This is a genomic window from Tistrella arctica (assembly GCF_039630945.1).
Classification (GTDB): domain Bacteria; phylum Pseudomonadota; class Alphaproteobacteria; order Tistrellales; family Tistrellaceae; genus Tistrella; species Tistrella bauzanensis.
In genome coordinates this window covers 1-226,144 of sequence record NZ_JBBKTV010000003.1, presented here as the reverse complement: position 1 = coordinate 226,144, position 226,144 = coordinate 1, and the positions used below count along the sequence as shown (strand labels likewise).

Genomic DNA, 226,144 nt, shown 5'->3' with positions numbered 1-226,144 from the left:
CAATGTCAGGGCCGAGCGCCTGGCGGTGCTGCTGGTGCCGTTCTTCATCGCGGTCGCCGGCGTGCTGCTGCTGCTGGTGCTGTTTCCGGTGCTGTCTCTGGGCCTGAAGGATCTGCTGTGATGGCCGCGACTGGAACGATCTGGGTGTTGGGCGGTGGGTTGATCGGTTGCGGTTGGGCGGCGGCCTTCGCCGGTGCCGGCCATGCGGTGGTGGTGATCGACCCCGACCCGGCGGTGGCCGGCCGGCTGGCGCAGGTGCAGGCGCAGGCCCGGCCGGTGCTGTGCGGGCTGGGCACGCTGACGCCCGGTGCGACGATCCCGCGACATGCAGCATCGATGGCAGAGGCGGGTGCGGCACCGGTGCTGGTGCAGGAATGCCTGCCCGAACGGCTGGATCTGAAGCGGGCGGCGCTGGCGGGGCTTGAACCGCATCTGGCGGCCGACACGATCATTGCCTCGTCATCGTCGGGGCTGTCGCCCGACGACATGGCCGAGGGGCTGGCCCATCCCGAACGGCTGCTGATCGCGCATCCCTGCAACCCGCCCTATCTGATGCCGGTGGTGGAACTGTCGGGCGGTGCCGCGACCACACCGGCGGTCGTCGAGCGGGCGCGCGCGCTCTATGCCGCGATGGGCAAGACCGTGCTGGTGCTGGCGCGGCCGGTGCCGGGACATCTGGTCAACCGGTTGCAGGCGGCGCTGTGGCGCGAGGCGGTGCATCTGGCGGCCGAGGGTGTCGCCAGCCTGGGCGATATCGAGCGCGCGGTGACGGAAGGTCTGGCGCCGCGCTGGTGCTGTGTGGGGCCATCGACCGTGTTTCATCTGGCCGGCGCCGATGGCGGCATCGGCCGCTTCGTCGACGCGCTCGGCCCCGAATTCGAACGCTGGTGGGCAACACTGGGTGCCCCCCGGCTCGACGATGCCACCCGCGCGCGGCTGGTCGAGGGCATGGACACGGCCGATCCGCGCCCCGTGGCCGAGATCGCCGCCGCCCGCGATGCCGCGCTGACCCAACTCATGGTCTTCCTCGCCAAGAAGGAAGCCGACCCGCGCAACGACACCACCCCGGGAGGAAACCAGGGATGAATGCCAAACGCTTTCTGACTGCCGCCGCCGTCATGGTCGCCGGTCTTCTGGCCGGCACGGCGCAGGCCGAGCAATATCGCCTGGGCCTGATCACCCCGCCACAGCATCAGTGGTCGAAGAGTGCCGTCACCGTGGCGGACCGGGTGAAGGCCGAGACCGATGGCCGGGTCGAGATCCTGACCTTCCCCTCGGGCCAGCTCGGCAACGAGGCGCAGATGCTGCAGCAATTGCAGACCGGCGCGCTCGATTTCGCCTTCATGACCCTGGGCGAATTCGCCAATCGCGACCCGGATTACGGGGTGTTTCTGGCACCCTATATCGTCGACGACGCGGCCGGCGCGCGCAAGATCCTGAAGGGCGGGGTGGCCGGCAAGCTGCTCGACGGCGTGAACAAATTCGCGCTCAAGGGCTTCGGCTGGGGCATGGCCGGCATGCGCCAGATCGTGATGCGCGGGCCGGTCGCCTCGGTCGACGACCTGTCGGGCAAGAAGGTGCGCACGGTGCCCTTCGCGCAGGAACTGGATTTCTGGACCCGGATCGGCGCGGCGCCCACCCCCATGCCGCTGCCGGCGCTGTATGACGCCTTTGCCAATGGCCAGGTCGATGGCATGCAGATCGATTTCGAGGGCACCTGGAACTCGAAATATTACGAGCATGCCGGCGCGATCATCGCCTCGAACCACATGATGTTCCCGATGATCGCGGTCGGGTCGGGCCGCAAATGGCAGACCATTCCGGCCGCGGATCAGGCGGTGATCGAAAAGGTGATGGCCGAGGAGCTGGACAGCATCGTCGGCGCCTATGCCGATATCGACGCCAGCTATCTTGAGAAGTTGAAGACCACCGATGTGCCGGTGGTGACCGCCGACCGCGCCTTCTTCGGTGGCGCCATCGATCAGTGGTACCTGTCGTGGCGCGAGAAGACGCCGCTGTTGAAAGACCTTGAGGCCGAGGCCGAGGGGCTTTGATCCGATGACGCCGGTGGGAGGACACAGCATGACCGATCTGTATCGCGACCTGCGCTATCTGCGGGTGCCGGTCGATGATCTGGACGCGGCGACGGCCTTCGCGACCGGCGTCTTCGGGCTTCAGGCAGGCGATCGCGACGACGAGACCGCCCACTTCCGGTCCGACGCCCGCAATTATGCGATCGCCTATACCACCAGCGGCGGGCCGGCGGCGGTGGCGCTGTCGGTGGCTCTGGCGCGGGATCTGGATACGGCGGAGGCCCGGCTCGCCGACTGGCCGTGCCGGCGGCTGACGGCGGATGATTGCGCCGGCCGGCAGATCAAGGCCGGCATCGCGGTCACCGCCCCGAACGGTGTCGTGGTCGAGATCGTCTGGCGGCCGCTGAGTTCGGGCTGGCGCTATCACGGGCCGCGCGATGCCGGGATCACCGGCCTGCAATCGGTTCAGCTTGCCTGCGCCGATATCGCCGCGAACGAGGATTTCTGGGTGCGCGGCATCGGCGCCAGAGTGTCGGACTGGGCCGGCGACGCCGTGTTCCTGGCGATCGACGACGCCCATCATCGCATCGCGCTTTATCCCTCGGCCCGCGATGGGCTGCTGGGCGCGGTCTGGGCGGTCGATGGCATCAATGCGGTGATGCAGGGCTGGTATCTGTTCCAGGCGCGGCAGGTGCCGGTGGTTCATGGACCCGGCCGGCAGCCGACATCGGGGGCGATGTTCGTCACCGCCCGCGGCCCCGGCGGGGTGCTGCATTCCTATGCCACCGGCATGGAGCAGGGCCCGGCGCTGGCGGCGCGCGGCCCCCGGCAGTTCGCCGCCGAAGCCCTGTCGCACTGCGCCTGGGGATCGCCCTGCGGCCTTTCGGAATTCGGTGGGGAGCCGGAACTTGGCGGAGAGGGTGGGCAATGATCGACCTGATGGACGTGGTCTATTGCCGGCTCGGCACCCGCGATCTGGCCGGCGCCGAGTGGTTCGCGGTCAACATTCTGGGGCTTGAGGTCTCGGAACGGCGCCGGGGTGCGGTGTATTTCAAGTCGGACGCCCGCGCCCATACGCTGTGCTATGTCGAGGGCGGCGCCGACCAACAGGCAACGGCGTTCGAGATCGGATCGGCCGCCGATCTGGACCGGGCGGCGGCGGTGCTGGACGGGCTGGGACACCCTGTGCATGCGGGCACGGCGGATGAGTGCGATGCGCGCCATGTCCGCGCCTTCATCCGCTTCAACGACCCCAGCGGCAACCCGATCGAATTCGTGCTGCGGCCCGAGACGACGGGCCGGCGCTATCACGGCACCCGCGATGCCGGCATCACCGGCTTTTCCCATGTCGGCCTGTGTTCCACCGACCCGGCGCGCGACGAGCTGTTCTGGACCGAGGTGTGCAATGCCCGGGTGTCGGACCGGATCGGCGACGCGCCGCTGATGCGCTTCGGCACCATCCATCATTCGGTGGCGCTGTTCCCGTTCCATCAGCCGGGCATCCAGCACATCAACCATCAGGTCCAGGCCACCGACGACATCCACCGCTCGCTGGCGCATCTGCGCGCCAATCAGGTGCCGGTGACCTTCGGCCCCGGCCGGCACCCGACCTCATCGGCGCAGTTCCTGTACTTCACCGGTCCCGACGGCATGACCTTCGAGTACTCGACCGGGGTGTGCGAGATCCACGACGAGCCGCTATGGCGCGACCGCCAGTTCCATTTCGCGCCCAAGGGCTTCTGCCAGTGGGGCTCGGCCCCGAAAATCGCCGCCTTCAAGGATTGAGATCATGCGGGACACCCTTGCGAAGACCGTTCGGGTCGCGGCGCGCGCGCTCGGACGGGCCGGGCTGGTTCATGCCTATGGCCATTGTTCGGCCCGCGTCGACGCCGATCAGTTTCTGGTCTGTCCGTCGCGGCCGATGGGGCTGGTCCGGCCGGGAGAGGCCTGCACCACGGTGCCGGTGACAGGCGCGCTGCCGGCCGGTGTGCTGGGCGAGGTGCGGCTGCATCAGCGGATCTATCAGGCCCGGCCCCAGGCAGGAGGCGTGGTGCGGTTCATGTCGCCCAACATGATGGCCCTGGCCGCACTCGGCCGGGTGCCGCGCATGCGCCATGGCTTCGCCACCTATTTCGCGCCGGGCGTCGGGCTCTGGGACGATGTGCAACTGGTTCGCGACGACGACAAGGCGGCGGGCGTGATCGCCGCGATGGGCGAGAGTGCCGGCGTGCTGATGCGCGGCAATGGCGCCGTGGTCGCCGGCGCCAGCCTTGAGGAAGCCGTGGGGCTTGCCTGGTATCTGGAGGATGTCTGCCGGGTGGAACTGGCGGCACTCAGTGCCGGGCTCGCCGATACGGCACCGGTGATCGGGCCGGAGGCCGCTGCTGCCCGCGCCACCCGCGCCGGGCTGATCTTCGAGCGGATGTGGGACCACCTGACCGATGGCGATCCGGAGCGGGCGGATGCCGCGCCCCCGTCTCCGCCCTCTCCCTTGGCCGACTGAAAGGACTGACGACGTGACCCGCTTTCTGAATGTCATCGACGGCGAATTCGTCGCCGGCAGCGGTGATGCCTTCGCCAATCATTTCCCGACCACGGGCGAGGTGATCGGTGAGGTCTCGGCCGCCGGACGGGCGGATGTCGACGCGGCGGTCGGGGCCGCGAGGGCGGCGCTGAAGGGGCCGTGGGGCCGCATGTCGGTGCCGGAGCGCGTGGCCCTGCTGCGCAAGGTGGCGGACGGCATCAATGCCCGCTTCGACGAGTTTCTGGCGGCCGAGATCCGTGATACCGGCAAGCCGCGCTCAATCGCCTCGCATATCGATATTCCGCGCGGGGCGGCCAATTTCAACGTCTTCGCCGACCAGATCCTGACCGCCTCGACCGAGACCTTCGAGATGGCGACCCCCGACGGGCGCGGCGCGCTGAATTATGCGCTGCGCACCCCCCGGGGCGTGATCGCGGTGGTCTGTCCGTGGAACCTGCCGCTGCTGCTGATGACCTGGAAGGTGGCGCCGGCGCTGGCCTGCGGCAACACGGTGGTGGTGAAGCCGTCGGAGGAAACCCCCGCGACCGCGACCCTGCTGGGCGAGGTGATGAACGCGGTCGGCATTCCGCGCGGCGTTTACAACGTTGTCCACGGCACCGGACCGGGGGCGGCGGGCGAGTTCCTGACCAGCCATCCGGATGTCGACGGCATCACTTTCACCGGTGAGACCCGCACCGGCGAGGCGATCATGCGCGCCGCCGCCCATGGCGTGCGCCCGGTGTCGCTGGAACTGGGCGGCAAGAATGCCGGCATCGTGTTCGACGATGCCGATCTGGACGCCACCCTGGAAGGGCTGGGCCGGGCCTGTTTCGCCAACACCGGCCAGGTCTGCCTGGGCACCGAGCGGCTGTATGTCCAGCGCGGCATCTTTGAGCGGGTGGCGGCGGGGCTGGCCGAGAAGGCCCGTGGCTATCGCTTCGGCGACCCCTTCGACGACGCCACCACCATGGGGCCGGTGATCAGCGCCGAGCATCGCGCCAAGGTGCTGTCCTATTACGACCGGGCCCGTGCCGCCGGCGCCACCATCCTGGCCGGCGGCGGTGTGCCGGAGGTCGGTGGCCATGGCGCCGGCTATTGGGTGGAGCCGACGGTGTGGACCGGGCTTGCGCAGGATGCGGCGGTGGTGCGCGACGAGATCTTCGGCCCCTGCACCCACATCATGCCGTTCGATACCGAGGAGGAGGCGCTGGCCCTGGCCAACGACACCCCCTATGGCCTCGCCACCTCGATCTGGACCACCGATCTTGCCCGCGCCCACCGGGTGTCGAAGGCGATCGAGGTGGGCATCGCCTGGGTGAACTGCTGGTTCCTGCGCGATCTGCGCACACCCTTTGGCGGCTCGAAAGCCTCGGGCATCGGCCGTGAGGGCGGCATCCATTCGCTGGAGTTCTATACCGAACTCCGCAACGTCTGCATCAAGCTTTGAGAAGAGGGACCGATCCGCAATGCTGACCGAAGCACAGCGCGCGCAATGCGTTGACAGCCTGCTTGAGAGCCACCGCACCAAGGTGCAGGGCGAGCGCCCCTCCCAGATGTTTCCCGAGATCGAGATCGCCGACAGCTATGCGATTTCCTCGGCGGTGGCGGCGGCGAAAGTTGGCGCGGGGGCGAAGATCATCGGCCACAAGATCGGCCTGACATCGAAGGCGATGCAGGCGGCATCGAAGATCGACGAGCCGGATTACGGCTATATGTTCGACGATCTGGTGCTGGCCGACGGGGCCAAGGTGCGGTTCGACGATTTCTGCGTGCCGCGCGTTGAGCCGGAGCTGACCTTCATTCTGAAGGAACCGCTGAAGGGGCCGAATGTCGGGCTGGTCGATGTTCTGCGCGCCACCGAATGGGTCGTGCCGTCGATCGAGATCATCGATGCCAGGGTGACCGAGCCGCGCCGGATCTTCGACACCGTCGCCGATAATGGCGCGGCGGCCGGGCTGGTGCTGGGCGGGCGGCCGGTGCGGCCGGAAGACGTGGATCTGCGCTGGGTGGGCGCGATCTTCTATCGCAATTCGGAAATCGAGGAGACCGGGCTTGCCGCCGGCGTGCTGGGGCATCCGGCGATGGCGGTGGCGTGGCTTGCCAACAAGCTCGCCCCCTTCGACGTGACGCTGGAGCCGGGCCATATGCTGCTGTCGGGCAGTTTCACCCGCCCAGTCTGGGCGAAGAAGGGCGATACGCTGCATGCGGATTTCGGCCCGCTCGGCGCCGTTGCCGTGCAGTTTGTTTGAGGAGCCCGGATCGATGCAGGCGCCCCGTAATACCTTCAAGCGCCGGCTCGCCGCCGGCGAGGTGCTGAACGGCTTCTGGCTGTCGCTGGCAAGCCCGGTTGCCTCGGAAGCCCTGTCGCTGGCCGGTTTCGACTGGCTGTTGTTCGACGGCGAGCATGCCCCGGTCGATGTCGCCGGCATTCAGCCGCTGCTTCAGGCGGCGGCGACCGGCACCGCCGCGGCGGTGGTGCGCCCGGCCTGGAACGACAAGGTGCTGATCAAGCGCCTGCTCGATATCGGCGCCCAGACGCTGCTGGTGCCGTTCGTGCAGACGGCGGATGAGGCGGCCGCCGCGGTTTCGGCCTCGCGCTATCCACCGCATGGCGTGCGCGGGGTCGCCGGCGCCACCCGCGCCAGCCGCTATGGCCTGACCGATGATTATTTCGCGGTCGCCAATCAGGAGATCTGCGTGCTGGTGCAGGTGGAGACCGGCGAGGCGCTGGCCCGGCTGGAGGAGATCGCGGCGGTCGAGGGCGTCGACGGCGTGTTCATCGGCCCGTCGGATCTGGCGGCATCGATGGGCCATCTGGGCCGGCCCGGCCACCCGGAGGTGCAGCAGGCGCTGGAGGATGCCGCCCGCCGGATCGCCGCCACCGGCAAGGCGCCGGGGATCCTGGCCACCAACGCCGCCGATGCCCGGCGCTATCTGGGCTGGGGCTATCGCTTCGTCGCCGCCGGCGTCGATCTGGGTGTGATGGTTGGCGGTGCCCGGGCGATGCTGCAGGCGGTGCGGGCGGCGGAGTGATCTGGAGTGGATGACACCGGCCGGGTGAGGCTGGCGGCCCTGGCGGGACCAGGCCATCATGCCCACCATGGATATCCGGGTGGAATTCGGGCGGGCATTGAAGGCGGCGCGGGTGGCTCAGGGGCTCTCTCAGGAAGAGCTGGCGTTTCGGGCCGGGATGAGTGTGCCCTATCTGAGCAATCTGGAGCGTGGGCGGTCCGGGCCGTCGCTGGTGATGATGCATGATCTGGCGGTGGCGCTGGGGGTGCATCTGTCGGCGCTGGTGGCGCCGATGACGATGGCGACGACACCCGCCGCCGCCGGGCGCAAGCGGCCGCGCGAGGGCTGACGGCCGTACTCCGTCAGCGCGGCGCGGCCGTGCCCGTGACGGCGGGTGGCGATGGTGGCGCGACCGGTGATGGTGGGGCAAGCTGGGGCGCCGGGGTCGCGACATATTCGGTCCAGCCCAGCCGCAGCGACAGGGCGAGGCAGGTGCAGACCAGCAGGGGCTTCACGATGCTGGTGCCCCGGGCGATGACCAGACGGGCGCCCAACTGCGCGCCGATCATGGCGCCGGCGGCCATGGTGATGCCGACGATCAGGTCGATATGGCCGCCGATCGCGAACACGATCAAGGCCGACAGGTTGCTGGTCAGGTTCAGCAGCTTGGTTTCGGCGACCGCGCGGCGCATGCCGCGGCCATCCAGCGCCACCAGCGCCAGCATGAAGAACGATCCGGTGCCGGGGCCGAAGAAGCCGTCATAAAAGCCGATCGCCGGGGCAACGACGAAGCCGGTCACCCAGCCCGGCGCCCGCGCCTCGGCATCGATATCGCCGACCCGGGGCGAGAGCAGGAAATACAGTGCCATCAGCACCAGCAGCACCGGCAGGATCCGCGACAGTGCCGAGGGGTCGATCATCTGCACCGCCAGCGACCCGGCGGCGGCGCCGGTCAGCACGGTCACCATCCGCACTGCGACGTCGCGCAGCCGGATCTGGCCCGTGCGCAGATAGGTGACGGCGGCGGTGGCGGTGCCGACGCTGGATTGCAGCTTGTTGGTGGCGATGGCCGCCGCCGGCGGCACGCCGGCCGCCAGCATCGCCGGCAGGGTCACCAGCCCGCCGCCGCCGGCAATGGCGTCGATCGCGGCCGCGAGGATGGCGGCCCCGAACAGGGCGAGCAGCAGCTCGGGCCCGATCGGGTGGGACAGGATGGCGGCGACGATATCCATGGGGGCGCGCGGCGGTCCGGAGAGCGGGGGCAGGGTGGGCGAAGAGGGCGAGAGGGGGCGGGCGGGCGAGCCTCCCTTCCTACGCCCACCGGCGCGCGGCGTCACCCGCTTTCAGTCGACCAGGGCGGCAGCCTTCAGCGCCGACCGACGGAGCTTGCCATTGGGGGTCTTGGGCAGGGCATCGCGGAACTCGATCAGGCGTGGGTATTTATAAGGCGCCAGCGTCTGCTTGACGTGATCCTGAAGCGCCTTGATCAGGACGGCATCGCCAATCACGCCGGCGGCCGGCACCACCACCGCCTTGACGATCTGGCCGCGATCGGCATCGGGCCAGCCGATCACCGCGCATTCGGCGACGGCGTCATGACGATAGAGCGCCGCCTCGATTTCCGGCGCGGCGATGTTGTAGCCGCTGGAGACGATCATGTCGTCGCTGCGCCCGACGAACCAGTAATAGCCGGCGGCATCGCGGCGATAGATGTCGCCGGTGACGTTCCAGCCCCGCACCACATAATCGCGCTGGCGCGGATCGGCGAGATAGCGGCAGCCGGTGGGGCCGCGCACCGCCAGACGACCCTCTCCGGGACCATCGATCATGTCGCCCGACGGATCGAGCAGGCAGGCCTCGTAGCCCGGCACCGGTCGGCCGGTGGCGCCGGGCACGATGTCGTCGTCGGCGGCGGAGAGCACGATGTGGATCATCTCGGTGGTGCCGAGCCCGTTGACGATGGCGGCGCCGGTGGCGCGATGCCAGGCATGCCAGGTTTCCTCCGGCAGGTGCTCGCCGGCCGAGACGAACAGCCGCACGCTCGAAAGGTCGATCTGGCCGAGGGTCTGGAGCAACGCCCGATAGGCGGTGGGCGAGGTGAAGACATGGCTGGCGCGGTGATCCGCGATCGCCCGCGCCAGGGCGGCCGGCGTGGATTGCTCCGGCAGGGCCACCGCGCAGCCGGCGCTGAGCGGGAAGGCGAGCAGGGCGCCCAGCCCGAAGGTGAAGGCGATCGGCGGCGTGCCGCAGAACACGGCCGGGCGTTCGACCTTCAGGATATGACGGGCGAAGGTGTCGCACATCGCCAGCACGTCGCGATGGAAATGCGCCGCCGCCTTGGGGCTGCCGGTGGTGCCCGAGGTGAAGGCGATCAGGCAGACATCGTCCTGGGCGGTGGCGACCGGCTGAAAATCCGGATCGGCATGCTGCATCAGGGCGGCCAGCGGGTCATCGTCGCCGCCATAGACCGCGATCGCCCGCAACGACCCGGCGGTGGTGGCCTGTGCTGCCTCCTCAAGCTCCCCGACCAGCCCCGCCTCGCAGATCGCGACCTGAACCCGCGCCTTGTCGATGACCGGCGCCAGTTCCATGGCGCGCAGCATCGGCATGGTGGTGACGGCGACACCGCCGGCCTTGATCACCGCCAGCCAGGCCGCGAACAGCATCGGCGTGTTGGCGCCGCGCAGCAGCACCCGTTCCCCCGGCACCAGCCGGTAATGATCGACCAGCACCCCTGCGAGCTGATTGGATCGGGTGTCGAGCATCCGGAATGTCCAGCACGCCGCGCCCCAGAGGATCGCCGGGGCGTCGGGGTCGCTCAACGTGCCGGCCCGGGCCAGCAGCGCCGAAGCGGCATTCAGCCGGTCGGGATAGTGAAGCTCCGGGCGGTCGAAAATCAGGTCCGGCCACTCATCCGGCGGCGGAAGGTTGTCACGGGTGAAGGTGTCGCGATGCGCCGACGGCCGTATCATGTGTGTCACTCCCTCGTCTTCCCCGTGATATACTTTAAGCTTAAATTATATGCGGTCAAGCGGCTGAAACAGGCTGCGGTATGGGTGACGGAATATGTCGACCAACCGGTCAAAATATCCCGACGCCATAGCGGAACCGCGACGAAATTCGGCGGGAGAGGGCGCTTGACATCCTGCAGGCGGCCGGTAAATTAATTTAAGTCTAAAATATATTTCGGTACATGACATGAGCAAGGACGGGTGCGAGATGCGCATTGCATGCCTCGGCGGCGGGCCGGCCGGCCTCTATTTCGCGATATCGATGAAGCTGCGCAACCCGGCCCATGACATCGAGATCATCGAGCGCAACCGCGCCGGCGACACCTTCGGCTGGGGCGTGGTGTTCTCGGATCAGACGGTGGAGAACCTGCGCGCCAATGATCCGGTCAGCGCCGAGGCGATCATCGGCAGTTTCGCGTCGTGGGACGACATCGTGGTGCGGTTCCGGGGCGAGGCGATCCGCTCCACCGGCCATGGCTTCATCGGCATCGGCCGCAAGCGCCTGCTGGCGATCCTTCAGGACCGCGCCCGGGAATTGGGCGTGCGGATGTCGTTCGAGACCGAGTTCGACGCCGATCTCGACGCCTTCGCCGGTTTCGACCTGATCGTGGCCGCCGACGGCATCAACAGCCGGCTCCGCACCCGCTTCGCCGACCGGTTCGGGGTCGATATCCAGACCCGCGCCAACAAATATGTCTGGCTGGGCACCGAGCGGCGGTTCGATGCCTTCGAGTTCATCTTCGAGGAAACACCCGCCGGGCTGATCTGGGCCCATGCCTATCGGTTCGAGGATGGGCGTTCGACCTTCATCGTCGAGTGTTCCGAAGACACATGGCGGGGGCTCGGCTTCGACCGGATGGGCCAGGACGAGACCTGCCGGGCCTGCGAGGCGATCTTCAGCGCCCATCTGGACGGCCATCCTCTGTCGACCAATGCGAAACATCTGCGCGGTTCGGCCTGGCTCAATTTCAACCGCATCCTGTGCGCATGCTGGACCATGGGCAATCTGGTGCTGCTGGGCGATGCGGCGCATACCGCCCATTTCTCGATCGGATCGGGCACCAAGCTTGCGATCGAGGATGCGATCAAGCTGGCCGAGGTGCTGAATGCCGGCGCGGCCGGTGGCGATACCGGCCGTGCCGATACCGCCGGCTGGCTGCCGGCGGCCTTGCAGGACTATGAGGATGTCCGGCGGGTCGAGGTGCTGAAATTGCAGAATGCCGCGCGCAACTCGACCGAATGGTTCGAGACGCTGGGCCGCTATCAGAATTTCGATCCGGTGCAGTTCACCTATGCGCTGTTGACCCGCAGCCAGCGGGTGAGTCACGAGAATCTGCGGCTGCGCGATCCGGCGTGGCTGGCCGAGGTGGAACGGCGGTTTGCCGCGCGTGCCGCCGCCGCCGTGGCACCGGACGATGCGCCGACCACAGCCGTCGAGACGCCGACCCCGCCCCCTCTGTTCACGCCGTTCAGGCTGCGGGGGGTGACCCTGGCCAACCGGGTGGTGGTGTCGCCGGTGCTGACCTATGGCGCCGGCCCCGATGGCGCGCCGGATGATGGCCATCTGGTCCATTACGGTGCCCGCGCCCTGGGTGGCGCCGGGCTGGTGATGACCGAGATGACCGCGGTCGGCGCCGGTGGCCGGATCACCCCCCAATGCCTGGGGCTGTATGACGATGCCCAGATGCCGGGCTGGCGGCGGCTGGTGGATTTCGTCCACAACAACAGCGCGGCCAGGATCGGCATTCAGCTTGGCCATGCCGGCGCGCGCGGCGCCGTGACGCCGGATGACACGCCGCTGCCGGCGGGCGGTGACTGGCCGCTGATCGCGGCCTCGGCCCTGGCGCGGACCCCTGGCGGGCAGGTGCCGGCGGCGATGACCCTGGCCGATATGGCTGCGGTGCGGGATGATTTCGTTGCCGCCACCCGCCGCGCCGACGATCTGGGCGTGGATCTGATCGAGATCCAGGCCGGCCATGGCTATCTGCTGTCGGGCTTCATCACCCCGCTGATGAACCGGCGCGCGGATGATTTCGGCGGCACGCTCGACAACCGGCTGCGGTTTCCGCTGGCGGTGGTGGCGGCGGTGCGCGCGGCCTGGCCCGAACACAAGCCGCTGGCGGTGCGGATTTCGGCCAGTGACTGGATGGGCGATGCCGGCATCACCCCCGATGACGCGGTGCTGATCGCCCGTGCCCTGACCGCCGCCGGCGTGGATCTGATCGACGTATCGTCGGGCGAGACCAGCGCCGAGGCGCGGCCGGTGTTCGGCCGGCTGTACCAGACCCCCTTCGCCGACCAGATCCGCAACGAGGTGGGCTGCGCGGTGATGGCGGTGGGCAATATCTATGAAGCCGATCAGGTCAATGCGATCCTGGCCGCCGGCCGCGCCGATCTGGTGGCGCTGGGCCGGCCGCATCTGATCGATCCGATGTGGACCTTGCGTGCCGCCGCCGAACTCGGCTATCGGGGCGGGCACACGCCGCCCGCCTATCGGCCGGGGCAGGCGCAACTGGCGCGCAATCTGGCGCGGGCGCAGGAGATTGCCAGCCTGTAGGGGCCTGTCTATATACGCCGGCTATAGATCCCGGCCGGGCAGACTGTGCCGGCGGGCTTCGGGTTCGAACGATCATGAGGGCATTGTGCAGGACAAATACGCGGGCGACGCCTCGGGCGCGCTGAGTGTCAGGCTCTGGCTTCGCCTCCTGACCTGTTCGACCATTATCGAGAAGCGGCTGCGGCGACGGTTCGTCGACGAGTTCGACACCACCCTGCCGCGGTTCGACGTGATGGCGGCGCTGTATCGCCATCCCGACGGCATCACCATGGGCGAGCTGTCGCGGGCGCTGCTGGTGTCGAACGGCAATGTCACCGCCCTGGTCCGGCAATTGCAGGAGCAGGGTCATGCCCGGATCGCGCCGTCGCCCGATGACCGGCGGGCTTCGATCGTCTGCCTGACGCCCGACGGCATGGCCCGGTTCACGGTGCTGGCCGAGGCGCATCACGGCTGGATCGCCGAGGTCTTTTCCGGCATTCCCCCGGCGCAGCAGGAAGCACTGCTGGGATTGCTGGCCATTCTGAAAGATCAGATCATGACGAAAGGCGCTGTCGAATGAGCTTCGTGGCCCGGACACCGGTTCGCTTCGCCCATGTCGATCCGGCGGGCATCGTGTTCTATCCCCGCTATTTCGAGATGCTGAACGGTGCGGTCGAGGACTGGTTCGACAGCATGGGGTTCGATTTCCGCCATCTGCACCAGACCCTGGGCTTTGGGGCGCCGACCGTGCGGCTGGAGGTGGATTTCAAGGCGCCGTCGCGGCTGGGTGACGCGCTGGATTTCACCCTGTCGGTGGACCGCGCCTCGGCCCGGTCGTGCACGCTGCGGGTGCGGGTGACCTGCGGCGATGAGGTGCGGTTCAAGGCGCTGGTGGTGCTGGTGTGCATGGATCTGGCACAGGCGGTGTCGGTGCCCTGGCCACCGGCGCTGTCGGCGGCGATGGCCCGGCACGAGGGGGCGGCGGATCAGCCAGCAGCAGATCAGGCAGTGGCGGCAGCCGGCTGAGACCGCTAAGTCGCCGCCCCTGCCGCCGCATGGTTGCGGGCGGCCACCGTGGCGGCGATGGCGCGCTCCGGGGTGGTGGGGCGGAAATCGGGCAGCAATGTGCCAAGCCGGCTGCCGGTGATGATCACCGGATCGTCGAACAGATAGCGCAGTTCCTGAAGCGCCCGCAATTCGGCATCGCCCAGCGCGCCCAGCCGCAGCATCCAGCCCGGCAGCGCGCGGGGCAGAAGGTCCGGCCGGCCGGCGGCGCGGGCCGCCATCTCCATGAACCGGCGCTGGCTGTCGAAGACGTGGCCCGGCATATGAACATGCTCCACCGCCGCCAGCCGATCGTCATGTGCCAAAAGGTCGGCCACGATCCGGGCCAGATCGGGCATGAAGCACCATTGGTGGGGCAGATCCAGGGCGCCCGGCCATTGCGGGGCCTGCCCCCGCGCCAGCCGGCCGAAGATCATCTCCACCAGCCGGTTGCGGACGGTGGGGCCATAGAAATCGCCGGCACGCAGGATCAGCACCGGCGCGGCGCCGCTATCACCCAGATCCTCGATCATCTGTTCAAGCGCGATGCGCAGCCGGCCTTTGGCCGTGGTGGCGCGGCGTTCCGCCGCCTCATGCAGCGGTCGGCCATCCTGGCGGCCGAAGCCATAGACATTGCCGGGAAACACCAGCCGCACATGGGCCTCGCGCGCGGCCGTGACCGCGGCGGTGGTGATGCGGCGCATCGCCGGTTCCCAATGCTGCCAGGGCAGGTTGACGGCGTGGACGATCGCGTCCGTGCCCTCGGCCGCATGGGCGACCAGCGCCGGATCGCGGGCATCGCCGACCACGATCTCGGCATCCTCGGCCAGTGCCAGGCGCGCCAGATGCGCCGGATCGCGCACCAGCAGCCGCAGCCGCCAGCCGCGCCGGCCCAGTTCCTGCGCCACCGCGCCGCCAAAGCTGCCGGCCGCCCCAAGGATCAGGGCGCGCCTGTCGATGCCGTCCATGACCCGCTCTCCCTTATGGCGCGCCCACCCCGGTTCCGCGCTCTCGATCCGTGGCATCGATCCGCCCCTTGTCCGAAGGTAGGGGGCCTCGCGGCCGGTTTACAATGTCATGATGATGGCGCAACAACGTCTGGCAACCCCGCACGGGCAGGGAAACCGGTGGTCGCGGGCTTGCCGCCGACGGCCGCATCGGCGCAGAATGGCGTCGCCCGACGCCATTCCGTTGACGAGGAGACAGGCCCCCATGCTGTTCGCGATCATCTGCATCGACAAGCCCGGTCATGAGGCCGTGCGCTTGGAGACCCGGCCCGACCATGTGGCCTATCTCAGGCAAGAGGATGAACAGGTGGTGCTGGCGGGCCCGTTCCTGTCGGATGACGGCAGCGCCATGACAGGCAGCCTGATCGTCTATGATGCCGAAACGCTTGACGAGGCCCGCGAGTTTGCGGCCGGCGACCCTTACGCCAAGGCGGGGCTGTTCGACAGCGTCACGATCCGCCCGTGGCGCAAGACGATCGACAATCGCTGAATGACGACCGTGTCAGGAGATGATGAGGCAAGGTTCAAGCCGCCCGGAGAGACCTGCGTGAGACGGAAGAGAGTTGCGTGATGGGCCGTTGGCTGGTGAAGTCGGAACCCTTCAAATATTCCTGGGACCGGATGGTCGCCGAGGGCCGCACCCATTGGGATGGCGTGCGCAACCATCAGGCCGCCGCCAATCTGAAGGCCATGAAGCTGGGCGACCGGGCGTTCTTCTATCATTCCAACGAGGGCAAGGAGATCGTGGGCGTGGTGGCGGTGGCGCGGGAATATTATCCCGATCCGTCGGACCCGGCCGGGCGCTTCGGAATGGTCGACATGCAGGCGGTGGCGCCGGTGGTGCGGCCGGTGACGCTGGCCCAGATCAAGACCGATCCGGCGCTTGAGGGCATTGCCCTGGTGCGCCAGTCGCGGCTGTCGGTGATGGCGATCGAGGATGAGCACTGGGCCCATATCTGCCGGCTGGCCGGCATCGATCCGGATATCTGAGGCCGATGACCGCGATGGCAGACAGCACACCCGCCGGACGCCTGCGGCTGTGCCCGGCGGAGGAGGTGCCCGAGGGCGGTGGCCGCGGTTTCGTATTCGGCCGGATGCCGGAAGAGCTGCGGGTGTTCGTGATCCGCTGGCAGGGCCGGCTGCTGGCCTATGAGAATGCCTGCCCGCATGCCGGTGTGTCGCTGGACTGGACGCCGGACCGGTTCTTCGACCGCAATGGCGAGCTGCTGATCTGCGCCCTGCACGGTGCCCGCTTCCGGCCGGATGACGGCTTGTGCGTGGCGGGGCCGTGCCGGGGGTTGAGGCTGACGGCGCTGGCCATCGAACTGGACGACGAGGGCGTTGTGCACGCGCTCGATCCGGGGCGCCCGTCGCCCTGAAGGCTTGATGGCGATGACCGGGCAGGGGTCCACATGGGGCCGCGTCCGGACATGGCCGGAACACATCAGACATCCGGCGCGAACCGGATGCGCAGAACCGCTGCCGCCTGACCCGCGGCCGCGAGGGAATCCGATCCAGGGGGAAACCTAGCCCATGTCAGACCTGAAAACCGTCTATCCCGTCCCGGAGGCCTTCGCGCGCGATGCGCTGATCGACAAGGCCCGCTATGACGAGATGTATGCCCGCTCGATCAACGATCCCGACGGCTTCTGGGCCGAACAGGCCCAGGCGCTGGACTGGATCAGGCCCTGGGACCGGGTCAAGAACACCGACTTCACCGGCGATGTCTCGATCCGCTGGTTCGAGGGCGGGCAGATCAACATCGCCCAGAACTGCCTGGACCGCCACGAGGCGACCCGTGGCACCAAGACCGCGATCATCTGGGAGCCCGATGATCCGAAGGCCCCGGGCCGCCGGATCAGCTATTCGGAACTGGCCGCCGAGGTGCGCCGCTTCGCCAATGTGCTGAAGGCGCAGGGCGTCGCCAAGGGCGACCGGGTGACGATCTATCTGCCGATGGTCCCGGAAGCGGCGGTGGCGATGCTGGCCTGTGCGCGCATCGGCGCGGTGCATTCGGTGGTGTTCGCCGGCTTTTCGCCCGACAGCCTGTCGGGCCGGATCACCGATTGCGGATCGACCGTGCTGATCACCGCCGACGAGGGCTTGCGCGGCGGCCGCAAGGTGCCGCTGAAGGTGAATGCCGACAAGGCGCTGGACCATTGCCCGGATGTGACGGCGGTGGTGGTGGTGCGCCATACCGGCGGCGATATCGCCATGAAGGACGGCCGCGACATCTGGTGGCACGAGGCGATGGCGGATGTGTCCGACGACTGCCCGGCCGAGCCGATGGACGCCGAAGACCCGCTGTTCATCCTGTATACCTCGGGCTCGACCGGCAAGCCCAAGGGCGTGCTGCACACCACCGCCGGCTATCTGCTGTATGCGGCGCTGACCCATAAATATGTCTTCGACATCAAGGATGATGACGTCTACTGGTGCACCGCCGATGTCGGCTGGGTGACCGGGCATTCCTATATTTTGTATGGCCCGCTGGCCAATGGGGCCACCACCCTGATGTTCGAGGGCGTGCCGACCTGGCCCGATGCCGGCCGGCATTGGGAGGTGGTGGATAAATACGGGGTGACGATCTATTACACCGCGCCGACCGCCATCCGCGCGCTGATGCGCGAGGGCGAGGCGCCGGTGAAGCGGTCGTCGCGCAAGAGCCTGCGCCTGCTGGGATCGGTGGGTGAGCCGATCAACCCGGAAGCCTGGCGCTGGTATTACGACGTGGTCGGCGATGGCCGCTGCCCGATCACCGACACGTGGTGGCAGACCGAGACCGGCGGTCTGATGATCGCGCCGCTGCCCGGCGCCACCGATCTGAAGCCGGGCTCCGCCACCCTGCCGCTGTTCGGGGTGAAGCCGGTGATCGTGGATAACGAGGGCACGCCGCTGGAGGGCGCCTGCGAGGGCAATCTGTGCATCGCCGACAGTTGGCCCGGCCAGATGCGGTCGGTCTATGGCGACCATGAACGGTTTGCCCAGACCTATTTCAGCACCTTCCCCGGCATGTATTTCACCGGCGACGGCTGCCGGCGCGACGCGGACGGCTATTACTGGATCACCGGCCGGGTCGATGATGTGATCAACGTCTCGGGCCACCGCATGGGCACGGCCGAGGTGGAAAGCGCGCTGGTCGCCCATCCCAAGGTCGCCGAGGCGGCGGTGGTGGGCTATCCGCATGAATTGAAGGGCCAGGGCATCTATGCCTATGTGACCCTGAAATCGGGCGAGACGCCCAGCGAGGCGCTGCGCAAGGAACTGGTCGCCTGGGTGCGCAACGAGATCGGCCCGATCGCCACCCCCGACCTGATCCAGTGGGCGCCGGGCCTGCCCAAGACCCGGTCGGGCAAGATCATGCGCCGCATCCTGCGCAAGATCGCCGCCAACGAACATGAGGGGCTGGGCGACACCTCGACCCTCGCCGATCCGAGCGTGGTCGAGGATCTGGTCGGCAACCGGATGAACGGCAACTGAGCCACCGGGCCGGCGAGCCACAGGGCCGGGGCGCGCATCGCGAGGCGCGCCCCGGCTCTCTTGTGCCCCGACCCACTTGTGCCCCGACCCAATTGTGCCTGGCGGATGACGGTTCAGGCCGCCCGGCGCGCGGTGGCACGGAACACCAGCGCCACGAACAGGACCGCGCCCAGAACCACGGCGGCGCTGCCGATCTTGGCCAGCGGCTCGCCCAGCCCCGGATTGCCCGAGAACAGGATCACCAGGCCCGCGATCATCACCACCATGCCGGCATGGGCGAGCCCGGCATGCAGCCGGGCCAGCCGGGTGGCGGCCAGATCCGCGCGATCCTTCAGCAGCAGGCCATAGAGGGCCGCCGCCACGAAGCCCAGCAGGTTCAGATGGGCATGAGCGGGCCCATATTCGAATTGATGGGTGGCCGACATCGTGATGCCGGCCACCATGCCGATCACGGCATAGACGGCGGCGGCGCGCAGATGGAAGGCCGCAAGCGGGTTCATGGCCGGCTGGCCCTGTCCCCGCGATACATCTCTGGTGCTGTTCATGAAAAGCCCGCCCTCTCGGCTGTGCTGTGACCTGACGCATGGCATGCGGCCTCTCCGGGCCGATGGTGCCATGCGGCAGAATGCCACAGCCGGTCGCCGCGCCGCCGCCTCCGCGGCGGCGGTCATGAACGACGGTCGACCGGATCAGAAATCAACGCATTTGCCGTTGCGCTCCCAATCGCCATAGCGCACCGGATCGGGGCCCTTGGGGCCGCCGGTCTCGCGCGGGCGGGGGGTATCCGTGGCGGCATCCGCGGCGGGGCGGGGCATACCGGCCGGCAGGGTCGGGGCGGCATCGCCTGCCGGTGCGATGGCGGGGCTGGCCGGGGCGGCCGGGGTCTTGTCGGTCATGGTGTCCGGTTCCTCATGGAAGGCATGCGCCCGACGGGCGGCGGTTTCGCTTGAAGCCATGGTCGATGTCCATATATGTCAGGCGTCTGCAGATGTCAGGATAGGCCGGGCTTCTGCGGATGTCAGGCATCCGGGCACTGCATCCCCCCGGACATCAATTCCGGTATCGGGGCTGGCCGCGCAGCCGGCTGGACCTTCTCTGGGCTGGACCCTCCGATGAACCATATCCGAACGGCTTTGCTGCTTGCGGCCATGACCGGGCTGTTCATGGCCGTGGGCTATCTGATCGGCGGTGGCGGCGGCATGATGGTGGCTCTGGCCATCGCCGTGGTCATGAACGGCGTCGCCTGGTGGAATGCCGACAAGATGGTGCTGCGCATGTATGGCGCGCGGCCCGTGGACCAGCGCTCGGCGCCTGATCTGCATGCGATGGTCGCAAGGCTGGCCGCCAATGCCGGCTTGCCGATGCCGACGCTTTATATCATCGACGAGGCGCAGCCCAACGCCTTCGCGACCGGCCGATCGCCTGAAAAGGGGGCGGTGGCGGTGACGCGCGGGCTGCTGCAGGCGCTGTCGCCCGATGAGGTCGCAGGCGTCGTGGCCCATGAGCTTGCCCATATCCGCAACCGCGATACCCTGATCATGACCGTGACCTCGGTGATTGCCGGCGCGATCGCCATGCTGGCCAATTTCGCGTTCTTCTTCGGCGGATCGCGGGACGAGAACGGCAATGGCAACGCGCTGGGTTTCGTGGGGGTGCTGCTGGTCTCGCTGCTGGCGCCGTTCGCGGCGGCGCTGGTGCAGATGGCGATCAGCCGGTCGCGTGAATATGAAGCCGACCGCATCGGCGCCGATATCTGTGGCCGGCCCGACTGGCTGGCCTCGGCGCTGGAGCGCCTGGAATACGCCTCTCGCCGCGTGGTCAATGGCCACGCCGAACACAACCCGGCCTCGGCCAATCTGTTTATTGTGAACCCGTTGAAATCAAACGCCATCGACAGCATGTTCCGCACCCATCCAACCACTGCCGACCGGGTGGCGCGCCTGCGTGCCATGGTGCCGGGGGCGGGCGCCGCCCGCACCGCCACCGCGACCCCCAGCCCGTGGGGTTCCAGCCGCGCCAGCCGGGGGCCGTGGAATTGACCGGGCCCCAGGACCGTTCGGGCCAGCGGCCCCCTGTCGCCCCGCGGCAGGGGGCCGACGCGCGCCGCGGCACGGGTCACCGGCCGGATGGCCGCCGCCAGGACCCGGCCCCGCAGGGCACCGATCGCACCTATCAGGGTGAACGCGATGGCCGCATTCAGGGCGGCAAGTCCCGCAACGACCGCTATCGTGCCCAGCGCGACCGCGCGGCCGAAGGCGCGCGCAGCTTCCGCGAGCCGACGCCCTCGCGCGCTGTCGCCGCCGAGCTGCTGATGGACGTGCTGGATGACGGCCGGCCGCTGGACGACGCCATCGCCACCCATGCCGGTTTCCACAAGCTGGACCCGCGCGCGCGCGGGCATGCCCGGATGCTGGTGGCGACGGTGCTGCGCCGCAAGGGCGAGTTCGACCGGCTGCTGGCGACGGTGATGGACCGGCCGGCGCCCGAGAAGGCGATGCATGTTCTCAGGCTGGGCATCGCCGATCTGCGGGTGCTGAACACGCCCGACCACGCCGCGGTCGACAATGCCGTGTGTCTGGCGCAGGCCGGTGGCCTGGGCGGGCTGGCCGGGCTGGTCAACGCGGTGCTGCGCCGGATCGCCGCCGAGGGCGATGCGCTGGCCGAGCGCCATGGCATCAGCCCTGTGCGTGACAACCTGCCGCGTTGGCTGCGCGCCTCGTGGGAGGCGTCTTACGGCGTCGAGGCCACCGACGCGATCGCCGAGGTGCTGCTGCGCGAGCCGCCGATCGATATCTGTGTGGCGAAGCCGCGTGACGTCGCCGCCTGGGCCGAGCGCCTGGGTGGCCGGGCGGTCGGTGCCCGCACGGTGCGGATCGAGCGCGCCGAGGGTGGTGTCGACCGGCTGGAGGGATTTGCCGAGGGCGCCTGGTGGGTGCAGGATCTGGCGGCGACCCTGCCGGCGATGCTGCTGGGCGATGTGCGCGGCAAGGTCGTCTATGACCTGTGCGCCGCACCCGGTGGCAAGACCGCGCAGTTGGCCGCCGCCGGTGCCGTGGTCACCGCCGTCGACCGCAATCCGCGCCGGATGATGCGGCTGGACGAGAACATGGCGCGGCTGGGTCTGACCGTGACCTCGGTCACCGCCGATCTGCTGACCTGGAAGCCCGAGACTCTGGCCGATGCGGTGCTGCTGGACGCGCCCTGTTCCGGCACCGGCACCCTGCGTCGTCGCCCCGATCTGGCATGGTCGAAGCGTCCCGATCAGGTGGCGGAACTGACGGCGCTGCAGGAAGATCTGCTGACCGCGGCGATGACCATGGTCAAGCCGGGCGGGCTGGTGGTTTATGCCACCTGTTCGCTGGAGGCGGCCGAGGGCGAGGCGCTGGTCGCGCGCGCGTTGCAGCGCGGGCTGAATGCCGAGCGGGTGCCGCTGGTGGCCGACGAGTTGCCGGCACGCATGGGCATGGCGGTGAACGCGCTGGGCGAGTTGCGCACGACACCGGCCATGCTGGCCGACGCGGGCGGCATGGACGGGTTTTTCGCCGTCCGCTTGCGGCGGCGCGCCGATAGCTGATACCAAGGACGTCAACAGGCCGTGATCGGCTGCCCCGCCGATCACGGTATCCTCGCCGGAGGCTTCAAGACCCATGACCGAGGCACCAGCCAGCCCCGCCCGCGCCGGCCTCAATCACGCCGCGGCCGCAACTCCCAGCCGGGCGCCGATCCGGATCGCGCCATCGATCCTGTCGGCCGATTTCGGCCGGCTGGGCGCCGAGGTGCAGGCCATCGACGAGGCCGGGGCCGATTACATCCATGTCGACGTGATGGACGGGCACTACGTGCCGAACCTGACCATCGGCCCGATGGTGGTCAAGGCGCTGAAGCCATGGTCGAAGAAGGTCTTCGACGTGCATCTGATGATCGCGCCGGTCGACCCCTATATCGCGGCCTTTGTCGAGGCCGGGGCGGATATCGTGACGGTTCATGCCGAGGCCGGGCCGCATCTGCACCGCACCGTGCAACTGGTCAAGTCGCTGGGGGCGAAGGTCGGGGTGTCGCTGAACCCCTCGACCCCGCCCGAGGTGCTGGATTATGTGCTGCCCGACCTGGATCTGGTGCTGGTGATGAGCGTCAATCCGGGCTTCGGCGGCCAGAGCTTCATTCCGTCGCAACTGGACAAGATCCGGATCCTGCGCGCCAGGATCGACGCCACCGGACGCGATATCGACCTTGAGGTCGACGGCGGCGTGACGCCGGAGACCGCTGCCCTGGTCGCGGCGGCGGGCGCCGACGTGCTGGTGGCGGGCTCCGCCGCCTTCAAGGGCGGGGCCGCTGCCTATGCCGACAATATCGCCAGGCTCCGTGCCGGCGCCGACCGCGGCCGGCAGGGGGCTTGAGCCCACCACCCACGCGCCCGCCCACCGCCGACCCCGGCTGCACCCGCCGGCATCATTGACCAGCCCCTTTCACAATCGAGAGACCCGAGGTCCATGGCCGCGACCACGCGCATGCCGCCGTCCGGAAGTCCGCTGCCCGGCGCCGGCGACCGTTTGAGGGCGCTGGCCCATCGCTGGTTCGTGGCGCCCCTGCCCGATGCCCGCGGCCGTATCGGGCGGGTGCTGGTGCCGGTGCGTCCCGGGAACCCCGATCGCGGGGTGGAGATGGTTCAGGGCCGATTTCATCTGGCGGGACAGGTGGTCGAGGCCACCCACAAGCTGGGCCCCGACCCGTATACCCCCGCCGATGACGATGCCGCCGGTCGTGGCGCCGACGAGCCCGATATCGAGCTGACACCGCCGCCGCCGGTGCTGCCGGCGCCGGACCCGTTTCTGGACGATACCGCCCTGCCTGAGGATGCGGCCCTGCTGGAAGGAGGCAGCGTTGCCGTGCCGCCGCCGCCGGTTGCGGCCATGCCGCCGCCGCCGGCTTTGTCGCGCCCCGACTGGCTGCCGGACGAAGCATCCGATGCCTGGCTGGTCGCCTGGCAGGGTTTCACCTGGATGGACGACCTGCGGGCGGTGGCGGGCAGCCACGCATCCCGCGCCCGCGCGCTGGCCCGTGCCCTGGTTGCGGAATGGATCGCCGCCGATCGCGCTGCCTTCGAGCCCTATACGTGGTCGCCGGGCATCGCCGGGCGCCGGCTGGCTGCATTCGCATTGCATGCGGGCTTTCTGATCGACGCCGACGACGACACGCTGCAGGCCGCCCGCACCGACGACCGCCGCCTGATGGCTGCTATGCGTCAGCATGCCGATCGGCTGGAGCGGATGGTGAAATGGCGCGGGCTGGACGGTGTGGAGCGCATCCAGGCGCTGCGGGGCCTGTGGATGGGCCGCGCCGCCCTTGGCGCCGGCCGCCGCAAGCTTACAAAAATTGCCCGACAACTGGCCCTGGCGCTGGGCCGGCAGATCCACGAGGACGGGGTGCATCGCTCGCGGTCTCCCGCCCGTCAGTTGGAACTGTTGTCGGATCTGGTGGAACTGAAGGCGATTGCCGCCGCCCATCATCTGAACATGCCGGGCGAGTTCGACGACGCGATGTCGCGGCTGGCAGCGGCATTGCGGCTGATGCGCCATCGCGACGGCGTGCTGGCGCTGTTCAACGGCACGCCGGAAATTCCGGCGGCCGAGGTCGATGCCGTGCTGGGTCAGATCCCGCCCCGGGGCATGGACCGCCTGGATGGCCGCATCGGCGGGTTCGAGCGGCTGGCCGCGCGCCGCACCACGGTTCTGGTCGATCTGGGCCTGCCGGCGCCGCCACGCGCCGGCCAGACCGGCTTTGCCGGGTTCGGATCGTTCGAGATGTCGACCGGCCGCGAACGGCTGGTGGTGAATTGCGGCGCCTATGTCGCCCGGCCCGGCCCCTGGATGCAGGCGGTGACCCAGGCCGCCGCCCATTCCGGCGTGACGATCGACGAGACCGGACCGGTGCGGGTGGAAGCCGGCAGCGGCGACCGCCGCCAGCGCCGCGACACGCCGCCGGTTGTGGTCGACCGCCGCGACGACGAAGGCGCGCAATGGCTGGAATTCAGCCATCACGGCTTCCGCGATCACGGGCTGGTCCACAGCCGGCGGCTGTATCTGGGCCCGGATGGCGACGATCTGCGCGGTGAGGACCGGTTCACGGCAACCGGGGCCGACGACACGGCGGCACCGTCGCGCTTCGCGCTGCGCTTTCATCTGCATCCGGCCGCCAAGGCATCGCCCATTCAGGGCGGCGCCGCCGTGCTGGTGCGGCCGGTTCGTGGCCCCGGCTGGTATGTCCGGGCCGACGGCGCCTCGATCGCGATCGAGGACAGCGTTCATATGGGCCAGGGCGGCCGGGTGCGCGCCGCCCAGCAGATCGTGGTCAGCGGCGTGACCGAGGGGCCCGAGACCCGCATCCGCTGGGCATTCCAGCAGGTGCAGTCGCGACCCGAGGGGGATGCGCGGGTCAATGCCGCCGCGACTGGCCCCGGCTTCGACACCCGCCCGGCGCGGATCGAGGATGTGCGCGGCGCAGCCGGCGGTGCCAGGGCCGGCACACCGGTGCCGGATGCGGCCGGACCGCCTGAGCCGGCTGTCCCGCCGGGCACACGCCCGGGCGCCGGCGAACCGCCTGCATCAGCGTGAACCCGGCCGCCGGTCCGGGTTTTTTCCCGGCGGCGCCGGGCTTTTTCACGTCGATTGGCCTTGCCATCCGCCGGGGTTTCACCGATATAGGACTTGTGCGGTCCTGATTGCATGGCCGTGGCCCCCGCCTCATCCCGCTCGCTGGCTCACCCGGCTCGCTGGCTCACCCCCCTCAAGATGGCTCGATGCTGAAAATCGCCAAACTGACCGACTATGGCATCGTGGTGCTGACCCACATCGCCCATGCGCCCGACCGGGTTCACCGGGTGACGGAGCTTGCCGATGAGCTGAACATCCCGGCGCCCACGGTCGCGAAGCTGGCCAAGACCCTGGCCCGCGACGGGCTGCTGATCTCGCATCGCGGCGCCCATGGCGGCTATCGTCTGGCGCGGCCCGCGGCCGAGATCCGGGTCGTCGACATCGTCGAGAGCCTGGAAGGGCCGGTGGCGATCATGGAATGCATCGAACATCCCGGCGCCTGCCGGCAGGAAAGCGTCTGCCAGACCCGCGGCAACTGGATCCGGATCAACCGGGCCATCACCCGCGCGCTGGAAGGTATCAGCCTGGCCGACATGGCGCTCGATACCCCGGCGGCGCCAACGATGCCGGCCCTGGCCGAGGCTGAGGTCTAAGGGGCGTGGACGAGATTGGCCGCCGGCCGTCTGGGCGGTGGTGACGAGACGAGTTTTGTTTGAACGAGCATGTTCACCTGATCAGGTGGGTCCACCTGATCAGGATCTGCTCTCTAGGTGCGACGACCCGCGGCCCGATGACGGGCCGGCACAAACGAACGGGCGCGCGGAGGACGAGTGATGACGAGCAAGAACGCAGTCGAGGCGCTGGTCGCCCGGGAGTACGCGGAAGGATTTCACGTCGATATCGACGCGGACAACGTGCCGCCTGGACTCGACGAGAGCGTCATCCGCGTGATTTCCGCCAAGAAGCAGGAACCCGCCTTCATGCTTGAATGGCGGTTGAAGGCTTACAAGACATGGCTGGCGATGGAGGAGCCCGACTGGGCTTTCCTGAAGAAGCCCAAGCTCGATTTCCAGTCGATCATCTATTACTCGGCCCCCAAGCCGAAGACCGATGGGCCGCAGAGCCTGGACGAGGTCGACCCGGAACTGCTGAAGATCTATGAGCGCCTGGGCATCCCGCTGAAAGAACAGGAGCTTCTGGCCGGCGTGTCGAATGTCGCGGTCGATGCCGTGCTCGACAGCGTCTCGGTGGCCACTACCTATAAGGGCAAGCTCAAGGAGATGGGCATCATCTTCTGCTCGTTCTCGGAGGCGGTGCGCGAATATCCCGAACTGGTCCAGAAATATATGGGCTCGGTGGTGCCGGTCGGCGACAACTTCTATGCCGCGATGAACGCCGCCGTGTTCTCGGACGGCACTTTCGTCTATGTGCCGAAGGGCGTGCGCTGCCCGATGGAGCTGTCGACCTATTTCCGGATCAACACCGCCGGCACCGGCCAGTTCGAACGGACGCTGATCATCGCCGAGGAAGGCGCCTATGTCAGCTATCTGGAAGGCTGCACGGCACCGATGCGCGACGAGAACCAACTGCATGCGGCGGTGGTGGAACTCGTCGCGATGAAGGACGCCGAGATCAAGTACTCGACGGTCCAGAACTGGTACCCGGGCGATGCCGAGGGCCGGGGTGGCATTCTGAACTATGTCACCAAGCGCGGTGCCTGCCGTGGCGCCAATTCCAAGATTTCCTGGACCCAGGTCGAGACCGGATCGGCGATCACCTGGAAGTATCCCAGCGTGATCCTGCAGGGTGACAACTCGATCGGCGAGTTCTATTCGGTCGCGGTGGCGAACAACGCCCAGCAGGCCGATACCGGCACCAAGATGATCCATATCGGCCGCAACACCCGCAGCACGATCATCTCGAAGGGGATTTCCGCCGGCCGCGGCCAGAACACTTATCGCGGTCTGGTGCGGATGCAGAAGGGCGCCGAGGGCGCGCGCAACTATACCCAGTGCGACAGCCTGTTGCTGGGCCCCGATTGCGGCGCGCACACCTTCCCCTATATCGAGAGCCGCAACCCGACGGCACAGGTGGAGCACGAAGCCACGACCTCGAAGATCAGCGACGATCAGTTGTTCTATCTGATGCAGCGCGGGCTGTCGGCCGAGGATGCCGTGTCGATGATCATCAACGGCTTCTGCAAGGACGTGCTGAAGGAATTGCCGATGGAGTTCGCGGTCGAGGCGCAGAAGCTTCTGGGCATCACGCTTGAGGGCAGCGTCGGCTGAGGCCGGCGCCCGCGCCGCCATGCGGTTCATCCATCCGATCCGGCCCGCGCGCCACGCGCTGCCAGTTTTGATCCATGCCGGCGCCGGTCGCCGGCCTGACGACCTTGTTCGAGGACACTATGCTCATCATCCGTGACCTGCACGCCCGCGTCGACGGCAAGGAGATCCTGCGCGGCCTGGACCTGGACGTGCGGCCCGGCGAGGTGCACGCGATCATGGGGCCGAACGGCGCCGGCAAGAGCACCCTGTCGCATATTCTGGCCGGCCGTGACGGCTATGAGGTCACCCGTGGCTCCGTCACCTATATGGGGCAGGATCTGCTGGAGATGGCGCCCGAGATGCGCGCCCGCGCCGGCGTGTTCCTGGCCTTCCAGTACCCGGTGGAGATCCCGGGCGTGAACAACACCTATCTGCTGAAGATGGCGCTGAATGCCCGGCGCAAGCATGAGGGCCTGCCGGAACTGGACGCGATCCAGTTCCTGAAGCTGGTCCGCCAGAAGCTGAAGATCGTGCATCTGGACGAAAGCCTGTTGAAGCGGCCGGTGAATGCCGGCTTCTCGGGCGGCGAGAAGAAGCGCAACGAGATCTTCCAGATGGCCGTGCTGGAGCCGAAGCTGTGTATCCTGGACGAGACCGATAGCGGGCTGGACATCGACGCGCTGAAGGCGGTGGCCGACGGTGTGAACACCCTGCGCGATCCGGCGCGGTCGTTCATCATGATCACCCATTACCAGCGGCTGCTGGACCATATCGTGCCCGATTTCGTGCATGTCCTGGCCCATGGCCGGATCGTGCGTTCCGGCGACAAGTCGCTGGCCCTGGAGCTTGAGGAAAAGGGCTATGGCTGGATCGACGAGCTTACCGGCGCGGGGGCCTGAAACCATGGCGGTTCTGGATGCCACCCCTGACAAGCTGGACATGCTGATCGCGGCCCAGGGCCATCATGGCGGTCCCGACTGGCTGGAAGCGCTGCGCGCCCGGGGCCGCGACGGCTTCCGCGCGCTGGGCCTGCCGACCCCGCGCGCCGAGGACTGGCGGAACCTGCGGCTGAACGCGCTCTATGGCCAGAGCTTCACGGCCGGCGAGGGCGCCGTGCCGATGCTGACCTGGGCGCATCTGATGCCGATCGTGCCCAAGGGCATCGATTGCGACCGGATCACCATGGTCAATGGTCGGTTCTCCGCCGATCTGTCGGCGGTGGGCGATCTGCCCGAGGGCGTCCGGGTGTCGGGTCTGGCCGACGCGATTGCCGGAGATGCCGGGCGCATCGAGCCGGTGCTGGGCCGGATTGCCCGCGGTGAGGCCGACGGCTTCGCCGCGCTCAATCAGGCGGCGCTGGCCGATGGCGCGGCGGTGATCGTGCCGCGCGGGGTTGACCTGTCCCGCCCGGTGCATCTGCTGCATCACGCGCTGAGCCCGCGCACCCCCGTGGTGGCGCAACCCCGGATCGTGATCGATCTGGCCGAGAATGCCCGGGCCACGGTGATCGAGCACTGGCGGGGCCTGGCGGGTGAGACCGCCTTCGTCAACGCGGTGATCGAGATCCGGCTGGCGCGCGGCGCCCGTCTGAACCTGATCCGGTTGCAGACCAGCGGCGAGGCGGCCTTTCATATCGACCGGCTGGCGGCATTGGTGGCCGACGACGCGACGCTGAACGTGATCCAGATCGATCTGGGCGCCCGGCTGTCGCGCCACGGCGTCGATGTGATGCTGGATGGGCGCGGAGCTACGGCGACGCTGGACGGGCTGTTCGCGATCGGCGCCGAACAGCAGACCGACACCCGGTCGAACGTCGAGCATCGCCACCGCGACGGCCGGCTGTCGCAGACCTGGAAGGGTGTTGCCGGTGGCCGCGCGCGTGGCATCTTCTGCGGCCGGGTGCATGTGCTGCCGGGGGCCGTCGGCACCGATGCGTCGATGTCGAGCCGCAATCTGCTGGCATCGCGCACCGCCGAGATCCTGCCCAAGCCGGAATTGGAAATTCATGCCGATGAGGTGAAATGCGCCCATGGCGCCACCGTCGGCGCGATTTCCGAACAGGAACTGTTCTATCTGCAAAGCCGCGGCCTGGATGCCGCCGAGGGCCGTCGGATCCTGACCCGCGCCTTCGCCGAAGAGATCGTCGACCGCCTGCCTTTCGAAGACTTCCGCGCGCAGGTCTCGGGCTGGGTCGACCGCCATATGGCCCAGACCGTGCTGACCGACGCGGTCGTGAAGGAGGCGACAGCGTCATGACCGACCAGACGACACGGCCCTTGTATGACGTGGCGCGGATCCGCGCCGATTTTCCGATCCTGGCGACCCAGGTGCGCGGCAAGCCGCTGGTCTATCTCGACAACGCCGCCTCGTCGCAGAAGCCGCGCCAGGTGCTGGATGCCGAGCGGGCGGTGTATGAGACCGGCTATGCCAACGTCCATCGCGGTGTGCACTATCTGTCGGAAAAGGCCACCCAGGCCTATGAGGCGGCGCGCGAGACCACCCGCGCCTGGATCAATGCCGCCTCGACCAACGAGATCGTCTTCACCCGTGGCACGACCGAGAGCATCAATCTGGTCGCGCATTGCTGGGGCCGGACCAATCTCAAGGCCGGCGACGAGATCCTGATCACCCATCTGGAACATCATTCCAACATCGTGCCCTGGCAGATGATCGCCGAGACCACCGGCGCGCGGCTGGTGGTGGTGCCGGTGGATGACCGGGGCGAGGTCGACCAGGAGGCATTCGACCGGCTGATCGGAAGCGGCCGGGTGAAGGTGATGTCGGTCGCCCATGTCTCGAACGCGCTGGGCACCATTCTGCCGGTGCGGCGGATGATCGAGGCGGCCCACGCGGCCGGCGCGATCGCGGTGATCGACGGCGCCCAGGCGCTGCCGCATCTGGCGGTGGACGTTCAGGCGCTGGATGCCGATTTCTATGCCATGTCGTCGCACAAGGCCTATGGCCCGACCGGCTTCGGCGTGCTGTACGGCAAGCTGCCGCTGCTGAAGGCGATGCCGCCCTGGCAGGGCGGTGGCGACATGATCGAGACGGTGACCTTCGAGAAGACCACCTATGCCGAGCCGCCGGCGAAATTCGAGGCAGGCACCCCGCATATCGTGGGCGCGATCGGCTTTGCGGCCGCGCTGGATTATATCGCGGGCATCGGCGTGGGCGCGATCGCGGCCCATGAGCATGATCTGACCGCCTATGCCCATGAACGACTGTGCGAGATCAACCGGCTGAAGATCATCGGCGAGGCGCGCGACAAGGCCGGGGTGGTGTCGTTCACCATCGACGGCATCCACCCGCATGACATCGGCACCATCCTGGATCAGCAGGGCGTGGCGGTGCGCACCGGCCATCACTGCACCCAGCCGCTGATGGTGCGCTTCGGCGTGCCGGCGACGGCGCGGGCATCGTTCGGCATGTACAACACCCGGGACGAAGTGGATGCTCTGGTCGACGGCCTGCGCAAGGTCGTGAAGTTCATGGGCTGAGGAAGGACCGCCGCGATGCCGGCCGATGCTGCCGCACTGGATGACGATCTGCGCCTGCTGTATCAGCAGGTGATCCTGGACCACAACCGCAACCCGCGCCATGCCGGCCGGCTGGATCCGGCCGATGCCACGGCCCATGGTCACAACCCGCTGTGTGGCGACGAGGTGACCGTGGATCTGCGGATGGATGGCGACCGGGTGGCGGCGATCGCCTTCAAGGGGCGGGGCTGCGCCATTTCGACCGCGTCGGCGTCGATGATGACCGATGCGGTGCTGGGCCGGAGCCGCGACGAGATCGCGACGCTGTTCACCCGGTTTCGCGATCTGGTGACCGGCATCGATCCGCGGGCGCTGGACGACCCGGAGGTCGAGGCGGTGCTGGGCGTGCTGGCGGCGTTGGGGGGCGTGCGTGAATTTCCCAGCCGGGTGAAATGCGCGACCCTGCCCTGGCACACGCTGGCCAGGGCGCTGGGCGGTGGCGGTGGTGGTGTCAGCACCGAATGAGTGGACAGGACGGGCCACCGATACCGACAGGCGGTGCGCCCGACCACACCAGACCAAGCCCGCACAGATGGGCGACGTGATGACGACGGGTTTTGAACGGAAGCAGGCGATATGACCGAAAACACCTCGACCATCCACAGCGGTGGTACACAGACCGGCGGCGACGTCGGCACCGGCGACCTCGAAACGGCGGTCATCGACGTGCTGCGTAGCTGCTATGATCCTGAAATCCCTGTGAACATCTATGATCTGGGCCTGATCTACGAGGTCCGGATCGATGGCGGCGATCAGGCCTATATCCGGATGACCCTGACCTCGCCGATGTGTCCGGTGGCCGAAAGCCTGCCGGTGGAGATCGAGACCAAGGTCCGCGACATCGGCCGGCTGTCGGATGTGACGGTCGAGGTGGTCTGGGATCCGCCATGGACGCCCGAGCTGATGAGCGAGGATGCCCGGCTGGAACTGAACATGTTCTGATCCTGCCGCCAACCGCGCCTCCCCGGCCCCGATCTCTCCCGGCCTGCACCGGTCGGGCCAGCCCCGGCCCCGCTGTCATGATGCGGGATTGAACCCGGGGCCGGTCCCGGTCATGCTGGCGTCGGGGAAAAGGCGGGGAAGGTCTCATCACAATGGAACTTATCGGTCTCGCCATCGGCGCCGCGCTGTTCGCGATCACGCATCTGGTGCCGGGCATACCATCGGTGCGCGCCGGTCTGGTGCGGTCGCTGGAGGAAGGCCCTTATCGCGCCGCCTATTCGATGGTGGCGATCTTCGCGCTGGGCATCATGATCTGGGGCTATGCCTCGGCGCCCTATATCCCATTATGGGACGGAACCGGCGCCCCGCGGCATCTGGCCTTTCTGCTGATGCTGGTGTCGGTGCTGTTTCTGGTGCTGGGCGTGACCCAGCGCAACCCGACCATGGCCGGCAGTGACGGCAACACCGGCGGCCCCGGGGCGATGCGGGCTGTGGGCGTGCTGAAGATCACCCGCCACCCGGTGATGTGGGGGATCATGATCTGGGCGGTCGCCCATATCCTGGCCAATGGCGACCTTGCCACCACCATCATGGCCGGCACGATCCTGCTGGTCGGTTTCGTGGGCACGCGCTTCATCGAGATGCGCAAGCGCCGCGCGGTGCCGGTGTCGTGGGCCATGTTCACCGCCACCAGTTCCTATGTGCCTTTCGCGGCCATGTTCAGCGGCCGCGCCAAGGGCGCGTTCGGCGAAATCGCCTGGTGGCGCTGGCTGGTGGCGCTGGTGGTTTATGCGGCCCTGTTCGCCGGTCACCGCTATATCGCCGGGGTGGCATTGTATTGAGACGGTTGTATTGAGCCGGGGCCGCGATCATGGGCCGCGGCCGTTTTTTCCGATAAATGACTCGTATGCGAGATACATGCATGCCAGTCTTCCGGCCATGGATCGGATCGAGGACTGCATCAGCTTTCTGACCGGCAAGGCCGCGCAGGCGGTGAGCCGGGCGGCACGCGACCGGCTGGCGCCCCATGGGGTGACCCCGGTGCAATATGCCGTGCTTCAGGTGTTGTGGGAACATGACGGCCTGAACGGGGTGGAGATCGGCCAGCGGCTGGTGCTGGACAGTGCCACCGCCACCGGCGTCATCGAGCGCCTGGTGAAGCAGGGGCTGGTGGTCCGCCGGCCCGATCCGCGCGACCGTCGGGTCAACCGCCTGTCTTCCACACCGGCGGCCGAGGCGCTGCGACCGGTGTTACAGGCCGAGATGGCGGCGCTGAACCAGGATGTCCGCGCGTTGCTGGGCGCCGGTGCCGTGCGGCTGTGGCCGCTGCTGCGCCAGCTTGCGGGCCTGTCACCCACTGATCCGGAGCATACCGGCCCATGACTGCCGCGACCCCTGCACCCGATGCCCCCGCCGATAACGATGCCGCCCCGGAGCGCGCGCTGGTCTTCGACACCAAGATCGCTCTGGTGATCCGCGAGGATCTGGCGGTGTGGCAGAAGCTGAACGTGACCGCCTTTCTGATGAGCGGCGTGGTCGGCGCCAACCCCGAGATCATCGGCGCGCCCTATCGTGATGCCGCCGGCCATGTTCATTCAAGCCTGTCGGTCCAGCCGGTGATCGTGCTGGCGGCGGATGCGGCGACCATGGCCACCATCCACCGTCGCAGCCTGGAACGCGGCGTGGCGACGGCGCTGTATATCGAGGAGATGTTCAGCACCGGCCATGACGCCGCCAACCGCGCGGTCTTCGCCGAACACGCCCCCGACACGGCCAGGGTGGTGGGGCTGGGCCTGCGCGCCGAGCGCCGCGTGGTCGACCGGATCACCAAGGGCGCGCGCATGCACCCGTGAGGACGCTTGCATCCGTGGGGAGGATGGGCGCGCCCCGGCCGCGCCGGATGACCGGGGCGGATGGCCGGGGCGGAGGCACCCGGTCAGGCCGGCAGATCCTGTTCCGGGGCGCCCGCGAACAGCGCCGCGCGCGGGGTCTGGACCAGGGTCTGATAGCGGTCGAACTGGACCAGAACATCGGCGATCAACTGGTCGCGGGTCAGGCCATAGACGTCATAGCCACGGCTGCCATCGCTGAATATGGTGCGCGCCTCGTGCCGCAATTCGGGGCGTGTGGCATCCATGACGGTCATCGCCGGCAGCTTATGGGAGGCGAGCCCGACGCCATAGAGGAAGTTCCGCACCCCTTCTGCCGGCGCCACCAGACTGACGATGCCGGTCTCGGCGTCGCGTTCGATGGTGGCGGCGCGGCCGCTCCTCTCCAGCTCCGCCGCCACGGCCGCCAGCGCCTCGGTGGCGGTGGTGTCGATGAAGCGGCGGATGTCGGCTTCGTCGGGCGTGTGCAGGATGTGGGCCAGCCGGCGTTTCCAGCCGACCTCCACCGCCGGCATCGCCACGGCGGCCGGCGCCGAGATGCCGGCCAGATCGGCGGTCATGCCCCGGAACAGCCCCCAGCACAGCAGCAGCATCACCACGGCGAAGGGCAGGGCGCTGGCGATGGTGGCGGTTTGAAGCGCCGAGAGCCCGCCGGCCAGCAGAAGCACCGCTGCCACCACGCCTTCCATCGCGCACCAGAACACGCGTTGCAGCGCCGGCGTATCGGTGGCGCCGCCGGCGGCGATGGTGTCGACCACCATCGAGCCTGAATCCGACGAGGTGACGAAGAACACCGTCACCAGCAACACCGCCAGCACCGAGGTGATGCTGCTCAATGGCAGATATTCCAGGAAGCGGAACAGCGCCACCGACAGGTCATCGGCCACCGCCGCGGCCAGTGCGCCGTCGGCGACCATGGTGTCGATATACATGGCGGTGTTGCCGAACACGGTCATCCACAGGAAGGTGAAGCCCAGCGGCACGAACAGCACCGCGACCACGAATTCGCGCACCGTTCGCCCGCGCGAGATGCGGGCGATGAACATGCCGACAAAGGGCGACCAGGAAATCCACCATGCCCAATAAAACAGCGTCCAGGATTCGATCCACGACCGCGGCTCATAAGCATAAAGGTTGAAGCTCTTGATCAGGAAATTGTCCAGGTAGATGCCGATATTCTGGACGAAGGCCCGCAGGATATAGGTGGTGGGGCCGACGGCGAGCACGAACAGCATCAACGTGACCGCCAGCACCAGATTGGTCTCGCTGAGGATGCGCACGCCGCGGTCCAGGCCGCTGATGACCGAGAGGGTGGCGACACAGGTGACACCGGCGATCAGCACCACCTGCACGGTGGACGAAACCTCAAGTCCGGTCAGATGGTTGAGCCCGGCATTGATCTGAAGCACGCCGAAACCCAGCGAGGTGGCGATGCCGAACACCGTGCCGCAGATCGCGAAGATGTCGACCGCGTGACCGATCGGGCCGTTGATCCGCTCCTTCAGCAGCGGATAGAGCCCGGAGCGGATGGTCAGCGGCAGATTGTACCGGTATCCGAAATAGGCCAGTGACAGCCCGACGATCGCATAGATGCCCCAGGCATGCAGGCCCCAGTGGAAGAAGGTGATGTTCATCGCCGAGCGCTGGGCATCGAAGGATCGCGGCTCCACCACCGGCGGGCTGCTGAAATGGGTCATCGGCTCGCCGACCGCGAAGAACATCAGACCGATGCCCATGCCGGCCGCGAACAGCATCGCCACCCACGAGGTGTAGCGGAAATCGGGGGTCGAATCGTCCGGTCCCAACTTCAGCCGGCCGAATCGGCTGATGCCCATGAACAGCGCCACACCGACGAAGATCGAGACCGACAGGATGTAGAACCAGCCGAATCGCGACAGGATTTCAGATTGTAAGACGCTGAAAAAGGATTCGAGTGTCTCGGGCATCGCGGCCCCTGATGCCACGAAGACCAGAATGATGAAGGCGGCGCCGAAAAATACCGGCGGATTGATCGTCATCCGTTGCATGATTTTGTCCTGCATGGTGGCGCTCCGCCATAACGCTACAGGAACGTGGGCCACCATGCGACAACTGATGTGTCATGATGTCGCAGCATCGGCTGGCCGCGCCCGCGAATGACACGACTGGTGTCCATTTGGTGTCGGGTGCCCAGACAGGTTACGTCTGATTGACATCATAGTCATTTCATGAGGTCATAAGAGCCAGTGAAAGTGCCATTGGCATCCGCCAGGCAAAATACAATGAGGTTATATCGATATGAACCGGAATATTCTTTATGTCGTCATCGGTGTTCTTGCCGTCGCGGCGATTGGACTTGGCTATCAGTATTATCAGGAAAGCCAGAAGACCAGTGGCGTCGAGGTGAATGTCGGCGAGGGCAGCCTGTCGGTGGAAACCAAGTAAGGCGGCGCCCCTCAGGCGCTGTCGCCGTCAATCTCGGCGAGCAGCCCGGTGGCACGGTCCAGATCGTCATCGGCGCAAACGATGATGCCGGCGGCGCTCAGCGCGGCCGCCGTCAACCCGTCGCCCGCGATCAGCCGGCCCGAGAAACTGCCGTCATAGACCAGCCCCGCGCCGCATGAGGGGCTGCGCGCCTTCAGCAGCGCCAGTCGCGCCCCGGCGCGGCGCGCGGTTTCCACAGCGAGCGCGGCGCCGGTCGCGAACGCCGCCGTGACATCAGCACCGGTCGCGTCGATCACCGCCCGCCCGCCCGCGCCATCGGTCACATGCCCGGTTGGCACAAGCTCGGCCGGCGGGCGCGGGGTCGGCAGCCCGCCGGCGATTTCCGGGCAGAGCGGGATCAGCCGCCCGGCGGCCTGAAGCCGGTCGATCAGCGGATGCGGCCGGGCAGCGCCTCGGCCATCGAAACGCACCGGCCTGCCCAGAAGGCAGGCCGATATCAAGACGGGTGTCAGTGTTGGCGGCGGTGTTGCCACGGTCGATATCCCCCCGGATCAGGCGGCCTCTCGGGTCAGCCCGTCGACCAGGGCCACGATGTCGGCCATGATCTGGGTGATCTCGAAGTCCTTGGGGGTGTAGACCCGGGCGACACCGGCGGCCTTCAGCTTGCGCGCGTCCTCGTCGGGGATGATGCCGCCCACGATCACCGGCACGTCGTCGAGCCCGGCCTCGGCCATGCGGCGCATGACATCGGCGACCAGCTCGTTATGACTGCCCGACAGGATCGACAGGCCGACCACATGAACGCTTTCCTCAAGGGCGGCGTTGACGATCTGGGCGGGGGTCAGGCGGATGCCTTCATAAACCACCTCCATACCGCAATCGCGGGCCTTGAGCGCGATCTGCTCGGCGCCGTTGGAATGGCCGTCGAGGCCCGGCTTGCCGACCAGGAATTTCAGCCGCCGGCCCAGCCGTGCCGACAGCGCGTCAACCGCCTCGCGGACCTTGTTGGTCTGGCTGCGATCGCCGCGCGCCTCCACCACGCTGCCGCCGACACCGGTGGGGGCGCGATACTCGCCGAAAATCTCGCGCAGCGCGCCGGCCCATTCGCCGGTCGTCACCCCGGCATGGGCGCAGGCGATGGAGCTTTCCATGATGTTGCGGCCTTCCTTGGCCGCGCGGGCAAGCTCGCCCAGCGCCGCCTCGGCGGCCTTGGCGTCGCGGGCCTCGCGATGAGCGCGCAGCTTTTCGATCTGTCGGCGCTCAACCCCTTCATCAACCACCATGATGCTGCCATCTGCACCGGTGGTCAGCGGCGAGGGCGCGGTCTCGACGAACTTGTTCACGCCGACGACGATCTGCTCGCCGTTCTCGATCGCGGCGACCCGGTTGGCATTGGCCTCGACCAGCCGCTGCTTCATATAGCCGCTTTCCACCGCCGCCACGGCGCCGCCCATCTCGTCGATGCGGGCAAGCTCGGCGCGGGCGCCCTCTTTCAATTCGCCGACCTTGGCCGCCACCACGGGCGAGCCGTCGAACAGATCGCCATATTCCAGCAGGTCGGTTTCCATCGCCACGATCTGCTGCAGGCGCAGCGACCATTGCTGGTCCCAGGGGCGGGGCAGGCCCAGCGCCTCGTTCCAGGCCGGCAACTGCACGGCGCGGGCGCGGGCGTTCTTCGACAGCACCACCGCCAGCATTTCCAGCAGGATGCGATAGACGTTGTTTTCAGGCTGCGGCTCGGTCAGGCCCAGCGAGTTCACCTGCACGCCATAGCGGAAGCGGCGGAACTTCTCGTCGGTCACGCCATAGCGTTCAAGGGTCAGCTCGTCCCAAAGCTCGGTGAAGGCGCGCATCTTGCAAAGCTCAGTGACGAAACGCACCCCGGCATTGACGAAGAAGCTGATCCGCCCCACCACCTGGGCCAGATCTTCCGCCGGCACCTGGCCGCCATTGCGGACCTCGTCGAGCACCGCGATCGCGGTCGCCAGCGCATAGGCCAGTTCCTGTTCAGGCGTGGCCCCCGCTTCCTGAAGGTGATAGGAACAGACATTGGTCGGGTTCCACCTGGGCAGTTCCCGATAGGTGAAGGCGATGGTGTCGGCGATCAGCCCCAGGCTGGGCTTGGGCGGAAACACATAGGTGCCGCGCGACAGATATTCCTTGATGATGTCGTTCTGGGTGGTGCCCTGAAGGCTGGCCCGCGACACGCCCTGACGCTCGGCGGTGGCGATATACAGCGACAGCAGCCAGGCGGCGGTCGCGTTGATCGTCATCGAGGTGTTCATGCGGTCGAGCGGGATGCCGTCGAACAGGGTCATCATGTCGCCGATATGGCCGATCGGCACGCCGACCTTGCCCACCTCACCCCGGGCCAGGATATGATCGGCGTCATAGCCGGTCTGGGTCGGCAGGTCGAAGGCGACCGACAGGCCGGTCTGGCCGCGCGACAGATTGGTCCGATAAAGCGTGTTGCTCTCCTCGGCGGAGGAATGGCCGGCATAGGTGCGCATCAGCCACGGTTTATCGCGGCGCGGCATGGCGCTGTTTGCCTGTTCCGCTGCGGAAATTGGCTGTTTCGGCATCTTTTCGTCCTGTCCTGGCGGGGTTCTGTGTCGAATCTTACCCTAAGGGCGCCCCATTGGAAATAAGCCCATATTTTGCGCCGCAAAAAAGGGCTTGAAAATCCCTTATATCCGGAAAATCATGAACGGCAACCGGGAAAGCGCCGGTCGTGATCGGGCCGCTGCGTGCGACCGTACCGCGCATGGCGCTCCCGCAGGCGGTTGAACCAGCCGCTGCCCCCACCGGTTCCGTACCGGCCCTGCCGATCCGCCCGTCTCCCCGCGGGTGGCCGGCGGCCATGATGCGCCGGGCGGGGATGCCGGACGCGGGGAATGTCGGATGGGGCGACGCTGTCCGGCATGAACGACAGGACGGCATGAACGACAGGACAGTATGAACGACAGGGATGGCGGGCCAGGGCGGGGTGTCCGGGCCGGCAGTCTAGCAGAACCAGGCCAACGCACGAACAATACGTGCGGTTACGACAGTTCAGAGCGCCCCGGAGACGGGGTGCTGCCAGGAGGCCGCAGGCGCGTGGTGCCCCGATCGCGCGCCGCGGACGACCAAGGTCGAGAGACGTAAAACGAGGGCACGGTCTTCCCATGAACACTGACACCAACGTCGCCGAGGCGACCCGCAGCCAGCCGGTCAAGGCGCTCTATGAAGTCGGCGAGATTCCGCCGCTCGGTCATACCCCCGACCAGATGTATGCCTGGTGTATCCGCAAGGAACGCCACGGCAATCCCGACACCGCCATGCAGGTGGAGGTGGTGGAAACCCCCAAGGATCTGGCCGCGGACGAAGTGCTGGTCATGGTGATGGCGGCCGGCGTCAACTATAACGGTGTCTGGGCGGCGCTGGGCCGCCCGATCTCGCCGTTCGACGGCCACAAGGCGCCTTATCACATCGCAGGCTCCGACGCCGCCGGCATTGTCTGGGCGGTGGGATCGCGCGTGAAGCGCTTCAAGGTCGGCGACGAGGTCGTGGTTCACTGCAACCAGGATGACGGCGACGACGAAGAGTGCAATGGCGGCGATCCGATGTTCTCGCCGTCGCAGCGCATCTGGGGCTATGAGACGCCCGATGGCTCGTTCGCGCAGTTCTGCCGCGTGCAGTCGCGCCAGTTGATGCCGCGCCCGGCGCATCTGACCTGGGAGGAGAGCGGCTGCTATATGCTGACGCTCGCCACCGCTTATCGCATGCTGTTCGGCCATCGCCCGCACATCCTGCGCCCCGGCGACAACGTCCTGGTCTGGGGCGCCGCCGGCGGCCTGGGCTCGATGGCGTTGCAGTTGATCGCGACCGCCGGCGCCAACGGTATCGCGGTGATCTCGGAAGACAACAAGCGCGATTTCGTGCTCAGCCTGGGCGCCAAGGCCGCGATCAACCGCAAGAACTTCGATTGCTGGGGCCGCCTGCCCGAGGTCGACGATGTCGAGGGCTATAACGATTACGTCCGCCGGGTCCGTGCCTTCGGCAAGGCGATCTGGGACGTGACCGGCAAGGGCAACGACGTCGATTTCGTCTTCGAGCATCCGGGCGAGCAGACCTTCCCGGTCTCGACCTATGTGGTCAAGCGCGGCGGCATGGTGGTGTTCTGCGCCGGCACCACCGGCTATAACCTGACCATGGACGCCCGCTTCGTGTGGATGCGGCAGAAGCGCATTCAGGGCAGCCATTTCGCCAATCTGAAGCAGGCGGCGCAAGCCAACCGGCTGGTGATCGAGCGCCGGCTGGATCCGTGCATGTCGGAAGTGTTCTCGTGGGAGGACATCCCCGAGGCGCATATGAAGATGCTCCGCAACCAGCACAAGCCCGGCAACATGGCCGTGCTGGTCCAGGCGCCGCGCCCGGGCCTGCGGACCATCGAGGACGCCATCGAAGGCTGATCCTCCGCCATCGCGCCTGGCCCGCCATGCCGCCGCCGGTCCGGAACGACGCTCCGGCCGGCGGGTGGCATGGCGGCCTTGCGCGACGATGGCGTCATGTGACCCGCTGTGATCCCGACCGCGCGGGGCTGGACAGGGCGCCCTGTTGCGCCATCTGTGAACCAGACGTCCACCACCCGCCCGGACGCCCCGCCGCCCGCACCGACCAAGTTCCGACCGGAGGTCTCTTCCCCCATGTCCGCTTCCACTTCGCTCGCCACCACCGCCGCCGATGACCTGTCGTCGGTGGTGATCGACGATCTGCTCGATCGCGCCGAACGGGCGCTGGCCACGGCCGAGGCCTATGCCGATGCGGTGCAGACCGCCGTGGGCGGGCTGGTGCGCGATGACGGCCGTGTCGATGGCGGCAGGCTCGATGCCAATCAGCACGCGGTGCACGGTCTGGCCTGGGTCGCGACCTATGTCGAGGCGCTGCGCCAGATGCTGGGCTGGGCCCGGCGGCTGGAGGCAGATGGTCGGTTGGGGATGCTGGAACGGCTGATGCTTCAGGCGGCGTTCGGCGAATATCTGGCGCAACTGGCCGGCGGTCTGCCGATGTCGCAGGGCGAGATGGTGCGCCCGGCCGATTTCGGCCTGACGGCCGAGGCGGCGGCTCTGGGGCAGGGCGATGCCGGCGTGCTCGCCGCGGGCGGCAACACCGCCGCCGTGCGCGGCGCGCTGGCCGCTCTGATCGCCGATGGCCATTTCGGCGATCTGGGGCTGGAAGACGACACCCTGCTGATGATCCGCGACCAGTTCCGTCGCTTCGTCGAGGAAAAGGTCGTGCCCTTCGCCCATGACTGGCACAAGGCCGACGTGCTGATCCCGATCGAGGTCGTGGAGCAGATGGCCGAGCTTGGCGTGTTCGGCCTGACGGTGCCCGAGGAATTCGGCGGTCTGGGCATGACCAAGGTCGCCATGTGTCTGGTGACCGAGGAATTGTCGCGCGGCTATATCGGTGTCGGCTCGCTGGGCACCCGATCCGAGATCGCGGCCGAACTGATCCGCCTGGGCGGCACCGAAGACCAGAAGCAGCATTTCCTGCCCAAGCTCGCCTCGGGCGAGATCCTGCCGACGGCGGTGTTCACCGAGCCCGGCACCGGATCGGATCTGGGCAGCCTGAAGACCCGCGCCACGCTGAACGGCGATGCCTATACCGTCACCGGCAACAAGACCTGGATCACCCACGCCGCCCGCGCCGATCTGATGACCCTGCTGGTCCGCACCGATCCGGCCACGAAGAATTATGCCGGCCTGTCGATGATGCTGGCCGAAAAGCCGCGCGGCACCGATGCCGAACCATTCCCGGCCCAGGGCATGAGCGGCGGCGAGATCCGGGTGCTGGGTTATCGCGGCATGAAGGAATACGAGATCGGCTTCGACGATTTCCAGGTGCCGGCGGCCAACCTGCTGGGCCGGGTGGAGGGCCAGGGCTTCAAGCAACTGATGGCGACGTTCGAAAGCGCCCGCATCCAGACCGCCGCCCGCGCGGTGGGCGTTGCCCAGTCGGCGCTGGAGATGGGCCTGCGCTATGCCCATGAGCGGGTGCAGTTCAGCAAGCCGATCTATGCCTTCCCGCGGGTGTCGTCGAAGCTGGTCTGGGCGGCGGTGGAGATTATGATCGCCCGCCAATTGACCTATTTCTCGGCGCGCGAGAAGGACAGCGACCGGCGCTGCGACCTTGAGGCCGGCATGGCCAAGCTGCTGGCGGCCCGCGTCGCCTGGGCCACGGCCGACAACGCCGTGCAGGTCCATGGCGGCAATGGCTATGCCGAGGAGTATCCGATCAGCCGGGTGCTGTGCGATGCCCGCATCCTGAACGTGTTCGAGGGCGCGGCCGAGATCCAGGCGCAGGTTATCGCCCGCCGCCTGCTTGGCTGATCTGCGCGCGGCGGTTTCCGGTGCCGGTAGATCGGCCGGCGCCCCCCCTGTCAGACCCGGTCAGCCGGAACCATATTGAGGCTCATGGATATGTCGGGTGTGATGTCGGTGCTGATCGTGGTCGCGATGGTCGCCACGGCCGCCGTTCTGATGGTCGGGGTGATGTCGATGCTTGTCGGCGGCCGCTTCAACCAGAAATACTCAAACAAGCTGATGCAGTGGCGGGTGGGGCTTCAGGGCCTGGCGATCGTGCTGGTGCTGCTGTTTCTGCTGATGTCCGGGCGCTGATGCGCCCGACCGCCGCCGTCAGCGGGTAACCCCTTATCAATCAACGGAGCCTTCCCCCATGGTGCAGTTGACCCGGATCTATACCCGCGGCGGAGACCGGGGCGAGACCTCGCTCGGCGATGGCAGCCGGCGGCCCAAGGATGATCTGCGGGTGGCGTCCTATGGCACGGTCGATGAGGCTAATGGCGTGATCGGCCTGGTGCGTCAGCATGTCGATGCCGGCAGCGATGCCGATACCATGCTGATGCGCATCCAGAATGACATGTTCGATCTGGGCGCCGATCTGGCCTGCCCGGCGGGCGACGACCCGGTGAAGGAGGCACGCAGCCTGCGCATCCATCCGGCGCAGGTCGACCGGCTGGAAGCGGAGATCGACCAGATGAACGCCGAACTGGCGCCGCTGAAATCCTTCGTGCTGCCCGGTGGCACGCCGGCCGCCGCGTATCTGCATCTGGCACGCACGGTGGTGCGCCGCGCCGAGCGCGAGCTTGTCGAACTGATGCGATTGGAGCCGGTGAACGAGGCAGCCCTGCGTTATCTGAACCGCTTGTCGGACCATCTGTTCGTGATGGCACGGCATTTGAACGACAAAGGTGCCCGGGATGTGCTGTGGGTGCCGGGCGCAAACCGTTGATGTCGCGGTAAGCTGCGGCGTTCCTTGCATTTTCGAGAGGTGCCCCGAAATTGACTCCGCTGCATTGAGCGCCTAATGTGCGGTGGACTTGATCGGGGGGAACCGGCAGTCAGTGCATTTTCGGTCCTGGGGGCGCGCGCACGGCATCGGCCGTGGCCCTCAAGACAGGCATACGCACGGCCCCGGCCGCCTGTCGGAACAGCGAACCGTCCGGCTGTGGTCCCGCTGAGGGGGTCGGGCCGCTGCCCGGACGACGAAGAGCCGATGAAACCCAACTGGAGTCGGGAGATCTATGAAGGTACTCGTCCCCGTAAAGCGCGTGGTCGACTATAACGTCAAGGTCCGTGTCAAGGCTGACCAGACCGGCGTCGACCTCGCCAACGTCAAAATGTCGATGAACCCCTTCGACGAGATCGCAGTCGAGGAAGCCGTGCGGCTGAAGGAAGCCGGCAAGGCGACCGAGATCGTGGTGGTCTCCATCGGCCCCAAGGGCTCGCAGGAGCAGATCCGCACGGCATTGGCCATGGGCGCCGATCGCGGCCTGCTGATCGAGACCGACGACGAGGTTCAGCCGCTGGCGGTCGCCAAGCTGCTGAAGGCCGTGGTCGAGGCCGAACAGCCGCAGCTCGTGGTTCTGGGCAAGCAGGCGATCGACGACGACTCGAACCAGACCGGCCAGATGCTGGCGGCGCTGATGGGCTGGCCCCAGGGCACCTTCGCGTCCAAGGTGACGGTGGGTGACGGCGAGGTCGAGGTGATCCGCGAGATCGACGGCGGTCTTCAGACCGTGGCGTTGAAGCTGCCCGCGATCGTGACCACCGATCTGCGCCTGAACGAGCCGCGCTATGCCTCGCTGCCCAACATCATGAAGGCGAAGAAGAAGCCGCTCGATGCCAAGACCCCGGCTGATTTCGGTGTCGACATCGCGCCGCGTCTGAAGACGCTGAAGGTGTCGGAGCCGCCGAAGCGCAAGGGCGGCATCAAGGTGCCCGATATCGCGACGCTGGTCGACAAGCTGAAGAACGAGGCGGGGGTTATCTGACCATGGCTGTTCTTGTCATTGCCGATCACAACAACGCGACTCTGGGTGCGGCGACCCTGAATGCGGTCACCGCGGGCACCAGGCTGGGCGATGTCCATGTCCTGGTCGCCGGCAAGGATGCCGGTGCCGTGGCCGACGCCGCCGCCAAGGTGGCCGGCGTTGCCAAGGTGCTGCACGCCGAAGGCGACCAGTACGCGGCCAACCTGCCCGAGAATCTGGCACCGCTGGTCGTGGGCCTTGCCGACGGCTACAGCCACATCGTGGCCTCGGCCACCAGCGCATCCAAGAACGTGATGCCGCGCGTGGCCGCACTGCTGGATGTGGCGCAGATTTCCGAAGCGATCGAGATCGTGTCGGAAGACACTTTCGTGCGCCCGATCTATGCCGGCAACGCCCTCGCCACCGTCCAGTCGGGCGACAAGGTGAAGGTGCTGACGGTGCGCGGCACCGCCTTCAAGGCCGCCGAGGCCGAGGGTGGCTCCGCCACGGTCGAGAGCATTCAGGCGGCCGATGACGCGGCGGTCAGCCGCTTCGTGGGCGAGAGCCTGAGCAAGTCCGAGCGCCCGGAACTGGCTTCGGCCAAGATCGTGGTCTCGGGTGGCCGTGGCGTCGGCAGCTCCGACAACTTCAAGATCATCGAAGGCCTGGCCGATGCGCTGGGTGCGGCCGTCGGCGCCAGCCGCGCCGCCGTCGATGCGGGTTACGTGCCCAACGACTATCAGGTCGGCCAGACCGGCAAGGTGGTCGCACCGCAGCTCTATGTGGCGGTCGGCATCTCGGGCGCCATCCAGCATCTGGCCGGCATGAAGGACAGCAAGGTGATCGTTGCGATCAACAAGGACGAAGAGGCGCCGATCTTCCAGGTCGCCGATTACGGCCTTGTGGGCGATCTGTTCAAGATCGTGCCCGAGCTGACCGAGACGCTGAAGAAGTAACGCAACATTCAGCCGGCAGTCTGCCGGTTGTGTGAAAGAAAACCGAGCCCGGCGTGATGTCTTGCGCAATCTTCGAAAAGAAGATTGCACATGGCATCGCTCCGGGCTGTCAAGTCGAAGAAGGTGCGGTCCTCATGATCAGGAAGATCGGCGTCATCGGGGCGGGCCAGATGGGCCGCGGCATCGCGCATGTCTGCGCGCTTGCCGGCTACGAGGTCACGATGGTCGATATCTCCGAGGCTCAGCTGGCGAAGGGCCTGGACCGGATCGAGCAGGCGCTCGACCGGCAGGTGTCGCGCAGCGAGATCGAGCCCGGGGACAAGCCCGCCGCTTTGTCCAGGATCAAGCCGCAGGTCGGCTATGCCGACTTCGACGATCTGGATCTGGTGATCGAGGCGGCGACCGAGGACGAGAGTCTGAAGCGCAAGATTTTCGCCGACATCCGCGATATCGTGAAGGATGAGGTGATCGTCGCGACCAATACCTCGTCGCTGTCGATCACGCGGCTGGCGGCGGCAATGCGCCACCCGGAAAAGTTCATGGGCATGCATTTCATGAACCCGGTGCCGCGCATGCAGCTTGTTGAGCTGATCCGGGGTATCGCCACCGACAATCCGACCTATGAGGTCGTCCGCGAGCTGGTGTTCAAGCTCGACAAGACCCCGGCGGTCTCGGAAGACTTCCCGGCCTTCATCGTCAACCGCATCCTGCTGCCGATGATCAACGAGGCGATCTATACCCTGTATGAGGGCGTGGGCACCGTCGAGGCGATCGACACCGCCATGAAGCTGGGCGCCAACCACCCGATGGGGCCGCTTGAACTGGCGGATTTCATCGGCCTGGACACCTGCCTGTCGATCATGCAGGTGCTGTATGACGGCCTGGCCGACAGCAAGTATCGCCCCTGCCCGCTGCTGGTGAAATATGTCGAGGCCGGCTGGCTGGGCCGCAAGACCGATCGCGGCTTCTATGACTATCGCGGCGACGTGCCGGTGCCGACCCGCTGAGCGGCGACGCATCACCGTTATGATATCCGCCGGCGGCGCGCAGTGCGTGCCGCCGGCGTTTCCATGGCAGCCGGCGCCCGGCCGGCGATCAGTCGTTGTCGGCCGGCTGTCCCAGAGCGGCCACGGCATCGATCAGTGCCACGCCTTCCGGTTCGTCCCAATGGGCGATGCCCACCAGCCGCGCCACTTCACGGCCCTGGCGGTCGATGATCAGGGTGGTCGGCAGGCCGGCGACCTGAAGCGCGCCCAGAGTCTTCATCGACTTGTCGATGGTGACGTCCAGACCGGTGAGTTGCAGCCGGTCCAGGAAGGGTGCCACGACCGCGGCGCCGCCCTGGTCTGCCGCCACCGCGAGCACGGTGAAGTCGGGGCCGCCACGGCTGGTCTGAAGCCTGAGCAGCGCCGGCATCTCTTCGATGCAGGGCGCGCACCATGTGGCCCAGAGGTTGAGCAGGACCACCCGGCCGCGATACGCGTCGAGACCGACCGGGCTGCCGTCAAGACGGGTCATCGGCAGATCGGGCAGCGGTTTCGGCGTATCATGGACGGCGAGCTTGGCAAGACTGCCGCGTGCAAGCGCCTGATCCAGCCCTGCCGGCTTGTCGCCGGGGCCGAAGCCGCGGTAGATAAGGACACCGGCCGCGATGACGACGATGGCGGCGATGATGGCGATGACGGGCTTTTTCATGGCGGGGGTATCTGGCCTCCGGGGATGTCCGTGCCTGCAAGGAGCCTTGAAGCAAGATGACCAGCGACAGCAAGGGCGGCGCCGGCCGCGCGAGCGGCGTGATGATGTGGGGCGGACATTTCGACAGCGCGCCCTCGGATCTGATGCAGGAGATTAATGCCTCCATCGATTTCGACAAGCGCCTCTATGCCCAGGACATCGCCGGATCGCGCGCCCATGCCCGGATGCTGGGCGCCCAGGGCATCCTGTCGGATGAGGATGTGCAGGCGATCGATGGCGGTCTGGATCAGGTTCTGGCCGAAATCGAGGGCGGCGATTTTCCGTTCAGCCGCGCGCTCGAAGACATCCACATGAATGTCGAGGCGCGGTTGACCGAGCTGATCGGCGATGCCGGCAAGCGTCTGCACACCGGCCGGTCGCGCAACGATCAGGTGGCGACCGATTTCCGCCTGTGGCTGCGCGACATGCTCGACCGTTTCGATATCCAGCTGCGCGACCTTCAGGCGGCGCTGATCGAGCGCGCCGAGCAGCATGCCGAGACGGTGATGCCCGGCTTCACCCATCTGCAGACCGCCCAGCCGGTGACGCTGGGCCATCATTTCCTGGCCTATGTCGAGATGTTCGGGCGCGATCGTGGCCGGATGACCGATGCCCGTCGGCGGCTGAACGAAAGCCCGCTGGGCTCGGCGGCGCTGGCCGGCACTTCGTTTCCGATCGACCGGCATATGACCGCGACCGCACTCGGCTTCGACCGGCCGATGGCCAATTCGCTGGATGGCGTGTCGGCGCGTGATTTCGCGCTGGAATTCCTGGGGGCCGCCACGATCTGCGCCACCCATCTGTCGCGCATCGCCGAAGAGCTGGTGATCTGGTCGTCGGCGCCGTTCCGCTTCGTGCGGATGTCGGATGCCTATACCACCGGCTCGTCGATCATGCCGCAGAAGCGCAACCCCGATGCGGCCGAACTGGTCCGGGCGAAGGTCGGCCGGATCATGGGCGCGCAGGTGACGCTGATGACGGTGATGAAGGGCCTGCCGCTGGCCTATTCCAAGGACATGCAGGAAGACAAGGAACCGACCTTCGATGCGGTCGACGCCCTGTCGCTGGCGGTGCAGGCGACCACCGGCATGATCCGCGACCTGACCGTGAACCCCGACGCGATGCGTGCCCAGGCGGCCGGCGGCTATTCCACCGCCACCGATCTTGCCGACTGGCTGGTGCGTTCGGCGGGGCTGCCGTTCCGCGAGGCCCATCACCTGACCGGCCGGGTGGTGCGTGCGGCCGAACAGCGGGGCTTGAGACTGGACGAGTTGACGGCGGAGGATCTGGCGGCGGTCGATGCCCGTATCGGCGCCGAGGCAATGGCGGTGCTGACCGTCGATGCCTCGGTCCGCAGCCGCACGTCTTACGGCGGAACCGCGCCTGAGGGCGTGCGCGCCCGCGCGGCCGATGCAAGGGAGCGTTTCCTGTGACCCGGATTTCTGTTGCCCCGGCCGCCATGGACGGCCCCCGGCGGATGCTGCGACACGCGGCTGTCGCCGTGATGCTGGCGCTGGCACTGACGGCCTGCGGCAAGAAGGGCACGCCGGTGCCGCCGATGGCCGTGGCGCCGGATGGCACCGTCGATCGCGACACGCTGCCGGATTACACGCCCGAGAACGACCCGCGCTCGCTGATGACACCCGGCCGGATCAACGGCCCGGGCCTCGGCGTCCCGCCTTATTGAGGACCGGACCGCATGGACCATTTCGAGTATCGCGCGGGCCGTCTTCATGCCGAAGACGTGCCGCTTGAGCGGATCGCTGCCGAAGTCGGCACGCCGGTGTATGTCTACTCGCGGGCGACCCTGACCCGGCACGCCCGGGTGTTCCGCGATGCCCTGGCGGGCCGCATCGCGCCCCATGGGCGGGCGCCGCTGATCTGCTATGCCGTCAAGGCCAATGGCAATCAGGCGGTGCTGAGGATATTGGCAGCCGAGGGCTATGGCGCCGACGTGGTCTCGGCCGGCGAGATGAAGCGGGCGCTGGCGGCCGGCATCCCGGCGGAAAAGATCGTGTTCTCAGGCGTTGCCAAGACCGACGGCGAGATCCGGGCGGCGCTTGAGGCCGGCATTCTGCAGTTCAATGTCGAGAGCGACGCGGAACTGGATGCCATCGACCGGGTGGCCGGCGCCATGGGGCAGATCGCCAAGGTGTCGCTGCGCATCAACCCCGATATCGATGCCGGCACCCATGCCAAGATCACCACCGGCAAGGCCGACAACAAATTCGGCATCGCCTGGGACCGGGCCCCGGATGTCTATGCCCATGCCAGCCGGCTGGCCCATATCGAGGCGACCGGCATCGATCTGCATATCGGATCGCAGCTATCGAAGCTGGAACCGTTCGAGGCGGCCTTCACCCGCACGGTGGGGCTGGTCCGCAGCTTGCGCGCCGCCGGCCATCCGATCCGCCATCTGGATCTGGGGGGCGGGCTGGGCATCCCCTATGACGACGAGACGCCGCCAGCGCCCGAGGCCTATGCCGACATGGTCGCCCGGGTTACCGGCGATCTGGATCTGCAACTGATTTTCGAGCCGGGCCGGGTGATCGTGGGTAATGCCGGGCTGATGATGTCGCGGGTGGTTTATGTGAAGGACACCGCGACCAGGCGGTTTCTGATCCTGGATGCCGGCATGAACGACCTGATGCGCCCGGCGCTGTATGACGCCTATCACGAGGTGGTGGCCGTCAGCGAACCCGCAGCGGGTGCGCCGCGCACGCCGGTCGAAATCGTCGGGCCGGTCTGCGAGAGCACCGATGTCTTCGCCCGCGACCGGTTGATGCCGCCGCTCGATGCCGGCGATCTGGTGGCCTTCCGCTCGGCCGGCGCCTATGGCGCCACCATGTCGAACACCTATAACGCCCGCGAACTGGTGCCTGAGGTTCTGGTCGACGGCGACCGCTATGCGGTGATCCGGCCTCGCCAGAGCATCGAGGATCTGATCGCCATGGACCGGGTTCCCGACTGGTTGTAGGGGCCGACTGGTTGCAGTGGGGCTGGCTATCCGGCGGATGCCTCAGATCAGGGCATCCGCCGGCCGGATCGTGCCGACCTCGGCACCGGCCCAGGTGGTGACGCCGCGCCGGCCCCAGGGCGCCAGGGCTTCCAGATCGGCCGCATCCAGGGCGCCCAGCCGTGCCAGAACCGCGACCAGCGCGGTTTCGGCCGCACGCACGGCGCCATCCTCGACCTTCAGCGCAACGCCCAGCCCCAGTGCCGGCAGGGCGGCGGCATAGACGCCCTCGGCCCCTACCTTGGCCAATACCCGGCCGGGTGCGCGGCTGGCGATGGCCGAACACAGCCGGCCCTCGCCGGCGATCATATGTGGTGCCTGCCAGACCGCATCGGCCAACCGGCGCATCGCCGCCTGACGGACGGCCGCCTCACGCGATGGATCGGCGATGCGGGCAAAGGCCAGCGCCAGCGCCTGCAGGGGCATGGCGAACACCGGGATGCCGCAGCCGTCGATCCCTTCCGGGGCCGCATCGAGCGGATGGTCGCCAAGCTCGGCCAGGGCGTCGCGCCAACGCCGCTGCACCGGGTGGTCGCGATCGCCATAGTCGTCCATCGTCTCGCCCAATTGGCGGGCGGTGGTGAGGAAGCCGCAATGCTTGCCCGAGCAGTTGTTGTGGGCGCGCGACGGTACCCTGCCATCGTGGACCAGCGCGCGGGCGGCAGCCTCGTTCGTCGGCCAATGGGCGCCGCAGATCAGGTTGTCGACGCCAATGCCCAGCCGGTTGATCCAGACCTGAATCCGCTGAACATGGACCGGCTCGCCGCCATGGCTGGACTGTACCAGCGACAGATCGGCGGCCGACAGCCTCCATGAATCGGCGACGCCGCTCTCGATCAACTGCAGGGCCTGAATCGGCTTGGTGGCCGAGCGGGGATAGATCAGCCGCGCCGGATCGCCCACCGACAGCACCACCTGCCCGCGGGCGTTCACCACCGCCACGGAACCGCGATGCCGGCTTTCCACAAAGCCGCCGCGCACCACCTCGACCAGCACCGGATCGGTGTTCATGCCCAGACCATCCCCTCATGCACGCATCTGTTTGCCCGGCCACAATGCGCGAAGCCGCGACCGCGTTCAAGCGGACGGCCGACAAGGACGGCCATGGCGCGATCAGAAGCGGATGAAGGGGTTCAGCAGCCGGCCCAGGGTTCCGGTCAGGGTGATCGGCGCATCCAGCACCGCCAGGCACAGACACTCGCCGTCATCATGGGCGATCGGGCGATGGTCGACCGCGCCGGTCGAGATCGCGACGTCGCCGGGCAGGAAATCGCCGCTATGGTCGCGATAGCCGCCGGCCAGAACCATCAGCGCCTCGGTGCCCTTATGGGTGTGATGCGGCATGGCCCTCCCGGCGCCGATCTTCATCAGCACGGTGCGGGTGCCGGGCCGCCCCACCGCCAGATCGACCGTGTGCACGCCGGGGCCGCTCCACCGCCAGGGCAGCGCATCGGGCCGGGTGGGCAGATAGGCGAGCAATGGCCGGGGCAGGTGTCGCGTGTCGGCACCCGGTGGCGGCAGGCTGTCGAGGTCGATCCCATGGCGGCCGGTGGTGGCGCCATCGGGCGCATCATCGCCGGCCTCGGCATCCTCGGCATCGATGCGGGCGAACAGGCGCGACAGGGCATCGTCCGCGACCGGCACCGGCCGGGCCTCATCGAGCAGCGCGCCACCCACGCCGTCGAGCAGCCGCAAGGTCTCGCGGCAGGACGGGCAGAGCGCCGCATGGCAGGCCACCAGCAGCGCGTTCGCCTCGTCCAGCGTGCCGGCGGCATAATCCACCAGCCATGCCTCGGGCATATGATGTTGCGGACCGGTCATCCGGCGGTCTCCCATCGGGCCTTTGCCCGTCCTCGTCTGATACGCCATCACTGCACCGGACCCAATGTCTGGGCCAGCGCGACCCTGAGCTTGGAAAGGGCCAGACGCAGCCTGGACTTCACCGTGCCGAGCGGCAGATCCTCGGTTTCGGCGATGACGCTGTGGGATTTGTCCTCGAAGAAGGCCAGCTTCAGCAGGTGGGCCTGATCGTCGGGCAGGGTGGCGATGGCTGCCTTCAGCCGGACATGGTCCTGCCGATCGGAATAGGCGGTTTCGGCCGACGCCACCATGCCGTCGCCGGTCAGGGTCGGGTCGTCCAGCTCGATCCCTGGCCGTCGTTCCCGCCGCGACGCATCGATGCTGCGGTTGCGGGCGATGGTGAAGATCCAGGTGGACACCGATGCCTGACGCCGATCGAAGCGATCCGCCTTGCGCCAGACGATCAGCAGGGTTTCCTGGGTGATCTCTTCGGCGCGCCCGGCATCGAGGCCGCGGCGCATTAGGAACCCCTTCACGCGGGGCGCGAAATATCCGAACAGCTCGCCAAAGGCCCGGCGATCCTGATCGCGGGCGATCAGAACCATCAGGTCGGCCATGTGTTCGGATGCCGGGCGCGAGCCTTCGGAAGCCCCGCCACGACCGCTCGCCGTGGTCATGATGCCATCTAACAGAACTGTCGCGCGGGCCGCAAGCAGGCGCCGGGGCACGGGCCGGGATATCGTCTGGATCTGCACGCAGGTGTCGTCCGTCATGCGCCGGCCTTTCGGGCCATTCGTGGCTGTCGATACACTGCCGATACGATGTGGCGGCGGTTGCGGATCACACGATGCCCGGTCGCGCTGTTTATTCCGGCGTGCCAGGGGCGCCAAAACCGCCGACCAGGGTCGTACAACCCCCCGCAATATTTGACGCGGGCGCCCGTGCAGGCGCATATACCGGCCGAAGAGGAGACGCCGCGCGGACATGGCGGTTCGCAATGATCCGGGCCGCGTCCGCCACCCGCTGACTGCCTGATGGAGCCGAGGACGCGATGACCGAGATCACCACCGCCGCCGCAACGCGCGTCGAGAAGGACACGATGGGGTCGCTCGACGTGCCAGCCGATCGTTACTGGGGGGCCCAGACCCAGCGGTCGCTTCAGAATTTCAAGATCGGCGGCGAGAAGATGCCGGTGCCGCTGGTGCGCGCGCTGGGCACCCAGAAGCTGGCCTCGGCGCGGGTGAACATGGCGCTGGGCGTGCTGGACGCGAAGATTGGCGAGGCGGTCGCCGCCGCCGCCCAGGAAGTGGCCGACGGCAAGCTGGATGACCATTTCCCGCTGGTCGTGTGGCAGACCGGGTCGGGTACCCAGAGCAACATGAACGCCAATGAGGTGATCGCCAACCGCGCGATCGAGATGCTGGGTGGCGTGATCGGCTCGAAGACACCGGTGCATCCGAACGACCATGTCAATTGCGGCCAGTCGTCGAACGACACCTTCCCGACCGCCATGCATATCGCGGCGGCGGTCGAGGCCACGGGCCACCTGATCCCCAGCCTGCGCCATCTGCACAAGGCGCTGGCCGACAAGGCCGACGCCTTCGCCGAGATCATCAAGATCGGCCGCACCCACACCCAGGATGCCACGCCCCTGACGCTGGGCCAGGAATTCGGCGGCTATGCCCGCCAGATCGAATATGGCATCGCCCGGGTCGAGGGCTCGCTGGCGCGGGTTTACGAACTGGCGCAGGGCGGCACCGCGGTCGGCACCGGCCTGAATGCCAAGATCGGCTTCGCCGAGGCCTTCGCCGACGAGGTCGCCAAAATCACCGGCCTGCCCTTCATCACCGCGCCCAACAAGTTCGAGGCGCTGGCCGCCAATGACGCGCTGGTGGAGCTGTCGGGCGCGCTGAACGTGCTGGCGGCCAGCGTGATGAAGATCGCCAACGACATCCGCTTCCTGGGCTCCGGACCGCGGTCGGGCCTGGGCGAACTGCTGCTGCCGGAAAACGAGCCCGGCTCGTCGATCATGCCCGGCAAGGTCAACCCCACCCAGTGCGAGGCGTTGACCATGGTGGCGACCCAGGTGATGGGCAACCATGTGACGGTGACCGTGGCCGGATCGAACGGCCATTTCGAGCTGAACGTGTTCAAGCCGGTCATCATCTACAACGTGTTGCAGTCGATCCGGCTGCTGGGTGACGCGGCGGTCAGCTTCGCCGACAACTGCGTGGTCGGCATCGAGGCCAATACCGGCCGCATCGACGAGCTGATGCGCAATTCGCTGATGCTGGTGACGGCGCTGAACCCCTATATCGGCTATGACAACGCCGCCAAGGCCGCCAAGACCGCCCATAAGGAAGGCACCAGCCTGAAGACGGCGGTGGTGACGCTGGGCCTGCTGACCGAAGACGAGTTCGACCGCTATGTCGACCCGAAGCTGATGGTCGGCCCCAGCGCCTGACAGGCGGGGCCGACGACAAGGCCGGGCCGAAGACAGGCCGGGCCGATCCCCGACGGGGTGCACATCCGTCATGAAAACGGGCGGCACCGGGATACCGGCGCCGCCCGTTTTCATGTCGGCTTTTCCAGGCCGGCGCGATCTGCCGGCAGATCAGCGCAGCCGGATAAATCCGAGAAGCTCCGCAATGCGGGCGCGGTCGAGTGTCTCGTTCTGCGGCACGCAGAGATGGCCATCCATGAGGGTGGTGGACAGCGTGGCGGGCAGGGGGGGCGCCTGGGGTTCAGGTTCGGGTTCGGGCTTCGGCTCGGGCCGGGGCTCCGGCAGGGGCCGCGGGGCCGGATCGGGTGCCTCTGCCGTCTGTGTCACCGGTTCTTCGGGCTGTGTCTCGGTGGTGTCGCCGCCGAACAGGCGGGCGAAGAAATCGGCGACGGGGTCTGGTGCCGTCTCGGCCGCTGCTGCCGGCTCGGCTTCGGCGACCGGGTCAGGCTCGGGCGCCGGCGCGGGATCGGGGGTGGCATCCGCCGGTCGCCCTGCGTCATCGGCCCCGGCATCGCCATCGTCTGCGAACCAGCGCCCGATGCTCTCGAACAGCCCGCCCGGACTGTCGTCCGCCTCATCCGGCACGGCATCCTCTTCGGCCTTGGCCTCTGGTTCCGCCACCGCGTCTGGCTCTGCCACTGCTTCGGGCTCTGCCACAGGGGCGGCCTCGACCTCTGCGGCCGCGGGTTGATCGGCAAGCGCGGTCGAGAACAGCACGCAGCGGGCATTGGCGGTATCGGCCCGCACCCAGTCGAGCGGCGCCCGTGCATCGCCCAGCGTCACGGTCAACTGCCCCCGCTCGCCGATGGTATAGGCATAGCGCTGGAAATAGAGGGGCAGCGACGCCTCCAGCGCCGAGACGGGATCGCGGGGCACTGCATCGTCGCGTGTCGCCGGATCCGCACCACCGGCGGCGGCCGTGTCGGCATCGGTCAGCGCGCGGCGCGCCTGTTCGCTGCGGGTATTGCCCAGAAAGCCGCTGACCGCCGCGAATACCGCCTCGCCTTGCGGATCGGTGTCGCCCGCATTGCCTCCGGCGCCGCCGGCGATGCCGATCGGCCGGCCCTCGCCATCGCGGGTCACCGGCGCCGTGGTGTCAGCCGGTGCCGACAGGTCGAGCCCGGCCAGACGGGGATCGGCGGCGCGCACCGGAGCGAGAGCCGGGCGGCCGTCATCATTGCCGGCCGGCTGTGAAGGGGCGGCAGGGGTCGCGCGCGCATCGGCGACCGGCCGTTCCTCTGCATCTTCCTCCGTGTCATCTCCCGCCGGCTGATCATCCGGCGCATCGGTCAGGGCATGGCGGCTTTCCGGCGACAGCCGCTGCACGCGCAACTGGCCACGCGGCACCGCGCCATACAGATCACCATAATCGGCGATCGCCCGGTCATAGATGCCATAGGACTGAACTACGAAGCGCTGCGGCTGGTCGTCGAGCGCCGGCCAGTCGATCCGCACCGGCGACTGCCGTTCGCTCATCGCCCCATAGCGTGGCGGCACCATCTGATCGATCAGCGGCGCGCAGGCGGCAACGGGCATCAGCACCGACAGGGTCAGTGCCGCCCGGCTGCGGGATGGGCGCGGATGGCGCAACTGGTCCAATTGGCGGCATGGGCGGAATGGGCGCGAGGTGGTCATGATGGCTGAGGCCTCGGGTGGACGGCCGGCGCCGGATGATGGCGGGCATCGGGGGGAGTGACGACGGCCACAGCCGATCACGGGCGCGTGCGCGGGTCAAGGCCGGCCGAACCGGCGGCGCCGCGCTTGCCCGTCGTCGGTCGATCGGCTTTGATGCGGCGGGCCATCCACCGCCTTGATGCGAGACCCCGAGCCGATGTCGATGCTGACCATCATTCTGGCGCCGATGCCGGTGCTGCTGGCCATGGGCCTGCTGGCCGCGCGCCGGTCTTCGGTCGAGGCGGGGCTGGCCGGTGCGGCCCTGGGGGCCGGTCTGGCGCTGATCGATGGTCTGCCGGGCACCGTTCTGGCCGATGCCGCCCTGCGGTCGCTATGGATCGCCTGGATGGCGGTTTCGGTGATCCTGGCCGGGCTGGTGTTCGATGCCGTGGCATCACCCGTGCGTGGATCGGTCGATACCGCAACCACGACAGCCGGCCCGGACGACGGCCGCTATCGCCGGATTTTCACCGCCTGCATGCTGATCGGCCCGTTCGCGGAAAGCGCCACCGGCTTCGGTGTCGGCGCGGTGGTGACGGCCGCCCTGCTGCGCGGTGAAGGCTTGAGCGGTGCGCGGGCGGCGGTACTGGCACTGCTGAGCCAGTTGCTGGTGCCCTGGGGGGCGCTGGCGATCGGCACCCAGGTGACGGCGGTGCTGATGCGCCACGATCCGCACCAGTTGGGGGCCGCGGCGGCGGCGGTGTCGGCGATCGCCTATGCCGGCGGGCTGGTGGTGCTGCGGCTGCAACTGGCGGCGGTGGGCATCCGGCCACGGCGCCGCGACCGGCTGATCGATCCGCCGCTGATCGCGGGGCTGGTGGTGGCGCTGGTGGCGGCCAATCTGTGGCTGGGGCCGGAAACGGCGGCGCTGGCGGCGCTGGGCCTGCCGATCGCGATCGATCTGGGCGTGCGGCGCCGGGACGTCGCCATCCGGACCACCACCCGCATCCTGGCGCCCTATCTGGCCCTGACCCTGGTGCTGCTGGCCACCCGGCTGGTGACGCCGCTGGCCGAAGCGCTGCGGCACTGGAGCTGGCAGCCGGTCGACGGCCTGCCCGGCTATGCGCCGCTGCACCATCCCGCCGGCTGGCTGCTGGCGACCGCCGTCGTCGCCGCTCTGATGGCCGGCAATCGGCCGGGGCGGATCGGCCACGACATCGCACGCGGCCTTGGCCATGGCGTCCGGCCGGCGGCGGCCACCATCGCTTTCGTGCTGCTGGCGGGTGTGTGGGCGGCGGGTGGCGCGCCGGCGGTTCTGGCGGCGGCATGGCGCGATGTCGCCGCCGGCGCCGACCCCGCGATCATTCCGCCGCTGGCCGGTCTCTCGGGCTTCCTGACCGGCAGCAATGTGGCGGTGGCGGCGATGATCGCACCACTGGCCGATGCGCTGCCGGGGATGGGCGCCGACGGTGGCGGCGCCGGTGCCCTGATGGCGCTGCTGATCGCGGCCATGCTGCTGGTGGCTGGCGGGCTTGCCACCATGGTCTCGCCGATGCGCCTGGCGATGGCGGCGGCGCTGACCGGTGCGGCCGCCTCGGACGAGGCCGCCATCCGCCGCCGCAGCACGCCTCTGCCGGTGGCCGTGGCCCTGCTGCTGGGCCTTGCGGCGGCCGTGGCCGGGCTGCTTGGCTGAATGCGGCACGGATAGTGCCGGGAAGCGGGACGCCGGCCACGTTAAGCCCTTGCCAAACCGCCGATGCGGCGCTATCGTCCGCGCCGTTCGCAGGGGTTTCGCGCCCCGGTGTTCCGGCCGGCGTAGCTCAGGGGTAGAGCAACTGATTCGTAATCAGTAGGTCGTTGGTTCAATTCCGACCGCCGGCACCAGATATTCCATTTAAGAACAGGGGGTTGCGCCAAGTTTGGCGCGCCCCCTTTTCTGCGTTTTGCACCGCATATGAATCGGTTTTTTGCAAAACGGCCGTGGTTCGCTGCTGGTTCTCGATCCATCAAATACGCCCGTGTTGCCGCAAGCTGCAACAGTTGACCATGCAGGCATTTTCAGGGCCTCGCGACAGACTGGCCCCCGACCCCGCGGCAAGCCCGCCGTCGGTGTCGGACATTGCGAGGATCTTGTTCCATGGCATCCGTTGACTTCCAGTCGGTCGATATTCTGGCCGATCTGCGTTCGCTGCCGCTGTCGGGCGGCGTGCCCGCCGTCCCGCTGATCGAGGTGATCCGCGCCACCACCGGCACCACCGCCGGCGGCGGTGCCTTCCGCTTCGACACGGCGTCGCTCGCCACCGATGACGGCGCGACCGTGCTGCGGCCGTCGGCGCTGACCACGGGCCAGCCCGGCCGCTGGCTGCGGCGCGACACCACCCGCCCGGTGGCCGGCTGGTGGGGGGCTGCCGGTGACGGCATCACCGATGACGGCCCGGCGCTCGCCGCCGCCGACGCCTATGCGGCCACCACCGGTGGCAGCCTGTTCATCGACCGGCCGCACAAGGTGGACCAGGATCTGGCATTCACGGCGCCGGTGGCGTTCGAAGGCGCCGGACGGCTGGTGGTGGGGCATGAGGTGCTGTCGTTCACCGGCACCGCCATCGGCCCGCAGACGCCGGGGCCGGTGATGGCCGCGGCGGACGTGCCGCCCTATCTGCTGTTCACCAGCGGAACCGGCACGATCAGGCGCGGCCGACGCTATGTCGCGTTCGGCGAAGAACTGCTGCCGCGACTGGCGGCAAGCTGGACCGCATCGACCAGCGTTGCCGCCAGCTGGTATTTCGTCAACGGCTCGAAGCCCGGGCGTGGGCAGCTGCCGTTGCCGTCGCGGGTCGAGATCGGCACCACCATGCTGACCAGGGCGGCCAAATTCAGCGAGATGGCCCCCGACCATTGGGCCTATGGCGTGCAGGACGGGTTGGAGGAAGGCACCCTTTATCTGCGGCTGGCCAGCGGCTCGCCGGTGTCGGCGCCGGACGTGATCCGTGCAATGTATTTCCTGCCGGCGCCGCAGTTGAACGCTGTGGATGTCGATATTGCGACGATGCCTGATGTCCGGTCGGGATACACCGTGTCGGACGTGGCCGGAACCGTGTCGTTCACTGTGGGCTCGATCAGCGGCAAACGCCTGTATTCGACCACCGGCGCACCAGGGCTGGCTGTGGGGACGCCGCTGCAATATCGCGTCGACGGCGATGCACCGTGGCAGCCGCTCGGCACTGTGGCCGCGACCGTGCGCGAACCCTTCGATCCCCACCGGCTGTGGGGCATGGGGGCCTTCGAGGGCGGCGCCAACCGCCTGTGGGTGCGCAACGAAGTCAAATCCTATGGCTGGACGGTGGCCCGCCCCCATCGCATCAGCTTCGGCGGGCCGGTGATCGCGCCCGAGGCGGCCGACCTGTTCGTGGATGGCGATATCCGCTTCGCGGCAGGGCAGGTGGCATCGATCGCCTGGTTCGGCGCATCGACTGCCGCCGTCGACAATCAGGGCGCCATTCAGGCCGCGCTGGACGGTATGCCGGTGGCCGGAGGCACTGTGCTGGTGCCGTCGACCAGCGGCCGGTATATGTGCGGCGACCCGACGGTGCTGGGCCAGTTCCAGATCGAGGTGGGCAGCAACACCACCCTGCGCTGGCTGGGCCGCGCGGCGATCGCCTGCGACGAGACGTGGCGGGCGCTGCGCGGTGGCCTGATCAGCCTGCGGCGGTCTGGTGAGAGTGCCGTCAACATCACGCTGGTCGACGCCGAGGTCGATGCCGGACATGCCCCCAGCAACAACGGCATCGGTGTCGGCACCAATACGTGGGAACGCTGGCTGCTGACCACGGTACGCGGTCTGCGGCTGGAACGGCCGCATGTCTACAATGTCACCGGCGACAACATGACCGGCCAGGGCGGCAAGGCGCTGACCTTCCAGTTCGGCGTCGAGGACGTGATCGTGTCGGATGCGCGGGTCGAGGACGCGTTCATCGCCATCTCCTGCGAAAGCAGCGGCCGCAGAGATATCGATCAGGCGGCGATCCGCAATGTGCTGGTCAACGGCATGGTGGCCCGGCGGGTGTCGCGGCTGGTTCGGGTGCTGCAGAGCATCGATCCGGCGGTGGCAGACGGCATGCGGGGTGTGCGGATGACCGGGCTGGTCGCCTATGACGCCGGTCTGACGACCCGCGAATATGTCTATCATGGCACACCGCCGGTGCCGTTGACCGGCACGATGTCGGGCGCGATCGAGCTTCTGGGCGGCTCGGCGGATATCGATGCCGTGATCGTGAACCCGGACAACAGGATCATCGGATCGGTGGTGTCGTGCATGGCATCCGATTCGACCGTGCGGGTGTCGTTCACCGGCACTGCGGTTCGACTGATCGATATGGGGCCGGCCACTGGCGGGGCGTTGGGTGCCCTGGCCCTGGGCGCCACCGGCCGCGATCTGGCGACGATCCCGCGCCAGAACAACCGCATCCTGGTGGAAACCACCCGCGCCAGCAGCGTCAATGACGTGATGGAGGCTGCCGTTCCGCTGCTGATCGACCGGGCGCCGGGGGCCGGCTGGCCGATCGAGGGCGACACGGTTGCCAGCACGTCGGGCGGCACCGGCACGGTGCTGTGGTCCACTGTCGACAGCAGCAGCGGGCTTCTGATGCTGCGGCCATCGGCGAACGGTTTCACCGTGTCCGATACGGTGACGCTGGATGGCGTGCCGGTGGGCACGGTCAGCGCCGTGCACAGCCCGGTGGAACGCAACCACCTCGCGGCCGGCACATTCGGCCTGCCGGTCAACCGGTTGCTGGCCCCCGCCATGCGCGCGGCCACGCTGAACCAGATCAGCATGACCCGGGTCGGCGATCAGCGCGGCATCGTCGCCCGGGCGCCCGATGCCATCCTGGCGGCAGGCACCGCCAGCGGCTGGCTGCCGGCACGGCGCAGCGTCATTCTGACCGCCGGCACCAGCACCACGCTGTGGACCGCCGAGCAGATCCCGGCCGGCTGGACCGGCACCATCGCCGCCCGCAGCGCCGGCGGCACCCGGTCGCATGTGGTGCGGGCCATGAAGGCACAGGCCGCGGCGACCGTCACCCTGCACGACCTGGCGCCGGCGACGACGCTGGCGCTGTATGTCACCGCCGGCGGCGACATCGCCCTGCGCAATGATGGTGCCGGGTCGGTATCTGGCCTGGTGACGTATGACGACATGGCGGTGTACCGCTGATCGCCCGCCCCGTCCTGTCCGCTATCCGGCGGGCAGGACGGGATGACGGCAGGCAAGGACGGGGCCCGGGGCATTCGCCGGCGGTGGTTACGGCCAGCCGCCGGTGAAGCCCACGGTTTCGCCGACCACGAAGCCGGCCTTGTCGGAGAGCAGGAAGGCGATCAGCGCGCCGATCTCCTCTGGCTGGCCGAGCCGGCCGATCGGCACCATCTCGCGGACCTTGGCGGCGCCGGCCGGGTCGTCGATCCATTTGGCGCGCGGGTAATAGGTTTCGCTGTACAGGAAGTTCGGCGCGACCGCGTTCACCCGGATGCCATGGGGGGCGAGTTCGTTGGCCAGTGCCTTGGCGAGCCCTGTCGAGGCCGAGCGCGCGGTGGCATACATGGCGAAACCCGGATAGGGCCGGCGTGGCGAGGCCGAGGTCACGAACACCATCGAGCCCGAGCCTTGAGGCTTCATCCGCGCCGCCGCCGCCGAGGCCAGCGCGAAGGGATAGATCGCCAGCGCCTCCATCATCTCGCGGAAGGCATCGGTCTCGGTTTCCTCGATCCGGCGGCGGACCGCCGGATAGGCGTCGTTGGACACGATGCCGTCGATCCGCCCGGCCCGTTCCACCGCCTCGGCGATCACCGCGTCGGGCGCCTGGGCCTCAAGCGCGGTCATGCCGGCATTGTCGGCCATCCAGCCGTCGCGAGCCGCCTTGTCGGTGAACGAGGCGTCATGCGCCAGCACCCGCCAGCCATCGGCTGCAAGTGCCGCCGCCGCCGGGCTGCCGGCATATTTGGTCACGTTGGTGACGAGGGCGACCTTGGCGGTCGCGGATGTGGTGGTCATCAGGGCGTTTCCTCAAACGAATGCGCCGGTTGGGCGTTAGGTCGGCGGGTCCGGTCTTTGCTGCCGGATTGCCGGATCGCCGGCGGGATCAGAGCGTGCTGCCATATTGGCCGAGTCCGTCCAGATCGAGAATCTCGATCCGGCCGTGCTGAAGGCGCAGCAGCCCTTCGGCCTGCAACTGGCGCAGCGCCTTGCTCGCCGTCTGGCGGGACATGCCCGAGATCAGCCCGATTTCCTCCTGCGAGATGCCGAGCTGGAGCTGGTTGTTCGGGCTGAGTATCGGATTGAACAGCCAGGCGACAGATCGCGCAAGACGTTCTGTGGGGTCGAGCAGCCGGCCATAGCCCAGGAAGGCGATGAACTGGCCCAGACGCTCGTTCAACTGACGGACGAGAAACTTGTTGAAGGGTGGGCTGTTGTCCATCAGCCAGCGGAAGGTGCGGCCGTTCAGCAGTGCTATGCGGGTGTCGCGCAGGGCCACGACGTCATAGCGCCGGGGCTCGTTCTTGATCACCGAGCCTTCACCCACCCAGCCGCTGCTGGAAATACCGGTCAGCGTGATCGCCTCGCCGTTCTCGGCCACGACGCAGATCTTGAGCAGACCATCGATCACCCCGAACCACGCATCGACATGGTCGTTCTCGTGCAGCAGATATGCGCCCTTGGGCAGCAGCTTTTCAGACATGTTCCGGCGGGCGAGATCGCGATCGGCCTCGCTCAGATCCTGTGCCCAGTGAGCGACGGTCTTGAACTTCGCTTCAGAGAGCATGGCATCCCTTGTCTGCTGGCCCTTGACGGGTCATTCAAGGATAACCGCAGCGCGGCCGGCTGCGCCAGAAGATCGCGCGACGGGCCATGCGGTCAGGGCGGGGCGGCCGGCTGGCCGGTGCGGGCGCGGGGCAGGTTGAATGAATCAAAGGTTGCAACCCTGCAATTCTATCATGATCTTGAAAGATGCGTCTGTCAACGCACGGGGGAACAGGAGATTGCGTATCGGGTAGGCTTTTCCTCATAACCAGAAACCCTGGGGCATCACCCGCCCGACAGGGTCCGCCTGCCGAGGAGCGCCTGCTGATGACCGACATGTCCCTGAAGCCGGGGCCGGCACTGCTGCCGACGCCGCCGCAGACCGCCATCGCCGCCTGATCCTGTCGGGCGGAGCGGCCTACCGTGCCGTAACCATACCATAAGACACCATGGACGCGACCGGAGCCCGGATGAACCGGGCCTGGTACATCGCGATCCGGTTGCCGGACACCCTTTTGAGCGGTGGCCGGCACAGGGGGGATCCTGAAGATGATGCTCAGCCATACACCGCCCACCCAGCAACTGCCCGTCCGCGGACCGGCGCCTGCCGTCCGCCCCCGCATGGCCCGCGATGCCGCCGTCCGGGCCCTGAAGCGGCAGATCATCGTCGACGCCGCCCGTACCGTGTTCGCCGAGGCGGGCCTTGAAGGCACGTCGATGCGTGGCATCGCCGCCGCCGCCGGCTGCACGACCGGCGCCATCTATCCCTATTTCCGCAACAAGGAAGAGCTGTACGCGGCGGTGCTGTCCGACAGCCTGAATTCGCTGCGCCTGCATATCGAGGACGCGGTCGGCCGCGCCGGCGACCCGCGCGCACGGGTCGCCACGGCTATCCGCAGCTATTTCGCGTATTACCGCAGCCGGCCCGATGACCTGACGCTGGGCCTGTATCTGTATCACGGCCTGAAGCCCGCCGGCCTGACGCCGGAACTGGATCGCAAGCTGAACCGGCGGCTGGCACAGGTGCTGGACGTGATCGGCGATGCCATCGCGGCTTATGGCGGACTGGACGCCGAGGCCCGGCGTATGGAAATCTGTCAGACGTTCAGCTATGTGATGGGCCTGCTGATCTGCGACTGCACCCATCGGCTGAACGCACTGGGCGGCAGCGCCGAACCGCTGCTGGAACGCTATACTCAAGATCTGCTGGCCCGCCTGGCGCCCTGAGACCTCTGAGACCCGCGACGCAGCGCGCCCCAGCCGGATGGACCGCCGCACGTGACCGGGACCACGCAGCAAGACCTGCCCAAGCCTGCCGCACAGCCACGGATGCCGGGCGTTGGCGTGATCGCCATCGCCTGGCGGCGGGGCCGCGTGGCGCTGGTGCTGCGCGCCAATCCGCCCCAGGCCGGGCATTGGGGCTTTCCCGGTGGCCGGGTGCATTGGGGCGAGGGGCTGGTCGCGGCGGCGGCGCGCGAACTGGCCGAGGAAACCGGTCTGCTGGCCGATCAGGCCGAGAGCCCGGCCCCGCGGCCGGTGGCGGTGCTGGAGGTGGCCGAGGGGGACGGTGACGTGCCGGACCATCATTTCGTGCTGGTCGCCGTGATGTTGAAAGCCGTGTCGGGCGTGCTGCGCGCCGGTGACGATGCTGCCGACGCGGTGTGGGCCGATCCCGACCACTTGCCCGATCCGCTGTGCCGCGACGTGGCGGCGCTGATCGCGGCGACACGGCCCGGTTCCTGACGCTGATTCTGTCGATACGCCGGTTCTGTCGATACGTCGATTCTGTCGATACGCCGGCTCAGCCGATGCATATCCGGAGATTTCCACCGGCGCGTTCCGCAGCGCGGATCGGCCACGCCCACGCGTTGACCGCGGGCCGTAACTGACGTCCTATTCGATGGGGGCGCGCTAATTTCGGCCCATAGCGGCCATGGTATCGGCGCCCGACCCAAAGACCATCGATCGCCCGGCATTCGACCGGGCGGCACAGGGACGGATACGCCGATCATGACCACAGATATCCGCCGGCCCGCCGGCCAGAGGTTGCGCCGCGCAGCCTTCGCCATATTGACGGCCGGCCTGATCGCGGGGCTTGCCCCCCATTCCATTCACCTGACCGTGGCCGCGGTCGCGGCCGAGACCGGCGATGCGGCCGCGGCCGGGTTCGATGCGGCCCGGCTGAACGCCCTGGCCGACCGGCTGGCCGCCGATGCCGAGGCCGGGCGCATTCCGGGCGCCGTGCTGGCGGTTGAGCGCGATGGTATTCTGGCGCAGCAGCGGGCGGTGGGCTGGCGCGATCGTGCCGCCGGCGCCGCGATGACCGATGATGCCATTTTCCGGCTCTATTCGATGACCAAGCCGATCGTGTCGGCGGCGGCATTGAGCCTGATGGAAGACGGCAAGCTGGCGCTGGCGGCGCCGGTGTCGCTGTATCTGCCCGACTTCGCGCAGATGCAGGTCGGCCGCGAGGTCGCAGGCGCCGATGGCAAGCCGACGCTTGAAACGGCCCCCGCCAAGCGGGTGATGACCGTGCGCGACCTGATGCGCCACACCAGCGGCCTGACCTATGGCGTGTTCGGCAGATCGGCGATCAAGAGCCGGTATCTGGCCGCCGGCACCCATTTGTGGGACCACACCAATGAAGGGCTGGCGGCCAAGCTGGCCGGGCTGCCGCTGGTGGCGGAACCGGGCACGCTGTGGGAATACAGCCGGTCGACCGATCTGCTGGGCCGGGTGATGGAGGTGGCCGCCGGCCAGCCGCTGGACCAGATCGTCCGCGAGCGGGTGCTGGAGCCGCTGGGCATGACCGAAACCATGTTCCATGTTCCGGAACAACTGCGCGGCCGCGTGGCCAGTGCCGACCCTGAAGCCGCGTTCGGCAACAAGGTGCCGGAGCTGCTGGACCCCGCCCATCCCGACGCCTTCCTGTCGGGCGGCGGCGGCATGTATGGCACAACCGCCGATTATCTGCGCTTTCTGCGCATGATCCTGAACGGCGGCAGCCTGGACGGCAAACGGGTGCTGAGCCCCAACAGCGTGCGGCTGATGACCGCCGACCACCTGACCCCCGACATCAACACCGGCGGGCTCGCCCATCTGGGCTATGGCTTCGGCCTGGGCTTCGCGGTGCGGCGCGGCGATGACGGCGCATGGCCGGGCAGCCAGGGCGATCTGTATTGGGGCGGCTATGCCGGCACCTATTTCTGGATCGATCCCCGCGAAAAGCTGCTGGTGGTCTACATGATGCAGAGCGTCACCCAGCGCGAACCCTATCGGGCGATCATCCGCCATGGTGTCTATGGCGCGATGACCCGCTGATCCGGGACCATCCGCCCCGGCCGCGTTATCGCTCCGGGGCGGATGGGTTCGATAATATTCAACATTGGATTGAAAGTTGTGAGTCGCTATCATCCCTCAATCAATGATTGAGGAGTGGTTCACCATGCGGATCGACGGCATCGTCCTGCGTTTCGTCTCGCCGCCGATGGCGGCGCCGTTCGCCAATCGCTGGCAGCGTATGGAGCGCTGGACCAAGCTGCTGGTGGAAATCCGCGCCGAAGGGCTGTCGGGCTGGGGCGAGTGCACCGCGATGGAGGCGCCCTTCTATCATTACGAGACGATCGAGACCGCCTGGACGATCATCGAACGCCATCTGGCGCCGATGCTGGTCGGCACCGACGTTGACGGTCCGGCCGACATGCTCGACCGGTTCCGCGACATCAGCGGCCATGTCGAGACCATCGCGGCGCTGGAAGTGGCCCTGCACGACCTGATCGCGCGCCGCGACCGGCTGCCGCTGGCGGTGGCGATTGGCGGCAGCCTGCGGCCGGTGAAGGCCAGCGCCACGATTGGCGTGACCGGCGATGCCGGCGAGCTGGTGGCTGCCGCAAGGCGGGCGATGGAGGCCGGCTATCACCGGGTGAAGGTGAAGATCAAACCCGGCTGGGACACGGTGCCGCTGGCGGCGCTGAAGGCGGAGCTGCCCGAAATGCCGGTGCTGGCCGATGCCAATGGCGCCTATGGCCCCGAGGCACTGGACCATCTGTCGGATTTCGACCGCTTCGGGCTGATGCTGCTGGAACAGCCGCTGGCGGCCCATAACTGGAAAGCCTATGCCACCCTCCAGGCGCGGCTGGACACCACGATCTGCCTGGATGAGAGCATCCATACGATGGAGGATGTGGACGAGTTGCTCGACCGCCGCGGCGCGCGGGCGGTGAACCTGAAGGTCGGCCGGGTCGGCGGGCTGACCGCCGCGCGGGCGATGCACGACCGGCTGATGGCGGCCGGCATCGGCTGCTTCACCGGCGCCAAATTCGAAACCGGCGTCGGCCGCTGGACCAATATCGCCCTCGCCACCCTGCCGGGCATGACCTATGCCTCCGACGTGGCGGAGAGCGCGCGCTATTTCCGCCCCGACATCACCGCCACCGAGGTCGATCTGGTGGCGCCGGGCATGGTGGCGCCGCTGGATGCGCCCGGCATCGGCACGGTCCCCGATGCCGAGCGGCTGTCGCGCTATACGACACGGGTGCTGCGGATCGGCGACTGACCCGGTGGCGTGCGCGGCCGCTCAGGCCGTGGTCTTGCCGGTGAAGAAGCCTTCCAGCTCGGCGAAACCCATCGCCTGTTCCGAAAAACGGAATGTGCCGGTGGATCGCATCTCGCGCGCCGCGGCCGCGACCGCGCCATAGGCCAGCCGTGCCAGCGCCGAGCCGGTGCTGATCCGTTTGACGCCGACGTCGGCGAGCTGCTCGACACTGAAGGTGGCGCCGGGCAGCCCCATCACCACATTGACCGGCACCGACACCGCCTGACAGACCAGACGGATGGTGTCGAGGTCGCGCAGGCCCGGCGCATAGAGCACATCGGCGCCCGCCTGCTCATAGGCCTGCAGCCGCCGGATGGTGTCGTCAAGATCCGTGCGGCCCCACATGAAGTTCTCGCAGCGCGCGGTCAGCACGAAATCATGATCGAGTGCCCGGCTGGCCTCGGCGGCGGCGGCGATCCGTTCAACCGCAAGCACCGCGTCATAGATCGGCCGGCCGGGATCGCCGGTATGGTCTTCCAGCGAACACCCCGCGAGCCCGGTTTCAGCGGCGGCTCTGATGGTGTCGGCGGCGCTTTCGGGGCTGTCGCCGAAGCCTTTCTCAAGATCGGCCGAAACCGGCAGCGGGGTTGCCTCGACCAGCATGCGGCAATGGCGCAGAACCGCGTCGGGGGATGTCCGCCCCTCGGCCACACCGGCCTGGAACGCCATGCCGGCGCTGGTGGTGGCCAGCGCCGGAAAGCCCAGCGCCGCCAGCATCCGCGCGGTGCCGACATCCCAGGGGTTGGGAATGATGAAGGCGCCGTCACGCTGGTGCAACTGCCTGAAGGCATGGCCTTTGTCTGTCATGAACCTGTCTCCCGGACCGGGGCTGTCTTGGATGGCGCCAGCATGCCGGGCATTCAGGAACGAATAAAGAACAAACTGCGTCGACCGTGACGGCTGGTCACCTGAACAGGCTGGATTGTCTGACGACATAGCCCGTGGGCTTCTTCCGCTTCTCGATCACGCCGTCGTCGACCAGCCGTGACAGCCACGCCTTGGCCTGCGCGTTGGACACGTTCAGCGCGGTGGCGATCTCGGCATCCGTCCTCGGCGCCGTCAGCAGCGGCGGGATCACCGCGCGGACGGTCGCGAACAGCATATCGGCGGGGCTTGGCGCGACCGGTTCCGGCGTGACCGCTTCCTGTACGACTGGTTCCCGCACGACTGGTTCCCGCACGACTGGTTCCTGCACGGTTGGCCGGTCCCCGGACGGCGCCGGTTCGCCGCCAGGAAACAGCGCGCGGTCTGTTGGCGGCGCCGGCGCCGGAACCGGCGGGACGTTGTCGAGCAGGCCCTTGAGAGCGTCCGCGTCGTGGGGATCGGGCCAGGAGAGCGCCCCCTTCCGGCGCAGGCCATCGAGCCCGGCGGAGGGCTCGCCGGTCGATCGAACATAGACCGGCACGAAGTTGAGCTTGTCCAACTGTTCGACAGCCCCGGCCCAGGTGCCACCCTTGTTGAGATCGGAACTGACGACCAGCGCCGCATCGGCCAGGGCATAGATCAGCTTGTTGCGCTGCATGGCATGCCCGACATTGAAGCCCGCGCCGGGATCATAGGGCGAAATCAGCACCAACTGGCCATCGAGCAGCAGGTTGCGGTACTCGCGGTTCATGGTGGTCTTCTCAAGGCTGTCGGCGAGCACACCGCTGACCCTGCCACCAGCGTCAAGCGCCCCGCGCATGGCTGCCTGATCGATCCCTCTGGCACCGCCCGATACAAGCGCGCGGCCCGCCCTGGCCGCGAGGCCACCCACGGCCATCGTCTCGTCGATCAACCGGTCATCGACATGGCGTGACCCGACCACGGCGAGACCGCCCGCCTCCAGCAGGGCCATGTCGCCGCAGCCATAGATGACCGCCGGAGCATCTTCCCGCAGCCGGGCCTTCAGCCGGCGGGGATAGCCGGCGTCGGCGCGGCTGACCACCCAGATCGCGCGCGCCTGCCAGCGCTCCATGACCTGGCTCAGAAGAAAGCCACGGTCCAGCAGGCGTCGCAGGCGGGCATCGTCGATCACGGGCTGACAGGCGAGCAGCAGATCGGCCGCGTCGGGTGCCACGAGGTCGGCGGGCTGGTGCTTCAACTCCCGCAGGTGGCGGGCGATGCGCTTGTATTCCCCGGGCGAGAGCAGGTCGGGCGACGATGCGCCGCGCCCGGCGAGCAAGGGTGCTGTCAGCAGCAGGATCGCCCGGGTGTTGAGGGACAGGCTCGGCGTCATTCCTCATGCCCCGTTTGAGAGAGGGCCAGTGGCCAGACCTCACCGCTTCCAGCCCCGCGCAGCAGCCATGCGGCGATGGCTAGCGTCCAGCGTGAATCCACCATGTCATCGACCAGGATCACCGGCCCCTTGGGCACCGGTTGACCGTTCAGCGCCAGCGAGCCATCGATATTGCGCGCCTGTTGAGTACTGTTCGCCATGGTTTTCTGTTCGGGTCTGTCATCGGTTTTCGCAAGGACGGCATGAAAGGGCAAACTCAGGGCATCCGCCAGACGTTTCGCGACATCCGGAACCAGATCGGGATGGCGCAGCGACGGAACGCAGGTGACCCAGGCCGGCCGGGGCTGCGGGTTCCAGTCGAGGATCATCCGCACGCAGGCCGCGACCAGATCGTCGGCAAACCGGCGGTCGCGGTATTTGCCATGCCGCACCAGCCCGCCCCAGCCGGCATCGCCCCAGACGCACAGCGCCTTTCCCGGCTGCATCTGGCGGGAGGCGGCGATGTTTCCCCGGACGCGATATCCGGGCATGCCGCCATCGGGCCATTTCTTGCGGGGTGGGATGGGCAGGCTGGTGCGCCGGAGAAACGCGACGGCCTCGCGAACCAGCGTCTCGTCCACATCCGTGGGTAATGGCGGCAGCACCGGCGGCTCGATCTGGCCCGGATCGCCGTCGAGCGCCTTGATCAGAAAGGCCATATGGGCGCCGAACGGCAGGCGGACATAGTCCTGCATCTGCCGCTGCTCAACATGCCGCAGGTTGGTCAGCCGCTCGGCACGCGCCCAGAATGCCTCGCCGAGCGTGGCCGCGGTCAACTGCCAGCGGCTGCCCTGTCTGGCGATCGGTGCCGGGGATTCGAGGGAGAGCAGCGCGATCGTCCGCTCCACCCGCCCTTTGCTCAGATTGACCCGGGCGAGCAGGTCGGGAACCGACAGACCATCCTCGGCGTCCTCCAACGCGTCCAGAACATAGGCGACCTCCCGGCGGCTCGGGAAGGCGCTCTGGATGAACCAGCCGGTGATGTCCGCCTCTTCCCGGCCGCTGAGCAGCACGGCATAGGCCTTGTCGAGCGCGCGTCCGGCCCGCCCCACCTGCTGGTAATACGCGACCACCGAGCCCGGCGTCTGATAATGAATGACGAAGGCCAGATCGGGCTTGTCATAGCCCATGCCCAGCGCGGTGGTGGCGACCAGCGCCTTGACCCGGTTGTCGAGCAGCGCCTGTTCCAGATCCGGCCGGCGGTCGCCGGTCTCGCCCGTATAGGCCTCGACATTGAAGCCCCTGGTCTTCAGCCAGAGGGCGACCTGATTGGCGTCGCGCACCGTCAGCGCATAGATGATGCCGTGGCCCCGCAGCGTCGCCAGTTGTCGCGCCAGCCATGCGAGCCTTTCGGCCTGGCTGGGCAGGGGGATGGTCTGGAGCGAGAGCGAGGTCCGGTTCAGGTCGCCACGCGAGACATCAAGACCAGGGCCGAGGACGGCGGCAAGATCCTCCATCACCCGATTGTTGGCGGTCGCCGTGGTGGCAAGCAGCCGCAGATTGGGCGGCAGCGTTCTGACGATCCGCTCAAGCAGGCGATAATGCGGGCGGAAGTCATGGCCCCAGTCGGAGATGCAATGCGCCTCGTCGATCACCAGCATCGAGATCCGCGCGGCGATGCCGGCCAGAACCCGCGTGCGGAAGCGTTCATTCGCCAGACGCTCGGGCGAGATCAGCAGAATATCGACCTCGTCACGCGCCAGTCTGGCTTCAACCTGATTCCAGTCGTCGACATTGTCGGAGTTGATCGTGGCGGCGCGCAGGCCCATGCGTTCCGCCGCCGCGATCTGGTTCCGCATCAGCGCCAGCAGCGGCGAGACCAGAAGCACAGGGCCAAGATCCTGCTCGCGCAGCAGCTTCGTCGCGATGAAATAGACGAAGCTCTTGCCCCATCCGGTCTTCTGAACGACCAGCAGGCGGCCACGGCCATCGACGATGTGGTGGATCGCCTTGTCCTGTCCGTCGCGAAATCCGGCATCAGCCCGTCCGGAACCGATGCGGAGAAGCGCCAGCGCGCGTTCCGGATCATAGGCCACGGGCATCGCTCTCCCCTTGGATGTGCCGGGTGAGCGATACCCCGACGCCTCGACGGCGCTCTCAACGCCGCGCAGCGTCAAGTGATGTGTCAATTAAAACCCGAATCCGGCGACATGCAAGCGGTGATCCTCAGGCATGCCGGCCTGGCGGATGGCCGGGGAGATGTCAGCGCCCGGGGCGCGCGCGGCGGGCCGTGCTGTCGAGCATGGCTTCGACACGGCCGATCAGGTGGCCGATCTCCTCGCCCGGCTGCAGGGTGGCGCGGCCGACATTCAGGGCGATGCGGCCGATCGGCTCGCGATTGTCGCGGCGCACGATCCGGCGGCCGGCGACGATGCTGCGGATCTGATCGGCAATCGCCGCCGCCTCGGCCTCGGTGGTGTGGGGCAGGGCGACCGCGAAGCGTTCGGGGCCGAAGCGGGCGGCGACGTCGCGGCCGCGCACGCCATCGGCCAGGGTTTTGCCCACCAGCCGCAGCACCTGATCGCCGATGCCGATGCCATGGCTGGCGGCGATGACGTCGAAGCCTTCGACATCGACCAGCATCACGGTCAGCGGATCGCCGGTGTCACGGGCAAGTGCCGCCTCTTCGGCCAGCCGGCGTTCGAAATGCCGGCGGTTGGCAAGGCCGGTCAGCCCGTCGGTTGCCAGTTCGCGCCGCACCCGGTCGAGGTCGCGGCGCACGCCGCCGATCTGGTCGGTGGCCGCGTCCAGGCTGCGGGCGGCGGCGTCGGTGCGCTGGGCGGTCTTGCGGGCAAGCATGGCCAGCGCGCGGGCGGCATCGGCCAGCCGGCGCGGATCGGTGCCTTCACCGCGGTCCAGCCGTTCGGCCAGTCGGGCTGCCTCGTCGGCGGCGATACCAAGTGCCGACTGCGCGCTTTCCGCCGCGCCCAGCGCGCGCTCGGCCTCGGCCGCCAGCCGGGCGCCACCTTCGCGGACCACCTGTGCCTCGCGCGCCAGTCCGAAATGACGCTCGAACGCTTCACGCACCATATCGGCGTTCAGGCTGCCACCCTCGGCCAGAACCGCGTTCAGCATGCGGCTCAATTCGGGATCGCGACCCGAATCATGGACATAGGCGACAGTGAAATTGATCGGATTTGGGGCAATTTTGTGCTGTTCGAGTAGTCTGAGTGCGGCCTGAGCGTGGGTTTCCGACCGTTCAGTCCGCTCCGCGTATTCCACGCGCCCCTCCGACGTCTGCAGCACGTTGAAACCAGGTCATGCGGCAATCGCCGCCGCAGACCGGTTCTTTCAGATCACCCTGAAGCGTATCGCAACAATGATTGAAAAGTGGTTAACGTGCTGCACCGCGAAGCGCGTTTCTCACGCCCCGCCATGGCTCGTCACGCAACACGCCTTACGCCTCACGCGTCGAGACGCCGGCCTCGGCGAAGGTCGCCATGCCGTTATGGGCGGCGACCGCCGCCTGGACCAGCCCGGAGGCCAGCACCGCGCCCGAGGCCTCGCCCAGCGCCATGTCCAGGTCGAGCAGCGGCCGCTGGCCGATGGCGCCGACCAGCCGGCGATGGCCCGGCTCCCGCGACATATGGGCGACCTTGCAGTGATCGAGGGCGGCAGGGTCGACCTTCCACAGCACGGCGGCGGCGGCGGTGCAGGCGAAGCCGTCGAGCAGCACCGGCACCCGCAGCATGCGCGCCGCCATCACGGCACCAGCGATGGCGGCAAGCTCGTGGCCACCCAGCCGGCGCAGCACCTCAAGCGGATCGGCAAGCGCCGCGCCGTGAAAGGTCAGGGCCTGATCGATCACCGCGGCCTTGGTGGCGAGGCCATCGGCATTGACGCCGGTGCCGGGCCCCGCCCAGTCGGTGCCGGTGCCGCCGAACAGGGCGGCGGCCATGGCTGCCGCGGCGGTGGTATTGCCGATGCCCATTTCGCCGAGGCACAGAATGTCGATGCCGGGTTCGACCGCGCGCATGCCGAAGGCGATGGCGCGCAGAACCTCGCTATCGGTCAGCGCCGGGGCGGTGGTGAAATCGGCGGTGGGGGTTTCAAGCCCCATCTCATAGACGCTGAGCCCGGCGCCGACATTGCGGCAGAGCTGGTTCACCGCCGCCCCGCCCTCGACGAAATTCGCCACCATCTGCTCGGTGACCGAGGCCGGATAGGCCGAGACGCCGCGCGCGGCGATGCCGTGATTGCCGGCAAAGACGCAGGCCAGCGGCCGGGCGGCGCGGGGCGGATGGGCCGCCTGCCAGGCTGCCACCCACACGGCCAGTTCCTCAAGCCGGCCCAGCGCGCCGGCGGGCTTGGTCAACTCGGCGTCCCGTGCCCGTGCCCGTTCCGCCGCCTCGTCATCGGGGCCGGGGAAGGCGCGGACGAGATCGGCCACACCCGCCAGATCGGCGAAGGGAATGACGGGGGGTTGGGCGGCGGTACGATCGGCGGCCACGGCGGGATCATCCTTGCAATGGCGGGCGTGCCCGGGGCAGCGCCGGCGGAACGGTCGAGACAGAAGCTGTGCGCCGAACGATGCGGTGCCGGCGCGCGCGGGTCAAGCCCGGCCGATCATGATGCCGGGTCGCCGGCCGCAAAACTGGCCCGCCGCCGCCGCCGCGGCTATCGTTGCGAGGATATTGGGCCCGGTGCTGCCGAACAGGTGGCGCCCCTGTGGAAGATCCGCCATGTCACCCTCCGACCCGTTGCCCGCACCCGCCCCACCGCCTGAGCCGCCACCGCGGCCGCTGGACGGGCTGTGGCTGGCCCTGGGGCTGGTGTCGCGGCTGCCGGTGCCGGCGCCGCACGGCTTGCAGCCGGCCGCCCGCTTCGTGGGCTGGCTGGGGCCGGCGGGGCTGGTGATGGGGGCGATCACCGGGCTGGCGCTGGCGGGCATGACCGAGCTGATCGCCGACCGCTGGATCGCCGCCTTCGTGGCGCTGATCGCGGCCGCGCTGGCCGGCGGGCTGATCCATGAAGACGGGCTGGCCGACGTCGCCGACGGCTTCGGCGGCGGCCATGACCGCGAGGCCAAGCTGGTCATCATGAAGGACAGCAGGGTCGGCACCTTCGGGGCATCGGCGCTGATCCTGTCATTCGGCCTGCGGGCGGCGGTGCTGGCGGCACTGGCGCCGCTGGGATGGGGGGCCGCCGCCCTGGTGATCGCGGCGGGCGGGCTGTCGCGGGTGGCCGTGGCGGTGGCCATGACCGCGATGCCGATGGCCCGGCGCAGCCGGCCGGGGCTGGCCGATGCCGCCGGGCGAAGCCCGCTGGCGCCGGCGCTGACCGGTGCCGGCGCCACGCTGCTGGTCTCGATGGCACTGGTCCGGCTGGGGTTGGGGCCGGTGGGCTGGCCGGCGCTGGCCGGTCTGATCGCGGGCACCGTGCTGGCCGGGCTGGCGATGGCGATGATCGCCCGGCGCCAGATCGGCGGCGCCACCGGCGACGTTTATGGCGCCATTCAACAGACCGCCGAGATCGCCGGTCTGGTTCTGGCCTTCGGAGGTGTGCTGTGGTGGGTGTGACCTGCTGGTACTGGATACGCCACGCAGCCCTGGCCGTGGCCGCCCATGGCCGCATTCATGGCGCCAGCGAGGCGGCGGTGGACATGCCGTCGCCCGCGGTCCTGGCCGGCATGCGCCGGCTGCTGCCCCCGCAGGCCATGGTGATCGCAAGCCCGCTGGCCCGCGCCCGCGACACGGCGGGCGCCCTGCTGCCCGACCGCCCGGCGCTGATCGAACCTGCCTTCACCGAACAGAATTTCGGTGCCTGGGAAGGCCGGGTTCATGGCGAGATCGAAACCGCCGAGCCCGAGGTCTATGCCGCCTTCTGGCGCCAGCCGGCCCGCGCCTGCCCGCCGGGCGGGGAACGCTACACCGAGGTGATGGCACGGGTGGCGGCGGCGGTGGACACGCGGTCGCGCGATGCCTCGGCGGCGGCCCCCGGCTTTGTGGTCGTGGCCCATGCCGGTGTGATCCGCGCCGCCCTGTCGCAGGCATTGGGGCTGACGCCTGAACAGAGCATCGCCTTCGTGGTCGACCCACTGTCGCTGACCCGGATCGACCGGATCGTGATGGCCGATGGCGCGGTGCTGTGGCGGGTGGTGTGTGTGAACCGGCCGCTGGCGGTCGCGGCGGGCGACGACAGGGAGACGGGCGTATGACCGCGCGGCTGACCCTGGTGCTGGGTGGCGCGCGATCGGGCAAGAGCGCGTTGGCCGAGCGCCTGACCCGGAATGCGGCCGCCGGCGGGCCGCTGGTCTACGTGGCGACGGCACAGGCCTTCGACGGCGAGATGCGCGAGCGGATCGCCCGTCATGTCGCCGATCGCGGTCCGGCCTGGACCACGATCGAGGCGCCGGACGATCCGGCGGCCGCGATTGCAGCGGCGGCGGGCATGACGTCGGCGAGCAGGGCTGCTGGCGGTGCGGTTCTGCTCGACTGCCTGACCATCTGGGCGGCGACGCTGATGCATCTGAACCGCGATCCGGACAAGGAAACCGCACGTCTGGTCGAGGCGGTCCGTGACGCCGGCCGGCCGGTGGTGATGGTGTCGAACGAGGTGGGCTTGGGAATCGTGCCCGATAACGCGCTGGCCCGCCGGTTCCGCGACCTTGCCGGGCGCATGAACCAGCAGGTGGCGGCGGCGGCCGATCGGGTGGTGTTCGTGGCGGCCGGCCTGCCGCTTGTGATGAAGGGCGCCGCTTTGGGTGCCGAAGAGGTCGCGTCTTGATCGCATCCATGTCACGGGCGGCCGTGGCATAACGGTGAGGACCGACAGGGCCGGGTGCGGTGCCCCTCAACGGTTGAGGCCGGCACCCCATGTACAGAACTGAGACGCCGCAGCATGTGGCGTTCAGATCTTCACTACCCGGCACCGCGATACAGGCCGGCACCGCGATACGAGACATTGACCCGCGACATGCGGGGCACCCACCGCAGGAGTTTTCATTCATGTTCGGCATGCGCACCCGTAACAGCCGTCATTCCCTGGTCTTCACGGTCGCCGCCATGGCGGCGATGTCGCCGCTGGCGATCGTGGCCCCGGCCCAGGCCCAAGAGGCGAGCGATCAGCAGCAGATCGTCAACGAGGCGGCGGCCACCGTCACCGCGATCCGCAATTCGCCCCAGGGCAAGGATTTCGATGCCCAACTGGCCAATGCCCGCGCGGTGATGATCGCCCCCAGCCTGGTCAAAGCCGGCTTCATCATCGGCGGCGAGGGCGGCGTCGGCGTGCTGCTGGCCCGCGGCAGCAATGGCTGGACCGGCCCGGTGTTCTATGACATCGCCAAGGGCGGCATCGGTCTTCAGGCCGGCGTGCAGGTGTCGGAGACGATTTTCGTGGTCCGCACCGAGCGCGGGCTTCAGAAGCTGCTCTCCGATAAGGTGACGCTGGGCGGCGATGTCTCGATCGCGGTCGCGACGGTCGGCGCGGGGGTCTCGGGCAGCAGCACCACCAACATGGATGCCGATATCGTCGCGTTCTCGAACGCCAAGGGCCTGTTCGGCGGCGCCTCGCTGGACGGCACGGTGGTGGTGCCGGAGGAAGATTGGAACCGCGCCTATTATGGCCAGTCGATGACCGCCGACAACATCCTGCGCGGCAATGCCTCGAACGGTAAGGCCGACACGCTCAAGAGCACGCTGTCGGGCCGCTGACCCGCCCGGTCGGGCAGCGCCGATCAGTCCAGCAGGGTCGATCAGTCCAGCAGGGTCGCCAGCAGCGCCAGAACCGGCGCCCCGATCAGGCAGGCACGGACATAGAGGGTGAGGGCCCGGTCGATATCGGCCGGGCCCGCATCCGTTCGGCCCCCGCCGCTGCCATCCAGCGCCGGACCGCCCATCCAGGCATCATCCACCATCTGCGTGCCATAGCGGCGCGGCCCGGCCAGCCGGATGCCCAGCGCGCCCGCCATCGCCGCTTCCGGCCAGCCGGCATTGGGCGAGCGGTGGCGGCGGGCATCACGGCGCATCACCCGCCAGGCGCGGCCGGCATCTCCGGCTGCCGCCTGGCCCGGGCTCGGGATGATGGCGGCTGCAATGATCAGCAGCCCGGCCAGCCGGGCGGCCGGCCAGTTCACGACATCGTCGAGCCGTGCCGCCACCCGGCCGAAATCGGCATGGCGCGGGGTGAGATGGCCGATCATGCTGTCGAGTGTGTTGATCGCCTTATAGGCGGCGAGGCCCGGCAGCCCTGCCACCGCGAACCAGAACAGTGGCGCGACGACGCCGTCTGAGAAATTCTCGGCCAGACTTTCGATCGCCGCCCGCGAGACGCCTGCCTCGTCCAGGCTGTCGGGGTCGCGGCCGACGATGCGGGCGACCATGCGGCGGCCGGCGGCCAGCCCGTCCTGTGCCAGCGCCTCGGCGACGTCGCGGACATGCTCGTACAGGCTTTTCTGGGCGATCAGGGTGGTGGCGATCAGGGCCTCGACCACCCAGCCGAAGGGGATGACCGCCAGCACCAGATGCAGCCCGAAGGCGATTGCCGCCGTGGCGCCCACCACCACCAGAACCGTCAGGCCCCCGCGCCGGACCCGGTCGGCGGCGCTGCGTTCGGGCCGGTTCAGCCGCTGGTCCAGCGCCGCGATCGCCCGGCCGATCAGAGCAACCGGATGCGGCAGCCGTGCCCACAGGCCCGGCGGATCGCCCAGAAACCCGTCGAGCACCGCCACGATCAGCAGCAGCAGGCCCGGATCAGGCGCATGGATCGGCCCCAAGATGGCGGCAAGCAGCACCGGGTCGGCGGCAAGGGTGGACATGGTCATGGTTGCGGCAAGGTCATGGCTGGACAGTCATTCGCAGGAGTGGCTGTTCGAGTGGCGGGCGCGGGTCGAGTGGCGGGCATGGGTCGAGCGGCGGGCATGGGCTCTGGTGGCGAGTGTGCGGCTGGCCCCGGCGCGCGGTCAATCGTGGATCCGGGTGGGCGTGGATCCGGGTGGGCGTGGATCCGGGTGGGCGCGGATCCGGGTGGGCGGTGTCTGAATCGGGGACATGCGGCGCGTCGCCGGGGGTGGCGACGATCGGTCGCAGATACGGCCGGTTGCATCGGCGCGCGCCGGGCGGTATGGGATGACGGAGCGCTTTTCCTGCGCGGGCTTCACCAGGGTCCGGGCGGCAGCCCTGCGCGGCCCGATGACCCCGGCCGCCGCCGGGTCGCATGGGGCCATGGTCTCCCTCACCATGCCCATGCCGCCGTGTCCGGCCCGATGGCATCCCGCGCCACCCGCCGCATCCCCCCGCCGCCCTGGCGCCCGACAGGGTGATCCCTTCAGGGAAATTGCGGGGCGGTTGCCGGCCTTGTCTGGATGCAGCCGATGTCGAAGAAGGCCCCCCGCCGTCCGTCGGTGCTGACGATCATCGCCATTGCCGCGGTGATCGCGATCGGCGGCGTGCTGGCATTGCGCTGGACCGAGATGTCGGCCGATCGCGCGCGCGGCGTGGCATCGGGCGAAGCGCTGATCGGCGGCCCCTTCGCCCTGACCGATCAGTCGGGCCGGGCGGTGACCGACCAGACCTATGCCGGCCGGCTGATGCTGGTCTATTTTGGCTACACCTATTGCCCGGATGTGTGCCCCACCGACCTTCAGAAAATCTCGGCGACGCTGGAGATGCTGGGCGACGACGCCGACAAGGTGGCGCCGGTCTTCATCACCGTCGATCCGGAGCGCGACACCGTCGACCAGATGGCGCGCCATCTGACCCTGTTCGACAGCCGCATCAACGGCCTGATGGGAACCCCTGAGCAGATCGCCGCCGCCGCCAAGGCCTATCGGGTGTATTATCAGGCGGTCCGCGACGACGCCAGCGCCAGCGATTATCTGGTCGACCACAGCGCCTTCATCTATCTGATGGACCGCGAAGGCCGCTATCTGACCCATTTCAGCCGCGGCGACACGCCTGAGACCATGGTCGAGGCCATCCGCGCCCGGTTGTGACGCGATTATGAAGATGTGTCCCCGGCCCCTCTTTCGACACGGAACCGCGGAAATCCGCCCATTTCGGGCCGGATTGCGCGTGCCGGGTGACCGTTCCGGGACGATGTCGTGGATTTTCGGCAACGTCTTCGGAACTCGTTTACTTTTTCGGCGGATAATGCCTAATTGAAACAGATGTTTAACAGTGGCGTTCCAGCGACGTCTCTGGCGGCGGGCGCCGCCCGGGCGGCGTTGCGGGCCTGAAAAGCCCGGAAACTGGCGGAAATCCGCCAGAGAGCGCCGGTGGACACCTGACGACGGGCCCGGTCCCCGGAATGGACCGGGCCGACTGACGACAGGTTCGACAGTGACAGACGGCGTCCGTCCACGAGGGAGGTGCGGGCGCCGCCGCAACCGGCACGATCGATGATGATCGCCGGGCAGCGTGCGAGGGGTCATGCTCTATCAGTTACATGAACTGCATGCCGCGACCGTGACACCGATCCGTTTGATGGCGCGGGCGGCGCAGCGCATTCACAGTTCCCCGTTCAACCCGATGTCCTATTCGCCCTATGGCCGCATGATCGCCGCGGCCGCCGAGGTGCTGGAACGGGTGACGGACCGTTACGAGAAGCCGGCCTTCGGGCTGGACCATACCGTGATCGACGGCCGGACCGTGCCGGTGGTGGAAGAGATCGTCAGCGATCTGACCTTCTGCAAGCTGCTGCACTTCAAGCGCGAGGCACCCGGGCTGAACGATCCGAAGCTGCTGCTGGTGGCGCCCTTGTCGGGGCATTACGCCACCCTGCTGCGTGGCACGGTCGAGGCGCTGCTGCCCGATCACGACGTCTACATCACCGACTGGACCGACGCCCGGAACGTGCCGCTGTTCGATGGCCCGTTCCATCTGGACGACTATGTCGAGTATGTCATCGCCTTCCTGCATCACCTGGGCGAAGGCACCCATGTGATGGCGGTGTGTCAGCCATCGGTGCCGGTGCTGGCGGCGGTGGCGTTGATGAATGCCGACGACGACCCCTGTGCGCCGGCGACCATGACGCTGATGGGCGGGCCGATCGATACCCGCGAAAGCCCGACCCAGGTCAACCAACTGGCGATGACCCGGCCGCTGAAGTGGTTCGAGGACAATGTCATCCATTCGGTGCCGGGGATCTATCCGGGCATCGGCCGCCGGGTCTATCCGGGCTTTCTGCAGTTGACCGGGTTCATGACCATGAACCTTGAGCGCCATATCGGCGCCCATGTGAAGCTGTATGAGCATCTGGTCGAGGGCGATGGCGACAGCGCCGATGCCCATCGCAGCTTCTATGACGAATATCTCTCGGTCATGGATCTGCCGGCGGAATACTATCTTGAGACCATCGACCGGGTGTTCCAGCGCCACCTGCTGCCCAAGCGGGAGATGATGGTTCATGGCCGGCTGGCGGACCCCGCCGCCATCACCCGCACCGCGGTGATGACGGTTGAGGGCGAGCTGGACGACATCTCGGGCATCGGCCAGACCCGGGCCACCCATCTGCTGTGCAACAATCTGCCCGAGGCCATGCATGGCCATTACGAGCAGGCCGGTGTCGGCCATTACGGCATCTTCAACGGTCGCCGCTGGCGTGAACAGGTGAAGCCGCGCATCGCCTCGTTCATGCGTGCCCACGCCCGCGACTGATACCCTGCCTCACACCCACCCTGCCTCACACACAGCGTGACATGACATGGCCGGCCCCATCGACGGGGCCGGCCATGTTTGTATCAGGGGTGCCGGATCGGGTCAGCGGGTCCAGATCTTCTCGTCGATCTCACCGGCGAGTTCCGGATAGTCGGCGGCGTGGAACACCGGCGGCGCGGTGCGGCGCTGGGTGACATAGTCGCGGGTCAGCTTGGCGACCGTGCCCGACAACAGGCAGATGGCCACCAGATTGATCACCGCCATCAGCCCCATCGAGGTGTCGGCGGCGTTGAACACCGTGCCGACACTTTCATAGGCGCCCCAGACGACCATGGCCAGCGTGCCGCAGCGCAGAATGCTGATGCCGATGGTGCTGTCGGCCTTCAGGAACACCAGGGCGTTTTCAGCATAGGCATAGTTGCCGACGATGCTGGTGAAGGCGAAGAAGAAGATCGCGATCGCGATGAAATAGGCACCGAACGGGCCGATATGCACGATCAGCGCTTCCTGGGTGAGCTGGGTGCCGGTGACGCCCGACCCTGGCACCAGCCGGTCGGACAGCAGGATCATCACCGCGGTCGCGGTGCAGATCAGCAGGGTGTCGATGAACACGCCCAGCGCCTGAACGAAGCCCTGCGCCGAGGGGTGATGCGGATCGGGGGTGGCGACGGCGGCGATGTTGGGGGCCGAGCCCATACCGGCCTCGTTCGAGAACAGCCCGCGCTTGACGCCGTTGAGCATGGCGGCGGCGACGCCGCCGGCGACACCACCCACGGCGGGTTCAAGCCCGAAGGCGCTGCGCAGGATCAGGCCGATGGCGGCGGGCAGGTCGGCGATGTTGACCGCGATGACATAGAGCGCCACGCCCAGATAGACCACGGCCATGAACGGCACGACGATTTCGGCGCAGCGCGCGATCTGGCGGATGCCGCCGAAGATCACCACGCCGGCCAGCGCCGCGACCGCGATGCCGACCCAGATCTTGTCGATGCCGAAGGCGGTTTCGGTGGCCTCGGCGATCGAATTGGCCTGAACCGCGTTGAACACCAGCCCGAAGGACAGGATCAGGCAGATCGAGAAGATATGCCCGGCCCAGGGCGCGCGCAGACCCTTGGCCATATAGAAGGCCGGGCCGCCACGATACTGGCCATGGGCATTGCGGGTCTTGTAGAGCTGGGCGAGGGTGCTTTCGGCATAGGCCGTGGCCATGCCGACCAGCGCCACCATCCACATCCAGAAGATCGCGCCGGGACCACCCAGATAGAGCGCCACCGCAACCCCGGCCAGATTGCCGGTGCCGACGCGAGAGGCGAGGCTGGTGCACAATGCCTGAAAGGGCGAGATACCGGCCTTGTCGCCTTCGGCCGAGCCGAGCACGGCGCGGAACATTTCGGGGAAATGCCGGATCTGGACGAAGCCGAGGCGGATGGTGAAGAACACCCCCACCGCCAGCAGCCCATAGATCAGCAGATAGCCCCACAGGATGTCGTTCAGGAAATTGATAAGGCTGTCCATGCGGCCGGACCTTTCATGAGGTCGGGCTTCTGGCTCAGCTTGACGCGGTCTTCTGGCCCGACCCGATCATTTGACCGCAGAAGCGAGGCCGTTGCCAGTGTCGCGCCATCTGTGTCGTGCATTATAAGCGTCACGCGTGGGTCATGAGACATGACCGTCATGCGCGCGTCATGAGATATAACCATCATGTGCGCGTCATGAGAAGCCGGCCGGCCGGCTGGCATCCCATGAGCGGTGGCGCGGATCAGAACAGGTTGAAGCTGTCGCCGGTGATCGAGACCGGCCAGCGGCCGCGTTCATAGAGGCGGAATTTGAGCGCGAAGGGGTGGTCCTCCTCGAAGCCGGCGGCGAGCACCAGGGCGGCCAGATGGCAGGCCTGCACCGCATGGCCGGCGGCGGCGCGGGCCAGCGCCTCATCGTCCAGCCCGCCGACCCGCATCGACAGCACGGCGGCCGGGCCGACCAGGGACGCCGCCTGATGGGCGACATGGGCCAGCGCCACCTCCAGCGCCTCCTCGTCGGTCAGCTCCAGCGCGGTTTCATGGGCGACGGCGCGGAGATGTTCCTCCTCTTCCCAGGCCGGGCTCTGCATGTCGTGGGCTTCGGCGACATCTGCCGCCTCGATCCAGTTGCCGACCGGCACCACGGCGGTGCCGGGGAAGCCCAGGGCCGACAGATAGTCTTCGGCCGCGGCACGATCATCGGCATCGACCTTGTCGCCGACCCGTTGAAACCACGGGATCGCCTCCAGCATGCGCGCGAAGCGGGCGACCGCCGCCAGCGCCGGATGGTCGGCCAGCGGATGATCGGGGTCGAAGCCGGTCTCGTCGTCGTCGTCGAAATCGTCGGGGATGCGGGGCATGATACCTTGCGGACTGATGAGGAGGGGGTGTGGTCAGGCAGCCGCACGGCGCGACACCGCGCGCTCGGCCGCGGCCTCGCCGAAGGCCTGAAGGATGGCGGCATGGTTGCCATCGACGCGCCACAGCGCCTCGGGATGCCATTGCACACCCAGCACGAAGCGCCGGCCGGGAAGGGTCATCGCCTCGACCACGCCATCGGCGGCGGTGGCCTCGATCACCAGCGACGGCGCCAGCCGGTCGATCGCCTGATGGTGCAGGGAATTGACCAGCATCGTGGTCCGGCCGCCCAGGATGCGCTGAAGCATGCCGCCGGTCGCCACCGTGACCGGATGGGCATGACCGAAGCGTTCCTCCCACGGCCGGGTGCCGTCGTCGCGATGATCCATCATCCCCGGCACCTCGTGGACATGCTGATGCAGCGTGCCGCCCAGCGCCACGTTCAATTCCTGATGGCCCCGGCAGATGGCGAGCAGCGGCAGATCGCGATCCAGCGCCGCGCGGATCAGCGGCAGGGTGGTGGCATCGCGCGCCGCATCGCCCTTGTTGCCGGGCCGCGGCGCCGGACCACCATACAGCGCCGGATCGACATTCGAGGTGCTGCCGGTGACCAGGATGCCGTCGACCATGCCAAGGAGCTGGTCGATGTCGATGCCCTCGCCCAGCGCCGGCACGATCAGCGGCATGCCGCCGGCGCCTTCGGCCGCGGCCTCGACATATTTCATGCCGGCGGCATGGAAGGGGCTGCCTTCCACCGGCTTGATGCAGGCGGTGACCGCGATCACCGGGCGCCGGCCGGTGCGGCCGACAATGGGGGCGGACATGGATGACGGGTGCGACACGGGTGCTGACCTGTTGAGGGCGCGAAGGCCGGTGATCACCGGGCGGTGGTGGTGGCGGTGGACGTGGCGGGCGCAGGGGTTGTGGCTGGCAGGGCGGATCTCAGGCGCCGGCGGCGGATGGTGTACCAGCCGGCCATGGCCAGACCGCGCGCCGCGAACAGGCCGAGGAAGGCGATCCACAACCCGTCCGCCCCCATGATATCGGGCAGAAGCAGCGCCGGTCCAAGATGGATTGCGAAGGCAAGCAGCATGGCATCGCGCATGGCAGCCGACCAGGTGGCGCCGATGAACACGCCGTCGAGCCAGAAACAGGCCCAGGCGACCAGCGGCAGCGCCACCGCATAGGGCAGAAGCGACAAGGCCAGCGCGCGCACCGGCGCCAGATCGGTCAGCGCCCGGATCAGCCACGGCCCGCCGACCGCGAAGGCCAGCGCCGCCACCAGACCCAGGCCCAGCGTCCACAGGCCGGTGACCCGCACCGCCCGGTCGAAGCCCGCTATGTCGCCGGCCCCAAGCGCCCGGCCGGCCAGGCTTTCGGCCGCATAGGCCATGCCGTCCAGGCCATAGGAGGCGATGGTGAGGAAGGTGAGCAGCAAGGCCGTGGCGGCAAGCGTGGTGGTGCCGAGCCGCCCGGCCAGGCTCATGAACAGCGCGAAGCTGCCGATCAGCAGCAGCGTGCGGGCGAAGATATCGCCATTGACCCGCGCGAAGCGCGCCAGCGCCGGCCAGTCGGTCAGCCGTGCCATGTCGGGCCGCAGCCGGTGGTGGCGCGCCAGATGACGGAAGGCCGCGGCCAGCCCGATCAGGCAGCCGGTCCATTCGGCGATGGCGCTGGCCAGCGCCACGCCTGCAAGCCCCATGCCCAGCCACAGCGCCAGCACCACATCCAGCCCGGCATTGACGATATTGGTGGCCAGGATCATCGCCAGCGGCAGCCGGGCGTCGCCCCGGCCCACGAACCAGCCGACCAGCACCAATACCGCCAGTGCCGCCGGCAGCCCGGCCAGACGGATCAGGATATACTCGCCCGCCAGCGCCGCCACGGCCGGCGGCGGCCCGAAGACCCGGATCAGGGGCTCCAGGAATCCGGCCGCCAGCGCCGACAGCACGATGGCCGCGATCAGCCCGGCGGCAAGCCCGCGCCACAGCACCGCCGCCTCTTCGGCCAGATCGCCGCGACCGCTGGCGGCGGCGGCAAGGCCCGTGGTGCTCATCCTGAGGAAGCCGGCGCCCCAGGCCAGATAGGCAACGAGCTGGCTGCCGATGGCGGCGGCGGCCAGCGGTGTCGCGCTGCCCAGATGTCCGGCAACGCCGGTGTCGACCGCGCCCAGGGCCGCGATCGACAGGTTCGACAGGATCATCGGCCCGGCGATCGCCCACACCGCGCGGCTGGTGACGGCCGGTCCGGCGGTGGCGGCAGCCTGCGCGGGCGTCATCGTCACTTGGTCGAGCGGTCGAACCGGTTGAACACGAACAGGTCACGGTTGAGCGTGGGATCGAGCCGGACATCGCTGAGGGTGACGCGGGTGACGCCGCGCTGCGGATCGGTCACCACCCACTGGCGCAGCGCCACCGGATTGTCGGTGAAGATCAGGCTGAGCGACCCCAGATCGGGGTTCTTGGCATCGCGCACGGTGATCGAGAACGCGCCGGCATCCCGCTCATAGCCGCCGAATTCCAGCAGCGGATCCTCGAAATCGAAGGTCTCGCGGGTGAGCAGCCCGGCCGGGGTCTGGCTGAGCGGGATATAGGAGGGCTGGTCGAGCTTGCGGTCGTAATGGATCAGTTGCGAGCCGTTGGCCACGATCAGCTGATCGACCGGCGGATCATATTCGACCCTGAGCCGGCCGGGCCGCGACAGATAGAAGGTACCTTCCGAGGTGGCGCCATCGGGGGCGACCTGCACGAAATGCGACTGAAGCCGGCGGAAGCTGTTCAGATAGCGTTCCGCCTGTTCGATGTCGCGGCGCGCTTCGCTGGCGGCGGCGGGCGGTGGCGGCGCCTTGGCTGCTGCCGCCGCTGCCGGCTTCTGCTGGGCGGCTGCCGGCTGGATGGCCGCGGCGGCCGCCGCGATGACAAGCACTGCCAGTCGTGATGCGACCCGCGCGGCCATGGGGCTGGTGGCCATCGGGCTGGTAGCCCGGGGGCTGCTGCGGTGAGCGTGCCTGCGGACGGACATCAGGGGGATACTCCTCGATTGCGCGCTCAGTCGGCGCCCTGCTCGCCGAGCAGAACCTCGCGGCGACCGGTGCGGTCGGCCCGGCTGACGACGCCTTCATTCTCCATGCGCTCGATCAGCCGCGCCGCCCGGTTATAGCCGATCTGGAGGTGGCGCTGAATGAAGCTGGTCGAGGCCCGGCGTTCCCTGAGCACGACGGCGAGCGCCTGGTCGTACAGGTCGTCCTCGCCACCGCCACCGCCGCCGCCGCTGCCGATCAACTCGGCGGTGGTCGACTGGGCGAGCTCGGGATCGTCGGTCACGGCTTCGATGTAGGATGGCATCCCCTGTTCTTTAAGGGCCCGCACCACCTTCTCGACCTCTTCGTCCGAGACGAAGGGGCCGTGCACACGGGTGATGCGGCCGCCGCCTTCCATGTGCAGCATGTCGCCCTGGCCCAGCAGCTGTTCGGCGCCCTGTTCGCCCAGAATGGTGCGGCTGTCGATCTTGCTGGTCACCTGGAACGAGATCCGGGTGGGGAAATTGGCCTTGATCGTGCCGGTGATGACGTCGACCGAGGGCCGCTGGGTGGCCATGATCAGGTGGATGCCGGCGGCGCGCGCCATCTGCGCCAGACGCTGGATCGCGGCCTCGATATCCTTGCCCGCGACCAGCATCAGATCGGCCATTTCGTCGACCACGACCACGATATAGGGCATCGGCTCGGTTTCGAGGCCCTGTTCCTCGAAGACCGGTTTGCCGGTCTCGGCGTCGAACCCGGTCTGAACCGTGCGGGTCAGCACCTCGCCGGCATCGCGCGCCTCGGCGACCCGCTTGTTGTAACCACCGATATTGCGCACGCCCAGATTGGACATGGCGCGATAGCGGCCCTCCATCTCGCGCACCGCCCATTTCAGCGCCACCACCGCCTTGCCCGGCTCGGTCACCACCGGTGCCAGCAGATGGGGAATGCCCTCATAAACCGACAATTCCAGCATCTTGGGGTCGATCATGATGAACTTGCACTGATCGGGCGACAGCCGGTAGAGCAGCGACAGGATCATGGTGTTGATCGCGACCGACTTGCCCGATCCGGTGGTGCCGGCGACCAGCAGATGCGGCATCCGCGCCAGATCGGCCACCACCGGCACGCCGCCGATATCCTTGCCCAGCGCCAGCGCCAGCCGGGATGCGGTGTTCTCATAGCTTTCGCTGGCGAGTAGTTCGCGCAGATATACCGTCTCTCGCCGGGGATTGGGCAGCTCGATGCCGATGGCGTTGCGGCCGGGGATCACCGCCACGCGCGCGGAGATGGCGCTCATCGAGCGGGCGATGTCGTCGGCCAGGCTGATCACGCGTGAGGATTTGATCCCCGGCGCGGGTTCCAGTTCGAACAGCGTCACCACCGGGCCGGGGCGGACCTCGACGATCCGGCCCTTGACGCCGTAATCCTCCAGCACCTTTTCCAGCCCGCGCGCCTGTTCGGCCAGCAGGCCCGGATCCTGGCCCTGACCGCTGCCGCGTGGCGCCAGCGCCAGCAGATCCAGCGCCGGCAGCCGGTAATTGCCGCCATCGTCCAGATCCAGCGGGTTGCGGCGGCGGGCCTCGGCGGCGGCGGCCTCGATATTGCGGCGCGGCGCGCCGATGCGCGGGCCTCCCTCGCGGGCGGCCCCATCGGGGCTCGACGCCTCGGCGACGACAGCCTCGCGGCGGCGTGCCACTGGCGGCGGCGGGGCTTCGTCCTCGAAGCGCGGCTCCGACTGGCGACGGCCCTCGGCCTGGCCCTGGCGGGCGAGGCGGGCGGCGCGGCGGCGGTCGCGGGCGGCGGCCCGCGGGTCGCCGTCGTCATCGCCACGCCGGCCCAGCCGGGTCAGCGCGCCACCACCACGGGCGATCAGCCCGGCGCCGGCGGCGATGCCACCGCCAATGCCGCCGCCGATGCGCTGCCAGTCGCCCAGCGCCATGCCCGATGCGGCAAACCCGCCCAGAAGGGTCAGGCCAAGGGTGACGACCAGATAGGGGCCAACGCCGATAATGGCGGTCAGGCGCGCATAAAGCAGCATGCCGACGACACCGCCCAGCCCGCTTTCCAGCGGCCAGCCCTCGGGCCGGCCGAAGGCGGCGGCAAGGCCGGCGGTGGTGACCAGGGCCACGGGCAGGATGGTGAGGTTCAGCCACAGCATCGGCAGACCGCGGCCGCGCATCAGCCGCCACGACCAGCCCAGCATCACCAGCGGCAGCATCACCGCCCCCAGCCCCAGGGCCTGCAGCGACATATCGGCGAAATAGGCCCCCGACAGCCCCAGCAGGTTGTTGACCAGCGGGAATTCCGAGGTGTTGTTCAGCGACGGGTCGGTGGGGTCATAGCTTGCGAGCGCCAGAATCAGGCACAGCGCCGCCGCGGCGACGCACAGGCCGCCGGCCACGCCGCCCAGACGTGCGAACACACCCGCGGCGCCGGCGGGCAGGAAGCGGTTGGTCCGGTCGTTTCCGGTCAAGCGTGCGGCCATGGGGTTCCGGGCGTTACTGGAGGGGCGATGCGTGCGACGCTGGTCGGGCGAGGCGGCGGGCGATGGTGGCGGGCTGGCCGGCGTTCATCCAGCCAGGGTGCGGGCGATACGGGCCAACCCATCCTCCACGACATCGGGTGTGTGGACCAGGGCGATGCGGATATAGCGGGCGCCGGGATTGTCGGCGGAGAAGCCGTGGGCAGGGTTGCCGTCGCGGGCGATATAGCCGCCGGGCAGCACCTTGATGCCGGCCTCGGCCCACAATCTGCGGGCGGCGGCCTCGCCATCGCCGACATCCGTCCAGGCGAAGAACCCGCCCGCCGGCACCCGCCAGCCGAAGGCCGGCCCCAGAATGCGGCCGGCGGCGGCCATGCACTGGCGATAGCGCGCGCGCCCGGCCGCGACATGGTCCTCGTCGTCCCAGAGTGCTGTGGCGGCGGCCATCAGCGGTGGCGCCAGGAAGCCGGTGGAATAGGTCCGCATCCTGAGCAGCCCGGCGATCAGCCGCGGGTCGCCGGCGATGAAGCCGGCGCGCAGACCCGGCGCGCCCGATCGCTTGGACAGCGAATTGACCACCAGCAGATTGTCGAGACCAAGCCCGCGGCGGGCCGCAACCTCCAGCAACCCCACCGGCGGCGTGTCGGTCCAGATTTCGGAATAGCATTCATCGGCGATCAGCACCGCGTCATGGGCGCGGGCCAGATCGATCAGCGCCGCCATGCGGTCTTCCGGCATCACCGTGCCCTGCGGATTGGCGGGCGAACAGATGATCGCGGCACTGGCCCGGCGCCACAGCCCGGCATCGACCGCGGCCAGATCGGGCTGGAAGCCATCTTGCGCTGTGGCGGGCACGAAGACCGGCTCGGCCCCGGCCATCACAGCCCCGCCGGCATAGACCTGATAGAACGGGTTGGGCATCAGCACCACCGGCCGGGCCCCGTCCTTGCGCTCAGGCGTCACCGCCTGAATGGCGGCGAACAGCGCCTCCCGCGTGCCGGCGGCGGCCAGGATGCCGGTTTCGGGGTCGAGAAAGCCGTCGGGCAGACCGAAGCGCCGGCTGGCCCAGCCGGCCATCGACCGGCGCAGCGCCACTGTGCCGGCCACGGCCGGATAGCGGCCGAACCCGTCATGATCTGCGGCGACGATCCGGTTGATCAGGTCCGGCGCACCGGCCTGGGGTTCGCCCAGCGACATCATCAGCGGCGGACGGCCGGCAGGCGGGGTCAGCCCGGAAAGCAGCGCATCCAGCCGGCGGAACGGATAGTCGGTGAGGCTTGCGAGCCGGGGATTGAGCATGAAGCGGGCGACCGTTGCTGACCGGGGGCTTGTCAAGGCGGTGGTTGATTTCACCGTGCGAGGGGCACCTTACGGCGCATAAGTGTCACGCCGCAAGAGCAGACGCCCCGGCCTTCGATTGAAGGCCGGGGCGCTGGTCGGCGGAGCGGTGAGGACCGTCCGGGATGTGGTTACATGGTCTGCGAGCCGCGGCCGAACTCAGGGTAGGCCTCAAGGCCGAGTTCCGCCTTGTCGAGGCCGCCATGTTCGACCTCTTCCGAGACCCGGATGCCGATGGTGAACTTGATCAGCAGCCAGGCGACGGCCGAGAAGATCGCGGTGAAGGCGCCGATGGCGACGATGCCGATGAACTGGGTGACGAAGCTGGCATCGGCATTGGTGATCGGCACGGCCAGCGTGCCCCAGATGCCGGCGACCAGATGCACCGGGATGGCACCGACGACGTCGTCGATCTTCAGCTTGTCGAGCAGCGGCACCGTCAGGCCGGCGAGCACGCCGCCGACCGCGCCGATCAGAATGGCACCACCGATCGACGGGGTGTCGGGACCGGCGGTGATCGAGACCAGGCCGGCCAGCGCGCCGTTCAGTGCCAGGGTGAGATCGACCTTCTTGTAGAGAAGTTGCGACAGGATCATCGAGGCGACCACGCCGCCGGCCGCCGCCATGCTGGTGTTGGCGACCACGTTCGACATCGCGGTCGCATCGGCGCCGGTGCCGAGGGCCAGGACCGAGCCGCCGTTGAAGCCGAACCAGCCCAGCCACAGGATGAAGGTGCCGACGGTGGCCAGCGCCAGATTGGAGCCGGGCATCGGGTTGACGCGGCCGTCCTTGGAGTACTTGCCGATGCGCGGGCCGATGATGATGGCGCCGACCAGAGCCGCCCAGCCGCCGACCGAATGGACGAGCGTGGAGCCGGCGAAGTCGAGGAAGCCCATCTCGGTCAGCCAGCCGCCGCCCCAGACCCACGAGCCGGTGATCGGATAGCTGATGGTGGTGAGCAGCACCACGAACAGCAGGAACGCCCACAGCTTGCTGCGCTCGGCGACCGTGCCGGACACGATCGAGGCGGCCGTGGCCACGAACACCATCTGGAAGAACCAGTCGGAGGCCGAGGAATAGGTGCCGGCTTCATAGACGATGGCATCGCCGACCGCGTCGCTCTGCGACCAGATCGCCAGGCTGCCGATCCAGCCGCCATCGACGTTCATGTACATCAGGTTATAGCCGACGAGATAGAAGGTGATGCCGGCGATCGCGAACAGCGAGATGTTCTTCAGCAGGATCGTCGCCACGTTCTTGGTGCGGGCGAGACCGGATTCCAGCATCGCGAAGCCGGCGGCCATCCACATGACCAGGGCGCCGTTCACGATGAACGAGAAGGTGTTCAGAATGTACTGGACCTCAGGGTCCACTTCAGCACGAGCAGGTGCGGCGACAAGTGCCAGCGCGACCGCAGCGAATGCGGCACGCCGGAGATTGGTGACCGTCAGCGCCATCTCTGGTGGTTCTCCTATCTAGCTCAGAGAGCATCCTTGTCGGTTTCGCCCGTGCGGATGCGCACCACGCGCTCCAGATCGAACACGAAGATCTTGCCGTCGCCGATCTTGCCGGTCTGGGCATTGGTCTGAATCGCCTCGATCGCCGCATCGAGAAGATCGTCGTTCAGCGCGACCTCGATCTTCAGCTTGGGCACGAAATTCACTTCGTACTCAGCGCCCCGATAGATCTCGGTCTGGCCCTTCTGACGCCCGTAACCCTTCACCTCGGTCACGGTCAGGCCCTGGATGCCCAGGTCGGTCAGGGCTTCGCGAACGGCTTGCAGCTTGAAGGGCTTGATGATCGCAGAGATCAGCTTCATTGCGCCCTGTTCCTTTCCCCGCAGCCTTGATGTCTGCCACGGCCGGCGCGGGTGCGCCGGCGGTCCGGGGCACTCATCTTCAAGACCCGTGCCAAAATCGTGTCATTGGCGGGTTTCCGCCGATCAAGCCCGACGATACGCCCGGTATGACCATATCCCGGGCAGATAACCCTGCGTTGCAGCAAAGCCTCTGTCTAAAATTTGTGCAGAAATGCTGCTTCTGGACAAATCATGGTCACGGCATCGATCCGCTCCGCGGCCAACCGCCGCCATGGCTGGACCCGGCGGCCAGCGCCGCCACGGCTGGACTTTTCGGCGGTGAGGTTCGATCTTCACCCGGGCAGGGGCCGCCATCGGGCGCTGCCGCGGATGCGAAGGCCGGATGCGACGCCGGATGCCAGGACAGGGAGACGCACAGCATGAGCGGGACCGGAGCGGCCATGGAAACGGCGGCGGAGCTGATCATCGTCGGGGGTGGTCTGGCCGGTATGACCCTGGGTGTGGCCGCGTCGGCGGCCGGGCTGGAGGTCTGCGTGATCGACCGCGACGACCCGGTGGCGCAGCGCGACGCCGGCTTCGACGGCCGGTCGAGCGCCATCGCCCATGGATCGATGCAGGTTCTGGCGGCGATCGGTGTCTGGTCCCATTGCCCTGAGGCCGGCGCCATTGAGCAGATCCGGGTGACCGACGGTCCCAGCCTGCTGCACCTGCATTTCGACCATCGCCAGGTCGGCACCGACCCGCTGGGCTGGATGGTCGAGAACCGGCATATGCGTCAGGCGCTGGCGGCACGGGCGGTGGAACTGGGATCGCGGTTGACGGTGATCGCGCCGGCGCGGGTGGTCACCGTCGACCGCCAGGGCGCGCGGGCGACGGTGACGCTGGCGGACGGACGCCGCCTGCGCGCGCCGCTGGTGATCGCGGCCGATGGGCGCCGGTCGCGGCTGCGCGACGATGCCGGCATTCCAGTCACCGAATGGGGCTATGATCAGGCGGGGCTGGTGTGCACCGTGGCGCATGAGCTGCCCCATCAGGGCATCGCCCATGAACGCTTCCTCACCCCTGGGCCGTTCGCCATCCTGCCACTGACGGGTGACCGGTCGTCGATCGTGTGGACGGAACGCACGGCCGACGCCGAACAGATCATGGCGCTGGACGATGACCGGTTCGTCGAGGAACTGGCCGCCCGCTTCGGCGGCTTTCTGGGCGGTTTGCGGCTGGTGGGGCCCCGGTTTTCCTATCCTCTGGCGTTGACGCTGGCACGACGGTTCATCGATCGCCGGCTGGCGCTGATCGGCGATGCCGCCCATGCCATTCATCCGATCGCCGGCCAGGGCTTCAATCTGGGCATCCGCGACGTGGCGGCCCTGGTCGAGGTTCTGGCCGATGCCCGACGCCTGGGCGGCGATATCGGCAGCCCCGAGGTTCTGGCACGCTATGAACGCTGGCGGCGCACCGACACCATGGCGCTGGTGGCGGCGACGGACGGTCTGAACCGGCTGTTTTCCAACGATCTGCCGCCGGTGCGGCTGGCGCGCGATCTGGGGCTGGCGGCGGTGAACCGGCTGGGGCCGGTGAAGCGGCTGGCGATGCGCCACGCGATGGGCGAGTTGGGCCGCCTGCCGGCGCTGGTGCAGGGGCGGATGCCCTGAGCGGCGCGATTCCTGTGGTTCGAGGGGGAGGACGGTGCGCCCGGCCGGGCGAAGATAGACCCTTGACCTCAAGTTGACTTGAAGTTGCAGACTGGCTGGCATCGATGTCCCGATCAGGAGATGCCCATGACAGCCAACCCCGACCAACCGGCGCGCGGACCGGTGATCATCGCGCTCGCCGGCGCCATGTTGCTGGCCGCCCTTGGCAGCAGTATCGCGACGGTGGCATTGCCGACCCTGGTGCGGGCATTCGAAACGTCGGCCGCCGCCGTGCAATGGGTGGTGCTCGCCTATCTTCTGTCCATCACGACAACCATCGTGCTGGCGGGAAAGCTCGGCGACATGATCGGCCACCGCCGCAGTCTGGTGATCGGCCTCGTCGTGTTCTCCGGCGCCTCGATCCTGTGTGCGGTGGCGCCTACCCTGGGCGTGCTGATTGCCGGTCGCGGGCTTCAGGGCATCGGCGGTGCCATCCTCATGGCCATGCCGCTGTCGATCGCGCGCGAGGTGGTTGCGAAGGATCGGATCGGATCGGCGATGGGCCTGTTCGGAACGATGTCGGCGATCGGCACCGCGCTGGGGCCATCGCTGGGGGGCATGCTCATCGCCGGCTCCGGCTGGCGGATGGCCTTTGTGATGCTGGCGATATCGGGGGCCTGTGTGCTGGCGCTTACCCTTCGGGCGATCCCGGCGGCCGCCACCCGCAGCGCGCCACCATCCCGGCGGCTGGACTGGCCCGGCGCGGCGGTGCTGGCCATCACGCTGATGCTGTATGCGCTGGCGACCATGGGGGGCACGACCGGCCTTGCCCTGCCGCGGGGATCGCTGCTGGTGCTGGCCTGTGTGGCGCTGGCGGTTTTCATGCGCATCGAGGCGCGCGCCGCATCGCCCCTGGTGCCCCTGGCTCAACTGCGCGACCGCAGAACCGCCATATCGCTGACGATGAACCTGCTGATCGCCACGGTCATGATGGCGACACTGGTGGTCGGGCCGTTCTATCTGTCGTTCGGCCTGGGAATGGGCGAGGTCGCCACCGGCCTCGTCATGGCGATCGGCCCCATGACCGCCGCCGTCTCAGGGGTGCCGGCGGGGCGCATGACCGACCGCATCGGCGTGCCCGCGACATTGATGCTGGGCCTGATCCAGACCACCATCGGCCTGATCTGCCTGGCCTGGCTTCCCCGGCTGCTGGGGGTTGTGGGATACGGTCTGGCCCTGATGCTGTTGACGCCCGGCTTCCAGCTATTTCTGGCAGCCAACAACACCGCCGTCATGCTGGGTGCCGTGGACGCGCGGCGCGGCATGCTGTCGGGGTTGCTGGGGTTGTCGCGCAATCTGGGCTTCATGACCGGAGCATCCGTCATGTCCGGCCTGTTCATCGCCCTCCTGGGTCCGCAAGGGATCTCCGGCAGCACGCCGGCCGGGATTGCCGATGCCTTCACCACCACGTTTCTGGCGGCGGCGGGCTTGAGCGGGGGCGCGCTCCTGCTTGCGATCTCAGGCAGCCATGGCCGTCCCCGGTATCCGGGATGGCGGCGGCCGGTGGTTCCTGTTAGTGATGAAGCGCCGTCGACTGGAACGGCTCACCCGGCGGCCGCCGGCCAGCGGTCGCCGCACGAAGGACGCCCCCGCAATGACCCCATACGCCACGACCCGGGCGCTGCCGCAGCGGAGCCCTTCGCAGTCGGCGCCGGCAGCACGCCCGGTGACAACATCAGGTCCGGTGACGACGGCGCGCCCCGCGACGACGGCACGCCCCGCGACGACGGCACGACCGGCGCCGTCGCGACCGGCGGTCCCCGCCGATATCGCGGTGCCCGTCCGGCGCGGCCGCACCTTCCGCGGCCCGGGCACCGGCACCGGCACCGGCACCCGCATTCCCCGGCGCCGCAACCGCGCGCGCTGAACCGCCGCGGCCGGGCGGCGGTGCCGCGGTTCAGTCGCGGCTGAGCCCGGCGGCGGCGAGGCCGTCCAGATAGGCCTGCCAGCGCTGGTCATGCTCGCGCGCGAGCTGGGCCAGAAAGCCCCAGCCATAGATGCCGGTGGAATGGCCGTCATCGAACACCAGCCGCACCGCGTAATTGCCCACCGGCTGAACGTCGGTGATGCCGACCCGGCGCTTGCCGCCGGGAATGCGCTTCTGGCCCGGCCCATGGCCCTGAACCTCGGCGGACGGGCTTTCCACCCGCAGATATTCGGCGTTCAGGCGGATGGTGTCGCCGCCCTCATAGGTTACCTCCAGCACCCGTTCCGACCGCTTCAGCCGGATCTCGACCGGCCAGGGCGTGGCCCCCGGCCCTGCGGACGTTGCCGGTCCTGCGGACGTTGCCGGATGCGGGTGGTGATGGTGGCCGTGGTCGTGGGTGTGGGACCCGGTCATGGCATCAGGCTCCGGGGGCGTCGTCGAGGGTGCGGGCTTCGTCGATCAGCATGATCGGAATGCCGTCGCGGATCGGATAGGCGAGCCTGGCGGCATCGCTGATCAGTTCCTGATGCACGGCATCATAGCGCAGCGGCTCCCGCGTCATCGGGCAGACCAGAATTTCCAGCAGGCGCGGGTCGATCGCGGCCGGCTGCGGCGTGGTGTTCTCGCTCATGGAAAGACTCCTCGATACGGGGGGATCTCAATGCCGGGGCGCGTCGTCGTCCTCATCGCCGGTATGCAACGCCATCTCGATCATGTCGAGGATCAAGTCGGCGCGCTCGGTCAGGCCGGCGGCCTCAAGAAGCGCCTGCTTCTCGGCTTCCGAGAACGGGCAGATCATCGCCAGCGAGGTGATCAGCGCCTGATCGGAGGCGGCTTCGATCGCATCCCAGTCGGCCGACAATCCCTGCTGATCGAAATAGAGCTTCAGGCGCTCGGTCAGGCGTCGACGGTCGATGCTGGCCGCCGGCTGCTCGCGGCGATCGGCGTCGAAGCTCTGGAAATCGGTCCGGACCTGACGATAGGGGGTGGTGGCCGACAATTCCTCGACCACCCGGAAACGGGCGACGCCGGTCAGGGTGATCAGATAGCGGCCATCGCCGCTTTCCTGGAAGCTGCTGATCCGCCCGGCGCAACCGACGCCATAGATGTCGGGCGCGCCCTGGGTGGCGGCAGCGCTGCCCAGATTGGTGCCGATGCCGGCGCGCTGCGGCTGCACCATGCCGATCAGCCGGTGACCGCCCAGCGCGTCATCGATCATCGCCAGATAGCGCGGCTCGAAGATGTTGAGCGGCAGCCGGCCGCCCGGCAGCAGGATCACCCCGCCCAGCGGGAAGATCGGCAGCACCGGCGGCAGGGTATCGGCATGGGCGCGGGTCATGGGAGGCACGTCACTCTGTCCCGGCTCGGCGTGGGCGGGTGATGCAGGCGGCCGGCCCCTTCGGGGACCGGACCGGGACGGGTCCGCGGCGCGCCGAACGCCACGCGGACCGCGCCGCCGGAGCCTGCGGGTGGGTGGGGCGGATCAGGCGAACAGGATCGAGGTCAGCTTGCGCCGGCCGCTCTGGGCGACAGGATCCTTGGGGCCCAGGGCCTCGAAGATCTCGAACAACTGGGTGCGGGCGGCACCCTCGTTCCAGTCGCGGTCGCGGCGCACGATGGTCAGCAACTGATCGATCGCCGCCTTCGCGTCGCCATCGGCATAAAGCGCCATGGCCAGTTCCATGCGGGTGGCATGGTCGTCGGGATCGGCGTCGAGCTTCGCCTCAAGCTCGGCGGTCTCGCCGGCGCCGGCGGCCTTCTCGGCCAGATCGATGGCGGTGCGGGCCTGAACCAGATGCGGGTCGTTCTGCATCTCGTCGGGCGCATGGGCCAGAACCTCGCGGGCTTTCTCAAGATCGCCCATGCGGACATAGACCTGGGCGAGCCCGCCCAGCGCCTCGGTGCGGCTGGGATCGGCCTGCAGCACCTGAGTGTAAAGCCCGCCGGCCATGCGCACATCGCCGGTCTTCAACTGCTCGGCGGCCTGGACCAGCGCCTCGTCGATCATCCGGGTTTCGTCGTCACCGCCGGCGCGCAGCAGGTTGTCGACGAACTGGCGGATCTGGCTTTCGGGCAGTGCGCCCATGAAGCCGTCGACCGGCCGGCCGCCGACGAAGGCATAGACTGCCGGAATCGACTGGATGCGCATCTGCTGGGCCAGTTCCGGGTTCTCGTCGATGTTCATCTTGACGAGCCGGACCTTGCCCTTGGCGGCAAGCACGACCTTTTCGATGATCGGGGTCAGTTGCTTGCACGGGCCGCACCAGGGGGCCCAGAAATCCACGATGACCGGCTGGTCACGCGAGGCTTCGATGACGTCGGCCATGAAGTGCGCGGTGTCGGTATCCTTGATCACGTCCGCCGGAGCGCCGGCGCTGGCGCCGCCGATGATCGTCTGCATGGCTGAGGTTCCGTTCTTTTGCAATACGGGGCCGGTGACCGATGTCGAGGGCGGATCGCGGCCCGTGGCTGGCGTGGCGAAACTTTGCCCGTGACCGGGTCGGCGCCGGTCACGACCTGCCGGTTGTAGCATGAAAGATGGCACGACGCGCGGCCCGAGCAAGCCCCCTGAGGCGACATCGCCGACATGTCGTGGCGAAAGATGGCCCTATGCCGCCGGCGCATCGTCCAGCTCGACGATCGCCACCGCATGGCCGGTGCTTTCGGCAAAACGCAGCAGATCGGCACTGGCGATGACGGTGGAGGCGTCGTTGAACAGCGGATGGGCGTTCATGGTCGGGCTGGCCAGAACGGCGCGGTCGAGCGCGAAACGCACCCGGCCCTCGGTGTCGTTGATCAGCGCGAAGGGTGTGACCGACCCCGGCGTCACGCCCAGAACCGCCATCAGCAGGTCGGGCTTGCCGAAAGACAGCCGGCCGGCGCCCAGCAGCACCTGCAACCGCTTCAGATCCACCCGCCGGTCGGCGGCGACGGTGGCGAGATACAGATTGCCGCGCTTGTCCTTCAGGAACAGGTTCTTGACGTGCAGGCCGGGCACATGGCCGGTCGCGGCATCGGCTTCCTCGACCGTGAACACCGGCGGATGGTCGAAGGTCTGATGGGCGATCGACAGGTGGTCGAGACGGGCGATGAGGTCGGCGCGGCTGGCGGGCATGGCTTGGGTGCGGTCCGGGCAGTTGGCAGGGGCGACGGCAGATGATGCCGGTTGCAGCCGTGGCGGGCAAGGTTGCCGGCCGCAAAGCGAAGCCGGCCGGCGCGGAGATGCGCCGGCCGGCGGGGCGGTGACGGTGTGACGGAGAGCCTCAGGGCTGTGCCGCGTATTTGGTCACCAGCGCGCGGGCCTCGGCAAGCAGCGCCTCGCCATCGATGCCGCGTTCGGCCATGCGCGCGACCCAGGCCTTGGCGACCTCGTCGCCGACCGCTCTGAAGCGGGCGGTTTCCTCAGGCGTCAGGCGGATGACCTCGTTGCTGGCAGAGGCGCTGACCGCCTCCAGAACCGGCGCGTCGGCCTGATCCATCACCCGGCCGATAGCGCGGGCTTCCTTGATGCCGGAATTGGCGTCGATCACCGCTCTCAGGTCGTCGGGCAGGGATGTGTAGCGGGCCTCGTTCATCGCCACCAGCATCATGGTGGTGTAGAGCGCGTTGTCGCCGGCGAAGAAGGAATGCTTGTGAAGCAGTTCCTGAAGCCGCAGGGCGCCGATGGCTTCCAGCGGCAGCACGGTGCCGTCGATCACGCCGCGTGACAGCGCCTCAGGGGTCTGCGGCACCGGCATGCCCACAGGTTCGGCACCCAGCGCCTGAATGAAGCTGTTGATCAGGCGCGAGGGCCCGCGCAGTTTCAGGCCCTGCATGTCCTCAGGGGTGCGCACCGCCCGGTCGCGGGTGTGGATCAGGCCCGGGCTGTGAACATGGGCCGCGATCACCTTCACGCCGGCGAAACGCTCGGTCAGATGGCGCATCGCGAAGTCATGCGCGGCCTGGCTGGTGATCTCGGCCGAGCGGGGCAGGAAGGGCAGGTCGAAGACCTCGGCCTCAGGGAAGCGGTCGGGGGTATAGCCCATCACCGTCCAGATGATGTCGGCCTGACCCGAGCGCGCCTGATCGAACAGGGCCGGTGGTGTGCCACCCAACTGCATCGCCGGATAGATCTTCACCTCGATCCGGCCCTGCGACTGTTCCTCGACCCGCTTCTTCCAGTCGCTGAAATAATGGACATGGACCGGTGATGTCGGCGGAAAGAAGTGATGCAGGCGCAGCGTCACATCGGCCGCGGCGGCGGAGCCCGCCGCGATGGCGGCAAGGCCGATACCGGCGATGGCGGCTTTCAGCGTCCGGGCGCCGCGGCGCCAGGCGGTGATCGTGCTGGTCATGGGTGGAACCCTCCCTCTTGTGCATGTCGGGCGCGGCCTCGTTCATTGGAACGCGCTCCGGCGGTGATGGCGCGGTCAGCCGACCGCGAAGACCTCGATCTCGACCCTGGATGCCAGACGGCGGCCACGGGCGATGAACAGGGTGCGATTGACCCAGGCGAGCTGTTCGGCACCGCTGCGCATCTGCGGCGTGGTGCGGAAGTAATAGAGCGCCGGGTCGACATCCTCGCCGGCGGCAACCCGGGCCAGCACCTCAGGGGGCCCATGGCGCATGCCGGGGTTGCGGATATCGACCAGGGCCTCGATATCGAGCGCCACGCCGTCGACATGAGTGATCGCCAGGGTATAGCGGGCCTCGATCTCGGCCAGGCCGTCGGGGCGCACGCACTGCCAGTCGGCGCCACCCGGCAGCACCCGGCCGCGCAGCCGGGCGCCGGTGACTGTGCCGCCGGTGATCGGGATCACCCGGCGCAGGCCATCGGAAAAATGGCCCAGTTCGTGCGGCCGGTCGATCACGGCCTCGATCAGGGCCACGGGCGTCAGCGGCGGCGGTGTGGGCGGAAAGCGGGTTTCGGTCATGGGGTGCCAGTCAGTACAGGGCCCGCATCAGCCCCAGCGTGATCGCGGGGAAGGCGACCAGCAGGATGATGCGCAGGATGTCGGAGACCAGGAATGGGATGACGCCGGCGAAGGTGTCACGCATCGGCGTGCCGCCCGACATGGCGTTGATGACGAACACGTTCAGCCCCACCGGCGGGGTGATCATCCCCACCTCCACCACCACCAGGGCCAGGATGCCGAACCAGATCGCGGTATCGGCGGGGCTCATGCCGAAATCCAGCGTCATGATCAGCGGGTAGAAGATCGGCACGGTCAGCAGGATCATCGACAGGCTGTCCATGATGCAGCCCAGCACCAGATAGAGCAGCAGGATAGCGGCCAGGATCATCACCGGCGGCAGGTCCAGGCCGCCGATGGCGTCGGCCGCCTGCATCGGCAGGCCGGTCAGGGCCAGGAAGCCGTTGAAGGCGGCGGCGCCCAGCACGATCATGAAGATCATCGCCGTGCCCGATGCGGTCTCGAAGATCGCCTCGCGCAGCGCGCCGCCCGTCAGCCCGCCGCGTATCCAGGCGAGCAGGCCGGTTGCGGCGGCGCCGACCGCCGCTCCTTCGGTCGGCGTGAACACGCCGGCATAGATGCCGCCGATCACGGTGGTGAAGATCAGCACCACCGGCCAGATCCGGATCAGCCCGGTGATCCGCTGCCGCCAGGGCACCCGCGCGGCCGGCGGCGCGCTCGCGGGGTTGAGCGCCACATGCGCCCGGATCGCCAGCATATAGCCCAGCGCCGCCAGCACGCCCGGCACCAGCGCCGCGATGAACATCCGGTCGATGTTCTGGCCGGTCAGCACGGCATAGATCACCAGCACCACCGAGGGCGGGATCAGAATGCCCAGCGTGCCGCCGGCGGCGAGCGCACCGGTCGCCAGACTGTCGTGATAACCATGGCGGCGCATTTCCGGCAGGGCCACCCGGGTCATGGTGGCGGCGGTCGCGAGCGACGAGCCGCAGATCGAGCCGAAGGCCGCGCAGGCACCGATGGTGGCCATGGCCAGCCCGCCGCGACGATGGCCCAACCAGTCGCGGGCGGCGCCGAACAATAGCCGCGACAAACCGGCCCGGCCGGCGAAGGCGCCCATCAGCAGGAACAGCGGCACGATCGACAAGGCATGATTGGAAAACTGCTCGACCGGCAGGGTCGACAGCCCGGCCATGATCCCGATCGGCCCGGCGATGGCGATGCTGCCCAGGATGCCGGCGACCAGCATGGCCAGCCCCACCGGCACCCTCAGCGCCATGGCGACGAGCAGGCCGGCGATGCCGACCAGGCCGATGGCCAGATCGCTCATCGCCCGGCCTCCGGCTGCGTTGCATGCCCGGCCGCGGCCATCTCGGCTTCGGTCTGCGGCACGGCGCCCAGCATGGTATGGGCCAGGGTCGAGAGGCAGGCGAGGGTGGTGAGCGCCATGAACGCCACACCCGGCACATAGACCCACCATTGCGGCAGGGCCAGGATCATCGTGGTCTCGCCATAGGTGAGGCGTTCGCCCAGCCCGACGCTCAGCCGCCAGCACAACAGCGCGGCGGTGGCGGCGAAGATCAGATCGGCAGCCGCACCCAGCATCCGCCGCGCGACCGGGCCTGCGCGCATGGTGAACAGATCGACCGTGACATGGGCGCGGGCAAGCTGCGCCTGGGGCAGAAAGCAGAACACGGCCATGGCCGTGCCCATCTCGACCAGCTCGAAATCGCCCGGCACCGGCCCCAGCGTGATGCCGGCGATGGTGGTGTTCAGAAACCAGCGGCCGATGATGCTGATCACCGACATGGTGGCGATGGCGATCAGCACGGCGCCGCCGAACAGTGCCACGCCACGGCATGTCGCCTGCAACAGCCGGTCTGCCTGGTGCAGCCGGTTGGGGCGCGGGCTGCCCCCGTGGCGGATAGTGGACGGCGTGCCGGACCGCACGGCCGCCCTGTCGCCGCGCGCGGCGCGCACCGGCGGCGTTGCCCTGGACATGGGGCGGATCTCCTCCCTGGACATGCGGGATGTGCCTCCCGCTTGGGTCCGTGATCGCTGGTGGCTGGCGTCAGACCAGAGTCTGGCATCAAACCAGAGTCTGGCGTCAAACCAGAGTCTGGCGTCAAAATCTGGCGAGCAACGCCCGCAGCGTGACCTTCTCGTCGTCGGTCAGACCGGCCGACACCCGGTCGTCATGGGCGCGGATGCGGCGGATCAACTCGTCGAGCACGGTGTTGCCATGATCGGTCAGCGCCAGTTCATTGACCCGCCGGTCGCCCGGCACGCTCAACCGCTGGACCAGCCCGGCACGTTCCAGCCGGTCGACCAGGGTCATGGTCCCCGACCGGGCAATGCCGACGATGCGCCCCAGGCTGCTCTGGCGCAGCCCGGGATTGTTCCGGATCAGCACCATCGACGAAAACATCGGCGGTGTGATGTCCAGATCCTCGACCGTGGCGAAGAAGTCTTCATAGATGGCGATCTGCGCCCGCCTGAGCGCATAGCCCATCAACTCACGCAGGACGCCGAACTCGACATCCGCCGGCCATTGCTCGAAGGCATCGCCGCGCCCCGCCGGACGTGGCAGAACCCGTGACGCGGTCTGGCGCCTGCCGGCCATGTCTGCTCCCGTTCCCGTATTCCCCGGTGGTCAGATTAGTGCGTGGTGGCAATTGTCGTCAATGCAGATTGTAATAGTATCGGACAATCTTTGGATATACCGTTCCCGAAAGCCAGAGAGAGCGCTGCGACGGCACGGCCCGATCGCAGCCGGGGGAGGAAGGAGCGAAGACCGCCATGAAGGTGATCATCATCGGCGCCGGGATCGGCGGCCTGACCGCGGCACTCAGCCTGCACGCGGCCGGTATCGAGACCATGGTGTACGAGGCCGTGCCCGATATGCGGCCGCTGGGGGTTGGCATCAACCTGCTGCCGCATGCGGTGCGCGAGTTGACCGAGCTGGGGTTGGCCGATGATCTGGCCCGGATCGGGGTCGCCACCTCGGCGCTGATCTATACCAACAAGCTGGGCCAGGAGATCTGGCGCGAGGCGCGGGGCCTGGATGCCGGCTATCACTGGCCGCAATATTCCATCCATCGCGGCCATCTGCAGATGCTGCTGTTCGAGGTGGCCCGCACGAGGCTGGGGGCCGACCGGGTGCTGTGCGATCATGCGGCGGCCAAGGTGTCGACCGACGCGCAGGGCATGGCGCGGGTCGATCTGGTGTCGCGTGCCACGGGTGCCGCGCGTGGCCACGACACCGCCGATCTGATCATCGGCGCCGATGGCATCCACTCGGCGGTGCGCGCCCAGTTCAACCCCGATGAAGGGCTGCCGAAATGGAACGGCCGCATTCTGTGGCGGGGGGTGAGCGAGGCGGCACCTTATCTGGATGGCCGCACCATGGTGATGGCCGGCCATCAGGATCAGAAATTCGTCTGCTATCCGATCGATCCGGCGCTGGCGGCGGAAGGGCGGTCGCTGATCAACTGGATCGCCGAGTTGAACCTGCCCGACCGCGAGCTTGAGCGCGAGGACTGGAACCGCCCCGGCATGCTGGACGATTTTCTGCCGGCGTTCGCGGGCTGGGATTTCGGCTGGCTGGACGTGCCGTCGATCATCCGTCAGGCGGTGCGGGTGTTCGAATTCCCGATGGTCGACCGCGACCCGCTGGATGGCTGGACCCATGGCCGGGTGACGCTGATGGGCGATGCCGCCCATCCGATGTACCCGATCGGGTCGAACGGCGCCTCGCAGGCGATCCTGGACGCCCGCATGCTGGTCTGGCGGCTGGCGGGGGCTGTTGCCGGCGGTGGCGATATCGATGCCGTGCTGGCGGCCTATGAGGCGGAACGGCGGCCGGCGACCGCGCGCATCGTGCTGGCCAACCGCGCCAACGGCCCTGAGAAGGTGATGCAACTGGTGGAAGAGCGGGCGCCCGAGGGGTTCGCAGCGATCGATGCGGTGCTGCCGGCGGCGGAGCTGACCGGGATCATCGGTGATTACAAGCACATCGCGGGCTTCGACAAGGACGCCCTGAACGCGCGCCCGTCGCTGCATCCGGTGGCCGTGCGCGGGGCTGACACGGTGTTGTCGCATTCATGAAAAAAACCGCTTGCGCTCGGCGTCGCGATGAATATTATCCCGCCCACAGACGGCGGCGGTGCTGCCGGATGGAGCGGGCGGGAGTAGCTCAGGGGTAGAGCACAACCTTGCCAAGGTTGGGGTCGAGGGTTCGAATCCCTTCTCCCGCTCCAGACATTGCGGTAACGCAGATGCGAACGGGCTGATCGGTGACGATCAGCCCGTTTTGCGTTTGGCTGGTGTTGACGTGGGGCTGTCTATTGTGTTTGGCCGCAATGACCCCGTCCATGAGGCCGATCCGCGAGTGCACGTTGGGAGAGACGGAGACGTTCGTCGACCTCAAACCGTGTTGGTCAACTATGCGGACTTTGCCACCGTTCACGTTCGGTGACGGGCCGCCTCAGTCGCGGCGAACTCTCAGCCATGGGTAACGCTGTAGATGGGCGTTGGCCTTGACACGAGGGAAACGCACCGCCATTTATTATACGATGTATAATTAAAAGGTGCGAAATGATCTCGGGACATGTCTTCATCGCGACCAGTCTGGACGGCTTCATCGCCCGAAGCGACGGCGATATCGACTGGCTTCTGGAGCGCGATAATCCCGCCGAAGACCATGGCTACGACGCCTTTATTGCGGCCATCGACATCATTCTGATGGGCCGTGGAACATTCCAGAAAATGCATACCGTAAGGCCCTGGCCCTACAATCGTCCAATCGTCGTCCTGTCTTCGACCATGACGCAGGCCGATCTGCCGGACGACCTGGTCGACAAGGTCCGGGTCGCGAACAAGACGCCCGAAGAGGCGATGCGTATGCTGGAGATCGAGGGGCATCGGAAGGTCTATGTCGATGGTGGCCTTCTCATTCAGTCCTTCCTACGGGCCGGTTTGATCGCTGACATCGTGATCACGAGCGTGCCGGTGCTCCTTGGTGAAGGACGCCGATTGTTCGGCAGCGTCGCCGCAGACATTTCCCTGCGCCACGAGGGGACGACGAGCTTTCCCTCCGGACTTGTCCAGTCCCGCTACCGGGTGGACGCATGAAGCGGCCCCGGGGGCGACCGCCCCGGGCAGAAGCGCCTGTCTCGCGCGAGGAGATGCTCGGTGCCGGCCTTGACCTTCTGGATCGCGAGGGCGCCGACGCCTTCACCATGAGGGCGCTGGCGGAGCGCCTCGGTATCAACCCGATGACGATCCATCATCACTTCGGGGGGCGCGATGGCCTGATCGGCGCGATGGCGGAAGCGGCCTATGCGCAGGTAGCGGCGCCGGAGGACGGCACGCCGATCGATCGGATAGGCGGCCTCCTGAAGGCCTACCATGCGCAGGTGCTCCGCCACCCGGGGCTGACCATGTTGATCTTCAGCCGGCCGAGCGTTTTTCCACAGCAGGCAGAACGGATCACCAACGAGATCTCTGCCCTTCTGGCCGAAGCCGGTCTGCCAGATCACAGGACGCGGCTGTGGCGCGACATACTCGTGGACTTCACCCATGGCGCTGCCTTGGCGACTGCGATGAATGGTCGACGTGGCGGCAGTGAACCTCTCGACGATCAGGAGTTCACCATGGCCCTGAAGGAACTGTCGACGTGCCTGACCCGATAGCGGGCAAACAGGCGGCAAGAGCTCGAAGCGGACCTTTGCCACGCCACCAGATTTGCGATGCGCGGACAAGCTCCACGGGTCGTATCTCCGCCAGTCGCATCGCGAGCCAACGGATGTAGCCGTTGAGGTTCTTGCTGCCGACCACGAAGCGCTCCAGTTGGCGTGCCGCCGCGAGGTTCCTGTAGCCATTCCCCCCGTTCGGGCAAAGCACGGCACCATCCGGCACCAGAGGCCTCATGGCGCGCTTCACGGTGGCATTCTTGCGGTTCGGTCGCCGCCGGGAAAGGCGAGAACCGCCACGGTCGGCGACGGTGAGGATGGGGAGTCGCCAGTTCGAGAGACCGCGCATCATCTTCAGCCCTTGCGTCGTGAAGTCCTCCCAACGGGGGCGCGGCGGCCGCGGGACGTTCTGCGGATCGGCGAAGTGGCGAACCCATTCTCGGGCACCCTTTCGACTTGGGCCCCCTTTCGACTCGGACCCCCTTTAGAGATTCTCGCTGGCAGGTCTCATCCGCCTCGATGATCCCGGAGAAGCCCGCCGATGAGCTGCTGCGGGCGATGATCGAAAACACCAGCATCCCCCAGCGCCAGACCGTGTATTTGTTGAGCCCGAGCCGTCCCGCGAGCTTGCGCACCGACTGTGGTGCAGAGGTGCCCGGCATATCCCGCAGCGCCACCATGAACAGGTCTGGGCGATGGATGCGGCCGATGGCACCGCCGGTTCGGCCCGAACAGGTCTTCCGGCAGCCGGTGCAGCGGTAGCGCGTGTGCAAAATTAGGTAACAAAAATGCGGGGCATGGCACCACATTTCGGTGGTGCCATGCCCCGCGAGCTGCCTTGCGGGAGGATCTGATCTCGTTTGTCGTGCGCCGACAGCATCGTGGTTCAGTTGTAGGTGCGGGCGTCCTCGATGACCTTGCCGTCGCCGGGCAGCGAGCCCGGGGCGACCAGTTCGATGTCGGCGCGCAGATTGGCGGCGGTGCGGAAGGCGTCGGCCAGGCGGCCGCTCAGCCCCTGTTGGTCGGTCGGGGTCTGGGCGGCGCCATTGCCACGGTCGGCGCCCGCCTCGCAGCGCAGCACCGCCAGATCGCGGCCATCGGGGTTGGTGACCACCAGCCGGGCGCGGGCGATGCCGCCCACAGTCTTGATCGCCTGGGCCACCTGACCCGGATGAACGAACATGCCACGGATCTTGGTGGTCTGGTCGGCACGGCCCAGCCAGCCGCGCAGGCGCTGGCCGGTGCGCCCGCAAGGGCTGGTGCCGGGCATCAGCGCCGACAGATCGCCGGTGGCAAAGCGCACCAGCGGATAGGCGCCGTTGAAGCTGGTGACGATCACCTCGCCGATCTCACCCTCGGGCACCGGGTCGCCGGTGCCGGGGCGGACGATCTCGACGATCAGATCCTCGTCGATCACCATCCCGTCGGAGGTGGGGCCCTGATAGGCGATCTGGCCCAGATCGGCGGTGGCATAGACCTGGGCGACGCTGATGCCGCGCTGGCCCAGTTCGGCGCGCAGGGTCTGGGTCAGCGCCTCGCCGGTGACCAGTGCCTTGGTGATGCTGTGCGCGGTCTGGCCAGCCTCTTCCAGCCGTTCCAGCAGCAGCTTCAGGAAGGACGGCATGCCGGTGAAGGCGGTCGGGCGCAGATGGGCGATGGCCTGTATCTGCTGTTCGGTATTGCCGCCGCCAGCCGGGATGACGGCGCAGCCCAGCGCCCGTGCGCCGCTGTCGAACATCCAGCCGCCGGGCGTGAAGTGATAGGCCAGCGTGTTGTGGACGATGTCGCCGCCGCGGAATCCGGCCGCCCAGCAGGCGCGGGCGAAGCGGTGCGGGTCGGCGGTGGCGCTCTGCGGGTCATAGATCGGCCCGGGCGACATGAACAGATGCGCCATGTCGCCAGGGGCCTCGGCCGCGAGGCCGCCAAAGGGCGGCTCGTCCGCCTGGCGGCGGGTGAGGTCGGATTTACGCAGCACCGGCAGGTCCGCCAGGGCCGCGCGGCTGGTCACCGCCAGCGGGTTCACATCGGCCAGCAGCCGTGCCAGCGCCGGCGCCTTGGCCTTGGCCAGAGCGATCTGCGCCGGCAGCCTCTCGAACAGACCCGTCTCCCGAAGCTCGGGATCCATGGTCTCGCGGTCGTCATAATGGATGCTGTCGATCATCGTCCTGTACCGGATGCGGGCGTCGAGGGCGGGTCTCGATGGCAGGTGCCGAAGGCGGGCGTCGACGGGCCGAAGGTGCCGGATCGACCGGTCGGCCAGTGATCACAGCCAGCGCTTGCGGCGCTTGAACGACTTGATCGACTTGAACGACTTGCGCTCTCCGCCCCCGCTGCCGAGATAGAATTCCTTGACGTCCTCGTTATCCATCAACTCGTCGCGGCGGCCATCCAGAACGATCTTGCCGTTCTCCATGATGTAACCATAGGACGCGTGCTTCAGAGCCTGACGGGCGTTCTGTTCCACCAGCAGGATCGTGATCCCCTGGTCTTCATTGATCTTCTTGATGATCGAGAAGACTTCCTTCACCAGCAGCGGCGACAGGCCCATCGACGGCTCGTCCATCAGGATCAGCTTCGGGCGTGCCATCATCGCGCGACCGATCGCCAGCATCTGCTGTTCGCCGCCCGACAGATAGCCGGCCAGGCCGGTGCGTTCCTTCAGGCGCGGGAAGTAGTGATAGACCATCTCGATATCGGCCTTCACCCCGCTGTCGCGCCGGGTATAGGCGCCGAGGCGCAGGTTCTCGCCGACCGTCATGTCCTCGACCACGCGCCGGCCCTCCATCACCTGGAACAGCCCGCGCTTGACGATCTCGTGCGGCTCAAGCCCGTTGATCCGCTCGCCCATGAAGGTCACGTCGCCGCGGGTGATCTCGCCATCCTCGCTTTTCAGCAGACCGGAGATGGCCTTCAGCGTGGTGGATTTTCCGGCACCGTTGGCGCCCAGCAGGGTGACGATCTGCCCTTGCGGCACGGTCAGGCTGACACCGTGCAGCACCAGGATCACGTCGTTGTAGACGACCTCGATGTTGTTGACGGTCAGGATCGGCTCATCCGTGGCGGCGGGCCGGGGGCCGGCGGCCGCGGTGGCGGCGGGTGCTGTCTGGGTCATCGACATCGTTGCGGGTCTCGTGCGGACGGAGGGCGAAGGGCAGGCGGAGGGCGAAGGGCAGGCGGGGCGGAGGGCGAAGGGCAGGCGGGGCGAAGGGCGGGCGGGAGACGCGTGGCTCAACGGTGGCCGACGGGGCCTGTGACGGGTGCCGGCCGCCCGGTCCAGGGGCGGCCGGCACACCTGCCGGGTGTTACCAGCCCAGCCATTCAGGCCGGCGGTCGATGCGGGTCTCGGTCAGCCGGTTCATGGCGAACTTGCCGTCCTTCACCTCGCCCTGATAGACGTACATGTCGATGGTGCCGCGATGGTCTTCCGGGGTCCAGGTCGACGGGAAGCACACGCCTTCAAGGCCCGCGGGCACCCAGTCGGTCTTCTGGTACATGCCCTGCTTGATGTTCGGCCCGGTGACGCCGCCATTCTTGTCGGCCCACTCCATGGCTTCCTTCATGTAGAAGGCGGTGCAGACACCACGGACGTAGTGAATCGACTGATAGTCGTCACCACCCGAGATTTCGTGCACCAGCTTCATGCCGGGCGCGTCATCGCTCCAGGTCGCCGAGCCGACCACCCAGACCACGCCGTCGGCGGCGCTGCCGGCGGCTTCCGCGGCGCTTTCGTCGAAGCCCCAGATATTGGCCATGAACTGCACGTCGACACCCACGGTCTCGCAGCTCTTCAGCAGCGAGATGTTCGAACCCGAGGTGTTGCCGAGATAGGCGTAATTGGCGCCGGTCTCCTTCAGCGTCAGGCACTGTGCCTTGAAGTCGGCGGGCGCCAGGGTGTACTGAATCGCCGGCTTCACCTCGAAGCCCAGTTCCTTGGCATATTCCTCACCCGCCTTGCGGGCGGCGTTCGGATAGGGATGGTTGTCGCCCATATGGACGTAGATGGGCTTGCCGTCCTTGCCCTGCTTCTTCCAGTCCTCGGCCGCCCACTGCAGCATGCCGCGCAGCGCGTCGGAATAGGACACGTTGTAGAAGAAGTTGTAAGGGGCCGGGGTCTTGGTGGTCGCGACCTTGCCGGTGGCATCGGTCAGATGCGCGGAATAGGAGCCCGAGTAATAGGGCATCTCGTCCTTGGCCAGGAAGCCGACCAGAGCCTCGGTATCGGCCGTGCCCCAGCCTGCGATCGCCACCGCGCCGAATTCCGACACCCAGCGCTTGTAGGCGGCGATGGCGCGCGGCGCCTGATAGGAATAGTCGACGGTGTCGATGACGATCTTCTTGCCGTTGATCCCGCCCTGGGCGTTGATCCACTCGAAGGCATCGGCCTTGCCTTCCGAGAACGGCTTGCTGACGGTGGAGGTGGCGCCGGTGAAATCGACCAGATTGCCGATCTTGATCTCGTCGGCGGCAAGGGCCGCCGTGGCGGTCCCGGCGACGAGGGCGGCGGTGAGCAGGCCGGTAAGGGACTTCCTGTGCATTCTTCTCTCCCTGATGACGCGGCGCGTCATTTCGTTGTCGTTGTCTCCGGGGCCCATCGGACGCTGGACCTTGATGGTCCGTTGTCGCCCGCATGGTGCGGGGCCGGATGACGGCTCCGCGGCTGGTGCGGCGATTGATTTGCGCGGATCACGCGAATGATAGCGCCGCTGACTGCCGGTGTGCGGGGAATTCGGCGGGGCCACGGGATTTGACCCGCGAGCCCGGCCGGCCTCTCACACCTCAATACGAGAACGGATAGAGCTTCCAGTAGGCCTTGATCTGCCGCCAGCGATGGGCCAGCCCGTCGGGTTCGAAGATCAGGAACAGCACGATCACCAGACCGATCGATGCCTCTTTCAGGAACACGACATTGGTCATGAACGACTGGCCGACGATGCCGGCCGAGCCCAGCCAGGCGACCACGCCTTCCAGCACCTCGGGCAGCAGCACCATGAAGGCGGTGCCCATCAGCGTGCCCATCACCGATCCCAGGCCACCGATGATGATCATGCCCAGGAACTGGATCGACAGCAGGATGGTGAAGCTTTCGACCGAGACGAAGCCCAGGTAATGCCCGTACAGCGCGCCGGCGATGCCGGCATAGAACGAACTGATACCGAACGACATCAGCCGGTACTTGGTGAGGTTGACGCCCATCACCTCGGCCGAGAGGTAATGATCGCGCACCGCCACGAAGGCGCGGCCATCGCGGGTGCGGAGCATGTTGGTGGCCAGCAGATAGCTGAGCACCATGAAGGTCAGTGCCACGTAATAGAAGTTGTGCTCGCCATAGGCCTCCCAGCCGAACAGCGAGAACGACTGGGCGAGGGCGCCGGCCGAGCCGCCGGTGAAGAAATCGGCCCGGGCGAAGAAGTCCTGCAGGATGAACTGCGAGGCCAGCGTCGCGATGGCGAGGTACAACCCCTTGATGCGGGCCGCCGGGATGCCGACGATCATGCCGACCGCGGTGGTCATCAACCCGGCAAGCGGGATGGCCAGAACCACCGGCACGCCATAGGTGTTGTTCAGGAAGGCCGACGAGAAGGCGCCGAAGCCGAAGAAGGCGGCATGACCCAGCGAGATCTGGCCGGTGAAGCCGACCAGGATGTTAAGCCCGAGGGCGGCGATGCCATAGATCGCGATCGTGATCGCGAGGTTCATGTGGTAGATGCTGGCGACCAGCGGAAACAGCGCCGCCAGCACGATGCCGAGGATGGCGAAGTTCCGCGACCACCTGGTCGGAAAGATCGTGGTGTCTTTCTTGTAGGTGGTCCGATAGTCGCCGCAGGGACGAAGGGACATGCTGCTCATCGCTTCGTCCTCACACGCGCTCGATGTTCTTGGTGCCGAACAGGCCATAGGGCTTGATCATCAGGATGATGATCAGGACGTAGAACGGGGCGACCACATAGAGGTTGCCGAAGTGCAGGTACTGGCCGTCGACATATTCCGCCAGATTCTCCAGCACGCCGATGATCAGCCCGCCGACGACCGCGCCGATGACCGAGTCCAGCCCGCCCAGGATGACCGCCGGGAACACCTTGAAGCCGAACAGCGACAGGCCCGACGACACGCCGTTGACGATGCCCACCACCACGCCGGCCAGCGCCGAGACCATCGCCGAGATCGCCCATGAGATGGCGAACATCTGCTTGACCGACACGCCCAGCGACTGGGCGACCTGCTGATTGAAGGCGGTGGCCCGCATGGCGAGGCCGATCTTCGAGAACTTGAAAAAATAGGCGAACAGGCCCATCGCGATTACCGAGATGATCAGGCTCATCACATAGGCGGTCTGCACCTGCAGGCCGGCGATGTTGATGGATTCGGTTTCGAAGATCTTGGGGAAGGGCTGCACGAACACGCCGAACATCCACTTCATCATCGCCTGGAAGAAGATCGACAGGCCGATGGTCACCATGATCACCGAGATGATCGGCTCGCCGATCAGCGGTCGGAGCACGATGACCTGAAGCAGAATGCCGAACACCATCATGAAGGCGAGGGTGAAGATGAACGACCAGAAGAACGGCAGTTCCAGATCGGTCATGATCCACCAGCACACCCAGGCGCCGATCAGCAGGAATTCACCCTGCGCGAAGTTCACGATCTGCGAGGCTTTGTAGATCAGCACGAAACTCATCGCCACCACGCCATAGAGCGTGCCGACGATCAGCCCGTTGACCAGAAGCTGGACGAAGAGTGACGAGGTCATGAGGGATGGGTCTCCTCGCAAGGACGCCTTGGGGGTGCGCCGGGGCCGGATGTGGCGGCTGCGGCAAGGGGGCGGTCCGGCTGGTCTGCCGGTCAGCTCGCCTTGCGCAGCGGTTCCATCGGATCCCCCATGTCGACGATGCGCAGGACCGTTTGAATCCGTGCCTGCTTGCCGTCCTGAAAGGTGATGGTGGTGTCGATGTCGATCTTGTCCTGGCCGGCATAGATCGCGTCGATGATGCGGCCGTACCGGTCGTTGATGACGTTGCGGCGCACCTTGCGGGTGCGGGTCAGCTCGCCGTCATCGGCGTCGAGTTCCTTGTAGAGCAACAGGAAGCGCTTGATGCGGTGCGCTTCGGGCAGCGTCGCGTTCACCCGTTCCACCTCGGCCGACAACAGGTCATAGACATCCTGGCGGGCCGACAGGTCGGTATAGGTGGTGAAGGCGATGCCGCGCTGTTCCGCCCATTTCGACACCACCGAATAGCGGATGCAGATGATGGCGGTGACGAAGGGTTTCTGATGGCCCAGCACCACGCATTCACCGATGAAGCTGGAGAATTTCAGCTTGTTCTCGATGAACTGCGGCGAGAACCGGACCCGGCCGCTGGTTTCGGCGATGTCCTTGATCCGGTCGATGACCACCAGATGGCCCTGCGGGTTGAAGAAGCCGGCATCACCCGAGTGCATCCAGCCATCGCGCAGATCCTCGCGGGTGGCTTTCTCGTTGTTGTAATAGCCGGCCATCAACCCGCCATGGCGGGCCACGATCTCGCCGACGCCATTCTCGTCCGGGTCGACGATCTTGACCTCGACCCCGGGGAACGGCTTGCCGACGGTGTTCATGTCGACATCGCCGGCCAGATGAACCGTGAAGGCACCGGCGGTTTCGGTCTGGCCATAGATCTGGCGCAGCGGCACGCCCAGCGCCTGGAAGAAGCGGAAGGTGTCGGGGCCGAGGGCGGCGCCGCCGGTCGCGGCGGATTTGAGGTTCGAGAACCCCAGCCGGTCGCGCAGCGCGCGCAGCACGATGAAGCTGGCGAGCTTTGATGTCCGGCCCTGATCGACCGCCTTCAGCGCCCGCTTCATGCCGAAATCATAGAGCGCGTTCTTCAGCCGGGTGCTTTCCATCATCCGCGCGCGTACGTCGGCGGCGATCTGCTCCCACACCCGGGGCGCCAGCAGCACGAAACTTGGCCCGATCTCGCGCAGATCGGCCATCATCGTCTCGGGTTCCTCGACGAAATTGACCCGGATGCGGCAGATCAGCGGCTGTGCCACGGCATAGATCTGTTCCATGATCCACGGCATCGGCAGCACCGAGACGTAATCATCGGCAGGCCCCTTGGGGTCGACCATCAGGTAACGGGCGCAATGTTCCAGGAACGACCGCCCGGCCAGCATCGCCATCTTGGGGTTCGAGGTGGTGCCCGACGTGGTGCACAGGATCGCCACGTCGCTGCCCCGGCCGGCGGCCAGTTCGCGGGCATAGCGATCGGGTTCGCGGCCATGCAGCGCCCGGCCCAGCGCATAGACCTCGGCCAGATCCCTCAGCCGCGGATCGTCATATTTCCGCATGCCACGCGCATCGGCATAGACGATGGTGCGCACGGTCGGGATCTGGTCTTCCAGCTCAAGCAGCTTGTCGACCTGTTCCTCGTCCTCGCACAGAACCACCTGGGCGCCGGCATAGGTCAGCAGATAGGCGACCTCGTTGCCCATCGCATCCTGATACATGGCGAGGCTCATGGCGCCGGCGGCCTGGATCGCGATCTCGCCATACAGCGCCTCGGGGCGGTTCTTGGACAGGATCGCCACCACCTCGCCGCGGGTGACGCCAAGCTCGATCAGGCCCAGCGTCAGCTCGCGCACCCGGTCGTTATAGTCGGACCAGGTGTATTCGTTCCAGATGCCGAATTCCTTCTCGCGCAGCGCCACCTCGCCGGGCCAGGTCGCGGCGTTATGCGCCAGCAGCTTGGGGAGCGTGTCGTGAACCGAGAAATCGGGGAACTGCTGCGTCATCACGCCACCGCCTCTTCGCCGTCGTCGTCATCATCCTCGCCCAGATAGGCCTTCTTGACGTGCTCGTTGTTCAGCACCTCGTCGGCGGAGCCCTCGGCGAGCTTGCGGCCGAAATCCAGCACCATGATCCGGTGCGAGATGTCGGCCACCACGCCCATGTCGTGCTCGATCATGACGATGGTCATGCCCCATTCTTCCGACAGATCGATGATGAACCGGGCCATGTCCTCCTTCTCTTCGAGGTTCATGCCGGCCATCGGCTCGTCGAGCAGCAGCAGCTTCGGGCGCAGCGCCACGGCGCGGGCCAGCTCCACCCGCTTGCGCAGGCCATAGGAAAGCTGGCCGGCGGTGGCCCGGCGGACATGGGCGATTTCGAGGAAATCGATGATGTCCTCGACCGCGCGGCGATGGGCGAGTTCTTCGGTCTGCGCGCCCGTCAACCAGTAAAAGGAACCGGAGAGGATGTTGTTCTTCAGCAGGTGATGGCGCCCGACCATGATGTTGTCGAGCACCGACATATGGGCGAACAACGCCAGATTCTGGAAGGTGCGGCCCATGCCGAGGCTGGCGCGGTGATTGGGCGTCATCCCGGTCACGTCGCGGCCGTCGAACAGGATCCGGCCCTCGGTCGGCGTATAGCGTCCCGAAATGCAGTTGAGCATGGAGGTCTTGCCGGCGCCGTTGGGGCCGATGATCGAGAACAGCTCTCCGGCGCGCACGTGGAAGCTGACTTCGGTCAGGGCGCGCACGCCGCCGAAGCGCAACGACACGTCCTTGACCTCCAGGAGCGGGGTCTGGTCGCCCATGGGCCTTCGGTCTCCCTGTATGGGCGCATCGGGCAACGGCTCCCGTTTTCTCACCCGGAATGCCGGTGATGGCGGTTCCGGTGGATGCGCCTTTGTTCTTGTTTTGAATACCGTTTTGTAACGGCATTACATCATCGTGAACCTGGGGGGTCAAATCCCAAGTGGCGTGATCACTGTCTGTTTGCCAAAGTTGTGAAGGCAAACCCAGCGATATTTTAATAACGCTGTTACCATACTGGAGGATGACCCCTGATGACCTTCGAGATGCGGCACCTGGACGTTGCCGGCATGCGGCTGCGCGTTCATCACGCGGTTGCGGAGCCGGCTGTTGCAGGGGCCGGTGCCACGGCCATGCGCCGGCCCACCGTCGTGCTGCTGCATGAGGGGCTGGGCTGTTTCGAGCTGTGGCGCGATTTTCCGCAGCGCATCGCCCGCGCCACCGGCCTGGACGTGCTGGCCTATGACCGCCAGGGCTATGGCGGGTCGAGCCCGCTCGACCGCTGGCCGCGCCCGATCGACTATCTGAACCGGGAAAGCGAGGTCGTGCTGCCGCAGGTTCTGGATCATGCGGGGGTGGGCGAGGCGCTGCTGGTCGGCCATTCCGATGGCGGGACCATCGCATTGCTGGCGGCGGCGGCGCTGGGCGGGCGCATCGCCGGCATCGCCACCATGGCGGCACATGTCTTCGTGGAGGATATCACCATCGCCGGCATCCGCGATGCCGTTGCACTTTATGAAACGACGCTGACCGACCCGAAGGGCATGCGCGCCCGGCTGGCGCGTTATCACGGCGAGAATACCGACGGTGCCTTCCATGGCTGGTCCGACACCTGGCTGACGCCGCAGTTCCGCGCCTGGGAAATGACCGGCCGGCTGGGCGCGATCGGCTGCCCGTCACTGATCATGCAGGGGGACGGCGATGAATATGGCAGCCCCGCCCAGGTGGAGGCGATCGTGGCAGGCATCGGCGCCGATCAGCCCGGTGGCGCCCCGGCCGGGCTCGCCACCGGGCTGATGATCCCCGATTGCGGCCACAGCCCGCATCTTCAGGCGCCGGCCGCGACCGATGCGGCGCTGATGCCGTTCCTGCGCCGGCTGGCGGGCGGCTGACGTCGGCGTCGGGCGCAGGTCGAATGCGGGGCGGGGCGAATGCGGGGCGGGGCGGGGCGAATGCGAGGGCGGCGCCCCGCTCCGATCAGGGGCCGGATGCCCCGCGCATCCGGCGGTTTTCGTGGACTTTCGGGGCGATCCCTGATATCACGGCGCGCGAACGCGGCATCGACGCCGCGACGTCCGCATGCATGCCGATGATCCCGGATAACCGGGGCCTTGGCCACATGTCGGACGGCCGCGGCGGACTGTCCGACCTTCCGCCGCCCAGACTCCGCCCGCTCCGCCCGCACATCCGGCCAATCGCCGCGATCAGGCACCTGAGCGGGGGGCTTCAGGGGTGTGTCGGTCCGGCCGGACCCGTCACCCGTCGCCCGAACGCGATGCCCGTCAGTCGACAAGACAAGGCGACAAGGTCCATCGTGAGGAGAAGGTCGTCGTGACAGCACACCGCCTTGACAGCTTCAGCACCCGGACGACCCTGACGGTCGACGGGAAGGCGTATGACTATTTCAGCCTGCCCAAGGCAGAGGCCGCCGGCCTTGAGGGTGTCTCGCGGCTCCCCTTCTCGCTCAAGGTGCTGCTCGAAAACCTGCTCCGTCATGAAGACGGCCGCAGCGTCACCGCCGGCGACGTGAAGGCGCTGGTCGCCTGGGTGAAGGATCGCCGCAGCGACCACGAGATCGCCTATCGCCCGGCCCGGGTGCTGATGCAGGACTTCACCGGCGTGCCCGCCGTGGTCGACCTGGCCACCATGCGCGCGGCGATGGCCGAGCTTGGCGGCGACGTCAACCGGATCAACCCGCTGTCGCCGGTGGATCTGGTCATCGACCATTCGGTGCAGGTCGACCGTTACGGCACCGCCAGCGCGTTCCTTCAGAACGTGGCGCTGGAGATGGAGCGCAACGGCGAGCGCTATTCGTTCCTGCGCTGGGGCCAGAGCGCGCTGGATAATTTCCGTGTCGTGCCCCCGGGAACCGGCATCTGCCATCAGGTGAACCTGGAATATCTGGCCAAGACCGTGTGGTCGTCGGAGGAAGACGGCCGGATGCTGGCCTATCCCGACACCCTGGTCGGCACCGACAGCCACACCACCATGGTCAACGGTCTGGCGGTTCTGGGCTGGGGCGTGGGCGGTATCGAGGCCGAGGCCGCGATGCTGGGCCAGCCGGTCAGCATGGTGATTCCGGAAGTCGTCGGCTTCAAGCTGACCGGCCGGATGAAGGAAGGCACCACCGCGACCGATCTGGTGCTGACCGTCACCCAGATGCTGCGCAAGAAGGGCGTGGTCGGCAAGTTCGTCGAGTTCTATGGCGAAGGCCTGGACAACATGGTCCTGACCGACCGCGCGACGATCGCCAACATGGCGCCCGAATATGGCGCGACCTGCGGCTTCTTCCCGATCGACGGCGAGACCCTGAACTATCTGCGCCTGTCGGGCCGCGACGACGAGACCGTGGCGCTGGTGGAAGCCTATGCCAAGGCCCAGGGCATGTGGCGCGAGGCCGGTTCGGCGGACCCTGAGTTCACCGACACGCTGGAACTCGACATGTCGACCGTCGAGCCCTCGCTCGCCGGTCCCAAGCGCCCGCAGGACCGGGTGACGCTGTCGGACATCCCGGCCTCGTTCAAGGCGGCGCTGCCGACCCTGACCAAGAGCAAGGACACCGCGGCCGACATCTCCGTCGATGTCGCCGGCACCGATTACAAGCTGGCCCATGGCCATGTCGCGATCGCGGCGATCACCAGTTGCACCAACACGTCGAACCCCGACGTGATGCTGGGTGCGGGCCTTGTCGCCAAGAAGGCGGCGGCGCTGGGCATGACGGTGAAGCCCTGGGTGAAGACCTCGCTCGCCCCCGGCTCGAAGGTGGTGACCGAATATCTGCGCGCCGCCGGCGTGCAGGACGCGCTGGACACGCTCGGCTTCAATCTGGTCGGCTATGGCTGCACCACCTGCATCGGCAATTCCGGCCCGCTGGCCGAGCCGGTCTCGGCGGCGGTCAATGCCAATGATCTGGTCGTGACCTCGGTGCTGTCGGGCAACCGCAATTTCGAAGGCCGCGTGAACCCGGACGTGCGCGCCAACTATCTGGCCAGCCCGATGCTGGTGGTGGTCTATGCGCTGGCGGGCTCGGTGCTGGTCGATGTCGCCAACGACCCGATCGGCGAGGACCGCGACGGCAAGCCGGTTTATATGCGCGACATCTGGCCGAGCTCGGCCGAGATCCGCGACACCGTGCGCTCGGTGATCACCTCGCAGATGTTCCGCGGCGAATATGCCGACGTGTTCAGCGGCGATGCCGAATGGCAGGCGATCGAGGCGCCGGAGGGCGCCACCTATGTCTGGGACGAAAACTCCACCTATGTGAAGATGCCGCCGTATTTCGAGGGCATGTCACCGGTGGCGTCGGACGAGATCGCCCCGATCAACGGCGCCCGCGCGCTGGCTATTCTGGGCGACAGCGTCACCACCGACCACATCTCGCCCGCCGGCAACATCGCCAAGAACAGCCCCGCCGCCAAATACCTGACCGAGCATGGCGTGGCGCCGGCCGACTTCAATTCTTATGGTGCCCGTCGCGGCAACCACGAGATCATGATGCGCGGCACCTTCGCGAATGTCCGCATCCGCAACGAGATGGTTCCCGGTGTCGAGGGCGGCTACACCCGCCACGTGCCGACCGGCGAGCAGATGAGCATCTATGATGCGGCCATGCAGTATGTCGAGGCCGGCACGCCGCTGGTGGTGATCGCCGGCAAGGAGTATGGCACCGGTTCGTCGCGCGACTGGGCGGCGAAGGGCACCATGCTGCTGGGCGTGAAGGCGGTGATCACCGAGAGCTTCGAGCGCATCCATCGCTCGAACCTGGTCGGCATGGGGATCCTGCCGCTGGTGTTCGGCGAGGGCTGGGATCGTTCGAAGCTCAGCCTCGACGGCACCGAGACCTATGACATCATCGGCCTGGGCAACGATCTGAAGCCCCGTCAGGCGCTGATCCTGAAGGTGACCCGCGCCAATGGCGAGGTGGTCGAGGCGCCGCTGGTCTGCCGCATCGACACGCTGGACGAGCTGGAATACTTCAAGAATGGCGGCATCCTGCATTACGTGCTGCGCCGCATCGCCAGCGGCGCTGCCTGATCCGGGTCGCACCGTCGTTCTGACGACCTGAACCGCACATATCCGGCACACGCCCCGGCGCCATCTGGTGCCGGGGCGTGTGTCGTTTTGCAGACATGTCATGGAAGCCGGGCGGCCAAGGTGGCAAGCCCGGTGCAGCCATGTTTTACTGATCCTGACGGCTTCACCGGGCGCCAGTTCCCGCGCGTCGCGCGGCCTGCCCAGCTTGCTATTCCAGACAGAACGGCCCGCCGGAACCGGCCGGGCCGGGTTTCAGGGACCGATGACCACAGTTCTCGCCTCCGTCGCCGCGGTGCTGCTCAGCATCGCCATCGCCCAGTTGGGCAACGGCATGCTCTCGTCGCTGGTCGGCCTCAGGCTCGCGGCCGAAGGCGTCAGCACCATCGCCATCGGTCTGGTCGGCGCCGCGCATTTCGTGGGCTGGATCATCGGTGCCGCGACGGCGCAGCGCGTGATCGTGCGGGTGGGGCATATCCGGGCCTTCTCGGCCTTCGCCGCGATCGGCTCGGTGGCGATCCTGTCGCTGAGCTTCTTCCTGGATCTGGCGGGGTGGGCGGCCCTGCGGGTGGTGACCGGCTATTGCATGGCGGCCCTGTTCATGACCGCCGAAAGCTGGCTGAATTCCGCCAGCACCAACCAGACCCGCGGCAAGGTGCTGTCGGCCTATATCATTTCGCTCAACCTGGCATTGGCCGGCGGCCAGTTCCTGCTGACGCTCGACGATGTCCGCTCGCCGGTGCTGTATGCCCTGGCCGCCATGGCGCTGTCGCTGGCGCTGGTGCCGCTGGCTCTGACCCGCAGCCTGACGCCGGAAATCCATGCCAGCCGCCGGCTGGGGCTGTCGGCCTTGTGGAAGGTGTCGCCGCTGGGTCTGGCGGCGGTGATCTTCAGCGGCCTGATCATCGGCTCGATCCAGGGCGGCATGGGTGCCGTGTTCGCCAATGGCATCGGCCTGTCGACGCCCGAGATTTCAGCCTTCATCGCCACGGTCTTCGTGGGCGGGCTGGTGCTGCAATGGCCGGTGGGCCTGTTGTCGGACCGCATAGACCGCCGCCGGGTGCTGGCGGGCGCCGCGATCATGGTGACCATCGGCAGCCTGGTGGTGCTGGCCGGTGCCGCCGGAATGACGGCGGCGGAGGTGCCGCGCGGCGGTGGCGTGCTCGCCGGCAGCGGTTTGCTCGCCGAGATCCTGTCGCCGAGCGCCGCCGTGTGGCTGTTGTTCATCGGTGCCGCGATCGTCGGCGGCGCCGGTTATGCGCTATATCCGGTGGCCACCGCCCATGTGAACGATCTGGTGGAGCCGGGGCGGATGATCGCGGCCGCCGGCGGGCTGGTGCTGGGCGGCGGCCTGGGCTCGGCGATCGGCCCGATCCTGGCATCGGGCATCATGGAACTGATCGGCCCGTCCGGGCTGTTTGCCTGGGGCGCGCTGGCCGGTGGCGTTCTGGCCGCCTTCGCCATCTATCGCGCCCGGGTGCAGCCCAAGGTGCCGGCCAGTGCCAAATCGCCGATGGTGATCTCCCCGCGCACGACCCCGGCGGTGGCGGCCATGGCGACGGACATTTCAGGCGCCGAGGCGGCCCTGGAAAGCGATGACGGGATGATGGCGGGCGAGACGGTACCAGATGTGTCAATGCCTGATCCCCCTGTGCCGGATGAGCCTGTGCCGGATGAGCCTGTGCCGGATGAGCCGGTGACGGCCGGTCCGCCGCCACCGGCGCCACAGCCGGCAGCCGGCGACAGCTCCCCGGCCTCATCGTCACCGCGCCGGCCCGAACAGGGCGGCAGCGGCATCTGACGCCCGGCCGCTCCTGGCCGCCGCCGCCCCCTGAAACGGCCAGAACCCCGCGCCGGGCCATCGGGCTGACGCGGGGTTCTGGTCATGCGGCGCGCGCGGATGCGCGGGTCGGGCTGCCTGGCCGATCAGGCGCCGTAGGCGCGGGTCATCAGGCTGGCGAGGCGACGGGCGAAGGCGGCCGGGTCGGCCGGGGCCTCGCCTTCGGCCAGACGCGCCTGATCGAGCAGCAGTTCCGCCGGCCCGGCCAGGGCCGTCACCCGCGCGTCGGTTTCGTCACCGGCCTCGGTGGCGAGGCGGGTGAGCGCCTTCAGCAGCGCATGGTCGGGGTTGATCTCCAGCATCGGCGCCCGGGCGGGGCCACCCCGGCCCGAACGGGCGAGCAGACGTTCCAGCGCCGGGTCGGGGCCATCGGCACCGGCGGCGAGGCAGGCCGGGCTGTCGACCAGACGCGCAGACGGCCGCACCCCGCGGACCTTGTCGCCCAGCGCCCGCGCGATCAGATCGGCCAGGGCCGCACCGTCGAGCGTGCCGTCGGCGGCTGTCGCGTCCCTGGTGGTGTCGTCGCCATCGGTCGGCGCGTCGGCCTCGGCCAGCTTGGGGAAGGCCGCAAGCTCGTCATCGCCGATCCGGCCCACGGCCCGGATCGGCTTGCCGCCCCAATCCGGGGTCATCATCGTCCAGAAGCCGTCGATCGGATCACCCAGCAGCAGCACTTCCAGGCCGCGGGCCTTGAAGCCCTCGATCTGCGGGCTGACCCGCGCCGCCTCGATGCTGTCGGCGACCATCACATAAATCACGGTCTGGTTCTGCTTCATCCGCGACACGTAATCGGCCAGGCTGGTCCAGCCATCGACCTCGGTGGAGCGGAAGCGGGCAAGGCCCAGCAGGCGGTCGCGATTCTCGAAATCCTCGTACAGACCTTCCTTCAGCACCGCGCCGAAGGTATCCCAGAATGTGCCGTAAGCCTCGGCGTCGGATTTGGCGCGCGACTCCAGCTCACCCAGCACGCGCTTGACCAGACCCTGGCGGATCTTGGTGAGCAGCGGCGTGTTCTGCAGCATCTCGCGGCTGACATTCAGCGGCAGGTCGGCACTGTCGACAACACCGCGCAGGAAGCGCAGCCAGCCGGGCAGCAGCGCCTCGCAGTCATCGGTGATGAACATCCGCCGGACATGCAGCCGCAGCCGGGGCTTGCGCTCCGGCTCGTAAAGATCGAGCGGCCGGTCGGTGGGGATGAACAGCAGGTTGGTGTATTCGATGGTGCCTTCATTGCGGTTGTGGATCACCGCCCAGGGCTCGTCGAAGGCATGGGCGATGTCGCGATAGAAGGCGGTGTAGGTCTCGGGCTCGATCTCGGATTTGGGCCGGGTCCACAACGCCTTGGCGGCATTGATGGTCTCGACGCCGGCATCGGTATCGGTATCGTCCGCCGCCTGACCCTCGTCATCCTTGGCCTTGCGGCTGTCGAGCTTCACCGGCAGGGCCAGATGATCCGACCATCGCTTGACCACGCTCCGCAACCGATAGGGGTCGAGATATTCCGAGGCGTCGTCCTTCAGATGCAGGATGACATCGGTGCCGATGGCGTCGCGGTCGATCGGCTCGATGGTGTAGCCGCCACGGCCGTCTGAGGTCCAGCGGAAGCCCTGGGTCTCGCCCAGCCGGCGGGTTTCGACCACCACCTTGTCGGCGACCATGAACGCCGAATAGAAGCCGACGCCGAACTGGCCGATCAGGCTGCCGTCGGTCTTGGCGTCGCCCGACAGCTTCTTGGCGAATTCGGCGGTGCCGGAGCGGGCGATGGTGCCCAGATTCTCGATCAGCTCGGCCCGGTTCATGCCGACGCCGGTATCGGCGAGGGTGAGCGTGCGGGCCCGGGTATCGGGGATCAGCGTCACCGCCGGCTCGCCGGCGCCATCGGCCAGGCTGTCATCGGTCTGGGCCAGGAATCGCCGCTTGTCGCAGGCATCGGCGGCATTGGCGATCAGTTCGCGCAGGAAGACTTCGCGCTCGCTGTAGAGCGCATGGGCGACGATGTCGAGAATCCGGCCGACATCGGCATCAAACACGCGGGTCTCTTCAGTTTCGAGAGTGTCTTCGGCCATCGGGGTCGGCGTCCGTCTTTAGAGGTGGAGTTCAGGGCGGTACGGAATGATCAGGGCCGGTCTGAACGACAGGCTCGCCGGCATATATGTGCGAGGCGTCACAGATCAAGAGCGCGGCCGCATCAGAGGTTGAAGAACGGCCGCCGAGGCCGGCCGATGCGGCATCGCGGTATTGTCATCGCGCTTGCATCAATCGGCACTTGAACCGGAGGCGCCGACATACGATTCTTAATGCCATGATGATGTCGGCTGACGGGCCGTCCCGCCTGCGCGCGGTGCTCGGCCCCACCAATACGGGGAAGACCCATCTGGCCGTCGAGCGGATGCTGGCGCACCGCACGGGGATGATGGGCTTCCCGCTTCGCCTGCTGGCCCGCGAGGTCTATGACCGGGTGGCCCGGGCGAAAGGCGCCGACAAGGTGGCGCTGATCACCGGCGAGGAAAAGATCGTGCCGCCCGAGGCGCGCTATTTCCTGTGCACGGTTGAAAGCATGCCGCTCGACCTGGGGGTCGAGTTTCTGTGCATCGACGAAATCCAACTGGCGGCCGATCCGGATCGCGGCCACATCTTCACCGACCGGCTGCTGCATGCCCGCGGCTTCGCCGAGACCATGTTCCTTGGCGCCGAGACCATCGCACCCCTGCTGCGCCGGCTGTTGCCGGGCATCGAGATCGACAGCCGGCCGCGGATGTCGAAGCTGTCCTATACCGGCGCCAAGAGCCTGACCCGGCTGCCGCCGCGTACCGCGATCGTCGCCTTCTCGGCGGCCGATGTTTATGCGATCGCCGAGATCATGCGCCGGCAGCGCGGTGGTGCCGCGGTGGTGATGGGCGCGTTGAGCCCGCGCACCCGCAATGCCCAGGTCGAGATGTACCAGCAGGGCGAGGTCGATTTCCTGGTCGCGACCGATGCCATCGGCATGGGATTGAACCTGGATGTCGACCATGTCTGCTTCGCGTCGACCCGTAAATTCGACGGCCGCGATCTGCGGCCCTTGTCGGCGCAGGAACTGGCCCAGATCGCCGGTCGCGCCGGGCGGCATCTGCGCAATGGCAGCTTCGGCACCACCGCCGAGGTCGGCGGGCTGTCGCCCGATCTGGTCGACGCGATCGAGGATCATGATTTCCAGCCGCTACGGCGGCTGTTCTGGCGGTCGCGGGCGCTGGATTTCCGCAGCATCGACCATCTGGTCCGCAGCCTGGACGTGCTGCCCGAGATCGACGCCCTGGCGCCGGCGCCGCCGGCCGAGGATTATCTGGCCCTGGTCCATATGGGCCGGCAGCCGGAATTGCGCGATCGCGCCCGTGGCCATGATGCGGTGCGGCTGCTGTGGGATGTGTGCCGGGTGCCGGATTTCCACGCGGCGGTGGGGGCGGGCCATGTCGGCCTGCTGCGCCGGCTGTTCCTGCATCTGACCCAGCCTGGCAATGAAGGCCGGCTGCCGGGGGCATGGCTTGGCGACAATCTGGCCCGGCTGGACCGGGTGGATGGCGATCTGGACCGGCTGACCGAGCGGCTGGCGCGGATCCGCACCTGGAGCTACATCGCCAACCGGCCCGGCTGGGTGGCCGATGCCGGTGAATTCCAGATGATGGCGCGGCGGATCGAGGACCGGCTGTCGGATGCCCTGCACGATCGGCTGACCCAGCGCTTCGTGGATCGCGACATGGCCCGCGCCAGCCGGCAGGCCGAAGCCTGGCGGGCGGTGGAGCCGCTGGTCGCCCATGACGGCCGGGTGGATCTGGACGGGCGCGATATCGGCCGGCTGGTGGGCTTCGATTTCCGGCCCGACCCGGAGGCGGCGCTGCTGCTGGAGATCCGGCCGGTGCGCGAGCGGGTGCGCAAGGCGCTGCGCCGGTTTATCGAGGCGCGCTTCACCCGGTTGATGGCGCTGCCTGATCTGTCGACGTTGATGACCCTGGCCAGTGCGCCGGCGGCGGACGATGCGGATATGGCGGGCGCCGCCGGTGATGTGGCGGCCGACGGCATCGACGTGCGGGTGGATGGCGCGGTTCTGGGCCGGCTCGGCCGTGATACCGAAGGCCGGCCCCGGCTGGTGCTGCCGCATCGCGACCACCTGCCGCCCGAGCCGCTGGCGGATCTGGTGCGACGGGTTGAACAGGTGCTGGCCGATCGCGCGGCCGAAGCCGATGAGCCGCTGCTGCGGCTGGCGGCCGGGGCGCTGAAAGGCCCGGCGCGCGGCATCGCCTTCCAGATGGTCGAAGCCGGCGGTATCACCGATGCGGTGGCGGCGCGCGACCTGATCGACGGGCTGGACGATGATCAGAAGCGCCGGCTGGCGCGATTCGGGGTCAGGCTCGGCCGGCGGTATCTGTATCTGAAGCCGCTGTTCGAGCCCGCGCGGATTGCACTGCGCCGACCGTTCATCGCCGCCCGCAGCGGCGCGGTGCTGCCCGAGACGGCCGATGGCGTGCGCACCTCGCTGAGCCTGGATGTGCCGGTGGCACCGGCGCTGGCCGGGGCATTGCGGGCGGCCGGCTATGTGGTGCTGGGCGCCCGCGCGGTGCGGGTGGATATGGTGGAGCGGCTGGACGCGCAGTGCCGGGCGCTGCTGCGCGGACCGCAGGTCGCGGGCGGCAGCGCTGTCGACACGGCGCTGCTGGCGCCGCTGGGCTGCCCGCCGGCCGATGCGCCGGCGCTGCTGGCGGGGCTGGGCTATCGCTGCCACGCCGGCGAGGACGGGCGGGTGATGCTGCTGCCGCAAAAGACCCGCCGGCCGGCCGGCGGGCGGGCCAGAGGCCGTGGGCCCCAGGCGCCCGCGCCGGGCGCCGTACCGGCCGATGTGCCCCAGGCGCCCGCGCCGGGCGCCGTACCGGCCGATTTGGTGGTAGAGGCGCCCGCCGCGCCCGCCGGGCGCAAGCCGCGCCGGGGCGGCAATCCTGGTGCCGCCAGACCGGCGCCGGTTGCCGCCATCGATCCGACAAATCCCTTCGCCAAGCTCGGCGCCCTGTTCGCAGGGCCGGGCGGCCAGGACGCCGCAGCCCCCGATGAGGCGCGGCGGAATACCCCAGCAGGCTCAGCACGTATCCGCAGAGGTGCCAGCCGATGACCCAGAGGACTGCCGTCAGCCCGACCCGTTCCACCGCCCCCCGTTCCACCGCCCCCCGTTCCACCTCAAGGGCCGCCGCCGGCCAGCAGCCGCCGGCCCGGACCGCCAGGGATGCCGGCGCCGATGCGACGGCGCTGTTCATGGAAGATGCCGCGGCCGCCGGCCGCGATGCCGCGACTGAGGCCGGTGGCCGCCAACGCCTGGATAAATGGCTGTGGTGTGCCCGGTTCTATAAATCCCGCACCCAGGCGGCGAAACTCTGCGCCGACGGGTTGATCCGCATCAACCGCATGCCGGTGACCAAGGCGGCGCAGGCCGTGAAGCCCGGCGACGTGCTGACCTTTCCGTGGGGCAACAAGATCAAGGTGGTGCAGGTGTCGCGCATCGGCGCGCGGCGGGGCCCGGCCGACGAGGCGCGGGGCCTGTATCTGGACCTTCGGCCGGCCGATGCGGATCTGCCACCGCCGCGCGCGACAGCGTGCAATCCCGCGGTGATCTGACACACCCTGCCATTCACCCTTGCGGTGACGCCGGAAAAATGCTTCCACAAAGGACTTTTCCGGCGCCGTGGAATCAGTATGGTTGCGTCAGAAGACAGGATCGCGGCGCGATAACGCGCGCCACGGTTGTAAAATAGGACGCGCCGTCCGACGCCTGCACCCGCTTGCCGTCCTACGCCGCCGACCGTGTTCCCGAGGAGAGCAGCATCATGGCCTACGTGGTCGTCGACAACTGCATCAAGTGCAAGTATCAGGACTGCGTCGAGGTGTGCCCCGTGGATTGTTTCTACGAGGGCGAGAACATGCTGGTCATCCACCCGGACGAGTGCATCGACTGCGGCGTGTGCGAACCGGAATGCCCGGCTGAGGCAATCAAGCCGGACAGTGAGGATGACCTGGAGACCTGGGCGGAGCTGAACCGGAAATATGCCGAGCTCTGGCCGAATATCTCGCGCAAGGGTGAAGCCCCGGCGGATGCCGACGAATTCAACGGCGTGCCCGACAAGCTTGCGAAGTACTTCAGCGACAAGCCGGGCTCTGCCGACTGATCAGTCGAAGCCCGGCTGCATCACGTATCATCCTGACGGTCATGCGGATACGGCCCCGTGGACATGCAGCCAACGCATGTGCACGGGGCTTTATCTCTTGGCCCCGTCATGGTATCTTCATTTTTGCACTGAGGTGACGATTCTGAGGCGACTTGACGCGTCTCCCTGAGCGCGGCCAACGGTTGTCCGATCATCGACCATCGATCCCCGATTGTCGATCACCGGGCAACCGCTTGACGGCGCCCCGATCGTTGCCGAACCAGCGTTCATTCGGCCCCGGGCACCAGCCCCCGGCCATAAGCGTTTTCCCGTAGCGGCACGCCGCGTTCAGCATGCCCAAGCGTTCACGCCCCCCCGTGGACGCCGTCCGATGGTTTTTCCATGGATCCTGCCGGGCCGCCGATGCGGCTGACGGCAGGATGGGTATGCCGGTGGCGCTGCGGGAGCGGATTGTCAGAACGGAAGCGGAGCCATGGCGAAGAAGAGGTTCGGTACCGGCGACATCGTCGTCTATCCGGCGCACGGCGTCGGCAAGATCGAAGCGGTTGAGGCACAGGAAATCGCGGGTATGGCCCTCGAACTCTATGTCATCCGCTTCGACGACGACCGCATGACCCTGCGGGTGCCGGTGTTCAAGGCGGAGAAGGCCGGTATGCGCGCCCTGTCGACCCAGGGCGAGATGACCACGGCCCTCGATACCTTGAAAGGCCGCGCCCGCGTGCGTCGCGCCATGTGGAGCCGCCGCGCCCAGGAATATGAAGCCAAGATCAATTCGGGCGACCCGACCTCGATCGCGGAAGTGGTGCGCGACCTGCACCGCGCCGGCGATCAGGCCGAGCAGTCCTATAGCGAGCGCCAGATGTACCAACTGGCCCTGGACCGGCTGGCCCGCGAATATGCCGCGGTGGAACAACTGGACCTGAAGACGGCGGCGATCCAGCTTGAAACCCTGCTGGACCGCGCCGCCTGATCCGACGATCCGCGACCATATCCGGCCGCAGACCGCCGATGCGTTCGAAAAGCCCCGCCAGGCGTGATCCTGGCGGGGCTTTTTCATGCGCGGAACCGAAGAGGCCAGGACCGGTTTCAATCACGATGCCGGTTTCAATCTGGATAGTAGCAGCACGCTGTGATGATTTTGTCGGGGCCGGGGTGATCCGCCCGCTGGCCACACGCGTAAAGGCAGGCATCAAGGCGACAGTCCGCGCAGTATGACGGGAGGCGGCCATGGCCAGTTTCGATACTCAGAACGCGCAGACCGCCGACCGGCACTATGTCCGCCGGTCGATGGCGGTCCCCCTGCTGACGCGTGAGGATGAACAGGATCTGGCGCGGGCCTGGCGCGACCGTGGCGATATCGACGCCCTGCACCGGCTGGTCCGCGCCTATGCGCGGCTGGCGGTGAGTCTGGCATCAAAGTTCCGCAACTACGCGATGCCGATGGGCGATCTGGTCCAGGAAGGCAATGTCGGGCTGATGATGGCGGCCAGCCGCTTCGACCCCGACCGCAATGTGCGCTTTTCCACCTATGCCATGTGGTGGATCCGGGCCGCGATCCAGGATTTCATTCTGCGCAATCATTCGATCGTCCGCACCGGCACCACCGCCGGCGACAAATCCCTGTTCTTCAACCTGCGCCGGCTGCGGGCCCGGATGGGCGAGGGCACCAATGGCCCGATGAGCCATGAGGCGCGGCTGAAGATCGCCGTCGATCTGGGCGTGAGCGTGGAGGCGGTGGAAGCCATGGAAGGCCGGCTGTCGGTCGCCGATCATTCCCTGAATGCGGGGCTGGACGAGGATGGTGGTGACAGTTGGATCGATTTCCTGGCCGATGACCGGCCGGGCCCCGAAGAGGTGGTGGTGGAGCTGCGCGACAGCGACACCCGGTCGCGCTGGCTGAAACGCGCCTTGACCGAACTGAGCCAGCGCGAGCGGGTGATCATTCATGAACGCCGGCTGCGCGAGGACGCGGTCACCCTCCAGGAGCTGGGCCACGAACTGGGGATCAGCAAGGAACGGGTCCGCCAGATCGAGCAGCGCGCCATTGAAAAGCTTCGGACGTCGATCACCCGCCAGATGCGCGAGGCCGATCAACGCCTTCGGATCGAGGCGGTGGCGGGCTGAGCCCGGACGCCTCAAACGCGGTTCAGTCTTCCGGTCATCGAGGTTGCCGGCCGGAGATTGGACATACTGCCGCATGGCAAGTATCACGTGGCCCCGGCCGTTCAGGTCGGGGCCGTTTTTCGTCGGCGCTGCACGCGACACCCGAAGGATGCCGTCGCCGGGGCGGACCCTCCGCGCCGGGTTCCCGGCGCGGTTCTGAACCATCGCTGAGACCGGGTTGAGGCCGGCGGGCCCATACAACCCGATGGTGACTAAAGCGCTGTTCGGGCGGCTTCGGCGCGAATATGGCGGGGGCGGGTGATAGGCTGAAGGCGCCTGATCACCGGCTCACCGCCAGCGCCCATCCCGAAAGGCCCGCCCGATGACCACCCGCTCTCCGCCACCATCGACCGATCACATCGCGCCCCCAGACGGCTTCACGCCGCATTTCCGCGACAGCCCGCTGACCGATCCCTGGAAGCCGCTCTGGTCCAGGATCGTGGACCGGACGGTGATCCTGGGGCTGTGGCTGGCGGTGCCCCACACCAATTCACGCGGTCTGGCCCATGGCGGCCTGATTTCGGCCCTGGCCGACAATGCCATGGGGTTGAGCTGTGCCCTGCAACTCCCCGAGGGGGCGGCACCGCTGACGGTCAGCCTGTCGGTGGACTTCATCGGCAGCGGCCGGATCGGCCAATGGCTGGCGGTGACGCCGCAGGTGATCCGTGCCGGCGGCACGCTCGGCTTCGCGCAATGCCTGATCACGGCGGATGGCGCGCCCATCGCGCGCGGCAGCGCCACCTTTCATGTCGCCCGGCGCTGATATCCACCGCGCCCCTGGCCATCCGCCAGACCACGGAGACGCCCCATGACCGACATATCCCCGTCTGCCCTTGATGCCCTTGCCCAGCGGCTGCGCGGCTTCGTGCTGGCGATGCCCGCGGCCCGGCTGCTGGGCTTCAGTTTCGTCGAGGTGGCACCCGGCCGGGTGGTGCTGGACCTGCCGTTCCGGCCCGAGCTTGGCGAGCATCAGGGCCTGTTCCAGGGCGGCATCATCGGTGCGCTGATCGATTTCGCGGGCGGGTCCGCCAATGCCACCGGGCTTGGCGCCGATCAGGCGCTGGTGACGCTGGATTACACCGTGAAACTGCTGCGCCCGGCCAGGGCGGCCGGGCTGCTCGCCCGCGCGCGGGTGATCGATCCGGGCGGCCGCATCGCGGTCAGCGCGGTGGATGTCGTCTGCCGCGGCGTTGATGGCAGCGTGGCGGACGACCGGCCGGTGGCCACGGGGCTGGTCTCCACCCGGCGGGTGGACCTGCGGCCGGCACCTGTGGCGCCAGATAACGCGCCCGGATAAGGGGGCCGCGCGGATAAGAAGGGCCGCGCGGACACGGCGTCAGTTGGTGACGATTCGGACCTTCCGGCCGGGTTCGGGGTTCTGGCCGGGCTCAAGGCCGTTCAGCAGGCGGAACAGGTCTTCCGGCCGCTCATTCACCGCCATGCGCTTGACCAGACTGGCGGTGGTGTCGTTGCGCCCGACCGTGACGATGTCGATGCGCAGCGGCTTCACCGCGCGGGCCTCGGCCTCGGTCAGCCGGCGGAAGCTGTAGGTGAAGCGGCGCAGGCTGTCTTCCACCTTCGGCAGCACGTTCACCGGGGTGATCAACTGCAGGCGATAGACCGATTTGTCGTCGGCGCGGATGATCACCGGGCGCACCTCCAGCGTGGCGCCGCTGCGGTCGCGCACCCGGGCATGGCCGGTGGCGGCATCCAGGCCGTTGATGGTGATCCGCTCCACATCCTGCAGCGGCGGCTGGCCCTCGGCGGCGCTGCGCGACAGGATCGTGGTCAGGGCCATGCCCTTGGGGGCGGCGCCCATGTCGAACACGAAACGCGCGCCATCCGGGCCATAGCCGGTGATCGCCTCGTCGCTGTTGATGATGACGTAATCTTCCGGGGCCTCGAAAGCGAAGCGCAGTTCCGGATGCCGGAAACTGCGGCCGTTGAGCACCCCTTGCGACAGCGACGACCCATAGACCATGCCGTCGATCGCGTTCAACTGCGGGTCGATATTGCGCACGCCGGTGGCGCCCCCGGCCAGTTGCACCGCGCGTTCCACCCGCTCGGGCGTGCGCGGATGCGAGGCCATCAGGTTGAACTGCTCGGCCGGGTTGTCCTGTCCGCGCAGGGCGGCCTCATAGGCCGAATAATCGTTCAGGCGCTGAAGGAAGCTCGCCATCGCGCCGGGGTCGTAGCCGGCAGCCTGAAGATAGCGGGTGCCGCGTTCGTCGGCCTCGAATTCCTGATCGCGGCTATAGGATTGCAGATAGACCTGGGCGCCCATATTGGCGATCTGGCTGACGGCCTCGCTGCCCAGCACCGCGCCCAGCAGGCCGGCGCCGACCTGGGCGATCATGCCGCTGGTCATCCGCTGGGCTGAATGCCGGCCGGTCACGTGACCGATTTCATGAGCGATCACGCCGGCCAGCTCCGCCTCGTCGCGCGCCAGCGAAATCAGGCCGCGGGTGACATGGACATAGCCGCCGGGCAGGGCGAAGGCGTTGACAATCGGGCTGTCGATGATGGTGAAGGTGAAGGGCTGGTCGGCCATCTCGGTCACCGACATCAGCCGGAAGCCGATATCCTCGACATAGCGTTGAAGCTTCTCGTCCTTGTATTCGCCGCCGAAGGCCTCGACCAGCTTGGGGTGTTCCTCGGCGCCCATCTGGGCCGCCTGCTCGTCGCCGACCAGACTGAAGCCCTGGCCGCCGGCGGGGCTGCCGGCGCAGCCTGCCACCGCCAGGCCGATGGCGGCGGCCCCCATCAGACGGCGCATGCCGTGCTTCAGCCCCCGCCGCGCCGGGCGCGGCGCCAGGGCGGAGGCCACCGCATGGCGGGCATCTGCGGGTGAGGGGCTGGTCGAGACGGGGCGGGCGACTGATGGCATGGACTGGGCCTCGCGGTCAGGGGCGGCTGCGGGCAGGGCTGCTGCAGTGATGACATGGGGACACTCCGCTCAAGATGGCGGCTGCGCCGGTCGCGCGCAAGCCGTGGCGGCGTGACAAGGCTGGGGCGACTGCGTCCGCCTCCTGTGCCAAAGCGGTGACCGCCGCTTGCATGACCGGGCTGCGATGGGCGACACTCAGGCGACGGGCGGCGATCGCTGCCTGCGTTGCGGTTGATGGCGCCGCCGCGGTTCTCCGACCCTTTGGGATACTGTGTCGATGTTTGGGATACTGTGTCGATGATGGATGCCGGCTCCCGCGATCTTCACCCGCCGATCGAGGCCGATGCCGGCGGGCAACTGGATCTGGGCGATGGTCATGTGATGGCGTGGGAAGCCTGCGGCCGCCCCGACGGGGTGCCGGTGGTGTTCCTGCATGGGGGGCCCGGCACCGGGGTGGAGCCGGCGCATCGGCGGTTCTTCGACCCCCGGATCTGGCGGGCGGTGCTGTTCGACCAGCGCGGCTGCGGCCGCTCGACTCCGCATGGCGAAACGCAGGCCAACACCACCGACCATCTGGTGGCGGATATCGAACGGCTGCGCCGGCATCTGGGCATCGAGCGTTGGGCGGTGTTCGGCGGGTCGTGGGGCTCGACCCTGGCGCTGGCCTATGCCACCACCCATCCCGATCGGGTGACGGCGCTGATGCTGCGCGGCATTTTTCTTGGCACCGATGCCGAGGTGGCGTGGTTCCTGCATGATATGGGCCGGTTCTTCCCCGAAGCCCATGCGGCCTTTCTGGCCCATCTGCCGGTCAGCGCCCGCGCCGACCCGCTGGCGGGCTATCTGCCGCTGCTGATGGACCCGGACCCGCGCGTGCATGCGCCGGCGGCACGGGCCTGGTCGGGCTATGAAACCGCCTGCGCCACCCTGCGCCCGCCGCCGCCCGCCGCCTTCACTGGCGCCAGCCCCGCGACGCTCGATCGTGGCGCGCTGGCGGTGGCGCGGCTGGAGGCGCATTATTTCGCCCACCGCTGCTTTCTGGCCGCGCGGCCGCTGCTCGACCGGATCGCGGGTGACGAGCGGGTGCGTGGCCTGCCGGTGCATATCGCCCAGGGCCGTTATGACGTGATCTGCCCACCCGACGCCGCCCACCGCCTGGCGGCGACGCTGGGTGAGCGGGCGGTGCTGGAAATCATCCCCGATGCCGGCCATTCGGCTTTCGAGCCCGGCACCCGCCGCGCCCTGGTCCAGGCCGCCGACCGCTTCGGCCGCCAGCTTGCCCGCGGCGGGCGCGCCTGAGCGGCCTGTTCCCGCGGGCGCCTTGGGTCTTTCGGGCAAGGGGCTTTCATGATAGGAAAGGTCCAGCCGCCGCCGCGCCTGTCTGCCTCACCTCAGACGCCACCGCCGCCGCGCACGGCGTCTCCGTAGCTCAGTAGGATAGAGCACAGGATTCCTAATCCTGGGGTCGCAGGTTCGAATCCTGCCGGGGACGCCAGTTTTTCATTTTTCATCTGGTCATGTTTTCTCGCCGGCGGCCGGACGTATTCGTCCCGGTGTGGCATAGCTTTGTTCCGGGTCGGGCGACCGGAAACGGGCGTGATCCCTCGGCGTCTCGTCGGCATTGGCATTGACGCTTGCGGCCATAATGGCCACAAATGGCCGATGCAGAATGAGGCAGGCCGGTGAAATCAATCTCCGCGCGCGACGCAAAATATAGCTTCGGAAAGCTGATCGACACGGCACGGGCAGGGCCCGTGACGGTCGAAAAGCATGGCCGGGCTGTGGTCGTGGTTCTGGCGGTCGAGGAATACGAGCGGCTGAAGGCAATCGAATCGGAGCAGAGCGCGAAACCGCCCCGCTCCGCCGAAAAGACGTGAGTTGGGGACGGAATGGCTGATCAGGCGCGGAAAGACAGGTTCGTCGCGGCGTTGACAGAGCTTGGCGGCTCCGCCGGCAACGGGCGTTTGCGCGAGGCCCTGGGTTGGGACGATGCCGCCTACACCGCGGTGAAGGATGACCTCGTCGCCGAGGGTGTCGTGACGCCCGGGCGTGGTCGCGGCGGTTCGGTTTCGCTTGCCGGTGCCGCGGATGCCAAAGCCGAGGCCCCTGCACCGGTCGCCGCTCGCGCCAAGCCTGCCCGCCCCAAGCCTGTTCGCGGCCAGTCTGTTGGCGGCCAGTCTGCTCGTGGCCAGTCTGCTCGCGGCCAGTCTGCTCGCGGTCATGGCAATGGCGGCAATCTCGGTTTCGAGGCGGATCTTTTCAAGGCTGCCGACAAGCTGCGCGGCAATATGGAACCATCAGACTATAAGCACGTCGCCCTTGGCCTGATCTTCCTGAAGCACATTTCCGACAGCTTCGAGGCCAAGCGCGACAAGCTGCTGGCCGATTATCCCGCCGGTGCCGAGGATCCGGACGAATACGCGGCCGAAAACATCTTCTGGGTGCCGAAGGAGGCGCGCTGGTCGCATCTTCAGGCGAAGGCGAAACAGCCGTCGATCGGAAAGATGATCGACGAGGCGATGATCGCCATCGAGAAGCGGAACGACAGCCTGAAGGGCGTGCTGCCCAAGGATTATGCCCGGCCGGCGCTCAACGCGGTGATGCTGGGCGAGTTGATCGATCTGATTTCCGGCATCGCGCTGGGCCAGGAGAAGGGCGAGGCGCGCGATGTGCTTGGCCGCGTCTATGAATATTTCCTCGGCCAGTTCGCGGGTTCCGAAGGCAAGCGCGGCGGCGAGTTCTATACGCCGCGATCGGTCGTGCGGGTGATGGTCGAGATGATCGAGCCCTATAAGGGCCGGGTCTATGATCCATGCTGCGGTTCGGGCGGCATGTTCGTGCAATCGGAAAAGTTCGCGCTGGAACATGAGGGCCGGATCGGCGACATCGCCATTTATGGCCAGGAGTCGAATTATACCACATGGCGGCTGGCCAAGATGAACCTCGCCGTGCGCGGTATCGACGCCGACATCAAATGGAACAGCGAGGGCAGCTTCCACAAGGACGAGCTGCGCGACCTGAAGGCCGACTACGTTCTGGCCAACCCGCCCTTCAATATCTCCGATTGGGGCGGTGACCGGCTGCGGGATGATGTGCGCTGGACATATGGCGTGCCGCCGGCCAGCAACGCCAACTTCGCCTGGGTGCAGCACATCGTGCACCACCTTTCGCCGTCGGGCGTGGCGGGTGTCGTGCTGGCGAACGGCTCGATGTCGTCGACGCAGAACAGCGAGGGCGCGATCCGGCAGGCACTGATCGAGGGCGTGAACGGTGCGCCGGGCGTGGTCGATTGCATGATAGCGCTGCCCGGCCAGCTCTTCTATTCAACGCAGATCCCGGTCTGCCTCTGGTTCCTCGCCCGCGACAAATCGAATGGCATCGCCCGCAATGCGAAGTTGCGCGACCGGCGCGGCGAGATCCTGTTCATCGACGCGCGCAAGCTCGGCCACATGGTGGACCGCACGCGCAAGGAATTCTCGGACGCCGATATCGATAAGATCACGCGCGCTTATCATGCCTGGCGTGGTGAGGGCGACGCTGGCGCCTATGAGGATGTGCCGGGCTTCTGCAAGTCGGCGACGCTGGAAGAGATCAAGGCGCATGGTTATGTGCTGACGCCGGGACGGTATGTTGGGGCGGCGGAGGTTGAAGATGACGAAATGCCGTTTGCGGAGCGGTTTGCGGCGCTGCGAGCGATATTGGCTGAGCAGTTCGAAGTTGGGCGTGGGCTTGAGGCCCGTGTGATTCGAGCGCTATCTGCTGTGGGTGGAAATGTCTGACTTTCCGATCGCTCAATTGGGGGAGCTTGCAAAGCCCGAGCGTGCTGCCATTGCGATTGGCCCTTTCGGCTCTCGCATGAAGGCAGATGTTTACGTTCCAATCGGCGTGCCTGTGATTCGTGGAACTAACATATCGAGCGACCGGTCACTAAAGGGCAACTGGGTCTATGTGCCAGAGGATTTTGCCGCGACGATGCCTGCATGCGCCCTGCAAAGTGGGGACCTCGTGTTCCCGCACCGAGGCTCGATAGGCGAGGTAGCGTTGATTGAGCAATCGCACGTTCCAATGGTTATTTCGTCAAGTATGATGAAGTTCCGGCCTGACCCGCGACGCCTGGATAGCCGGTTCGCTTACTATTTTTTTAAGTCACAGCCAGGGCGTGAAGAAATCTTGCGATTCGGATCTCAGGTTGGAACACCCGGCATTGGACAACCCCTTGCTTCCCTAAAGCAATTTCGGATTCCGCTTCCTCCGTTGGAACAGCAAAAGGCCATCGCTTCCATCCTCGGCGCCCTCGACGACAAGATCGAACTGAACCGGAAGATGAACGAGACGCTGGAGGCGATGGCGCGGGCGCTCTTCAAGGACTGGTTCGTCGATTTCGGCCCGACCCGCGCCAAGATGGAAGGCCGCGCGCCCTATCTCGCGCCGGATATCTGGTCCCTCTTCCCCGACCGCCTTGATGATGAAGGCAAGCCGGAGGGATGGATGGAAAAGCCGTTGACCAAATTTTTCGAAATTGTGGGCGGAGGCACGCCAAAAACTTCCGAATCTGGCTACTGGGGGGGTGATATTCCATGGTTTTCAGTGGTGGACACACCGTCTGGTAGCGATATCTTTGTTTTTGAAACGGAAAAGAGCATTACTGACGACGGCCTGCGAAATAGCTCTGCTCGTCTTCTCGATAGGGGCGGGACAATTATTTCGGCCCGTGGCACGGTCGGTAACCTTGCGATGGTTGGCCGACCGATGGCATTCAATCAGTCTTGCTATGGTCTGAAGGGAGCAAACGGATATGGGCCGTGCTTTGTGTTCCTTGCCGCAAAGCACATGGTAGCCAAGCTTCAGTCTCTAGCCCATGGTTCTGTGTTCTCGACGATAACTCGCCAGACATTTGATTCTGTTTATCTTCCTGCACCTGGAATTTATGTTGCGAAACAGTTCGACCTCGTTGCGTCTGCCTTATTCGAACGGATGCGCGCCAATGTGGCCGAATCCCACACCCTCGCCGCAACCCGGGATTTCCTCCTTCCAAAGCTCATGTCGGGTGAGGTACGAATCAAGGATGCCGCAACGCTGGTTGGGGAGGTCACATGACACGCGCGGCCATCCGCCCCGAGATGTTGCGCTGGGCGCGGGAGCGGGCCGGCATTCATGACGTCGGCGATCTGCTGGGCCGCTTTCCGAAGCTCAACGCGTGGGAGGCCGGCGAGGCGCGACCTACGCTCAAGCAGTTGGACGCCTTCGCGCAGGCGGTTCATGTGCCCATCGGTTCTCTGTTCCTTCCCGAGCCGCCGGAGGAGCCGTTGCCGATCCCCGATTTCCGCACCCATGACGGGCGCGCGGTGCGGCGTGCCAGCCCCGCTTTGCTCGACATGCTCTATGCCTGCCAGGAACGGCAGGGCTGGTATCGGGAGTTCGCGTTGACGGTGCGTATGCCCGAGGCGGGTTTCCTTGGCAGCGCGGATCTTGACGATCGGCCAGAAGACGTTGCGGCGCGCATGGCGGACATGCTCGGCTTCGATGTGGCCGCCAGGGCCGCCTGCCGCAACTGGGAGGAGGCGCTGCGGCTGTTCATCGCCCAGGCGGATGCCGCCGGTGTGCTGGTGATGGTGAGCGGCGTCGTCCTGTCCAACAACCACCGGCCCCTTGATCCGGAGGCGTTCCGCGGCTTCGATCGCCACGCCAATGGCCGCGTCGCCAGCATCGACAAGGTCGGTGATGACTTACTGGCCGGTGGCGACGATCTGTCCGATTGGGCCACCGCGCCTCAAGACGCGGAGGTCGCCTGATGGCGTATCTGTCAGAGGCGGCTGTTGAACGGGTGGTGCTCGATCAACTCGCCGGCCTCGGTTACGCGATTGCCACCGATGCCGGGATCGGCCCGGATGGAAAGGCGCCCGAGCGGGACGCCTATGGCGATGTGGTGCTGGTCAGGCGACTGACGGCGGCGATTGAAAAACTCAACCCGGCGATCCCGGCGGAGGCGCGCGGCGATGCCCTGCGCAAGGTGCTGGCCACCGAAATGCCGTCGCTGATTGAAGAGAACCGCCGCCTGCACAAGCTGATGGTCGAGGGCGTCGATGTCGAGTTCTACAGCGTGGACGGCACGATCCGGGGCGACAAGGTCCGCCTGATCGATTTCGACGATCACGCCGCGAATGACTGGCTGGCAACCGGCCAGTTCACCGTGATCGAGGGCGGCATCAATCGCCGGCCGGATATCGTCGTTTTCATCAATGGGTTGCCGCTCGGCGTGATCGAACTGAAAGCGCCCGGCGGCGAGACCGCCACCCTTGCCGGCGCACACAACCAGCTTCAGACCTACAAGGCGCAGATCCCGTCGCTCTTCCGGACGAATGCCGTTCTTGTCACCTCGGATGGCATCACCGCGCGCGTGGGTTCGCTGACCGCCGATCAGGAACGCTTCATGCCCTGGCGGACCACAGACGGCAAAGTCATCGCCGCGAAAGGCCAGCCGGAACTGGGCATTCTGATCGACGGCGTTTTCGATCGCCGGCGCCTGCTCGATCTGCTGCACGATTTCACCGTGTTCGGCGAAACCGGTTCAGGGCTCGCTAAGATCATCGCGGGCTATCATCAGTTCCATGCCGTGCGGCATGCGGTGGACAAAACCATCGAGGCATCGGCGCCACAGGGCGATCGAAGGGTCGGGGTGATCTGGCACACCCAGGGGTCGGGCAAGAGCCTGTTGATGGCGTTCTATGCCGGGCAGCTCGTGCGGCGGCCGGCGCTTGAAAACCCGACGATCGTTGTCGTCACCGACCGCAACGATCTGGACGACCAGCTTTTCGGCACGTTTTCCATGTGTCGCGATCTGATCCGACAAACGCCTGTTCAGGCCGAGAGCCGGGATGATCTGCAATCGGCGCTCAGCCGGGCCTCTGGTGGCGTGATCTTCACGACCATTCAGAAGTTCTCGCCGCCAACCGGCGAGACCGTCTATCCGATGTTGTCCGACCGCCGGAACATCGTCGTGATCGCGGATGAGGCACACCGAAGCCAATACGGCTTCCGGGCGCGGATCGAACGGAAGACCGGCGAGATCGCCTATGGTTTCGCGAAGTATCTGCGCGATGCGCTGCCGAACGCGTCCTTCATCGGGTTCACCGGAACGCCGATCGAGACGGACGATGTGAGCACGCCTGCGGTGTTCGGCGACTATATCGACGTTTACGACATCAGCCGGGCGGTGGAAGACGGCGCCACGGTGCCGATCTATTATGAGAGCCGCCTTGCGCGCATCGAGCTTCCCGATGACGAGAAGCCGAAGATCGATGCGGAAATCGACGACCTCACCGAAGACGAAGCGACGATCGAACAGGAGCGCATCAAACGGCAATGGGCGACCGTCGAGGCATTGGTCGGCTCGGAGAAGCGGCTTGCGATGGTGGCCGCCGATCTGGTTCAACATTTCGAGGACCGGGTCGCCGCCATGGACGGCAAGGCGATGGTGGTTTGCATGAGCCGCCGCATCTGCGTGGCGCTCTACGACCAGATCATAGCGCTTCGGCCCGATTGGCACGGCGACGACGATGCGGCGGGCAAGATCAAGGTGGTGATGACCGGATCGGCCGCCGATCGTCAGGAATGGCAATCCCATATCGGAGGCAAGGCGCGCCGCGACCTTCTGGCGAGGCGCGCGAAAGACCCGAGGGACACGCTCAAGCTGGTGATCGTGCGGGATATGTGGCTGACCGGCTTTGACGCGCCATCGATGCACACGATGTATATCGACAAGCCGATGAAGGGCCATGGATTGATGCAGGCGATCGCCCGGGTGAACCGCGTTTTCCGCGACAAGCCCGCCGGCCTCGTCGTCGACTACATCGGCATTGCTCAGAACCTCAAGAACGCGCTCGGCCAATATTCCGGCGCCGACCAACGCCAGGCTGGTATTGACGAAGCCGAGGCAGTCGCCGTGCTGCTTGAGAAATACGAGGTCGTGAAGGCCATGTATCACGGCTTCGACTATGCCCGGGGATTGGTCGGTGCGCCGCGTCAGCGGCTGATCGTGCTCGCCGAAGCGCTCGAATGGATCCTTGGCCGCCAGCACGACGCCGCCGCGCGGGAGACGACCGAGGATGGCCGGCGCCGGGAAAACCGCCGGTATCAGGATGCCGTTCTTGCGCTGTCGAAGGCATTCGCCCTGGCATCGGCAAGCGATGACGCGCGCGACATCCGCGATGACGTCGGCTTCTTTCAGGCGGTTCGGGCCGCTCTCGTGAAATCGGCCGATGGTGCGGGACGAAGCGCCACCGACCGCGCGTTTGCTATTCAGCAGATCCTCGACCGGGCCGTCGTCTCAACCGAGATCGTCGACATTCTCGCCGCCGCTGGCATCACGACGCCCGATATCTCGATCCTGTCGGACGACTTCCTCGCCGAGGTTCAGCAACTGGGCAAGAAAAACCTTGCACTTGAGGCGTTGCGAAAGCTGCTGAACGACGAAATTCGGTCGCGCAGCAAAACCAACGTGGTCGAGACCAAGCGCTTTTCCGAGCGGCTGGATATGGCGATCGCCCGCTATCATGCAAACGCGATCAGCACCGTGGAGGTGTTGCAGGAGCTGATCGATCTTGCCAAAGAGGTCCGCGCCGCCCGCAGGCGTGGCGAAGATGAGGGTCTGTCACAAGACGAGATCGCCTTCTATGACGCCCTGGCCGAAAGCGAAAGCGCCGTCGAACTGATGGGCAACGAGTCGCTTAAGGTGATCGCGCATGAACTTCTTGTCAGCCTGAGGGGCAGCGTGTCGGTGGACTGGTCGCACCGCGAAAGTGCGCGAGCGCGCATGCGCGTGCTGGTGAAGCGCATTCTGCGCAAGCACGGCTACCCGCCCAAACTTGAAGACGCCGCGGTGCAAACGGTGCTTCGACAGGCCGAGGCGCTATCTGCAAGCTGGTGATAAACGGCAGACAAGGGCGGCTCCATCCGGAACCGCCCTTGTTCGTGTTCATACACCCAGTGCCGCCCGGTCAGCCGATCTTGGCCGCCGTGTCGTCGAGCGTCGCTTCCAGGGTGTCGACGATCTGGTCGACTTCCTTTCCGCTGACGATCAGCGGCGGGCAGAAGGCGATGGCGTCGAGCATGTTGCGGGTGATCACGCCACGCGTCTGCATGCCGGTGTTGACCATGCCGCCCAGCGCGCCCGGGGTCTCAAGCGCGGTCTTGGCGGCCTTGTCGGTGACCAGTTCGACGGCCGCGATCAGGCCGACGCCGCGGACTTCGCCGATCAGGCTGTGGCTTTCCAGCGCCTTCAGCCGGCCGAGCAGATGGGCGCCGACCTCGCGGGCATGGGCGACCAGGTCGCGTTCCTCGATGATCTTCAGGTTCTCCAGCGCCACCGCCGCCGCGACCGGGTGGCCGGCGGCGGTGAAGCCGTGGCCGAGCACGCCGATCTTGTGGCTTTCATCGGCGATCGGCTCATAGACCTTCTCGTTGATCATGAAGGCCGAGATCGGCATGTAGGACGACGAGAGCTGCTTCGACATGGTCATGATGTCGGGGCGCAGGTCATAGGTCTGGCTGCCGAACATGTTGCCGGTGCGCCCGAAGCCGCAGATCACCTCGTCGGCGATCAGCAGGATGTCGTACTTGGCCAGAACCGCCTGGATCTTCTCCCAATAGGTCGCGGGCGGCACCACCACGCCGCCGGCGCCCATCACCGGCTCGCCGATGAAGGCCATGATCGTCTCAGGGCCTTCCGCCAGGATCATGGCTTCCAGTTCCTCGGCGCGGCGGGTGGCGAAAGCCTCTTCCGTCTCGTCGGGGCCGGCATCCTTCCAGTGATGGGGCGAGCCGGTGTGCAGCACCCGCGCGATCGGCAGATCGAACGAGCGATGGTTGTTGGGCAGGCCGGTCAGGCTGGCCGAGGCTATGGTGACGCCGTGATAGCCGCGCATCCGGCTGATGATCTTCTTGCGCTCGGGCTGGCCCATGGCGTTGGACCGATACCAGAGCAGCTTCAGGATGGTGTCGTTGGCTTCCGAGCCTGAATTGGTGAAGAACACCTTGCTCATCGGCACAGGGGCAAGCCCGATCAGCTTTTCGGCCAGATCGATCACCGGGCCGTTGGACTTGTAGCTGAAGGTGTGCGCGAAGGGCAGCTTGGCCATCTGGCGGGCGGCGGCATCGGCCAGCCGCTGCTCGCTGAAGCCCAGCGCCACGCTCCACAGGCCGGCCATTGCCTCAATATAGCGGTTGCCGTGGATGTCCACGACATGGACACCATCGCCGCGCTCCAGCACGATCGAGCCGGTCTCCTCGTGGCGACGGGCATCGGTGTAGCTGTGCATGTGATAGGCGATGTCGCGGGCTTCCGGCGAGTTCGGGCTGTAGGCCATGGGTCGGGCTCCTGATGGGCGATGGGTCGGCATCGCCACGCGTTCATGTCGGGGGCGGGGCGTGAGGGGGGGCGGGGCGTGAGAGGGGGAGGGGCGAGACTGTCGCTGCCTGACGATACGCCGGTCAGCCGGCGGCCGCATCAGCGGCGAGCGCCGCATCGCAGGCATTCAGGAACACGACGGCATTGTCGGACAGGCTTGGCCCCAGATAGCCGCCCTCCTGCACCAGCACCGTCGGCAGACCGAAGCGGGTGATCTTCGCGGCCGTGGCGGCGAAACCATCGGCCGTGCAGCGCACCACCGACAAGGGATCGTCATGGGCCATGTCGAAGCCCAGCGACACCACCAGCGCCTCGGCGCCGAAATCGCGGATCGCCGCCAGCGCGCGGTCGACAGCGAGCCCGATCTCGGCATCGCCGTCGCCCGGGTTCAGCAGCAGGTTGAGCGTGGTGCCAAGGCCGGCATCGCGGCCGGTTTCATCGCCATAGCCCAGATAATAGGGCGGGTAATCGGCCGGATCGACATGCAGCGAGGCATAGAAGACATCCGGATCGCCATAGAAGATGTCCTGGGTGCCATTGCCGGCATGGGTGTCGACGTCGAGCACCGCGACGCGCGCGAATTTGCGGCGCAGATGCCGGGCGGCGGCAGCGGCGTTGTTGAAGAAGCAGAAGCCGTTGCTGGCATCCCATGACGCATGATGGCCCGGCGGCCGGCTGAGGCCATAGACCATCCGCGCGCCCGCCAGCACCTGATCGGCGGCATCCACCGCCGACTGCGCCGACCAGTAGATCGCCTCCCAGGTGCCCGCCATCACCGGGCAGGCGGTGTCGGTGGCGTAATAGCCGAGCTGGCCGACCACGCCCTGCGGCACCCGGCCCTCGCGCCGGCCGGTGTGGTAGTTGGGCACGGCCGCCTCGGTCGATCCGGTCGCCTCCACCCAGCGCGTCCAGGCGGTGCGGAAGAAATCGACATAGCCGCGATCGTGGACCGCATAAAGCGGCTCAAGCCCATGATCGGCGGGCGCCACGATCTCGTGGCCGGCGCCGGCCAGGGCATCGCGAAGCAGGATCGCGCGCTGCGGCTGTTCGGGATGGGTGATGAAGCCGCCCCGCCGGAAATAGGTTTCCGGCGCATGGGCGGTCTGGCGCGGATCGAACACGACTTTCATGGGGGAGAACGCCTGTTGCTGGGACGCGAAGTCGGGTGGAACGAGGAGGGCGCGGCGGATCAGTATCCCGCCTGCCGGTCGACCATGGTCGGGACAGGGTCGCCCCCACCCAGACGGGCGGCGGCGGCGGCGATATGGCGGGCCAGGGCGTTGCGGTCGGGCTCGCTCGCCTCATGCGGGGTCACCAGGATGCGCGGATCGTGCCAGAAGCGGTGCTCCTGCGGCAGCGGCTCGACAGCGAAGACATCGAGCGAGGCGGCGGCGATCCGGCCGCTGTCGAGGGCCGTGGTCAGATCATCCTCGACCAGATGCTCGCCACGGCCGAGCTGGATCAGCACCGCGCCCATGGGCAGACGGTCGAACAGCGGGCCCGACAGGATGCCCCGGGTGTCGTCGGTGAGCGGCAGCAGGTTGACCAGCATATCGGCCTGGGCGGCGATGCGGGCGGCGCCATCCGGCCCTGAGACCACGGTCACGCCCGCCGGCACCAGGGCCGGATCGGGCGGCCGCCGCGACAGCACCCGGACGTCATAGCCAAGCCCGGCCAGCACGCCGGCGGTGACCCGCCCCATATGACCGAAGCCCAGAACCGCCACCCGGACATCACCGGCCGGGCGCTTTTCCATCACCCGCCGCCACAGCGCCACCCGCTGCTGGGCGATATAGGTGGCCATGCCGCGATGATGCCAGAGCACGTGCCAGGCGGCGAAGCCCGCCATCATCCGCGCCTGATCGTCATCGCGCACCCGCAACACCGGCAGCCCGGCCGGCAGGCTGGGGCACTCCAGGATGTTGTCGACCCCGGCCGCGATCGACGACACGAAGGCGAGGTTGGGGAACGGGTGGAAGGCATCGGGTGCCGGCTTCCAGGCCAGCGCGAAATCCACCGCCTCTGGTGCCGCCAGGGCCTCTTCGGGCTTAAGCAGATCGACCTGGGGCGCATGGCGGGCGAACCCTCCGCCGAAGATCGCCTTCAGATCGAGCATGGTGCTGAGGCAGACGCAGCGATAGCGACGCGCGGTCATGGCAGGGCGGCCCCCGCTTGCGCGAAGCGCTTCAGCGGCGTGCCCGGGCCGCGACCGGGGATGGCGGCCAGCAATTCGCGGGTGTAGGCGCTTTGCGGGTTGCCGAAGACCTCGGCCACCGTGCCCATCTCGACGATCCGGCCGCGCTGCATCACCGCCAGCCGGTCGCAGATCTGGGCCGCGACCCTGAGATCATGGGTGACGAACAGCATCGACAGGTTCAGCCGTGCCTTCAGCCCCGCCAGCAGATCGAGCACCTGAGCCTGGATCGAGACGTCGAGCGCCGACACCGCCTCGTCGGCGATGATCAGTTCAGGGTTCATCGCCAGAGCCCGGGCGATGCCGACACGCTGGCGCTGCCCACCTGAGAACTCATGCGGGAAGCGGTCGGCGGATGAACCGTCGAGGCCGACGGTGGCCAGCAGTTCGCGCGCCTGCGCACGGGCCTCGGCGGCCGGCACGCCGGCGGCGATCGGTCCCTCGGCGATGATCTGGCCGACGCGGGTGCGCGGGTTCAGCGAGCCGAACGGATCCTGGAACACCATCTGCACCCGGCGGCGCTCCTTGCGCAGCGCCTTGGCGTTCAGGCTGGCCAGATCGACGCCGTCGATTTCGGCCGAGCCGCGATCGGGATCGATCAGCCGGACGATGCAGCGACCGAGCGTCGACTTGCCCGAACCGCTTTCCCCGACGATGCCGAGTGTTTCGCCGCGCGCCAGATCGAACGAGATGTCGTCGACCGCATGGACCACGCGGGGCTTGCGCAGCAGGCCGCCCTTGCCGTGATAGGTCTTGGTCAGGCCGCGCACCTTCAGCAGCGGCTCGGCCGCATCGGGCGTGATGGCCGGACCGGCGCGGTCGGGCACGTTCATGCCCGGGATGGCATCGATCAGGCCGCGGGTATAGGGATGCGACGGGTTGCCCAGCACATCGGCGGCGGTGCCGATCTCGACCACCTTGCCATGCTGCATCACGCAGACCCGGTCGGCGATTTCGGCCACCACGCCGAAATCATGGGTGATGAACATCACGCCCATGCCGTGGCGGATCTGAAGATCACGGATCAGTTTCAGGATCTGGGCCTGGGTGGTGACGTCGAGCGCGGTGGTCGGCTCGTCGGCGATCAGCAGGCGCGGTTCCAGCGCCAGCGCCATGGCGATCATCACCCGCTGGCGCTGGCCGCCCGAGAGCTGGAAGGGATAGGCATCGATGGCGCGGGCGGGCTCGGGAATGCCGACCTCGGTCAGCAGCTCCAGCGCGCGCGCCCGCCGTTCGCGCGGTTTCAGCCGGTTATGGCCCTCGAACACCTCGGCGATCTGCTCACCCACCCGCATCAGCGGGTTCAGCGCGCTCATCGGTTCCTGGAAGATCATGGCGATGCGGGCGGCGCGGATGGCGCGCATGCCGGCCTCGTCGAGGGTCAGCAGATCGCGACCCTCGAACATGATCCGGCCGGCCGCCGGGCGCACGCCATGCGGCAGCAGGCCCATCACCGCATTGGCGGCCATGGATTTGCCCGAGCCGCTCTCGCCGACGATGCACAGGATCTCGCCGGCGGCGAGGTCATAGCTGACATCGTCGACCGCGAACGGCCGGTCGGCGCCGGCGGGCAGGGCCAGCTTCAGGCCGCTGATCGACAGCAGCGCGTCGGGACGGGCCTGATCTGATCCGGTCATACCCGGTTGGGTCTTCAAGTCACTGGTCAATGGCCCGCTCCTCAATGTCCCTGGCGCGCGAGGCGCGGATTGAGGGCATCGTTCAGCCCTTCGCCCACCAGATTGAGGGCGAGCACGGTGAGCAGGATCGCGACACCGGGGAAGAAGCTCAGCCACCACGCCTGGCGGATCACGGTGCGGGCGGCGCCGATCATATAGCCCCAGCTCATCACGTTCGGATCGCCCAGCCCCAGGAAGGACAGCGAGCTTTCCAGCAGGATCGCGGTCGCCACCATCAGCGAGGCCAGCACGATGATCGGCGACAGCGTGTTGGGCAGGATCTGGCGCAGGATGATGGTGGTGTTCGACTGGCCGGCGAGGGTGGCGGCTTCGACATATTCCCGCGTGCGCAACGACAGCACCTCGCCGCGCACCAGGCGTGCCACCGGCGGCCAGCTCACCACGGCGATCGCGACCACGATCGAGGTGATGCTGGGCTCGAAGATCGCGACCAGCACCACGGCGAGCGCGAAGCTCGGCACGGTCTGGAAGAACTCGGTGAAGCGCATCAGCGCGTCGTCGACGATGCCGCCGTAATAGCCGGCAACGGCGCCCAGCGGCACGCCGATCGCCAGTGCCACAACCGTGGAGACCAGCCCGATCAGCAGCGAGATCCGCGCGCCATGCGCCAGGCCCGAGGCGACGTTGCGGCCGAGCGTATCTGTGCCGAGCGGCAGTCCGGCCACGTCGAACGGCGCCAGGAACGGCCGCTGGACCATCTTCCAGGGCGACATCGGATAGATCAGCGGCGCGATGATCGCGACCAGGATGACAATGAACAGGATCGCCAGCCCGATCAGGGCGCCGCGATTCTGGGCGAAACGTTTCAGGAAGCCGTTCATCCCGCTGCCTCGATCCGCGGGTCGGCGATCCGGTAGACCAGATCGGTGACCAGATTGAACAGGATGACCATGGCGGCCGAGACGAAGAACACACCGAGCAGCAGGTTGTAGTCGCGCTGCAACAGGGCTTCGAACATCAGCCGGCCGATACCGGGCCAGGCGAAGACGGTTTCGGTGAGGATGGCGCCGCCCACCATCTGCCCGGCCTGGAGCCCGGCCAGGGTCACGATCGGCAGGATGGCGTTGCGCAGCACATGGCGGCGCTGGATCACCCCCGGCTTCAGTCCTTTGGCGCGCGCGGTCTTGACGAAGTCCAGCCGCGAGACCTCAAGCATTGAGGCGCGGGTCATGCGGGTATAGACCGCCATGAAGAACAGGCCGAGCGTCAGTGCCGGCAGAACCAGGTGTTCCGCCACGTCCAGCCAGCGATCGAGGCCGGTATAGTTGCCGCCCACGGTTTCCATGCCGAAGCCGGGCAGCCAGCCGAGTGTCACCGAGAACAGCAGCACCGCCATCAGCGCCACCCAGTAGAGCGGGGTGGCATAGAAGATCAGGGCGGCGGTGGTGATGGCCGTGTCCGACCAGCGGCCGCGGCGCATGGCGGCGACGGCACCGGCCGCCACGCCCATGATCAGCGAGATCACGAAGGCCGTGCCGGTGAGCAGCAGGGTCGCGGGCAACCGGTCGAGGATCAGGTCGAGCACCGGCATCTGCTGACGATAGGAAAAGCCGAAATCGAGCTGAACCACGCCCGAGATATAGATCCACAACTGTTCGTGCAGCGGCAGGTTCAGGCCGAACCGCTCGCGGAGCTGATCGAGGAAGATCTGGTCGGCGGCACCGGCTTCGCCGGCCATCACGGCGGCGGGATCGCCGGGGGCTGCATGGATCAGGAAGAAGTTCAGGACCAGGACTGCGAGCAGGACCAGGGCAGCCTTGAACAGCCGGCCGATCAGGAACCGTGCCAGCGCCATCGGCGGTCTCCTTGCGGGAGGTGTGGCGTCACCGGCCGGGCCTTGACAAGGCCCGGCCGGTGGTATCGATGCGAGGGCGTTACGGGTGCGGGATCACTCGATCCAGGCATCCTTGAAGCCATCGTTCACGCCGATGCCGGTGGTGATCAGGTTCTTGACGTTGCAGCGATAAATGGTGGGGAAGCCCAGTTCCAGCAGCCAGGCGACCGGCACGTCGTCGACCAGCTTCTTCTGGACCGCGGTATAGACGCCCTCGCGCTTCTTGTCGGAGAAGGCGACGGCGCCATCGGCGAACAGCTTGTCGACCTCAGGCGAGGCATAGCCCGCGACATTGTTCCAGGGCGAGCCCTTGGCGATGTTGGTCGACACATAGGTGCGCGACACGCCCAGTGCCGGATCGCCATACTGATAGAGATAGGTGAAGGCCAGATCGTAATCCCAGTCGGAGACCTTCTGGTTCCAGCCGGCGACGTCGGTCGCGACCAAGTCGACCTTGATGCCGACTTCCTCAAGATTCTGCTTCACCGCCTCGGCCCAGCGCTGCCAGGTCTCGCCATAAGGCAGCGGCAGCACGCGGATGGGGGTGCCGTCATAGCCCATCTCCTTCAGCAGTTCCCGGGCCTTGTCGGGATCATGCGGATAGGGCGTGACCTTGTCGGAATAGAAGCGGATCTTCGACGAGAACGGGCCGGTCGCGACGTCGCCCAGGCCGTTCCACAGCACCTCCTTGGCGAATTCGCGATCCATGGCATACATGATCGCCTTGCGGAACCGGACGTCGGCGGTGGGGCCTTCGCGGTTGTTCAGCCACAGCCAGGACTGCGGGGCGAAGAATTCCCAGCCCTTGTCGGTGACGCAGGTGTTGTCGAGGGCGGTCAGGCGCTGCACGTCGAAATTCTCGACCGAGCCGCCGGGCAGGATATCGACGGTGCCGGTCTCGAAGGCCACGGCGCGTGAGGCGGCGTCGGGGATCACGTGCCAGTAGATCTCGTCGAGGTGGGGCTTGCCCTCCTGGTAATAATTCTCGTTCTTGACCAGCAGGATATGCGAGCCCTTGACCCATTCCTTGAACTTGAACGGGCCGGTGCCGATCGGCGTGTTGTTGGCCGGATTGGTCTTGAAGTCGGTGCCTTCATAAATGTGCTTCGGGATCATCGGCATGGTGCCAGCCTCGAAAATGCCGAGGAACGGACCGAAGGGCTGCTTGAGCTTGAAGACCACGGTGTAATCGTCGGGCGCCGAGATATTCTCGACATGAGCGAGCGAGGCCCGCAGCCGCGCATGGGTCTCACGCAGGAAGACGTCGACCGAGAACACCACGTCGGCCGAGGTGAACGGCTCACCATCGTGCCATGTGACGCCCTTGTGGAGCTTGAAGGTATAGATCGTGCCGTCGCCCGACACGGTCCAGCTCTCGGCCAACTGCGGCATGGGCTTCAGAGATGGGTCATACCGGAGCAGGCCCTCATAGATCTGCCCCGCGACCATCTGGGTCGGGCCGTTCTGAATCAGGCCGAGCATCAGTCCCGGCGGCTCAGGCTGGATGACGACGTTGGCCCGTCCTCCCTCGACGGGCGCGGCGGCCGCCGCGAAAATCATCGACAGCGCTGCCACGCCGCCCAGCAGAAATCCCCTGATCATTCCTAAAGTCCCCCTGACGTCCTTGGATTGGTGAAACCTCGTCTGCGTCTTCCGTCTTGTTCTTGAGACTGCTTCTTGTCGCAGCTAGCCGTTAATCGGCTATGCACCGGCCACGCTCCCGCCGGATCAGTTCAACTGATCAGCTCTCGAAATCCGGCTGGATCTTGCGGAGCAGTCTCAGATAGGCATCCCATTCCACATCGGGGCGGTTATGGGGATGCTCGCCATCCCAGCCCTCGTACTGCTGCGCGGTACGCTGGCAGACCTCCTCTGAGGGCAGGTGGATCGGTGCGCCTGAGCTTTGCAGGGCGAGCTGGGCCCGGCAACTGCGCTCAAGATTGTACATCAGCTTGAAGGCTTCCGAGACCGTGCGGCCACAGGTCAGAAGCCCGTGATTGCGCAGAATCATAACCTTCGCATCGCCCAGATCCGCGACCAGCCGCTCCCGTTCGGCCAGGTCGAGCGCGATGCCCTCGTATTCATGGAACGCGATACGGTTGTGGAATTGCAAGGACCACTGGTTCAGCGGCAGCAATCCGTTCTCCTGGCACGACACGGCGACACCGGCGACGGTGTGGGTGTGCAGCACGCAGTGAATGTCGTGGCGCGCCGCATGCACGGCGCTGTGAATGGTGAAGCCGGCGGCATTGATGCCGGCGCCATGCGGGTCGTCGATCAACCGCCCGTCCAGGTCCACCGTCACCAGATTGGAGGCGGTGACCTCGTCGAACCGCAACCCATACGGGTTGATCAGGAACCGGCCATGGCCATCCTCGCCATCGGGTGCGCGGGCCGAGATATGGGTGAAGATGCTGTCATCCATGCCGAAATGCGCGACCAGCCGATAGGCCGCGGCCAGATCGACCCGCTCGGCGCCGGCGGTCGGAGATGACGGCTGGGCGGAGACTTCGGAAACGGTTGCGCGGCGCATCGGCGGCCCTCATGAGTGATCGGCGGCGTCGACGGGTCCGGGATGGGTGCGGCAAATTGTCGACAATCGACATTCGACCACGTTTCCGGCATGCTCGCAAGGCAGAGGTTGCACATGATGCAGATGACAGGAGGCGCATTGTCCATGCCGGAGAAGGGCCAGACGCCCGGCACCCCCCTGTCGAGGGATGCAGGATCAGTGTCAATGGATACAGCGACGCCGCCGGCCGGCGGCGGCGGGCCGCTTTTGACGGCCCTGGATCAGAACGATCTGGTGAACCGGATCGCGCAGGTTCTGACCGACGCCATCCTGAAGGGCGGCTTCAAGCCCGGTGCGCGTCTGACCGAGGCCACCATTGCCCGTGACCTGGGCGTCAGCCGCGCGCCGGTGCGCGAGGCGGCGCGGCTGCTGGAAAATCGCGGTCTGGTGGTGGCGATGCCGCGTCGCGGCTTCTTCGTCCGCCAGTTCGACTGGCACGATCTCGATCAGATCTACGATCTGCGCATGTGCCTGGAACGCCATGCCGGGGCCCTGCTGGTGGGCAGCCTGACCGACGAGATGGCATCGAAGCTGCGGGCACAGGTGGCGTTCCTGCACCGGCTGGCCGAGGATGGCGACGGCGAACGCCAGATCGAGGAAGACCTGAAATTCCACCGCATGATCTGCGTGTTCGCCGGCAACCGGCGGCTGCTGAAGGTGTTCGACGAACTGACCGCCGAAACCCGGTTCGGCATCGCCATGATCGGCCGGCTGTACGACGACCCCCATCAGATCGCCCGGACCCACGAGCCGCTGCTGGATGCCCTGGTCGCACGGGATGCAGGCGTGTTCGCGGCCGCCAGCGATTACCATATCGGCACGGCGCGCGAGCGGGTGGTGGCGATGTTCAGCGCCGATGGCGCTCCCCGTCGCGGTGATCCGTCCTCGGAGTAGGGCCGCGTTCGCCCACGGTCGCGGTCAGCGCCGCTTCGACAGCGCCCGGCCCGCCGGGCGGTCGCCGACCAGTTGCCACAGAGCCCGGGTGACGCTGTCCAACTCGTCGCCATTCAGGCGGCGGGCCATGTCGGCATGGTATTGACGGTCGATCTCGGTCAGACGCTGGACCTGGGCGCGGCCACGGTCGGTCAGGGTCAGGGTGATCATGCGGCGGTCGGTATCGGAGCGGTCGCGCCGCACCAGTCCATGCTCGACCAGCCCATTGACCAGCCGGCTGGGACTACCGGTCTCGCAGACCAGCAATTCACCCAGATCGACCAGTGACAAGGGCTCGCGCTGGGCCAGAACCGACAGCACTTCTGCCTGCGACGGCGTGAGACCGAGCGGCCGGAGCCGGTCGGCAAGCTGGCGATAGGCCTCGCGTTGTGCCGCCAGGATCAGATAGCGAAGCTCTTCGACGGGCTGCATCCTGCCTCCCCCCAAGGTTCGAGGATGATTTCGAGGATGGTGGTCGAGATATCGACTGTGGCGCCGGCCGCGCATGCGCCGGCCAGGACGCCTCCATGCCCTAAAGTTAGGTCCCGCGTCACCGATTACCAGCGCCGGATTGCAGAAGTCCCCGTCAGATCACGAAAAAGCGCCCGCCTCTCAAAAAGGACACGGGCGCGTTCGCGCTGTGGACACGGGCGCTTGCGCGCCGTGGATATGGGGGCCGCGCGGCTAATGGATCCGCAATTGCAGCATCAGCCCCAGAACCGCGCCCTTGATATAGGGCAGGGTGGCCAGCGTCAGCACCAGGCTGAGCGGCACCCACAGCGCCGCATGCACCCAGATATCGGGCGCCCAGGCCTTTTCAACCCACAGCATCAACGGGATGACGATGTGGCCCACCAGGAAAATGGTGAAATAAGGGGGCGCGTCATCGGCGCGATAGCTGCCGAGATTCTCGCCGCAATGGCTGCAATGATCACGCACCGACAGATAGCCGTTGAAGGCCGGCGCCTCGCCACAGCGCGGGCAGCGCCTGGCCAGACCGCGACGCATCGCGCGCCACAGGCCGGGGCCCTTCACCGGGGCGTCGTCTTCCTCTGTCCGGGCGTTGGTCCAGACCACATCATCCTGGCCCGACATGGGCTCTTCTCCTTGAGGCTTGGGCGCATCGGCGGGGGGATTGGCGGGGTTTGGAACAGGCAAGGCGGCACCATCTCCAGATGGCCGGACGCCGCATCGGACCCGATGCACCATCCTCAATATGAGCGGCGGGGAAGTCGCGTACCACGCGACACGTCGCCGCGGGCATGATGATGATCATGACGCGGCGTCAGATCTGTGCAACCCCCTGCGGCGGGACGGGTTCCAGGACAAGCGGGCTGCGTCAGCCGATCCAGTAATGGGCGGCGCCGAAGATGCCGTCGACGCGGGTGCCGTCGTCCGAGATCGGCAGCAGGACGCGTTCATAGGTGACATGGTCCTTGGCGATGGCGAACCCCACCCGCCGGGCGTAATGCGGCCGGCACTGTCGGACCACGTCGTGATAGTCGGCCGCGATGCGCGGCCACTGGCCGGCATGGACCACCGACAGGCTCTGGCCGCGATGGTCGCCGCCATGGGCTTCGGAAATCCGGGTGCCGACCAGCCGCACGGTAAAATCCAGCCGGCCACCGGGCTGATGGACGACATCATACAGAAACAGATGCGGCAGCAGCCGATGCAGGCGCAACGGGTCTATCTCCCGCCGGAGCGGCATCGGGCGGTCGCCGCAGAGATCGCGCCAGTAACGATAGGCGGTCTTGAGGATGTCGGTCTCGAATCGGTCCTCGATGTCATCCATGTCGGGCCTGCCTGACCGGTGCCTGACGCGCGGTGCGCGTCACAAGACCCAAGATTAGCAGCAGAAACCTGTGGTATCGAGTGTTGTCTTGACAGAAACATGACAGCACTGGGTATGGAGCGGCAATCCTGGCGCCATACTCAGTGCTGCAATGCAATATTCGCCGTCGTGCTCGATGTCCGCCAGATCAGTAAGACTTCGCGAAGATCGCCTCGACGGTGGCCGGCGCGCCGGTCAGCACGCAGGCGCGGCCGGCGATATCACCCTGATCATAGGGCAGGCAGCGGATGGTGACGCCCAGATCGTCGAGCTTTGTCTCGCTCTCGCGGGTGCCGCACCAGGGCGCGCGCACGAAGCCGAGATCGCCGGCGAAATCGCTGCCCTCCTTCGAGAAAAAGGCGCGGAACGCGTCGTAATCGGTGATGTCGGCGCGGATGCGGGTGGCGCGGAATGCCACGGCCTGATCGAACAACTGCTTCTGGATCAGGGCCAGCCGGGTGGCGATGCCCGACACCAGCTCGTCCTGCGGGATGATCGCCTTCTTCTGGTCCAGCGCCACCCGTTCGGTGACCGCGACCGAGCCCGAGGCCACGTCGCGCGGCCCCACTTCCAGGATCACCGGCACGCCGCGCTTGATCCACGACCAGCGCTTCTCGCCGGCATTCATGTCACGGCGGTCGACCTCGACCCGCACCGGCAGATCGAGATAGCGTTCGGCCGCAAGGCGGGCGGCCAGCGCATCCACCGCGGCCATGACATCGGCGGCACTCGCCTCATCACGGATGATCGGCAGGATCACGATCTGCGATGGTGCCACCGCCGGCGGCAGCCGGAGGCCGTCATCATCGGAGTGGGTCATGATCAGCGCGCCGATCAGCCGGGTCGATGCCCCCCAGGACGTGGTGTAGGCAAGCTCAAGCCCGCCATCCCTGGTCTGGTACTGGATGTTGGCGGCCTTTGAGAAATTCTGCCCCAGGAAATGCGAGGTGCCGGCCTGCAGGGCCTTGCCGTCCTGCATCATCGCCTCGATGCAGTGGGTTTCGACCGCGCCGGGGAAGCGCTCGCTTTCAGGCTTCTCGCCGGCGATCACCGGCACGGCCAGCCAGTTTTCCGAGAGATCGCGATAGACCTCCAGCATCATCGCGGTCTCGTCCAGCGCCTCGTCGCGGCTGGCATGGGCGGTATGGCCTTCCTGCCAGAGAAATTCGCTGGTGCGCAGGAAGACGCGCGGCCGCATCTCCCACCGGACGACATTGGCCCACTGGTTGATCTTCAGCGGCAGGTCGCGATAGCTGCGGATCCAGCGGGCGAAGGCCTCGCCGATCACGGTTTCCGATGTCGGGCGCACCACCAGCGGCACTTCCAACTGCCCGTCCGGCACCAGCTTGCCGTCCTTCTGGATCAGCCGGTGATGGGTGACGACCGCCATCTCCTTGGCGAAGCCCTCGACATGGCTTGCCTCTTTCTCGATCAGGTCGAGCGGGATGAAGATCGGGAAATAGCAGTTCTGGTGGCCGGTCTCGCGGATGCGCTGATCCAGACGCTTCTGGATCTGCTCCCACACGCCATAGCCCCAGGGGCGGATGACCATGCAGCCGCGCACGCCCGACGGCTCGGCCATCTCGGCTTCCTTGACCACCTCCTGATACCAGGCCGGGAAATCCTCGGCACGGGTGATGCGGATGGCGGTCTTCCTCTGGGCGCTGGACATGGGGGTGGCCCCTCGGCTGATGGCTGTGTGGATGGTGCTGGCGGAATTCTGCCGCATCATCCACGTTTCATCGCCGAGAACAAGTGCTTCCGGGGCCGAATGGTCCGGGAGGCGCGGCTGCGTCGGTGTGCCATACCCGCATGGGGCGCGGCCGCCGGGTCAGAGTGAGCGGCCCGATGCCAGCGCCACGCCCACCGCCAGCGGCAGCAGCGGCAGAACCGCGCTGAAGCCGCTGCCCCGCAGCATCCGCCGCTTCAACCCCGGACCGCCGCCGCCGGTCATGATCGCCAGCACCGCCACCGGCAGCCAGCCCACCAGCCCCAGCGTCACCGCCGCCTCGGCGCCCGAGACCACCGCAACCGTCGCCACGGCGGCCAGAACCGCGACGGCAAGCCCGGCAATGGTTGCGGCGGTCGACGGCGCGGCATCGACCTGGAAGCCATGCCGGCCGGCATCGGCGGCCGGCCGGGGTTTTCGAGAGCGCGACTTGCCGCTCATCACCCGTCTCCTGCATGGAATGCATCTAAGTTGCAATCTTATATACGCCGATCTGCGGCGGACTTGTAGTGGGAAGCATGGATGGTCACCATAGGCGGCGTCGATCGATGCGCCCTTGGTGGGTGCGGTTCCGTATCGGGATTTCTCAGGCCCCATGACCCTGACCGAACTGAAATATCTGGTGGCGATTGCCGATCATGGCCATTTCGGCCGCGCGGCAAGCGCCGCCGGCGTCAGCCAGCCCACCTTGAGCGCCCAACTGCGCAAGCTTGAGGATTATCTGGGCGTGGAACTGGTGGAGCGCAGCCGCAAGGGCGTGCGGCTGACGGCGGCGGGCGAGCGGGTGGTCGGTCACGCGCGCCGGGCGCTTGCCGAACAGCAGGCGATCCTGCGCCTGACCCGCCACCGGGCGAAGCCGCTGGAGGGGCCGTACCGGCTGGGTGCCATTCCGACGCTGAGCCCCTATCTGCTGCCGGCACTGCTGCCGGTGCTGAAGGCCGCGCATGGCGGGCTGGATCTGGTGGTGATCGAGGATCTGACCGATCATCTGCTGGCCCTGCTGGATGATGGACGGCTGGACGCGGCGCTGGTGGCGTTGCCGGTGGAGATGCGCGGCCGGCAGGCGATGGCCCTGTTCGACGAGGGCTTTCTGGCGGTGGTGCCGCAGGCCGCCGATATGGCGGCCGGCGCCGACAGCCCGATCGATGCGGCCGAACTGGCCGCCACCCGGCTGCTGGTGCTGGCCGACGGCCATTGTCTGCGCGATCAGGTGCTGGCGGCCTGTGCGCGCACCGCTGCCTCTGGCGACGACTTCCGTGCCGCCAGCCTGGAAACCCTGCGCGAACTGGTCGCGGCCGGCTTCGGCACCACGCTGGTGCCGGCACTGGCTGCCGCCGCCTGGCGGCGCAGCGGCGAAACCCGGCTGCGCTTCCGACCGGTGATCGGGCCGGCGGGGCATCGCCGCATCGCCCTGGTCTGGCGTCGGGGCGCCGGCGATGCCGATGCCCTGGCGCTGGCCCGGGTCTGCCGGCAGGCGATCCCCGACGTGGTGCAGGCGGTGGACGATGACACACCGCCAGCCGAGCCGGGCCGAGCACCTGAATCGGGCGGAGCCACCCGATTCGGGGCAAAAATTGCGATTGATAATTAATAGCATGGCGTGCCAGCATTCCGGACCCGCCCCGTCAGGGGCTGCATCATCCATCCGGGACCGGCTGCCATGACCTCCACCCCCGCCATAGCCGGCAACGGCTCCGGAACCGAGCGCCTGCCGGTCACGCTGGACGGCGTGCCCGAGACCATGCTGTGGCCGTTGTGGCACCGCGTGGGGCTTGCCGCCACCGGCCGGGTGCCGGCCGATGAGGTGCTCGACGATCCGCGCGCGGCGGCGCTGGTGGCGCGGATCGACTATGATTTTCAAGGGCGTTTCGGCCGGCCGCACCCCGCCCATACCATCCGCGCCAGACTGGGGGACCGGCTGATCCGCGATTTCGCCGCCGCCCATGACCAGCCGATCCGGGTGGTCGCCCTGGGGGAAGGGCTGGAGACCCAGCTCTGGCGGGTCGATGATGGCCGGCTCGACTGGGTGACGCTGGATCTGACGCCGGGGATCGATCTGCGCCGGCGGCTGCTGCCCGTCCATCCGCGCAACCGGATGATCGCGGCATCGGCCTTCAGCCCCGCCGACTGGATGGACGAGGTCGGCACCGACCGGCCCTGTTTCTTCAGCGCCGCCGGGCTGCTGATGTATGCCCCCGACCGGTCGACGGTCACCGGGATGCTGCAGTCCCTGGCCGGCGGATTTCCAGGGGGCCGGATCTATGTCGACACCATCCCGCACTGGTATTCCCGCAAGACCCTGCGCGGGCTGAAAGTGACACCCGGCTATACCGCGCCGCCGATGCCCTTTGCCCTGACCCGCGCCGGGCTTGCGGATTTCGTGGCCGCCATCCCCGGCCTCGATCTGGTCCGCGTCTGGACCTATGCCGAGCCCTATCCACGGATGATGCCGCTGCTGTCGCTGCTCTCACGCATCGGTTTTGTGCGCGACCATGTGGCGCCGCTCTTGATCCTGGGCCGCTTCGGCCCGATGGTCTGACAACAGGCCCCCCGACCGGAAGGCACGATCATGCACAGCCGCGCCGCCGAGCACTGGCAGAAAACCCATGGCTTCGGCCAGACCATCCGTCGGCCGGTGGAACGCCGGGTGCACGCGGTCATCGCGCTGACCCTGGTCACCATGGTGGCCGAAGTTGTGGCCGGGTGGCTGACCGGATCGATGGCCCTGCTGGCCGACGGGCTGCATATGGGCACCCATGCCTTCGCGCTGGGGCTGGCGGCGCTGGCCTATATGGTCACGCGCGCCCGCGCCCATGATCCGCGCTTCAGCTTCGGCAGCGGCAAGATCGGCGATCTGGCCGGCTTTGCCAGCGCGCTGCTGCTGGGCCTGTCGGCGCTGGCGATCGCCGGTGAGGCCGTGGTGCGGCTGTTCGATCCGCGCCCGATCGCCTATGGCGATGCCATCCTGGTGGCGGTGATCGGGCTTCTGGTCAATCTGGCCTCGGCGGCGCTGCTGGGCCTGGGGCATGATCATGGGCATGATCATGCACATGGGCACCACCATGACCACGACGATCATGCGCATGATCATCATAGTCAGAGCCAGAAACTTGACACCAATGCCCGTGCCGCCCTGCTGCATGTGCTGGCCGACGCCCTGACCAGCATCGCCGCGATCGGCGCGGTGGCACTGGCCTGGGCGACCGGCTGGCTGTGGGCCGATCCGCTGGCGGCCCTGCTGGCATCGGCGGTGATCCTGAAATGGTCGATCAGCCTGGGCCGCAGTGCCGCCGGCGTGCTGCTCGACCGTCAGGCGCCCGAAGCGATGCGGCAGGACATCGCCGCCGCGCTGTCGTCGGATGGCGATACCCAGGTGGTCGACCTGCATCTGTGGTCGGTGGGGCACAATGCCTGGACGCTGGTTGCAAGCGTGGTGACCCATGGCGATGACGGGCCGGACGATTACCGTGCGCGGCTGCCGAAGCGGTCCGACCTGTATCATCCGGTGATCGAGGTCAACCGCTGCACGGGCGATGGTTCCGGACATCCGGCGGCAGATCCCCACCGGGCATGACGGCGGCATTGCGGCGCCAGTCGGCCGGGGCGGCGCCGAAGCGGCGCCGGAACAGCCGGGCGAAGTGGCTGGGATTGGCATAGCCGACAGCGAGCGCGGCGTCGATCACCCGGCAGCCATCCTGGATCATGCGGGCCGCCGCTTCCAGGCGCGTCGCCTCAAGATGGCCGTGGACGGTGCGCCCGACCACCAGCCGGAACCCGGATTTCAGCTTGCGCTCGTTCAGGCCCACCGTCCGTGCCAGGAGCGGGATGGTCCAGGGCTCGTCATGGCGATCGACCAGCAGCCGCGCCGCCTGTTCGATCCGGCGCCGGTCGGCCGGCACCGGCAGGCCGGCCACCGGCGGCGCGCCATCGATCTCGGCGATCAGCCAGGCCAGAGCCTCCAGCGCCTTGGCCTTCAGAAAGATCTGGCGCGCCGCGCCATCCAGCCGGCAGGCAAGCACCGCCCGGGCCACGCCATCGAGGGCGGGCGAGGTCGGCCGGGCCAGTAGCAGCACGTCTTGCAGGCTGCAATCGGTGGCGAAGCCGCGCATCAGCACCGGCAGCACCGCCAGCCCCAGATCGACCAGAAGCTGCGCGTCATAGCGGAAATCGAGGCAGACGACCCGGCTGCCGGCCGGAATCACATCCTCGCCCGCCGTTGGCCGGGCGGCATGATACAGCACGGTCACGCCCGGCCGGATTGCCAGCGGCCGCCCGCCATCGACCGAGAGCGAACCGGCGCCATCCAGAAACAGCGAGATCGACAGGGTTGCCGGTCCGGCGATCCGCAGCCGCTGTTCGGTGCGGGCGGTGAAGTCGAAATGGTTGAAGGCCATGCCGTCGCCCAGCGGCTCGTTCACCTGCGACGCAAACCAGGCCGGCAGATCGGTGGCGTCGCCGGCGTCGAGGGCGGCGTTCCCGTCGACCTGCCAGATCGTCGGCGATGTCATGCGCGGGCTCCGCGGTTGCTCGTGACCGGCCCCCATGATTCCGTAAATGAGAATGATTCGCAAGAAAGTCCCGATCAGAGCAGGATCGGTCCCGATCGGGGCCGCGTGTCCGGCAGCGCCGGGCGATGACGGGCACAAGCTCCGCCGGCATCAGCCCGATGTCCCATTCGAGGCCTGATGTCCCATTCGAGGCCCGATGTCCCATTCGAGGATCGCCCGACCATGTCTTATCGCATGCTGCGCCGTTGCGCCCTGGCAGCACCGCTGTTGATTACAGGCGTCGTGCCGGTGGCGGATGCCCGCGCCGACGATCAGGATGTACAGCGTCTCGACGCCCTCACCGTCACCGCCGGCAAGCGGGATCAGATGCTGGGGCAGATCGACAACTCGGTCACGGTGCGCACGGCCGAGCAACTGGCCGAGGCCGGTGTCACCCGGCTGGACGATCTGGACCGGGTGTTTCCGGGGCTGGTGATCCGGGCGCGCGGCAACCGGGCCTATACCGGTGTCACCATTCGTGGCGTCACCTCGCCCGATTTCTATAACCCCGCGGTTCAGGTCTATGTCGACGGCGTGCCGCAGGATGCCGCCGCCTTCGCGCAGGAGCTGGTCAATGTGGAGCGGGTGGAACTGCTGCGCGGCCCGCAGGGCACGCTGTATGGCCGCAACGCCCATGGCGGGGTGATCAACGTCATCACCCGCATGCCCGCGAACCGGATGGAAGGCCATGCCTCGGTGACACTGGGCGTGCCTGAGCGTGGCGCCGAGGCGGTGATCGCGGGGCCGGTGGTGCCCGACCGGCTTGCGGCGGAACTCGCGCTCCGCTGGAGCCAGGATCAGGGCCGGATCGATGATGTGGCGACCGGCCGGACCGGCATCGACGACGGCATCTCGCGCATGGCCCGGCTGAAGCTGCGTCACGCCCCCACCGACAGCCCCCTCGCCGTGACCGTCACCGCGACGCGCGAGGAGCTTGAGAGCCACGAAGAACTGTATATCCGCGACGCGGCGGTGGATGACCGCCGCTATGACAGCGCCAGCCAAGGGCCGCGCGGCTGGCTCGACCGCCGGGTGACCACACTCGCGCTTGCCGCCGATTACGACCTGTCCGACGCCGCCAGCCTGTCGAGTGTCACCACCTGGCAGAGCCGGGATCTGACCCGGGTGATCACGGTCGACACACCCGAATCCCAGGACCAGATCTCGCAGGAACTGCGCCTTGCCTTCCAGACGGGAGAGCGGTTGGACGGCGTGCTGGGCGGCTTCTTCCAGTCGACCGGTTTCACCCGCACGACCCCCGGCTATCCGGGCTATTACGGCCCCGACCGCAACGAGGTCGACACCCGCTCCTATGCCGTGTTCGGCGAGGCGACCTATGCGCTGACCCCGGTTCTGGACCTGACCGGCGGCCTGCGCTGGTCGCGGGAGGAAGCGGAGATCCGCTATGACCGGCCGGGGACCGGGCCCTTCGATCACCGGTTCCGGGCTGAGGACGATGTCTCGGACATCTCGCCCAAGCTGGCCCTGGGCTGGCAGGTGGCGCCCGACCACCGGCTGCGGGCGGTGATCGCCCGCGGCTTCAAGCCGGGCGGCTTCAATCACACCGTCGCCTCGCCCGAGGACGCCGTCCCCTATGACAGCGAGACCTCGACCAATTACGAACTGGGCTGGCGCGGCAGCATGGCCGGCGGCCGGCTGGATCTGGATGCCGCGGTCTATCTGATCACCGCAGAGGACAAGCAGATCTATACCGGGCCGCTGGGCGCGCAGGTGCTGCGCAATATGGGCGATGCGCTCAGCCACGGCATCGAGCTCGACGGCGCCTTCCGTGCCACGCCCGATCTGATCCTGCGCGCCGGCGCCACGATCGGCCGGTCGGAATTCGACGGCGGCCCCTATGACGGCCGGCGGCTGCCCTATGCCCCCGATACCACCCTGCGCGCGGGGCTGCGCTGGATCGTGCCTCAGACCAGCGTGCCGGGGGCCGTCGCGGTGGATCTGAACGCCAACTGGGTCGACCGGACCTGGTTCGACGAGGCCAACACCCTGTCGCAAAGCGCCTACACCCTGCTGGATGCGGCGGTCGAGGTCGATCTGGACGCCGGCTATGCGGTCCGGGTCTTCGCCCGCAACCTGACCGACGAGGTCTATCGGACATCGAGTTTCGATTTCGGCGGCGGCGATATCCGCAGCACGCTGGGCTGCGGGCGCACCATCGGCATCACCGGCAGTTGGCGGTTCTGAGATGGCCATGGCATCTGCGGCCGGTCGGGCCGCCACCACCACCACGCCGCCTGTCCGCGTGCTGACCGTCATCGGCGGCATCTATGTCACCCAGAGCATTATCGGCGGTCTGACCTTCCACGGTCTGCCGACGGTCTTGCGTGCCGCCGGTGCCGGCTATGAGGTGATCGGGCTGGTCTCGCTGCTGATGCTGCCCTGGGCGCTGAAATTCCTGTGGGCGCCATGGATCGAGCGCCTGCGCCGGCCGGTTGGCGGCGGGCGCCGGACGCGGGTGATGGTGCTGGCGGGGCAGGGGATCGCCATCGTCACCATCGCCACCCTGGCCGCCAGCGCCGGGCTGCCGCCACCGGCGATGGTTCTGGCGGTGCTGGCCTGGGCGGCTCTGGTCACCGCGACGGTCGATATCGGCTGCGACGCCTATGCGGTGGAACAACTGCCGCCGGCCTTGCGCGGCTTGGGCAATGTCATGCAGGTCGGCGGCGGCTATGTCGGCGCGCTGATCGGCGGCGGGGTGTTTCTGGTGCTGGTCGACCGGGCCGGCTGGAGCCTCGCCATCCTGGCCCTGGTGGTGGTGATGGCGGCGCTGACCCTGCCGATGGCGCTGACCCGCGAGGGGCCGCCCGCCATCGCCACCGTCGGCACCGACCCCGCGCACCGGCCGTCGCTGGCCCGGGCCTTCGCCCGCCGGCCGGTGCTGATCGGGCTGGTGGTCGTGCTGCTGATGCAGGCCGGGCTCAGGCTCGCCATGGGGCTGACCGGGCCGATGCTGATCGATCGCGGCGTGTCGCTTCAGGTGATCGGCCTGATCAGTGGTGCCGGCGGCATGGCGGCCAGTCTGGTGGGCACGCTGCTCGCCGGTCTGGCCTTGCGCCGTGTGGCACCCGAACGCCTGCTGGCGCCGCTGGTCGCGGGCGAGGGCCTGCTGCTGGGCCTGCTGGCCGTGGCGATCATGGGCGACGTGGCCGCACGGCCGGTGCTTGGCCTCACCGTGGTGCTGTCGCTGGTTCAGGGCGCCGCCTTCGTGGCGCTGTACAGCGCGATGATGGGCTGGTCCGCCTCGCCGCAGGCCGGGGTGGATTTCACCCTGCTGCAATGCGCCGATGCCGGCATCGCCGCCCTGGCCGGCCTGTCGGGCGGGTTGATCGCCGCCGCCATCGGCCTGGATGTCAGTCTTGCCCTGGCTGCCGCCACAAGCCTTGTCGCCGCCGGGCTGATCCCCGCACTGATCGCCCGGATGCGACGCCCTGAGGGGATGCCCGCATGACCTGCCCCACACCGACACCCCGCCCGCATGCGGTGATCGCCGGCGCCGGTATCGCCGGGCTTGCCGCCGCCTGGTGGCTGGACCGGGCCGGCTGGCGCACGACCCTGATCGAGCGTGCCCACGACCTGCGCACCGACGGCTATATGATCGGCCTGTCGGGGCCGGGGCTGGCGGTTGCCCGGCGGATGGGGCTGATGCCGGCCCTGACCGCCCGGGGCCGCGACATTGCCGAGAATCTGTATCTCGATCGCAGGGGGCGCGAATTGCTGCGGCTGCGCTATCACGACCTGCTGACCGGGGTCGAATGGATCACGCTGGCGCGCACCGCCCTGGTCGAGGTGCTGGCCGAGGCGATGCCGGCCTCGGCCGATCTGCGGTTCGGCGCGCGCATCGCCAGCCTCGACGATCGCGCGGGTGCGCCGGTCGGGGTGGCGCTCGCCTCCGGCGAGACACTGGAAGCCGAACTGGTCATCGGCGCCGAGGGGCTGCGGTCCGATCTGCGCCGGCAGCATTTTGCCCCGGACGATGCCGCGCTGGAGCCGCTGGGCTATGGCGTCGCCGCCTTCCGCCTGCCGGATACGCTGGGGCTGGGGCGGGATTTCCTGTCCTATGCCGAGCCCGGCCGGCTGACCGAGTTCTACACCCTGGCCGATGGCTCGCTGGCCACCCTCTATGCCTGGCGCCATGGTGGCACCGATCTGCCGGTGGGCGAGCCGGCCCGGATCGCGGCGCTGAAGGCGGCCTATGCCGGTGCCCATCCGGCGGTGCTGGCGGCCATCGATGCCCGCGACCCGTCGGCCGGGCTCTATGTCGACACCACGCTGATGACCGTGCTGCCGCGCTGGTCCACCGGTCGGGTGCTGTTGCTGGGCGATGCCGCGCATTGCCTGACCCTGTTGTCGGGGCAGGGCGCAGGCATGGCGATCACCGCGGCGGCCGGGCTGGCCGAATGCCTGCTGCGCCACCCGCTCGACATCCATCGGGCGCTGGCCGAGCACGAGACCCGGCTCAGGCCGGTGATCACCCGGCTTCAGACCCGCAGCCGGAAGCTGGCCCGGCTGTTCATCCCGGCGACCCCGGCCGGATTCCGGCTGCGCAATCTGGCGCTGCGCCACATGCCCGCCCGCCTGCTGGCCCGGCAGCTCACTCGCGATCTGCGGGGCGAGGGGCCATTCTGAACCGGCAATCGCCACGGTTCTGAAGCCGCCGACCGGGAAATCGGCTAGGCTGATCCGACGCGTATCAGTGCGGCGGGGCCTGGGGCGGGCCGGATCGGGGAGATGGCGGATGCTTGTTGAAGGCGTGGCGGTGCTGGGCGCGCTGGGGGGCGGGCTTGCCCTGTTCACCGGCTGGACCGCGAAGCGGGTGGAGGCGGCCGTGCCTCCGCGCGGCCGGTTCATGGAGATCGACGGTTGCCGCGTTCATTACCTGGATGATGGCGCCCCCGGCGATACCCGGCCGGCGCTGGTCATGGTGCACGGGCTGGGCGGGCAGATGCATCATTTCAGCCACAGCCTGCTGGCCCGGCTGCGCGCGGATTACCGGGTGATCCTGATCGACCGGCCGGGCAGCGGCTATTCCACCCGGCCCGACGGCACACCGGCCGGTCTGCGGGCACAGGCGGCGCTGATCGTGGCGGTGATCCGCGCCCTGGATCTGCCACATCCGCCGTTTCTGATCGGCCATTCTCTGGGTGGCGCGATCGCCCTGGCCGTGGCGATCGATCATCCGGATGCCGTGTCGGGCATCGGGCTGATCGCGGCGCTGACCCATCCTGAGACCGATCCGCCGGCGGTGTTCAAGGGGCTGGCGATCCGGTCCGACATCGCCCGGCGGCTGGTGGCCTGGACGCTGGCGACGCCGATGTCGTTCCTGCGCGGCCAGGCGGTGCTGGCGGCCGTGTTCGGCCCCGACCCGGTGCCGGCCGATTTCGCCACCGCCGGCGGCGGCTTGCTGGGCCTCCGTCCGCAGGCATTCCGCGGCGCCTCGATCGATATGGTGGCGGTCAACGACGATCTGCCGGCGATGGTGGCAGGCTATGGCGCGATCACCCGGCCGGTGCATATGATCTTCGCGCGCGGCGACCGTATCCTGAACTGGCGGACGCATGCCGAAGCCCTGAAACAGACATTGCCGGCCCTGGATCTGACTTTGATCGAGGGCGGCCACATGCTGCCGGTCACCGCACCCGACGCGGTCGCGGCCTGGATCCGGCGGGCGGCCCCGATCGGCTGACAGCCGGCACAAGCTGCGTTGTGTAATAGTCGTTAACTATCGTGTCCATATCGACAATCGATTTCCACTATAGATGCAGGCCGTGCAGGATCATGAAGACGGGCCAAGCGGCACACCGCAGCCCCGGACATGTGAGGAGGCAGACCCCATGACCACCCGGAATGACGATCCGAAGACCGACACCGCCACGACGCCGACCCTGACGCTGGCCAGCGGCGCGCCGGTGGTGAGCAATCAGAACAGCCGCACCGCCGGCCGCCGCGGCCCGGTGACCCTGGACGACGTGCATCTGATCGAGAAGCTGGCCCATTTCAACCGCGAGCGGATCCCTGAGCGGGTGGTGCATGCCAAGGGCTCCGGCGCCTTCGGCACCTTCACCGTCACCCACGACATCAGCCGCTATACCCGGGCGAACATCTTCTCCGAGATCGGCAAGACCACGCCGCTGCTGTTCCGCTTCTCGACGGTCGCCGGTGAGCGCGGCGCGGCGGATGCCGAGCGCGACGTGCGCGGCTTCGCGATGAAGTTCTATACCGAGGACGGCAACTGGGATCTGGTCGGCAACAACACGCCCATCTTCTTCATCCGCGATCCGCTGAAATTCCCCGATTTCATCCACACCCAGAAGCGCGACCCGCGCACCAATCTGCGCAACCCCACCGCCATGTGGGATTTCTGGTCGCGCAGCCCGGAAAGCCTGCATCAGGTGACGATCCTGTTCTCGGATCGCGGCCTGCCGGCCAGCTATCGCCATATGCACGGCTTCGGCAGCCACACCTTCGGAATGGTCAATGCCGATGGCGAGCGGGTGTGGGTGAAGTTCCATCTGAAGTCGGAACAGGGCATCCGCAACATCTCGGACGAGCAGTCGGCCGGGATCATCGGCCAGGACCGCGAAAGCCATCAGGCCGATCTGTATGACGCCATCGAGCGCGGCGAGTATCCGCGCTGGGCGGTGAAGATCCAGGTGATGACCGAGGCGGAGGCCCGCGCCACCCCCTTCGATCCGTTCGATCTGACCAAGGTGTGGCCGCACAAGGACTTCCCGCTGATCGAGGTCGGCGTGGCCGAGCTGAACCGCAACCCGGAGAATTATTTCGCGGAAATCGAGCAGTCGATCTTCAGCCCCGGCAATCTGGTGCCCGGCATCACCGCCTCGCCCGATCGCATGCTTCAGGCGCGCCTGTTCGCCTATGGCGACGCCCATCGCTATCGGGTGGGGGTGAATGCCGACCAACTGCCGGTCAACCGGCCGCTGGTCCAGGCCCATCCCGCCCATCGTGACGGCGCGATGCGGCTGGACGCCAATGGCGGCCGCGCGCCGAATTACGAGCCCAACGGCTTCGGTGGTGCGGTGGAAGATCCGACGGCGGGCGAGCCGCCACTGCCGCTCGACGGCCCGGCCGATCGCTATGATCACCGGATCGGCAACGACGATTATACCCAGGCCGGCGACCTGTTCCGGCTGATGGACGACCGGCAGAAGGATCTGCTGATGACCGCGATCGCCAATGCCATGGCATCGGTGCCCGACGACATCAAGCAGCGCCAGATCGGCCATTTCACCAAGGCCGATCCCGCCTATGGCGCGGGCGTGGCGGAACGGCTGGGCCTGCATGCCCTGGATGCCGCCGAGTGACGGTGGAACCTCTGGCGGCATCGGGTGATTGATCCGCCAGATCCTCGGACGTGACTGCCAGACTCTCGGACAAGACCGGCTTCCCGCCCGTCAGGGCCGGGACCGGCCGGGGCTTCCGCCCGCAACGCCCGCCCGGGCGGCCCCGGCCGGACCTGTCCGTACATCGACGTCTGCCTCCCGGCGATGTATGGGGGGATCACCGCCCGGGCGGCTGTTGCCGCAGCCGTCCGGGCGGCATACTCTCGCGGACATGATGACGGAGCGCGATCCCATGACCACCGAGACGATGACCGACCGGCAGGTTCCGGCCGTCGCGGAGCCGTCGTCGAGACCTCCGGTCGCACGACGCCGCCGGCTGCTGAAACTGGCCGGCTGGGGCTTCGTGGCGCTGGGGGCCGTGGGCGCGGTGCTGCCGCTGCTGCCGACGACGATTTTCCTGATCGCCGCCGTTGCCTGTTTCATGCGCGCCGATCCGGTCCTGGCCCAGAGATTGCTGGACCATCCCCGTTACGGCCCGCCGCTGGTGGCATGGCGCGATCGCGGCGCCGTGTCGCGCAAGGGCAAGATCGCCGCGATCACCGCCATGGCGGCAGGGCTTGGCCTCTCTTGGGCGCTGGGCGCGCCAGCCCTGGTGCTGGCCGCCACCGGCGCCATACTGGTGCCGGTGGCGATCTGGCTGGCGGCCCGGCCTGAGCGATAGACCGGCCTGAGCGATAGACCGGCCCGAGCGATAGACCGGCCTGAGCGATAGACCCCGGGCCAGGCCGTGAGTGAGGGCGGCTCAGGCCTTGGTCTGGTAGCGCTCGGCGGCATGCTCCTGCCTGAACCCCGGCAGCATCGTCTGACGCGCGGCCTGGAAGGCATCCCACTGAGCGGCATCATGCAGCGGCGGAATGGTGACCGGCTCGCGGCGGTCGAAGCCGACCAGGGCCGCATCCACCAGTTCGTCGACCTCCATCAATCCGGGCACGGTGTTGATGTCGGTGCCCGACCGCGCCCAGATTTCGGTGCGGGTGGCGGCGGGCAGCACCGCCTGGACATAGACGCCGGCCGGGGCCAGTTCCAGGCTGAGCGCCTGCGACAGGAACAGCATGAAGGCCTTGGTCGCGCCATAGACCGACAGGCGGAATTCGGGTGCCAACCCGACCACCGAGCCGATATTGATGATCGCACCCGCGCCGGCCGCGGCCAGACGTGGTGCCACGGCACTGGCCAGCCGGACCGGCGCCGTCGTGTTCAACGCCACAAGCCGTCCGATATCGTCGGTCGCCTGTTCGATGAAGCCGCCGCCCAGGCTTGCCCCGGCATTGTTGACCAGAATACCGATCCGGTCATCGTCCCGCAGCCGGGTTTCGATCACCGCAAGGTCGTCGGCGCTGGTGAGATCGGCGCCGATGATGTCGATCGCCACGCCATGATCCCGGCGCAGGCCATCGGCCAGTGCCTCCATCCGCGCCGTATCGCGCGCGACCAGAACCAGATCATGACCGCGCCGCGCGAATCGCGCCGCATAGGTGGCGCCGATGCCCGAAGACGCGCCGGTGATGAGAACGGTGGGCAGTGTCGCCATGGGGTGCTTCTTTCTCTGACGGGGCGGGTTCAATCATGATGTTTATCATGATTGAGGTCAGATAAGCAGGCGGTCATGCGGTTCAAGGGCCCCACCGGCCGGTGCGGGCGATTCCGCCCGCGATATGCCGGCGGATGCCCTGTCAGGCGCTTTCGGGGATACGTGCAATCACCTTGATCTCGAAATCGAAACCGGCAAGCCAGGTGACGCCGATGGCGGTCCAGTTGGGGAAGGGCGGCTGGCTGAAGATCCGGTTTTTGATGCCCATGATGGTCTCGAACTGGGCTTCGGGATCGGTGTGGAAGCTGGTGACGTCGACGATGTCGTCGAAGCCGCAGCCGGCGGCGGCCAGGGTCGCGGCCAGATTGTCGAAGGCCAGTTGCACCTGACGCGCGAAATCGGGTTCCGGTGTGCCGTCGGGGCGGCTGCCGACCTGCCCTGACACGAAAAGCAGGTCGCCCGAGCGGATGGCGGCCGAATAGCCATGGGCTTCGTAAAGGGCGTGGCGGTCGGCGGGGAAAATCGGATCGCGCTGAGCCATCATCTCTATCCTTTTCGTCATTGCCGGCCTTTGATCGTCGCCGGCCGCGCGCGCGGCGCTTTCAGGCTGGCGGGCGCTTTGATATACGTCATGTATGTAGACATGCAGGCATACGCGCCGTATGTCAATTCATATACGCGATGCATGTGAATTTAATGGGAGCGGGGGATGGCCGGTCGACGCGCGGAGATGATGGAGGAGACCCGTGCGAAGCTGATCGCGGCGGGCCGCCGGGCCTTTGCCGAACAGGGCTATGCCGATGCCTCGATGGACGATCTGACCGCCGATGCCGGTCTGACGCGGGGCGCGCTCTATCACAATTTCGGCAACAAGCGCGGGCTGCTGGCGGCGGTGGTCAACCAGATCGATGCCGAAATGGCGGCGCGCGCCCAGGCGGTCGGCGCGCGGGCGGACGATGACTGGCAAGGGTTGCTGGCCGAGGGTGTCGCCTATATCGAAATGGCGCTCGACCCCGATGTGCAGCGCATCGTTCTGCGCGACGGGCCGGCGGTTCTGGGCGATCCGTCGCAATGGCCCAGCCAGAACAATTGTCTGCGGGTGACACAACAGACGGTGGAACGGCTGATCGGGCGCGGGGTTCTGAAGCCGGTCGATCCGGAGGCCGCCGCCCGGCTGATGAACGGCGCCGCGCTCAATGCCGCGCTGTGGATCGCGGCCAGCGACGACCCGGAAACCGTTCTGCCGAAAGCGGTCGAGGCGTTCCGCTGTCTGGCGGCAGGGTTTCTGGCATAGCGATGTGCATCGCGCCGCGTCAGGCCGGATCGAGCGTCAGGACGCGCCCGCCGATCTGCTCAAGGCGGGCGAGATAGGTGGCAGGGTCGAGCAGTTGATACGGGAAATAGAGCCCCGGCGCGGTCGCCGGATCGCCATCGAGCCCGACGGGCCGTTCGAGAACCATGGCGACGCCGAGCCCGGTCAATGGCATCTGCCCTTCGGGATGGACGATCGCGTGACGGGTGCGGAGCGGTTGGCCGCCATGATCCGCGCCGGCGAGGTCGATGATGATTTTGGTCGAGGCCGGCTCGCCGCGGCGACGGGTGGAACTGACCCCCATGGCCAGATTGAACTGAACATCGGGTGCGCCGGTCGCCGCCGCCAGACCGACGACGTCATAGGGTGAGAGGGCCGAGGCCACCATTACGGTGCCGTCGACGGCACGGAAGGCGGCCCGGGCATCCTCGCCATTCCGCCAGACATTGGCACCGTCGCGGCGCGCATGGGCCGCGGACATGGTTCTGGTCAGCCGTTCGACAGGGAACCTGCCATTCGTGTATAAGATCACCAACCTACTTTTGGTAGGTTGGTGAGGGCGATGCGCGGCCTCAAGAGGGGACGAATGACTCCGTCCGTCATTGATCTGCGACATCTGCGTCAGTTCATCGCGGTTGCCGAGGAACTGCATTTCCATCGCCAGGTTCTTCACCTGTGCATGACGGCCGGCTCCGTGCCGCGGGTGGTGCAGGAGGCGCACCGTCACGAACCGCTTCCGGCAACGGCTCTTGGCTATGCCTATGCCCGATATCTCGCCCTGCGGGGCGCGCGCGTCCTCGTCCACGATATCGGCGCCGACAAGGACGGCCGGGGCCATGATCCCTCGGTGGCCGAAGCCGCCGCCGGACGGCTCCGCGCGCAAGGCGCCGCCGCGTGCGCGGCGAGCGGGGGGAACTGACACCCGTGACGGCTGCCACGCGCTGGTCGGGGAGGTCGTGTCGACATACGGGCGTCTCGACATCCTGATCCACAATGCCGGCTGGGTGGGCTATCAGACGATCGAGGATCTGGAGCCGGATTTCATGGCCCGGATGACGGGGCTGGGTGTCGAGACCCCGCTGTGGCTGGCGCAAGCGGCCTGGACCGCGATGAAGGCGCAGCGCTATTACCGCCGAGGCGATTGCCGCCGCCTGGGGACATGGCACGTGCTGTGCCCGAGGCGCGGAGACGGTGACGGCCGTGTCCATGATCCTCCCCGAGCCGGTGCTATGGGTGACGACGCAACCCGTCGATCAGCAGATCGACCATGCGTCTGGTATGGGCGATGTCGTTCTCATCCGATGAAACCGACAGGTTGCCGATCGCGCGCAGCAGGTCGAAGGCCGGGATGTCGTCGCGGATCTGGCCGGTGGCGGCGGCCGCATCCAGAAGGGCGATGAGGGCCGGTTCGAAATGGGCGCGGAAATAGGCGGGCAGCGCATCGAAGGCCGGGTCGCCCGAATGCAGTGCGGCGGCAAGGCCCTTCTTGGTGGCGATGAAGGCGGTATAGCGGCGGAGCCACAGGGCCAGGGCCTCGGCTGGCGGATGGCGGGCGGCCAGGGATGCGGCCTCGGCGGCGCAGGCGTCGACCTCGCGCCGGAACACCGCCGCCACCAGATCGGCGCGTTTCGGAAAGCGGCGATACAGCGTGCCGACGCCGACGCCCGCGCGGGCGGCGATCTCTCTGACCGGCGCCTCGACGCCTGAGACCGCAAACACCGCCTTTGCCGCTTCCAGCACCGCATCCTCGTTTCGGCGCGCATCGGCACGCACGCGCCGTGCCACAGGCGGCGTGTCGTCGGGCGGCGTGTCGTCCTGCGGTCGTGTCGGGTCGTGGGGCATCGCGCCTCCGTTGCCGGTCGGGCACGCTGCCGCCACCGGGGTTGTTGATAAATGGAACAGAGTTCCGTATATGAGGGATATACGGATCATCGTTCCGTTTTTTGCGACAAGCTGGTCCGCGTCTCCGCTCTATAGCGACGCGGCGCCGGTTCCGCCATCCTGAAACAGGGGCATCACCCTCATGAACAATCTGATCCGTCTGGCCCGGCACATTCCGGTCGCCGATCCCGCGCCCACCCTCTCGGTCAATCCGGTGACGTTGCAGGCGGCCGGACGCGGGCTGCCGCTGGACCTGCGGGTCACGGCACCGGTGAGCGGGCATGATCTGGGCATTGTCCTGATCTCGCATGGCCACGGCCCCTCGCTCTATCTGCCGTCGAAGGATGGCTATGGACCGCTGGTGGATTTCTATGCCGCCCACGGCTTCGTGGTGATCCAGCCCACCCATGCCAATTCGAAGGTGGCCCGGCTCGCCGCCGATGCTCCGGGCGGCCCGCTGTTCTGGCGGTCGCGGGTCGCGGATATGACGCTGATCCTGGACCGGCTCGACGATGTCGTGGCGGCGGTTCCGACACTTGCCGGCCGTGTCGATCGAAACAAGGTCGCCGCGATCGGACATTCCATGGGCGGGCAGACGGTGGGCATGCTGCTGGGCGCCCGGCTGACCGATCCCAACGACGCGACCGCGACCGATGTGTCGCTGATCGAGCCGCGCATCACGGCGGGCGTCCTGCTGGCGGCCCCCGGCCATGGCGGTGACAGCCTCAGCGACTCTGCCCGCACGGCCTATTCGGCGCTGAACCCCGATTTCTCCCACATGACCACGCGAACGCTGGTGGTGGTGGGCGACAGCGACGTGAACCCGCATCTGACCCCGCGCGGCGCGGACTGGCACACCGACCCGTTTCACCATAGCCCCGGCGCCGATCATCTGCTGACCCTGTTCGGCGGCCGGCACGGGCTGGGCGGGATTGCCGGCTATGACGCCAAGGAGACCGATGACGAAGATCCCGACCGTCTGGCGGTGACCCTGCGGATGAGCTGGGCCTATCTGCGATCGGCGCTCCATGCCGGCGATCCGGCATGGGCCCTGGCCTGTGCGGCGCTGGAAACGCATGCCGGCGCCATCGGCCGGGTCGACGGCAAGCCGCGCCTCACCCCCTGAAGATCACCCGGCGGTGATAATCCAGAAAGGCCGGGTGCGGGTGCAGGTCGCGGGGGCCGGGCAGGGTCAGGCGGCCATTGGCGGGCAGCAGGCGGGTGATCGCATCGGGAATGCGGCCGGCAGCGCTTCGGGATCGACCGGTGGGCCCACATAAAGCGTGGGCCGCCCGATCCCGCCTCCGGCTGATCGCAACCACTGTTGATTGCGTTGAGGCGAAATCTTACAGCATCAAGGGGTGGCTCGACCAGGCGTCGCAGCGGGTGGTGTTCCGGCCGACCGGGCGGCGACCTGGCGGCGGGCGCGGCGCTTGCGCCACCAGATCACCACGCCCGTGATCGAGACCAGGGCCAGGGCCACGCCTGCGACCGCGATCAGGATGCGGCCGGCAAGCCCGCCGATGCGGCCGGAATGCAGCGGGAACTGAAGCTGAAGGAACACGTCGCCCACCGTGCCCTGGCCGGGGACGCTGGCCAGCAGCACGGCACCGGTGGCATCGTCGAGATAGAGATGCGGATGGCCGGTGTCGATGGCCCAGGGGCTATGCGGTTCCGGCTCGTCGAGGCTGATGATATAGACCCCGAACGCCGCGTAATGATAGGCGTCGACCGCCTGCGCCGGCAGGCCGCTGGCGGCGGCATGGGCCTCGCCACGGGCCGCGGCCTGTTCGAAGCTGAGGCCGGGCGGGGGCGGGTTGGCGCGATAGCGGGGCGCGCCGACCTCGCGCGCGCTGGGGGACAGATCCGCCACCAGCGACAATAGCGGCCGCATCACCTGGGCTTCCAGGTTCAGCGACACGCTGCTGATCGCCAGCACCAGAAACACAGCCCACAGCCACAGGCCGGGCGCGCGGTGCAGATCGAGCACCCGGCGATGGCTGCCGGTGCCCCGCAATGACAGGCCGGGTTTGATCTTCCAGGCCGGTGCCCAGCCGGCGCCGAAGCCACGGGTGAAGGGGCGGCGGCCGCGCGGCAGGGTCAGCCACAGGGCCACGATGGCATCCAGCGCCCAGATCAGCGCCACCACCCCCAGCAGCCATTTGCCCACCGGCCCGGCGGTCAGCGAATAATGGAAGGTGTAGAGGAAGGGCATGATCGCGGTCATCTGGTCGCGCCGACCCAGGATGTCGCCGGTCACCGGATCGACGAAAACCTGATCATAACCGGGCGGCGGGGTTCCGGGCCGGGGCAGGACCGTGACCAGCACCGCCTCGCCCGCCCTGGGTACGAGTGGCAGGGCGGTGACGGCGATGTCGGGATCGATCGCCGCCACCCGGGCCGCGATCGCGTCGGGCGCCAGCACCGGCCCGCGCCCCGGCGCCTGGAACAGCGCCGGGTTCAGCCAGGCATCGAGGTCATGCCGGAAGGTGATGGCGCTGCCGGTCAGCCCAGCCAGCACCAGGAACAGCGCGGTCGACAGCCCCGCCCAGCGATGAACCCTGACCCAGAGACCGCGCATCAGGACGCCCTTACCAGCGATATTTGAGCGAGGCGGTGACCGCCCGGCCGGCGCCCCAATAGCAGGCATTGGCCGACAGGCAGGTGGAGACATAGGTCTCGTCGAGCAGATTGGTGGCGTTGACCGCAAGGCTCGCACCGGCGGCATCGGGGCTGAGCCGGCCCAGATCGAACCGCACCCCGGCATCGAACAGGGTCACGCCCGGTGATTTGAACTGATTGTTCAACTCGCCATAGAGATGGCCGATATAGCGCACGCCGGCGCCCAGCCCCAACCCGTCGGCGATACCATGGTCGAAGCTTTTGTCGAGCCAGAGTGCCGCGGTGTTGCGCGGCACGAAGGCCAGTTGGCGGCCCATCTGTGCCTCGCGCAAGGTTTCGGTGATTTCGCTGTCGCTATAGGCATAGCTTGCGATCGCGCGGTAACCCTCGCCCAGATCGGCATGAGCTTCGACCTCCAGCCCCTTCACCTCGACCTCGCCGGTCTGGATATAGGCAGTGCCGGTGGTGCTGGTGGCGACATTCTCCTGCACCAGATGATAGGCCGAGAGCGTGATCATCGAATTGTAGCCGGTTGGCTGATAACGCAGCCCGATTTCAGCCTGACGGCCTTCCATCGGCTCAAGTGGCTGCCCCTCCGGGGTTGAACCGCCGAGCGGCTGGAAGGATGTCGTGTAGCTGACATAGGGGGCGAGGCCGTTGTCGAAGGCATAGACCAGACCGGCGCGGCCGGTGAAGGCCTCGTCATCCTGACGGACAATGGTGCCGTTGGTATCGGTCTTGGCCTCGGCGTGGTCGTAACGCCCGCCAAGCATCAGATGCCAGCGCCCCAGGCTCATCAGGTTCTGGACATAGGCGCCGGTCTGGCGGCGGGTCTGGTCGATGCTGGTGCCGACCGGCGGCACGGTGATGCCGCCGGCATAGACCGGATCGAAGACGTCGATCGGCGCGACCATGGCAAGCTGGGTCTCGTCGAAATGGCTGGTCTCGTGCTGGATGTCGAGGCCGATCAGCACGTCATGACCGACCGGGCCGGTCTCGAAGCGGGCCTCGGCGCGGGTATCGGCGGTGAGGCTCTGCGCGGTTTCGGGGAAGGCCCAGGCATAGCGGTAGAGGGTCTGGTCCGACAACGCATAGCCCTGCACCCGCCGGGTGCTGGTGTCGACATCGGCATAGCGCAGGTTGTGGCTGACGGTCCAGACATCGTCCAGCCGGTGCTCGACCTCATAGCCCAGCATCCATTGTTCATTGGTGAACAGGTCGTAATCCGGCTCGCCCACGAAACGATTGGTCGGGATGTAGCCGTCGGGATGCGGATAGAGCGTGCCGACCGAGGGCAGCACCGGCGCACCGCCGCCGCCTTCCGAGCGGATCTTCTGGTATTGCGACAGCACCGTCAGCGTGGTGTCGTCGCCCGCCCAGGTGAAGGCCGGGGCCACGAAGATCTTATCTTCCTCGACATGGTCATACTGGGTGTCGGCCTCGCGTCCGACCACGGTCAGGCGATAGAGCAGACGATTGTCGTCATCCATGGCGCCCGAGAAATCGCCGGCGAGCTGCCGGCGGTCATAGCTGCCGGTGCCAAGCTCGATCTCGTTCAGCGTCTCGGCGGTGGGGCGCTTCGAGGTCATGCCCAGCAGGCCGCCGGGGGCGTTCTGGCCATAGAGCACCGAGGCCGGGCCTTTCAGAACCTCGATGCGTTCAAGACCATAGGGCTCGATGCGCGGCTGGGCATAGCCGCGCGACCCGAAGGGCAGGCGCAGGCCGTCGAGATAGCGCCCGGGGGTGAAGCCGCGCACCGTGAACCAGTCGAGCCGGAGATCGACATTGCCATACTGGCTGATCACGCCCGGCGCATAGCGCAGCGCCTGGGTGACGGTGTCGGAGCCCTGCATGTCCATCTGGTCGCGGGTGACGACCGACACCGCCTGGGGGGTGAGGATGATCGGGGTGTCGGTCTTGGATGCCGTGACCGAATGGCTGGCGGCGATGCCGGCGACCGCGCCGCGCGCCGTGCCCTGACGCCCGGCATCGATGGTGAGCGGATCAAGCCGGGTGGTGCCGGCCTCGGCCGGCGGCAGGGCTTCCAGCATCACCGCCCGCGGGCCGGTGACGCGATAGGTGAGGCCGGTCCCCGACAGCAACTGGCGCAGAGCCTGTTCGCCGCTGAGCCGGCCGCGCACGCCGGGGGAGACGATGCCGGCATCGAGCCCGGCCGCGAAGCCCGCATTCCAGCCGGTGGCGCTGCTGAAGGCATTGATCGCCTGCACCAGCGGCTGGCGGGGGATGTCGAAATCATGGCGCTGATCCTCGGCGGCCACCGGTGCCGCCGACACCTGCGCGGCGGCGCGGCCGGTGATGCCGGGGCCGGCCAGAATGGCCGCGCCGACCAGGGCGACGCCGGCCATGGTCGCGCGGCGCGCCGGCCATGCGGCGGCGCGGCGTCCGGATGTGGGGCAAAGGGGCTGATGCCATTTGGTCATGAGGAACGTCCCGCCTGTGCGTCACCGATAGGGTGGGGCGTGCCGCATGTCTTGCGATTGCGTCTCGCATGCAATTACGCCCCGGAGACGTGACGCATCAGGCCGGGCGATCGCGTAAATTTTTTTATAAGGACATGTCCGTCGGCGCCGGGATCAGTGCAGGATCAGCAGCATGCCGGTCAGGCGGGTGACGCGGGCGCCGGCGACGGCGGCAAGCGACTGCGTGCTGTCGGCCGGATCGTCGAGCCGGTAATTGCCGGTGACCCGGCGGCTGGCGAGGGTCGGATCGGTGATCAGGATGCGGCCCGGCAGATAGCGGTCGAGTTCGGCCAGCACCTCGCCGAGCGGCCGGTCGGCGAAGACCAGCCGCCCGTCCAGCCAGCCCAGGCTCTGGGCCGGATCGGGGCGGGTGACGGCGCCGGGACCGGTGTTATCGAGGCGCAGGGTGTCGCCGGCGGCGAGTGCCACGCTGCGGCCGGCGGCGCCGGCTTCCACCCGGCCGCTGCGGACCTGGACCCTGACGGCATCATCGGCGGTGAAGCCGACCGCGAAGGCGGTGCCGGTGACCCGGACCGTCGCCGGCCCGGCCGCAACCGTGAATGGCCGCGCGCCATCGGGCGACACCTCGAAGAAGGCCCGCCCGCCCAGCAGGCGCAGATGCCGGCCGGTGTCGTCGATGGTGACGGCAATCGCGGTGTCGGTGTCGAGGGTGACGCGTGAGCCGTCGGCCAGCATCATCACCCGGCGCTCACCCGTGGCGGTGACCGCATCGGCCTGAAGCCGCACCGGCAGATCGAGGGCGGCGCCGATACCGACCGCGACCAGAACCGAGGCGGCGAGCGCCAGTCGCCGCAGAACCGGCCGGCGCCGGCGCGTGGCGATCGCGCCGGATATGGGCGCCGGGGTGCGCGCATCTGTGGCGGGGGCCATGTCAGTGGTGGCCGCCTTCGCAAGCGCGGCGGCGAAGACATCGGCGCCCCACAGCGCCTCGACCCGGGCCAGAGCCGCGGCATGGGCGGGGTCGGCGGCGGCCCAGGCGGCCAGCGCCTCGGCCTCGCCCGGGGCGGCATCGGGGTCGCGCGCGCGGATGAAGCGTTCAAGCGCGGCATCGATGATGGCCGCATCGGTCGTGACCGGGTCCATGGTGTCGCGGGCGCCGGTCATTGACGGGGGCCCGCCATGAAACTGCCCAGACAGGCGGCCATCGCGTCCTTCAGATCCTTCTGAACCGTGCTGGTCGAGACGCCAAGGGAGGTCGCCACCTCGCCGTAGCTGCGGCCTTCCAGCCGGCAGGCGACCATCACCCGGCGCTGGCGCGGCGTCAACCGCGACATCGCCTGTTCCAGCCGGTCGAGCAACTGGCGGTCGCCGACCTCGGCTTCGGGGGTCGGGGTGTCGGCGGCGATCCGGGTCAGATCGTCATCGGCATCGCCCTGGCCGACCACAGCACCCTGGCGGCGTTCGCGACGCAGATGGTCGAGCGCCAGATTGCGGGCGGTGCGGAACAGGAACGGCTCCAGATGCTGGACCTGGGTATGCGCCAGCGCGGCGCGGACCTTCAGATAGGTCTCCTGCGCCAGATCCTCGGCGACCGCCATGCTGCCGACGATCGATGTCAGGCTGCGGACCAGAACGCGGCGCTGGCCGGTGTAGATGTGATTGAGCCGGTCGAGCGCCGTTCGGTCCAAGATCCGCGATATCCCGAAGAGCCCAGCGGGCATCACCGGCGGCGGCAGGCCATCCGGACGTCTCTGAAGAAGATCGCAGTTTATAGAGAATGCGACTTATTTGCAATCCTGTGATCGCAGGCCCCGATATGTCAGCGCCCATCACGCCGGCGGGCGGCGAAACGGGCCTGTTCCGCGCGGAAGGCGGCACCGCGCGCAGCACCGGTGAACTGGTCGATATCGATCAGCGACGCGGCGGAAAGCGGCGCGATGCCGCTGGCGTTCAGCATCCGCTTGTTCATCCGCAAGGGCGTTGCGGGCTTGGCGGCCAGCCGGTCGGCCATGACCCGGGCGGCATCGAGGGCGGTGGCGCCGGCATCGGCGATGCCGTCGACCAGCCCCAGGGTGAGGGCCTGTTCAGCGGTGACATTGCTGCCGAGCAGCGCCATGCGGCGGGTGGCCTGAAGGCCGATGGTGGCGACAAGGCGCGGCAGGCATCCCCAGCCGGGGGTGATGCCGCGGTCGATTTCCGGCAGACCGAACAACGCGCCGGCCCGGGCCACCCGGAAATCGCAGGCCAGCGCCATCACCAGCCCGCCACCCAGGGCGTATCCTTCGACGGCGGCGATGGTGACCGGCGGCAGACTGGTCCAGGCCTCGACGGCCTCGCCGCCGGCGCGGGCGATCTGTTCGGCCAGGGCCTCGTCCGCGCCATCGGCCAGGGCCGCCACGCCCGGATCCGCCAGATCGAAGCCGCCGCTGAAGGCGGTATCCGATCCGTGCAGGATCACCACCGCGATCTCCGGCCGGCGGGCCAGATGGCGCGCGGCGTCGGTGAGGTCGTGCAGCAGGGCCGGGGAGAGCGGATTGACCTGCCGGGCCGGGCGGTCGAAACGCACTGTGGCGACCGGTCCGGCGATCGAGACGGTGACGGCGGAGGATGGCTGATCGGTCATGGCATCGGGTGTCCTGAGAATGAGGGTGGCCCGGATCCTGCGCGTTGCCGGCCGGAACGGCAACCGGCTGCCGGCGCATCTTGACAGACCGACCGATCGGTTGGTTAATGATCCGCATGACCGATACCGATCGCCTCGCAGCCCGCTCAGCCACTGGCCGCTCAGCCACTGGCCGCTCAACCACTGGCCGCTCAGCCCAGGCCCAGCTCTCGCGCACCCGCCCCGCCCGGCGCCGGGAGCGTGGCGAGGAAACCCGCGCTCTGCTGCTCGACGAGGCCGAGCGGCTGTTCGCCGCCCATGGCTTTCATGGCGTCGGGCTGGCGGCGCTGGCCACAGCCAGCGGCCTGGGCAATGCCGGGTTGCTGCATCATTTCCCCAGCAAGGCCCGGCTGTATGGCGCGGTGCTGGCGCGGGTGGGCGCTGAACTCGACGCCCTGCTGGACGCGGCCCTGGCCGATGCCCCGAACCCCCGCGCTGCCGCCCGGGCCATGGTGCGGCTGCAGGCGACCTGGACGGCGGAGCGGCCGCAAGGCGCGCGGCTGGTGCTGCGGGAACTGCTCGACAATGTCGACCGGGTCGGGCGGGCGCGCAGCCTGCCGCTCGCCGGCTATGTCGATCGGATGTGCCGGGTGATCGAGGCCGCGCAAGCGGCCGGCCATGTGGCGGCGGGGCCGGTGGTGCTGCCGCTGACCCAGCTTCTGGGCAGCTTCGCCTATGCCCTGGCCGTTCGGCCGACCTTTGCCCAGATGCGGCCGCAAGATGCCGTGCTGGCCAGTGATGCCGCCTTCGCCCAGGCCCTTGTGGCGGTGGCGGAGGCGGCATTGTTCACCGGAGGACATGCCCATGCCGACCCCGATGCCCCATGAGCCGATGGCCGCTGAGCCGATGCCGGCTATGGCCGACATCCCCGACCGGCTGGCACTGCTGGCGCGGGCCTGCGCCAGCCTGACGCGCGGCCGGCCGGAAATGCCGGATGCGATGTATCACAGCCCGGTCCGCCGCTATATCGACCCGGCGCGGTTGGCGGCCGAACAGCGGCTGATCCGCCGTTACCCGCAGATGGCGGCGGCATCCGCCGAGATCCCGGCACCGGGCGACTGGCTGGCCCGTGACATCTCGGGCGTGCCGGTGCTGCTGGTGCGAGATGCCGACGGCCGGGTGAACGCGCTGCTCAACGCCTGTCGCCATCGCGGCGTGCGGGTGGCGGAGGCCGGCTGCGGATCGGGCCGGCGCAGCTTCACCTGCCCCTATCATGCCTGGACCTATGGCGCCGACGGGGCCTTGAAATCGGTGCCCAAAGCCTTCGGATTCCCTGACCTGGACAAGCAGACGCGCGGCCTGCGGCGGCTGGCGGTGGCGGAATGCGGCGGGTTGATCTGGGTGGTGACCGATCCCGCTCATGTCGCGGTCGATATCCGTGCGCATCTCGGCACCGTCGGGGACGATCTGGAGGCGCTGGGTTTCGGCTCCCACGTGCCCTATGCGCCACGCGACCTGCCGCTCGCCTGCGACTGGAAGCTGGTGCTCGACGGGTCGTTCGAGGCCTATCACTTCAAGATCGCCCACAAGGCGACCATCGCGCCGATGTTCGCCGACAATCTGCAGGTGATCGACGACTTCGGGCTGAACCGCCGGCTGTATCTGGTCAAGGCGGCGCTGGACCCGACGGCCCCGCCGAGGCCCGAAGACTTCACCACCCGTGGTTTCGGCAATATCTTCTATTTTGTGTTTCCGAACACGCTGATCCTGGTGCAGCCCGATCATGCCCAGGTGACGCGGGTGGAGCCGGCCGGTGTCGGCGCCTCTGTGCTGCATGACGTGGCGCTGGTGCCCGAGGTGCCGGCGACACCGAAGGCGCTGCATCACTGGCAGCGCAACATCGACATCTATCGCGCGGCATTGGGCGAGGATTACGTGCTGGCGGAATCGACCCAGTCGACGCTGGCCACCGGCGCCAATGACACGCTGATCTTCGGCGGCTTCGAATTCGCCGCCGCGCGCTTCCACGATCAGCTTGAGGCCGAACTGGCGGCGATGGCGTCCGGCTGACCGGGCAATACCCCGATCAGCCGGATGTGACATGGCCGATGCCTTACGGCTTCACCGCCGCCGTCACGATCACCTCGACCCGGTATTCCGGGGCGGCGAGCTTCGCCTCGCCGGTGGCGCGGGCGGGGCTGTGGCCGGGCACGACCCACTTGTCCCAGACCGCGTTCATCTCGGCGAAATCATTCATATCGGCCAGCCAGATGATCGCCTGAAGGATGCGGCTGCGGTCGCTGCCGGCCCGCTCCAATGCGGCATCGACCTCGGCCAGCGCGTCGGCTGTCTGCTCGGCGACGCTCCGGCCGGGGGTGCCGACCTTGCCGGCCAGCCAGACCATGCCGTTATAGACCACGCCGTCGCTCATCCGCGGGCCCGGATTGACGCGGCGGATATCGGGGTTGCTGTCGGTCATGATGTCGGGGTCTCCTTGGGTGTCGCGTCGAGGGTGCCGGGCGTCCGCCCGGTTCTATGTAAGGTTCCGGGCTTCCGCCCGGCTGGTGATAGGTGTACCAGTGTGGTCGACCCGCCGCCAAGCTTCCGGAGCACGCGCGCCATGACCCCGACCGATCTTCGTGCCCGCGTGCTGTATCGCGACCAGCTTGTGGTGATCATCGACAAGCCCGCCGGGCTGCCGGTGCATGCCGGTCCGCGCGGCGGACCCAATCTGGAGTTGTATCTGGATGCGCTGCGCTTCGGATACAAGGAACAGCCGTCGCTGGCTCACCGGCTGGACCGCGACACCAGCGGCTGCCTGGTGCTGGGCCGCAACCGGCGCGGGTTGGCCCGGCTGGGCCGGATGTTCGCCGGTGGCCGGGTGGAGAAGGTTTATTGGGCGGTGACCGACGGCATCCCCGATGCGCCGGACGGCCGGGTCGATGCCCCCCTTGCCAAGCATACCCCCGGCCGGGGCTGGAAGATGGTCGTCGATCCGGCGGGCCAGGCGGCGGTGACCGACTGGCGGGTGCTGGGGCAGGCGGATGGCCGGGCCTGGATCGAATGCCGGCCCCGCACCGGCCGCACCCATCAGATCCGCGTGCATATGGCGCATCTGGGCTGCCCGCTGGTCGGCGACCCGGTTTATGCCCATGGCGTGGGCGATGCCTTTGCCGACGAGATGCGCGGCCGGCTGGGATCGATGCTGCTGCATGCCCGCGCCATCACCCTGCCGCTGCATCCGGATGTGCCACCGGTGACGGCGACGGCGCCGGTGCCGCCGCATATGCGCGCCGGATTGCAGGGGGTGGGCATGGATGGCGCGGCGGAAGACGCCTTCGCCCGCCGCCAGCGCGCCGAGGCCCTGGCCGCGGCCGAGGCCAGCCCCGCCGATGACGAGGCCGATGACCGGCTGAAGAGCCGCCGCCATCGCGGCCTGCAGCGCGGACCCGCCCGGCGCGATGATGGGGGACGCAACGACGGAGGGCGGGGCGGCTTCGGCGGCCGCTGAGGGCTGACCGGTCAATCGGCGGTGTGGCAGACCATGCCGGCGCTGCGGCCGCGCAGCGTGCACAGGCCGATCGAGCGCCAGCCGGGCGGATGACCGGCCAGATCCAGCACCGTATCGGTGGCGACGACCGCCAGCCCCGCCTGTTTGGCGACGCTCTCGATCCGGGCTGCCACATTCACCGGATCGCCGATGACGGTATAATCCAGCCGCGCGTCATCGCCCACCGGTCCGCAATAGACCGGACCGGCATGAACCGCCACCGCCACGGCGGGACGGTGCGGGGGGATGCCTTCGGCGGCCAGCGCCGTGCCGGCCCAGATTTCGACATCGGCCGCGATCGCGCGGGCGGCATGCAGGGCGGCACGCGCGGCGGCGGCGGGATCGGCGTCACCGGTGGCACCGAACAGCGCCAGCACGCCATCGCCCACAAAGCCGGCGATCATGCCGCCATGGCCGCCGACCACCTGCCCGACCCGGCGTCGATAATCGCCGAGCAGCCGGCCGGTGGCCTGCGGGTCCAGCCGTTCGGCCATGGCGGTCGATCCGCGCAGATCGACGAAGACGATCGCCAGATCCCGCCGTCCACCCAGCGCGTCGGGGCTGGTGACGGGATCGGCCATCATGGCCGCGATCTCGGCCGGCAGGAACCGGCCAAGCCGGCCGGCGCGGGCGGCTTCGGCCACCGCGCGCGCCACCATGCGCCGGTTGCGGGCGGCGGCGATGGCCAGCGCCACCCCCGCCAGCACCAGCATCAGCAGGCGGCCGATATTGGGCGGGGTGGCGTGCATGCCGTTGATCGCGGCGGCAAGCACCGCCGGATCGGCCGGGATGTCGTGATTGGACAGCATCGGCAGGCCCAGCGCCATCACCAGCAGGCCGGTGACCATCATGATGGCCATCGGGCGCAATCGGATGGCGGCGATCGCCAGCAGCACCGGCGCCAGTGCCGCCGCGGTCAGCATCAGCGCATAGCGGCCGGGCAGCCCGGTCAGGACCAGCCCCGCCCAGACCGATCCGCCCAGCAGCACCGCGTCGGTCAGCGGAAACACCCAGGCCATCCAGCGCCGGTGGCGCCGGCGGATGGTGAGCAGCACCACGACCATGCCCAGCAGACCGAAGGCCCCGAGTGTGACCAGCGCGACCATCAGCCGGCGGTCGACGGCGCCGGTCATGATCATGTCGGGCCGGATGATCAGCAGCGGCACCACCAGCGAGGCCAGCAGGATCACCGCCATGGCGATGCGCATCCAGCCGCCCAGCCGTTCGGCTTCGCGTTCGGCCGCGTCGATATCAGTGGGTGTGGCGTCGTTTCGAGGGCGCGGCATCCGCGCGCTCACCGGCCGGCGAGCGCCGCCCGCAAGGCGTCGGCGGTCGCGGCCAGCGCCTCGGGCTCGGCGCGTGGCATCGGCCGGAAGGTGAGGTCGGTCTCGACGATCTGGCGGCGCGAGATCACGTCGGTCAGCTCGTGCATCGGCACGATATGAGCATGGGCATGGGCGACGTCGATGCCGGTGAAGGCGAAGCTCACCCGCTCCACGCCATGGATCCGCTTCATCTGGCGGGCCAGATCCTGGCCCAGCGCCATGATCCGCGCCGCCGTGTCGGCGGGCAGATCCTCGAACCAGACATGATGCCGGCGCGGAATGATCAGGGTATGGCCCGGCCGGACCGGCTGGATGTCGAGAAACGCCATCACCGTGTCGTCCTGATGGATGACATGTGCGGGCAGGTGGCCGCCGGCAATGGCGCAGAACAGGCAGGGCGTGTCGGTCATCGTTCACGGATCCGGGCTTGCGGGACGGAAGGGCGGGGCAGCGGCGTCGCTGATACGCGGCCCGCAGTATAACCCGACGCGGTGGCGATGGCGCCTGCCTGGATGGGGCCGCTACCAGATCCGGCTGGTGACGCTGGCCTGCGCCACCAGATGGCCGTGGGTGTCGCGGACCGACACCGCGGTGACGGTGCCGCCGCGGCTGCGTGACAGCACAGTGGTCTCGGTCACCAGATCGACGCCCTCGGCCGGGCGCAGATAATGCACGACCAGGGTTTGGGTGGCGCCGCCGCGCAGGCCGGCGGGATCGGCCCCCGAGGCCGAGGCGGCGGCCCCGGCGACATCGGCCAGGGTGGCGATGACGCCGCCATGGACGATCCGGCCGGTGGTGACGTTGGCGGGATCGAAGGGCAGGCGCAGGCGCACGTCGTCGGGCGCCAGTCTGTCGACCCGGATCGCCAGATGCCGGGCCACGGGGCCGGCGATGAGCACGTCATGGATGATGGCGGCGATCCGCGGATCGACGGTGTCGGTATCGCGGGCGGCTTCTGAAATCCCGGGGGACATGATGGCACGGCCTTCCTGTGGTGGCGGATGGGACGGCGTTCAGGAAAGCGCGGCCGCCGCCGCCGGTCGATTACCCGTGAGGTCATGGCCGGGGTGAGGGAGGCGGACACGGTCCGGCATCAGGAGAATTCGGTCAGGGTTAATTTATCATAGGTTGTGTTTCGTCATGTCCATGTCTACCTTCTGGATCGGGGTCACAGGATCGGGGATGGAAGCCATGACGCTGGCCGGAACGGGTGCCGACGCGGTGCGCGCGGTTGCGGGAGAAGACGGCAGGGCCAAGGCGGGGCCAAGCCCCGCGGCGCTGGGACTGGACGCCGCCCTTGGCTGGGCGGCCAGCCGGTCGCTGGCCGAGGCGATCAATGGCGGCACGTTCGCGCGGTTGGCCGCCGGGCGCGCCGACCCGACCGAGCTGGCGACGGCGGTGGGCCTGTCGGTCGACCGGCTGCTGGCACAGCTTGCCGCGCTGGGCGCGCAAGGGCTGCTTTATCTGGAAGATGATGGGCAGGTGATTCTGAACCCGCACGCGCAGGGTGCCGCCGACGCGGCGGCGGCGCTGCTGGCGGCGGGTGTGCCCACGGCGCCCGGCGCGATTGCCTGGCCGGTGCTGGATCCGGCGACCGGTGGCTGGGCCGAAGCGCTGTTGCGGCCGCGCGGTCGCTGGCTGGTTCTGGGTGGTGACGCCGGCTTCGCCGAGGGCTTCGCGCGATCGGGCGCGGTCGAGGTGGTGCGGATCGACGAGAACGACCCGGCCTTCGCCGCCGCATTGGCCGATCCGGGGCAGGACTGGCCGCAGGGGTTGGACGGGGTGCTGATCCTGCGCGGGCTGGGCCGCCAGCACAAATCGCTGATCTCGGCGGCGATCGAGGCATCGGAAGAGGCGCTTGGCCCGGATGGCCGCTTCGCCTGCCTGGATCTGATGCTGGATGACGATTATTCCGGACCGCGCCATGCCGGTCTCTGGTCTTATGCCCAGGCGGATCTTGGCAGCGAGGCACCGCCGCTGACCCTGAACTTTCTGGGGCTGCGGCTGGCGGAGGTGGGCTTCGCCCCGCCATCATCGGCCGATGCCCCGGATGGCGTTCACCGTCTGGTGTGGAGCCTGCGCGACTGAGGGGTCTGCGCGACTGACGGTCGCAGAGCGGTCTTCCCGTCACGGCGCGGCTTGCCCGGGCCGGATGGCTGCGCCATCTTCGGCAGTATGAGCACGCGCCCCCAGAACAAGCCGGGTGATCGGCCCCGGCCCGAGAGACCGCCGCGATCGCGCCGCGGATGGCGGCTGGTCGCGGGTGTTGCCGGCTGTGCCGCGGTGATCGCGGCCGGTGCCGTCCTGATGCTGGCGCCGGAAAGGGTGCGGGCGGTGCTGGGGCTGGATGGCGGCCATGCGGCAGCCGGCCATGTGGTGCGCAGCTTCCCCGATCCGGCAAATCCGGATGCCGCCGCGCGGGCGGCGCTGTATGCGGCGCTGGCCGAGATGCCGTCGGAACTCGATCCGGCCGACCCGGCCAAGGTGGCCGAGGGCGGGCGGCTGTATGCGACACAATGCGCCGCCTGCCATGGCCCCGATCTTGGCGGTGCGCCGGACTGGGACTGGCGGACGCCCCGGCCATCGGGACGGATGGCGGCGCCGCCCCATGATGCGACCGGCCACACCTGGCATCACCCCGACCAGCATCTGTTCGCGCTGACCGCCCTCGGCCCCGGCCCGTTCGCGCCGCCGGGCTATCAGTCCGACATGCCCGGCTTCCGCGATCGGCTGAGCGATGGCCAGATCTGGGCGATCCTGTCCTTCATCAAAAGCCGCTGGCCGGTGCCGGTTCGCGAGGCTCATGACCGGTTGTCGGCCGGGATGGCGCGGTGAGCGGCGCAGATGAGACGGGCACGCCCGACCCGCGGCTGCTGGATGCCGACGGCTGGCGGCGGCTGGTGCCCTGGCTGGATGTGACCGAGGCGGGGTGCACCGCAGACGGTACCGGTTTCATGGCCGTCGACGATGACGCGCTGGGCCGCGCCGCCGACAGCCTGCATGATCAGGGCTGGTTCGCGCTGCCACCCTGCCTGCCGCCGGATCTGATCGACGGGCTTGGCCGTGGCATCAGCCGGCTGGCGGCGCTGGGCTGGCCGCCGGTGTTCATCCATGTCTTCGATCAGGCCTGGGCGCTGCAGGCGGCATTGACGCCGCTGGCCCGGCATCTGCTGGGCGACCGCTTCGCCGTGCTGCCGCATCTGTGGGCGTGGTGTGTGCCGCCCGTGCCGCGCGCGCGCGGCTGGCCCGGCCATCGTGACCTGATCGGCAACAGTGTGTTTCCAGGTGGCATTCACATGACGCTCAGCCTTTGGGTGCCGCTGGTCGATGCCACTCTGGACAATGGCTGCATGCGGGTGGTGCCGCTGCCGGTGGAACGGGCCCTGTCCGACCGGCTTGAGGCCATGATCGCCGACGGGCGGCTGGCCGCCGAACCCGAGGCGATCGGCACGCCCCTGCCGGCCGCCGCCGGAGCGGTTCTGGGCTGGCGCCAGGACCTGTGGCACTGGTCGGGGCGCGCCACAACCGCTGCTGCCGGCCCGCGGATCAGCATCGCGATCGAGATGCAGAACCGGGCCTTCGATGCGGTGGCGGAGCCGCTGATCACGGCTGGCCATGGCCCCCGGCTGCAGATGCGTGTCGACCTGATCCTGCGGGCAATGCGAACTTACGCGCGGATGGAAAGCCTTCCAGGGCCGCTTCCAATTGACACTCTTGCGCAAGAATTGAAGTAAAAGATCTATTTGGGCGCGTGATGCGATTTAGTCTTTCTGGTTAAATAATATATTCCATAATCACCTGCAGGTCGGGTGACGTTTCTGCTAAAATTGGCGCCTGTCTCGTAACATTGATGCCCTTGCCATTGTGCTTTCGTGCCCGGCGGCTATATTCAGCCCGACAACATACCAGTCGACGCCTCCGCGCGGTGTCGCGCGGAGCGGCTCAAGGAGTCCTACCGCATGACCGAGAACACCGCCGTCCGTGCAGGTACCGTCACGATCACGGACGATATCAGCGGGCAGAGCCACGAATTGCCGATCCTGAACGGTACGTCGGGGAATATGGTGATCGATATCCGCTCGCTCGGCGGGAAGACCGGCTATTTCACCTATGATCCGGGCTTCATGGCCACCGCCTCGTGCGAGAGCCGGATCACCTTCATCGACGGCGACAAGGGCGAACTGCTCCATCGGGGTTACCCGATCGACCAGCTTGCCACCAGGAGCAACTTCCTTGAAGTCGCTTATCTGATGATGAACGGCGAACTGCCCTCGACGGACGAATACACGACCTTCGAGCGCAACATCACCCGCCACACCATGCTGCATGAGCAGCTGACCAAGTTCTTCACCGGTTTCCGCCGCGACGCCCATCCGATGGCGGTCATGGTGGGTGTGGTCGGCGCGATGTCGGCCTTCTATCATGACAGCACCGATATCAACGACCCGGCGCATCGGGTGATCGCCTCGCACCGGCTGATCGCCAAGGTGCCGACCATCGCCGCGATGGCCTATAAGTATTCGGTCGGCCAGCCCTTCGTGTATCCGCGCAACGATCTGGGCTATGCCGAGAATTTCCTGCACATGATGTTCTCGGTGCCATGCGAGCCTTACGAGGTTAATCCGGTTCTGGCGCGGGCGATGGACCGGATCCTGATCCTGCACGCCGATCATGAGCAGAACGCCTCGACCTCGACCGTCCGTCTGGCCGGCTCGTCGGGGGCCAATCCCTTCGCCTGCATCGCCGCCGGCATCGCCTGCCTGTGGGGCCCCGCACATGGCGGTGCCAACGAGGCGGTGATCAAGATGCTGGAAGAGATCGGCTCGGCCGACAAGATCCCCGAATTCATCGCCCGGGCGAAGGACAAGGACGATCCGTTCCGGCTGATGGGCTTCGGTCATCGCGTCTATAAGAACTTCGATCCGCGCGCGACCATCATGCGCCAGACCTGCCACGAGGTTCTGGGCGAGCTTGGCATCACCGACGAGCCGCTGCTCGACATCGCCATGAAGCTTGAGAAGATCGCGCTTGAGGACGACTATTTCGTGCAGCGCAAGCTGTATCCGAATGTCGACTTCTATTCGGGCATCATCCTGCGCGCCATGGGCATCCCCACCAGCCTGTTCACGGTGCTGTTCGCCGTGGCCCGCACGGTTGGCTGGGTTGCCCAGTGGAACGAGATGATCGAGGATCCCACCCAGAAGATCGGCCGCCCGCGCCAGTTGTATATCGGTGCCGCCGCCCGCGATTATGTGGAACTGGGGCAGCGCTGATCTGCGGCAGACCCCACCGGGGCCACGGCCCGCCACCACCTGCAAGCGACCGCCCTCCGAGCCTGGCTCGGGGGGCGGTTCGCGTTGCGGGGGGAGGGAGCGGCGGCGTCGCGTTTCACGCGTGTCAGGCAGGGGCGCATACGACCATCGCGCGCCTTTGCCGCTGGTGCTAGTCTGGTCGCCGACAGCCCGGGGGAGACAAGCCGGGAAACCGATGCCCCGGGAAGCCGATAGCCCAGGAAGCTGGCCGGGGGCGGGCGCCGCAGCGCGCATGGGGGAGGGGAGCGACAGCGAATGGACCGGAAGATCTGGGGCGTGATGCTGGCCATGCTGGCGGTGGGGGGGGCCGCATTCCAGATCGTGCGCATCCAGGACCAGCGTCGCCAGGTGATCGTCGAAACCGAGCGGCAGCTTCTGCATGATGCAGCCGGCCTGGAACGGACGGTCCAGGGTGTGATGCAGGGTGTGGAGGCTTCACTGACGCTGGCATCTGCCCGGCTGCTGGCGGCGGGCTTTCCGGCGATGGATGCCCCCGCGGTCGTGCAGATCCTGCAGCGCGCCTTGTCGCCAGGGCTTGTGCCCACCGCCATCTGGGTGATGGATGACCAGGGACAGGTGCGCGGCGGCATCGGCGATGCGCCGCCGCCGGCACTGGCCACGGCCGATGCGCCGGTTTTCGCGGTGCACCACCGCGCCCGACCCATGCAGCCGGCCTATGCCCAGCAACTGATGCGCGACGGCATGTTCCTGACCATCGCCGGCACCGGGGGGGCCGGCGGCACCGGCGATGACTGGCGCGTCCTTGCCGCCAGCCGGGCGATTGCCATCATGGAGGACGAGACCGGCGGCCAGAACGCCGCCGGTCGGGGGATCGGTTTTCAGGGCGCCGGCTTCAAGGGTGTCGTGGTGATGATGCTGTCGCGTGACGTCCTGGCCGGGCCGCTGGTGACGGTGGCCGGTCCCGGCCGCGTGGCGCTGGGGCTATCGGATGCAGGTGGACGGTTGCTGCCGCTGACGGCGTTGGAAAGCCCGCACCGCCGCCGCATGGCCGCCGATGCCGCGGCAGGCGCGACGCCGGCCGATCCCGTGTTGGGCGATCCGGTATTGGGCGATCGGGGGCGGGCCGATCTGGTGGCGGCCGATCTGGTCGCGGCCGATCTGGTCGCGGAACGGCCGGTGACGGGCTTTCCGATCTCGGTCACGGTCGGGCGGTCGCGGTCGCAGGTGCTGGACGGCTGGCGCGACCGGCTGATGGCCGATGCCGGCATGGGGTTGATGCTGGGACTGATCGGCGGTGCGGCCATCATGCTGATGGTGCTGCCGCGCCGTGGCGGCCCGCCCGGCACCCGACAGGCTGCCGGTGGAGACGATCATCTGCACGCCTTGGAACGCGGCGCCGCGTCGATCTGGCATTTCGACGCCGATGATCGCCGGATCGCGGTGATGCCGGCGATCGCGACGGTCGGTGCCGGCCGGCATGATCTGGACGATCTGCTGAACCACCTGCATCAAGCCGACCGAACCGCCTTGTCGACTGCCATCGACGACGTCATGGCCGGCCGCGACAATACGCTTGAGGTGGTGGTGACGGTGCCCGCCGCGGGTGGCGGCGTGCATTTCCTGCGATGGCTGGGCGGGCTGGCGCGCGAGCCCGCCGCCACGGCCGGGAAGGATGGCCCCCGGCCTTCGATCCGGCATCTGGTGGGCGTGATCCACGATATCACCGCCCAGGAGGTCCGACACCGCGAGACGCAGGAACGCATCCGGTCGCTGCATGAAATCCAGTCGCTGGCCGGCATTGCCTCATGGAGCTGGCCGATCGGGGCCGCGCGGGTGTGGTGCGCCGCCGAATTGTTCCAGGCCTTCGGCATCGAGATGTCGGCCGATAGCGGCATCGACGCCCCGCAATTCCAGGCGATGGTGCTGCCCGAAGACCGGCCGCGGGTGCGGGACGCGCTGAGCCGTGCCCGGCGTGGCACGCCGGCGCCGCTGGATTTCCGGCTGCTGCGGGTGGACGGGCAGATCATGCACATGGTGGGAGCGGCAGCGCCCGGCTTCGATGCGGCCGGGCGGGTGGTGCGGATCAATGGTGCGCTGGAAGTGACCCGAACCGCCCGGCCGGCCCAATCCAGGGCGGCAGACGGCGTGGTGTGACGGCGGTCGCTTGCATCCGGCGGCCGGGACGGTCAGGCTTGGCGCCGGGGTCTGCCTGTCCGGCGGTGCCCCGCCCCCCATTCATGCCCCGTCAGGAACGCTTCATCAATGGCTCCATCAATGATTGCAGGTTCCAACCCCTCCGCCCCATCTTCCGCCTCGTCTTCCGCCTCTGCCGCGGCGCCGCTGCGGGTCTGTGTGGCCGGGGTGACCGGCTGGACCGGCAATGCCGTCGCCCGCGCCATCGCCGCCAGCCCCGATCTGGTGCTGGTGGCCGGGGTCGCGCGCAAGGCCGCCGGTCAGAGGCTGGCGGCGGTGGTCGGTGAACCGCAGGCACGCGCCACGGGCACCGATGTGACAGTCGATGGTGATCTGGCGACAGCGCTCGCCCGTGGTGGAATCGACGTGCTGGTCGATTACACCCATCCCACCACGGTTGCCGGCCATGCCGAAGCGGCGCTGGCGGCCGGCGTGCATGTGGTGATCGGTACCTCCGGGCTGGATGCCGCGGCTTATGACCATATCGATCGGGCGGCCAGGGCCGCCGGGCGCGGCGTGGTCGCCAGCGGCAATTTCGCGATCACCGCGGCCCTGGCCACCCGGTTCTCGCTGATCGCCGCCCGCTATATTCCGCATGTCGAGGTGGTCGAGATCGCCGGTCCCGCCAAGCCCGATGCGCCATCGGGCACCGCGCGCGAACTGGCGGAGCGTCTGGGCCGGGTGGCCCGGCCGCCGATGCCGGCCGGCACCGAACCGGTGGCGCCCGACCGGGTGATCGGCGACGCCGCCCTGCGCGGTGGAACCATCGGCGGCGTGCAGGTCCATTCGCTGCGCCTGCCCGGCTATGCCGCATCGATCGATGCCCATTTCGCCGTGGCCGGTGCCCGGCTGGTGGTGTCGCATGATGCCGGCAAGGATGCCGCGGCCTATGTCGACGGCACGCTGCTGGCGGTGCGGCGGGTGCCGGGCGTGACCGGGCTGGTGCGCGGACTGGACGTGCTGTTGTTCGGGCCCGACGAGGCAGATGGTGCGGCCATGGCGGGGGCGCCGGCATGACCACCACCCGCACCGCCGATGGTGGCCGCGCACAACCCCATGCCACCGGTGGCGCCGACCGGCCGCTGTTCCTGGACCGGGCGGTGCGCCACGCGGCCTTCGCCCTGCTGGTGCTGGCCGGGCTGCTGTTCCTGGTGCTGGCGCTGGCGGTGGATGGCGATTACGCCTGGCCGCTGCTGGTGATTGCGCCGCTGATCGCGGTGGGCGTGGTCGACATCCGACAGACCGTTCATGCCATCCGCTTCAACTATCCGGTTGTGGGGCATCTGCGCTGGATCTTCGAGGATCTGCGCCCCTATCTGCGCCAATATATCGTCGAAGACGATCTGGAGGGCCGGCCCTATAACCGGCTGGCCCGCACGCTGGTTTATGAACGCGCCAAGGGCGACGAGGATGCCCAGCCGCTGGGCACGCAACTGGATGTCTATGCCCAGCGCTATGAGGTGCTGGTGCATTCGGTGGCGCCGCATCCGGTGGCGACCGAGCCGTTCCGGGTGACGGTGGGGGGGCCGCAATGCCTGAAGCCCTATAGCGCCCAGGTGCTGAACATCTCGGCGATGAGTTTCGGATCGTTGAGCGCCCGGGCGATCGAGGCGCTGAATGCCGGCGCCGCCCGTGGCGGGTTTTATCACGACACCGGCGAGGGCGGGTTCAGCCCCTATCACCGCATGCATGGCGGCGATATCGTCTGGGAACTGGGATCGGGCTATTTCGGCTGCCGCGATGATCAGGGCCGTTTCGATCCCGACCATTTCGCCGAGACCGCCCGGCTCGATCAGGTGAAGATGATCGAGATCAAGCTGAGCCAGGGCGCCAAGCCCGGCCATGGTGGCATGCTGCCCGGCCCCAAGGTCACCGCCGAGATCGCCGCCACCCGCAAGGTGCCGGAAGGGGTGGACTGCATCTCGCCGGCCCGCCATTCGGCCTTTGACACGCCCGAAGGCATGATGCGTTTCGTGCAGCAGTTGCGCGACTTGTCGGGCGGCAAGCCGGTCGGCATCAAGCTGTGCGTGGGCCAGCCTCATGAGATCTTCGCGATCGTCAAGGCGATGCTGAGCACCGGCATTCTGGTCGATTTCATCGTCGTCGACGGTGCCGAAGGCGGCACCGGCGCCGCGCCGCGCGAATTTTCCGATCATCTGGGCCTGCCGATGCGCGAAGGGCTGGTGCTGGTGCGCAACGCCCTGGTCGGCGCCGGGCTTCGACCGCATGTGAAGATCGCGGCGGCCGGCAAGATGACCAGCGCCTTCGATCTGGCGGCGGCCCTGGCGATCGGCGCCGACTGGTGCAATGCCGCCCGCGCCTTCATGTTCGCGATCGGCTGCGTGCAATCGGTGAAATGCCATACCGGTCGCTGCCCCACCGGTGTCGCCACCCAGGATCCCGATCGCCAGAAGGGGCTGGTGGTGGAAGACAAGGCCGAACGGGTGCGCCGCTATCAGGCCCGCACCGTCCATGCCCTGGCCGATCTGGTCGCGGCCGCGGGCCTGGACCACCCCGATCAGCTTGAACCGCGCCACCTGCTGCACCGCCGCTCGCCCAACGAGATCGTGCCGATCGACCGGCTGTATCCGTTCCTGAAGCCGGGCGTGCTGATCGAGGCGCCCGACGCCACCCCCTATGCCGCCGACTGGGCGGCGGCCGACCCGGCCAGCTTCGCGCCGCGTCGGATCGGATAGGTGTGTGATCCCGGGGATTGTCCACAGGCTCCGTTCAGGGGTGTGCCGGCGCGATTGTCCCCAGGTCTCACGCGACGATAAGCTGGCGCGAAACGTCCCCGCGACCGCTCTCATCGCCGCGACTGCCACCTATTGGCTCAAGGCAGCCCTGACCCTGGCGGTCAGGGCTGCCGTTCAGCGTCCAATTCTTCCTCAAGTCTGCCTCGCAGCATCGCCACGACGCGGTGCGCTGTCCTGATCTCCTCAAGCGAAAGACCCTCCGCCAGCGTATTGACCCTGGGGCTGTAGGCGTTGATCGCGGCGTCATAGACCCGGCGGCCCTTGTCGGTCAGCACGACCAGATGCGCGCGGCGGTGGTGAGGGTTGGGCTGAAACGCGACCAGATCCTCCTTGTGCAGATCGTTGACGATGCGCTGCACATTCTGCCGGTTGGCGCCAAGGTCGCGGGCGATCCAGGCCACCGGCTGGGATCGCCGCGACAGGACGATCGCGCCCAGGATCTGCCACCGGGCGCTCGTCAGCCCGAAGGGCGCGACCAGCCTGTCACCCCATGTCAGCGTCAGGTTGTTGGCCCGGAACAGGGTCAGGATCAGCTCGGTCAGGGCATCGGCCTTCGGGGTCGTCGTCGCTTCGCTCATTCGTTACCATCTATCCATATTGACATCATCATGTCATTTCGATATGTATTGATCATATCGAAATGACACCATGACTACAATTTGAATGGAGTCGCGAGATGGCTCTGGTGAAGCCCATGGACGAGACATTCCCATTGAACGGCAGCTCGCGCTCGGAGCCGCGCCCGTCGTCCTCGTCAACCCGTTCACGCTCGATGCCGCCGACGAGGACCGCTTTCTCGGCGCCTGTCCGTCATCCGCTGTCGCCACCCCGCACCTGTTCCAGAAGGTCGGCGCCGGCGGCATCCGCACGGCTTGATCCCGAAGAACGGCGCTTGAGCACGAGGAGAAGACGCATGTCGCTTCTGTTGAAGGTTCCAGCGATCACAAAGGCCTGCCAGGTGACAGGAAACGCCATGCCAAGGATCATCCATCCGGTTGCCGGGATCATTGCCATCCTGACGATCTCGACCTTCTGGCTCTCGACGACGATTGCGGAATTGTTCCTCTCCGGATCCGCCGTTGTGGCCGTCAAGACGACTATTCCGTGGGGCTTCCTGTTGCTTGTGCCGGCGCTGGCGGCGACGGGCGGGTCCGGTGTCTTCCTGTCGCGCGGGCGGCGGGAGGGGCTTGTCGGCACAAAGCTGAGACGTATGCGCTTCATTGCCGCGAACGGCCTGCTTTTCCTGATCCCGGCGGCGTTGTTCCTTGCCTCCAAGGCGCGGGCGGGCGAGTTCGATACGATCTTCTATGTCGTGCAGGCCGTTGAGCTGATCGCCGGCGCGACGAACATCACGCTCCTCGCCTTGCAGATGCGCGACGGGATGAGGCTCACCCGGTGGCGGCGCGGGAGCGCCCCTCGGCCGGCGGCACGCCACAAGACCCTCCCTCACCGGCAAGCGGGAGATCGCGCGCGGAACGGTCGCGACGCCTGATCCACGACGCAGGGCGAGCGGGGCCATATCGCGCGCGACATGCGAACGCCATGTCGATGACGCGTCGAAGCCGGTCTTCTATCTCGCCGGCCCCCTGCCATGGTCGCTGGAATGGAGACCATGCTCCACAGCCTGTGGCGCCGGGACAGGGGGGCCGTCAACAGCCCAGCCGGTCCAGCACCGCCGCCACCAGCACCGCCGGCGCGTCCAGTTGCAGCAGATGCCCGGCATTGGCGACGCCGGTGAAGCCGCAGCCGATCCGGTCCGCGAGTGCCCGGCCCTGATCTGCCGGCAGCCAGCGATCGTCCAGCCCCCACAGCACCTGGGCCGGGGCCCGCATCTGCCCCAGCAGCGGCACCACCGCGTCGGTGGCGGCCGGGTCCATGCGGGCGATCTGGTCATAGAATGCCCGGGCGCCATGATCGTCGCCCCAGGCATCCAGAATGTCGGCCAGGATCGCGGGTGGGATCGGCCGGTGGGCGGCCTCGGCCACATAGGCCGCGACCAGCGCGCGGTGCAGATGTGCGGGCAGCCCGGCAAAGGCCGCCGCGTGATCGCGGATATGGGCCACGAAGGCCGAACCCCAGGGCCTCAGCGCCACCGCATCGACCAGCACCAGCCTGCGCATCTCCACCCCGTCGAGCAGATGGGCGCGCAGCACCGTCGCGCCGCCGAAATCATGCCCCACCACCACCGGCGGCCGCGCCAGCCCCAGATGCGCCACCCAGTCGGCGAACACCTGGTTCTGCACATGCAATGAGATATCGGTGCCGGCGGCGACCCGCGACTGGCCGTAACCCGGCAGATCATAGACATGCACCCGCGCCCGCGCCGCCAGCGCCGGCATCACATCTGCCCAGACGGCGGCGTTGAACGGCGTGCCATGGACCAGCACCAGATCCGGCCCGTCATCGCCGAACCGGTCCCAGAACACCGGCCCGATGCGATGATCGAACCGGCGGGCGAGCGGAAGATTGCGGCGCATCTGAAACATTCCCCGACTGAAGCATGCCTGACTGACCGGCACCCCCGCATCCCACCACGCCCGCATGCCGCCGGCCAACGCCGATGGCTGATGCGGTCATCAGCGATGGTGATGGTGCGGTGTGTCGCCGCTCAGCGGTCCCAGCCGGTCGAGAATTGCAGCCTGCGGAGCATGGCGAAGGTGTCGCAGCACGGCACACCAAGTGTCTTACAGACATCGGGCACTCGCCGGTTCTGCCGCCTCTTGGCCGGAGATGAGACTTCGGTCGTCACGACGCAACGGTCATGGGGTGATGCCATGGCGTGAGCGATCAGAAACGGATCCTGGCCGATCTGCTCAAGCTCGTCATCCGTCAGGTCGGGCGCGTATCCGATATCGATGGCGGAGCGCACGTGCACGGGATCGACGTCTTCATCGAGCAGGATGGCATCTCGCACCGTCCTCTGGCTGAGCCATCCATACAGAAGATCTTTGGTGGTGTCGGTGCCGCCACCGCGGACTTCTTCGAAGGTTTCAATGGGCATCTTCAGAACGCCGGCCGCTGCCTTGTACACCAGAAATGTCCAGAACTCCGGGACGACGTCGACCGGATAGTACTGGTTGTGGGCCGTGATCAGCACATTGGCGTCCAGAAGATAGAGCATGCCGCTAGCCCGCCCGCCCGGATGCCGCCGTATTTCGCAACAGCGGGATCACATTCCGGGGCTTCACGCCAAGAACCTTCCCGGCCTTGGTCGGGGTCAGGCTGCCTTCGCTGAGCGTCCGTTCCACGAGACGCAGAAGTGCCGCGCCGATCCGATGCCGTCTGACCGTATAATAATTCGGCCCGCCATTGTCCTGGCGGGTCTCGTCGCGCTGTGCCGCCCTGTGCTGGCGCCACTCCGTCCTGAAGCGATCGGACAGTGTCTGCCAGTCGACCTCGGACAGCCGGTTGTCGCGGAACAGGCGGTAGATCACCAGAGACCGGCTGATACGGCGCTCATCGGCAAAGCTCTCGACACGAAACGCGACGTCGTCGAGATCCATCTGCCGGTCGATGGCGACCATCGCCAGATCCCGTGCCGGCAGCAGGAAGCGGCTGGCGACATCGTTGCAGAACTGTTCCACCCGGCCGTCGGCGTGCGGGCCACTGACGCCGCCGGCACCAATCCAGAGATGGGCCAGTTCATGCAGCAGCGTGAAGGACCATGCAGATTTCGCATCCTGGTCGTTGATCACGATGAACGGGGCAACCGGGTCGGCGAGGGCGAGACCGCGGAAGGCGCCGGCATCGATGGCGGTGTGATGGCTGCCCAGATTGCCAATCAGCAGGACGAACACACCCGCGGCCTCGACCTTGGCGCGCAGCGCGTTGAACGCCGCCTCGACCTTCGGTTCCGCCCGGAAGCTGTCGGCGTCGAAACCGATCCGGCGCTGAATATCGGCGACCACGGCATCCGGACCGGCCGTGATCGATATCCCGCCCACGAAGGGCAGCGGCTGGGCATCCTCGTCGTCGAGGAGCGAGCGGACCATCGACTGGCGGGCCCTGACATCGCGGATCAACGCATCGATCAGCGGCTCGGCATCGGTGTGGCGATCCGGCAGGGTGCGGAAATCCTCGCCGCGATCGCCGGCCCTGGGAGGGGCCGCCAGATAGAAGGTCAGGAGCGGCCGGTGATACAGGGTGGTCATCTTGACCAGGGTCGCACGGGATACCTGGGCTTGACCCGCCTCCATGGCCGATAGCCGCTCACGTGCCGTGCTGCCCCGGGCGTCGCTGATCTGTAGTCGACGCGCAGCCTCGTCGACCGTGAACCCTGCGGTTTCACGTGCCCAGATGAGGATTTCGGGGGCCACGGCAGGCATGTAGGGCCGGTCTCCAGGCAGTGCGGGCGGTCGGGGTCGTGGACTTAAGTGTAGCGGGTGGATCGTGGCTGATCCACCGAACCATGACGATGCCGCATCGGCCCGGGCACGCGGGGCGCTTGTGCGGTGGTGATCCGTCGCAAATGGTGGAATGAGACATATTGCGGTGCGTGTCCGCCCACGGCTGGCGCGAACCCGCCATTCCGGACACGCCGCACGCAGAAATATGCTGCAACGCAGAATTCCGCAGGGAACGCCTATTTCAATTGTACGTTTGACCGAATCGGAAATGCGTCGTTACTCTTCTCGGATGCCGGCCGTTTTTGCGGCGCCGGCGACCGGCGGGCCCTGAACAGAATGCGCGCGGCCAGGCAGCCGCCGCCGGCGGGGCCCCGGCCGGGCACACCCTGGGAGGGATGCGCAAGATGGAGCTGTTTGCCCAGCAGGTCATGAACGGTCTGGTCCTGGGCAGTGTCTACAGCCTGGTTGCCCTTGGCGTGACACTGATCTATGGCACGATGGAAATTCCGAATTTCGCCCATGGGCATCTGTACATGCTGGGCGCCTATGTCACCTTCGCCGCAGTGACCGGGCTGGATGTCCATTACTGGATCGGCATGCTGATCGCGGTGGGGGCGCTGGCGGTTGTGGGCGTGGCGGTGGAGCGGCTGGCCTTCCGGCCGCTCCGGCATGCGCCGCATGTCAACATGATGATCGCGGCCGTGGGGCTGATGCTGTTCTTCGAGGCCCTGGCGCAGATCGTGTGGGGCGCCGATTTCCGGCGCCTCGCCTCGCCCTATGGCGCGGTGGTGGATCTGTGGGGCACCACGGTGACCGAGCAGAAGCTGATTCTGATCGTGGCCGGCATCGCGTTGATGGCGCTGCTGTTCCTGTTCCTGAAGCGCACGCCGCTTGGCGCCGCGATCGAGGCGGTGTCGCAGGACCGGGTGGGCGCGCAACTGGTCGGCATCGATCCGGAGCGGATCTCGATGATCACCTTCGCGCTGTCGGCGGGGCTTGCCGCCGCCGCGGCGGCGCTGATCGCGCCGATCAACCTGATCTCGCCGTCGATGGGGCTGGTGGTCGGGCTGAAGGCCTTCGTGATCGTGGTCATCGGCGGCATGGGCAGCGTTGCCGGCGCCATCATCTGCGGCTATGGCCTGGCGCTGGCGGAAAGCCTGGGCGGCACCTATGTCGCCACCGGCTATCAGGATCTGATCGCCTTCGCCATTCTGGCGCTGGTGCTGACCGTGCGGCCCTCGGGCCTGTTCGCGAAGGGGGCCTGAGGCCATGGCGATCCTGGAGACGCCCGGCGCGCGGCTGTCGTCGCCCGCGGCGGGCAGCCCGGCCCATGCCGGCCCCCGGCACACGGCACCATCGGCGGCGATCGCCGCCGCCGCGATCCGGCCGGTCAATCCCACACGGCGGCTGCTGACCCGCCTGCTGGTGCTGGGCTTTGTGGCGCTGGTGCTGCTGCTGCCGCTGCTGCTGACCAACCCCTATCACATGCAGGTGGTGCTGACCGGCTTCATCTTCGCGATCGGCGCCTATGGGCTGAACATCGCCCTTGGCTATACCGGCCTGCTGTCGCTGGGTCATGCCGGCTTCTTCGGCATCGGCGCCTATGCGGTGGCGCTGCTGACCTCGGAACAGGGCTGGTCGTTCTGGCCGGCGCTGGTGGTGGCGATCGTGTTGAGCGGCGGTGCCGGCTTCGTCGTCGGCAGCATCTGCCTGCGCGCCAAGGGCCATTATCTGGCCATCTTCACACTGGCGGTCGGCATGATCATCTATCAGGTGCTGGACAAGTGGGAGAGCCTGACCAACGGCCCGATCGGCGTGGTCGGCATCCCCGGCCCCAGCCCGATCGGCCCGATCACCTTCGACAGCTTCACCGCCCGCTATTACCTGACCGCCGCCTTCCTGCTGGTCGCCATGCTCGGCGCCTGGCGGATCAGGGCGTCGCTGTTCGGCCGCACCCTGCTCGCCATCCGGATGAGCGAACCGCTGGCGGCGGCGGCGGGCGTGAACGTGATGGCGGCCAAGCGGCTGGCCTTCACCATGGCCTGCATCTATGCCGGTGTCGCCGGCGGGCTTTATGCCAGCTTCATCGGCTTCCTCGGCCCCGATATCGCGGTGGTCGAGAACACCTTCAACATGCTGCTCTACGTGCTGCTGGGCGGCATCGCCTCGGTGGCGGGGCCGCTGGTCGGCACCATGCTAGTCTATATGCTGACCCAGTTCCTCCAGGCCTTCCAGACCTATCAGATGCTGGTCTTCGGCCCGGCGCTGATCGCGCTGGTGATCTTCCTGCCCTATGGCATCACCGGGGCGGTGACCATGATCGCACGCCGGCTGTTCCCCGACGGGCCGGCCCGCCGGCAGCCGGCACCGGCTGTGACACCCGCCCCCCAGTCCAGCGGCAGAAGGTGAGACGCCATGGCGGCCATACTTGAAACACGCGGACTGACCAAAGCCTTCGGCGGGCTGGTGGCGGTGGGTGATGTCGACTTCACGGTCGAGGAGGGCGGCATCACCGGCATCATCGGCCCGAACGGCGCCGGCAAATCGACCTTCTTCAACCTGATCAGCCTGTTCTATCGCTCGACATCCGGCACCATCACCTTCCGGGGCGAGGACGTGACCCGGTTGAAGACCCATGACATGCCGCCGCGCGGCATGGCGCGGACCTTCCAGACCACGCATCTGTTCTCGGAGGCGAGCGTGCTCGACAATGTGATCGTCGGCTATCGTCACCGCACCCGTGCCGGACTGCTGGACGCGCTGGTCAACAGCCCGCGCGAGCGGCGCGAGATCGCCGTGGCGCGGCTGCGGGCGATGGAGGCACTGGACTTCGTGGGGCTGGCCGATGTGGCGCATACCCCCGCCGGGTTGATCAGCCAGGAACAGCAGAAGCGGGCCGCCATCGCCCTGGGGCTGGTCGGCGGGCCGCATCTGCTGCTGCTGGACGAACCGGCCGCCGGCATCAACCCTGAGGAGACCGACGAGCTTGGCCGGCTGATCAGGCGGATCGCCGCCGCCGGGGTCACCGTCTGCCTGATCGAGCACAAGATGAAGATGGTGATGGGGTTGTGCGACCGGATCATGGTGCTGCATCACGGCCGCAAGATCGCCGCCGGCACGCCTGATGAGGTCCGCAATGACGACGCGGTGATCACCGCCTATCTGGGGAGCGATGCCCATGCTCACGCTTGACGCGGTCTCGGTGCAGTTCGGCGCTTTCCGGGTGCTGACCGACGTGTCGATCCAGGTGGGGCAGGGCGAGCTGGTGGTGCTGCTGGGGTCGAACGGCGCCGGCAAGAGCACACTGTTCCGCACCATCAGCGGCCTGCACCGCCCGACCCGCGGCCGGATTGTGTTCGACGGCGACGACATCGCCAAGGCGGCACCAGCGCGGATCGTGGCGCGCGGCATCGCCCATTGCCCGGAAGGCCGGCGGCTGTTCCCCGACTTGTCGGTGCACAAGAACCTGATGCTGGGCGCCTATAGCCGCCGCGACAGCGCACATGCGGTGGAAGAGACGCTGAACTATGTGAACGCGCTGTTCCCGATCCTGGTCGAGAAGGCGTGGCAGCCGGCGGGGTCGCTGTCGGGCGGACAGCAGCAGATGGTGGCGATCGGCCGGGCGCTGATGGGCAAGCCCCGGCTGCTGATGCTGGACGAGCCGACACTGGGGCTGGCGCCGCTGGTGGTGCGTCAGGTGCTGGATGCGGCGGCGGAAATCTGCCGCGGCGGCACCACCGTGCTGCTGGCGGAACAGAACGCCCATGCGGCCCTGGCGATCGCCGATCGCGGCTATGTGATCGAGACCGGCCATATCACCACACAAGGCACCCGCGACCAGTTGATGTCGGATGACGAGGTCCGCCGCGCCTATGTCGGCGCCTGACCCGGCATCGGACCCCCGATCCTGATCCTGATCCAGTCTGAGAGATCCCGGCACAGAACCGGGCACCACGGGAGGGAAGACCCAATGAAGGCGATGATCGACAAACGGCGCACGCGCCGCGAGACGCTGCTGGCCGGCGCCCGGTCGGTGGCGGGGGCACTGGCGCTGGTGGCGGCGCTGCCGGGGCTGTCGGCCGCGGTGACGCCGGCCATGGCGGCCGACACTGCGGTGATCGGCTATTCCGGCCCGCTGTCGGGCGGCGCGGCGCTGTATGGCCGCAATGTCCAGCGCGGCATGCAGATGGCGATCGACGATGTCAACACGGCCGGCGGCATGGACATCAAGGGCGAGAAGGTGATGCTGGAGCTGGCGTCGCTGGACGACCGCTATCTGCCCAACGAAACCGCCGTGAACACGCAGCGTCTGGTCTATCAGAACGGCGCGCGGATCGTGCTCATCCCCCATAGCGGCGGCATTCTGGCGGCGCAGGGTTTCAACACCAAGGGGCCGCAGAGTTTCATCATCGCCGCCTATACCAGCGAGCCGGCGATCCTGAACCAGAAGAACCCGCTGCAGATGATGATCCCGCCGCGCTACAACGCGCTGTTCGAGCCATACGCCAAGGCGGCGATGGAGCGGTCGGGCAAGCGGCTGGGCATGATCCCCGGCACCCATGCCTATGCCAAGGAATGGACCAAGGGCTTCAGCGCCAAGTGGAAGGAACTGGGCGGCGAGGTGCTGACCGATAACGCGGTCGACTATCGCACCACCACCGACTTCTCCAGCGCCGTCGCCAAGGCGCTGTCTGAAAAGCCCGATGTGCTGTTCATCGGCGGCCCGTCGCAGCCGACCGCGCTGATCGTGCAGGCGGCGCGCGAGCAGGGCTTCAAGGGCGGCTTCGTGATCATGGATCAGGCCAAGCCCGAGGAAATGGACAACATCGTCCCGATCGAGATGATGAACGGTCTGGTCGGTAACCTGCCGCTGGAATACTACCCCAGCAAGAACGCCCCGGCCTTCATCAAGAAGTATCAGGACACCTTCGGCGCGAACGAAGAGGCCGTGGCCGAGATCGGCCTGCCCTATACCGCGATCATGGTGTTCGTGCGCGCCATGGAACTGGCCGGCACCACCGAAGACCCCCAGGCGATCATGGCCAAGCTGGCGGAAGCCTCGGCAACCCTGCCGCCCGAGCGCAACCCTTACGAGCTGACCGGCGTCGACGACGACAACAACATGGCCAGCAGCTTCCAGATGACCGTGGTCGAGAACGGCAAATACGTGCCGCTGCCGTTCAAGTAGGCGGCGGTTGCCGCGTCTCTGATCCGGCAGGCCACGGGGTCGATGGGAAACCATCGGCCCCGTGGCGCATTATCGGCCATCTGCCGGGCTGTCGGCACGCGACAGGCACACCATATCAACAGACAGGTTCTCTACGAATGGTTGCATGCCGGACTCAACCGGCAAAAACAGAGGCGTGACGTGGAATGGATGTGGGATTTGTCGGACTGGGCCTGATGGGCCGCGCCATGGCGCGGAATATCGTGGCGGCGGGGCACCATGTGCGGGCCTGGAACCGGTCGCCGGTGATGGCGTCGGCGCGCGAGGGCGTGGTGATGGTGCCCGAGGCGTCGGCCGCCTTCGAGGCGGACGTGGTGTTCACCATGCTGGCCGACGACGCGGCGATCCGCGCGGTGCTGCTGGACGAACCGGTTCTGGAACTGGCACGGCCGGGGGCCGTGCATGTGGTGACATCGACCCTGTCGCTCGACATGATCGAGGAATTGCGTGCTCATCACGAGGCGGTGGGGCTGCGCTTCGTGGCGGCGCCGGTCTTTGGCCGCCCCGACGTCGCCGAGGCCGGACAACTGGCGATCATGGCCGCCGGCGACCCGGCGGCGATCGCGATCGTGGCACCCTTGTTCGACGTCATCGGCCGGCAATCCTGGGTGATGGGCGATGACCCGCGTCAGGCCGGCATTGCCAAGATCGCCGGCAACATGATGATCGCCATGGCGATCGAGGCGATGGCCGAGGCGGCGGCGCTGACCGCGGCGCACGGGCTGGATCCGGCGGTGTTCCTGGACCTGATGCGGCAGACCCAGTTCGGCGGCAGCCGCGCCTATCAGGGCTATGGCGACAAGATCACGCGTGAGGCGTTCGACCCCGGCTTCCGGATGGATCTGGGCCTGAAGGATCTGCGGCTGGCCACAGCCGCCGCCGAGGCCGTGGGCGCGCGCCTGCCGCAGCTCGCAGCCGTGCACGGCCAGATGTCGGGCGCGGTGGCGGCAGGCATGGGCGATCGCGACTGGTCGGCGGTGGCCGCCTATACCCGCAAGCCCGGCTGACCCGGCCTTCCGCCGACAGGGTCAGCCGCGCCCGCGATAGGCGGCAACGCCCTGGTCGGGGATCCACAAATCGGCCGGCACCGGGCCGGTGGCCCAGAACACGTCGATCGGGATGCCGCCGCGCGGATACCAGTAGCCGCCGATGCGCAGCCAGTCCGGTGCCAGCAGATCGACCAGCCGCTTGCCGATGCCGACGGTGCAGGCCTCGTGGAAATCGCCATGGTTGCGGAAGCTGCCCAGATACAGCTTCAGCGACTTGCTTTCGACCAGCCAGTCGGCCGGCACGTAATCGATGACCAGATGGGCGAAATCGGGCTGGCCGGTGATCGGGCACAGCGAGGTGAATTCCGGGCAGGCGAAACGCACCAGATAGCGGGTGCCGGGATGCGGATTGGCCACCCGTTCCAGCACCGCCTGATCGGGGCCGGCGGGCAGTGCTGCCGCCTGCCCCAACTGGGACAGGTTGCTATAGATCGAGGGCTTGCCGGGCTGGTCGCTCATCGGTCGGGCTCCGGAACAGATGGGATCGGCTGTCCCCGTCGGGGGCACATGGTGTGGCCAAACGCGAAAAGCCGGCTTGAAGCCGGCTTTTTCGTGTAGGCGTTCCGATGGCGTTCGGCGGGATTGGTGGAGCCGAAGGGAATCGAACCCTCGACCTCTAGAGTGCGATTCTAGCGCTCTCCCAACTGAGCTACGGCCCCGCACCCGCGCCGGGGCAGGCCTTGCGGGCTGCCTCGGTGAACGGCGCGGATATTGGCGCGGGTCTGATCGCCTGTCAAGCGCCCGTTGACGCGTTGGCGTCACAATCGACTGGCCGACCGCGCAGGCCTTGCTATACTCCGGCCGTCTCGTCCGAACGCCGCATGAAAGCTGCGGCACCCCACGTATGAGGGAGCCCCGCATGGCGCCGCTTCTCCAAGGCCTGCTCTTTCTGTTCAATGCCGCGATCGAGATCTACACCTGGATTCTGATCGCAAGCGTGATCCTGAGCTGGCTGGTGGCGTTCAACGTCGTCAACACCCGCAATCAGGTGGTCTTCATGATCGGCAGTGTCATCGAACGGATGACCGAGCCGGTTCTGCGGCCGATCCGCAATTTTCTGCCCAATCTGGGCGGGCTGGACCTGTCGCCGCTGGTGCTGCTGCTGCTGTTGAACTTCCTGAAGATCGTGGTCAATGGCTGGCTGGCGCCGATGGCCTATGGCGCGCTGTATTGATCCGATGATCACCACCGGCACAGAGATGGATGGCGAGGGACAGGGCAGCGGCCTTGGCCCCGCCGTGGAACGCGAAGGCCCGGCCAATGTGTCGATCTTCGTGAAGGTTCAGCCAAAGGCGCGCCGCGCCGCCATCGAACCCGCCCGCGACGACGGCCATGGCCGCCTGCGCCTGCAGGTGAAGGTGACCGCGGCGCCCGAGGACGGCAAGGCCAATGCCGCGGTGGAGCGGCTGGTGGCCGATGCCCTTGGTGTTGCCCGCAATCGCGTGCGGGTGGTGCAGGGCGTGACCGACCGGCTGAAGCGCATCGGCGTGGAGGGCGACGGCTTTGCCGATGCCGAGGCGATTGCCGCCCGCGCGCGCGGCCTGGCGCCCGACGCAGAATGATGCCCGACGCAGAATGATGCCCGACGCAGAATGATGCCCGACGCAGAGTGACGCCCGGCGCGATATGGAACTGATGGAGACTGCCCCGATGCCTTCCGCACAGCTGATCGACGGCAAGGCCGTCGCGACCGATCTGCGCGCCGCCGTGGCCGCGCGCGTGGGTGGCATGTATGCCCGCCTGGGGCTGCGCCCGGGGCTGGCTGTGGTGCTGGTCGGCGAAGACCCGGCCAGCCAGGTCTATGTCCGCAACAAGCACAAGCAGACCGAAGCCTGTGGTATGCAGAGCTTCGAACACCGCCTGCCCGCCGATACCGCGCAAGCCGATCTGCTGGCGCTGGTGGCGCGGTTGAACGCTGATGACGCGGTCGACGGCATTCTGGTGCAGTTGCCGCTGCCGCGCCAGATCGATGCCCAGAAGGTGATCGAGGCGATCGACCCGGCCAAGGATGTCGATGGCTTCCACCCGATCAATGCCGGGCGGCTGGCGACCGGGCAGCCGGCGCTGGTGCCCTGCACGCCGCTGGGCTGCCTGATGCTGCTGGACCGCACGCTCGGCGCCGAGATGGCCGGGCGTCATGCGGTGGTGATCGGCCGGTCGAACATCGTGGGCAAGCCGATGGCGCAACTGCTGCTGGGCCGCGACTGCACCGTCACCATCGCCCATTCCCGCACCCGCGATCTGGCCGAGACCGTGCATGGCGCCGATATCGTGATCGCGGCGGTTGGTCGGCCGGAAATGGTGCGCGGCTTCTGGATCAAGCCCGGTGCGACCGTGATCGATGTCGGCATCAACCGGCTGCCACCGGCGGCAGCCGGCGGCAAGGACCGGCTGGTGGGTGACGTGAATTTCGAAGAGGCCAAGGCGGTTGCCGGCCACATCACCCCGGTGCCGGGCGGCGTGGGCCCGATGACCATCGCCTGCCTGCTGTCGAACACCCTGCAGGCGGCCTGCGCCCGGCGCGGCATCGACATGGCGACCCTCTGACCGCAAGCCGATGCGCCACCCCGTGGCGCCCTATCGTCACGCCCAGTACTCGAACCCGGCATAAAGCAGCACGCCGGCGCCGATCACCGCCAGCACCACGCCGGCGCCGCGTTTGATGCGCAGCGGCCAGCGCGGCGCCAGCTTGCGCCCGGCATGGGCCGCCCCCCAGGCGAGCCCCGACCACCACAGCGCTCCGCCGACGGCGATGCCGCCGAGCAGCGGGATCTTATCGTCGGCGAACCGGCCGATGGTGGTGAACAGGGCCAGGAAGGCCGCGATCGCGGTAGGGTTGACGATGGTGACGGCGAAGGTGGCGGCACAGCCCGACAGACCGGCCACCAGACGGTTGCGGCCCTGATAGCTGGCATTGGGCAGGGCGGTGATCTGGCCGCGATCACGGCTGAACACGCCGGTGGCGCTGACCAGCCCCATGGTGAGCAGCAGCAGCCCGGCGAACAGTTGCAAAGGCCGCTCGAAGGCGTGGATGCGTTCCATCCAGCCCATGCCGGCAACGGCGATGCAGGCATAGACCAGATCGGCGAAGACCACACCCATACCGGTGGCGAAGCCGACCCGCCAGCCGCGGTCGAGGCTGCGTCCGATGACCATGACCGCCGCCGGCCCGACCGGGGCCGCGACCACAAGGCCGATGCCGATGCCTGCGAGGAAGCTGGCCAGAATCATGCGGTCGTCGTCCGCTCCGCCATTGCGCTTCGGTCCTTCCGGATGTCAGCCGCCCCGGGAGGCTTTCCCGCGGCCGTCCTTTGGTCTATCCATTGTGGCGGCATGATGGCAAGCCGGGAAGTCACCCGCCAGGGCCGTATCGTGAGGATCCTGTGACCCAAACCCCGCACAATGGCGGCCCTGACCGGCTGATCCTGCATGATCTTGCCTGTTTTCGCGGCGACCGTCCGATCTTCCTGCATCTGAATGCCGAACTGTCTGCCGGCCATGCCCTGGTGGTGACCGGGCGCAATGGCAGCGGCAAATCCACCCTGCTCAGGATCATCGCCGGCTTCGTGCGCGCCGATGCCGGCCAGATCCTGTGGAACGGCCTGGACCGCGACGATCACGACCTGCCGTGGCGTGAACGGCTGCATTATCTGGGGCATCGCGACGGCATCGCTGGCGAATTGTCGGCCGGCGCCGACCTTGGCCACTGGGCGGCGATCCTGGGCGTCGCGCGCGCCGGCCGGGCCGAGCGGGTGGCCGCGGCGCTGACTGCGCTGGACATCCCGCATCTGGCGGAGCTGCCGGTCCGGGTGCTGTCGGCCGGCCAGCGCCGCCGGCTGGCGCTGGCGCGGCTGCTGCTGGCCCATCGCCCGCTCTGGGTGCTGGACGAGCCGACGACGGCGCTGGACCGCAGCGGCAGCGCGCTGGTCGCCGGGCTGATCGGCGCCCATCTGGACCGGGGCGGCATGGTGGTGACCGCGACCCATCTGCCGCTGGGGCTGGGAGATCGGGTGATCGGGCTGGATATCGAGGAGGCGGCGCCATGAGCGATCCCACGGCATCCGGTCCGTCCGAAGCTGCGCCGGGCCTTGGCCGCACGCTGCTGGCGGTGCTGCGCCGGGATCTGGCCCGCACGGCCGGCCGGTCGGGCGATGTGGTGGCGGTGCTGGCCTTCTTCGTGGTGGCGGCGACCCTGTTTCCGCTGGGCGTGGGGCCGGGGCCGCAGGTGCTGTCGCGGATCGCGTCGGGGGTGGTCTGGGCCTCGGCGCTGCTGGCGGTGCTGCTGTCGCTGGACCGGATGTTCGATACCGACCGCAATGACGGCGCGCTGGAGGCTTTGGCGCTCGCCCCCGCTCCACTGGCGCTGGTGGTGCTGGCCAAGGTGGCGGCGCACTGGCTGACCACCGGCCTGCCGCTGATCGTGGCGGCGCCGGTGGTGGCGATCATGTTGCAGATCGACGGCGCGCTGCTGGGCACGCTGATGTTGTCGCTGGCGGTGGGCACGCCGGCGCTGTCGCTGATCGGCGCGATCGGCGCCGCGCTGACCCTGGGCGCCAGGCGCGGCGCCGCCCTGATGCCGCTGCTGCTGCTGCCGCTGTATGTGCCGGTGCTGATCTTCGGCGTCGGCGCTGTGGAAGCGGCGGCCAACGGTCTGCCCACCGGCCCGCATCTGATGCTGCTGGGGGCGGGGTCGGTGCTGGCGCTGGCGCTGGCGCCGCTGGCGGCGGCGGCGGGCCTGCGGGCGGCACTGGACTGATCGGACCAGAGGCGCGAAGATGGCCGACTGAACATGCGGGCCGGCGCGTCCGATCGTCGCGCGATCCCGGGCGGGATTGACAGAGGGGCCGAAAGCGGGCACCTCCTCAGCCGGTGGCCTGGGGTGCCGGCATGCATCCCCGATCGCCCATCCTTCGTTTCCTCCAGCCGGCGGGGTGCCGTTCCCGATGCACCGCTATGCCAACCCAACCCTTTTCGGCCGCATCATCGACCGGGTGCGCGGGCCCGCGACCCTGGCCGGGCTGGCGCTGATCGCGATCGGCCTGTATCTGGGCCTGTTCGTGGCGCCGCCCGACTATCAGCAGGGTGAAAGCTTCCGGATCATGTATGTGCATGTGCCGGCGGCCTGGATGTCGATGTTCGCCTATGCGGGGCTCGCCGTATCAAGCGCCGTCTATCTGATCTGGCGCCATGGCGTCGCCGATGTGGCGGCCAAGGCGATCGCGCCGGCGGGGGCCGCCTTCACCGCCATCGCCCTGGTCAGCGGGGCGTTGTGGGGGCAGCCGATGTGGGGCACCTGGTGGGTGTGGGATGCGCGCCTGACATCGGTGCTGCTGCTGTTCTTCCTGTATCTGGGCTATATGGTGCTGCGCGATGCCTTCGACAGCCCGGAGCGCGGCGCCAGGGCAGCCGGCATCCTGGCCGTGGTGGGCGTGGTCAACCTGCCGATCATCAAGTTTTCCGTCGACTGGTGGAACACGCTGCACCAGCCGGCGACGATCTCGAAGCTCGACGCGCCGTCGATCCATCCCAGCATGTTGTGGCCGCTGCTGCTGATGGCGCTGGGCTTCACGCTGCTGTTCGTTGGCATCGTCTGCCTGCGGGCGCGGGCCGAACTGCTGGAGCGCCGGGCGCGCACGATCGAAATGCAGGCGGCGCTGGGCGGCGAATAGCCGGTGCGGATTCGCACGCCGGTTCCGCGACATAGCAACGCAATCATCCGCTTGCACTGGACGACCGGGCGGTTGCGACACTATCTACAGGCCCATAGCGGCGCCATGACGCGGCCAGACCGCCTCCGGGCGGTTGCCATGGTCTTGAACCGATGCGCTTCTTGAACCGGGCGCGTATGGCGGCCACACCCGATCTCCTGGGGATCCGACGGCGGTGAACGACCTCGACACCTTCTTCGCCATGGGCGGTTACGCCGCCTTTGTCTGGCCATCCTTCGGCTTCGCGCTGGTGGTGCTGGCGGGGCTGTGGCTGCACAGTCGCGCGGCCGTCCGGCGCGCCGAGGCGCGGCTGGCGCGGCTGGAGGCGCTGGGCCTTGGCCGTGGCCGCCGGCGTCGCGCGCGTGCCGGCGCGCCCTCGCCCACGGCGCATGAGCGCCACCCCCATGAAGACGGAGCCGCCGACGATGTCGCCCGCGCCTGACCGGTCCGCCAGCGCCGATCTGCCGCCCCGGCGGCCGGTCTCCGGCACACCGCCCCGCCGCTTCACCCGCAAGCGCCGGCGCATGTATGCGTTGGGCGGCATCCTGGCCCTGGTGGCCGTGGCGCTGGCCCTGGTGCTGGGCGCGTTCCGCGACAATCTGCTGTTCTTCTACAGCCCCAGCGACATCATCGCCAAACAGGTGGAACCCGGCACCCGGTTACGGGTGGGGGGCCTTGTGGAGGCCGGCAGTGTCGCCCGCGGCCCCGGCACCAATGTCGCCTTCGTCGTCACCGATGGCGCGGAAACCCTGACCATCCGCTATGACGGCCTGCTGCCCGACCTGTTCCGCGAGGGCCAGGGCATTGTCGCCGAGGGCCGGTTCGAGCCCGATGGCACGGTGACGGCCGAACAGGTGCTGGCCAAGCATGACGAGACCTATATGCCGCCCGAGGTGGTGGACGCCATGAAGCGCGCCGGCACCTGGAAGGGTGATGGCGAGGGCGCGGGCACCGCCGACCATCAGACCCTGATGAAGCCGGCTGATGGCGAGGCACCCCGATGATAGCCGAACTGGGTCATTATCTGCTGGTGCTGGCGCTGGCCATGGCGCTGGTTCAGGCCGTGGTGCCGCTGATCGGCGCCGCGCGCGGCGATGCGGCGCTGATGGCCGCGGGCCGTGGCGCCGCCATGGCGCAGATGCTGGCGATCGGCGCGGCTTTCGCCTGCCTGACCGTGGCCTTCGTCACCAGCGATTTCTCGGTGCTGCTGGTGGCATCGAACTCTCATACCGCCAAGCCGCTGCTCTACAAGATCACCGGCGTCTGGGGCAATCACGAAGGCTCGCTGCTGCTGTGGGCGCTGATCCTCAGCCTGTATGGCGGCGCGGTGGCCCTGTTCGGTCGCAACCTGCCGCCCACACTCAGGGCGCGGGTGCTGTCGGTGCAGGGCATGATCGCGATCGGCTTCCTGCTGTTCATGCTGCTGACCTCGAACCCGTTCGAGCGGCTGATGCCGCCGCCGGCGGAAGGTCGCGACCTGAACCCGCTGCTTCAGGATCCGGGCCTCGCCTTCCATCCGCCCTTCCTGTATCTGGGCTATGTCGGCTTCTCGATCGCCTTCGCTTTCGCGATCGCCGCCCTGATCGAAGGCCGGGTCGATGCCGCCTGGGCGCGCTGGGTGCGCCCCTGGACGCTGGCCGCCTGGGTTTTCCTCACCATCGGCATCGCGCTGGGCTCGTGGTGGGCCTATTACGAACTGGGCTGGGGCGGCTGGTGGTTCTGGGATCCGGTCGAGAACGCCTCGCTGATGCCGTGGATGGCGGGAACCGCCCTGCTGCATTCGGCGATCGTGGTGGAAAAGCGCGACACGTTGAAGTCGTGGACCATCCTGCTCGCCATCCTGACCTTCTCGCTCAGCCTGCTTGGCACCTTCATCGTGCGCTCGGGCGTCATCACCTCGGTGCATGCCTTCGCGAGCGATCCGACGCGCGGCGTGTTCGTGCTGGTGTTCATGTGTGTGGTGGTCGGCGGCGGGCTGGCGCTTTACGCCTGGCGGGCGCCGGCACTGAAGCCGGGTGGGCTGTTTGCGCCGGTCAGCCGCGAAAGCGGGCTGGTGGTCAACAATCTGCTGCTGGCGGCGCTGGCCGCGACCGTGCTGATCGGCACGCTGTATCCGCTGTTTCTGGATGCCTTCGCCGGCACCAAGGTGACGGTGGGGCCGCCGTTCTTCGACGCCACCGTGGTGCCGCTGGCCGTGCCGCTGCTGATCGTGGCCGGGATGGGCCCGTCGCTGGCCTGGAAGCGCGGCGATCTTGGCGCCGTGTTGCAGCGCCTGCGCTTCGCCATGGTCGCGGCCCTGCTGGCGGCGGCGGCCGGCTTCGCGATCGGCGGCTTCGGCGTCGATGGCGCGCTGGGCGCCTTGGGCATGATGCTGGGCGTGTGGCTGGTGGCGGCGAGCCTGACCGATATCGGTGAGCGGGTGTGGTCGCGCCGGGGCGGCGGGGGGCGTGGCGGCGCCTGGCGGCGGGCACGTGGCCTGCCGCGTTCGGCCTGGGGCACGGCGATCGCCCATTGCGGTGTCGGCATTCTGGTGCTGGGCATCACCGGCGCCTCGATCTGGCAGTCGGAACGCACCGTGACCCTGGCGCCGGGTGATCGCGCCGAGATCGGCGGCCGGACGCTGGAATTCCGTGGCGTCACCCAGCAGCCTGGGCCGAATTACCGCAGCACCATGGCCGATCTGCGGCTGATAACCGGTGGCAGCACAGTCGATGGCGCCATGATCGGCGGCCGGGTGGTGGGCAAGCTGGCGCCTGAAATCCGATACTATCCCACCCAGGGCACCACGACGACCGAGGCCGCCATCCGCACCAACGGCGTCACCGATGTTTATGTGGCGCTGGCCGGCGCCGAGCCGGTGGACGGCAAATGGAGCTTCCGGCTGTATCACAACCCGCTCACGCCCTGGATCTGGGGTGGAGCGCTGGTCATGGCCGCCGGCGGCATGGTATCGCTGAGCGACCGGCGCCTGAGGGTGGGCGCGCCACGGCGCGCCCGCAACCCGGCCCCCGGCACCGTTCCCGCCGAGTGAGCTGCTGACAGATGCTGCGACGCCTGATCTATGTGCTGCCGGTGCTGGTGTTCGTGGCCCTGGCGGCCGTGTTCATGACCGGATTGGAGCTCGACCCGCGCGCGGTGCCGTCGGGGCGAATCGACAAGCCGGTGCCGGCCTTCGACCTGCCGCCGATCGAGGGCCGCGACGAGGGCCTTTCAGCCGCCGATCTGGCCGATGGCCGGCCGGTGCTGGTGAATTTCTTCGCCTCGTGGTGTGTGCCCTGCCTGGCGGAACACCCGCAGCTGATGAAGATGGCGCGGGAGGAAGGCGTGCGGATCGTGGGCGTGAATTACAAGGACCGGCCCGAGGATGCCCGGCGCTGGCTGGATCGCCATGGCGACCCTTACGCGCAGATCGGCGCCGATCTGGATGGCCGCACCGGCATCGAATTCGGCATCTCGGGCGTGCCCGAGACCTTCGTCATCGATGGTCGCGGCCATATCATCGCCCAGCATATCGGGGTGCTGACCGCCGAGGCGCTGGAGACGCGTATCCGGCCCTTGCTGCGCGAGGCGGCGGAATGAGCGGGGCCAGCCATATGCGGCGCCGCCTCTGGCTGGCCTGCGCGGCCTTTCTGCTGGCGGCACCCGTGCTGCTGCCGGCGGCGACCCCTGTGGCGCTGGCCCAGCAGACCGATGCGCCGTCAGCGCGGGTGCCCCAGGCGATGCCGGCACCGGGCAGCGTGGCGCCGGGGCCGTTGAGCCGGCCCGAGGCACCGCTGGCCGACCCGGCCGAGGAACGCCGCGCGCGCGAGATTTCCAAGGAACTGCGCTGTCTGGTCTGCCAGAACCAGTCGATCGAGGACAGCAACGCCGAGCTTGCCCGCGACCTGCGCCAGATCGTGCGCGAGCAGGTGGCCGAGGGCCGCAGCCGCGATCAGATCCTGGCATTCATGGTGGAGCGGTATGGCGACTGGGTGCTGATGCGCCCGCCGGTGAAGCCCACCACCTATCTGCTGTGGGCGGCGCCGGCGCTGGTGCTGCTGGCCGGTGCGTTGATCGTGATCGCCTTCATCCGCCGCCAGCGCCGCGCTTACGCGGCCAAGGCAGCCGAGGATGGTTTTGCACGGCCGCTGGATGACGACGAGGCCTGGCGACTGGCCCGGCTGATGGATGAAGGCACGCCGGTTCCGGCGGACCTGCCGGCCGCGGGCGACGCCTCCACCGGGGATGCGCCAGTGGCCGATGCGCCAGTGGTCGATGCACCAGTGGTCGATGCACCCGTGGCCGATGCGCCCGTCGACGATGTGCGCGCCGCGGATGAGGAACCGGTTGCCGACAAGCCCGCCGCCGACGACGAACCCGCCGGTCGTGACGACACGCCTGAGGATAGAGAGCCCCGTTGATGATATCCGGCATCTGGTTCTGGGCGGCGATCGCGCTTGCCACCCTGATCTGCCTGACCGTGCTGCTGCTGCCGGTGCTGAAGGGGCGTGCGCGTGAGCGCGGCGCGGCCCGGCTGGGCGATATCGCGATCTATCGCGACCAGCTTGCCGAGGTGGATCGCGAGCTTGCATCGGGCCGGCTGACCGCCGAGGAGGCCGTCGCCGCCCGGCTGGAGATCCAGCGCCGGTTGCTGGCGGTGGATGGCGCGCGCGGTGCGCAGCCCCATCATGTCGCCTCAGGCTCGAAGGAGCGCCGCCGCGCCAACCGGTTGTCGGCAATCCTGATCGTGGTGGTGCCGCTGATCGCGGTCGGCCTGTATGTCCGGATCGGCAATCCGGGCCTGCCAGACCAGCCGGCCGGTGCCCGCCCGGTTGCGGCGGCCGGCAGCGATGCCGATCTGGCGCGGTTGGCCGAGGAATTGTCGACCCGTCTTGAGACCGCCGACAGCGAGGATCCGCGCGGCTGGACCCTGCTTGGCCGGTCGCTGACCAGCCTTGGCCGCCATGAGGAGGCGGCACGCGCCTTCGCCCGCGCCCTGGCGCTGACCCCCGACGATGTCGATCTGCTGACCAGCGCCGCCGCCGCCGAGGTGATCGCGGTGGGCGGGCAGGTGGACGAACATGCCCGCGTGCTGTTCGAACGCGCGGTCTCGATCGATCCGGACAATGCGGCCGCGCGCTATTATCTGGGACTGGCCGACGCCCAGGGCGGACGGATCGAGGCGGCGCTGGAACGCTGGGTGGCGCTTGCCGCCGACACCCCCGCCAATGCCCCCTGGCGGCCCGAGCTTGAACGCCAGATCCGCCGCGCCGCCGGCGATCTGGGCCGGCCGCTGGCCGGGCTGATGCCCGAGGCGTGGCAGGAGGGTGCTGGCACCGCCACCGCCGGGGGCCGTGGCGAGGGCATGGCCGTGCCGCCGGCACAGGCCGAGATGATCCGCGGCATGGTCGAGGGGCTGGCGGCCCGGCTGTCCGATGCGCCGGAAGACCCGGAAGGCTGGCTGCGGCTGGCTCGGTCTTACGCGGTGCTGGGCGACCGGGCGGCGAGCCGCGCGGCCCTGGTGCGCGGCGCCGAGGCCAATCCGCGGGTGATGGATATCCAGCTCGCACTGATGCAGGCCCGGCTGGAACCGGCGGATGATACCGCGATGGACCCCAGGATCCCGGCGGCGGCACGCGACGCCCGCAAGCGCGCGCTGGACATGGCGCCCGATCACGAGATGGCATTGTGGCTGGGCGGGCAGGTCCATCTGCGCGATGGCGAGCCGGCCGCGGCCCGGGATCTGTGGCAGCGCCTGCTGGACCGCCTGCCGGCCGACAGCCCCGATCGTGCCGCCGTCGAGCGGCAGTTGTCGGCGCTGCCGGCGCCCGAGCCGGCGCCAGAGCCTTCGAACGACTGAGGATGAGCGCCGCCCGACGATCGCTTCGACGGCAGCCCTGGCCGATCGGCCGGTTCCCATACGCCGCCGGGACCGTCATAATCCCGTCTTGAAACGGCCGGTGCCGCGCGTTGGGGCGGGATGGCACCGGTTCGTGCTGACAGTTGGAGGGGGGCCGCATGACGCAGTCGGAGGCAGCAGGACGGGCACAATGGGCACTGGAGGTGGAGCGCCTTCATAAACGGTTCGGCGATCTGGAGGTCGTGAAGGGGGTGTCGCTTCAGGCGGCCGAAGGCGATGTGATTTCGGTCATCGGCAGCAGCGGATCGGGCAAGAGCACCTTCCTGCGCTGTATCAACATGCTGGAAATGCCCGATGCCGGCGAGGTGCGGGTGGATGGGGAGCCGATCCGCCTGAAGCCCCGGCGGGGTGGCGGCATGGAACCGCAGGATCCGCGCCAGCTCGACCGTATCCGCGCGCGCCTGGGCATGGTGTTCCAGAGCTTCAACCTGTGGCCGCACCTGACCGTGCTGGAAAACCTGACGGAGGCGCCGGTCCATGTGCTGCGCCGGCCGCGGGCCGAGGCGGTGGACACGGCGCGCAAGCTGCTGGACAAGGTCGGCATCGGTGACAAACGCGATCATTATCCGGCCGAATTGTCGGGCGGGCAGCAGCAGCGGGCGGCGATTGCCCGGGCGCTGGCCATGGACCCGCGGGTGATGCTGTTCGACGAGCCGACCTCGGCACTGGACCCTGAACTGGTCGGCGAGGTGCTGCGGGTGATCCGCGGGCTTGCCGAGGAAGGTCGCACCATGCTGATCGTGACCCATGAAATGGGCTTTGCGCGGGAGGTCTCAAGCCGGGTGGCGTTCTTCGACCAGGGCGTGATCGCCGAGGATGGTCCACCGTCGCAGGTGTTCGAGAACCCTGTCAGCGACCGGTGCCGGCAGTTTCTGGCCAGCCGGTTGCACTGAGCCGGGGAGGGGCAGTTCCGCCGTGGCGCCATTCGATGTTATCCTGCATGTATTCGTTGAAAACTGATCACGTATCGCGTGCTACGGCAACGCGCCGGACCTTCGCTCTTCAAGAAGCGGATATCTGGCCCAAAAAGAACCGACGATCGGCAGGGGGAGATTGAGACGATGACGGTGCATTCCGAGGACGCGGCCAACCAGCATGACCTGGAGCTGTTTCACTTCGCGTTCCGATTTCTGATCGAGGAGCCGGACCGCATCCTGGCTGAACGCGGTTTGAACCGGTCGCATCACCGGATCCTGTTCTTTGTGGCGCATGGCGGCCCCGACATGACCCTGACCGACCTGCTCGACAAGCTGAAAGTGTCCCGCCAGGCGCTGCATCGGCCGATGCGCCAGTTGCTCGATCAGAATCTGGTGGCGTTGAGCCCGGTGCCGTCGAACCGGCGGATGCTGAATGTGACCCTGAATCCGGAAGGTGCGACGTTGGAGGCCCGGCTGTCGGCGCTTCAGACCGCCTATCTCGACAGCGCCTTCCGGGCCGCGGGCGAGGGGGCGGCCGATGCCTGGCGCCGGGTGATGGCGGTGCTGGCCGCCGAGCCGCCCAAGATCGAAGACGCCGACAGTTTTTCGATGCGCAATGGCGGCCGGCCGCTGATCGGCAACATGCCACGGCGGGCGGTACCGTGACCGCCGTGACGGTCGATGACGTTTTGTCGTTGAACAGCCCCTCGCCTCGCGGGTTTACTAAGGCGTAATATCGCCGTGCCCGGAACGCGCAGATGGTGCCGCATGCGCGGCACCCGATGCGACAGGGGGGCCCAAGTGCCGGTTCGGGGGAGCCGGCGCCGGTTCGTGACCCCGGCGTTCCGCGGGCATGGGCGTCATCGATCTTGAGGGAGACCGACACGTGGGCATGTTTCGCATCCTGACCGCAGCCGTCATTGGCCTGGGGCTGGCCTCCGGCGCCGCCGCGGCCGCCGAGATGACCAAAATCCGCATCGCGACCGAGGGTGCCTATCCCCCGTTCAACTTCGTCAACGAGCAGGGCAAGCTGGACGGCTTCGACGTCGACATCGCCAACGCGCTCTGCGAGAAGATGAAGGCCGATTGCGAACTGGTGGCTCAGGACTGGGACGGGATCATTCCGGGCCTTCTTGCCAACAAATACGACGCGATCATTGCCGCCATGTCGATCACCGACGAGCGCAAGCAGTCGGTCGACTTCTCGGACAAATACGCGCTCTCGGCCGGCCAGTTCGTGGCGCCGAAGGATCAGAGCTATGACGACGTGTCGCCCGCGGCGCTGGCCGGCAAGGTGATCGCGGTGCAGCGGTCCACCACCCATGTCACCTATCTGGAAGACAACTACAAGGACAGCGACATCCGCCTGTATGACACGCAGGATCAGGCCAATCTGGATCTGGTCTCGGGGCGCGCCGATCTGACGCTGGCCGATCAGCCGATCCTGGGCGATTGGCTGAAGACCGATGACGGCAAGGGTTTCCATTTCGTCGCGGGGCCGATCGCCGATCCGAAGTGGTATGGCGAGGGCATCGGCGTCGCGGTCCGCAAGGGCAATGACGATCTGGTGGCGAAGTTCAACGAGGCGATCGCCGCCATCCGCGCCGACGGCACCTTCAAGACCATCAACGACAAGTGGTTCAACTTCGACATCTATGGCGAGTGATCCACGCGCGGGCAGGGGCCGTGCCATCGGCGCGACCCTCGCCCGTCGCCAACTGACGGTCGCCATCTGATGTTCGATTTCAAAGGCTATGGCGGGCTGCTGATCGAGGGTGCGTTGATCACCCTGGCTCTGATCCCGCCATCTCTGGCGCTTGGCCTGCTGCTCGGCATGGCCGGCGCGCTGGCGAAATCCAGCCGCTCGCGGGTGCTGCGCGGCATCGGCCAAGCCTATACCACCATCATCCGGGGCATCCCGGAACTGCTGGTGGTGCTGTTCGTGTTCTTCGCCCTGCCGGTGCTGGTCAACAATCTGCTGGCGATGACCGGCAGCGATGCCCAGGTGACGATCGGCCCGTTCGTGGCCGGTGTCACCGCGCTTGGCCTCGCCTATGGCGCCTATGCGACCGAGGTGTTCCGCGGCGCGCTGGGGGCTCTGCCCAAAGGCCAGATCGAGGCGGCGCGCGCGCTGGGGATGAGCCCGGCGCTCGCCTTCCGGCGTATCGTGCTGCCGCAGGTCTGGCGGCTGGCCCTGCCCGGGCTGGGCAATCTGCTGCTGGTGATGATGAAAGACACGTCGCTGGTGTCGGTGGTGGCGCTGGACGAGCTGATGCGCAAGGCCCATGTCGCGGCGGGTGCCACGCGTGAGCCGTTCACCTTCTTCTTCGCGGCGGCGCTGATCTATCTGTTCTTCACCCTGATCGCCGAGATCGGCATCGCGCGCCTGGAATACTGGGCGGCGCGGGGCACCGGTCGCCGGCCGGGTGGCGTGCCCAAAGCCGGGAGGGCCTGACCGATGCGTTGGCAGGTCATCTTCGACAATTGGGAACGGCTGCTCGGCGGGTTGTGGACCACGCTGGAACTGGTGGCGCTGGCGCTGGTGGTGGGCGCGGTGCTGGCGCTGGTGGTGGCGATGGCGCGGGTCTCGCGCAACCCGCTGCTGGCCTGGGCCGGGCGCGGTTATATCTTCTTCTTCCGCGGCACGCCGCTGCTGGTGCAGTTGTTCCTGATCTATTACGGCCTGTCGCAGTTCACCTTCGTGCGCAGCAGCATGCTGTGGCCGATCCTGCGCGAGCCGTACTGGTGCGCGATCATCGCCTTTGCACTGAACACCAGCGGCTATACCGCCGAAATCCTGCGCGGCGCCATTCAGGCGGTGCCGCGCGGCCAGATCGAGGCGGCGCAGGCGCTGGGCATGAGCCGGGCGCTGACCTTCCGCCGGATTATCATGCCGATCGCGGTGCGCTATGGCTTTCCCGCCTATGGCAACGAGGTGATCCTGATGATCAAGGCCAGCGCGCTGGCCAGCACCATCACCATCCTGGATCTGATGGGGGTGACCCGCACGCTGATTTCACGCACCTTCGCCGTGACCGAACTGTTCCTGGCGGCGGGCGTGATCTATCTGCTCATCACCCTGCTGCTGACCCGGGTATTCGCGCTGGTGGAGAAGCGCCTGAACCGGCATATGGCGGGCCGGGGCTGAGGCGAAGCCGCGTCGAGGAAGCTTCAATGATCAGCGCAGCGGCAGGGCGTGGCTCTGCTTCACCGTCTGGCTGGGCACCTCGGTCTTCAGGTTCTGCACGCCGGGCAGCCGGCCCAGATGGGCGGCCTGGATGCGGCGATAGTCATCCAGGTCGGCGGCCACCACCCGCAGCAGAAAATCGCAATCGCCCAGCATGATATAGCAGTCGACGATTTCGGGGATGCGCTCGACCGCGGCGATGAAGCTGTCGATGGTCTCGACATCCTGCGCCTTCAGCCACACCCGCACGAACAGAGACAGCCCGGCACCGACCTGCGCCGGGTCGAGCACCGCGACATAGCGCCGGATCACCCCGGCCTGTTCCAGCAGGCGCACCCGGCGCAGGCAGGGAGAGGGGGTGAGCCCCACCGCGCGCGCCAGATCGACATTCTGGATCCGGGCATCGCGCTGCAGCGCGCGCAGGATGCGCCGGTCGATCTCGTCCAGTTTCATAAGCGGCCTCCGTGCCGGCCTGCCGACGTTTCGGCACTTACTGCCAATATTATGCCGCTGCTCGCAACCTGATGCCAGAAACTGCCGGTCGCGCGGCATCTTCGCAACCCGATTGCGTGGCGGGCGGCCTATGATCGCGGCCATGGAAACCATGACCCTGATCCTGTTCGCGGCCACCGTGCTGCCCCTGATCTGCACCCCCGGCCCCGACATGCTGTTCGTGGCCGCACAGGCCGTGTCTGGCGGCACGGCGGCGGGCTTGCGGGCCACGGCAGGTGTCTGTCTGGGCTATGTGGTGCATTCGACACTGGTGGCGCTGGGTATCGCCGCCCTGATCGCGGCGTCACCGGTGCTGTTCGATGCGCTGCGCTGGCTTGGGGTCGGCTATCTGGTCTGGCTGGGCCTGCGGCTGCTGCGCCACGCGCTGGCCGCCGGGCGGTTGACGTTGCAGGATGTGGGCCATAACCGGCCATTGGCCCGCGGCTTTCTGACCGCGCTGCTGAACCCCAAGGGGATGATGATCTATATGGCGATCCTGCCGCAGTTCATGACGGCGGCGGCCGGCATCGCCCCGCAGGCGGCCGCCCTGTCGGTCATCTTCATCGGCCTGTGCGGGCTGGTCTATACCGGCCTCAGCCTCGCCATCGGCATCATGGGCCGGCGCTGGGCGCGCGGCGGCGCCGTGATCGGTGGTCGTGGCCGGCGTTGGGCCGAGGCCGCCGCCGGGGCCATGCTGATCGCGGCCGCCGGCCGGCTGGCCGCGAGCTGATCACCGGCCGCTGGTCAGGGCGCCGAGCCAGTTTTCCACCCGGCGGCGGTTGGCGCCCAGATCATGGCGGCCGATCCGCGACCGCGACAGGATCACCGGCGCCGCCCCGTCCCCGACCGGCATGGCCCACAGCGCCACGTCGTCCGTGAAGCGGAAGATGCGGCTGCGCTGGATGGCGTCGATCCGGAACGCGTTGGGGTCGGCGGCAATGATGCGGGTGCGCGGGCGGCCGCGCAGCATCCGCGCCATCAGCCCGCACAGCCGGTCGGGCGACATCGGCAGCATCGCCGTCAGGATATGCGGCGTCAGGCCGGGCAGGGCGTCGGCGGGCGCCGCAAGGCACCAGTTCGGGTGCGCCCGCGCCTTGAACGCCGCCAGATCGACGACCCCGCCATCCTGCGGGCGACCCTGCGGACCAGGATCGGGCATGTCGGGGAACGCGTCATCGCTGGGCATCGGCAGATCCTTGGCCGGATGGGGCTTGAGCCGGTCATGAAACCGGCGGGAGAGCCGGTTATGACGCTGATCAGGAGAAGGGCATGTCCTGGCGGCGCTGGCGCAACCAGTCGACATAATGGTCGATGAAACTGCGCACCTTGGCCGACAGATGCCGGTTATGGGGATAGACCGCGAAGATATCGACCGGTGGCGGCGCGAAATCCTCAAGCACCGGCTCGATCAACCTGGCGGCGATCTCGGTGCCGACGATGAAGGCGGGCAGGCGGGCGACACCGGTGCCGGCCAGGGCCGCATCGCGCAGGATCTGGCCGTTATTGGCGTTCAGGGTGCCCGAAACCCTGACCGCGATCGTCTCGCCCCCCTCCCGCGCGCGGAAGCGCCATTCATTGCGGGTGGAGAGATAGGCATATTCCAGACAGTTGTGGCGGGCCAGATCGCGCGGGTGCTGCGGCCGGCCGTGGGCATCCCAATAGCCGGGCGTCGCCACCACCATGGTCCGGCTTTCGGCCAGCTTGCGGGCGATCAGGCTGCTGTCGGCCAGATTGCCGATCCGCACCACCAGATCATAGCCTTCATCGACCACGTCGACGAAGCGGTCGTCCAGCGACACCTCGACCCGGACATGGGGGTATCGCTCCATGAAGCCGGGCAGGCAGGGCGCCAGATGCAGCAGGCCGAACGACATCGGGGCGTTGATGCGCAGCGTGCCGCGCGGCTCGTCCTGAAGCCGCCCGACCTCAAGATCGGCCTCTTCCGCCTCGCGCAGGATGCGCGCGCAATGACGGTAATAGACCTCGCCCATCTCGGTGAGGCTGAGCCGGCGGGTGGTGCGGTTCAGCAGCCGGGCGGCCAGCCGGTCTTCCAGCCGGCCGATATGCTTCGACACCGCCGATTTCGACAAGCCCAGCGCCCGCGCCGCCGACGAAAAGCTCTGGGCCTCCACCACACGCGCGAACACCGCCATGCTGGTCAGGTGATCCATCGGCCCGTCGCTCCGGCTTTGTTGACGTCAGGGTGACAATTCATTTCCATTGTCGCCGGTAGTACGCCAAACCGCCAGTGTTACATTGACGGGGAGAACAGACATCACGCGGGCCGGCGACATGCGCCGCATGGCCGCCAAGACAACCAGGGGATGATGACGATGACCAAGGTTCTTGTTCTGTATTACAGCATGTACGGCCATATCGAGACCATGGCGGGGGCCGTGGCCGAGGGTGCCGCCTCGGTCGACGGCGTCGAGGTCACCGTGAAGCGGGTGCCCGAGATCATGCCGCGCGAGGTGGCCGAGAAGGCCGGTGCCAAGCTGGATCAGGCTGCCCCGGAGGCGACGCCGGCCGAACTTGCCGAGTATGACGCAATCATCTTCGGCACGCCGACCCGTTTCGGCAACATGGCCGCCCAGATGCGCAATTTTCTCGATCAGACCGGCGGCTTGTGGGCGCAGGGCAAGCTGGTCGGCAAGGTCGGCAGCGTGTTTGTCTCGACCGCGACCGGCGGTGGCAACGAGTCGACCGCGCTGACCTTCTGGCCGACCCTGGCCCATCACGGCATGGTGATCGTGGGCCTGCCCTATGCGGCGCCGGAACTGTTCGACATCTCCGAAGCCCGTGGTGGCAGCCCCTATGGCGCCGGCTCGCTGGCCGGCGGCGATGGCAGCCGCCAGCCCAGCGCCAAGGAGCTGTCGATGGCACGTTTCCAGGGTGCTCATGTCGCCGGTATTGCCAAAAAGCTCGCCGGCGCCTGACCGCGCACCGATCATCGCCCGGCGCCGGGCGGGGGGGGGGCCCCCCGGCCGGGGCCGGGGCGCGTTCCAGGCCCTCAGCCCGAGGGGGGGCGCAGCGGGGGGGGCTGAGCGAGGGGGGCGGGCACGCTGGCTGGG

210 protein-coding genes, 4 tRNA genes and 2 pseudogenes (1 of these 216 cut by a window edge) are annotated in these 226,144 nt (G+C 67.9%); 130 read left to right on the top strand and 86 right to left on the bottom strand.

All coding sequences use genetic code 11. From position 1 onward, the window contains the following. The 10 genes in view from WG924_RS07900 to WG924_RS07855 are tightly spaced (at most 58 nt apart) and all read left to right on the top strand, a layout consistent with a single transcriptional unit that may run on beyond the window. Positions 1-121 carry the 3' end of a TRAP transporter large permease gene (locus WG924_RS07900; RefSeq protein ID WP_345932473.1) on the top strand. 1,151 nt of this gene lie to the left of the window's left edge, so the window shows 121 of its 1,272 coding nt (coding positions 1,152-1,272); its start codon lies beyond the left edge, outside the window; its stop codon occupies positions 119-121. Then, the gene (locus WG924_RS07895) at positions 121-1,086 is read left to right on the top strand and encodes a 3-hydroxyacyl-CoA dehydrogenase family protein (protein ID WP_345932472.1); all 966 of its coding nucleotides are present in this window, start codon (positions 121-123) and stop codon (positions 1,084-1,086) included. Before WG924_RS07900 ends, WG924_RS07895 begins: the two co-directional genes overlap by 1 nt. Continuing rightward, a complete protein-coding gene (locus WG924_RS07890; protein WP_345932471.1) occupies positions 1,083-2,054 on the top strand; it encodes a TRAP transporter substrate-binding protein in 972 nt (323 codons plus the stop codon). The genes WG924_RS07895 and WG924_RS07890 overlap by 4 nt, the downstream gene beginning before the upstream one ends. A 28-nt stretch (positions 2,055-2,082) precedes the next feature. After that, positions 2,083-2,964, top strand: a complete 882-nt coding sequence (locus tag WG924_RS07885; protein ID WP_345932470.1) for a VOC family protein — start codon at positions 2,083-2,085, stop codon at positions 2,962-2,964. Continuing rightward, a complete protein-coding gene (locus tag WG924_RS07880; RefSeq protein WP_345932469.1) occupies positions 2,961-3,818 on the top strand; it encodes a VOC family protein in 858 nt (285 codons plus the stop codon). The genes WG924_RS07885 and WG924_RS07880 overlap by 4 nt, the downstream gene beginning before the upstream one ends. 4 nt (positions 3,819-3,822) lie before the next feature. Then, positions 3,823-4,536, top strand: a complete 714-nt coding sequence (locus tag WG924_RS07875; protein ID WP_345932468.1) for a class II aldolase/adducin family protein — start codon at positions 3,823-3,825, stop codon at positions 4,534-4,536. A 13-nt stretch (positions 4,537-4,549) separates the two neighbouring features. Continuing rightward, a complete protein-coding gene (locus WG924_RS07870; RefSeq protein ID WP_345932467.1) occupies positions 4,550-6,004 on the top strand; it encodes a 2-hydroxymuconic semialdehyde dehydrogenase in 1,455 nt (484 codons plus the stop codon). Between the two features lie 19 nt (positions 6,005-6,023). Continuing rightward, positions 6,024-6,806 carry a fumarylacetoacetate hydrolase family protein gene (locus tag WG924_RS07865; protein WP_345932466.1) on the top strand — a complete coding sequence of 261 codons (783 nt, stop codon included), beginning with the start codon at positions 6,024-6,026 and terminating at the stop codon, positions 6,804-6,806. Between the two features lie 13 nt (positions 6,807-6,819). Then, positions 6,820-7,590 carry an HpcH/HpaI aldolase family protein gene (locus tag WG924_RS07860; RefSeq protein WP_345932465.1) on the top strand — a complete coding sequence of 257 codons (771 nt, stop codon included), beginning with the start codon at positions 6,820-6,822 and terminating at the stop codon, positions 7,588-7,590. 58 nt (positions 7,591-7,648) lie between these two features. After that, on the top strand, positions 7,649-7,918 hold the full coding sequence (locus tag WG924_RS07855; RefSeq protein WP_345932464.1) for a helix-turn-helix domain-containing protein: 270 nt from the start codon (positions 7,649-7,651) through the stop codon (positions 7,916-7,918). Positions 7,919-7,931: 13 nt separating this feature from the next. Here WG924_RS07855 and WG924_RS07850 read toward each other — a convergent pair whose 3' ends face one another. Then, positions 7,932-8,801 carry a TSUP family transporter gene (locus tag WG924_RS07850; RefSeq protein ID WP_345932463.1) on the bottom strand — a complete coding sequence of 290 codons (870 nt, stop codon included), beginning with the start codon at positions 8,799-8,801 and terminating at the stop codon, positions 7,932-7,934. Between the two features lie 111 nt (positions 8,802-8,912). Next, positions 8,913-10,541 carry an AMP-binding protein gene (locus WG924_RS07845; protein ID WP_345932462.1) on the bottom strand — a complete coding sequence of 543 codons (1,629 nt, stop codon included), beginning with the start codon at positions 10,539-10,541 and terminating at the stop codon, positions 8,913-8,915. A 247-nt stretch (positions 10,542-10,788) separates the two neighbouring features. On the opposite strand from WG924_RS07845, the gene WG924_RS07840 reads away from it, so the two are divergent. The 3 genes from WG924_RS07840 to WG924_RS07830 all read left to right on the top strand — a co-directional run bounded on the left by WG924_RS07840 (position 10,789) and on the right by WG924_RS07830 (position 14,142). Next, the gene (locus WG924_RS07840) at positions 10,789-13,137 is read left to right on the top strand and encodes a bifunctional salicylyl-CoA 5-hydroxylase/oxidoreductase (RefSeq protein WP_345932461.1); all 2,349 of its coding nucleotides are present in this window, start codon (positions 10,789-10,791) and stop codon (positions 13,135-13,137) included. Between the two features lie 85 nt (positions 13,138-13,222). After that, positions 13,223-13,696: a MarR family winged helix-turn-helix transcriptional regulator gene (locus tag WG924_RS07835; protein WP_345932460.1), complete on the top strand. Its 474-nt coding sequence runs from the start codon at positions 13,223-13,225 to the stop codon at positions 13,694-13,696. Further along, positions 13,693-14,142 (top strand): acyl-CoA thioesterase, encoded by a 450-nt coding sequence (locus WG924_RS07830; RefSeq protein WP_345932459.1) that lies wholly within the window; start codon positions 13,693-13,695, stop codon positions 14,140-14,142. The genes WG924_RS07835 and WG924_RS07830 overlap by 4 nt, the downstream gene beginning before the upstream one ends. A gap of 5 nt (positions 14,143-14,147) precedes the next feature. Here WG924_RS07830 and WG924_RS07825 read toward each other — a convergent pair whose 3' ends face one another. Next, the gene (locus tag WG924_RS07825) at positions 14,148-15,128 is read right to left on the bottom strand and encodes an NAD-dependent epimerase/dehydratase family protein (protein ID WP_345932458.1); all 981 of its coding nucleotides are present in this window, start codon (positions 15,126-15,128) and stop codon (positions 14,148-14,150) included. A gap of 244 nt (positions 15,129-15,372) precedes the next feature. Here WG924_RS07825 and WG924_RS07820 point away from each other — a divergent pair, with 244 nt between their 5' ends. The 4 genes from WG924_RS07820 to acs all read left to right on the top strand — a co-directional run bounded on the left by WG924_RS07820 (position 15,373) and on the right by acs (position 18,647). Beyond that, positions 15,373-15,657, top strand: coding sequence for a YciI family protein (locus WG924_RS07820; RefSeq protein ID WP_345932457.1), 285 nt, complete (start codon positions 15,373-15,375; stop codon positions 15,655-15,657). Positions 15,658-15,737: 80 nt separating this feature from the next. Continuing rightward, positions 15,738-16,157, top strand: a complete 420-nt coding sequence (locus WG924_RS07815; RefSeq protein WP_345932456.1) for an EVE domain-containing protein — start codon at positions 15,738-15,740, stop codon at positions 16,155-16,157. A 5-nt stretch (positions 16,158-16,162) separates the two neighbouring features. After that, positions 16,163-16,546: a Rieske (2Fe-2S) protein gene (locus WG924_RS07810; protein ID WP_345932455.1), complete on the top strand. Its 384-nt coding sequence runs from the start codon at positions 16,163-16,165 to the stop codon at positions 16,544-16,546. Positions 16,547-16,700: 154 nt separating this feature from the next. Beyond that, positions 16,701-18,647: an acetate--CoA ligase gene (acs, locus tag WG924_RS07805; protein WP_345932454.1), complete on the top strand. Its 1,947-nt coding sequence runs from the start codon at positions 16,701-16,703 to the stop codon at positions 18,645-18,647. Positions 18,648-18,760: 113 nt separating this feature from the next. On the opposite strand, the gene WG924_RS07800 is transcribed toward acs, so the two are convergent. Together WG924_RS07800 and WG924_RS07795 are read right to left on the bottom strand one after the other, a co-directional pair. Continuing rightward, entirely contained in the window at positions 18,761-19,192 is a 432-nt protein-coding gene (locus WG924_RS07800) for a hypothetical protein (protein WP_345932453.1), read from the bottom strand. Between the two features lie 144 nt (positions 19,193-19,336). Continuing rightward, positions 19,337-19,543 (bottom strand): DUF1674 domain-containing protein, encoded by a 207-nt coding sequence (locus tag WG924_RS07795; RefSeq protein ID WP_345932452.1) that lies wholly within the window; start codon positions 19,541-19,543, stop codon positions 19,337-19,339. Between the two features lie 216 nt (positions 19,544-19,759). Here WG924_RS07795 and htpX point away from each other — a divergent pair, with 216 nt between their 5' ends. The 14 genes from htpX (at position 19,760) to WG924_RS07725 (ending at position 33,835) form a co-directional block, all read left to right on the top strand. Next, positions 19,760-20,686 carry a zinc metalloprotease HtpX gene (gene htpX / locus WG924_RS07790; RefSeq protein ID WP_345932451.1) on the top strand — a complete coding sequence of 309 codons (927 nt, stop codon included), beginning with the start codon at positions 19,760-19,762 and terminating at the stop codon, positions 20,684-20,686. Next, a complete protein-coding gene (locus WG924_RS07785; RefSeq protein WP_345932450.1) occupies positions 20,683-22,221 on the top strand; it encodes an RsmB/NOP family class I SAM-dependent RNA methyltransferase in 1,539 nt (512 codons plus the stop codon). The genes htpX and WG924_RS07785 overlap by 4 nt, the downstream gene beginning before the upstream one ends. Before the next feature lie 73 nt (positions 22,222-22,294). Beyond that, the gene (gene rpe, locus WG924_RS07780) at positions 22,295-23,044 is read left to right on the top strand and encodes a ribulose-phosphate 3-epimerase (protein WP_345932449.1); all 750 of its coding nucleotides are present in this window, start codon (positions 22,295-22,297) and stop codon (positions 23,042-23,044) included. Positions 23,045-23,137: 93 nt separating this feature from the next. Then, complete coding sequence (locus WG924_RS07775; RefSeq protein ID WP_345932448.1) at positions 23,138-25,258, top strand: heparinase II/III family protein; 2,121 nt, start codon at positions 23,138-23,140, stop codon at positions 25,256-25,258. Positions 25,259-25,443: 185 nt separating this feature from the next. Then, positions 25,444-25,890, top strand: coding sequence for an SUF system Fe-S cluster assembly regulator (locus WG924_RS07770; protein ID WP_345932447.1), 447 nt, complete (start codon positions 25,444-25,446; stop codon positions 25,888-25,890). Positions 25,891-26,070: 180 nt separating this feature from the next. After that, a complete protein-coding gene (sufB, locus tag WG924_RS07765; RefSeq protein ID WP_372044887.1) occupies positions 26,071-27,525 on the top strand; it encodes a Fe-S cluster assembly protein SufB in 1,455 nt (484 codons plus the stop codon). A 119-nt stretch (positions 27,526-27,644) separates the two neighbouring features. Further along, positions 27,645-28,403: a Fe-S cluster assembly ATPase SufC gene (gene sufC, locus WG924_RS07760; protein WP_345932445.1), complete on the top strand. Its 759-nt coding sequence runs from the start codon at positions 27,645-27,647 to the stop codon at positions 28,401-28,403. Continuing rightward, positions 28,366-29,760 (top strand): Fe-S cluster assembly protein SufD, encoded by a 1,395-nt coding sequence (gene sufD / locus WG924_RS07755; protein ID WP_345932444.1) that lies wholly within the window; start codon positions 28,366-28,368, stop codon positions 29,758-29,760. The genes sufC and sufD overlap by 38 nt, the downstream gene beginning before the upstream one ends. Further along, complete coding sequence (locus tag WG924_RS07750) at positions 29,757-31,001, top strand: cysteine desulfurase (protein ID WP_345932443.1); 1,245 nt, start codon at positions 29,757-29,759, stop codon at positions 30,999-31,001. Before sufD ends, WG924_RS07750 begins: the two co-directional genes overlap by 4 nt. Positions 31,002-31,016: 15 nt before the next feature. Next, on the top strand, positions 31,017-31,505 hold the full coding sequence (sufU, locus tag WG924_RS07745; RefSeq protein ID WP_345932442.1) for a Fe-S cluster assembly sulfur transfer protein SufU: 489 nt from the start codon (positions 31,017-31,019) through the stop codon (positions 31,503-31,505). Between the two features lie 111 nt (positions 31,506-31,616). Beyond that, positions 31,617-31,982 carry an iron-sulfur cluster assembly protein gene (locus WG924_RS07740; RefSeq protein WP_229707997.1) on the top strand — a complete coding sequence of 122 codons (366 nt, stop codon included), beginning with the start codon at positions 31,617-31,619 and terminating at the stop codon, positions 31,980-31,982. A gap of 152 nt (positions 31,983-32,134) precedes the next feature. Beyond that, a complete protein-coding gene (locus tag WG924_RS07735; RefSeq protein WP_345932441.1) occupies positions 32,135-32,824 on the top strand; it encodes an NnrU family protein in 690 nt (229 codons plus the stop codon). 76 nt (positions 32,825-32,900) lie between these two features. Continuing rightward, a complete protein-coding gene (locus tag WG924_RS07730) occupies positions 32,901-33,365 on the top strand; it encodes a MarR family winged helix-turn-helix transcriptional regulator (RefSeq protein ID WP_345932440.1) in 465 nt (154 codons plus the stop codon). Then, entirely contained in the window at positions 33,362-33,835 is a 474-nt protein-coding gene (locus WG924_RS07725; RefSeq protein WP_345932439.1) for a DUF2000 family protein, read from the top strand. Before WG924_RS07730 ends, WG924_RS07725 begins: the two co-directional genes overlap by 4 nt. Positions 33,836-33,918: 83 nt before the next feature. Here the strand turns inward: WG924_RS07725 and WG924_RS07720 are convergent, their stop codons facing one another. Then, positions 33,919-35,898, bottom strand: coding sequence for a BCCT family transporter (locus WG924_RS07720; RefSeq protein ID WP_345932438.1), 1,980 nt, complete (start codon positions 35,896-35,898; stop codon positions 33,919-33,921). 250 nt (positions 35,899-36,148) lie between these two features. On the opposite strand from WG924_RS07720, the gene WG924_RS07715 reads away from it, so the two are divergent. Continuing rightward, positions 36,149-36,295 carry a hypothetical protein gene (locus tag WG924_RS07715; RefSeq protein WP_345932437.1) on the top strand — a complete coding sequence of 49 codons (147 nt, stop codon included), beginning with the start codon at positions 36,149-36,151 and terminating at the stop codon, positions 36,293-36,295. 11 nt (positions 36,296-36,306) lie between these two features. On the opposite strand, the gene WG924_RS07710 is transcribed toward WG924_RS07715, so the two are convergent. After that, positions 36,307-36,828: a 2-thiouracil desulfurase family protein gene (locus tag WG924_RS07710; RefSeq protein ID WP_372044889.1), complete on the bottom strand. Its 522-nt coding sequence runs from the start codon at positions 36,826-36,828 to the stop codon at positions 36,307-36,309. Positions 36,829-36,846: 18 nt separating this feature from the next. Further along, on the bottom strand, positions 36,847-38,877 hold the full coding sequence (locus WG924_RS07705; RefSeq protein WP_345932436.1) for a methylmalonyl-CoA mutase family protein: 2,031 nt from the start codon (positions 38,875-38,877) through the stop codon (positions 36,847-36,849). A gap of 582 nt (positions 38,878-39,459) precedes the next feature. Between WG924_RS07705 and ccrA the strand changes: the two genes are divergently transcribed. The 7 genes from ccrA (at position 39,460) to WG924_RS07670 (ending at position 46,572) form a co-directional block, all read left to right on the top strand. Further along, positions 39,460-40,746 (top strand): crotonyl-CoA carboxylase/reductase, encoded by a 1,287-nt coding sequence (gene ccrA / locus WG924_RS07700; RefSeq protein WP_345932435.1) that lies wholly within the window; start codon positions 39,460-39,462, stop codon positions 40,744-40,746. A gap of 234 nt (positions 40,747-40,980) precedes the next feature. Continuing rightward, positions 40,981-42,666, top strand: a complete 1,686-nt coding sequence (locus tag WG924_RS07695) for an acyl-CoA dehydrogenase family protein (RefSeq protein WP_345932434.1) — start codon at positions 40,981-40,983, stop codon at positions 42,664-42,666. Between the two features lie 84 nt (positions 42,667-42,750). Next, positions 42,751-42,954: a twin transmembrane helix small protein gene (locus WG924_RS07690; protein ID WP_229707996.1), complete on the top strand. Its 204-nt coding sequence runs from the start codon at positions 42,751-42,753 to the stop codon at positions 42,952-42,954. Between the two features lie 58 nt (positions 42,955-43,012). Then, entirely contained in the window at positions 43,013-43,588 is a 576-nt protein-coding gene (locus WG924_RS07685) for a cob(I)yrinic acid a,c-diamide adenosyltransferase (protein ID WP_345932433.1), read from the top strand. A 292-nt stretch (positions 43,589-43,880) separates the two neighbouring features. After that, positions 43,881-44,630, top strand: a complete 750-nt coding sequence (locus tag WG924_RS07680) for an electron transfer flavoprotein subunit beta/FixA family protein (RefSeq protein ID WP_345932432.1) — start codon at positions 43,881-43,883, stop codon at positions 44,628-44,630. Between the two features lie 2 nt (positions 44,631-44,632). Continuing rightward, the gene (locus tag WG924_RS07675) at positions 44,633-45,565 is read left to right on the top strand and encodes an electron transfer flavoprotein subunit alpha/FixB family protein (protein WP_345932431.1); all 933 of its coding nucleotides are present in this window, start codon (positions 44,633-44,635) and stop codon (positions 45,563-45,565) included. Positions 45,566-45,699: 134 nt separating this feature from the next. Next, entirely contained in the window at positions 45,700-46,572 is an 873-nt protein-coding gene (locus tag WG924_RS07670; protein WP_345932430.1) for a 3-hydroxybutyryl-CoA dehydrogenase, read from the top strand. Between the two features lie 88 nt (positions 46,573-46,660). Here WG924_RS07670 and WG924_RS07665 read toward each other — a convergent pair whose 3' ends face one another. After that, positions 46,661-47,260: a TlpA disulfide reductase family protein gene (locus tag WG924_RS07665; RefSeq protein ID WP_345932429.1), complete on the bottom strand. Its 600-nt coding sequence runs from the start codon at positions 47,258-47,260 to the stop codon at positions 46,661-46,663. 56 nt (positions 47,261-47,316) lie between these two features. Here WG924_RS07665 and argH point away from each other — a divergent pair, with 56 nt between their 5' ends. Genes argH through lysA form a run of 3 tightly spaced genes read left to right on the top strand, consistent with a single transcriptional unit; the run spans position 47,317 to position 50,276 of the window. Beyond that, positions 47,317-48,732 carry an argininosuccinate lyase gene (argH, locus tag WG924_RS07660; RefSeq protein ID WP_345932428.1) on the top strand — a complete coding sequence of 472 codons (1,416 nt, stop codon included), beginning with the start codon at positions 47,317-47,319 and terminating at the stop codon, positions 48,730-48,732. Continuing rightward, the gene (locus WG924_RS07655; RefSeq protein ID WP_345932427.1) at positions 48,729-48,986 is read left to right on the top strand and encodes a hypothetical protein; all 258 of its coding nucleotides are present in this window, start codon (positions 48,729-48,731) and stop codon (positions 48,984-48,986) included. Before argH ends, WG924_RS07655 begins: the two co-directional genes overlap by 4 nt. A gap of 12 nt (positions 48,987-48,998) precedes the next feature. Beyond that, positions 48,999-50,276, top strand: coding sequence for a diaminopimelate decarboxylase (lysA, locus tag WG924_RS07650; RefSeq protein ID WP_345932426.1), 1,278 nt, complete (start codon positions 48,999-49,001; stop codon positions 50,274-50,276). Positions 50,277-50,318: 42 nt separating this feature from the next. Here the strand turns inward: lysA and WG924_RS07645 are convergent, their stop codons facing one another. The 3 genes from WG924_RS07645 to WG924_RS07635 all read right to left on the bottom strand — a co-directional run bounded on the left by WG924_RS07645 (position 50,319) and on the right by WG924_RS07635 (position 52,792). After that, complete coding sequence (locus tag WG924_RS07645; protein ID WP_345932425.1) at positions 50,319-51,326, bottom strand: asparaginase; 1,008 nt, start codon at positions 51,324-51,326, stop codon at positions 50,319-50,321. A 102-nt stretch (positions 51,327-51,428) separates the two neighbouring features. Beyond that, positions 51,429-52,136 (bottom strand): ChrR family anti-sigma-E factor, encoded by a 708-nt coding sequence (locus WG924_RS07640; protein ID WP_345932424.1) that lies wholly within the window; start codon positions 52,134-52,136, stop codon positions 51,429-51,431. 47 nt (positions 52,137-52,183) lie between these two features. After that, positions 52,184-52,792, bottom strand: a complete 609-nt coding sequence (locus WG924_RS07635; protein WP_345932423.1) for a sigma-70 family RNA polymerase sigma factor — start codon at positions 52,790-52,792, stop codon at positions 52,184-52,186. A gap of 374 nt (positions 52,793-53,166) precedes the next feature. Here WG924_RS07635 and fumC point away from each other — a divergent pair, with 374 nt between their 5' ends. Then, positions 53,167-54,579: a class II fumarate hydratase gene (gene fumC, locus WG924_RS07630; protein ID WP_345932422.1), complete on the top strand. Its 1,413-nt coding sequence runs from the start codon at positions 53,167-53,169 to the stop codon at positions 54,577-54,579. A gap of 150 nt (positions 54,580-54,729) precedes the next feature. Here fumC and WG924_RS07625 read toward each other — a convergent pair whose 3' ends face one another. Further along, positions 54,730-56,253 (bottom strand): hypothetical protein, encoded by a 1,524-nt coding sequence (locus WG924_RS07625; RefSeq protein WP_345932421.1) that lies wholly within the window; start codon positions 56,251-56,253, stop codon positions 54,730-54,732. A gap of 196 nt (positions 56,254-56,449) precedes the next feature. On the opposite strand from WG924_RS07625, the gene WG924_RS07620 reads away from it, so the two are divergent. The 3 genes from WG924_RS07620 to WG924_RS07610 all read left to right on the top strand — a co-directional run bounded on the left by WG924_RS07620 (position 56,450) and on the right by WG924_RS07610 (position 61,444). Next, a complete protein-coding gene (locus WG924_RS07620; RefSeq protein WP_345932420.1) occupies positions 56,450-57,925 on the top strand; it encodes an L-lactate permease in 1,476 nt (491 codons plus the stop codon). Positions 57,926-58,041: 116 nt separating this feature from the next. Continuing rightward, a tRNA-Thr gene (locus WG924_RS07615) sits at positions 58,042-58,116 on the top strand. Between the two features lie 253 nt (positions 58,117-58,369). Further along, positions 58,370-61,444, top strand: coding sequence for a hypothetical protein (locus WG924_RS07610; protein ID WP_345932419.1), 3,075 nt, complete (start codon positions 58,370-58,372; stop codon positions 61,442-61,444). Positions 61,445-61,531: 87 nt separating this feature from the next. Here the strand turns inward: WG924_RS07610 and WG924_RS07605 are convergent, their stop codons facing one another. Both WG924_RS07605 and WG924_RS07600 read right to left on the bottom strand, forming a co-directional pair. Next, positions 61,532-62,278 carry an SDR family oxidoreductase gene (locus WG924_RS07605; protein WP_345932418.1) on the bottom strand — a complete coding sequence of 249 codons (747 nt, stop codon included), beginning with the start codon at positions 62,276-62,278 and terminating at the stop codon, positions 61,532-61,534. Positions 62,279-62,366: 88 nt separating this feature from the next. Next, entirely contained in the window at positions 62,367-63,047 is a 681-nt protein-coding gene (locus WG924_RS07600) for a Crp/Fnr family transcriptional regulator (protein WP_345932417.1), read from the bottom strand. A 527-nt stretch (positions 63,048-63,574) separates the two neighbouring features. Between WG924_RS07600 and WG924_RS07595 the strand changes: the two genes are divergently transcribed. The 4 genes from WG924_RS07595 to menC all read left to right on the top strand — a co-directional run bounded on the left by WG924_RS07595 (position 63,575) and on the right by menC (position 67,580). Then, complete coding sequence (locus WG924_RS07595) at positions 63,575-64,252, top strand: TetR/AcrR family transcriptional regulator (RefSeq protein ID WP_188579739.1); 678 nt, start codon at positions 63,575-63,577, stop codon at positions 64,250-64,252. 51 nt (positions 64,253-64,303) lie between these two features. Continuing rightward, a complete protein-coding gene (locus tag WG924_RS07590) occupies positions 64,304-64,768 on the top strand; it encodes an NUDIX domain-containing protein (RefSeq protein ID WP_345932416.1) in 465 nt (154 codons plus the stop codon). Positions 64,769-65,035: 267 nt separating this feature from the next. Further along, entirely contained in the window at positions 65,036-66,346 is a 1,311-nt protein-coding gene (locus WG924_RS07585) for a serine hydrolase domain-containing protein (RefSeq protein WP_345932415.1), read from the top strand. A gap of 124 nt (positions 66,347-66,470) precedes the next feature. Further along, on the top strand, positions 66,471-67,580 hold the full coding sequence (gene menC / locus WG924_RS07580; protein ID WP_345932414.1) for an o-succinylbenzoate synthase: 1,110 nt from the start codon (positions 66,471-66,473) through the stop codon (positions 67,578-67,580). Positions 67,581-67,601: 21 nt separating this feature from the next. On the opposite strand, the gene WG924_RS07575 is transcribed toward menC, so the two are convergent. The 5 genes from WG924_RS07575 to cobT form a co-directional block, all read right to left on the bottom strand. Continuing rightward, a complete protein-coding gene (locus WG924_RS07575) occupies positions 67,602-68,426 on the bottom strand; it encodes an isocitrate lyase/PEP mutase family protein (RefSeq protein WP_345932413.1) in 825 nt (274 codons plus the stop codon). A gap of 97 nt (positions 68,427-68,523) precedes the next feature. Then, positions 68,524-69,837 (bottom strand): DNA-processing protein DprA, encoded by a 1,314-nt coding sequence (locus WG924_RS07570; protein WP_345932412.1) that lies wholly within the window; start codon positions 69,835-69,837, stop codon positions 68,524-68,526. Further along, entirely contained in the window at positions 69,834-71,912 is a 2,079-nt protein-coding gene (locus WG924_RS07565) for a RecQ family ATP-dependent DNA helicase (protein WP_345932411.1), read from the bottom strand. The genes WG924_RS07570 and WG924_RS07565 overlap by 4 nt, the downstream gene beginning before the upstream one ends. Before the next feature lie 166 nt (positions 71,913-72,078). Continuing rightward, positions 72,079-73,098: a GGDEF domain-containing protein gene (locus WG924_RS07560; RefSeq protein ID WP_345932410.1), complete on the bottom strand. Its 1,020-nt coding sequence runs from the start codon at positions 73,096-73,098 to the stop codon at positions 72,079-72,081. 175 nt (positions 73,099-73,273) lie between these two features. Further along, positions 73,274-74,326: a nicotinate-nucleotide--dimethylbenzimidazole phosphoribosyltransferase gene (gene cobT, locus WG924_RS07555; protein WP_372044891.1), complete on the bottom strand. Its 1,053-nt coding sequence runs from the start codon at positions 74,324-74,326 to the stop codon at positions 73,274-73,276. Between the two features lie 232 nt (positions 74,327-74,558). Here cobT and WG924_RS07550 point away from each other — a divergent pair, with 232 nt between their 5' ends. The 4 genes from WG924_RS07550 (at position 74,559) to WG924_RS07535 (ending at position 77,528) form a co-directional block, all read left to right on the top strand. Then, a complete protein-coding gene (locus WG924_RS07550) occupies positions 74,559-75,395 on the top strand; it encodes an adenosylcobinamide-GDP ribazoletransferase (protein WP_345932409.1) in 837 nt (278 codons plus the stop codon). Beyond that, positions 75,386-76,033: a histidine phosphatase family protein gene (locus WG924_RS07545; protein WP_345932408.1), complete on the top strand. Its 648-nt coding sequence runs from the start codon at positions 75,386-75,388 to the stop codon at positions 76,031-76,033. The genes WG924_RS07550 and WG924_RS07545 overlap by 10 nt, the downstream gene beginning before the upstream one ends. Further along, positions 76,030-76,602, top strand: coding sequence for a bifunctional adenosylcobinamide kinase/adenosylcobinamide-phosphate guanylyltransferase (gene cobU, locus WG924_RS07540; RefSeq protein ID WP_345932407.1), 573 nt, complete (start codon positions 76,030-76,032; stop codon positions 76,600-76,602). The genes WG924_RS07545 and cobU overlap by 4 nt, the downstream gene beginning before the upstream one ends. Before the next feature lie 221 nt (positions 76,603-76,823). After that, positions 76,824-77,528, top strand: coding sequence for a lipid-binding SYLF domain-containing protein (locus WG924_RS07535; RefSeq protein ID WP_345932406.1), 705 nt, complete (start codon positions 76,824-76,826; stop codon positions 77,526-77,528). Positions 77,529-77,569: 41 nt separating this feature from the next. On the opposite strand, the gene cbiB is transcribed toward WG924_RS07535, so the two are convergent. Then, positions 77,570-78,631, bottom strand: a complete 1,062-nt coding sequence (gene cbiB / locus WG924_RS07530; protein ID WP_345932799.1) for an adenosylcobinamide-phosphate synthase CbiB — start codon at positions 78,629-78,631, stop codon at positions 77,570-77,572. Between the two features lie 555 nt (positions 78,632-79,186). Here cbiB and WG924_RS07525 point away from each other — a divergent pair. Both WG924_RS07525 and WG924_RS07520 read left to right on the top strand, forming a co-directional pair. Beyond that, positions 79,187-79,807 (top strand): SCO family protein, encoded by a 621-nt coding sequence (locus WG924_RS07525; RefSeq protein ID WP_345932405.1) that lies wholly within the window; start codon positions 79,187-79,189, stop codon positions 79,805-79,807. Positions 79,808-80,243: 436 nt separating this feature from the next. Continuing rightward, entirely contained in the window at positions 80,244-81,470 is a 1,227-nt protein-coding gene (locus WG924_RS07520; RefSeq protein ID WP_345932404.1) for a polyhydroxyalkanoate depolymerase, read from the top strand. A gap of 102 nt (positions 81,471-81,572) precedes the next feature. Here the strand turns inward: WG924_RS07520 and WG924_RS07515 are convergent, their stop codons facing one another. The 9 genes from WG924_RS07515 to WG924_RS07475 form a co-directional block, all read right to left on the bottom strand. Then, on the bottom strand, positions 81,573-82,985 hold the full coding sequence (locus tag WG924_RS07515) for an alanine/glycine:cation symporter family protein (RefSeq protein ID WP_345932403.1): 1,413 nt from the start codon (positions 82,983-82,985) through the stop codon (positions 81,573-81,575). Between the two features lie 244 nt (positions 82,986-83,229). Continuing rightward, entirely contained in the window at positions 83,230-83,847 is a 618-nt protein-coding gene (locus tag WG924_RS07510; RefSeq protein ID WP_345932402.1) for a hypothetical protein, read from the bottom strand. 33 nt (positions 83,848-83,880) lie between these two features. Next, positions 83,881-84,669, bottom strand: a complete 789-nt coding sequence (locus WG924_RS07505; protein WP_345932401.1) for a gamma-glutamyl-gamma-aminobutyrate hydrolase family protein — start codon at positions 84,667-84,669, stop codon at positions 83,881-83,883. A gap of 53 nt (positions 84,670-84,722) precedes the next feature. After that, complete coding sequence (locus WG924_RS07500) at positions 84,723-86,123, bottom strand: MATE family efflux transporter (protein ID WP_345932400.1); 1,401 nt, start codon at positions 86,121-86,123, stop codon at positions 84,723-84,725. Positions 86,124-86,125: 2 nt separating this feature from the next. Further along, positions 86,126-86,815 carry a LolA family protein gene (locus tag WG924_RS07495; RefSeq protein ID WP_345932399.1) on the bottom strand — a complete coding sequence of 230 codons (690 nt, stop codon included), beginning with the start codon at positions 86,813-86,815 and terminating at the stop codon, positions 86,126-86,128. Positions 86,816-86,892: 77 nt separating this feature from the next. Then, positions 86,893-89,355 carry a DNA translocase FtsK gene (locus WG924_RS07490; protein ID WP_345932398.1) on the bottom strand — a complete coding sequence of 821 codons (2,463 nt, stop codon included), beginning with the start codon at positions 89,353-89,355 and terminating at the stop codon, positions 86,893-86,895. Positions 89,356-89,439: 84 nt separating this feature from the next. Then, positions 89,440-90,651 (bottom strand): aminotransferase class I/II-fold pyridoxal phosphate-dependent enzyme, encoded by a 1,212-nt coding sequence (locus WG924_RS07485; protein ID WP_345932397.1) that lies wholly within the window; start codon positions 90,649-90,651, stop codon positions 89,440-89,442. A gap of 170 nt (positions 90,652-90,821) precedes the next feature. Further along, positions 90,822-92,147, bottom strand: coding sequence for an ammonium transporter (gene amt / locus WG924_RS07480; RefSeq protein ID WP_345932396.1), 1,326 nt, complete (start codon positions 92,145-92,147; stop codon positions 90,822-90,824). Positions 92,148-92,170: 23 nt separating this feature from the next. Beyond that, a complete protein-coding gene (locus WG924_RS07475) occupies positions 92,171-92,509 on the bottom strand; it encodes a P-II family nitrogen regulator (protein WP_188579718.1) in 339 nt (112 codons plus the stop codon). 419 nt (positions 92,510-92,928) lie between these two features. Between WG924_RS07475 and WG924_RS07470 the strand changes: the two genes are divergently transcribed. Both WG924_RS07470 and WG924_RS07465 read left to right on the top strand, forming a co-directional pair. After that, positions 92,929-94,161: a UbiH/UbiF/VisC/COQ6 family ubiquinone biosynthesis hydroxylase gene (locus WG924_RS07470; protein ID WP_345932395.1), complete on the top strand. Its 1,233-nt coding sequence runs from the start codon at positions 92,929-92,931 to the stop codon at positions 94,159-94,161. 126 nt (positions 94,162-94,287) lie between these two features. Further along, positions 94,288-96,111, top strand: a complete 1,824-nt coding sequence (locus tag WG924_RS07465) for an MFS transporter (RefSeq protein WP_345932394.1) — start codon at positions 94,288-94,290, stop codon at positions 96,109-96,111. On the opposite strand, the gene WG924_RS07460 is transcribed toward WG924_RS07465, so the two are convergent. The 10 genes from WG924_RS07460 to WG924_RS07415 form a co-directional block, all read right to left on the bottom strand. Then, positions 96,098-96,541, bottom strand: a complete 444-nt coding sequence (locus WG924_RS07460) for a gamma-butyrobetaine hydroxylase family protein (protein ID WP_345932393.1) — start codon at positions 96,539-96,541, stop codon at positions 96,098-96,100. The genes WG924_RS07465 and WG924_RS07460 overlap by 14 nt on opposite strands. Before the next feature lie 4 nt (positions 96,542-96,545). Continuing rightward, on the bottom strand, positions 96,546-96,758 hold the full coding sequence (locus tag WG924_RS07455) for a Trm112 family protein (RefSeq protein WP_345932392.1): 213 nt from the start codon (positions 96,756-96,758) through the stop codon (positions 96,546-96,548). Between the two features lie 27 nt (positions 96,759-96,785). Further along, positions 96,786-97,466, bottom strand: a complete 681-nt coding sequence (locus tag WG924_RS07450; RefSeq protein ID WP_345932798.1) for an LON peptidase substrate-binding domain-containing protein — start codon at positions 97,464-97,466, stop codon at positions 96,786-96,788. 144 nt (positions 97,467-97,610) lie between these two features. Then, the gene (trxA, locus tag WG924_RS07445) at positions 97,611-98,528 is read right to left on the bottom strand and encodes a thioredoxin (protein ID WP_345932391.1); all 918 of its coding nucleotides are present in this window, start codon (positions 98,526-98,528) and stop codon (positions 97,611-97,613) included. Positions 98,529-98,735: 207 nt separating this feature from the next. Further along, positions 98,736-99,242, bottom strand: coding sequence for a prolyl-tRNA synthetase associated domain-containing protein (locus WG924_RS07440; protein ID WP_345932390.1), 507 nt, complete (start codon positions 99,240-99,242; stop codon positions 98,736-98,738). Between the two features lie 148 nt (positions 99,243-99,390). Further along, positions 99,391-100,461 (bottom strand): TRAP transporter substrate-binding protein, encoded by a 1,071-nt coding sequence (locus tag WG924_RS07435; RefSeq protein WP_345932389.1) that lies wholly within the window; start codon positions 100,459-100,461, stop codon positions 99,391-99,393. A 75-nt stretch (positions 100,462-100,536) separates the two neighbouring features. Continuing rightward, complete coding sequence (locus tag WG924_RS07430; protein ID WP_345932388.1) at positions 100,537-101,040, bottom strand: DUF3237 domain-containing protein; 504 nt, start codon at positions 101,038-101,040, stop codon at positions 100,537-100,539. 10 nt (positions 101,041-101,050) lie between these two features. Beyond that, positions 101,051-102,370: a TRAP transporter large permease gene (locus WG924_RS07425; RefSeq protein WP_345932387.1), complete on the bottom strand. Its 1,320-nt coding sequence runs from the start codon at positions 102,368-102,370 to the stop codon at positions 101,051-101,053. Beyond that, on the bottom strand, positions 102,367-103,041 hold the full coding sequence (locus WG924_RS07420; protein WP_345932386.1) for a TRAP transporter small permease: 675 nt from the start codon (positions 103,039-103,041) through the stop codon (positions 102,367-102,369). Before WG924_RS07420 ends, WG924_RS07425 begins: the two co-directional genes overlap by 4 nt. A gap of 124 nt (positions 103,042-103,165) precedes the next feature. Next, positions 103,166-103,663 (bottom strand): MarR family winged helix-turn-helix transcriptional regulator, encoded by a 498-nt coding sequence (locus tag WG924_RS07415; protein ID WP_345932385.1) that lies wholly within the window; start codon positions 103,661-103,663, stop codon positions 103,166-103,168. A gap of 176 nt (positions 103,664-103,839) precedes the next feature. On the opposite strand from WG924_RS07415, the gene WG924_RS07410 reads away from it, so the two are divergent. The 4 genes from WG924_RS07410 to WG924_RS07395 all read left to right on the top strand — a co-directional run bounded on the left by WG924_RS07410 (position 103,840) and on the right by WG924_RS07395 (position 106,733). Further along, entirely contained in the window at positions 103,840-105,147 is a 1,308-nt protein-coding gene (locus WG924_RS07410; protein ID WP_345932384.1) for a flavin-dependent oxidoreductase, read from the top strand. 77 nt (positions 105,148-105,224) lie between these two features. Then, positions 105,225-105,299: transfer RNA gene (locus WG924_RS07405), tRNA-Gly, on the top strand. Between the two features lie 337 nt (positions 105,300-105,636). Continuing rightward, positions 105,637-106,173 carry a dihydrofolate reductase family protein gene (locus WG924_RS07400; RefSeq protein ID WP_345932383.1) on the top strand — a complete coding sequence of 179 codons (537 nt, stop codon included), beginning with the start codon at positions 105,637-105,639 and terminating at the stop codon, positions 106,171-106,173. Positions 106,174-106,226: 53 nt separating this feature from the next. Further along, positions 106,227-106,733: a TetR/AcrR family transcriptional regulator gene (locus tag WG924_RS07395; RefSeq protein ID WP_345932382.1), complete on the top strand. Its 507-nt coding sequence runs from the start codon at positions 106,227-106,229 to the stop codon at positions 106,731-106,733. A gap of 886 nt (positions 106,734-107,619) precedes the next feature. Here the strand turns inward: WG924_RS07395 and WG924_RS07390 are convergent. The 7 genes from WG924_RS07390 to WG924_RS07360 form a co-directional block, all read right to left on the bottom strand. Next, positions 107,620-108,894, bottom strand: coding sequence for a phenylacetate--CoA ligase family protein (locus WG924_RS07390; RefSeq protein WP_345932381.1), 1,275 nt, complete (start codon positions 108,892-108,894; stop codon positions 107,620-107,622). A gap of 102 nt (positions 108,895-108,996) precedes the next feature. Continuing rightward, positions 108,997-109,845 (bottom strand): ABC transporter ATP-binding protein, encoded by an 849-nt coding sequence (locus WG924_RS07385; protein WP_372045177.1) that lies wholly within the window; start codon positions 109,843-109,845, stop codon positions 108,997-108,999. A gap of 190 nt (positions 109,846-110,035) precedes the next feature. Beyond that, positions 110,036-111,268: an ABC transporter substrate-binding protein gene (locus tag WG924_RS07380; protein WP_345932379.1), complete on the bottom strand. Its 1,233-nt coding sequence runs from the start codon at positions 111,266-111,268 to the stop codon at positions 110,036-110,038. A 241-nt stretch (positions 111,269-111,509) separates the two neighbouring features. After that, positions 111,510-112,580, bottom strand: coding sequence for a branched-chain amino acid ABC transporter permease (locus WG924_RS07375; protein WP_345932378.1), 1,071 nt, complete (start codon positions 112,578-112,580; stop codon positions 111,510-111,512). Between the two features lie 10 nt (positions 112,581-112,590). Further along, positions 112,591-113,484 (bottom strand): branched-chain amino acid ABC transporter permease, encoded by an 894-nt coding sequence (locus WG924_RS07370; RefSeq protein WP_345932377.1) that lies wholly within the window; start codon positions 113,482-113,484, stop codon positions 112,591-112,593. Between the two features lie 92 nt (positions 113,485-113,576). Continuing rightward, positions 113,577-115,505, bottom strand: coding sequence for a long-chain fatty acid--CoA ligase (locus WG924_RS07365; RefSeq protein ID WP_345932376.1), 1,929 nt, complete (start codon positions 115,503-115,505; stop codon positions 113,577-113,579). Beyond that, on the bottom strand, positions 115,505-116,311 hold the full coding sequence (locus WG924_RS07360; RefSeq protein ID WP_345932375.1) for an ABC transporter ATP-binding protein: 807 nt from the start codon (positions 116,309-116,311) through the stop codon (positions 115,505-115,507). Before WG924_RS07360 ends, WG924_RS07365 begins: the two co-directional genes overlap by 1 nt. Positions 116,312-116,563: 252 nt before the next feature. Between WG924_RS07360 and WG924_RS07355 the strand changes: the two genes are divergently transcribed. From WG924_RS07355 to WG924_RS07345, 3 genes are all read left to right on the top strand, one after another. Next, complete coding sequence (locus WG924_RS07355) at positions 116,564-117,421, top strand: alpha/beta fold hydrolase (protein WP_345932374.1); 858 nt, start codon at positions 116,564-116,566, stop codon at positions 117,419-117,421. Positions 117,422-117,860: 439 nt separating this feature from the next. After that, the gene (gene acnA / locus WG924_RS07350) at positions 117,861-120,563 is read left to right on the top strand and encodes an aconitate hydratase AcnA (protein WP_345932373.1); all 2,703 of its coding nucleotides are present in this window, start codon (positions 117,861-117,863) and stop codon (positions 120,561-120,563) included. Positions 120,564-120,825: 262 nt separating this feature from the next. Next, entirely contained in the window at positions 120,826-122,361 is a 1,536-nt protein-coding gene (locus tag WG924_RS07345; protein WP_345932372.1) for an MFS transporter, read from the top strand. A gap of 125 nt (positions 122,362-122,486) precedes the next feature. Here WG924_RS07345 and htpG read toward each other — a convergent pair whose 3' ends face one another. Continuing rightward, complete coding sequence (htpG, locus tag WG924_RS07340) at positions 122,487-124,466, bottom strand: molecular chaperone HtpG (protein WP_345932371.1); 1,980 nt, start codon at positions 124,464-124,466, stop codon at positions 122,487-122,489. A 236-nt stretch (positions 124,467-124,702) separates the two neighbouring features. On the opposite strand from htpG, the gene WG924_RS07335 reads away from it, so the two are divergent. The 7 genes from WG924_RS07335 to WG924_RS07305 all read left to right on the top strand — a co-directional run bounded on the left by WG924_RS07335 (position 124,703) and on the right by WG924_RS07305 (position 132,045). Next, complete coding sequence (locus WG924_RS07335; protein ID WP_345932370.1) at positions 124,703-127,537, top strand: helicase-related protein; 2,835 nt, start codon at positions 124,703-124,705, stop codon at positions 127,535-127,537. Then, positions 127,534-128,037: an RNA-binding S4 domain-containing protein gene (locus WG924_RS07330; protein WP_345932369.1), complete on the top strand. Its 504-nt coding sequence runs from the start codon at positions 127,534-127,536 to the stop codon at positions 128,035-128,037. Before WG924_RS07335 ends, WG924_RS07330 begins: the two co-directional genes overlap by 4 nt. A 209-nt stretch (positions 128,038-128,246) precedes the next feature. Then, positions 128,247-128,585, top strand: coding sequence for a ferredoxin FdxA (fdxA, locus tag WG924_RS07325; RefSeq protein ID WP_188575887.1), 339 nt, complete (start codon positions 128,247-128,249; stop codon positions 128,583-128,585). 472 nt (positions 128,586-129,057) lie between these two features. Continuing rightward, the gene (locus WG924_RS07320; RefSeq protein WP_345932368.1) at positions 129,058-129,555 is read left to right on the top strand and encodes a CarD family transcriptional regulator; all 498 of its coding nucleotides are present in this window, start codon (positions 129,058-129,060) and stop codon (positions 129,553-129,555) included. A 257-nt stretch (positions 129,556-129,812) separates the two neighbouring features. Next, on the top strand, positions 129,813-130,709 hold the full coding sequence (locus WG924_RS07315) for an RNA polymerase factor sigma-32 (protein WP_345932367.1): 897 nt from the start codon (positions 129,813-129,815) through the stop codon (positions 130,707-130,709). Between the two features lie 361 nt (positions 130,710-131,070). Further along, entirely contained in the window at positions 131,071-131,511 is a 441-nt protein-coding gene (locus tag WG924_RS07310) for a PaaI family thioesterase (protein WP_345932366.1), read from the top strand. 45 nt (positions 131,512-131,556) lie between these two features. After that, complete coding sequence (locus WG924_RS07305; RefSeq protein ID WP_345932365.1) at positions 131,557-132,045, top strand: PaaI family thioesterase; 489 nt, start codon at positions 131,557-131,559, stop codon at positions 132,043-132,045. 39 nt (positions 132,046-132,084) lie between these two features. On the opposite strand, the gene WG924_RS07300 is transcribed toward WG924_RS07305, so the two are convergent. After that, entirely contained in the window at positions 132,085-133,635 is a 1,551-nt protein-coding gene (locus WG924_RS07300) for a M48 family metalloprotease (protein WP_345932364.1), read from the bottom strand. 297 nt (positions 133,636-133,932) lie between these two features. On the opposite strand from WG924_RS07300, the gene pip reads away from it, so the two are divergent. From pip to WG924_RS07265, 7 genes are all read left to right on the top strand, one after another. After that, a complete protein-coding gene (gene pip, locus WG924_RS07295) occupies positions 133,933-134,934 on the top strand; it encodes a prolyl aminopeptidase (protein WP_345932363.1) in 1,002 nt (333 codons plus the stop codon). A 119-nt stretch (positions 134,935-135,053) separates the two neighbouring features. Further along, positions 135,054-135,130 (top strand) — tRNA-Arg (locus WG924_RS07290). A 187-nt stretch (positions 135,131-135,317) separates the two neighbouring features. Further along, complete coding sequence (locus tag WG924_RS07285) at positions 135,318-135,512, top strand: type II toxin-antitoxin system Phd/YefM family antitoxin (RefSeq protein ID WP_345932362.1); 195 nt, start codon at positions 135,318-135,320, stop codon at positions 135,510-135,512. A 12-nt stretch (positions 135,513-135,524) separates the two neighbouring features. Continuing rightward, positions 135,525-137,414: a class I SAM-dependent DNA methyltransferase gene (locus WG924_RS07280; RefSeq protein WP_345932361.1), complete on the top strand. Its 1,890-nt coding sequence runs from the start codon at positions 135,525-135,527 to the stop codon at positions 137,412-137,414. Next, positions 137,407-138,732, top strand: coding sequence for a restriction endonuclease subunit S (locus tag WG924_RS07275; RefSeq protein WP_345932360.1), 1,326 nt, complete (start codon positions 137,407-137,409; stop codon positions 138,730-138,732). The genes WG924_RS07280 and WG924_RS07275 overlap by 8 nt, the downstream gene beginning before the upstream one ends. Then, positions 138,729-139,427 (top strand): hypothetical protein, encoded by a 699-nt coding sequence (locus tag WG924_RS07270; protein ID WP_345932359.1) that lies wholly within the window; start codon positions 138,729-138,731, stop codon positions 139,425-139,427. Before WG924_RS07275 ends, WG924_RS07270 begins: the two co-directional genes overlap by 4 nt. Further along, positions 139,427-142,561 (top strand): type I restriction endonuclease subunit R, encoded by a 3,135-nt coding sequence (locus tag WG924_RS07265; protein WP_345932797.1) that lies wholly within the window; start codon positions 139,427-139,429, stop codon positions 142,559-142,561. The genes WG924_RS07270 and WG924_RS07265 overlap by 1 nt, the downstream gene beginning before the upstream one ends. Positions 142,562-142,631: 70 nt before the next feature. Here WG924_RS07265 and WG924_RS07260 read toward each other — a convergent pair whose 3' ends face one another. The 8 genes from WG924_RS07260 to WG924_RS07225 all read right to left on the bottom strand — a co-directional run bounded on the left by WG924_RS07260 (position 142,632) and on the right by WG924_RS07225 (position 152,298). Then, on the bottom strand, positions 142,632-143,999 hold the full coding sequence (locus WG924_RS07260; protein WP_345932358.1) for an aspartate aminotransferase family protein: 1,368 nt from the start codon (positions 143,997-143,999) through the stop codon (positions 142,632-142,634). A 124-nt stretch (positions 144,000-144,123) separates the two neighbouring features. Beyond that, positions 144,124-145,170, bottom strand: a complete 1,047-nt coding sequence (locus WG924_RS07255; RefSeq protein WP_345932357.1) for a histone deacetylase family protein — start codon at positions 145,168-145,170, stop codon at positions 144,124-144,126. Positions 145,171-145,229: 59 nt separating this feature from the next. Next, positions 145,230-146,195 (bottom strand): NAD(P)-dependent oxidoreductase, encoded by a 966-nt coding sequence (locus WG924_RS07250; protein ID WP_345932356.1) that lies wholly within the window; start codon positions 146,193-146,195, stop codon positions 145,230-145,232. Next, on the bottom strand, positions 146,192-147,871 hold the full coding sequence (locus WG924_RS07245; protein ID WP_345932355.1) for an ABC transporter ATP-binding protein: 1,680 nt from the start codon (positions 147,869-147,871) through the stop codon (positions 146,192-146,194). The genes WG924_RS07250 and WG924_RS07245 overlap by 4 nt, the downstream gene beginning before the upstream one ends. Before the next feature lie 41 nt (positions 147,872-147,912). Continuing rightward, a complete protein-coding gene (locus tag WG924_RS07240) occupies positions 147,913-148,752 on the bottom strand; it encodes an ABC transporter permease (protein ID WP_345932354.1) in 840 nt (279 codons plus the stop codon). Next, positions 148,749-149,726, bottom strand: a complete 978-nt coding sequence (locus WG924_RS07235) for an ABC transporter permease (protein ID WP_372044892.1) — start codon at positions 149,724-149,726, stop codon at positions 148,749-148,751. Before WG924_RS07235 ends, WG924_RS07240 begins: the two co-directional genes overlap by 4 nt. Before the next feature lie 93 nt (positions 149,727-149,819). Next, complete coding sequence (locus WG924_RS07230; protein ID WP_345932353.1) at positions 149,820-151,367, bottom strand: ABC transporter substrate-binding protein; 1,548 nt, start codon at positions 151,365-151,367, stop codon at positions 149,820-149,822. 139 nt (positions 151,368-151,506) lie between these two features. Further along, a complete protein-coding gene (locus WG924_RS07225; RefSeq protein WP_345932352.1) occupies positions 151,507-152,298 on the bottom strand; it encodes a class II aldolase/adducin family protein in 792 nt (263 codons plus the stop codon). 204 nt (positions 152,299-152,502) lie between these two features. Between WG924_RS07225 and WG924_RS07220 the strand changes: the two genes are divergently transcribed. Beyond that, positions 152,503-153,231, top strand: a complete 729-nt coding sequence (locus WG924_RS07220) for a GntR family transcriptional regulator (protein WP_345932351.1) — start codon at positions 152,503-152,505, stop codon at positions 153,229-153,231. 24 nt (positions 153,232-153,255) lie between these two features. Here the strand turns inward: WG924_RS07220 and WG924_RS07215 are convergent, their stop codons facing one another. The 5 genes from WG924_RS07215 to WG924_RS07195 all read right to left on the bottom strand — a co-directional run bounded on the left by WG924_RS07215 (position 153,256) and on the right by WG924_RS07195 (position 157,274). Beyond that, positions 153,256-153,702, bottom strand: a complete 447-nt coding sequence (locus tag WG924_RS07215; protein WP_188581400.1) for a MarR family winged helix-turn-helix transcriptional regulator — start codon at positions 153,700-153,702, stop codon at positions 153,256-153,258. Between the two features lie 252 nt (positions 153,703-153,954). Beyond that, positions 153,955-154,365: a DUF983 domain-containing protein gene (locus WG924_RS07210; protein WP_345932350.1), complete on the bottom strand. Its 411-nt coding sequence runs from the start codon at positions 154,363-154,365 to the stop codon at positions 153,955-153,957. Positions 154,366-154,609: 244 nt separating this feature from the next. Next, complete coding sequence (locus WG924_RS07205) at positions 154,610-155,065, bottom strand: PAS domain-containing protein (RefSeq protein WP_345932349.1); 456 nt, start codon at positions 155,063-155,065, stop codon at positions 154,610-154,612. A gap of 187 nt (positions 155,066-155,252) precedes the next feature. Beyond that, positions 155,253-156,776 carry a proline--tRNA ligase gene (gene proS, locus WG924_RS07200; RefSeq protein ID WP_345932348.1) on the bottom strand — a complete coding sequence of 508 codons (1,524 nt, stop codon included), beginning with the start codon at positions 156,774-156,776 and terminating at the stop codon, positions 155,253-155,255. Between the two features lie 159 nt (positions 156,777-156,935). Further along, the gene (locus WG924_RS07195; protein WP_345932347.1) at positions 156,936-157,274 is read right to left on the bottom strand and encodes a hypothetical protein; all 339 of its coding nucleotides are present in this window, start codon (positions 157,272-157,274) and stop codon (positions 156,936-156,938) included. Between the two features lie 154 nt (positions 157,275-157,428). Here WG924_RS07195 and WG924_RS07190 point away from each other — a divergent pair, with 154 nt between their 5' ends. The 3 genes from WG924_RS07190 (at position 157,429) to dmeF (ending at position 160,407) form a co-directional block, all read left to right on the top strand. Next, positions 157,429-158,424 (top strand): LysR substrate-binding domain-containing protein, encoded by a 996-nt coding sequence (locus tag WG924_RS07190; RefSeq protein WP_345932346.1) that lies wholly within the window; start codon positions 157,429-157,431, stop codon positions 158,422-158,424. 69 nt (positions 158,425-158,493) lie between these two features. Then, positions 158,494-159,372, top strand: a complete 879-nt coding sequence (locus WG924_RS07185) for a class I SAM-dependent methyltransferase (protein WP_345932345.1) — start codon at positions 158,494-158,496, stop codon at positions 159,370-159,372. 30 nt (positions 159,373-159,402) lie between these two features. Next, entirely contained in the window at positions 159,403-160,407 is a 1,005-nt protein-coding gene (gene dmeF / locus WG924_RS07180) for a CDF family Co(II)/Ni(II) efflux transporter DmeF (protein WP_345932344.1), read from the top strand. Here the strand turns inward: dmeF and WG924_RS07175 are convergent. Beyond that, positions 160,349-161,341, bottom strand: a complete 993-nt coding sequence (locus tag WG924_RS07175; RefSeq protein WP_345932343.1) for a helix-turn-helix transcriptional regulator — start codon at positions 161,339-161,341, stop codon at positions 160,349-160,351. The genes dmeF and WG924_RS07175 overlap by 59 nt on opposite strands. Positions 161,342-161,563: 222 nt before the next feature. On the opposite strand from WG924_RS07175, the gene WG924_RS07170 reads away from it, so the two are divergent. The 6 genes from WG924_RS07170 (at position 161,564) to WG924_RS07145 (ending at position 169,423) form a co-directional block, all read left to right on the top strand. After that, the gene (locus WG924_RS07170) at positions 161,564-163,585 is read left to right on the top strand and encodes a TonB-dependent receptor (protein WP_345932342.1); all 2,022 of its coding nucleotides are present in this window, start codon (positions 161,564-161,566) and stop codon (positions 163,583-163,585) included. A 7-nt stretch (positions 163,586-163,592) separates the two neighbouring features. Continuing rightward, positions 163,593-164,849 (top strand): MFS transporter, encoded by a 1,257-nt coding sequence (locus tag WG924_RS07165; RefSeq protein ID WP_345932341.1) that lies wholly within the window; start codon positions 163,593-163,595, stop codon positions 164,847-164,849. Next, the gene (locus WG924_RS07160) at positions 164,846-166,027 is read left to right on the top strand and encodes an FAD-dependent oxidoreductase (protein WP_345932340.1); all 1,182 of its coding nucleotides are present in this window, start codon (positions 164,846-164,848) and stop codon (positions 166,025-166,027) included. Before WG924_RS07165 ends, WG924_RS07160 begins: the two co-directional genes overlap by 4 nt. A 109-nt stretch (positions 166,028-166,136) precedes the next feature. Further along, the gene (locus WG924_RS07155; protein ID WP_345932339.1) at positions 166,137-167,084 is read left to right on the top strand and encodes an alpha/beta fold hydrolase; all 948 of its coding nucleotides are present in this window, start codon (positions 166,137-166,139) and stop codon (positions 167,082-167,084) included. A 148-nt stretch (positions 167,085-167,232) separates the two neighbouring features. Beyond that, positions 167,233-168,723, top strand: coding sequence for a catalase (locus WG924_RS07150; protein ID WP_345932338.1), 1,491 nt, complete (start codon positions 167,233-167,235; stop codon positions 168,721-168,723). Between the two features lie 271 nt (positions 168,724-168,994). Beyond that, complete coding sequence (locus WG924_RS07145; RefSeq protein ID WP_345932337.1) at positions 168,995-169,423, top strand: YbaN family protein; 429 nt, start codon at positions 168,995-168,997, stop codon at positions 169,421-169,423. A gap of 81 nt (positions 169,424-169,504) precedes the next feature. Here the strand turns inward: WG924_RS07145 and WG924_RS07140 are convergent, their stop codons facing one another. Beyond that, a complete protein-coding gene (locus WG924_RS07140) occupies positions 169,505-170,293 on the bottom strand; it encodes an SDR family NAD(P)-dependent oxidoreductase (protein ID WP_345932336.1) in 789 nt (262 codons plus the stop codon). Between the two features lie 142 nt (positions 170,294-170,435). Continuing rightward, the gene (locus tag WG924_RS07135) at positions 170,436-170,834 is read right to left on the bottom strand and encodes a RidA family protein (protein WP_345932335.1); all 399 of its coding nucleotides are present in this window, start codon (positions 170,832-170,834) and stop codon (positions 170,436-170,438) included. A gap of 168 nt (positions 170,835-171,002) precedes the next feature. Here WG924_RS07135 and WG924_RS07130 point away from each other — a divergent pair, with 168 nt between their 5' ends. Then, positions 171,003-171,587, top strand: coding sequence for a TetR/AcrR family transcriptional regulator (locus tag WG924_RS07130; RefSeq protein ID WP_345932334.1), 585 nt, complete (start codon positions 171,003-171,005; stop codon positions 171,585-171,587). A 19-nt stretch (positions 171,588-171,606) separates the two neighbouring features. Here WG924_RS07130 and WG924_RS07125 read toward each other — a convergent pair whose 3' ends face one another. Then, positions 171,607-172,086 (bottom strand): hypothetical protein, encoded by a 480-nt coding sequence (locus tag WG924_RS07125; RefSeq protein WP_345932333.1) that lies wholly within the window; start codon positions 172,084-172,086, stop codon positions 171,607-171,609. A 105-nt stretch (positions 172,087-172,191) separates the two neighbouring features. Here WG924_RS07125 and WG924_RS07120 point away from each other — a divergent pair, with 105 nt between their 5' ends. Both WG924_RS07120 and WG924_RS28230 read left to right on the top strand, forming a co-directional pair. Next, positions 172,192-172,524 (top strand): hypothetical protein, encoded by a 333-nt coding sequence (locus WG924_RS07120; protein WP_345932332.1) that lies wholly within the window; start codon positions 172,192-172,194, stop codon positions 172,522-172,524. Continuing rightward, positions 172,442-172,717: pseudogene (locus WG924_RS28230) on the top strand (SDR family NAD(P)-dependent oxidoreductase); the annotation flags it as partial. The gene WG924_RS07120 and the pseudogene WG924_RS28230, both read left to right, overlap by 83 nt. Before the next feature lie 115 nt (positions 172,718-172,832). Here the strand turns inward: WG924_RS28230 and WG924_RS07115 are convergent. Further along, positions 172,833-173,447 (bottom strand): TetR/AcrR family transcriptional regulator, encoded by a 615-nt coding sequence (locus WG924_RS07115; protein ID WP_345932331.1) that lies wholly within the window; start codon positions 173,445-173,447, stop codon positions 172,833-172,835. A 181-nt stretch (positions 173,448-173,628) separates the two neighbouring features. Between WG924_RS07115 and WG924_RS07110 the strand changes: the two genes are divergently transcribed. After that, positions 173,629-174,612: an alpha/beta hydrolase family protein gene (locus WG924_RS07110; RefSeq protein WP_345932330.1), complete on the top strand. Its 984-nt coding sequence runs from the start codon at positions 173,629-173,631 to the stop codon at positions 174,610-174,612. Positions 174,613-174,840: 228 nt separating this feature from the next. Here WG924_RS07110 and WG924_RS07105 read toward each other — a convergent pair whose 3' ends face one another. The 5 genes from WG924_RS07105 to WG924_RS07085 all read right to left on the bottom strand — a co-directional run bounded on the left by WG924_RS07105 (position 174,841) and on the right by WG924_RS07085 (position 181,172). Further along, positions 174,841-176,067 carry a PepSY-associated TM helix domain-containing protein gene (locus WG924_RS07105; RefSeq protein WP_345932329.1) on the bottom strand — a complete coding sequence of 409 codons (1,227 nt, stop codon included), beginning with the start codon at positions 176,065-176,067 and terminating at the stop codon, positions 174,841-174,843. A gap of 10 nt (positions 176,068-176,077) precedes the next feature. Then, a complete protein-coding gene (locus WG924_RS07100) occupies positions 176,078-178,549 on the bottom strand; it encodes a TonB-dependent siderophore receptor (RefSeq protein ID WP_345932328.1) in 2,472 nt (823 codons plus the stop codon). A 153-nt stretch (positions 178,550-178,702) separates the two neighbouring features. Further along, positions 178,703-179,713: a FecR family protein gene (locus tag WG924_RS07095; protein WP_345932327.1), complete on the bottom strand. Its 1,011-nt coding sequence runs from the start codon at positions 179,711-179,713 to the stop codon at positions 178,703-178,705. After that, positions 179,710-180,237, bottom strand: coding sequence for an RNA polymerase sigma factor (locus WG924_RS07090; RefSeq protein ID WP_345932326.1), 528 nt, complete (start codon positions 180,235-180,237; stop codon positions 179,710-179,712). The genes WG924_RS07095 and WG924_RS07090 overlap by 4 nt, the downstream gene beginning before the upstream one ends. Positions 180,238-180,368: 131 nt before the next feature. Next, positions 180,369-181,172, bottom strand: coding sequence for an enoyl-CoA hydratase/isomerase family protein (locus WG924_RS07085; RefSeq protein ID WP_345932325.1), 804 nt, complete (start codon positions 181,170-181,172; stop codon positions 180,369-180,371). Between the two features lie 116 nt (positions 181,173-181,288). Between WG924_RS07085 and WG924_RS07080 the strand changes: the two genes are divergently transcribed. After that, positions 181,289-182,038, top strand: coding sequence for a TetR/AcrR family transcriptional regulator (locus tag WG924_RS07080; protein WP_345932324.1), 750 nt, complete (start codon positions 181,289-181,291; stop codon positions 182,036-182,038). After that, positions 182,016-183,221, top strand: coding sequence for an aromatic ring-hydroxylating oxygenase subunit alpha (locus WG924_RS07075; protein ID WP_345932323.1), 1,206 nt, complete (start codon positions 182,016-182,018; stop codon positions 183,219-183,221). The genes WG924_RS07080 and WG924_RS07075 overlap by 23 nt, the downstream gene beginning before the upstream one ends. Positions 183,222-183,264: 43 nt before the next feature. Here the strand turns inward: WG924_RS07075 and WG924_RS07070 are convergent, their stop codons facing one another. Further along, positions 183,265-183,630, bottom strand: coding sequence for a RidA family protein (locus WG924_RS07070; RefSeq protein ID WP_345932322.1), 366 nt, complete (start codon positions 183,628-183,630; stop codon positions 183,265-183,267). A gap of 141 nt (positions 183,631-183,771) precedes the next feature. Between WG924_RS07070 and WG924_RS07065 the strand changes: the two genes are divergently transcribed. Next, positions 183,772-184,662, top strand: coding sequence for an RluA family pseudouridine synthase (locus tag WG924_RS07065; RefSeq protein ID WP_345932321.1), 891 nt, complete (start codon positions 183,772-183,774; stop codon positions 184,660-184,662). 11 nt (positions 184,663-184,673) lie between these two features. Here the strand turns inward: WG924_RS07065 and WG924_RS07060 are convergent, their stop codons facing one another. The 3 genes from WG924_RS07060 to WG924_RS07050 form a co-directional block, all read right to left on the bottom strand. Further along, complete coding sequence (locus tag WG924_RS07060) at positions 184,674-185,987, bottom strand: adenylate/guanylate cyclase domain-containing protein (RefSeq protein ID WP_345932320.1); 1,314 nt, start codon at positions 185,985-185,987, stop codon at positions 184,674-184,676. Positions 185,988-185,995: 8 nt separating this feature from the next. Next, a complete protein-coding gene (locus tag WG924_RS07055; RefSeq protein ID WP_345932319.1) occupies positions 185,996-186,436 on the bottom strand; it encodes an HIT family protein in 441 nt (146 codons plus the stop codon). Between the two features lie 111 nt (positions 186,437-186,547). Further along, positions 186,548-187,000: a PaaI family thioesterase gene (locus WG924_RS07050; protein WP_345932318.1), complete on the bottom strand. Its 453-nt coding sequence runs from the start codon at positions 186,998-187,000 to the stop codon at positions 186,548-186,550. Positions 187,001-187,166: 166 nt separating this feature from the next. On the opposite strand from WG924_RS07050, the gene WG924_RS07045 reads away from it, so the two are divergent. The 7 genes from WG924_RS07045 (at position 187,167) to WG924_RS07015 (ending at position 196,188) form a co-directional block, all read left to right on the top strand. Next, entirely contained in the window at positions 187,167-188,114 is a 948-nt protein-coding gene (locus tag WG924_RS07045; protein ID WP_345932317.1) for a hypothetical protein, read from the top strand. Between the two features lie 219 nt (positions 188,115-188,333). Continuing rightward, positions 188,334-188,861, top strand: coding sequence for a c-type cytochrome (locus WG924_RS07040; protein ID WP_345932316.1), 528 nt, complete (start codon positions 188,334-188,336; stop codon positions 188,859-188,861). Then, positions 188,858-189,760, top strand: coding sequence for a phytanoyl-CoA dioxygenase family protein (locus WG924_RS07035; RefSeq protein WP_345932315.1), 903 nt, complete (start codon positions 188,858-188,860; stop codon positions 189,758-189,760). Before WG924_RS07040 ends, WG924_RS07035 begins: the two co-directional genes overlap by 4 nt. A gap of 225 nt (positions 189,761-189,985) precedes the next feature. Then, the gene (gene gltA / locus WG924_RS07030; RefSeq protein WP_345932314.1) at positions 189,986-191,299 is read left to right on the top strand and encodes a citrate synthase; all 1,314 of its coding nucleotides are present in this window, start codon (positions 189,986-189,988) and stop codon (positions 191,297-191,299) included. A 294-nt stretch (positions 191,300-191,593) separates the two neighbouring features. Beyond that, positions 191,594-193,453, top strand: coding sequence for a PAS domain-containing protein (locus tag WG924_RS07025; protein WP_345932313.1), 1,860 nt, complete (start codon positions 191,594-191,596; stop codon positions 193,451-193,453). 120 nt (positions 193,454-193,573) lie between these two features. After that, positions 193,574-194,509 (top strand): 4-hydroxy-tetrahydrodipicolinate reductase, encoded by a 936-nt coding sequence (gene dapB / locus WG924_RS07020; RefSeq protein WP_372045178.1) that lies wholly within the window; start codon positions 193,574-193,576, stop codon positions 194,507-194,509. Then, on the top strand, positions 194,506-196,188 hold the full coding sequence (locus WG924_RS07015; RefSeq protein ID WP_345932312.1) for an FMN-binding glutamate synthase family protein: 1,683 nt from the start codon (positions 194,506-194,508) through the stop codon (positions 196,186-196,188). The genes dapB and WG924_RS07015 overlap by 4 nt, the downstream gene beginning before the upstream one ends. 161 nt (positions 196,189-196,349) lie before the next feature. Here the strand turns inward: WG924_RS07015 and WG924_RS07010 are convergent, their stop codons facing one another. After that, positions 196,350-196,826, bottom strand: a complete 477-nt coding sequence (locus tag WG924_RS07010) for a MarR family winged helix-turn-helix transcriptional regulator (RefSeq protein ID WP_345932311.1) — start codon at positions 196,824-196,826, stop codon at positions 196,350-196,352. A 98-nt stretch (positions 196,827-196,924) separates the two neighbouring features. On the opposite strand from WG924_RS07010, the pseudogene WG924_RS07005 reads away from it, so the two are divergent. Together WG924_RS07005 and WG924_RS07000 are read left to right on the top strand one after the other, a co-directional pair. Beyond that, positions 196,925-197,124, top strand: a pseudogene (locus tag WG924_RS07005) (hypothetical protein). 97 nt (positions 197,125-197,221) lie between these two features. Next, positions 197,222-197,740: a hypothetical protein gene (locus WG924_RS07000; RefSeq protein WP_345932793.1), complete on the top strand. Its 519-nt coding sequence runs from the start codon at positions 197,222-197,224 to the stop codon at positions 197,738-197,740. Positions 197,741-197,897: 157 nt separating this feature from the next. On the opposite strand, the gene WG924_RS06995 is transcribed toward WG924_RS07000, so the two are convergent. From WG924_RS06995 to WG924_RS06985, 3 genes are all read right to left on the bottom strand, one after another. Continuing rightward, on the bottom strand, positions 197,898-198,725 hold the full coding sequence (locus WG924_RS06995; protein WP_345932310.1) for an alpha/beta fold hydrolase: 828 nt from the start codon (positions 198,723-198,725) through the stop codon (positions 197,898-197,900). Positions 198,726-198,856: 131 nt separating this feature from the next. Continuing rightward, positions 198,857-199,369 carry a DUF4411 family protein gene (locus WG924_RS06990; protein ID WP_345932309.1) on the bottom strand — a complete coding sequence of 171 codons (513 nt, stop codon included), beginning with the start codon at positions 199,367-199,369 and terminating at the stop codon, positions 198,857-198,859. A 4-nt stretch (positions 199,370-199,373) separates the two neighbouring features. Further along, positions 199,374-200,573 carry an ImmA/IrrE family metallo-endopeptidase gene (locus WG924_RS06985; protein ID WP_345932308.1) on the bottom strand — a complete coding sequence of 400 codons (1,200 nt, stop codon included), beginning with the start codon at positions 200,571-200,573 and terminating at the stop codon, positions 199,374-199,376. 425 nt (positions 200,574-200,998) lie between these two features. Here WG924_RS06985 and WG924_RS06980 point away from each other — a divergent pair, with 425 nt between their 5' ends. From WG924_RS06980 to WG924_RS06955, 6 genes are all read left to right on the top strand, one after another. Next, on the top strand, positions 200,999-201,859 hold the full coding sequence (locus WG924_RS06980) for a branched-chain amino acid ABC transporter permease (protein ID WP_345932307.1): 861 nt from the start codon (positions 200,999-201,001) through the stop codon (positions 201,857-201,859). Between the two features lie 4 nt (positions 201,860-201,863). Then, positions 201,864-203,003, top strand: a complete 1,140-nt coding sequence (locus WG924_RS06975; protein ID WP_345932306.1) for a branched-chain amino acid ABC transporter permease — start codon at positions 201,864-201,866, stop codon at positions 203,001-203,003. A 6-nt stretch (positions 203,004-203,009) separates the two neighbouring features. Then, positions 203,010-203,786: an ABC transporter ATP-binding protein gene (locus WG924_RS06970; protein ID WP_345932305.1), complete on the top strand. Its 777-nt coding sequence runs from the start codon at positions 203,010-203,012 to the stop codon at positions 203,784-203,786. After that, positions 203,773-204,480, top strand: coding sequence for an ABC transporter ATP-binding protein (locus WG924_RS06965; protein WP_345932304.1), 708 nt, complete (start codon positions 203,773-203,775; stop codon positions 204,478-204,480). The genes WG924_RS06970 and WG924_RS06965 overlap by 14 nt, the downstream gene beginning before the upstream one ends. An 84-nt stretch (positions 204,481-204,564) precedes the next feature. Continuing rightward, positions 204,565-205,782 carry an ABC transporter substrate-binding protein gene (locus tag WG924_RS06960; protein ID WP_345932303.1) on the top strand — a complete coding sequence of 406 codons (1,218 nt, stop codon included), beginning with the start codon at positions 204,565-204,567 and terminating at the stop codon, positions 205,780-205,782. 185 nt (positions 205,783-205,967) lie between these two features. Further along, positions 205,968-206,828 (top strand): NAD(P)-dependent oxidoreductase, encoded by an 861-nt coding sequence (locus tag WG924_RS06955; RefSeq protein ID WP_345932302.1) that lies wholly within the window; start codon positions 205,968-205,970, stop codon positions 206,826-206,828. A gap of 21 nt (positions 206,829-206,849) precedes the next feature. On the opposite strand, the gene queF is transcribed toward WG924_RS06955, so the two are convergent. Together queF and WG924_RS06945 are read right to left on the bottom strand one after the other, a co-directional pair. Further along, positions 206,850-207,329: a preQ(1) synthase gene (gene queF / locus WG924_RS06950; protein ID WP_345932301.1), complete on the bottom strand. Its 480-nt coding sequence runs from the start codon at positions 207,327-207,329 to the stop codon at positions 206,850-206,852. A 124-nt stretch (positions 207,330-207,453) separates the two neighbouring features. Next, positions 207,454-207,529 (bottom strand) — tRNA-Ala (locus WG924_RS06945). Between the two features lie 200 nt (positions 207,530-207,729). On the opposite strand from WG924_RS06945, the gene WG924_RS06940 reads away from it, so the two are divergent. From WG924_RS06940 to folD, 3 genes are all read left to right on the top strand, one after another. Further along, entirely contained in the window at positions 207,730-208,044 is a 315-nt protein-coding gene (locus WG924_RS06940) for a YggT family protein (RefSeq protein ID WP_345932300.1), read from the top strand. After that, positions 208,028-208,432, top strand: coding sequence for a DUF167 domain-containing protein (locus WG924_RS06935; RefSeq protein ID WP_345932299.1), 405 nt, complete (start codon positions 208,028-208,030; stop codon positions 208,430-208,432). Before WG924_RS06940 ends, WG924_RS06935 begins: the two co-directional genes overlap by 17 nt. An 88-nt stretch (positions 208,433-208,520) precedes the next feature. Further along, a complete protein-coding gene (gene folD / locus WG924_RS06930) occupies positions 208,521-209,417 on the top strand; it encodes a bifunctional methylenetetrahydrofolate dehydrogenase/methenyltetrahydrofolate cyclohydrolase FolD (RefSeq protein ID WP_345932298.1) in 897 nt (298 codons plus the stop codon). Positions 209,418-209,453: 36 nt separating this feature from the next. On the opposite strand, the gene WG924_RS06925 is transcribed toward folD, so the two are convergent. Beyond that, the gene (locus WG924_RS06925; RefSeq protein ID WP_345932297.1) at positions 209,454-210,101 is read right to left on the bottom strand and encodes a LysE family translocator; all 648 of its coding nucleotides are present in this window, start codon (positions 210,099-210,101) and stop codon (positions 209,454-209,456) included. A 152-nt stretch (positions 210,102-210,253) separates the two neighbouring features. Here WG924_RS06925 and ccmA point away from each other — a divergent pair, with 152 nt between their 5' ends. From ccmA to WG924_RS06855, 14 genes are all read left to right on the top strand, one after another. Further along, positions 210,254-210,916 (top strand): heme ABC exporter ATP-binding protein CcmA, encoded by a 663-nt coding sequence (ccmA, locus tag WG924_RS06920; protein WP_345932296.1) that lies wholly within the window; start codon positions 210,254-210,256, stop codon positions 210,914-210,916. Beyond that, positions 210,913-211,626: a heme exporter protein CcmB gene (ccmB, locus tag WG924_RS06915; protein WP_345932295.1), complete on the top strand. Its 714-nt coding sequence runs from the start codon at positions 210,913-210,915 to the stop codon at positions 211,624-211,626. Before ccmA ends, ccmB begins: the two co-directional genes overlap by 4 nt. A 187-nt stretch (positions 211,627-211,813) precedes the next feature. Next, positions 211,814-212,539 carry a heme ABC transporter permease gene (locus tag WG924_RS06910; protein WP_345932294.1) on the top strand — a complete coding sequence of 242 codons (726 nt, stop codon included), beginning with the start codon at positions 211,814-211,816 and terminating at the stop codon, positions 212,537-212,539. Positions 212,540-212,753: 214 nt separating this feature from the next. After that, positions 212,754-213,020 carry a heme exporter protein CcmD gene (ccmD, locus tag WG924_RS06905; protein ID WP_345932293.1) on the top strand — a complete coding sequence of 89 codons (267 nt, stop codon included), beginning with the start codon at positions 212,754-212,756 and terminating at the stop codon, positions 213,018-213,020. Next, positions 213,004-213,582, top strand: coding sequence for a cytochrome c maturation protein CcmE (gene ccmE, locus WG924_RS06900; RefSeq protein ID WP_345932292.1), 579 nt, complete (start codon positions 213,004-213,006; stop codon positions 213,580-213,582). The genes ccmD and ccmE overlap by 17 nt, the downstream gene beginning before the upstream one ends. Continuing rightward, positions 213,579-215,609: a heme lyase CcmF/NrfE family subunit gene (locus tag WG924_RS06895; protein ID WP_345932291.1), complete on the top strand. Its 2,031-nt coding sequence runs from the start codon at positions 213,579-213,581 to the stop codon at positions 215,607-215,609. Before ccmE ends, WG924_RS06895 begins: the two co-directional genes overlap by 4 nt. An 11-nt stretch (positions 215,610-215,620) precedes the next feature. After that, entirely contained in the window at positions 215,621-216,157 is a 537-nt protein-coding gene (locus tag WG924_RS06890) for a DsbE family thiol:disulfide interchange protein (protein ID WP_345932290.1), read from the top strand. Then, a complete protein-coding gene (locus WG924_RS06885) occupies positions 216,154-216,978 on the top strand; it encodes a cytochrome c-type biogenesis protein (protein WP_345932289.1) in 825 nt (274 codons plus the stop codon). Before WG924_RS06890 ends, WG924_RS06885 begins: the two co-directional genes overlap by 4 nt. Beyond that, positions 216,978-218,417, top strand: a complete 1,440-nt coding sequence (gene ccmI, locus WG924_RS06880) for a c-type cytochrome biogenesis protein CcmI (RefSeq protein WP_345932792.1) — start codon at positions 216,978-216,980, stop codon at positions 218,415-218,417. Before WG924_RS06885 ends, ccmI begins: the two co-directional genes overlap by 1 nt. A gap of 158 nt (positions 218,418-218,575) precedes the next feature. Continuing rightward, positions 218,576-219,370 carry an ABC transporter ATP-binding protein gene (locus tag WG924_RS06875; RefSeq protein WP_345932288.1) on the top strand — a complete coding sequence of 265 codons (795 nt, stop codon included), beginning with the start codon at positions 218,576-218,578 and terminating at the stop codon, positions 219,368-219,370. A 168-nt stretch (positions 219,371-219,538) separates the two neighbouring features. Then, positions 219,539-220,060 (top strand): MarR family winged helix-turn-helix transcriptional regulator, encoded by a 522-nt coding sequence (locus WG924_RS06870; protein ID WP_345932287.1) that lies wholly within the window; start codon positions 219,539-219,541, stop codon positions 220,058-220,060. 226 nt (positions 220,061-220,286) lie between these two features. Then, positions 220,287-221,060 carry an ABC transporter substrate-binding protein gene (locus WG924_RS06865; protein ID WP_345932791.1) on the top strand — a complete coding sequence of 258 codons (774 nt, stop codon included), beginning with the start codon at positions 220,287-220,289 and terminating at the stop codon, positions 221,058-221,060. 69 nt (positions 221,061-221,129) lie between these two features. Next, positions 221,130-221,849, top strand: coding sequence for an ABC transporter permease (locus WG924_RS06860; RefSeq protein ID WP_345932286.1), 720 nt, complete (start codon positions 221,130-221,132; stop codon positions 221,847-221,849). Positions 221,850-221,852: 3 nt separating this feature from the next. Then, the gene (locus WG924_RS06855) at positions 221,853-222,542 is read left to right on the top strand and encodes an ABC transporter permease (protein WP_345932285.1); all 690 of its coding nucleotides are present in this window, start codon (positions 221,853-221,855) and stop codon (positions 222,540-222,542) included. A 30-nt stretch (positions 222,543-222,572) separates the two neighbouring features. Here WG924_RS06855 and WG924_RS06850 read toward each other — a convergent pair whose 3' ends face one another. Continuing rightward, complete coding sequence (locus WG924_RS06850) at positions 222,573-223,034, bottom strand: Lrp/AsnC family transcriptional regulator (protein WP_345932284.1); 462 nt, start codon at positions 223,032-223,034, stop codon at positions 222,573-222,575. Between the two features lie 142 nt (positions 223,035-223,176). Here WG924_RS06850 and WG924_RS06845 point away from each other — a divergent pair, with 142 nt between their 5' ends. Then, the gene (locus WG924_RS06845) at positions 223,177-223,803 is read left to right on the top strand and encodes a LysE family translocator (protein WP_345932283.1); all 627 of its coding nucleotides are present in this window, start codon (positions 223,177-223,179) and stop codon (positions 223,801-223,803) included. On the opposite strand, the gene WG924_RS06840 is transcribed toward WG924_RS06845, so the two are convergent. After that, the gene (locus WG924_RS06840; protein WP_345932282.1) at positions 223,804-224,259 is read right to left on the bottom strand and encodes a DUF1499 domain-containing protein; all 456 of its coding nucleotides are present in this window, start codon (positions 224,257-224,259) and stop codon (positions 223,804-223,806) included. It lies immediately after the preceding gene. A gap of 70 nt (positions 224,260-224,329) precedes the next feature. Continuing rightward, positions 224,330-225,244 carry a LysR family transcriptional regulator gene (locus WG924_RS06835; protein ID WP_345932281.1) on the bottom strand — a complete coding sequence of 305 codons (915 nt, stop codon included), beginning with the start codon at positions 225,242-225,244 and terminating at the stop codon, positions 224,330-224,332. A gap of 162 nt (positions 225,245-225,406) precedes the next feature. Here WG924_RS06835 and wrbA point away from each other — a divergent pair, with 162 nt between their 5' ends. Then, positions 225,407-226,009, top strand: coding sequence for an NAD(P)H:quinone oxidoreductase (gene wrbA, locus WG924_RS06830; protein ID WP_345932280.1), 603 nt, complete (start codon positions 225,407-225,409; stop codon positions 226,007-226,009). The last annotated feature ends 135 nt before the right edge of the window (positions 226,010-226,144 follow it).

What these genes read in the sequence shown, in the direction of transcription:
- WG924_RS07280 (WP_345932361.1), top strand. Translation starts at nt 135,525, where the DNA reads ATGGCTGATCAGGCGCGGAAAGACAGGTTCGTCGCGGCGTTGACAGAG.
- WG924_RS07455 (WP_345932392.1), bottom strand. Translation starts at nt 96,758, where the DNA reads ATGAGCGAGAACACCACGCCGCAGCCGGCCGCGATCGACCCGCGCCTG.
- WG924_RS07375 (WP_345932378.1), bottom strand. Translation starts at nt 112,580, where the DNA reads ATGAGCAGCATGTCCCTTCGTCCCTGCGGCGACTATCGGACCACCTAC.
- WG924_RS07305 (WP_345932365.1), top strand. Translation starts at nt 131,557, where the DNA reads ATGACCGACATATCCCCGTCTGCCCTTGATGCCCTTGCCCAGCGGCTG.
- WG924_RS07750 (WP_345932443.1), top strand. Translation starts at nt 29,757, where the DNA reads ATGACCGACCAGACGACACGGCCCTTGTATGACGTGGCGCGGATCCGC.
- WG924_RS07185 (WP_345932345.1), top strand. Translation starts at nt 158,494, where the DNA reads ATGACCTCCACCCCCGCCATAGCCGGCAACGGCTCCGGAACCGAGCGC.
- WG924_RS07525 (WP_345932405.1), top strand. Translation starts at nt 79,187, where the DNA reads ATGTCGAAGAAGGCCCCCCGCCGTCCGTCGGTGCTGACGATCATCGCC.
- WG924_RS07025 (WP_345932313.1), top strand. Translation starts at nt 191,594, where the DNA reads ATGGACCGGAAGATCTGGGGCGTGATGCTGGCCATGCTGGCGGTGGGG.
- WG924_RS07680 (WP_345932432.1), top strand. Translation starts at nt 43,881, where the DNA reads ATGAAGGTACTCGTCCCCGTAAAGCGCGTGGTCGACTATAACGTCAAG.
- WG924_RS07570 (WP_345932412.1), bottom strand. Translation starts at nt 69,837, where the DNA reads ATGACGCCGAGCCTGTCCCTCAACACCCGGGCGATCCTGCTGCTGACA.
- WG924_RS07685 (WP_345932433.1), top strand. Translation starts at nt 43,013, where the DNA reads ATGGTGCAGTTGACCCGGATCTATACCCGCGGCGGAGACCGGGGCGAG.
- fdxA (WP_188575887.1), top strand. Translation starts at nt 128,247, where the DNA reads ATGGCCTACGTGGTCGTCGACAACTGCATCAAGTGCAAGTATCAGGAC.
- WG924_RS07400 (WP_345932383.1), top strand. Translation starts at nt 105,637, where the DNA reads ATGATCTCGGGACATGTCTTCATCGCGACCAGTCTGGACGGCTTCATC.
- WG924_RS07040 (WP_345932316.1), top strand. Translation starts at nt 188,334, where the DNA reads ATGCTGGCGCCGGAAAGGGTGCGGGCGGTGCTGGGGCTGGATGGCGGC.
- WG924_RS07550 (WP_345932409.1), top strand. Translation starts at nt 74,559, where the DNA reads ATGTCACCCTCCGACCCGTTGCCCGCACCCGCCCCACCGCCTGAGCCG.
- WG924_RS07105 (WP_345932329.1), bottom strand. Translation starts at nt 176,067, where the DNA reads ATGCGCGGTCTCTGGGTCAGGGTTCATCGCTGGGCGGGGCTGTCGACC.
- folD (WP_345932298.1), top strand. Translation starts at nt 208,521, where the DNA reads ATGCCTTCCGCACAGCTGATCGACGGCAAGGCCGTCGCGACCGATCTG.
- WG924_RS07125 (WP_345932333.1), bottom strand. Translation starts at nt 172,086, where the DNA reads ATGTCCGCGGCCCATGCGCGCCGCGACGGTGCCAATGTCTGGCGGAAT.
- WG924_RS07010 (WP_345932311.1), bottom strand. Translation starts at nt 196,826, where the DNA reads ATGAGCGAAGCGACGACGACCCCGAAGGCCGATGCCCTGACCGAGCTG.
- WG924_RS07360 (WP_345932375.1), bottom strand. Translation starts at nt 116,311, where the DNA reads ATGGGCGACCAGACCCCGCTCCTGGAGGTCAAGGACGTGTCGTTGCGC.
- WG924_RS07485 (WP_345932397.1), bottom strand. Translation starts at nt 90,651, where the DNA reads ATGCTCAATCCCCGGCTCGCAAGCCTCACCGACTATCCGTTCCGCCGG.
- WG924_RS07160 (WP_345932340.1), top strand. Translation starts at nt 164,846, where the DNA reads ATGACCTGCCCCACACCGACACCCCGCCCGCATGCGGTGATCGCCGGC.
- WG924_RS07110 (WP_345932330.1), top strand. Translation starts at nt 173,629, where the DNA reads ATGAACAATCTGATCCGTCTGGCCCGGCACATTCCGGTCGCCGATCCC.
- WG924_RS07875 (WP_345932468.1), top strand. Translation starts at nt 3,823, where the DNA reads ATGCGGGACACCCTTGCGAAGACCGTTCGGGTCGCGGCGCGCGCGCTC.
- WG924_RS06885 (WP_345932289.1), top strand. Translation starts at nt 216,154, where the DNA reads ATGAGCGGGGCCAGCCATATGCGGCGCCGCCTCTGGCTGGCCTGCGCG.
- ccmE (WP_345932292.1), top strand. Translation starts at nt 213,004, where the DNA reads ATGTCGCCCGCGCCTGACCGGTCCGCCAGCGCCGATCTGCCGCCCCGG.
- WG924_RS06840 (WP_345932282.1), bottom strand. Translation starts at nt 224,259, where the DNA reads ATGCCCAGCGATGACGCGTTCCCCGACATGCCCGATCCTGGTCCGCAG.
- WG924_RS07470 (WP_345932395.1), top strand. Translation starts at nt 92,929, where the DNA reads ATGAGCGGGACCGGAGCGGCCATGGAAACGGCGGCGGAGCTGATCATC.
- WG924_RS07795 (WP_345932452.1), bottom strand. Translation starts at nt 19,543, where the DNA reads ATGACCGACAAGACCCCGGCCGCCCCGGCCAGCCCCGCCATCGCACCG.
- WG924_RS07045 (WP_345932317.1), top strand. Translation starts at nt 187,167, where the DNA reads ATGTCCATGTCTACCTTCTGGATCGGGGTCACAGGATCGGGGATGGAA.
- WG924_RS06990 (WP_345932309.1), bottom strand. Translation starts at nt 199,369, where the DNA reads ATGCTCTATCTTCTGGACGCCAATGTGCTGATCACGGCCCACAACCAG.
- WG924_RS07165 (WP_345932341.1), top strand. Translation starts at nt 163,593, where the DNA reads ATGGCATCTGCGGCCGGTCGGGCCGCCACCACCACCACGCCGCCTGTC.
- WG924_RS07230 (WP_345932353.1), bottom strand. Translation starts at nt 151,367, where the DNA reads ATGATCAGGGGATTTCTGCTGGGCGGCGTGGCAGCGCTGTCGATGATT.
- WG924_RS06960 (WP_345932303.1), top strand. Translation starts at nt 204,565, where the DNA reads ATGAAGGCGATGATCGACAAACGGCGCACGCGCCGCGAGACGCTGCTG.
- WG924_RS07175 (WP_345932343.1), bottom strand. Translation starts at nt 161,341, where the DNA reads ATGACATCGCCGACGATCTGGCAGGTCGACGGGAACGCCGCCCTCGAC.
- WG924_RS07275 (WP_345932360.1), top strand. Translation starts at nt 137,407, where the DNA reads ATGTCTGACTTTCCGATCGCTCAATTGGGGGAGCTTGCAAAGCCCGAG.
- cobU (WP_345932407.1), top strand. Translation starts at nt 76,030, where the DNA reads ATGACCGCGCGGCTGACCCTGGTGCTGGGTGGCGCGCGATCGGGCAAG.
- WG924_RS07620 (WP_345932420.1), top strand. Translation starts at nt 56,450, where the DNA reads ATGTCGATGCTGACCATCATTCTGGCGCCGATGCCGGTGCTGCTGGCC.
- amt (WP_345932396.1), bottom strand. Translation starts at nt 92,147, where the DNA reads ATGGCGCTGACGGTCACCAATCTCCGGCGTGCCGCATTCGCTGCGGTC.
- WG924_RS06865 (WP_345932791.1), top strand. Translation starts at nt 220,287, where the DNA reads ATGTTTCGCATCCTGACCGCAGCCGTCATTGGCCTGGGGCTGGCCTCC.
- lysA (WP_345932426.1), top strand. Translation starts at nt 48,999, where the DNA reads ATGGACCATTTCGAGTATCGCGCGGGCCGTCTTCATGCCGAAGACGTG.
- WG924_RS07605 (WP_345932418.1), bottom strand. Translation starts at nt 62,278, where the DNA reads ATGACCACCACATCCGCGACCGCCAAGGTCGCCCTCGTCACCAACGTG.
- ccmB (WP_345932295.1), top strand. Translation starts at nt 210,913, where the DNA reads ATGAGCGATCCCACGGCATCCGGTCCGTCCGAAGCTGCGCCGGGCCTT.
- WG924_RS06875 (WP_345932288.1), top strand. Translation starts at nt 218,576, where the DNA reads ATGACGCAGTCGGAGGCAGCAGGACGGGCACAATGGGCACTGGAGGTG.
- WG924_RS07535 (WP_345932406.1), top strand. Translation starts at nt 76,824, where the DNA reads ATGTTCGGCATGCGCACCCGTAACAGCCGTCATTCCCTGGTCTTCACG.
- WG924_RS07635 (WP_345932423.1), bottom strand. Translation starts at nt 52,792, where the DNA reads ATGACCACGGCGAGCGGTCGTGGCGGGGCTTCCGAAGGCTCGCGCCCG.
- WG924_RS07880 (WP_345932469.1), top strand. Translation starts at nt 2,961, where the DNA reads ATGATCGACCTGATGGACGTGGTCTATTGCCGGCTCGGCACCCGCGAT.
- WG924_RS07810 (WP_345932455.1), top strand. Translation starts at nt 16,163, where the DNA reads ATGACCGCGATGGCAGACAGCACACCCGCCGGACGCCTGCGGCTGTGC.
- WG924_RS07595 (WP_188579739.1), top strand. Translation starts at nt 63,575, where the DNA reads ATGATGCTCAGCCATACACCGCCCACCCAGCAACTGCCCGTCCGCGGA.
- WG924_RS07145 (WP_345932337.1), top strand. Translation starts at nt 168,995, where the DNA reads ATGACCACCGAGACGATGACCGACCGGCAGGTTCCGGCCGTCGCGGAG.
- WG924_RS07460 (WP_345932393.1), bottom strand. Translation starts at nt 96,541, where the DNA reads ATGACCGGGTCCCACACCCACGACCACGGCCACCATCACCACCCGCAT.
- WG924_RS07240 (WP_345932354.1), bottom strand. Translation starts at nt 148,752, where the DNA reads ATGAACGGCTTCCTGAAACGTTTCGCCCAGAATCGCGGCGCCCTGATC.
- WG924_RS07825 (WP_345932458.1), bottom strand. Translation starts at nt 15,128, where the DNA reads ATGGACGGCATCGACAGGCGCGCCCTGATCCTTGGGGCGGCCGGCAGC.
- WG924_RS07610 (WP_345932419.1), top strand. Translation starts at nt 58,370, where the DNA reads ATGGCATCCGTTGACTTCCAGTCGGTCGATATTCTGGCCGATCTGCGT.
- WG924_RS07640 (WP_345932424.1), bottom strand. Translation starts at nt 52,136, where the DNA reads ATGACCGGTCCGCAACATCATATGCCCGAGGCATGGCTGGTGGATTAT.
- WG924_RS07695 (WP_345932434.1), top strand. Translation starts at nt 40,981, where the DNA reads ATGTCCGCTTCCACTTCGCTCGCCACCACCGCCGCCGATGACCTGTCG.
- WG924_RS07215 (WP_188581400.1), bottom strand. Translation starts at nt 153,702, where the DNA reads ATGCAGCCCGTCGAAGAGCTTCGCTATCTGATCCTGGCGGCACAACGC.
- wrbA (WP_345932280.1), top strand. Translation starts at nt 225,407, where the DNA reads ATGACCAAGGTTCTTGTTCTGTATTACAGCATGTACGGCCATATCGAG.
- WG924_RS07330 (WP_345932369.1), top strand. Translation starts at nt 127,534, where the DNA reads ATGACCCAGAGGACTGCCGTCAGCCCGACCCGTTCCACCGCCCCCCGT.
- WG924_RS07520 (WP_345932404.1), top strand. Translation starts at nt 80,244, where the DNA reads ATGCTCTATCAGTTACATGAACTGCATGCCGCGACCGTGACACCGATC.
- acs (WP_345932454.1), top strand. Translation starts at nt 16,701, where the DNA reads ATGTCAGACCTGAAAACCGTCTATCCCGTCCCGGAGGCCTTCGCGCGC.
- WG924_RS07575 (WP_345932413.1), bottom strand. Translation starts at nt 68,426, where the DNA reads ATGACAGACAAAGGCCATGCCTTCAGGCAGTTGCACCAGCGTGACGGC.
- WG924_RS06970 (WP_345932305.1), top strand. Translation starts at nt 203,010, where the DNA reads ATGGCGGCCATACTTGAAACACGCGGACTGACCAAAGCCTTCGGCGGG.
- WG924_RS06940 (WP_345932300.1), top strand. Translation starts at nt 207,730, where the DNA reads ATGGCGCCGCTTCTCCAAGGCCTGCTCTTTCTGTTCAATGCCGCGATC.
- WG924_RS07170 (WP_345932342.1), top strand. Translation starts at nt 161,564, where the DNA reads ATGTCTTATCGCATGCTGCGCCGTTGCGCCCTGGCAGCACCGCTGTTG.
- WG924_RS07385 (WP_372045177.1), bottom strand. Translation starts at nt 109,845, where the DNA reads ATGACCCAGACAGCACCCGCCGCCACCGCGGCCGCCGGCCCCCGGCCC.
- WG924_RS07510 (WP_345932402.1), bottom strand. Translation starts at nt 83,847, where the DNA reads ATGCCCCGCATCCCCGACGATTTCGACGACGACGACGAGACCGGCTTC.
- WG924_RS07690 (WP_229707996.1), top strand. Translation starts at nt 42,751, where the DNA reads ATGGATATGTCGGGTGTGATGTCGGTGCTGATCGTGGTCGCGATGGTC.
- WG924_RS07265 (WP_345932797.1), top strand. Translation starts at nt 139,427, where the DNA reads ATGGCGTATCTGTCAGAGGCGGCTGTTGAACGGGTGGTGCTCGATCAA.
- WG924_RS06890 (WP_345932290.1), top strand. Translation starts at nt 215,621, where the DNA reads ATGCTGCGACGCCTGATCTATGTGCTGCCGGTGCTGGTGTTCGTGGCC.
- WG924_RS07885 (WP_345932470.1), top strand. Translation starts at nt 2,083, where the DNA reads ATGACCGATCTGTATCGCGACCTGCGCTATCTGCGGGTGCCGGTCGAT.
- queF (WP_345932301.1), bottom strand. Translation starts at nt 207,329, where the DNA reads ATGAGCGACCAGCCCGGCAAGCCCTCGATCTATAGCAACCTGTCCCAG.
- WG924_RS07820 (WP_345932457.1), top strand. Translation starts at nt 15,373, where the DNA reads ATGCTGTTCGCGATCATCTGCATCGACAAGCCCGGTCATGAGGCCGTG.
- WG924_RS07490 (WP_345932398.1), bottom strand. Translation starts at nt 89,355, where the DNA reads ATGGCCGCACGCTTGACCGGAAACGACCGGACCAACCGCTTCCTGCCC.
- WG924_RS06925 (WP_345932297.1), bottom strand. Translation starts at nt 210,101, where the DNA reads ATGATTCTGGCCAGCTTCCTCGCAGGCATCGGCATCGGCCTTGTGGTC.
- WG924_RS07720 (WP_345932438.1), bottom strand. Translation starts at nt 35,898, where the DNA reads ATGCAACGGATGACGATCAATCCGCCGGTATTTTTCGGCGCCGCCTTC.
- WG924_RS07245 (WP_345932355.1), bottom strand. Translation starts at nt 147,871, where the DNA reads ATGACCGGATCAGATCAGGCCCGTCCCGACGCGCTGCTGTCGATCAGC.
- WG924_RS07830 (WP_345932459.1), top strand. Translation starts at nt 13,693, where the DNA reads ATGAGCTTCGTGGCCCGGACACCGGTTCGCTTCGCCCATGTCGATCCG.
- WG924_RS07860 (WP_345932465.1), top strand. Translation starts at nt 6,820, where the DNA reads ATGCAGGCGCCCCGTAATACCTTCAAGCGCCGGCTCGCCGCCGGCGAG.
- sufC (WP_345932445.1), top strand. Translation starts at nt 27,645, where the DNA reads ATGCTCATCATCCGTGACCTGCACGCCCGCGTCGACGGCAAGGAGATC.
- cbiB (WP_345932799.1), bottom strand. Translation starts at nt 78,631, where the DNA reads ATGTCCACCCTTGCCGCCGACCCGGTGCTGCTTGCCGCCATCTTGGGG.
- WG924_RS07300 (WP_345932364.1), bottom strand. Translation starts at nt 133,635, where the DNA reads ATGCCATCAGTCGCCCGCCCCGTCTCGACCAGCCCCTCACCCGCAGAT.
- dapB (WP_372045178.1), top strand. Translation starts at nt 193,574, where the DNA reads ATGATTGCAGGTTCCAACCCCTCCGCCCCATCTTCCGCCTCGTCTTCC.
- WG924_RS07135 (WP_345932335.1), bottom strand. Translation starts at nt 170,834, where the DNA reads ATGGCTCAGCGCGATCCGATTTTCCCCGCCGACCGCCACGCCCTTTAC.
- sufB (WP_372044887.1), top strand. Translation starts at nt 26,071, where the DNA reads ATGACGAGCAAGAACGCAGTCGAGGCGCTGGTCGCCCGGGAGTACGCG.
- WG924_RS07120 (WP_345932332.1), top strand. Translation starts at nt 172,192, where the DNA reads ATGACTCCGTCCGTCATTGATCTGCGACATCTGCGTCAGTTCATCGCG.
- WG924_RS07665 (WP_345932429.1), bottom strand. Translation starts at nt 47,260, where the DNA reads ATGAAAAAGCCCGTCATCGCCATCATCGCCGCCATCGTCGTCATCGCG.
- WG924_RS07440 (WP_345932390.1), bottom strand. Translation starts at nt 99,242, where the DNA reads ATGCCCGCCAGCCGCGCCGACCTCATCGCCCGTCTCGACCACCTGTCG.
- WG924_RS06845 (WP_345932283.1), top strand. Translation starts at nt 223,177, where the DNA reads ATGGAAACCATGACCCTGATCCTGTTCGCGGCCACCGTGCTGCCCCTG.
- WG924_RS07500 (WP_345932400.1), bottom strand. Translation starts at nt 86,123, where the DNA reads ATGACGCCCGCGCAGGCTGCCGCCACCGCCGGACCGGCCGTCACCAGC.
- htpX (WP_345932451.1), top strand. Translation starts at nt 19,760, where the DNA reads ATGAACCATATCCGAACGGCTTTGCTGCTTGCGGCCATGACCGGGCTG.
- WG924_RS07435 (WP_345932389.1), bottom strand. Translation starts at nt 100,461, where the DNA reads ATGACCAGCACGATCACCGCCTGGCGCCGCGGCGCCCGGACGCTGAAA.
- WG924_RS07015 (WP_345932312.1), top strand. Translation starts at nt 194,506, where the DNA reads ATGACCACCACCCGCACCGCCGATGGTGGCCGCGCACAACCCCATGCC.
- proS (WP_345932348.1), bottom strand. Translation starts at nt 156,776, where the DNA reads ATGTCCAGCGCCCAGAGGAAGACCGCCATCCGCATCACCCGTGCCGAG.
- WG924_RS07100 (WP_345932328.1), bottom strand. Translation starts at nt 178,549, where the DNA reads ATGACCAAATGGCATCAGCCCCTTTGCCCCACATCCGGACGCCGCGCC.
- WG924_RS07155 (WP_345932339.1), top strand. Translation starts at nt 166,137, where the DNA reads ATGCTTGTTGAAGGCGTGGCGGTGCTGGGCGCGCTGGGGGGCGGGCTT.
- WG924_RS07735 (WP_345932441.1), top strand. Translation starts at nt 32,135, where the DNA reads ATGGAACTTATCGGTCTCGCCATCGGCGCCGCGCTGTTCGCGATCACG.
- sufU (WP_345932442.1), top strand. Translation starts at nt 31,017, where the DNA reads ATGCCGGCCGATGCTGCCGCACTGGATGACGATCTGCGCCTGCTGTAT.
- WG924_RS06955 (WP_345932302.1), top strand. Translation starts at nt 205,968, where the DNA reads ATGGATGTGGGATTTGTCGGACTGGGCCTGATGGGCCGCGCCATGGCG.
- WG924_RS07585 (WP_345932415.1), top strand. Translation starts at nt 65,036, where the DNA reads ATGACCACAGATATCCGCCGGCCCGCCGGCCAGAGGTTGCGCCGCGCA.
- WG924_RS07140 (WP_345932336.1), bottom strand. Translation starts at nt 170,293, where the DNA reads ATGGCGACACTGCCCACCGTTCTCATCACCGGCGCGTCTTCGGGCATC.
- ccrA (WP_345932435.1), top strand. Translation starts at nt 39,460, where the DNA reads ATGAACACTGACACCAACGTCGCCGAGGCGACCCGCAGCCAGCCGGTC.
- fumC (WP_345932422.1), top strand. Translation starts at nt 53,167, where the DNA reads ATGACCGAGATCACCACCGCCGCCGCAACGCGCGTCGAGAAGGACACG.
- WG924_RS07260 (WP_345932358.1), bottom strand. Translation starts at nt 143,999, where the DNA reads ATGGCCTACAGCCCGAACTCGCCGGAAGCCCGCGACATCGCCTATCAC.
- WG924_RS07815 (WP_345932456.1), top strand. Translation starts at nt 15,738, where the DNA reads ATGGGCCGTTGGCTGGTGAAGTCGGAACCCTTCAAATATTCCTGGGAC.
- argH (WP_345932428.1), top strand. Translation starts at nt 47,317, where the DNA reads ATGACCAGCGACAGCAAGGGCGGCGCCGGCCGCGCGAGCGGCGTGATG.
- WG924_RS06855 (WP_345932285.1), top strand. Translation starts at nt 221,853, where the DNA reads ATGCGTTGGCAGGTCATCTTCGACAATTGGGAACGGCTGCTCGGCGGG.
- WG924_RS07505 (WP_345932401.1), bottom strand. Translation starts at nt 84,669, where the DNA reads ATGTCCGCCCCCATTGTCGGCCGCACCGGCCGGCGCCCGGTGATCGCG.
- WG924_RS07390 (WP_345932381.1), bottom strand. Translation starts at nt 108,894, where the DNA reads ATGATCGACAGCATCCATTATGACGACCGCGAGACCATGGATCCCGAG.
- WG924_RS06835 (WP_345932281.1), bottom strand. Translation starts at nt 225,244, where the DNA reads ATGGATCACCTGACCAGCATGGCGGTGTTCGCGCGTGTGGTGGAGGCC.
- WG924_RS07070 (WP_345932322.1), bottom strand. Translation starts at nt 183,630, where the DNA reads ATGACCGACAGCAACCCCGATATCCGCCGCGTCAATCCGGGCCCGCGG.
- WG924_RS07775 (WP_345932448.1), top strand. Translation starts at nt 23,138, where the DNA reads ATGGCCGCGACCACGCGCATGCCGCCGTCCGGAAGTCCGCTGCCCGGC.
- gltA (WP_345932314.1), top strand. Translation starts at nt 189,986, where the DNA reads ATGACCGAGAACACCGCCGTCCGTGCAGGTACCGTCACGATCACGGAC.
- WG924_RS07150 (WP_345932338.1), top strand. Translation starts at nt 167,233, where the DNA reads ATGACCACCCGGAATGACGATCCGAAGACCGACACCGCCACGACGCCG.
- WG924_RS07050 (WP_345932318.1), bottom strand. Translation starts at nt 187,000, where the DNA reads ATGTCCCCCGGGATTTCAGAAGCCGCCCGCGATACCGACACCGTCGAT.
- dmeF (WP_345932344.1), top strand. Translation starts at nt 159,403, where the DNA reads ATGCACAGCCGCGCCGCCGAGCACTGGCAGAAAACCCATGGCTTCGGC.
- WG924_RS07420 (WP_345932386.1), bottom strand. Translation starts at nt 103,041, where the DNA reads ATGTCCAGGGCAACGCCGCCGGTGCGCGCCGCGCGCGGCGACAGGGCG.
- WG924_RS07095 (WP_345932327.1), bottom strand. Translation starts at nt 179,713, where the DNA reads ATGACCGGCGCCCGCGACACCATGGACCCGGTCACGACCGATGCGGCC.
- WG924_RS06895 (WP_345932291.1), top strand. Translation starts at nt 213,579, where the DNA reads ATGATAGCCGAACTGGGTCATTATCTGCTGGTGCTGGCGCTGGCCATG.
- WG924_RS06980 (WP_345932307.1), top strand. Translation starts at nt 200,999, where the DNA reads ATGGAGCTGTTTGCCCAGCAGGTCATGAACGGTCTGGTCCTGGGCAGT.
- WG924_RS06965 (WP_345932304.1), top strand. Translation starts at nt 203,773, where the DNA reads ATGCTCACGCTTGACGCGGTCTCGGTGCAGTTCGGCGCTTTCCGGGTG.
- WG924_RS07310 (WP_345932366.1), top strand. Translation starts at nt 131,071, where the DNA reads ATGACCACCCGCTCTCCGCCACCATCGACCGATCACATCGCGCCCCCA.
- WG924_RS07670 (WP_345932430.1), top strand. Translation starts at nt 45,700, where the DNA reads ATGATCAGGAAGATCGGCGTCATCGGGGCGGGCCAGATGGGCCGCGGC.
- WG924_RS07380 (WP_345932379.1), bottom strand. Translation starts at nt 111,268, where the DNA reads ATGCACAGGAAGTCCCTTACCGGCCTGCTCACCGCCGCCCTCGTCGCC.
- WG924_RS07270 (WP_345932359.1), top strand. Translation starts at nt 138,729, where the DNA reads ATGACACGCGCGGCCATCCGCCCCGAGATGTTGCGCTGGGCGCGGGAG.
- WG924_RS07055 (WP_345932319.1), bottom strand. Translation starts at nt 186,436, where the DNA reads ATGACCGACACGCCCTGCCTGTTCTGCGCCATTGCCGGCGGCCACCTG.
- WG924_RS06870 (WP_345932287.1), top strand. Translation starts at nt 219,539, where the DNA reads ATGACGGTGCATTCCGAGGACGCGGCCAACCAGCATGACCTGGAGCTG.
- WG924_RS06995 (WP_345932310.1), bottom strand. Translation starts at nt 198,725, where the DNA reads ATGCGCCGCAATCTTCCGCTCGCCCGCCGGTTCGATCATCGCATCGGG.
- WG924_RS07625 (WP_345932421.1), bottom strand. Translation starts at nt 56,253, where the DNA reads ATGACCACCTCGCGCCCATTCCGCCCATGCCGCCAATTGGACCAGTTG.
- WG924_RS07840 (WP_345932461.1), top strand. Translation starts at nt 10,789, where the DNA reads ATGCGCATTGCATGCCTCGGCGGCGGGCCGGCCGGCCTCTATTTCGCG.
- WG924_RS07675 (WP_345932431.1), top strand. Translation starts at nt 44,633, where the DNA reads ATGGCTGTTCTTGTCATTGCCGATCACAACAACGCGACTCTGGGTGCG.
- WG924_RS07210 (WP_345932350.1), bottom strand. Translation starts at nt 154,365, where the DNA reads ATGTCGGGCCAGGATGATGTGGTCTGGACCAACGCCCGGACAGAGGAA.
- WG924_RS07475 (WP_188579718.1), bottom strand. Translation starts at nt 92,509, where the DNA reads ATGAAGCTGATCTCTGCGATCATCAAGCCCTTCAAGCTGCAAGCCGTT.
- rpe (WP_345932449.1), top strand. Translation starts at nt 22,295, where the DNA reads ATGACCGAGGCACCAGCCAGCCCCGCCCGCGCCGGCCTCAATCACGCC.
- WG924_RS07000 (WP_345932793.1), top strand. Translation starts at nt 197,222, where the DNA reads ATGCCAAGGATCATCCATCCGGTTGCCGGGATCATTGCCATCCTGACG.
- WG924_RS07365 (WP_345932376.1), bottom strand. Translation starts at nt 115,505, where the DNA reads ATGACGCAGCAGTTCCCCGATTTCTCGGTTCACGACACGCTCCCCAAG.
- sufD (WP_345932444.1), top strand. Translation starts at nt 28,366, where the DNA reads ATGGCTGGATCGACGAGCTTACCGGCGCGGGGGCCTGAAACCATGGCG.
- WG924_RS06910 (WP_345932294.1), top strand. Translation starts at nt 211,814, where the DNA reads ATGCACCGCTATGCCAACCCAACCCTTTTCGGCCGCATCATCGACCGG.
- ccmI (WP_345932792.1), top strand. Translation starts at nt 216,978, where the DNA reads ATGATATCCGGCATCTGGTTCTGGGCGGCGATCGCGCTTGCCACCCTG.
- WG924_RS07495 (WP_345932399.1), bottom strand. Translation starts at nt 86,815, where the DNA reads ATGGCCACCAGCCCCATGGCCGCGCGGGTCGCATCACGACTGGCAGTG.
- WG924_RS07115 (WP_345932331.1), bottom strand. Translation starts at nt 173,447, where the DNA reads ATGCCCCACGACCCGACACGACCGCAGGACGACACGCCGCCCGACGAC.
- WG924_RS07205 (WP_345932349.1), bottom strand. Translation starts at nt 155,065, where the DNA reads ATGGATGACATCGAGGACCGATTCGAGACCGACATCCTCAAGACCGCC.
- pip (WP_345932363.1), top strand. Translation starts at nt 133,933, where the DNA reads ATGATGGATGCCGGCTCCCGCGATCTTCACCCGCCGATCGAGGCCGAT.
- WG924_RS07865 (WP_345932466.1), top strand. Translation starts at nt 6,024, where the DNA reads ATGCTGACCGAAGCACAGCGCGCGCAATGCGTTGACAGCCTGCTTGAG.
- WG924_RS07855 (WP_345932464.1), top strand. Translation starts at nt 7,649, where the DNA reads ATGCCCACCATGGATATCCGGGTGGAATTCGGGCGGGCATTGAAGGCG.
- WG924_RS07845 (WP_345932462.1), bottom strand. Translation starts at nt 10,541, where the DNA reads ATGATACGGCCGTCGGCGCATCGCGACACCTTCACCCGTGACAACCTT.
- WG924_RS07740 (WP_229707997.1), top strand. Translation starts at nt 31,617, where the DNA reads ATGACCGAAAACACCTCGACCATCCACAGCGGTGGTACACAGACCGGC.
- WG924_RS07060 (WP_345932320.1), bottom strand. Translation starts at nt 185,987, where the DNA reads ATGCCGCGCCCTCGAAACGACGCCACACCCACTGATATCGACGCGGCC.
- WG924_RS07220 (WP_345932351.1), top strand. Translation starts at nt 152,503, where the DNA reads ATGGATACAGCGACGCCGCCGGCCGGCGGCGGCGGGCCGCTTTTGACG.
- WG924_RS06985 (WP_345932308.1), bottom strand. Translation starts at nt 200,573, where the DNA reads ATGCCTGCCGTGGCCCCCGAAATCCTCATCTGGGCACGTGAAACCGCA.
- WG924_RS07450 (WP_345932798.1), bottom strand. Translation starts at nt 97,466, where the DNA reads ATGACCCGCGCCCATGCCGATACCCTGCCGCCGGTGCTGCCGATCTTC.
- WG924_RS07600 (WP_345932417.1), bottom strand. Translation starts at nt 63,047, where the DNA reads ATGCTCTCTGAAGCGAAGTTCAAGACCGTCGCTCACTGGGCACAGGAT.
- menC (WP_345932414.1), top strand. Translation starts at nt 66,471, where the DNA reads ATGCGGATCGACGGCATCGTCCTGCGTTTCGTCTCGCCGCCGATGGCG.
- WG924_RS07075 (WP_345932323.1), top strand. Translation starts at nt 182,016, where the DNA reads ATGCCGACCCCGATGCCCCATGAGCCGATGGCCGCTGAGCCGATGCCG.
- WG924_RS06850 (WP_345932284.1), bottom strand. Translation starts at nt 223,034, where the DNA reads ATGAAACTGGACGAGATCGACCGGCGCATCCTGCGCGCGCTGCAGCGC.
- WG924_RS07335 (WP_345932370.1), top strand. Translation starts at nt 124,703, where the DNA reads ATGATGATGTCGGCTGACGGGCCGTCCCGCCTGCGCGCGGTGCTCGGC.
- WG924_RS07890 (WP_345932471.1), top strand. Translation starts at nt 1,083, where the DNA reads ATGAATGCCAAACGCTTTCTGACTGCCGCCGCCGTCATGGTCGCCGGT.
- WG924_RS07190 (WP_345932346.1), top strand. Translation starts at nt 157,429, where the DNA reads ATGACCCTGACCGAACTGAAATATCTGGTGGCGATTGCCGATCATGGC.
- WG924_RS07355 (WP_345932374.1), top strand. Translation starts at nt 116,564, where the DNA reads ATGACCTTCGAGATGCGGCACCTGGACGTTGCCGGCATGCGGCTGCGC.
- WG924_RS07130 (WP_345932334.1), top strand. Translation starts at nt 171,003, where the DNA reads ATGGCCGGTCGACGCGCGGAGATGATGGAGGAGACCCGTGCGAAGCTG.
- WG924_RS07080 (WP_345932324.1), top strand. Translation starts at nt 181,289, where the DNA reads ATGACCGATACCGATCGCCTCGCAGCCCGCTCAGCCACTGGCCGCTCA.
- trxA (WP_345932391.1), bottom strand. Translation starts at nt 98,528, where the DNA reads ATGCAGACGATCATCGGCGGCGCCAGCGCCGGCGCTCCGGCGGACGTG.
- WG924_RS07730 (WP_345932440.1), top strand. Translation starts at nt 32,901, where the DNA reads ATGCATGCCAGTCTTCCGGCCATGGATCGGATCGAGGACTGCATCAGC.
- WG924_RS07085 (WP_345932325.1), bottom strand. Translation starts at nt 181,172, where the DNA reads ATGACCGATCAGCCATCCTCCGCCGTCACCGTCTCGATCGCCGGACCG.
- WG924_RS07370 (WP_345932377.1), bottom strand. Translation starts at nt 113,484, where the DNA reads ATGACCTCGTCACTCTTCGTCCAGCTTCTGGTCAACGGGCTGATCGTC.
- WG924_RS07430 (WP_345932388.1), bottom strand. Translation starts at nt 101,040, where the DNA reads ATGACCGAAACCCGCTTTCCGCCCACACCGCCGCCGCTGACGCCCGTG.
- htpG (WP_345932371.1), bottom strand. Translation starts at nt 124,466, where the DNA reads ATGGCCGAAGACACTCTCGAAACTGAAGAGACCCGCGTGTTTGATGCC.
- WG924_RS07645 (WP_345932425.1), bottom strand. Translation starts at nt 51,326, where the DNA reads ATGAACACCGATCCGGTGCTGGTCGAGGTGGTGCGCGGCGGCTTTGTG.
- WG924_RS07715 (WP_345932437.1), top strand. Translation starts at nt 36,149, where the DNA reads ATGAACCGGAATATTCTTTATGTCGTCATCGGTGTTCTTGCCGTCGCG.
- WG924_RS07800 (WP_345932453.1), bottom strand. Translation starts at nt 19,192, where the DNA reads ATGAACAGCACCAGAGATGTATCGCGGGGACAGGGCCAGCCGGCCATG.
- WG924_RS07415 (WP_345932385.1), bottom strand. Translation starts at nt 103,663, where the DNA reads ATGGCCGGCAGGCGCCAGACCGCGTCACGGGTTCTGCCACGTCCGGCG.
- WG924_RS07465 (WP_345932394.1), top strand. Translation starts at nt 94,288, where the DNA reads ATGACAGCCAACCCCGACCAACCGGCGCGCGGACCGGTGATCATCGCG.
- WG924_RS07235 (WP_372044892.1), bottom strand. Translation starts at nt 149,726, where the DNA reads ATGGCGCTGGCACGGTTCCTGATCGGCCGGCTGTTCAAGGCTGCCCTG.
- WG924_RS07255 (WP_345932357.1), bottom strand. Translation starts at nt 145,170, where the DNA reads ATGAAAGTCGTGTTCGATCCGCGCCAGACCGCCCATGCGCCGGAAACC.
- WG924_RS07725 (WP_345932439.1), top strand. Translation starts at nt 33,362, where the DNA reads ATGACTGCCGCGACCCCTGCACCCGATGCCCCCGCCGATAACGATGCC.
- WG924_RS06935 (WP_345932299.1), top strand. Translation starts at nt 208,028, where the DNA reads ATGGCGCGCTGTATTGATCCGATGATCACCACCGGCACAGAGATGGAT.
- WG924_RS06860 (WP_345932286.1), top strand. Translation starts at nt 221,130, where the DNA reads ATGTTCGATTTCAAAGGCTATGGCGGGCTGCTGATCGAGGGTGCGTTG.
- WG924_RS07425 (WP_345932387.1), bottom strand. Translation starts at nt 102,370, where the DNA reads ATGAGCGATCTGGCCATCGGCCTGGTCGGCATCGCCGGCCTGCTCGTC.
- WG924_RS07195 (WP_345932347.1), bottom strand. Translation starts at nt 157,274, where the DNA reads ATGAGCGGCAAGTCGCGCTCTCGAAAACCCCGGCCGGCCGCCGATGCC.
- WG924_RS07895 (WP_345932472.1), top strand. Translation starts at nt 121, where the DNA reads ATGGCCGCGACTGGAACGATCTGGGTGTTGGGCGGTGGGTTGATCGGT.
- WG924_RS07315 (WP_345932367.1), top strand. Translation starts at nt 129,813, where the DNA reads ATGGCCAGTTTCGATACTCAGAACGCGCAGACCGCCGACCGGCACTAT.
- WG924_RS07225 (WP_345932352.1), bottom strand. Translation starts at nt 152,298, where the DNA reads ATGCGCCGCGCAACCGTTTCCGAAGTCTCCGCCCAGCCGTCATCTCCG.
- WG924_RS07515 (WP_345932403.1), bottom strand. Translation starts at nt 82,985, where the DNA reads ATGGACAGCCTTATCAATTTCCTGAACGACATCCTGTGGGGCTATCTG.
- WG924_RS06975 (WP_345932306.1), top strand. Translation starts at nt 201,864, where the DNA reads ATGGCGATCCTGGAGACGCCCGGCGCGCGGCTGTCGTCGCCCGCGGCG.
- WG924_RS07410 (WP_345932384.1), top strand. Translation starts at nt 103,840, where the DNA reads ATGAAGGTGATCATCATCGGCGCCGGGATCGGCGGCCTGACCGCGGCA.
- WG924_RS07065 (WP_345932321.1), top strand. Translation starts at nt 183,772, where the DNA reads ATGACCCCGACCGATCTTCGTGCCCGCGTGCTGTATCGCGACCAGCTT.
- WG924_RS07850 (WP_345932463.1), bottom strand. Translation starts at nt 8,801, where the DNA reads ATGGATATCGTCGCCGCCATCCTGTCCCACCCGATCGGGCCCGAGCTG.
- WG924_RS07705 (WP_345932436.1), bottom strand. Translation starts at nt 38,877, where the DNA reads ATGCCGAAACAGCCAATTTCCGCAGCGGAACAGGCAAACAGCGCCATG.
- WG924_RS07770 (WP_345932447.1), top strand. Translation starts at nt 25,444, where the DNA reads ATGCTGAAAATCGCCAAACTGACCGACTATGGCATCGTGGTGCTGACC.
- WG924_RS07345 (WP_345932372.1), top strand. Translation starts at nt 120,826, where the DNA reads ATGACCACAGTTCTCGCCTCCGTCGCCGCGGTGCTGCTCAGCATCGCC.
- WG924_RS07320 (WP_345932368.1), top strand. Translation starts at nt 129,058, where the DNA reads ATGGCGAAGAAGAGGTTCGGTACCGGCGACATCGTCGTCTATCCGGCG.
- WG924_RS07250 (WP_345932356.1), bottom strand. Translation starts at nt 146,195, where the DNA reads ATGACCGCGCGTCGCTATCGCTGCGTCTGCCTCAGCACCATGCTCGAT.
- WG924_RS07395 (WP_345932382.1), top strand. Translation starts at nt 106,227, where the DNA reads ATGCTCGGTGCCGGCCTTGACCTTCTGGATCGCGAGGGCGCCGACGCC.